This is a genomic window from Janthinobacterium glycogeni, from assembly GCF_051380725.1.
Lineage (GTDB): Bacteria > Pseudomonadota > Gammaproteobacteria > Burkholderiales > Burkholderiaceae_D > Janthinobacterium.
In genome coordinates, this window is sequence record NZ_JBNYXP010000001.1 from 398,012 (window position 1) to 624,780 (window position 226,769).

Below are 226,769 nucleotides of genomic sequence, written 5' to 3' on the forward strand. Positions count from 1 at the left end.
TGCGGCCGGGGTAGCCCGCCAGCAAGATGCCGTCGCCGGCCTTCAAGCCTTCGGCCGAGACGACCAGGAAGTCCTTCGACTTATAGGGTACGTTGTCGGGCGACGGATCGGCCGGACGGCCATCCTTGCCCACGTAGGCGCGCAGGAACGAGTAATCGCCCGTGTGGCGCGGCCATTCGTAGTTGTCGATGTCGCCGCCGAAGTTGCCGATCTTGTCCGATGGCGCGTACACGAGGCGCACGTCGCGTATCATCATCTGGCGGATGCGGTAGTACTCGAGGCCGCGGTGGAAGGCGGGCACGGAGCAGCGGTACATCTTGTCCGTCTCGCATTCGGCGATCAGGTCCTTGATGCGCTTTTCCACGGCTTCGTGGCGCGCGCGACCGCTCATGTTGGCCGTCAAGCCTTTCAGCACGCGCTCGCTGACGTTTTCCACCCTGTCCGTCACATACACGAGGCTGTTCGGACCGCCCGGCAGCTCGCTGGCGCGCGTCTTGGCCAGGAAGCCGTCGGTGATGTAATTGTGTTCCGGCGTGGAATTGCGCTGCACGGCGCCATACGCGCAATGGTGGTTCGTCACCACCAGGCCCGCGTCGGAAACGAAAGCGGCCGAGCAGCCGCCCAGCGACACGATGGCGCTCATCGGGTGCTTGCTCAGGTCGGCCAGTTTTTCTGCAGGAATGTCGATGCCGACCCGTTTGAGTTCGGCCTTCAGCTGTGGCAGCTGATGTGGTTGCCACTGCCCTTCGTCGGCGTGTGCGCCGGCGAACGCGCCCAACAAGGCGACTGGTAAAACGATTGTCTTGAACAAGATATGCCCCTCCATAAAAAGCAGGCGAAAGTATAGCCTGTCCCGACCGCCTGGGTCGGCAAAAAATTATCCTGGTGCAATCTGCGCGTCAGGCGGGCGGACGCGCCGCGCCCGGCAGGGGTATGTGCAGGGCCAGGCGGCAGCCGCTGCCCGACGCCGGCACGCCCACCTCGAAATGCCCGCCCAGCGCCGTCACCCGCTCGGCGATGCCGATCAGGCCAAAACATTGTTTCTTGCGCTGCTGCTGCGGCGTGATGCCGATGCCGTTGTCGCTGATGGCCACGTACACGGCGCAGGCATCCGAACTGAGTTCGATCTCGACCTGGCTGGCCTGGGCATGGCGCATGACGTTGCTGAGCGCTTCCTGCACGATGCGGAACAGCACGATCTCGGCCTGGCTGCCGATGGCGGCAAACAGTGCCTCGTCGCGTATCAGCAGGCGGCAGGCCACGCCGCTGCGCTTGCGGAAGTCGCCCACCTGCCACTCGACGGCGGCCTGCAAGCCCAGGTCCAGCGCCATCGGGCGCAGTTCGTTGATGATGCCGCGCACGCTCTTGATGGTGGTGTCGACATTGCTGAGCACGGCGCCGACGCGGCGGTGCAGGCGCGGATGGGAACCTTCGGTGCGGGCGCTGAGCATGGAGATATCGATGCGCAGCGCCAGCAGGTTTTGTCCCAGTTCATCGTGGATATCGCGCGAAATGCGCTTGCGCTCGTCTTCCTTGGCCGTTTCCAGGTGCAGGGCCAGCTGGCGCAGCTGCGCGTGCGACTGGCGCAGCGCGCCATCCATCAGCTTGCGTTCGGTAATGTCCGTGTGCGCCACCACCACGCGCAACGGCCCTTCGCCGAGGAAACGGCTGATCCTGGCCTGCGACCAGCGGGGGCCCGAGCGCGTGGCAAACTCGTATTCGAGCGCAAACGTGTCGGCAGTGCCAGCAATGACGGAGCGGATGCCGGCGGCCAGCTCGCGTCCGGCGCTGCGCTGCCAGCGCGGGTCCGTCTCGCAAAACTCCAGGTACTGCAGCGGCGGTTGCGTTTGCCCGACAAAGGCCAGGCAAGCCTGGTTGGCATGCACGACGCGGCCCGCCTGGTCCAGCACCAGCACCCGGTCCGTCAGCGAATCGATGGTGGCGTGAAAGAAGCGCTCGGCATCGCGCAAGGCTTCCTGCGCCCGCTCGCGCTGGTGCACTTCCAGCTGCAGATGCTGGTTGGCGCGCAGCAATTCGGCCGTGCGGTCGACCACCCGCTGGTCCAGTTCGCGGTGCAGTTCGCGCAGGTCCGCCTCGGCCAGCTTGCGCTCGGTGATATCGGAAAACACGCCGACAAAATGGCTGATGCTGCCATCGGGCGCGCGCATGGGCGTGATCGACAGCGATTCGACGAAGCGCTCGCCATTCTTGCGCCGGTTCACCAGTTCCCCATACCAGCTGCCATCCTGGTGCAGGCTGCGCCACATGGTTTCATAGAAATGCGGCAGATGCGTGCCGCCGCCGAGGAAGGACGGATCGCGCCCGATGGCTTCCTCCGCCTGGTAGCCGGTGATGGTGGTGAAGGCGGGATTGACGGAAATGATGCGGTTGGCGCTATCGGTCACCAGCACGCCTTCGCGTATGCTGTCGAGAATGACGAAGGCGCGCCGCAAGGCCGATTCGCGCGCATGCTCGTCGCCCAGGTCCGTCACCAGCATGCGCGCCGTGGTGCTGTCAATATCGAAATTGGCTTCGATGCGCACCATGCCGCCCCGGCCGGCCGCTTCGCCGTCGAACAGCTGCGCCTCGAGCACCTGGCGCGTGCCGCTGGCAAAGACGGCGTCGAGGAAGCGCCGGAAGCCGCCCTGCGCCTGGGGTGCGATGAATTGCTCGAAACGCCGTCCCAGCAACTGGTTCTTGTCGCGCTCCAACAAGCCGCAGGCTGCCACGTTGACGCGCGTGATGACGCCCTCGCGCGCCAGCGAAAAATAGCTGACGGGCGCCTGTTCATACAGCTGCGCATAACGGTCGCGGCTGCTTTCAAATTCATTCTTCAACTGCTCCAGCTCGGCCAGGGCCGCGCTCTGCATTTCCAGCTCGATCTGGCTGACCTGCAACTCATGCAGCTGGCGCATCACGTCTTCATTCGACTGCGGCACGGGCTGGCGCTGCTGCGCCGCCAATTGCTCGGCCTGCTCTCGCAACCTGGCCTGCATGCTCCCCTCGTCGAATGGTTCGCTCATGACGCGTGCTCGCCGCTGCCCCCGCCCGCCGCCGCGCCGGACTGGATCTGGCGCAGCTGGGCTTCCAGCAGTTTCGATTCTGTAATATTGATGAAGGTCACCACCACGCCATCGATCACGTTTTCGATCGTGCGGTACGGCATGATGCGCACGTTGTACCAGCGCCCCGTCTTCGTTTCCACCTGCCGCTCGCAAAACACGAGGCTGCGGATCACTTCCAGCGCATCGGCTTCCAGGCCCGGATAATCGAGGTCGTTGACGATGTCGCTGAGCGGACGGCGCAAGTCCGTCTGGATCAATTTATAGATTTGCGTGGCCGGCGCCGTGAAGCGGCGGATGCGCAGGTCGCTGTCGAGGAAAATGGTGGCGATATCGGTGCTGTTGAGCAGGTTTTTCATGTCGCTGTTGACCAGCGACAAGTCATCGACCTTCGATTGCAGTTCGGCATTGACCGTGTACAGTTCTTCATTGAGCGACTGCATCTCTTCCTTCGAGGTGGTCAGCTCCTCGTTCGTCGATTGCAGCTCTTCATTGGTCGACTGCAATTCCTCGTTGGCCGATTTCAGTTCCTCGCGCGAGGTCTGCATCTCGTCGCGCACGGCCTGGATTTCATTGCGCGCCTGCGCCAGCTGCTGTTCCAGTTCCAGCACCTTGGGATTGGGCGAGCGGCCGCGGCGCGTCTCGGCCAGCAGCGGCGCGCTGGAAAACGTGACGAAGACCATGCCGCGCAGGGATTCGGGCTGGCTCAGCGCCTCGGCGCTCAGGTCCACGCCCAGCGACTGACCCAGGTGATCCTTGACCACCAGGCCCTTCAGGCGCACCACGCTTTCGCTTTGCAGCGCCTGCTTGATCAGGCCGGCCAGCTCGTAACGCAAGCCATCGCGCGCCATGGCGTGGATATTCCAGTTGGCCTTGCCGGCCGCCGGTTCCAGGAAGGCGCCCGTGCGGCCGTTGATGTACAGAATGTCGCCATCCTGGTTCAGCAGCGCGGCGGCAGGCGAATATTTCTGGAGCAATAATTGCTCGACATGGGATTGAATCTTTCCAGTCATGCTGACTTCTCTCGTGTCGCTAGGTGTGGGAGGGGATGCCAACGATACCTTGGTGGGGAAATACGTGGGCAGGCGCTGGCGCGCCAGGTTGTCGAGGCGGCGGTACAGCCGGGTCGACGTGGTCAGCGGCGAAAACAGGTCGGAAAAATGACCTGGCGTGTCGGCGCTGCCCAGCAGCAAAATCCCGTCGCGGTTCAAGGCGTAATGAAACAGGGGAATCAAACGCTGCTGCAGCTTGGCGTTGAGGTAAATCAGCAGGTTGCGGCAGCACAGGATATCGAGCTTGGTGAACGGCGGGTCGGAGATGATGTTTTGCTGGGCAAAGATGATCGTGTTGCGGATCTCTTTTTTCACGTGGTAGCCGTTCTTGTCGTGCAAGAAGAAGCGCTCGAGCCGTTCGGCCGACACGTCGCTGCTGATGCTGTGCGGAAAGCGGCCCTGGCGCGCGCGGTCGATGGCGTCGGCCGACAGGTCGGTGGCGAAGATCTGCAGGCTGTATTTCGACGGCGGGTTGCTGCTGGCCACCACTTCATGGAAGACCATGGCCAGCGAATACGCCTCCTCGCCCGTGGAACAGGCGGGCACCCAGGCCTTGAAGGCCCGTCCGTCCGGGTGGGCCGCCAGCAATTGCGGCAAGGCCACCATCTTCAGGTATTCCCACACCTTGGGGTCGCGGAAAAAGCTCGTCACGCCGATCAGCAATTCCTTGAACAGCAAGTCGATCTCGGCGGGATTGGCGCGCAAATACGGCACGTATTGTTCCATCGACGTCATTTGATACAAGCTCATGCGCCGTTCGATGCGCCGCAGCACCGTGTTGATCTTGTAATCCGTAAAGCTGTTGCCCGTGTGCTCGGACAGCAAGGCGACGATTTCCTGCAGGGAATTGCGCCCGTTCGGCTCGTGCCCGGGCAAGCTGAGAAAACTGCTGCGGAACAGATAGGTGATGATCTTGTCGGGCATCTTGTCGGGAAAATCGACCAGGTCCACCACTTCGGCGGCGATCGCGCTTTGCGGCATCATGTCGAACTTGGCCGTGTCCGGATGCTGGGCCAGGGTCAGTCCTCCTGCCTGCTTAATCGCCTGCAAGCCGCGCGTGCCGTCGCTGCCCATGCCGGAAAAAATCACGCCCACGGCAAGTTCGCCCAGCTCGCTTGCGAGGCTCTCGAAAAAGGTATTGATGGGCAAGCGGTGGCCGCGCATCTGCACCGGTTCGCTGAGCACGAAACGCCCCTTCGACAGCCCCAGGTCGGCATTCGACGGGATCACATAGATATGATTGGGCCGCAACTCCGCTTGGTGCGTGATTTCGGTGACGGGAATGCTGGTGGCGCGCTGCAGCAGTTCCGGCAGCATGGCCTTTTGCGTGGGATCCAGATGCTGGATCACCACATAGGCGATGCCGCTTTCCTGCGGCACGTTCGCCAGGAAAGCGACGATGGGATCGAGCCCGCCGGCGGAAGCGCCGATGGCCACCACGGGGAACACGATGGTGGCCACTTCGGGAACGGAAGCATTGCTGTGTTTACTGCGTGTCATCGTCGGCAAGAGTGCAGCCACGGCCAAACCGTCAGGCTGGGAATTGATAATCTTGCATTTTAGCACTCAAGATGCGCGGGAAAACGCGAATTTGGCGCCGGGGTTTTCCCTGCGCCATACTGCCCCTTGCTGCCCCCTTTACTGCGCCGGCGGCACATGCCAGCCGCCGCCCAGCGACTGGATCAGGGCCACGGCCGTCGTCTGGCGGTCCGCCTGCGCCTGCACCAGCGAACGGCGCGCCGACAGGGCAGTCACCTGCGCCGTCACCACGTCCGTGTAGCCGACCTGGCCCGCGTTGTAGCGGTTCAGCATCTGCTGCTCGACCTGGTCGGCGGCAGACGACGCCTGCTGGCGCAAGGCCAGCTGTTCGGCCAGCGCGCGCGTGGCCGACAGCTGGTCTTCCACGGCGCCGAAGGCACTCAATACCGTCTGGCGGTAGCGCGCAACGGCCGCTTCATGGCCCGCCTTGGCGGCGTCCACGCTGGCCGTGGTGGCGCCCGCGTTGAACAGCGTCTGCGCGGCCGACACGCCCAAGGACCACAGGCTCGACGATGCATTGAACAAATCGCCCACCTTGCTGGCGCCGGAGCCGTAGGAACCCGTCAGGTTCAAGCTCGGATAGTAGGCCGAGCGGGCGATGCCGATCTGCTCATTGGCCACGGCCACCCGGCGCTCGGCGGCGGCGATATCGGGACGGCGCTGCAGCAGGGTTGACGGCACGCCCAGCGGCACCTCGGGCACGGTCAGGGTCCACGGCGCCACGGCCAGGCTGAAGTCGGACGGCGCTTTGCCCAACAGGATGGCGATCGCATGTTCGAGCTGCGCGCGTGAACGCGTCTGGCTGGACAGGTCGATCTGCGCATTGGCCAGCTGCGTCTGCGCCTGCAGCAGGTCGGACTTGGCGGCGATGCCGGAATTGAAGCGGTTGCTGGTGATGTCGAGCACGCGCTGGTAGCCGTCGATGGTCGATTTGAGCAAGGCGATTTGCGCATCGCTCTGGCGCAGCGAAAAGTAATTGGTGGCCAGCTCGCCCTGCGCCGACAGGCGCGCCGCAGCCAGGTCGGCCGCGCTGGCGGCGGCGCTGGCGTCCGCGCCCGTCACGCCGGCGCGCAGCTTGCCCCACACGTCCGGTTCCCACGACGCGCCGATGGCGGCCTTGAAGTTGTTGTTCGTCTGCTGCTCGCCCCCGCCGCCCGAACGGGCGCCGCTGCCCGTCAGGTTCACGCTGGGGAACAGCGAGGCGCGCTGTTCGCGCACCAGCGCGCGCGCCTGCTCGTAGGAAGCGATGGCGGCCGCCACGTTCTGGTTCGAGATGTCGATGCCTTCGGCCAGCTGGTTCAGCTGCGCGTCGCCGAACAGGGTCCACCACGGGCCCCGTTCCAGGGTGTCGGCCGGCGCGGCAGGCTGCCAGCCGGCCGCCTCCTTGAACGTCTGCGGCGCGGCGGCCGTCGGCGTTTCATACGCGGGGCTGACGGCGCAGCCGGCCAGCAGCAGGAAAGCGGTGGCCGCGCCCAGCGCCAGCAGGTGGCGTGCGGGGACGGTCGATACGATAGGTTTTACTTGCTTCATGATTGTGTGCTCGGGTTATCTGGCCCAGGAATGCGGCTCAATTGCTGCTCGTCGGCGCTGCGCGTGCGCAGCTTGTCGAGCAGGATGTAGACCACCGGGGTGGTCAGCAATGTGAGTAACTGGCTGGCAATCAGGCCGCCGATGATGGCGACCCCCAAGGGCTGGCGTAGCTCTGACCCCTCGCCGAAACCGATCGCCAGCGGCAAGGCGCCAAGCGCCGCCGCCAGGGTGGTCATCAGAATGGGGCGGAAACGCAGCAGACAAGCCTCGCGCACCGCCTCCACTGCACTCAAGCCGCGCGAACGCTCGGCCTCCAGCGCGAAGTCGATGATCAATATAGCATTTTTCTTGACGATACCGATCAACAGGAACACGCCGATCAGGGCGATGATGGAAAATTCCATGCGAAACAGCAGCAAGGCCAGCACGGCGCCCACCCCCGCCGACGGCAAGGTCGACAGCACGGTGACGGGGTGGATCAGGCTTTCGTACAGGATGCCCAGCACGATGTAGATCACCACGATGGCCGCCAGGATCAGCAGCGGCTGCTCCTTGTTGCTGTCTTGCGCGCTCTTGGCCGAACCCTGGAAGCTGCCGCGCACGTTGACGGGCATGCCGATTTCCGACTCCGCCTGGGCCACGGCCGCCTGGCCGTCGCTGAGCGGATAGCCGTCGGCCAGGTTGAACGACACGGTGGTGGCCAGTTCCCCGCCCTGGTGGTTGATCGAGGTCGCCGTCGCGCTTTCGGCAAAGCTGCTGAACGAGGACAGCGGCACCATGTGCGCCAGGGTCGTCGACAGAGCCGAGCCGCTGGACGGGTCGCGCGCCGCCGTCGTGTTGGACGGTGCCGCAGTGGCGGTGGCGGTGGCGGTCGTGCTGGTGGCGGCGACGGCCGCCGCATTCGACGCCGGCACGTACACGGAGCGCAGCGCTTCCGGGCTTTGCGCATAGCGTGGCGCCACTTCCATGATCACGTGGTACTGGTTCAGCTCATCGTAGATGGTCGCCACCTGGCGCTGGCCGAAGCTGTTGTACAGCGCATTGTCGATATCCTTCACCTGCACGCCCAGCTGCGTGGCGCGGTCCTTGTCGATGCTGACAAAGGTTTCCACGCCGTTTTCCGCCTGGTCCGTGTCCACGTCGATCAGGGCCGGCTGCAGCTTCATCTGGTCGGCCAGCTTGGCCGCCCATTTCTTCAGGTCCGCCTGATTGTCGCTGATCAGGGTGTACTGGTACGTCGAATTACTGGAACGCCCGCCCATGCGCAGATCCTGCACGGGGTTGAGGAACAGCGAAATGCCCGTCACCTTGGCCAGTTGCGGACGCAGGCGGGCGATCACGGCCTGGCCCTTGTCCGTGCGCTGCGACGCGGGTTTGAGGTCGATGAACATGAAGCCGCCCCCTGCCCTGCCGCCGCCCGTGAACCCCACGACGGTGGCGACGGCCGGATCGTCCTTGATGATGTCGACCAGCTGGCGCAATTTGCTCTGCATGGCCTGGAACGAGATGCTCTGGTCGGCCCGCATGCCGCCGTTGATCTGGCCCGTGTCCTGCTGCGGGAAGAAGCCTTTCGGCGCGGCCGCGAACAGATACACGTTCAGGCCGACGACGAACACGAGGATGGTCATCACCAGCGCGGCGCTGGACAAGGCCCAGTCCAGGCAATGCTCGTAGACTGTCAGCATGCGCCCGAAACCGCGCTCGAACCAGCGCGCGACCCGGCCTGGCGGCTGGTGCTGCTGGCCGCTTTTCAGCAGCCAGGCGCACATCATCGGCGTGGTCGTGAGCGAGATCACCAGCGAAATCATCACGGCGGCCGACAGGGTCACGGCGAACTCGCGGAACAGGCGCCCCACCTGCCCGCCCATGAACAGCAGCGGGATGAAGACGGCCACCAGCGACAGGCTGATCGACAGTACCGTAAAGCCCACTTCGCGCGCGCCCAAGAGGGCCGCCTTGAAGCGGTCCATGCCCGCCTCGATGTGGCGCTGCGTGTTTTCCAGCACGACGATGGCGTCGTCGACGACAAAGCCCGTGGCCACCGTGAGCGCCATCAGCGACAGGTTATTGAGCGAAAATCCCAGCATGTACATCACGCCGAAGGTGCCCAGCAGCGAGACGATGGTGGCCACGGCCGGAATGATGGTGGCGCGCACGCTGCGCAAAAAGGCGCTGACCACCAGCACGACGAGCACGATGGACAATATCAGCGTGAATTCGATCTCGTGCAGCGACGAGCGGATGGAATTGGTGCTGTCGGACGCCACCTGCAGCTTGATGTCGCCCGGCAGCTGCGCCTGCAGTTGCGGCAGCAGCGCGCGCACGCCGTCCACCGTGGCGATGACGTTGGCGCCGGGCTGGCGCGTGATCAGCACGATGACGGCCGGGTCGCCATTGAACAGGCCCAGGGTATTGTTGTTTTCCACGCCGTCGACCACTTCGGCCACGTCGTCGAGGCGGATGGCGGCGCCGTCGCGCCAGGCCACGACCAGGCTGCGGTAATCGTTTGCTGAGCGTCCGCCCGAGGCCGTCGCCGCGCCCGAATAGATCTGCAGGCTGCGCTCGTCGCCGGAGATCGCCCCTTTCGGGCGGTTGGCGTTGCTGGCCTGGATGGCCGCGCGCACGTCTTCCATCGACACGGCATAGTGATTGAGCTGGTACGGCAGCAGTTCCACGCGCACGGCAGGCAGCGAGCCGCCGCCCAGTTCCACGTCGCCCACGCCCTTGACCTGCGCCACCTTTTGCTGCACCAGGTTCGACACGGCGTCGTAGATCTGCCCCGGCGTGCGCGTCTTCGACGTCAGCGCCAGGATGATCACGGGCGCGTCGGACGGATTGGCCTTGCGGTAGGTGGGGTTGCTGCGCAGGGTGGCCGGCAAGTCCGCGCGCGCGGCGGCAATCGCGGCCTGCACTTCGCGCGCGGCCGAATCGATCTTGCGGTTCAGGTCAAACTGCAAATTGATGCGCGCCGAGCCCGTGCCCGACGACGACGTCATCTCGTTCACGCCCGAGATCACGCCCAGGCGCCGTTCCAGCGGCGTGGCTACCGAGGTGGCCATGGTCGCGGGGCTGGCGCCGGGCAGGCTGGCGCTGACGGAAATGGTCGGATAATCGACCTGCGGCAGCGGCGAGACGGGCAGCACGAAGAAGGCGCCGATACCCGCCAGCGCGATGCCGATGGTCAGCAGCACGGTGGCGATGGGACGCTTGACGAACGGTTCGGACAGATTCACGCGCCGCTCCCCGCACCCGGTTTATCGAGACTGACAGCGTTCTTCCCTGTGCCCGCAAAGCGCTGGCCCAGGCGGTCGAAGCCCAGGTAGATGACGGGCGTGGTAAACAGGGTCAGCACCTGGCTGACGATCAGGCCGCCGAAGATGGCCAGGCCCAGCGGACGGCGCAACTCGGCGCCCTCGCCCCAGCCCAGCATCAGCGGCACGGCCGCGAACAACGCCGCCAGGGTCGTCATCAGGATGGGGCGGAAGCGCAGCAGCGCCGCCTGATGGATGGCTTCCTGCGGGCTTTTCCCTTCATCGCGCTCGGCCTCGATGGCGAAGTCGATCATCATGATGGCGTTCTTTTTCACGATGCCGATCAGGAGGATGATGCCGATGATGCCGATCACGCCCAGGTCCTGCCCCGAGATCATCAACGCCAGCAAGGCACCCACGCCGGCCGACGGCAGGGTCGACAAAATCGTCAGCGGGTGGATGTAGCTTTCGTACAGCACGCCCAGCACGATGTACACGCAGACGACGGCGGCCAGAATGAGCCACAGCTGGTTCGACAGCGAGTTTTCATATGCGCCGGCCGCGCCGAGGAAGGTCAAGGTCACCGATGGCGGCAAGGCGATGTCCTTCGCCGCCTGGCGGATGGCGTCGACGGCGCTGCCCAGCGCCACGCCCTGCGTCGTATCGAAGCCGAGGGTCGTGGCCGGGTACTGCGCCACGTGCGTGATCTGCAGCGGCGCCTGTTTTTCGCTGACGCTGGCAAAGGCGGACAGCGGCGTCGACTTGCCGGAGCCCGTGCGCACCTGCAGGTCCGACAGGTCGGACGGCGTGGTGACGATGCCGGGCTGCGCCTCGAGGATGACGCGGTACTGGTTGGTTTCCGTGAAAATCGTCGAAATGATGCGCTGGCCGAAGGCGTTGTACAGCGCGTCGTCGACGGTGGCCGTGGTCACCGACATGCGCGCGGCGCTGTCGCGGTCGATGGCCACGGTGACGGCGGCGCCCGTGGCGCCCGCATCCGTGACGACGTTGCGCAGCTGCGTTTTTTCGCGCATGCGCGCGGCCAGCTTGCCGGCCCACTCGGTGACGGTGGCCGTGTCGGCCCCTTCGAGCGAGACGCGGTACTGGGTCGGGCCCGATTCCGCGTCGATGGTCAGATCCTGCGTCGGCTGCAGATACAGGGTCACGCCGGCCACCTGGGCCACGCGGTTGCGCAGGCGCTCCATGATCTCGTCCTGGCTGCCGCTGCGCGGACGCTTCAGGTTGATCAGCATGCTGCCCGTGTGCAGCATGGTGTTGTTGGCCGCATCGACGCCGACGAGGGAACTGAGGGTATCGACAGCGGGGTCTTCCAGCAGCGCGCTGGCGGCGGCCTGCTGCAAGGTCGCCATGCGTGCGTACGAGACGGCTTGCGAGGTTTCGATGCGCGCCTGCAGCTGGCCCGTGTCCTGCGTGGGGAACAGGCCTTTCGGGATGGTGATGTACAGGATGACGGTCAGCACCAGCGTGGCCAGGGCCACGAGCAGGGTCAAGCCCTGGCGTTTCAGCACCCACACGAGCGCATGGTCGTATTGATGGATGACCTTGTCGAGGAAAGCCTGGATGCGCTGGCCCGTGGCGCTGATTTTTTCATCGGCATGGCTTTTCAGCCAGCGCGCCGACATCATCGGCACCAGGGTGAGCGACACGACGGCGGAAATGAGGATCGTGATGGCCAGGGTCATGGCGAATTCGCGGAACAAGCGGCCCACCACGTCGCCCATGAACAGCAGGGGAATCAGCACGGCGATCAGGGACACCGTCAGCGAGATGATGGTAAAGCCGATCTGCGACGCGCCCTTCAATGCGGCGGCCATCGGCGTTTCGCCCTCCTCGATGTAGCGGGCGATGTTTTCGATCATGACGATGGCGTCGTCGACGACGAAGCCCGTGGCGATGGTCAAGGCCATCAGCGACAGGTTGTTCAGGCTGTAACCGAGCAAGTACATGATGCCGCAGGCGCCGATCAGCGAGATCGGCACGGACAGGCTGGCGATCACGGTGGCGCGCAGGCTGTGCAGGAAGGCGAAGATCACCAGCACCACCAGCAGCACGGACAGCAGCAGTTCCATTTCCACGTGTTCGACCGAGGCGCGGATGCCCGTCGTGCGGTCGCTCAGCACGTCGAGCTTCATGGCCGCCGGCAGGCTGGCCTGCAAGTCCGGCAGCAGGGCCTTGATGGCGTCGACCGTCTTGATGACGTTGGCGCCCGGCTGGCGCTGCACGTTCAGGATGATGGCCGGCTGCTTGCCGGACCAGGCGCCCAGGCGCGTGTTTTCCGCGCTGTCGACGACGTTGGCCACGTCGGCCAGGCGCACGGGCGCGCCGTTTTTATACGTGATGATCAGGCGCTTGTAGTCTTCCGCCGTGACCAGCTGGTCGTTGGCGTTGATGGTGAACGAGCGCGTGGGACCGTCGAAACTGCCCTTGGCGCTGTTGACGTTGGCCGCCGCGATGGCCGTGCGCAGGCTGTCGAGGCCCAGGCCGTACGAGGCCAGCAATTTGGTGTCGCCCTGGATGCGCACGGCGGGACGCTGGCCGCCCGACAGCGAGACGAGGCCCACGCCGCTGACCTGGCTGATCTTCAGCGCCAGACGCGTGTTGACGATGTTCTGCACCTGCGTCAGCGGCATCGTGTCCGAGGTGATCGCCAGGGTCAGCACGGGCGCGTCGGCCGGATTGATCTTCGCGTACACGGGCGGCGCCGGCAAGTCGGTCGGCAGCAGCGAGCCGCCCGCGTTGATGGCCGCCTGCACTTCCTGCTCAGCCACGTCCAGGGTCTGGCCCAGCGTGAATTGCAGGGTGATGAGGGAGACGCCGGCCGCGCTGGTGGAACTCATGCGCTGCAAGCCCGACATCTGGCCGAACTGGCGTTCCAGCGGCGCCGTGACGGTCTGCCCCATGACTTCGGGACTGGCGCCCGGGTACAGGGTCTGCACCTGGATGGTGGGGAAGTCCACCTGCGGCAAGGCGGCCAGCGGCAGGAACTTGAAGCCGACCAGCCCCGCCAGCACGATGGCCAGCATCAGCAGCGCCGTGGCGACGGGGCGCTGGATGAACGGCGTCGATGGACTCATTGCGCCGCGCCCTTCGCCGACGCCGTGGCCGGCGCGGATGCCGAAGCGGATGCCGAGGCCGAGGCGCTGGCCGCGCCGCCACTGCCATCAGCGTGCTGGCGGCGGTGGCGGCGTTCGCCGTTCGCCCCGGCCGCACCGCCGCCGCCCATGGCAGGCTTGTCGCCCGCCAGGGTGACTTTCGCGCCTTCCTTCAGGCGGTCGGCGCCTTCCGTGATGACTTGCTCTCCCGCCTCCAGGCCGGCGCGGATTTCCACCATGTCGGTGGTGGCCTGGCCGCGCGTGACCAGGCGCACGGTGACGGTCTTGTCGGCCTTGAGCACATACACGAAGTCGCCGTTGTTGCTGTGGCGCAGGGCCGTGACGGGCACCAGCACGGCGCCCGTGATATTGCCCAGTTCCAGCCGCACGTTGACGAACTGGCTGGGGAACAGCGCCATCTTGTCGTTCGTGTAGCGGGCCTTGGCGCGCACGGTGCCCGTCTGCACATCGACCTGGTTGTCGAGCGCCGTCAGGCTGCCCTTGTCCAGGGTATGCGTGCGCGTGCGGTCCAGCGCCAGCGCCGCCAGCGCCGTGCCGCCATTCAGGCGCTCTTGGATGGTCTGCACCTTATCCTGCGGCACGGAAAATTCCACGTCGATGGGCGAGAGCTGCGTCACCACCACCACGCCGCCCGTGTCGCCGGTGCTGACCAGGTTGCCGATGTCGACCACCTTCAGGCCCGCGCGGCCGCTGATCGGCGACACCACCCTGGTGTAGCCCAGATTCAGCCTGGCCGTGCCTTCGGCGGCGCGGTCCGTCATGACGGTGCCTTCCAGCTGTTTTACCAATGCGGCCTGCGTGTCGACATCCTGGCGCGCGATGGAATCCTGGCCCAGCAGGGTTTGATAGCGTTTCAGGGTCAGGCGCGCGTTTTCCAGCTGCGCTTCGTCGCGCTGGCGCTGGCCCGTGGCCTGCATCAGCGCCATCTCGAACTGGGCCGGGTCGATCTGCGCCACCACCTGGCCCGCCTTGACCATGCCGCCCTCCTTGAATTTCAGCTCCTTCAAGATGCCCGACACTTGCGGGCGCACCGTCACGGTCGATGCGGCCGTCACGGTGCCCAGCGCATCGAGCACCACGGGCAGGTCGGACTTCACGGCCGTGGCCACGCCGACGGTGGTCGACGGCGCGCCGCGGCGCCCGCCGGGGCCGCCGGGACCACCAGGGCCGGCCATGCCGGGACCGCCCTGGGCGCTGGCGCCGGAATGGGTCAGGTACCAGGCACCGCCCCCCAGCGCAGCCATCACGGCCAGCGCGATGACCGTGCCGACGATTTTCGAATGGCGGCTGCGCCGCGGGGTAGGGGGTGTTGTCTGCGAATCCATCGCTTATCCTTGTAGTGGCCGCTGGCACGGCGAGTCTGTGGCGCCGGCCGAGGTGGAACACACTCAGGCCGGACGACCGTTTTTCGGGGTTGTTTCGGTACACAGCAGGGGGAGTCAAGAGCTGAAAATCAGCTGAAAAAACATCGCTCCCTAGCGTGAAACGACTCTAGCATAGTCATGTAACTGTTTCATTTCTACTTGAAACAATTATCCATGGCTGGCCGCAGTGGGCCTGGGCAGGCACGCCTGCAGGCATGCCGCCGCTGTGGGGGGAATGGTGGAAAAATCAGGCTTGCGGGGCGCCGCGCCCCGGGATTGGCCTGGCGCGGGCGACTCGCATGCAGATACAAACTCGCTACAAATCTCCCGCCATCCGCCTTGACCTGGCGCCACGCGGGTGCCCGGGCGGCGACGGACGGCGGCGATTCTTTACCTGGATTTACAAGGTCATCCCGAGGATGACATCCTGATAGTCGGTGCGGCCCACGCGGAAGGTGCGCCGTCCTACCTGCGCAAAGCCGCAGCGCGCATAGAACGCCAGCGCATCGTGGTTTTCCGCATACACGCCCAGCAGCACCCTTCCCGCCCCGCTGGCGCGCGCCTGGCTCAGCGCCGCCTGCATCAGGCGCTGGCCCACGCGCTGGCCCTGGAAGCGGTGCAGCAGGTAGATGCGCTTGATTTCCAGATCGTCCGGGCGGGGGTCGGCCACCGGCAGGCTGGCGGGACTGAGCACCAGGTAGCCGACGGGAGCGCCGCCCGGCGTGGCCTCGGCCAGCCACAGCCGCATGGCCGGCAGCGCCAGCCAGTCGCGGTACAGCTGCGCGTCGTGCTGGCGCTGGCAATGGGCGATGACGTCGGCGCCATCGAGGATGCCGGCGAACGCCTCCAGGAAAGTGGCCTGGCCCACCAGCGCCAGCGCCTGCTCGTCGCCCTTGGCGCAGGGCCGGATGGTGATCGCCGTATGTCCGCTCATGTCGCTTGCCATGCTTTACCCCCATGTATGGGGTCGGACCCGGCGGGTCCGACCCCGGCCTTTTACCTTATTTGCCGCCCAGAGGCACCTCGCACAGGCAGTGCGTGAGGGCCATGAACGGTTTGTGCTCGCGCGTGATGCCGGAAAGCCAGCTCAGGTCTTGCGCCATGCCCAGCGCCGCGTCGGCCGGCAAGCCCGTGCCGGCCAGGCCCAGTTTCACGTGCTCGCCCAAGCCCAGCGAGGCCATGGCCTTGGAGCCGAACATGCCGATCAGGCGATCGACGTTCGACGTCTCCTGCTCCAGGTAGGTCACGCGGTAGTCGGCGCCCAGATTGGCGCGCTTGGCGGCCGAGGCCAGCGCATCGCCATAGCTGCCGATGCGGTCGACCAGGTTGCGCTCTTTCGCCTGCAAGCCCGTCCAGACGCGGCCCTGCGCCACTGCATCGATCTTTTCCGGCGTCGTCTTGCGCGCCTTGGCGGCCAGGCTCAGGAAGTCGCCATACACGTGGTTGATCGAACCCTGGATCACTTCGGCGAAGCGGGGATCGAGCGGGCGCAAGGGGTTGCCCGCGTCGGCCAGCCACGTGGTCGGCGAACCGGCCGTGTGGATGCCCAGCTTTTCCACCACCTTGTCGGCCGTCGGCAGGATCGCGAACACGCCGATGGAACCGGTGATGGTGGCCGCGTCGGCGATCACTTCATCGGACGAGGTGCTGATCCAGTAGCCGCCCGAAGCGGCCACGTTGCCCATCGAGACGACCACCGGCTTGCCGGCGGCGCGCGTCAGTTCCAGTTCGCGGCGGATCAGTTCCGAGCCGAAGGCGCTGCCGCCCGGCGAATCGACGCGCAGCACGACGGCCTTGATCGATTTGTCTTCGCGCGCCTGGCGGATCAGGCGCGAAGTGGACAGGCCGCCGATGGCGCCCGGTGGCGCGATGCCGTCGCCGATTTCACCCGAGGCGATGACCACGCCGACGGCGTCGCCGATGTGCACGGGGCGCAGGCGCGCCAGATAGTCGGTGTAGTTCACCTGGCGGAAGTTCGTGCCTTCCGTGTTCTTGGCGCCGCGCGCCATCATGAACTGGCGCAGTTCATCGCGCGTTTTCAGGCCGTCGACCAGCTTGCCATTGAGCGACAACTTGGCGATGTCGCCGCCGGCAGCCGTCATCAGCGCGGGCAGGTTGTCGATCGTTTGCATGATGGTGCCGGCCGGCAGTTTGCGCGCCTTTTCCACGTCCGTCGTGTAGGTGGTCCACAGGCCGTTGTTCAGGTAGCGGTCCGCTTCGGCCGCCGCATCGGACGGGCCGTTGGCGATGAAAGGCTCGGCCGCGCTTTTATACGTGCCCACTTTCAGCAGGTTGACCGTCACGCCCACCTTGTCGAGCGCGTCGCGGTAGTAATTGCGGTAGCGGCCAAAGCCTTCCAGCATGACGCCGCCCATCGGGTGCAGGAACACCTCGTCGGCCTTGGCCGCCACCAGGTACTGGCGCTGGTTGTAGCTCGAACCCCAGGCCGTGACTTTCTTGCCCGAGGCACGGAAACGCTCCACGCCGGCCGCCACTTCGCGCAGCGACGCCAGGCCGCCGCCCTGCAATTCGTCGAGCAGGATCACCATGGAGCCGATGTTCTTGTCCTTGGCCGCCGTATCGAGCACGGCCAGCACGTCGCGCAACTGCACACTTTTCTTGACTTCGCCGCTGACATTGGCCAGCACGGCCTCGCGCACGCCGCCCGGGGTTTCCTCGACCAGCGGGCCTTGCAAGTCCAGCACCAGGGTGGTCTTCTCGCCCAGGGGCTTGGCGCCGCCGCCAAAGATGGCGATCAGGATGGCGATGACGATCAGCAGGAAAATCAGATTGATGACCGCGCGGCGGGTGGCGTCCAGCGCGCGCCAGAATGCGCCAAAGCCGCGGCGCAGCGGCGGGAAGGGGTTCAGTGACATTGATGCTCCGTGAGGTTATATACCTAAAGGAAACCAATATAACTGAAAATGAGTGGAATCGTCTTATTTTGACAAGTGTTGCGCGCCCTGGCCGCCCTGCCCTGGCGGCGTGGAAATGAGGAACAGGCCGCCCAGCACGAGGGAACCGTTCAGTATCAGCAATTCCAGGCCGATGCGGTAATGCTCGAACAGCCGCGCCTGCTCCCCTTCGATCAGCGCGCACAGCAGCGGCCCCGCCACGGCCACCAGCGGCACCCAGCGGTCGCGCACGCCGCGCCGGCTCAGCAGGCCGAAGGCGAACAGGCCCAGCAGCGGACCATAGGTGTAGCTGGCCAGCTTCAGGATCACGCCTATCATGCTGGGGTCGTCCAGCCACTTGAAAGCCATGATCAGGATCAGGAACAGGGCGGCGAACCCCAGGTGCACACGGCGTCGCCAGCGCATCTGCGCGGCGGCGCTCAAATCCTGCCGGCGCTGCAGGCCCAGGATGTCGATGCAGAAGGTGGACGTGAGCGCCGTCAATGCCCCATCGACGCTGGGAAACAGGGCGGAAATGAGGGCGATGAAGAAAATCAGCTGCACCGCGGCGGGGAAATGCCCGAGCACGACGGCGGGGAACAGCTTGTCGCCCGTGGCCGTCACGCCGGCCAGCGGCGCGTACAAATGCAGCAAGCCGCCGAGGAAGAGGAACAGCAGCAGCACGCCAGTGAGCACGACGGTCAGACTCAGCATATTTTTTTGCGAATCGCGCAAGGTGCGCACGGAGATATTCTTTTGCATCATTTCCTGGTCCATGCCCGTCATGGCGATCGTGATGAACATGCCGGCGAGAATGTGCTTCCACACGTAGGCGGGGCTGTCCGGGTCGGTGGTAAAGATACGCGTGAGGCCCTGGGCGCGCATGCGCTCGAGGCTGTCGACGAGGGACAGATCCATCGCGCGCAGCAGAAACACGCTGCAGATGACGAGGCCGGCCAGCATGCACGCCGTTTGCAGGGTGTCGGTCCAGACGATGGTTTTCACGCCGCCTTCATACGTGTAGAGCAGGATCAGCAGCAGCACGACGCACGCCGTCAGCCAGAACGGCACGCCGAAACTGTCGAGGATGGTCGCTTGCAGGATATTGACCACCAGATACAGCCGCGCCGTGGCGCCCAGCAGGCGCGAGACGATGAAAAACGCCGCCCCGCTCTGGTAAGAGCGCCGGCCCAGGCGCCATTCCAGGTAGCGGTAAATGGACGTGAGCTGCAGCCGGTAGTACAGCGGCAGCAGGATGAAGGTGATGGCCAGGTAGCCGAGCACATAGCCGAGCATCAGCTGGATGTAGCCGAAACCGTTGCTGCCCACGGCGCCCGGCACGCTGATGAAGGTCACGCCCGTCAAGGTCGTGCCCACCATGCCGAAGGCCACCAGCATCCAGTTGCTGTCCTTGTTGCCGATGAAGAAACTGTCGTTGGTGGCATGGCGCGAGGTGCGCCATGCCACGCCCAGCAGGATCAGGAAGTACGCGAGGACGACGGCAAACAGGGTGACTGGAGACATGGGTGTTGCGCTGGCGGCGAGGTGAACAGGGGCAGAAATATACAGCAAAGCCTCTGTTTGCGCCGGCCTCAGCAGCCGCTCGGTTTGACTTTCTCCACTTCCAGGCCGAACCACGGACGCAAGCGCGTGCCGATGACGTTGCCCAGGAAAGCGCAGACCAGCCACAGCCAGCCGTGCAGGCTGCCCGAAATAATGCCGCTGAAATAGGCGCCGATATTGCAGCCGTAGGCCAGGCGCGCGCCGTAGCCGAGCAGCAAGCCGCCGACGATGGCGGCGATGATCGAGCGGCGCGGGATGCGCCACACGGGCGCGTAGCGGCCGGCCAGGGCCGCGGCCAGCATGGCGCCCAGCACGATGCCGATGTCCATCACGGACGTCTTGTCCTGCGTCAGCGGCGCGGCCAGGGCGGCGGCATTCGCCTTGGTCGACCAGTAGGCCCAGCTGGCCGTGTCGATGCCGACCACGGACGCAGCCTTGGCGCCCCACAGGGCGAACGCGGACGTCACGCCCCACGGCTTGCCTGACAGCGCCAAGGTGGCGAAGTTCAGCACGACGAGCGCGACGGCGCCCGCCACCAGCGGCCAGGGGCCGTGCAGCCAGGGCGACGCCTGGGACGGGCGCAGCGGCGTGGCGACGAGCTTGCCATGGCGGCGCTTTTCCACCAGCACCGTGATGCCGGCGATCAGCGCGAAGACGAGCCAGTTCAGCGCCAGCGCGGGCGCCAGGCCCAGGCTTGTGACGAGGGAAATGGGTTTCAATTGCGGCAATGCCGTCCAGAACGGCATATGCGCCGTGCCGATCACGGAGCCGACGATGAAGGCGGCCAGGGTGATGAGCATGCGCGTGCTGCCCCCGCCCACCGTGTACAGCGTGCCGGAGGCGCAGCCGCCGCCCAGCTGCATGCCGATGCCGAAGATGAAGGCGCCGAAGATGACGGAAGTGCCTGCGGGAGACACCAGGCCCGCGACGGGCGTGCCGAACAGGGTGCCGGCCGACAGCGCGGGGAAGAACAGCGCCACGCCCACGGCCAGCATCAGCATTTGCGCGCGCAAGCCATCGCCGCGGCCATCGGCGATGAAGACGCGCCAGGCCGATGTAAAGCCGAAGGCCGCGTGATACAGGGTGATGCCGAGCAAGGCGCCCACCACGTACAGCGCGGCCTGCTTGATGCCGACGCTCTGCGCCAGATACCAGGCGCCCAGCACGATGAGCAACAGGGCGACACCCAGCGGTTTCGGATTGATGGCGGCGCGCAGGCGCAGCGGTGACATTGCGGTATCGGACATGGGGAGTATGGGCGAGAGAAAGGTAAGCGCTATTGTAAACCCGGCTCTCGTCCATGCCAGCAACTTGCCTGTAGATTAATGCCCCACCGCATGCATCGTTTTCTCGCCGCCAGCACGCACGGGAATGGGATTCAAGCGATCCATCCGGCCGCTCAGGGCCGTCAAGCCGAAGGCGCCCAGCACGACGAGGGCGCCGATCCAGCCCGTGTGCACGAGGCCCAGGTGCTCGACGATCAGTCCGCCGCCCCAGGCGCCGCCGGCGATGCCCAGATTGAAAGCGGCGATGTTCAGGCCCGAGGCCACGTCGACGGCGCGGGGCGTGAAGTGCTCCGCTTGCTGCACGACATACACTTGCAAGCCAGCAACATTACCGAAGGCCACGGCGCCCCACAGCAGCACGGTGATGACGACGAGCACCGGGTGCGGCGCCGTGAAGGTCAGCAGCAGCAAAACGGCGGACAGCAGCAAGAAGATCCGTTTCAGGGCGCGCACTGGCCCCTTCTTGTCGGCCAGCTTGCCGCCCCAGATATTGCCGAAGGCCACGGACACGCCATACACGAGCATCACCGCGCCCACGGCGCCGGCGCTGAAACCCGACACTTGCTGCAAAATCGGTGCCAGATAAGTAAAAGCGATGAAGGAGCCGCCATAGCCGACGGCCGTCATGGCGTACACCAGCAGCAGCCGGGGCTGGCCCAGCACCTGCACCTGCTGCAGCAGCGAGGCCGGTTTGCTGTGCTGGATGGTCGAGGGCACGTACAGCAGGCTGCCGATGAACGCCACCAGGCCCAGGGCCGAAACGGCAAGGAAGGTTTCGCGCCAGCCAAAATGCTGGCCGATGAAGGTGCCCAGCGGCACGCCCGTCACCAGGGCCACGGTCAGGCCCGTAAACATGATGGCGATCGCGCTGGCCGCCTTGTCTTTCGGCACCAGGGACGTGGCGATGGTCGAGCCGATGGAAAAGAACACGCCATGCGCCAGCCCCGTCAGGATGCGGGCGACGACGAGGGTTTCATAGCCCGGCGATTTCCACGCCAGCAAATTACCCAAGGTGAACAAGACCATCAAGGACAACAGCAGGGTCTTGCGGGCAATCTTGCCCGTCAGGGCCGTCAGCACGGGCGCGCCGACAGCGACGCCCAGCGCATACAGGCTGACGAGCAGGCCGGCCGACGGCAGGTTGACGCCCAGGTCGGCGGCGATGGTGGGCAACAGCCCCACGATGACAAACTCGGTGGTTCCGATGGCAAATGCGCTGAGGGTCAGCGCGAGCAAGGCAATGGGCATGGCAAACTCCGATAAATGATGTTGGCATGCAGTATCGGAGATTTCTTTATTCCGAAAAATACTTGATCGGGCAGAAGATAGTTGCGCCAAACTCAACAATGTGATGGTCTGCTACACTGGCCGCATCCACACGGGGTCACCACCATGAATTCAGAAAAACTGGCGCTGCTGGTCACGCGCGAAATGCCATACGGGAAATATCAGGGACGCTTGCTGGCCGATTTGCCGGGACACTACCTGGGCTGGTTCGCGCGCGAGGGCTTCCCCTCGGGCGAACTGGGTAGTTTAATCGCGCTGATGTATGAGCTCGACCACAACGATTTGCGCAGCCTGCTCGACCCCTTGCGCACGCGCAAGTCGCCGTGGCGCCCGGGCGAGTAAGGAACAGGTCAGAACTGGCGCACCTTCTTTGCCAGCATGGCGCTGAACTCGCCATTTTCCACGAGCTTGTGCAATTCGCTGGCGCCGCCGATAAGCACGCCGTTGACGAAGACCATGGGGAACGTGGGCCAGCCCGTCCACATCTTGAGGGCATTGCGGCGGTGCCACTGGTTCAAATAGCTGCCGTATTGCAGGTATTGGTAGGGCGTGCCCAGCACGTCGAGGATCTTGCGCGCCTTGCGCGGAAACGGATTGAGCGCCATGCCGACGACGACCACCTGGTGCGCGGCGATGGCGGCCTGCACTTCGCGCACGATGTCCTGGTGCTTGCTGCCGATCAAAGGGCGGGCGACGGGATGGATCTGGGCTTCGTCAAGGATGGCGCGGGTCATGAAAGTCCTGGGGTCAGTGACACGTGGCGTGCCGATTACGCATTGTGCCACGCACACAGGCTGGCGTGGGCTACACTGCGCCTCTTCCCCTCTACGCTTGAAATATATGCAAGAAACTACTCCCTTGTCTGCGTGCCGCACCCGCCGCCTGTTCGGCGCTATCCTGCTCGCCGCCAGTGGCGCCAGCGCCCTCGCCGCTACCGATCCCTTGCTCGAAAGCGGCCTGCTCCATGCGCTGCACCTGAAAAAGGGCACGACGGACAGAGTGGGCACTTCCGGCAAGGCGATCGCCGCTTACATGCGCGAAGGCTACGTCGGCAAGCGCCCGGACCAGCGCTTCGACTATACCGATTACTACCTGCTGAAAAAACCGGCCAGCTTCATGGGGCATGCACTGGTGCTGATCGAGGAAGAATACATCACGCAATACATCGGCTGCTGCGTCAGCCCCGGCGCTGGCGTCACGGTGAGGGTGCATGGCAGCACGCAGAAGCTTCAGGCGTTCGCCCACGCCCAGCGCTGCACACTGACCGACCCCGTCGACATCCGGCAGGCATTGGGCGAAGTTGCCATCAAGACCAGGCTGCCCAGGGGCCATTACGCGTCATTGAGCTGCCGCGAACGCGATGCCGAACGCGAGGAGCCTTGATGGCTGGCGACCTTCAAAACAGCTCGTCGAGCAACACATGGAATTGCAGCTTGCCTTGATCGATATCAACGATCCCATATTGGTCAACAAACCTTTGCTGTAGCGCGGCGTCCAACTCACCGAGAGCACGCCAGACGATGGTCAGGTCCTGGTAGCGGTCGGCAACACCGGCCCGGCCCACGTCGATGCAGCCGGAAACGGCGCCGTCCTGCATCAGGACATTCTCCAGCGAAAAGTCGCCATGCGTGACGACCAGGTCGGGCGTGAGCGGCTGGCAGCGCTGCAGCGCCAGCCACACCTGCTCTGCCGTCCAGCCTTGCCGCCGGGCATCGAAATCGTCGGCGTCGACCAGGCCCGCATCGATACGTCGGCGCGCCTGGGCCAGCCGGACGGCATGGCCGGCGTCGAACGGACAGCCGGCCACCGGCAGCGCATGCAGCTGGCGCAGGAAGGCCGCCAGCGCGTCGGCCACGGCGGGGCCAATCTCAGGATTGGCTTCCAGCAATTCGTGCGCCATCTTGCCCGGCAGCGCTGCCGTCAGCAGCCACGCCTGCTGCGGGTCTGCCGCCTGGGCAAACTGGAGCACCGCCGGCACGGGCAGGTACGGCGCCAGCCAGCGCAGCCGCGCCAGCTCATCGGCCAGCTCGGCGGCGGCAACACCCTTGCCATGCTTCAAAAACAGGTCCGGCGCGCCATCCCTGCCCTGCAGGCGGTAGACGGCAGCGTCCGATTCACCGGCGGTATCGCGCACCCATCGATAGCCGGCCACGGCGGCACGCAGGCTGGCGGGCATGGCCGCCGTCACGGCCGCTTGCTTCTTGTTGGAGATCGTCATCTGTCCGATCCTATGCCAGCGGCACGTGCAAGCCCATCTTGAGGCAGGTCAATGCCACCGAGGTGCGGTAGCGCCGGATATTGTCGTCGCCGCCGAACAGGCGTTCCGTCAGCGCCTCGTACTCGGCCATGCTGCTGGCACTAATGATCAACAGGTAATCGGCCTCGCCCGTGATGCCGTAGCACTGCTGGATGGCAGGCTCGGCCATGATGCGCGCGCGCATGCCGGCCGTGCGCTGCGGGTGCTCGTCGTGCAAATGCACTTCCACCGTCAGGATCAGCGGACGGCCCAGGCGGCTCGCGTCGAGCACGGCCACTTCATGGCGGATCACCCCGCTCTCGCGCAGGCGGCGGATACGCCGCTGTACGGCCGGCGCCGACAAATGCACGGCCTGGGCGATTTCGCGTTGCGAGGTCGTGTTATCGCGCTGCAGGATATCGAGTATCGCCAGATCGAAGGCGTCGAGGTCGATGGAAGGCGTGAGCGAAAGTTGCGTCATGGAGGTCAAAATGCAGTGCAAATATCGGAGCAGACACAATAAACTTTCACCACTTCGATATCAAGCCATTTATCTCCATGCCATTACGCCGCTATTCCTCGTTCATTCCCCTGCTGGCCATCCTCGGCTCCGTCACCGCGCTGGGGCTGGGCACCTCATGGGCCAAGCACAGCCTGTTCCCGCTGGTCGGCGCGCAAGGCACGACGGCCGTGCGCGTGGGCTTTTCCGCGCTGCTGCTGTTGCTGTTCTGGCGCCCGTGGCGCTGGCAGCTGAGCCGCGCCGACCTGCACACGGTGGCTCTGTACGGCGGCGCGCTGGGCTTGACCAACCTGTGCTTCTACATGGCCTTGCGCACGATTCCGTTCGGCATCGCCGTGGCCATCGAATTTTCCGGCCCGCTGGCCGTGGCGCTGCTGGCCTCGCGCCGCCCGCTCGACTTCGTCTGGGTGGCCCTGGCCGTGGCGGGACTGGCGCTGTTGCTGCCGCTGGGCCACGACGTCAGCAACCTCGACCCCACGGGCGTGCTGTTCGCCCTGGGCGCCGCCGTCTGCTGGGCTTCGTACATCGTCTTCGGCAAGCGCGCCAGCCATTTGCATGCGGGCCATTCCGTCTCGCTGGGCCTGGCCATGGCCGCGCTGGTGGTCGTGCCCGTGGGCGTGATGCACAGCGGCGCCGCCCTGCTCTCGCCCGTCGTCCTGGCCGTCGGTCTGGGCGTGGCCCTCATTTCCAGCGCGATACCGATCTCGCTGGAAATGAGGGCCCTGAAGCGGCTGACGCCGCAAGCGTTCGGCATCATGAGCAGCATGGAACCGGCCGTGGCAGCCATGCTGGCCTTCATCCTGCTCGATGAGCGGCTGGGTGCCGGGCAGTGGCTGGCCATCGCCATGATCATGGCCGCGTCGATGGGCAGCTCGTACATGGCGCAACGCCAGAGACGCGGCGCGGCGCGGCTCAGGCCCGAATACAAATCGTGAAGCGCGCCCCGCCCAGCGGCGAATCGTCGATGGCGATGGCACCGCCGTGCAGCGCGACGGCCCTGGCGGCGATGGCCAGTCCCAGGCCGTGGCCGGCGGCCGCATGGTCCTGCTCGCGAGCCAGGCGGTAGAACGGGGCAAATACCCGGTCGCGCTGCCCGGCGGGAATGCCGGGACCGTCGTCCTCGATCACGATGCGCAGCGCCTCGCCATCGCGGAAAGCCGACAGCGCCACGCGCGCGACGGCATATTTGGCCGCATTGCCCAGCAGGTTGCCGACGGCGCGCGCCAGCAGGCGGGGATCGCCGCGCAGTTCGCCCAGGTCGTCGGCAATGCCGGCGTGCACCTGCTGCGGCAAGGCCGCCGCCACGCAGGCGTATAGCAGGGGCGCCAGGGAGAAGGGCTGGCGCGGCAGCGCCTGCGCATGATCGAGCTGCATCAGGCCCAGCAGCTCATTGACCAGGGTTTTCAATTCCTCGACATCGGCGCCCATGGCGTCGATGCGCCGCTGCAGGTCGGGCTGGCCGTCCGCATGCCGCCCGGCCAGCAGTTCCAGGCCGAATTCCAGCCGCGCGATCGGCGTGCGCAGCTCGTGCGAGACCGACAGCAGCAAATGCTTGCGCGCCTCCAGCAGGGAAGCGATACGCTCGGCCATGTCGTTGATGCGGCCCGCCAGCGGCGCGATGCTCGATGCGGGGCTGACCTGCGCCCGCGCGGCCAGGTCGCCCCGTCCGAAATCGTCGGCCATGCGCGACAGCGCCGCCAGGCTGCGGCCGTGCGCGCGCGTCCACCACCCGAGCGGCAGCAGCAGGCATAGCGCGATGACGGCGAAACGGATCGCCTCCATGCGCAGCGCCTGGCCGACGTCGATGGGCAGGTTCTGCGCGTGGAGCACGTCGTCGTCGCTGCCCGCATAGCGCGCGCCCGTGGCGTCGACGCGGCGGTAAAAGCCCTTGCCGCCCACGTCCATCACGACAGCGCCTTGCAGCAGCGGCGCGCGCCGGGCGGCCGGCAGCGCCGACAGCGCAGCGGACAGGGGCTGCAGCTCCAGCGTGACGTCCGACACTTCGCGCACCTTGTTCAGGCGCGGCAGCCATTCGTCGGCGGGCGCCTGGTCGATGTACTGCTCCAGCAGGAAGATCTGGCCGGCGGCCTGGTCGCGCGCGATATGCTCGAGCGGGTCGCCGAACAGGCCGCTGAAGGTGAAGTAAATGACGCCGCTGCCCAGCGCGATGGCCAGCAGCACCAGCAGCGCGAAACGCCAGAAAAGACGGTTCATTCCCAGGCGGAGGGCGTGAGCAGATAGCCTTCGCCCCACACCGTCTTGATGCGCTCGGCGCCGGCGTCGTCGAACTTGCGGCGCAGGCGCGAGATGCAGTTGTCGATGCTGCGGTCGAGTCCATCGAATTCGATGCCGCGCATCTTGACGAGGATGTCATTGCGCGACATGACCTTGCCCGCGGCGTCGGCCAGGATGACGAACAGCTTGAATTCGGCGCTGTTCATGGCGATTTCCTGCCCGCGCCAGTGCACGGCGCGGTTCTCGCGCGACACGCGCAGCTGGCCGATGACGATATCGCTGCCGGCCGCCGTGCTGCCGCGCCGCTGCAGCGCGCGCAGGCGGGCCAGCAGCACGCGTGGCTGGATCGGCTTGTTCACGTAGTCGTCGGCGCCCTGCTCCAGGCCCGAAACTTCGTCGAAGGTGTCTTCGCGCGCGGTGAGTATCAGGATGGGCACGGCGCTGAGCTGGCGCAGCTGGCGGCACACCACCAGGCCGTCGACGCCGGGCAGGGTCAGGTCGAGTATCACCAGCTCGGGCCGGGTATCGCGAAAGCGCGCCAGGGCCTGGTCGCCGCGCGTGACGACGTCGACCGCATAGTCGTACTGCTCCAGGTATTCCTTGACCAGCGCGGCCAGCCGCGCATCGTCTTCCACCAGCATGACACCTTGCATCGCCCCTCCGCGCCGCCATTTTTGTGGCGTATTGTAGTGGAGCGCGGCGCGCCTGTGGCAAATTCGACAATCCGGTACACATTGCTACACTTTTCATACAAATGCGGCCTACAAATTGAGGACAATTCAAGGACAAACCCAGGCGGATTCCGGGACGATGTTTGCCTAACATTGATGGCTCCTACTTCAACCGGAATCCGAACATGAAAAAAATTGCATGCAGCACCCTGCTCGCCGTCGCCGCCACTTCGATCGTCCATGCCGAAGGCCTGTATGTGGGTGCCAACGTCAGCCCGGCTACCGACGGCAAGATCCAGTACGCGGCCGGCGGCGCGACGACCCAGCGCGATGCCAGCGGCAAGCCGGTACCCTTCGGCGCCTTCGCCGGCTACGAGCTGACGCCGGCCTGGGCCCTGGAAGGCGGCTACCGCGCCAGCGGCGGCGCAACCAGTTTCGACCTCGATCCTGGCTACCAGCTCAAGGTACGCGCCAGCGCCGCCTACCTGGCGGCGCGCGGCACGTGGCGCCTGGACGAGAACTGGTCGCTGTTCGGCAAGGCCGGCGTGGCGCGCAGCCGCGTCGAATTCACCATCGACGGCAGGAATGCGCCGCCCGCTGAATCGGCGAACACTACCGGCCTGTACGCGAGCGTGGGAGTGGCTTACCAGATCAGCAAGGACGTGGCGCTGCAGCTCGAATGGGAGCACGCCCCGACAGTCAAATACGAAGGATTCGATAGCAGGATGAACCGCCTGGCGCTCGGTGTCCGCTTCGGCTTTTAAAAGGATGACATGAACAAGTTCGCTCCCCGTTTTTTTTCCCGTTTTTCTCCCCTGCTGTTGCTGCTGGCCGCCTGTGCTCCGGCACTGGCCGACGGCTCCAGCGCGCTGATGATGCCCGATGGGAGCAGGGATATGTACGTGGGCGCGGCTGTCACGGGCAGCTCCGCGACGGACGATGGCGCACCGCGCGCCGCCGTCCTGCGGCCGCTGCTGCAGGTCCAGTGGAGCAACGGCGTGTTCGTCTCTGCCAGCGGCGTGGCAGGCATGCATCTGTCGGCCACGCCGGGCGTGGAGTACGGCCCGCTGCTCGCCTCCAGCAACGCGCGCGGTCCGGAAGATGGCTGGCGCCTGCGCGGCACGCGGCGCATCAAGGGCTCGCTCGACGTGGGCGGTTTCTATGGCCATTACCTGGGCGAGCAGACGCGCGTCACGTCGAACTTGCTGTACGACACGAGCGCGCGCGGCTGGCGCGGCCAGATCGGCCTGCAAAAGACCTTGCCCTCGCTGGCGGCCCATCATACGGTGACCGTGTCGGCCGGCGTGTCGCTGGCCAGCGGCGCCGTGATGGACGAGCGCTACGCCGTCAGCTTTGCTGCCGGGGGCGCGCGCGACTACCGTCCGGGTGGCGGCGTCACCGCCGTCGAGGCGGGCGTCAACTGGAACTGGGCCCTGAGCAGCCAGTGGCTGCTCAACAGCGCCGTGACGGGCACGCGGCTGGGCAGCGGTCCGGCCCGCAGTCCCTTCATCGAACGGCGCAACGTCATCAGCTGGTCCAGCGGCCTCGGTTACCGGTTTTAAGCGGCATGCGCAAATCCCTGCTTCTCGGCCTGGCACTGCTGCCCGCGTTCGCCGGCGCACAGGAAGGCAGCGACTGGAGCGCGTATCGCGACGCCTACCGCCACATGCTCTGGTTCGAGAAATATGGCAAGCCCAAGCAATTCCTGCAGCAACATCTGCGCCTGCGCCCGCGCGACGCCAGCGTGTCCACGGAAGGCTTGCGCCTGACCTTGCAGGGCAAGGGCGCGCAGCTGGCGCTGCCGCTCGATGCGCTGAGCCGCGCCGTTTTCCCGTTTTCCAAGGCCGCTTATGACGACAATGCGGAGCTGAGCTGGAACCGCAAGCCGGGGCAGATCACGTCAAGCGCGTGGGTCTCCATCGTCACGCGACCCGATGGCGTATATGCGGCAGGCGATCTGCGCGCCGCCTGCGAACAATTCCTCGCCTACGCGCGCCACACCGGCGGCGCTGGCGGCAAGCGCTGCGCCGGCGTGCAGTTTGCGTATGCGAGGACGGAGGCGGCGCAAGTGCGCTACCAGGGCGGCGATGGCGCGGCGCTCCCGCTGGCGGCGCAGGAAGGCCCAGCCTTTCCCGGCGACGCCGTAGGCACTTTCCGTGTCTTCGCCTACCGTTTCAGCGCGCATCCGGACGGGGGGCAGGTCCTCACCAACGGCACGCCGCTGGCGATCGCCGCGCTGCTCGAATAAGCCTGGCGGCGCCGTGTTCAGTGCACGGCCGCCCCCGTCACGTGAGCGGCCAGGTTCTTGCGCGCCAGCCACGCCAGCGGCAGCAGGGCCAGCAAGGCGGCGGCCACGCCGGCCCAGGGCGACGACGCCATCAGCTGGCGCGACACCATCAGCGCACCGAGCATGGAACCGAAGGAAATGCCGAGGTTAAACGCGGAAATATTCAGGCCGGAAGCGAAATCGACGGCCTGGGGCGTATAGCGTTCGGCCGTCGCCAGCATGCCGGCCTGCAGGGCGGGCGACAGGCCGAAGGCGAACACGCCCCAAACGAACAGCATCACCGTCATCATCCATGGCGAAGTGATGCTCAAGGCCACGCCCGCTTGCGTGGCGGCCAGCAACAGCAGCATCAGGCGCAAGGCTTTTTGCCAGCCCAGGTGACTCGTCAGGTAGCCGCCGGCCAGGTTGCCGGCAAAGGTGGCGACGCCGAACACGATCAGCAGGGCGCTGGCCATGGTGGCGGAAAAACCCGTCACATCCGTCAGGATGGGCGTAATAAACGTGAAGGCGGCAAAGCTGCTGCCGAAGCCGAAAGTCGTAATCGCCATCATGGTGAGGATGGGACCGCTGCCGATGGCCGCCAGCTGCGTCATGGCCTTGCCGCCTTTGCCCTGCTGCAAACCGGCCGGCAGCCAGCGCGCCATGGCGCCCAGCCCCACGGCCGCCAAGACCACCACGGCAAAGAAGGGCAGGCGCCAGCCCATCAGGTTGCCGAGGAAGCTGCCGAGCGGCACGCCGATCACCATGGCCAGGGTCAATCCCGCGAACATCACGGAAATCGCCCTGCCCGCCTGCGCCTTCGTGACCAGGCTGGCGGCCACCGTGGCGCCGATGGCAAAGAAGGTGCCGTGCGCCACGGCCGTGATGACACGCCCCAGCAGCAGGAACTCGAACGTATGCGACAAGGCGGCCAGCAAATTACCGGCCAGGAACACGCTCATCAAGCCCAGCAAGGCGGTCTTGCGCGGCAGGCGCGACATCAATAACACCAGCAGCGGGGTGCCGATGGCCAGCGCCAGCGCATACAGGCTGACCAGCGAGCCGGCCGATTCGATGGAAATCTGCAGATCCTTGGCGATGGTCGGCAGGATGCCGACGACGATGAATTCGGTGACGCCGATGGCGAAGGCGCCGACGGCCAGCGCCAGCACGCCGGGCGGCATGGTGCTGGCTGGGGTGGAAACAGGGTGTGCGGTGGTCATGGTATTTCTCCGGCAGAGTTCAAGCCAGCCAGTGTAGCGATGCAATCGCTTTTGATATAGACTCTAATAATGGAAACACCTGTGAAATGGATTCAATAATGTCCAGGCAAGACATCAATCGCGCGTTCGAGATGGCCGTGTTTGCCGCCGTGGTGGAAACGGGCGCCTTTTCCGCCGCCGCGCGCCGCCTGGCCCTGACGCCGTCGGCCGTCAGCAAGCTCGTCAATCGCCTGGAAGCACGGCTGGGCGCCCGGCTGCTCCAGCGCAGCACGCGCCAGCTGCACACGACGCCCGAGGGCGACGCCTTCTTTATCCAGTGCAAGCGCATCCTCGACGATATCGACGGCGCCGAGCGCGAGGCGTCGCAGGGCGCGGCGCCGCGCGGGCGCTTGCGCATCAACTGTTTCGTGCCGTTCGGCGTGCGCCACCTGCTGCCCATCCTGCCCGAGTTCGCGCAGCGCTATCCCGACATCGTGCTCGACGTCGTCGTCAGCGACGCCATCGTCGACTTGCTGGAAGACCGCACCGACATCGCCATCCGCACGGGCAAGCTGAAGGAATCGAACCTGGTGGCGCGCAAGCTGGGTGAAGATACGATGGTCGTGGTGGCCTCGCCCGCCTACGCGGCGCGCCACGGCCTGCCGCGCACGCCGCAGGAATTGTCGCAGCACAATTTATTGGCCTTCAACTTCCGCTGCCAGAACGAAACGTGGCCCTTCCTCGATGAAGCCGGCAACACCGTGCAGGTGGCGCCGCAGGGCAATACCTGCGTCAGCGATGGCGAAAGCATGCGCCAGCTGGCGCTGGCGGGCATGGGGCTGGGACGTTTTTCGCGCCAGCACGTGCAGCGCGACATCGAGCACGGCGATTTGCTCCCCGTGCTGCAGGACTACAATCCGGGCGACAAGGAACTCGTGCACGCCGTCTTCGTGGGACCGGGCCTGCAAGTACCGGCCCGGGTGCGCGTGATGCTCGATTACCTGCTGGAAAAGGTCAAGCTGGGCCTGCCTTAAACGACGGCCTCGCCCAGGCGCAGCTGCCGGCCCTCGCCCAGCATCAGCTCGAATTCGGCCGCCGGCACGGCCGGGCTGAACAGATAGCCTTGCAGCTGGTCGCAACCGAGTTCGCGCAGGAAGCGCATCTGTTCGGCCGTTTCCACCCCTTCGGCGACGATTTCCTGGCGCAGCTGCTGCGCCATGGTGACGATGGCGCGGGCGATGGCGCAATCGTTTTCCTCGAACGGCAAGCCGATGACGAACGAGCGGTCGATTTTCAATGTGCTGATGGGGAATTTCTTCAGGTAGGCCAGACTGGAATAGCCGGTGCCGAAGTCGTCCAGCGCCAGCGCCAGGCCCATGGCCACCAGCTGGTTCATGATGCCGATCACCTTGTCGGCCCCGCGCATCAGCAGGCTTTCCGTGATTTCCAGCATGATCTGGTCGGGCCGCACCTGGTAGCGCTCGAGCACGGCCGCTATGCGTGCCGGCAACTGTTCATCGAACTGGCGCGCCGACAGGTTGACGGCGATGGCCGGCATGTGCAGGCCCCGGTCTTCCCAGTTGCGGATCTGGCGGCACGCCTCGTCCAGCACCCAGGTGCCCAGCTCCAGAATCAGACTGGTTTCCTCGGCGACGGGGATGAAGACGCCGGGCGAAACCATGCCGCGCATCGGATGCTTCCAGCGCAGCAAGGCTTCCGCGCCCACGATGCGTCCGCTGGCCAGGCTCACTTTCGGCTGGTAATGCAACTCCAGCTCCTTGTCGCCGAGCGCCAGCCGCATTTCGCTTTCCAGGCGCAGATGCTCCTTGGCCCTGCGGTTCATGTCTTCGCGGTAGAACAGGAAGGTCGATTCGATGGTCTGCCCCGCCTTGGCCACGGCCACGTCGGCAAAGCGGAACAGGGCCGGCGCTTCCAGGCCGTCTTCCGGATACACGGTGATGCCGATGCTGGCGCCCACGTGCAGCGCGTGGGCATCGATATTGATCGGCGCCTCCAGCAGGTTGAGCAGCTTTTGCGCCACGTTCGCTGCGTGTTCGCGCTTCTCGATGTGCAGCAGGGCCACGACGAACTTGCTGTTGTCGACCCGCGCCAGGATGTCCGCATCGCGCAGGGCGCCGCGGAACAGCTGGCCGATGGCGATCACCAACTGGTCGCCCACTTCATGGCCGAGCGTGTCGCTGATGGAACCGATGCGGCTGATGTCGATGACCATCAGCGCGCCATGCGTGCCCTGGCGCTTCGCTTCGGCCAGGCCCTGGTCGACCAACTGGTTCAGCAGGCAGCGGTTGGGCAAGCCCGTCAGGCTGTCGTAGTTGGCCATGCGCTGCATGCGCGCCTCGGCATCCTTGTGCACCGAGATATCGGAAAACAGGGAAAATACATGGCTGATTTCACCGAATTCGTCGCGCACGACGCTGATGGTGACATCTTGCGGGAACAGCTCGCCATTCTTGCGCTTGCCGATGATCTCGCCGCGCCAGGAGCCGTGACCGCGCATGGCGGCGCGCACCTTGGCGCGGAAATCCGGGTCGTGCACGCCCGAGCGCAGCAAGTCCGGCGTGCGGCCGATGGCTTCGGCCGGCGAATAGCCGGTGATGCGGCTAAAGGAACTGTTGATCGAGACGATGCGCTCTTCCGCATCCGTGATCAGCACGGCTTGCTCGCTGTCTTCGATGATGCGGGCGTGCAACCTGACCTTGTCCACGTCGGACAGCGGCTCGCTCATGGCCGACAGGCGCACGGCCATGCCGCAGCCCTTGCCCGCCTGGTCGTGGATCACGTGGCGGTGCATGCGCAGCCATGTCACCATGCCCGACTTCTTGCGCCGGCGCACATCGGTGGCCACATCGCCCTGCGTGAAATGCAGTTCCAGCACGCTCGCTTCCGCGTCGTCTTCCGGATACAAGAACAGGATGTGCTGGCCCAGCGCTTCCAGTTCGGAATAGCCGAACATCTGTTCGGCACCATGGTTCCAGCCGATCAAAAAGCCGTCGGGATCGATTTCCAGCAAGGCGTCAGGGGGCGCCACGCGCACCACGGGCCGGCTGGCGCCGCGCAGCCGCTCCAGCTCTTCCTCCAGCCGCGCCAGGGTGGCGGCCTGCTGCGGCCCCGCCTGTTCACGGGCGTCCTGGGCCAGGCGCAGGCACAGCGCGACCTTCGCCTCAAGCATGGCAACCCCACTCTTGGACCAGGTCAGGGGAAGGTATCAGGGGCGCTGCGGTGTGTGTAATCATCAAAATCCCACTGTGGGCGTGGAGGTCGGGCGGGAAATACTGTGAATATGGTAACTTAAAAGTGTTGGCGTATGTCAACATTTTAAGGCCTACGCCGAATGGCCTGGCAGATGCTGCGCCAGGCGGGCAAACACATCGGGTTCGCGCATGCGCGCCATCCACCAGCGCAGCGCGGCGCCATCCTCGCCCACGCGCCAGGCCAGGTAAAACGTTTCCGACGGTTTCGGCTCTTCCACGGCCTTTTCCACCAGCAAGCCACGCGCGATGGCGGCGCGCGCACACGGCCCCGGCAGGAAGCCAAAGCCCAGCCCCAGGACCTGGTAATCGAACTTGACCTGCATGTTCGGCACGCTCAAGGCATCCTGCCCCAGCAGCAGCCCCACCGTGCGCGGCGCCATCTGGCGCGCCGAATCGGCCACCACCACGGCCCGGTGCTGCTGCAAATGGCCGCGCGACAAGGGTTCGGCCACCTGCGCCAGCGGATGCGTGGGCGCCACGGTAAAGACGAAGTCGAGCATGCCGATCGGCTGCGCGATATAGCCGCCACCGGCCGGCCCGTCGCCGGGCGCGCCCACCAGCAAGTCGGCGCGTCGGTCCAGCAACGCTTCCCACGTGCCCGACAGGGTGTCTTGCGACAGGCGCAAGCGCGTCTGCTGCGCCACGTCGTAGAAGGCGCGCACGTCGTCGGCCAGGGCTACGGCGGAAAACATGGAATCGATGCCGATGGACAACTCCGTTTCCCAGCCGGACGCCACCCTGCGCACGCGGTGTTCGAGGTCCTGCGCGGCCTTCAGCAAATACCTGCCCTCTTTCAGCAATTCCTGGCCGGCCGCCGTCAGCATGACTTTCGGGCCGTTGCGCTGGAACACCTGCACGCCCAGGTCGTCCTCGAGCTTGGCCACCGTATAGGAAATGGTGGACGGGACTTTATGCAACTCCTTGCCAGCCGACGAGAACGATCCGCGGCGGTCGATGGCGTCAACAATTTGCAGCGCTTCCAGGCTCAGTCTTAGCATTCGATTTTTTCGATCATAGGTCGCAAGATTTTCCGTTTTTCTTTCTCCGCACTGGGGCCTATACTTTGTTCATCGTACAGCGAAGGGAAGAAAGGAAGCCAAGGCATAGCGCCAGGCAACGGTCCTTCGAAATTATCGCACATTAACCTTTAGAAACGGAGTCCACCATGTTACAGATTCGTCATAGCGAAGAACGCGGCGCCGCCAACCACGGCTGGCTCAATTCCCATCACAGCTTTTCCTTCGGCAGCTACCACGATCCGCTGCACATGGGCTTTGGTCCCCTGCTGGTGATCAACGAAGACCGGGTCACGCCAGGCCAGGGTTTCGGCACGCACGGCCACCGCGACATGGAAATCATTTCGTATGTGCTCGACGGCGCGCTCGAGCACAAGGACAGCATGGGCACCGGTTCCGTCTTGCACTACGGCGATGTGCAGCGCATGAGCGCCGGCAGCGGCGTGCGCCACAGCGAGTTCAACCACTCGGCAACGGATGGCTTGCACTTCCTGCAGATCTGGATCCAGCCGAACGTGACGGGCATCCCCCCCAGCTATGAAGAGAAACACTTCACGCCGGAAAGCAAACGGGGCAAGCTGCGTTTGATCGCCTCCTCCGACGGCCGCCAGGGTTCGGTGCTGATCCACCAGAATGCGGCCATCTACGCCAGCATCCTGCAGGAAGGCGAACAGGCCGAACACGCGCTCGACGAAGGCCGCCTCGCCTATGTGCACCTGATCCGCGGCAGCCTGGTCGTCAACGGCACGCCATTGAAAGCGGGCGATGCGCTGAAACTGACGCAGGAAGCCAGCGTCATCATCACGCAGCCGGAAGACGCGGAATTCCTCGTCTTCGACTTACCCAAATAATTGATCAATATAAAAAAAGAGAAAAATCATGGAAAACAAAACCAACATCTTGCTGCCCCTCGGCCGTGCCGCCCTTGGCGTGCTGTTCTTTGTCTCGGGCTTGCTGAAAATCGGCGGCTTTGCGGGCGTGGCCGGCTACATGGCCAGCCAGGGCTTGCCGATCGCCAATATTTTGCTGGTGGGCGTGATCGTCCTGGAAGTGGGCGGCGGCTTGCTGCTGATCACGGGCTGGCAGGCGCGCTGGGCGGCGCTGGCCCTGGCGCTGTTCCTGATCCCGACCACATTGATCTTCCACGCCTTCTGGAGCGCCGATGCGGCCCACTTCCAGGACCAGCTGACGAACTTCCTGAAGAACCTGTCCATCTTCGGCGGCATGCTCCTGCTGGTGGAGCGCGGCTTTCGCCAGGCCAAGTAAGGCCAAGGCTGTCTGACTGGACGGACCCGTCATCGACGCGGCCCGTCCGGCCGGCAGCCTGCCACCATGGTGTCACCGTTTTGTCATCAAGCTGACATGGCGCGGTCACATACGCTGACTATCATGCGGTTGCCTTTAAATCACGCAACCACAGGACATCGCAGCCCATGAACAAGCCCAACGATCTGGCCATCCGCGCCACCGATCTGAACGACATTGACAGCCAAGCGTCCCACGACAACCATTTCAACAGCATCCTGAACGCCCGCCTGAGCCGCCGCAACTGGCTGCGCGGCAGCGCCGTGACGGCCGCTACCGCCGTCATGGGATCGATGGGCCTGTCCGCTTGCGGCGGCGGCAGCGACGCGGCCGCCGTCACCCCGACGCCGACGCCCGAAAAACTGCTGGCCTTCACGGCCGTGCCGAAAAGCCTGGCCGACGTTGTGTCGGTGCCGGCCGGCTACACGGCCACCGCCCTGTATGCGCTGGGCGACTCGCTGCGCGCGGCCACGCCAGCCTACAAGAATGACGGCAGCGATACCGATTTCGACAACCGCGCCGGCGACCACCACGACGGCATGGAATACTACGGCCTGTCCGCCGCCGGCGCGCCGCTGGCGTCCGGCGCCGAACGGGGCTTGCTGGCGATGAACCACGAAGCGACCACCGACGAAAAACTGTCCTCGCACTTCCTGCACGTGAATGGCGGCACCACGACGCTGCCGCGCCCCGCCGCCGAAGTCGACAAGGAAGTGGCCGTCCACGGCCTGAGCGTGGTGGAAGTCAGGAAAACGGGCAGCGCCTGGGCCACCGTCAACGACTCCGCCTTCAACCGCCGCGTCACGCCGCTGACGGACATCGAGCTTGCCGGCCCCGTGCGCGGCAACGCCCTCGTGGTGACCAAGTATTCGCCGACCGGCACCAAGACGCGCGGCACCATCAACAACTGCGGCACGGGCAAGTCGCCCTGGGGCAGCTACCTGTCCGGCGAAGAAAACTGGGCCGGCTACTTCACCCGCTCGGCCACCGACAATGCCGCGCGCGGCGACAAGTCCGTCGCTTCGCTGAACCGCTATGGCCGCAGCCAGGGCGGCGCCTCGCGCCACGGCTGGGAAACGGGCGGCAGCGACGACAAGTACGCGCGCTGGAACCTGAGCAAGATCGGCGCCTCCGCCGACGGCAGCGACGACTACCGCAACGAGCTGAACGGCATGGGCTACATCGTCGAGATGGACCCGTACGACAAAACCCGCCCTATCCGCAAGCGCACGGCGCTGGGCCGCTACGCGCACGAAAGCGCCGCCTTCAGCGTGCCGACCGTGGGCCAGCAGCTGGCCGTCTACATGGGCGACGATTCGCGCAACGAATACATCTACAAATTCGTCACGACGGCCGTCTGGGCCGCCGCGGATGCCAACCCGGCCGACCGCATCGCCACCGGCGACAAATACCTCGATTCGGGCAAGCTGTACGTGGCCAAGCTGGCCGCCGACGGCACGGGCCAGTGGATCGAGCTGGCCCTGTCGAACCCGCTGATCCAGGCCTACGGCGCCTACAAGTTCGCCGACCTGGCCGACGTGCTGGTCAATGCCCGCCTGGCGGCCGACGCCGTGGGCGCGACGAAGATGGACCGTCCGGAATGGTGCTCGGTCAACCCGGCCAATGGCGAAATCTACTACACGCTGACCAACAACTCGAACCGCACCGTCAATCCGAGCGGCTCGTCGCAGCTGGCGCCCGACAGCGCCAACCCGCGCGCCTACACGGACATGAAGGGCGGCAGCGCGCAGAACGGCAATCCGAACGGCCACATCATCCGCTTCAAGGAAGGCACGGGCGCGGCCGCGGCCACCAGCTTTACCTGGGATGTCTACCTGTTTGGCGCCGAGAGCGGCGCCGACGCCAGCAAGATCAACCTGTCGAACCTGACGGCGGACCAGGACTTCTCGAGTCCGGACGGCCTGGCCTTCAGCCCCTACACGGGCATCTGCTGGATCCAGACGGACGATGGCGCGTACACCGATGTGACCAACTGCATGATGCTGGCGGCCATCCCCGGCAAGGTGGGTGACGGCGCCAAGTCCACCCTGAACTACGCGACGGCGGCCGGCGGCAACCTGGCGGTCGACACCTTCATCGGCAAGAAACCCACGGCCGACACGCTCAAGCGCTTCCTGGTGGGACCGGTCGGCTCGGAAATCACGGGCATCAGCGAAACGCCCGATGGCAAGACCATGTTCATCAACATCCAGCACCCGGGCGAAAACACCGCGCTGGCCAATATCGGCGATCCGTCCAAGTACACGAGCCAGTGGCCGGCCAACGCCGGTTACGGCGCCGGCAAGCGTCCCCGCTCGGCCACCATCGTGATCACCAAGAACGACGGCGGCCGTATCGGCAGTTGATGTCCTTTGCCTGGCGGCGGCATCCGCCAGGCAAAGCCAGCCATCGACCTTGTAAAAGGAGGAAGTGCCCCTAAGTAAGGTTCATCACCAGACGTTGCAACGACCGAATGGCAGCCAGGGAAAACGTTTCCCTGCTTTTTGGTATGATGGCAAGGCGCGCCGGCACCGGAGTGGTGTCGCGCGCCTTTTATTTTTGATAATTACTTATATGAGCACAACCATGCAAAGCGGCGCAGACATCCTGGCGACAGGCGAATTGGATTACACGACTTCCTGCGCACTGCCGACGCCGTGGGCCCAGTTCACCCTGCACGCCTTTGTCGAGCACGCCACGGGCAAGGAACATCTGGCCATGGTGCTGGGCGATATCGGCAACGGCGAACCGGTGCTGGCGCGCGTGCATTCCGAGTGCCTGACGGGCGACGTGCTGTTTTCGCAGCGCTGCGACTGCGGCGCCCAGCTCGAGGGCGCCTTGAAACGCATCGCCGAGGAAGGCCGCGGCATCTTGCTGTACCTGCGCCAGGAAGGGCGCGGCATCGGCCTGATCAACAAGATCCGCGCCTACCGCCTGCAAGAGGCAGGCGCCGACACGGTGCAGGCGAATGAACAGCTGGGCTTCAAGGCCGACGCGCGCAACTACACTTTGTGCAAGCCCATGTTTGCGCAATTCGGCATCCACAGCCTGCGCTTGATGACGAACAACCCGCGCAAGATCGCCGCCATGGAAGCGCTGGGCATCACGGTGGCCGAACGGGTGCCGCTGCTGGTCAACCGCAACGCCTTCAACCAGCATTACCTGAATACCAAGCAAAGCAAGCTGGGCCACATGATGACGCCGGAAACGGCGCCGGCGCTGGAAGACGGCGCCCTGTAATGCCCGGGCCGGCGCGGCGTCTGCGCCGTTGCCGCGCCGGCCTCGCTCCTGCTCACGCACAAAGGATGCATGAAATTCTCTGACTACGCCTGCTTGCTGGCCAGCCTGTGCGCTGCCGCAGGCGCCCACGCCGCCCCGGCGCCGGGGCCTGCGCCAGCCGCGGCCACCACCGCTTCGACGCCCCCCGCCAAGCCGCCGCCGGCCACCGCCGCGCCCGCCGCCACCGAACATGCGGCCCTGCCGCCGCCCTCGTCGGCCGCGCAAAAACTGTACACGGCCGCGCGCGCCGACATCCTGCAAGTGCGCGTGCTGCTGAAAAACGGCCGCACGCAATCGTCGGTCGGCTCGGGCTTTTTGATCGGCATGGGCGACCTGGTGGTGAGCAACTATCACGTCGTGTCGCAATTCGCGCTCGACCCCGACACCTACGTGGGCGAATGGGTCGACACCAGCGGCCGGCGCGGCAATGTGGAATTGCTGGCCGTCGACGTGCTGCATGACCTGGCCGTGCTGCGCGTGAACCGCCACGGCACGGGTTTCTTCAAGATGCCGGAGCCGCTGGCGCCGCTGACGCAGGGCCAGTACCTGTATTCGATGGGCAATCCGCTGGACCTGGGCTTCGCCATCTCGGAAGGCTCGTACAACGGCGTCGTCACGCGCAGCTTCTACGACCAGCTGATGTTTACGGGACCGATCAATTCCGGCATGAGCGGCGGCCCCAGCGTCACCGCGAATGGCGACGTCGCCGGCATCAATGTCTCGAAACGCCTCGACGGCGAACTCGTCAGTTTTCTCGTGCCCGCCCGCTATGCCCAGCAATTGCTGGCCAAGGTGGCGCAGCAAGGCAAGCCGCCGAAGGACTTCAAGCCGCTGGTGACGGCGCAACTGCTGGCACACCAGGAGGTCATGCTGGGGCGCCTGCTCGACACGCCCTTGAGCCTGAAAGCCATGGGCCCGTACCGCGTGCCCGTGCGCGAGTCCGACCAGATGCGCTGCTGGGGCCGTTCCAACGTCAAGTCCGACAAGCCCTACTTGCTCGACAACACCAGTTGCGCCATGGAGTCGGCCATCTTCATTTCCGGCGCCCTGCAGACGGGGCAAGTGTCGATGCGCCATGAATTTTTGCGCAGCAACGAGCTGGGCCCGCTGCGCTTTTCCGAACTGGCCAGCGCCTCGTTCAAGAATGAAAGTTTCGGCAGCTACAAGAGCGTGAATCTGACAGGCCCGCAATGCACGGAACAGTTCGTCAAGAACGCCACCCTGCCCCTGCGCGCCGTGCTGTGCGTGCGCGCCTACCGCAAGTTTACGGGCCTGTACGACTTTGCCTTGCTGGCCGCCAGCACCGATGAGCCACTGATGAGCCTGCAAAGCCGCATCGACGCGCGCGGCGTGTCCTACGCCAACGGCATGCGCGTCACGCGCACCTTCCTCGAAGCGCTGTCGCGCGCGCCCTCCACCACCGGCGGCCGCAAGCCATGAAGCCGCCCTATTACCTTGAAATCCTCGCCGAGAATGGCGAAGTGCAGCGGCGCCAGCGGATGGAGTCCCTGCCGATCCGCATCGGCCGCGGCTATGACAACGACTTCATCCTCGACGATCCGCATACGGCGGCCAAGCACGCCATTGTCGAGGACGACGGCGCAGGCGGCCTGCTGCTGCGCGACCTGGGCAGCCAGAATGGCGTGATCCACCGGGGACAGCGGCAAGCGCAAGTGGCCTTGAACGGCAACAGCATCGTTCGCCTGGGCCATACGCGCCTGCGCGTGCGCGCCAGCGACCATCCTGTGGCGCCCGAACTGGGCGACACGACCAGGCACGACTGGGAAGGCTTGCGCCCGGCCGTCGCCGGCCTGGCCATGATCGGCGCTTCGGCCGCCTTCAGCAACTGGTTGAGTGATGCCGATGCCTTCGATCCGATTGCCTACCTGATGATCATCGCCACCGCGCTGGCCGGCGGCCTCGTGTGGTCGTCGATCTGGGCCGTGGCGAACCGTCTGTTCGGCCATGTGGCGCGCTTCGGCCGCCACCTGTTCATCATCGGCTGCGGCTTGCTGGCGATGGAAGTGTGGGAGCTGGGCAGCAAGGTGGCGGCGTATGCGTTCTCGCTGGAAGCGCTGACGCGCTACGGACGGCATATGTTCATCGTCATCGTCTGCGCCATGATCTACCACCATTTGTGCACGATCAAGCCGCAGCATCCGCGCCGCTTCGGCCTCGTCGCCGTCGTGCTGGCCATCCTTGGCTCGACCCTGATTTTGCTGAGCAACCTGCAGATCAGCGGCCGCCTGGCCGACGAGGCGTACATGTCGGCGATCTACCCGCCGGCATTACGCCTGAGCCCGGATCACACGACGGACGCCTTCTTCCGCGACGCGGCCAGCCTGCAACGCGCCGTCGACGCCGAACGGGGCAAGGCAGCCAAGGGCGCCGACGAGGACGACGACAGCGGCGACTGACAGCGCACATGCAAAAAAAGCCCGCCGTGTCCTGACAGACCGGCGGGCTTTTTAACGGGCGCCGCGTGGCGCCCACAGTATCGCTGCTTGAAACCTGCTTAGAACTTGGCTTCCTGCTTGCGGCGTGCCGTAAAGCCCAGCAAGCCCAGGCCGACCAGCAGCATGGCGTAGGTGGTTGGCTCAGGGACGGCCGAGATCAAGCCATCCTTGGCGCCAAAGCTGACGAAATTGTTGTTGCCAGCCTTGAACTGCGCTTGCTGGCCGCCATCGCAGCAACCTTCCAGGCCGTAGATGCTCAGCGTATGGTTGCCGGCCGACAAGGCGCTCGAACCGCTGAGGAACTGGCTGCCATTGTTGTAGTTGCCTGCCCACCACATGTCATTGTTCTTGAAGTCCAGCGCCACGCCGTCGAGGAACAGGGCGCCGCCCTTGCCGAAGTCGACGCCGCTGCGGAAGCTCCAGGCGCCCGCATCGGCCGCGCTGACGCCAAAGTTGATCACCGATTTGAAGGCGATGTTCGAGCCGCTGCCGAACAGGCCGCTGTTGTTGACGTTGTCGTAGCTGGCAATCGTGGTCGAGCCATAGCCGGCGCCGGGCGTGGCCACGGCGGCGTTCACCACGGACTGGTAAGCGGCGGCGGAAGCTTGCGCGCCGGCGTTCGAATAACCGGTGGACACGGTGATGGTGCTGGCGTTCGCGTGGGCAAACACACCGACAGCGATCAGGGACAGGGCGAATTTAGGCAAGTTTTTCATGATGGTATCCAATAAGTAAGTATTCAGTGGGCGCAGCAAGGGACGCTGGAGCTGAATACACGCTGCATTGAGGCGTGTCGGCATAGCGCCAGGAATTGCAAGGATGAGCGGTCGGGGGCGTGAACTTCCGCGTGACAGTGCGGACTTGCGGCGTGCCATGGCGGCACCGCAAGCGTCCTGGAAAGGGTTCGGGTTCCCGGGACAAGGCCAGACAATTGACGGGTCAGGTAAGACGATGAAGCTATTCTAGCGTAAATTCCCCAGAAGAAAAGTATTTTTCTTTTGACCATGAAAGATATTTTTCTGGCAATCACCTGCCCAGCGGCGGAAAAGCGCCAGCTTCCACTCTGACGCGACGGCCATGCGCGGCGCGCGGCGTGTCGCGGCGGCACCACAGATCAGGCCGTCAGTGTCGCATCGCGCGCATTTCTTTTCGCATGCCGCTGCACCACGGGGCGAAACAGCATGGCAAAATGTAGTCACGCTGCTATCTGTCCGATGAGGGGGAAAGAGGAATGGTCGACCTGGAAGAACTACGCTATCTGGCACTGTCGTTTCCCGATACGAGCGAGGAAGAACACCACGACCGTCCAGCCTTCCGCGTGGGCGGGAAGATCTTTGCCACACTGCCCGATGATGAGCACATCAACGTTCTGCTCGATGCGGAAGCGGCGCATATCGCCACCGTCATCACGCCATCGGGCTGCGAGAAACTCTGGTGGGGCGAACGCCTGGCCGGCATCACGGTATGCCTGGCGGACGCGGAGCTGGACATGCTGGCCGCCGCCCTGACGGCCGCCTGGCGGCGCAAAGCGCCCAGCGACCTGGCCAAGACCATCGCCCCGACCGGCTAGTTACATCGGCCAATTGCGCAGCAGCAAACCCACCATCTGCTGCAATTGCTCGCGCGAGACACCGGCGGCCGCCTGGATGGCCATGCCCTGCGACAGGGTCACGACAAAGCGCGCCTGCTGCTCCGGGCAGGAATCGGGCGGCAAATCCCCCTCTTCCTTGGCGCGCCGCAAGCGGTCGCGCAACTTGATTTCACCGCGCAGCCGGCGCGCGAACAATTCATCGCGGATCGGCAAGGCGTCGTCGCTGCAGGCGAGCGCCGCATTGACGCCCATGCAGCCGTGCGGGCCGTCCGGCATGGTTTGCGCGTCGACATACTGCGTCAGCAAGGCTTCCACCACCTGGCGCGCCGTCGGCTGTTCCAGCGCCGCATCGAAAAACCGCATGCGCGTATCGCTGTAGCGCTCGAGCGCCTTGTGGAACAATTGCTCCTTGTTGCCGAAGACGGCATACAGGCTGGGCCGGTTCATGCCCATGGCCTTCGTCAATTCCGGCAGGGAACTGCCTTCATAGCCCTTTTCCCAGAACACTTTCATGGCGCAATCGAGCGCCTCGTCCGCGTCAAACGTGCGTGGCCGTCCCGTTTTCGCCTTGGGCGCTTCCTCTTTTTTATCTTGTTTCATACCGTTCGGTAAAAAATTATTGACAACACTGTCTGCCTGCCCTGATTATATACCGACCGGTTAAAAACCTCCCGGCTTTTCAGGAACCCTTATGCACACACCTTCCAACGCCTCCGGCGACGATACCACCGTGGCGCCGTGGCTGGCCGTCTTATCGGTCGGCATCGGCGCCTTCGCCCTCGTCACCTCCGAATTCCTGCCCGTCGGCCTGCTGCCCGCGATGGCTGCCGAACTGGCCATCAGCAAGGGCCAGGCAGGGCTGATGATCACCACGCCGGGCATCGTTGCCGCGTTTGCCGCCATCTTCGTCACCGTCGGCTCGGGCCGGCTGGACCGCCGCATCGTGCTGCTGGCGCTCACCGCCCTGCTCGTCGCTTCGAACCTGCTGGTGGCGCTGGCGCCCTCGTATGCGTGGATACTGCTGGGCCGTGCCATGCTGGGCGTGGGCGTGGGCGGCTTCTGGGCCATCGGCAGCGCCATCGGCCCGCGCCTGGTGGCGCCGCAGCATGCGTCGCGCGCCATGTCTATCATCTTCGCCGGCGTCTCGCTGGGCACGGTGGCGGGCGTGCCGGCCGGCGCGCTGGTGGGCGAGCTGGTGGGCTGGCGGGTCGCTTTCGGCGCGGCCAGCGCCATCGCCGTGCTGGTTTTCATCGGCCAGCTGTTGCTGTTGCCCAGGTTGCCGCCGACACAGGCCATCCGCCTGCGCCAGTTGCCGATGATTTTCGGCATCCGCAAGGCCAGGCTGGGCCTGATCGCCACGGCCATGCTGTTTACGGGCCAGTTCGCCGCCTACACGTATATCGCGCCCTTCCTCACGCAGATCTCGCACCTGGCGGCCGGCACGGTGAGCGCCATGCTGCTCGTGTACGGCGCTTCCGGCTTCATCGGCAACCTCGCGGGCGGCTGGGCGGCCGGCCGCTACGAACGGGCCGCGCTGATGGTGACGGGCGCCGTGCTGGGCCTGTCCACCTTGGCCCTGGCCGCGTTCGGCAGCCATTCGATGACGGCCATGCTGCTGGTGGCCGTGTGGGGCTTCGGTTTCGGCGCCATGCCGATCGCCGTGCAGACGTGGATGTTCAAGGCGGCGCCGCACTTGATGGAAGGCAGCAGCGCACTGTTTGTCGCCATCGTGCAAGTGTCGCTGGCGTCGGGTGCGTTGTTGGGAGGCATGGCCGTCGACCGGCTGGGCGTGTCGAGCGCGATGGTGGTGGGCGGCCTGTTCGCCCTCGGCTGCGCGCTGACGATCGCGCTGTTCGGCAAGCCGCAGGCCAGCGCCAAGGCTGGCGCGGCCTGCGCAACGTCGTAGGTATCAGATGCGGCCGCGGCGGAATTCCCCAAGGAATTTCGCCACTTCGGCTGGCGTCATGAGCACATCGGCGTCGCCGTGATAGGCATACAGGAAAGGCGTGCCGCCCAGGCGGTCCGTCAGCTTGGCAAAGAGTAAAAAGCGGCTGCCCAGCGGATAGTGCTGCAGGTCGACCAGGCGGCGCGAGCACTGCACGGCCAGTTCGGGAGAGAAGGCCTGGCCCGGCACGGGGCGGATTTCCACGCGGCCATGAATCGCACGCGATTCGACGGCAACGTGCCGGTATGCATAAGTATCACGGGCCATGCCGCCACCTTGAATAAAGTAAAGGCGCCATCTTAAGCGAAGTGGGCGCCTGCCGTGTTACTGCGCCACGATGCGCAGCAGGCGGCCATTGTCTTCATCCGTCAGCGCATACAGGTAACCGTCCGGCCCCTGGCGCACGTCGCGCACGCGCGCGCCGATGTCCAGGCGGTCCTGCCCCGTCACCTTGCCGTTCGCATCGACGGCGATGCGGCGGATATCCTTGGCCGCCAGGCCGCCGCTGAAGATGCTGCCGCGCCAGGCGGCGATCTTGTCGCCCGTGTAGACGGCCAGGCCCGACGGCGCCGGCGACGGCACCCAGGCCACGCTCGGATTGAACATGCCGGGCACTTCATGCTTGCCGACGGGTTCATGCGTCTTGTAGTCGGCGCCATAGCTTTGCAGGGGCCAGCCATAGTTGCCGCCCGCCACCACCAGGTTCAGCTCGTCGCCGCCGTACGGCCCGTGTTCCGTGGCCCACACGCGGCCGGAAACAGGGTCGAGCGCCAGGCCCTGCACGTTGCGGTGCCCAACCGACCAGATTTCCGGCAAGGCCCCCTTGGCGGCCAAGGGATTACCGGGTGCCGCTTTGCCCTCGTCCGTCAGGCGCAGGATGGAACCCTGGTGCGTGGCCAGGTTTTGCGCCTGTTCGCGCGCCAGCCGGTCGCCTATGCGCAGCGGCGGATTGCCGCCATCGGCCACGCTCATCAGCAAAGTGCCGTCCGGCAGCCACAGCAGGCGCGAGCCGAAATGCTGGCCGCCGCTCTTGTCGGTCGCGACCTGGAACAGGGTCACGATGCCCGTCACCTTCTTGCCGTCGAACACGCCGCGCACGAGGGTCGTGCGGTTCGCGTCATTCGTGCCCGTCGACACTGTCATGTAGACGCGCGGGTTCGGCTTGTTGGCATCCTGCGGATGCAGCACGATATCGAGCAGGCCGCCCTGCCCGCCCGTAAACACCTTGGGCATGCCTTCCAGCGCCACGTCGGTAAAAGTCTTTCCATTCAGCAGATGCAAGGTCCCCTGCTTGCTGGTGACGAGCGCGCGGCCCTCGCCCAGCCAGGCGATGCCCCACGGCTGGCGCACGCCTTCGGCCACGGTAACGGCCTTCCACGGCTGTTTCGCGGCGGGCGGTTCGCCCGTCGCTTGCAGTTCGGCCCAGGCCGCTGGCGCGGCAGTCAAGGCCAGTGCAAGCGCGATGCTGGTACGGCGTAACTGGAACATGGCTACTCCTGTCGTTAATCGATCAATGGTGGGCGTCTCAGGCGCGCAGCAGCAGGGCCACGGCTTCGGCCGCGATACCCTCTTCGCGGCCCAGGTAGCCGAGTTTTTCATTCGTCTTGGCCTTGATATTGACCTGGCCCACACTCACGCCCAGGTCTTCGGCCACGTTGGCGCACATGGCGGCGATGTGCGGCGCCATTTTCGGGCGTTGGGCGATGATGGTGGCGTCGATATTGCCGATGATATAACCGGTCGCCTGCACGCGGCGCACGGCTTCGCGCAGCAGGGTGCGCGAATCGGCACCCTTGAATTGCGCGTCCGTGTCAGGGAAATGACGGCCGATGTCGCCCAGGGCGGCGGCGCCGAAGAGCGCGTCCGTAATCGCGTGCAGCAATACGTCGGCGTCGGAATGGCCGAGCAAGCCCAGGTGATGAGGGATCTTCACGCCGCCGATGATCAGGTCGCGGTTTTCCACCAGCGCGTGGCAGTCATAGCCCTGGCCGATGCGGAAAGGCAGTATGGGAGTCGTTGTGTTCATGCGGGTCTCTCTGGAATTCAAGGGTTGGCCAAATACAGCTCGGCCGTGTGTATGTCGCGCGGCAAGGTCACCTTCAGGTTGCGCGGGTGACCCTCGACCAGTTTCGGCGCCAGGCCCAGCGCCTCGACGGCGCTGGCGTCGTCGGTAATCGCTTGCGGGTCGGGCGCTTCGGACAAGGCCCGGTGCAGCAAGGCATAGCTGAACATCTGCGGCGTCTGCGCCAGCCACAGATGGTCGCGCGGCACCGTCTGCGCTGACACATTGGCCGGCCCGGCCCGCTTGACGGTATCGACCACCGGCAAGGCCAGCAAGCCGCCGGCCGGGTGGTCGCCCACGTCCATGATCAGTTTTGCGATCAGCGCCGGCGTCAGGCCCGGACGCGCCGCGTCGTGCACCAGCACCTGGTCGTGGGCGGCGATGCTGCCGTGCAGCGCCTGCAAGCCGTTCAGGATGCTGTCCATGCGCGTGGCGCCGCCGCAGCGCAGCACCGTGACGCCATACCCCGTACCCTGCTCCGGCACGACGGCGTCGATCTGGCCATCCTCGGCGCTGACGACGACATAGGTGTGCGCGATCAGGGGGCTGGCGAGAAAGGCGTCGAGCGCGTGGCGCAGCATGGGTTTGCCGGCGATGGCCAGATATTGCTTGGGACTGCCCGCCTCCATGCGCGCGCCCACGCCGGCGGCGGGGATCAACGCAAAGTAACGGACGGTGTTCGGTGCTGCTGTCATGCCATTCCTTGTCTAGTTGGCGGGCGCTGTCTTGCCCGCCAGGATGTTCTGGATCTCGCCCTTGCACGCCTTGCCCAGGCGCGCATATTCTTGCGGAGAATCGATGGCGGCCTGCAAGGTTTCCACCTTGCGCATTTCCGCCTTGATGTACGGCAACCAGCCCGTGTCGATCTCGCGCGCCAGCGCCGCCTTGGCCGTGCCGCTGGGCGCGTACAGGGGCCGCGCCTCGAAGCGCCTGGCCAGTGCGGCGCGCACGGTCTTTTCCACGCGCGGCAAGTGGTCCATATAGGTTTTCATGTGCCGCAGCTCGTGCGCGAGTATCTCATCATACGCGCAAGTGCCAGGGGCAAACTCGCGGCCGATATAGATCACCACGGGCGCATATGTGAGGCTCACGGTAATCTGCGGCGCCACGCATTCGTAGCCGCTGGCCGGGTCTTGCAGCATGGGGCCGGCCAGGGCGATGGCCACGCGCGATTCCGTCTTCGTCAGGCCCAGCACCCAGGTGTTGGCGCGCGCCGTGCCCTTCATCACCGTCAGGGCCTTGTACGGCAGATGCGTGTCGATGCTGTAGCCGTTCTGCTGCGCCGTCAGCACGGACACCGTCTTGCTGATCGTGTCTTCGCAGCGCACCTGGAACGGCGTGCGCGCTGCCGCCTGCGCGTCCAGGGCGCCGCCGGCCAGCAGCAGGAGGAGAGCCGCGCGCATGTGCGGAATCAGGCCGGCAGCCAGGCGCCGCTGGTGATCTTGTCGAGCCAGAAGATGCCGATGACGGTTTTCACGTCCGTAATGGTGCCATCCTTGACCCAGTCGAGCAGCTGCGGCACGGTGGCCGTAAACGTTTCGAGGAATTCGCCCTCGTCGAGCTGGCGTTCGCCGGCCACGAGTCCCCGCGCCAGAAACAGCTCCAGGTGCTCGTCGGAATAGGCGATGGCGTTGTGGATGGTGGACACGAATTGCCAGTCGCTGGCCGTGTAGCCCGTCTCTTCCAGCAGTTCGCGCTGGGCACACGCCAGGTGGGACTCGCCCGCATCGATTTTACCAGCAGGAAATTCGATGAAGACCCGGTCCAGCGGATAGCGGTACTGGCGTTCCATCAGCACCGTGCCGTCGTCGAGCAGCGGCAGGATCACGACGGCGCCCGGATGCAGAATGAATTCGCGCGCCGTGATCTTGCCGTCAGGCAGAGCAACGCGGTCGCGCTGCACGCGCAGGAAGCCGCCCTGGTAGACGAGCTCGCCGTCGACCTTGGTTTCAATCAGATTCGTATCCATGGAATTCCTTTATTCAATAAAAAACGGCGCCAGAGGCGCCGCTTTCGGAGGGGAGGAACACTGACAAAACCGTAGCGAGCGGCAGTGATTTGTGGCTGAGAAGCGGAACTGTGCCTGAGCACAGTGAGCATCGCAGGCCGCAAAGCGCGACGCGCAGTAGGTTTGGTCAGCGTTCTAGCGCCGCTTGCGCAGGTAGCGTGTGACAAAGCCGGGGAAAGCCAGCACGAGGAACAGGCAGCCGGTGATGGCGTAGAACTCCCACGTCTGCGGGAAAGCGTTGCCGATGCGCGCTTCGAGCGCGAACGCCACGGCGCCGACGATGAAGTACAGAATCACCATCTCCAGCAGGCGCAGCGCGAGCGGCTTGCGCCAGCCCTGCTCCGCCTGCGCCGCTTTTTTCAGCGGCACGGCGGCGAACAGTTTCTCGTTCAGGAAAGGCAGGTTGGCGCCCAGGATGCCCAGGGCGATCACCAGCCAGCTCGAGGCCGCGACGTCCATCTTACGACGCCAGCGTCTTGGTGATGGCGGTCGCGCAGGCAGCCAGGATGCTGTTCGGCATCACGCCCAGCGCCAGGACGAACACACCGTTCAGGGCCAGCACGACGCGCATGTCGCCATGCACGACCAGCGCGTTGCTGTCGGTCGGCTCGTCGAACCACATCATCTTCACGACGCGCAGGTAGTAGAAGGCGCCGATCAGCGAGAACAGCACGGCGGCGATGGTCAGCCACAGCTGGCCCGTCGCCAATACCGAAGCGAGCACCGAGTACTTGGCCATGAAGCCCATCAGCGGCGGCACGCCGGCCAGCGAGAACATGAACAGCGTCATCACCAGCGCGAAGATCGGGCTGCGTTTGCCCAGGCCCTTGAAGTCGGCCAATTCTTCTGCTTCGAAACCATTACGTGCCAACAACATGATCACGCCGAAGGTACCCAGGGTGGTGAACACGTAGGTGATGACGTAGTACATCGAGGCGCCGTAGGCGGTGGCTGCGCCAGCCGCGTTCAGGGTGTTGTTCGGTGCATCCACGGTGCCCGACAGCAGGCCCAGCAGCACGAAGCCCATTTGCGCGATGGTCGAGTACGCCAACATGCGCTTCAAATTGGTTTGCGCGATGGCGGTGAAGTTACCGATGGCCAGCGACATCACGGCCAGCACCAGCAGCATTTGCTGCCAGTCATGCGCCATCGGCAGCAAGCCTTCGGCCAGCAAGCGCAGGGTGATGGCGAAGGCGGCCAGTTTCGGCGCCGCGCCCAGCAGCAGGGTCACGGCCGTCGGCGAACCTTGATACACGTCAGGCACCCACATGTGGAATGGCACGACGCCCAGTTTGAAGGCCAGGCCGGCAACGAGGAACACCAGGCCGAAGACCATGATGGTGCCGTTGGTCTTGCCGTTTTCCAGCGCCACGCGCAGTTCGCCCAGGTCCAGGGTGCCGGACGCGCCGTACAGCATCGAGATACCGTACAACATGAAACCGGAAGCCAGCGCGCCCAGGATGAAGTATTTCATGGCCGCTTCCGTGGCCTTGGCATTGTCACGGCGCAAGGCGATCAGCGCGTACAGCGACAGCGACATCAGTTCCAGACCCAGGTAGATGATCAGGAAGTTGTTGGCCGAGATCATGATCATCTGGCCCAGCAGTGCAAACAGGGCCAGCACGTAGAACTCGCCGCCCAGGTTGCCCGACAGCATGCTGCGGTCGGTGGCATAGGCACGCGAGTAGATCAGGGTCAGCGCCACGGCGCCGTACGAGAACAGTTTCAGCAGCTGCGACATCGGGTCCGACACGAACATATTGTGGAACGTGTAGACCGTGGTGCCCGCGTTGAAGTCGCCCACGGTCAGCAAGGCGCAGCCTGCCAGAGTCAGCAAGGACAGCGCATAGGTGATCGAACGCTTCGCCGCAGGCAAGAACATATCGATCAGCAAGAGCGCCGACGTGGCGATCAGCAGAAAGATTTCCGCGTACAGCGGTACCAGATTAGGTGCATTAGTCATGTTATCGGTCTTCTATTTAAGGCAACTTGCTGATGGCGACATGCTGCAGCAGGTCGGCAACCGAAGTTTGCATCGTGTCGGTGAATGGGGCTGGGTACAGACCCATCACGAGCACGGCGATGGCCAGCACAGCAAGCATGAAAAATTCACGTTTGTTGATGTCGGTCAATTCGGCCACGTGCTTGTTCTTGATCTTGCCGAACACCACGCGCTTGGCCATCCACAGCGAGTACGCCGCGCCCCAGATCAGTGCCGTTGCAGCCAGCAGACCGATCCAGAAGTTGTATTTCACCGCACCGAGGATCACCATGAACTCGCCGACGAAGCCGGACGTCGCTGGCAGACCGCAGTTGGCCATCGAGAACAGCACGAAGAAGGCGGCAAATTTCGGCATGCGGTTCACGACGCCGCCGTAGTCGGCGATGTTGCGGGTATGCATGCGGTCATACAGCACGCCGATGCACAGGAACATGGCGCCGGAGATGAAGCCGTGCGAGACCATCTGCACGATACCGCCCTGCACCGAGATGTCGTTGAACATGAAGAAGCCCAGGGTGACGAAGCCCATGTGCGCGATCGACGAATAGGCGACCAGTTTTTTCATGTCGGTTTGCACCAGGGCAACCAGACCGATGTAGATGACGGCGATCAGCGACAAGGCGATCATGAAGCCCGACAGGTAGTGGCTGGCGTCCGGCGTGATCGGCAGCGAAAAACGCAGGAAGCCGTAGGCGCCCAGTTTCAGCATGATGGCGGCCAGCACGGCGGAACCGCCAGTTGGCGCTTCCACGTGGACGTCCGGCAGCCAGGTGTGGACGGGGAACATCGGCACTTTGACGGCAAACGCCATCAGGAAGGCCAGGAAGATGAAGATCTGCTCGTTCATCGTCAGCTTGAACGCGTGCCAGGCCAGGATGTCGAAGGTGCCCGACACATTGCGCAGGTAGATGATGGCAACGAGGGTCAGCAGCGAACCGAAGAAGGTGTACAGGAAGAACTTGAACGACGCGTACACGCGGTTCGAACCGCCCCAGATACCGATGATGATGAACATCGGGATCAGGGTGGCTTCAAAGAAGAAGTAGAACAGCAAGCCGTCCAGCGCGCAGAACACGCCGATCATCAGGCCCGACAGGATCAGGAACGAGCCCATGTACTGGGCGATGCGCTTCTCGATCACTTGCCAAGCCGAAATGACGACGATGACGGTGATGAAGGCTGTCAGCGGCACGAACCACAGCGACAGGCCGTCGATACCCAGCGAGTACCAGATATTGAAGGTGGCTATCCACGGTGCTTTTTCGACGAATTGCATGCCGTGCGCGGCGTTGTCGAAATGCTGGATCAGGGGCCAGGTGCACAGCATGCTGAGCACCGCGCCGGCCAGCGACAGCCAGCGGGTAAAGCCCGCTTTGCTGTCACGGCCGAGAGCCAGGACCAGGACGCCGCAAATGATCGGCACCCAGATCGACAGACTCAGGTAAGGAGGTAGTGTAGAAATCGTAGACTGCATCATGGTTCTCAGTATTCTTTTATCAGGTCAGCTTACTTAGCGGGCCAGAATGGCAGGAAATAGATCAGGAAGCCCAGCACGCCCAGGATCATCACGAATGCATAGTGATAGATGTAGCCGGTCTGCAGCACTCGCGACAGCGAGGACAGCCAGGCGACGACCTTGGCGCTACCGTTGACCAGCAGGCCATCGATCAGCTTCTTGTCACCGAAGTTCCACAGGCCATTACCCAGCAAGCGGGCACCGCCGGCGAACACGACTTCATTGAACTTGTCCATGTAGTACTTGTTGTCCAGCAGGGTGTGGATCGCGTGGAACTTGGCAAAGAACCAGGCCGGTACGCGCGGGTTGACCATGTAGCAGTAGTAGGCTGCCACCACGCCGGACAATGCCAGCCAGAACGGTGCAGTCGACAGGCCGTGGATCGCCATCGCCATTGCGCCGTGGAATTCATGCGACAACTCTTCCATTGCCGGATGGTTTTCGCCGACGAAGATCACGCCCTTGAAGAAATCGCCATGCAGCATCGGGCCGATCGTCAGGTAACCGATGATCAGGGAAGGGATCGCCAGCATCACCAGCGGGAACCACACGACGAACGGCGATTCATGCGGCTTCTGGCCAGGTTCCAGACCGTGGTGGCCGTGGTCGTCTTCCTCTTCTTCGTGACCATGGTCGTCATGTGCATCGCCGTGCGCGCCATGGGCCGCTTTCGGTGCGTGATGGTCATCGTGACCGTGCGCATGCGTCTGGCCGAAACGTTCCTTGCCGTGGAAGACGAGGAAATACATGCGGAACGAGTAGAAGGCGGTGACGAACACGCCGGCCAGCACGGCGAACTGGGCAAAGCCAGCGCCCCAGATGTGCGTCGCTTCGACGGCTTCGATGATGCTGTCTTTCGAGTAGAAACCGGAGAACAGCGGCGTACCGATCAGGGCCAGCGAACCGACCAGCGACGTGATCCAGGTGATCGGCATGTACTTGCGCAGGCCGCCCATGTTGCGGATGTCCTGGTCGTGGTGCATGCCGATGATGACGGAACCGGCGCCCAGGAACAGCAGTGCCTTGAAGAATGCGTGCGTCATCAGGTGGAACACGGCCACGGAGTACGCGGACGAACCGAGCGCCACGGTCATGTAGCCGAGCTGCGACAGGGTCGAGTAAGCGACGACGCGCTTGATGTCGTTCTGGATGATGCCCAGGAAGCCCATGAACAGCGCCGTGATTGAACCGATCACCAGGATGAAGGACAGTGCCGTGTCGGACAGTTCGAACAGCGGCGACATGCGCGAGACCATGAAGATACCGGCCGTCACCATCGTCGCGGCGTGGATCAGTGCCGAGATCGGGGTAGGACCTTCCATCGAATCAGGCAGCCACACGTGCAGCGGGAACTGCGCCGACTTGCCCATCGCGCCGATGAACAGGCAGATGCAGGCAACGGTCAGCAGGGCCCAGTCGGTACCCGGCATCGTCAGCAGCGCCAGTTCGTCTTTCTTGGCAAATACTTCCTGGTAATTCATGGTGCCGGCGAACCCCAGCAGCAGGCCGATGCCCAGGATGAAGCCGAAGTCGCCCACGCGGTTGACGAGGAAAGCCTTCATGTTGGCCACGATGGCCGTCGGACGCTGGTACCAGAAACCGATCAAGAGGTAGGAGACCAGGCCCACTGCTTCCCAGCCGAAGAACAGCTGCAGGAAGTTGTTGGCCATGACCAGCATCAGCATCGAGAACGTGAACAGCGAGATGTAGGCGAAGAAGCGGTTATAGCCTTCGTCATCCTTCATGTAGCCGATCGTGTAGATGTGCACCATCAGGGAGACGAAGGTGACCACGCACATCATCATCGCCGACAGCGAATCGATCTGGAAGCCCACTTCCATCTTCAGGGTGCCGATCGTCATCCAGTTATAGATCGTGCCATTGAATGTCGCGCCATCCATCACTGCCAGCAGTGTCTGCACGGACAGGATGAACGCAATCAGTACGCCCAGGATCGTCGCGGTATGCGACGTCTTGCGTCCGACCAAATTACCCAGGAACTGGGTGCCAAGCAAGCCTGCAATCGCGGCACCGGCCAGCGGCGCCAGCGGTACGGCAAGAAGGAGGTTAGGGTTGAGGAGTTGCCCCGCCATGATGAACCTTAATCGTTATTATTCGAGAGATCGAGTCTGAAAAACATCAGCCTTTGAGGCTGTCCAGGTCTTCGACGTTGATGGTATCCAGATTACGGAACATCACCACCAGAATAGCCAGACCGATAGCCGACTCAGCGGCGGCAACCGTCAGGATGAAGAAAACGAAGATCTGACCGGCCGCGTCGCCCATGAAATGGGAGAACGCGATGAAATTCATATTCACCGCCAGCAGCATCAATTCGATTGCCATCAGCAATACGATGATGTTCTTGCGGTTCAGGAAAATACCGACGATCGAGATTGCGAACAGGATCGCGCCCAGGACCAGAAAATGTGTGAGCGATAATGTCATGGTGCCTCCTTAACTTCCGGCTCAGCCGCAGGACGCTCGACGACCGCGTCCATCTTGATGATCTTCAGGCGGTCGTTGCGCTTGACGCGCACGGCATCGCCTGGAGCAAAGTGCTTGGTGTCCTTGCGTTTGCGCAGGGTCAGTGCAACCGCGGCAACGATGGCCACCAGCAGCACGACGGCGGCGATCTCGAAGGCGAACACGTATTTCGTGTAGATCAGCAGGCCAAGTTCCTTGGTGCCGCCCAGGTTGACGTTCACCGGAGCGACGCTAGGCGCAAAGTTGCGGAAACCGTGCCACAGGACGGCGGCCATTTCCAGCACGATGATCACGCCCACCGTCACGGACAATGGCAGGTAGCCCCAGAAACCTTCGCGCATGCGGTCGATATTGATATCGAGCATCATGACCACGAAGAGGAACAGCACCATCACGGCGCCGACATACACCAACACCAGCACGATGGCCAGGAATTCAGCTTGCAGCAGCATCCAGATGCCCGCTGCGGAAAAGAAGGACAGTACCAGGAACAGTACTGCGTGGACCGGATTACGGGCCGTGATGACGCGCGTCGCTGCCAGAATCAAGATCAGCGCGAAGGCGTAAAACAAAATTGTTTTAAAGTCCATAAAAAACCCAATAGACGTACAGATGAACGAGGGGCGCGCCGCAGCTTTGGGGCTGCGGCGCATCCATCAGCGATAAGGTGCGTCGGCGGCGCGCGCAGCGGCGATGTCATTTTCATAACGATCACCCACGGCCAGCAACATCTCTTTCGTGTAATACAAATCCCCGCGTTTCTCGCCGTGGTATTCCAGGATTTGCGTCTCGACGATCGAATCGACCGGGCAGGACTCTTCGCAGAAACCGCAGAAGATGCACTTGGTCAAGTCGATATCGTAACGCGTGGTGCGGCGCGAGCCGTCGTCACGCTGTTCCGATTCGATCGTGATGGCCATCGCCGGGCAAACCGCTTCGCACAGTTTGCAGGCGATGCAACGTTCCTCGCCGTTCGGGTAGCGGCGCAGCGCGTGCAAGCCACGGAAACGCGGCGAGATCGGTGTCTTCTCTTCCGGGAATTGCACCGTGATCTTGCGCGAAAACATGTACTTGCCTGTCAACGCCATGCCCTTGATCAGCTCGCCTAACAAGAGGCTGCTGAAGAAATCTTTTACCTTATCCATTCGTATGCACTCTCTTACTTCCAAATATTCCAGGATGTCTGCATCCAGGCAGCGACGAAGACCAGGTAGACCAGCGTCAACGGGATAAACACTTTCCAGCCGAGGCGCATGATCTGGTCATAACGGTAGCGTGGGAAAGTACCGCGTACCCAGATAAACACCGACACGATGAAGAAGGTCTTGGCGAACAGCCAGAAGAAGCCGCCGAAACCACCCCAGAACTCAAGGAAAGCAAATGGTGCGGACCAGCCACCGAGGAACATGATCGAAGCGAGGGCGCCGATCAGGATCATGTTGGCGTATTCGGCCAGCATGAACATGGCGTAGGCCATGCCCGAGTACTCGACCATGTGGCCGGCCACGATTTCCGACTCGCCTTCGACGACGTCGAACGGGTGGCGGTTGGCTTCAGCCAGGCCCGACACCAGGTAGATGACGAACATCGGCAGCAATGGCAGCCAGTTCCACGACAGGAAGTTCACGCCCTTGTCGGCGAAGAAGCCGATTTGCTGGCCGCCGACGATGTCGATGAAGTTCAGGCTGCCCGAGACCATCAGCACGATGACCATCACGAAGCCCATCGGGATTTCATACGAAATCATCTGTGCCGAAGCGCGCATGGCGCCCATGAACGAGTACTTCGAGTTCGAGGCCCAGCCGGCGATGATGATGCCGTAGACTTCCATCGAGGTAATCGCCAGCAGCATCAGCAAGCCTGCGTTGACGTTGGCCAGCACGGCTTGCGGGCCGAAGGGCACGACCGACCAGGCGGCCAGGGCCGGCATGATGGTCATGATCGGGCCGATCACGAACAGGCCCTTGGCGGCCTTGGACGGGATGATGATCTCTTTGAACAAGAGTTTCAGCGCATCGGCGATCGGTTGCAGCAAGCCCAAAGGACCCACGCGGTTCGGGCCGACGCGGATCTGGATCCAGCCGATCAGCTTGCGTTCCCACAGGGTCAGGTAGGCAACCAGGCCCATCAGCGGCAACAGCACGCAGAGGATCTTGATCAGGGTCCAGAAGAACGGCCACGAGCCGCCCAGCAGATCCTGACCGCTGCTGTTGATGACGTTTACAAATTCAGGCAGAGCCATCAGATTTTCCCCTCTGCTGTTTCAACTGTGATGTCACCGAACATGCCGCCCAGGCTGGCCGTCGAGGCATGCGCCGCCGACACCTTGACCACATTGGCTGGCAGGCCGGCATGGAGTGCCGCCACCAGGATGGCGCTGCCGGAGCCTTGCGCCACTTTGACCTTGTCGCCTGCCTTGATGCCCAGCTTCTCGGCCAATGCCGGCGACAGATGGGCTTGCGGCGCGGCGCCGTCGACCGTGCGCAGCAGCGGTTCGGAGCGGCGCACCAGCGCGTCGGCGAAATAGATCGGCACGTCGGCGATGCGTTGCAGCGCAGGCGATGCCGGTGCGTACGTCGCCGCTTCCGGTGCGTTCTTGGCGATGTTGTTCAGCTGTGCCGACAGGTCGGTCACGCCGGCGCCGAACGCTTCGTCGCGGATCGCTTCGGAGGTGTCGTAGTCGAAACCGGCCAGGCCCAGGATGTTGCCCAGCACGCGCAGCACTTTCCAGGCAGGACGGGTTTCCGCCAGCGGTTTGACGGTGCCGTTGAAGCTTTGCGCGCGGCCTTCGCAGTTGACGAAGGTGCCCGAGGTTTCAGCGAACGGCGCGATCGGCAGCAAGACGTCGGCGTAATCCATGCCATGCTTGAAGGCCGACATCGCCACGACCATGTCGGCGCCATCGAGGGCGGCGCGGGCCGCCTGTGGATTGGCGGCGTCGAGCTCCGGCTCGGCGTGCAGCAGCACGTAGGCTTTTTTCGGTACGGCAAACGGGGCTTGCACGTTGGCGCGCGGCTTGGCGACCAGGTGCGCGCCAACCGTGTTGGCCGCTTCCGTCAGGTAACCGAGCTTGGCGCCCGTCTGTTCGGCGATCCATTGCGCAGCGGCATGCAGTTGCGACGCTTGCGGATGTTGCGTTGCCGCGTTACCCAGCAGCACGGCGCCATGGTCGCCGGCCATCAGGCTGGCGGCGATGGCCACGGCCACGTCCGAAGCGCTCACCGCTTCAAAACCGGCTGGCGCGGCGATTTCTTTTGCTTTAGCAACAGCGACGACCACTTCCGACAAGGCCGCCAGCCAATCGCTCGGCGCAACGATCATCTTGTTGGCGATGGTGATCAGCTGATCATCGTCGGAGGCGTGCAGGATCGACAGCTTGGCGCCGCCCTTGACGGACGCGCGCAAGCGCGTGGCCAGCAATGGATGATCCTTGCGCAGGAACGAGCCGATGACGAAGGCGCGCTTGATCTGGCCAAATTCGTTGATCGGCATGCCCAGCCATGGTTTCACGCTGGCGTCGAGCGCGAAGTCGGTCTGGCGCAGGCGGAAGTCGACGTGCTCGGAACCGAGGCCGTGGGCGACTTTTTGCAGCAGGACCAGCTCTTCGACCGTCGAATGCGGGGTCGCCAGCGCGGCGATGGCGTCGGCGCCATGCTCGTGCTTGATATTTTTCAAACCGTGCGCCACGTATTCCAGCGCGGTCTGCCAATCGACTTCTTTCCACTCGTTGCCTTGTTTCAGCATCGGCGACGTCAGGCGTTCGGCACTGTCCAGCGCTTCGTACGAGAAACGGTCCTTGTCCGAGATCCAGCACTCGTTGACGGCTTCGTTTTCCAGCGGCAGTACACGCTTGACCTTGCCAGCTTTCACTTGCACGATCAGGTTAGCACCGAGGCCGTCATGCGGGCTGACCGATTTGCGGCGCGACAGTTCCCACGTACGGGCGCTGTAGCGGAACGGTTTCGAGGTCAGTGCGCCGACCGGGCACAGGTCGATCATGTTGCCCGACAGTTCGGAGTCGACCGTCTGGCCGACAAACGACACGATTTCCGAGTGTTCGCCGCGGCCGATCATGCCCAGCTCCATCACGCCGGCCACTTCCTGGCCAAAGCGTACGCAGCGGGTGCACTGGATGCAGCGCGACATCTCTTGCATGGAGACCAGCGGACCGGCTTCCTTCGGCGTGACGACGCGCTTGTCTTCCTTGTAGCGCGATTCGCTCTTGCCGTAACCGACGGCCAAGTCTTGCAACTGGCATTCGCCGCCCTGATCGCAGATAGGGCAATCGAGCGGGTGGTTAATCAGCAAGAATTCCATGACCGACTTTTGCGCCTGCACAGCTTTATCGCTGGCGGAGCGCACGATCATGCCGGCACTGACCGGGGTCGCGCAAGCGGGCAAAGGCTTGGGCGCCTTTTCCACTTCGACCAGGCACATGCGGCAGTTCGCTGCGATCGACAATTTCTTGTGATAGCAGAAGTGCGGAATGTAGGTTCCCAATTTGTTGGCGGCGTCCATCACCATGCTACCAGCAGGGACTTCGACTTTTTTGCCGTCTATTTCGATTTCAACCATGGTGATCGTTACCTGACGCAGCTTAGATATATGCGGGCACTAAGCAATGCTTGTGCTCGATATGATATTCAAATTCTTCACGGAAATTCTTAATGAAGGCCCGTACCGGCATGGCAGCCGCATCGCCCAGCGCGCAAATGGTGCGGCCCTGGATGTTGTCGGCGATCGAGTTGAGCATGTCCAGGTCGTCTGGACGACCCTGCCCCTGCTCGATGCGGTGCACCATGCGGTACATCCAGCCTGTGCCTTCACGGCAAGGCGTACACTGGCCGCACGATTCTTCAAAGTAGAAGTAGGACAGGCGTTCCAACGCCTTCACCATGCAGCGTGTTTCGTCCATCACGATGACGGCGCCCGAACCCAACATCGAACCGGCTTTCGCGATCGAGTCATAGTCCAGGTCGGTCTGCATCATGATGTCGCCGCGGATCACCGGCGCGGACGAGCCGCCAGGAATCACGGCCTTGATCTTTTTACCGCCGCGCATGCCGCCTGCCAGTTCCAGCAGGGTCGCAAACGGGGTGCCGAGCGGCACTTCGTAGTTGCCCGGTTTTTCCACGTCGCCCGAGATCGAGAAGATCTTCGAACCGCCGTTGTTCGGCTTGCCCATCGCCAGGTATTTCTCTGGGCCGATGTTCAGCACGAAAGGCACGGCCGCGAAGGTTTCCGTGTTGTTGATCGTCGTCGGCTTGCCGTACAGGCCGAACGAGGCAGGGAAAGGCGGCTTGAAGCGCGGCTGGCCCTTCTTGCCTTCCAGCGATTCGAGCAGAGCCGTTTCTTCGCCGCAGATGTAGGCGCCATAACCATGGTGGGCGTGCAACTGGAACGAGAACTCGCTGCCCATGATCTTGTCGCCCAGGAAACCGGCGGCGCGCGCCTCTTCCAGCGCTTCTTCGAAACGCAGGTATTCCTGGAAGATTTCGCCGTGGATATAGTTATAGCCGACGGTGATGCCCATCGCATAAGCGCCAATGGCCATGCCTTCGATCAGCGCATGGGGATTGTAACGAATGATGTCGCGGTCCTTGAAAGTGCCCGGTTCGCCTTCATCTGTATTGCAGACGAGGTATTTTTGGCCCGGGAACTGGCGCGGCATGAAGCTCCACTTCAAGCCGGTAGGAAAACCCGCGCCGCCACGGCCGCGCAAGGACGAAGCCTTGAGGTCGGCGATGATCTGTTCCGGCGTGATTTTCTCTTCCAGGATACGCCGCAGGGCGCTGTAGCCGCCGCGGTTCACATAATCTTGCAAATGCCAGTTCTTGCCATCCAGATCCTTCAGGATCAATGGATCGATATGGCGGTTGTGGAGTGACGTCATTTCTTGAGTTCCTCCAGCATGGCGTCGATTTTCTCGTTCGACATCCAGCTGCACATGGTTTTATTACTGACCAGCAAGACCGGCGCATCGCCGCAAGCACCCATGCACTCGCCTTCAACCAGGGTGAACTGGCCGTCTGCGGTGGTTTCGCGGAAATCGATACCCAGTTTCTGCTTCAGGTACTCTGCAGCGCGCACGCCGCCCGACAGGGCGCATGGCAGGTTGGTGCACACGGTGATCTTGTGCTTGCCCACGGGTTTCACGTTGTACATATTGTAGAACGTGGCCACTTCCTGCACGGCAATCGCCGGCATGCCGATGTAATCGGCCAGTTCCTTCATGGTTTCCGGCGCCAGCCAACCCAGTTCATCCTGGGCATGAGCCAGCGCGGCCATGACGGCCGACTGACGCTGGTCGGCCGGATACTTGGCCAGCTCGCGGTCAATTTTCTTATAGCATTGCTCTGATAACAACATACTTTTTGCCTCTTAGCGGTCAATACTGCCGAACACGATATCTTGCGTCCCGATGATGGTCACGGCGTCGGCAAGCATGTGCCCACGCGCCATCTCGTCGAGCGACTGCAAGTGGGCGTAGTCTGGCGCGCGCAGTTTCATGCGGTACGGCTTGTTGGCGCCATCGGACACCAGATACACGCCGAACTCGCCCTTCGGATGTTCCACGGCACTGTAGGCCTCGCCTGGCGGCACGTGGAAACCTTCCGTGAACAGCTTGAAGTGGTGAATCAAGGATTCCATGTTGGTCTTCATGTCGACGCGGCCCGGAGGCGCCACCTTGCGGTTGCTGGTCATGACAGGACCTTCATTGTTACGCAGCCACTCCACGCATTGCTTGATGATGCGGTTCGACTGGCGCAGCTCTTCCACACGCACCAGGTAGCGGTCGTAGCAATCGCCGTTGGTGCCGACAGGAATGTCGAAATCCATCAGGTCGTACACTTCGTACGGCTGTTTCTTGCGCAAGTCCCACTGCACGCCCGAGCCGCGCAGCATGGCGCCCGTGAAGCCCATGGCCAGCGCATCTTCCGGCGAGACCACGCCGATGCCGACGGTACGCTGTTTCCAGATACGGTTATCGGTCAGCAGGGTTTCGTACTCGTCCACGGAATTCGGGAAACGGCGCGCGAAGTCTTCGATGAAGTCCAGCAGCGAACCCTGGCGGTTTTCGTTCAGCTTGCCGATGGCCTTGGCGTTGCGGATGATCGACGCCTTGTGCTGCGGCATCGCGTCCGGCAAGTCGCGGTACACGCCGCCCGGACGATAGTAGGCCGCGTGCATGCGCGCGCCCGATACCGCCTCGTAGGCGTCGAACAAGTCTTCGCGGTCGCGGAAGCAATACAGGAACGGGCCCATGGCGCCGACGTCCAGCGCGTGGGTGCCGAGCCACATCAGGTGATTCAGGATGCGCGTCATCTCGTCGAACATGACGCGGATGTATTGCGCGCGCAGCGGCACTTCCAGGCCCAGCATCTTTTCGATGGCCATCACGTACGCGTGCTCATTGCACATCATCGACACATAGTCGAGACGGTCCATGTACGGCACGGACTGCAGGTAGGTCTTCTGTTCGGCCAGCTTTTCGGTGGCGCGGTGCAGCAGGCCGATATGCGGGTCGGCGCGCTGGATGACTTCGCCATCCATCTCCAGCACCAGGCGCAGCACACCGTGCGCGGCCGGATGCTGCGGCCCAAAGTTCAGGGTGTAGTTCTTAATCTCAGCCATTATTTCATCCCGTAATGTTCTTCGCGGATCACGCGCGGCACGTTTTCCCGCGGCTCGATCGTCACGGGCTGGTAAATCACGCGCTTTTGTTCCGGATCGTAGCGCATCTCGACATAGCCGGAGACGGGGAAATCCTTGCGGAACGGATGGCCGATGAAACCGTAGTCGGTCAGCAGGCGGCGCAAGTCGTTGTGGCCTTCGAAGAGGATGCCCAGCAGGTCGAATGCTTCGCGCTCGTACCAGTTGACGGCGCGCCAGATACCGACCACGGAAGGCAGCAGTGGCATGTCATCGTCGGGCGCGAACACGCGCACGCGCACGCGCCAGTTGTGCTTAACCGACAGCAAGTGCGACACGGCCGCGAAACGCAGACCATCCCAGCTGCCGTCGCCATAGGTCGAGTAGTCGACGCCGCACAGGTCGAGCAGCTGCTCGAAATGCAGGCTCGGATCGTCGCGCAAGGTCTGCATCACGGCCAGGTAGTCCTCGGCCTTGACCTGCAAGGTGACTTCGCCCAGCGCAACCGTCGTGCTAACGCGATCGCCCAGGGCAGTGCCGAGGGCGTTTTGCAATACTTCTAAATGTGTTGTCATAATCTGAAGCGGCCCGGTTAGCGTGCGATCGTGCTGGTACGCTTGATCTTGTTCTGCAACTGCATGATGCCGTACAACAAGGCTTCAGCGGTCGGCGGACAGCCAGGCACATACACGTCGACGGGCACGATGCGGTCGCAACCGCGCACCACGGAATAGGAGTAATGGTAGTACCCGCCGCCATTGGCGCAGGAACCCATCGAGATGACCCAGCGTGGCTCCGCCATCTGGTCGTAGACCTTGCGCAGGGCCGGCGCCATCTTGTTGCACAGGGTGCCGGCAACGATCATGACGTCGGACTGACGCGGCGACGGACGGAACACGACGCCGAAACGGTCCATATCGTAGCGGGCTGCGCCCACATGCATCATTTCGACCGCACAGCAGGCCAGACCGAACGTCATCGGGAACATAGACCCGGTGCGCGCCCAGTTGATCAGCTTGTCGGCCGAGGTGGTGATGAAACCTTCGCTTAATACGCCTTCAATAGCCATGGCTTATTCCCAGTCAAGGGCACCTTTCTTCCAAATGTACCAAAATCCGACCACGAATTCAGCGATGAACACCATCATCGTGACGAAACCGGCCCAGCCCAGGTCGCGCATTGCAACGCCCCATGGGAAAAAGAATGCCGTTTCCAGATCGAACAAAATAAACAGGATTGCGACCAGATAGTAGCGCACATCGAATTTCATGCGCGCGTCTTCGAATGCTTCAAAACCACATTCGTACGGGGAGAGTTTTGCTGCGTCAGGCTTGTTAGGACCTAACAGGCGCCCCAGGAGCTGGGGAGCGATACCGACACCGAGGCCGATAATAATGAACAGCAGGACGGGGAAGTAATTTTCGAGGTTCACGATTGATAAGCTTATATTGAACGATCGGTTAAATGAGGACGCTGCGATCATTTGCAGCGTATCTAACGCACGACCCCAATCAAAGCTAAGACCAGGATCGAACGACACATCCTCGTAAAAAAAGCCAGCAACTTTGTACGAGCCATGGCTCGTGCGCCGTTGCTGGCTTCTGATTTCTGGTGCCGACGACGAGACTCGAACTCGTACAGCTTTCGCCACTACCCCCTCAAGATAGCGTGTCTACCAATTTCACCACGTCGGCGGTAAGGCCCGTATTCTACTCTGCTTTGGCGCTAAAGTTAATGCACAAATGCATCAAAACACAGATAAAAACGATAAATTTTTACATCTTCCAGCGCGTCACGATTTTTTCCTGCCGCACTGCTGAAACATTGAGCAATAATCCGCCCTTAATGAGAATTACTCTCGATGAGGTATCGAGTTAATGCAGAATTACTTTGGAATCGCGCCTGCCGGGGTGCTGGCAACCGGCGCCGCCGCTGCCGGAGCGCTGGCCGCCGGGGCTGCCGCAGGCACCGTCGTCGGGATCGCGCCCGCGCCGGTGACCGGCACTGGCTTGACGACTTTGTCCATCACGCCGCCGCCCACCGTGGTGGCGCGCTGATTGGCCATCAGCGACAGGGCCAGGGTGGCGCCGAAGAAGATCGCGGCGGCAACGCCCGTCGATTTCGACATGAAGTTCGACGAACCCGTCGCACCGAACAGGCTGCCCGAGGCGCCCGAACCGAAGGCGGCGCCCATGTCGGCGCCCTTGCCGTGCTGCAGCAACACCAGCGCGATAATCGACAATGCCGAAATAACCTGTACTACCACTACCAGATTGAACATCATGTTCATTGCAATTCCATTCTTAGTTTAAATTAATTCAATCGGCGGCGTGAATAATCGCCAGGAAATCCGCCGCCTTCAATGCTGCTCCACCGATCAGACCGCCATCGATATCCGGCATCGCCATCAATTCTTTTGCGTTCTCCGGCTTCATGCTGCCGCCGTACAGGATCTGCACGCCGGCGGCCGCTACCGCATTCTTTTGCGCCAATTGGGCGTGCAATACCTGATGCACGTCCTGCGCCATCTGCGGCGTGGCCGTCTTGCCCGTGCCGATGGCCCAGACCGGCTCGTAGGCCAGCACCAGCTTCGCCACGTCGTCGGCGGAAATGGCCGCCAGCACGGCGCCCAGCTGCTGCGCCACGACCGCGTCGGTCTGGCCCGCTTCGCGCTGCGCCAGGGTCTCGCCGATGCAGACGATAGGCGTGATGCCTGCCGCCAGTGCGGCAACCGTCTTGGCCGCCACCTGCGCATCACTCTCGCCATGGTAGGCGCGGCGCTCGGAATGCCCGATCACCACATAGCCGCAGCCGAAATCCTGCAGCATGGCGGCCGAGATTTCGCCCGTGTAGGCGCCGCTGGCGTGCGCGGAGACATCCTGGGCACCCCAGCCCAGCGCCGTGCCTGCCAATTGCGCCTGGCACTGCGCCAGATACGGCGCAGGCACACAGACGGCGCTGGCGGCGCCAGAAGCAGCCAGGCCAGCAACTATTTCAGACAATAACACCGCGTTCGAGGTGCGACTGCCGTTCATTTTCCAATTTCCGACGACGAGTTTGCGACGCATAGTAGCCTAAATTCTTAATAACCCGTCATTCTAACTCCGGCACCGATGCCGGTCAAACAGGCAGTGCCCCGTTTCAGGCAACTTGCAACATGATCTTGCCCACGTGCGTGCTCGCCTCCATCAAGGCATGCGCCTCGTTGGCCTTTTCCAACGGGAAAGTTTGATAGATCACGGGCTTGATCTTGCCCGCCTCGATCAGCGGCCAGACGGTCGTGCGCAGGTGGTTCGCGATGGCCGCTTTGAAGACGACGGGACGGGGGCGCAAGGTCGAGCCGCTGACGCTCAGGCGGCGGCGCAGCATTTGCCCCAGGTCCAGGGTGGCCTTGGTGCCACCCTGCACGGCGATCAGGCCGATGCGGCCATCGTCGGCCAGGCAATCGATTTCGCGCGGCAGGTAGTCGCCGCCCACCATGTCGAGGATGACGTCGACGCCTTTGCCACCGGTCAATTCCTTGACGACGGCCACGAAATCTTCCGTGCGGTAGTTGATGCCCCGTTCGGCGCCCAGCGCCTCGCAGGCGCGCGCCTTCTCGTCGCTGCCCGCCGTGGCGAACACGCGGTGGCCGAGCGCGGCCGCCAGCTGGATGGCCGCCACGCCGATGCCGGACGTGCCGCCCTGTACCAATAACGTTTCGCCATCGGCCAGCGCGCAGCGGTCGAACACATTGCTCCAGACAGTGAAGAAGTTTTCCGGCAGGGACGCGCCTTCCAGCGCCGTCAAGCCCTTGGGCAGGGGCAGGCACTGGCCGGCGGGTGCGGCGCAGTATTCGGCATAACCGCCGCCCTGCACCAGTGCGCAGACGAGGTCGCCCTTCCTGAAAGCCGTGCTGGTGAAATCACCATCGACGACTTCGCCCGCCACTTCCAGGCCCGGCAAGTCGGAGGCGCCCGCAGGCGGCGCATACTTGCCCAGGCGCTGCAATACATCGGGGCGGTTGATGCCGGCCGCATGTACCTTGATCAGCAGTTCGCCCGCCTTATATTGCGGCATGGGACATTCGGCGATCTGCAAAACGTCGGCGGGACCTGGCTGGCTGATGGCAACTGCACGCATGGCGGGACTCTTTCAAGGGAAAACGGCGATTGTACGCCAAGCCGTCCACCCTTGCAGGCCGCTACTTTATCTCTCAGCCACCGCCCGTTTTCGACTCGCGCGGCAAGGGCGTGCCCGGCTTCCATTTGGCCGACAGCGCCTGCCCTTCCTCGACTTGCTCATGCGTCATCTTGCGCACGACGGCGGCGCGCTGGTCGGCCGCATTCGCATTGCCATTCGCCGCCGCCAGATTCCACAGCATGTAGGCAATGACGTTGTCCTGCTGCACGCCACCCATGTGGTAGCGGTACATCAGGCCCAGCACCTGCTGTGCCTCGGCATGGTTCTGCTCGGCCGCCTTGCGGAACCAGCTGACGGCCTGCTTGTGGTCCTGCAGCACGGCGTTGCCCGTGTAATACATGGCGCCCACCACGTACTGGGCGTCGGCCTTGCCCTGCTCGGCCGCCTTGCGGTGCCAGAACATGGCTTGCTTGTAATCCTGCGGCAAGCCCCGCCCCATGTAATACATCAAACCCAGCAAATGCTGGGCATCGGCATTGCCGGTCTTAGCAAGGGGCAATACTTCCTTGTAAGCCAGCGCGTAATTCTTGTTGTTGTAGGCGCTGGCGCCTTCGGCGAAGCCGGCCCGCGCGGGTAGCTGTATCGTCAACAGCATGAGTAATGTAATGATCAGTTTTTTCATCGGAATGGGATGTGGTCTGACAACTTATTCTTGTCCTGCAGAAGGCCTGCGGCAGGATGCTTTTACTTCCAGCTAACTTTGCCCAGGCCCTCGACGCTGACATCGCGATTGGCCGGTTTGCCGTACACCACCACCGAACCGAGTCCGCTCAGGTTCAGCTTGGCATTCGTATGGGCATTCACCGTGGCATTTCCCAGGCCGCTCAATTCCAGGTTGACGGCATCGGCTTCGAACTGCTGCGCGTTCAGGCTGCCCAGGCCGCCCAGGTTCGCTTTCAGCAGGCGTCCGCGTCCACCCAACATCACGGAACCGGCGCCCTGCAAGTCCAGCTCCGCGCGCTCATTGTTGCCGATCCAGAGCTGCATGCTGCCCACGCCGCCCAGGCTGGCATTGAGCTTGCGGTAGTCGCCCACCAGCTTGATGCTGCCCGCCCCTTCCAGCGACAGGGTCAGTTCCTCGCCCTTGAAACCCGTGATGTCCGTGCTGCCAAAGCCTTCCGAGCTCAGTTCGCGCAGGTTCGGCAACACCAGGTCGGCGCGGATCGATGAAGGGCCGAGCTTGAAGCCGCGCACTTCCGTTTCGATGTGCAGGGTGTCGCCGCTTTGCGCCGTGCTGACATCGGCGATGTAGCGCTTGTCGGCCGTGATGCTCAGCGAAGGCACGTTGCCCTGGCGGATGCGCACCTCCATCACGCCGTCGAGCTTGACCCTCACCACGCGGGCGTCGACGTTGCGCATTTCCAGCAAGCGGGTCTCGGCGGCCACGCCGCGCACCAGGCCCAGTGTCGCCAGGAACAACAGCGCCAGTTGCAGTGTCTTTTTCATGTAGTGCATCCTCGGTATCTTGTTTTTATCTGTCTGGTCGCCCGCCTGGGGCGCCTGCATTGCTCGTGCAGCTGCACTGTAGCAGTGTCGAAAATTGCTGACAATGACTTTGACGCCTGACAAAACCGTAGCGAGCGGCGGTGAGGCTCGGCGCCCCCGTTGGCCCGAGAAGCGGAACTGTGCGAATGCACAGTAAGCATCGGAAGCCGCAAATCGCGACGCGCAGCAGGTTTTGATAGGTGTCTTATGCGAAACTGGCCTTTTCGGCGGCGTTCAGGCGCTTGGCCTTGACGACCACCACTTGCATGGCAGCCTTGTTTGCTGGCGCAGCCACGGTGGCCGTGGAGCTGGCCACTTGCAGGGCCGGGGCGGCCGGGGCAATGGCGTAGCAGCCGGCGCCGAGCAGGATGGCGGCGGCAACGGCGATGATTTCCATGTTTTTAGCGACGTTCATGTTGTTCTCCTCGGGTGTCTGGCAGTGGGCTTGCGGTATGGTGTCACTATAGCCATACCGCCCCCGCCAGACACGCCGATTGCGACGAACTGCGCTTTTGGCAGGCTGGCCTGACAAAAACGCGGATGAACGCGCAGATCGCTATGCTTGCAACTTAAAACTCTTCCCACTCGTCGGCGCCGGACTTGGCCGCCTTGACGGGCTTGACGGGCTTGACCGGCGACAGCGCACGGACCGGCGCGCGCGGCGCAGGAGCGGCCGGCTTCGCCTCGAGGCGCGCCACGGGCGCGGGCGCCGCATCCGCATCGCCCAGGCGGAACATGCCGACGGCTTGCGCCAGGTCCACGGCCTGTTCCTGCAGGCTTTCCGCGGCAGCGGCCGCTTGCTCGACGAGGGCCGCGTTCTGCTGCGTCATGGTATCCATGTGCGTGACGGCCGTATTGATCTCGCCGATGCCGGCGCTCTGTTCGCGGCTGGCCACCGTGATCTCGCTCATGATGGTCGTCAATTGCTGCACCGAGGCCACCACCTGGTCCATGGTCTGGCCCGCTTCATTGACGAGGCGGCCGCCCGCATCGACCTTCTCCACCGAATCGCCGATCAATTCCTTGATTTCCTTCGCCGCGCCGGCGGAGCGTTGCGCCAGGTTGCGCACTTCGGACGCCACCACGGCAAAGCCCCTGCCCTGCTCGCCCGCGCGCGCCGCCTCGACGGCCGCATTGAGCGCCAGGATATTCGTCTGGAAGGCGATGCCGTCGATCACGCCGATGATGTCGACGATCTTGCGCGAGCTTTCCTGGATGCCGGCCATGGTGCCCACCACTTGCTGCACCACGCGGCCGCCCTTGGCCGCCACTTCCGAGGCGGACACGGCCAGCTCGTTGGCGGCATGCGCGTTTTCCGCATTCTGCTTGACGGTCGAGGTCAACTCATCCATCGAGCTGGCCGTTTCCTCCAGCGCGCCCGCCTGCGCTTCCGTGCGCGAGGACAGGTCGGCATTGCCGGCGGCGATATCGGCCGATTCGCTGCGCACCAGGGTACTGATGCTGCGGATCTGCACCAGCACGGTGGCGATCTTTTCGACGAACAAATTAAAGGCCTTGGCGATCTGGGCCAGCTCGTCCGCGCCTTCCGCATCGAGGCGGCTGGTCAGGTCGCCGTCGCCCGTGGCGATCGCTTCCATCGCATCGCGCACCAGACCGAGGCGGCGCAAGGCGCGCGCCACCAGCACGCTCAAGACCGTGGCGGCCAGGGCCAGCACCAGCAAGGCCGTCAGGGCCGAAGCGCGCAGCATGGAGGTCAATGCCTGCGTCGCTTCCGCCCGGTCGAGCACGGTCGCCAGCAGCCAGTCGCTGCCTGGCACCTTACTCACATGCAAGATGCCGTTACGGTCGCCCAGGCGGATGGCGGCGCCGTCGCCGCTCTTTTCGATATCGGCCAGCGCCTGCGCGCTCAGGCCCGGATCGAGCTCGGCCAGCGGCTTCAGGGTCAGCTTGCCGTCCGGGTGGGCGATGATCTTGCCGCCGCCGTCGACGAGGAAGGCGTAACTGGATGCCGTCGGCTTGATCGAGGCGACGTTTTGCACCACCGCATCCATCATCACGTCGGCCGCCATCACGCCCGTCACGCTGCCCTTGCCGCCCAGCGGCTCGGCAAACGTCACCACCAGCTTGCCCGTGCTGGCGCCGATATACGGCGCCGTGATGATGGGGCCACCCACTTCGGACGCCAGCTTGTACCAGGGCCGCGCCGTTGGATCGTAGTCGGCGGCGCGCTTGCGCTCCTGCGAAAAGACGGCGTGCTTGTCGGCAAAGCCGATATACGCCATGTCGAACGTGCCTGCCTGCTCGGCCGCCTTCAGGGCCGGCAAGGGATCGGCCGCCGTGGCACCCTGCTTGAGCGAACCCACGACGGCTTGCTTGGAACGCAGCCATTCGGCGATGGCTTGCGCATGGCTGTGCGACAACTGCAGCATCTGCGTGTCGAGCGCGGCCAGGGTGCTTGCGCGCGTAGTGAAGAAATTGGCGATGGCGACGGCCAGCATGGCCAGCACGACGATGGAAACGGCGATGGCGATCAGCCGCGCCTTAAGGGAGGACAACATGGTGCATCCAATAAAAAAGAGAAAATCGGGAGGGATGCGCCATGGTCAGGGAATAAGATTTTGTCGTCAAGCAATACCGACTCTCGATTACCCATAAACAACAATTGATACCTTATATTAACAACTCGATGATAAAATATTAACTATATCTCGCCGCGCAGCTTGCGCAGGGCCGGCGATTCGCCGCCCGTCGCTTCGATGCGGAAGCGGGCAAATGCCTGTTCCAGCTCGGGGTACCGGCGCAATCCGCCCTCCGTAAAATAACGCCCGCCGGGGATATCGCCCCATGGCAGGGGCGCGCTCAAGGCGCCGCTGCCAGCCAGGGCCAGCAGCGGCTCGACAGCGCTGCGCAGGTCGGCCACCTCGCCGTCGGCGGGCGCCAGACGGGCCAGCAACTGCTCCAGTTCGGCGGCACGCGCTTGCAAACGCTGCGGATCCATCATCTCTCCTCAATTCTTGATCGTGCCGATCAGCACGGGGGCCGACCACAAGCTGCGGTTGGGGAGCAAATACTGCTGCGCCCCGCCCTTGCGCCGCACCAGCCCGCCCAACTCTTCCGTCGGCGCGACCTGGCTGACGAATACGTTGACGGTGCCCTTGGGCATGATCTGATACACATCATACAGCGGCGCCTCGCTCTTCAAGGGCAAGCCGAAACAGTCGGCCAGCGTGGCGCAGCGGCCCGATGCCAGCTGCAATTGCGCGCTGGTGGTGAAGTATGGCGAATATGGCGATACATTCTGGCCGTGCGGCACGATTTTTACCAGCGCGGCAGCCATGGGCTGCAGGTCCGGCAAGGTGCTGCCGGACGCGAGCTGCTCGACCGCTCGCGCATAGATGGTGTCAGCCGAGGCGGCCGGATCGGCCGCGCGCAGTTCGCGCAGGAATTGCTGCCCTGCCCCACTATCGAGATAGGCGTCGATAGCGTCACGCGGCAAGCCCGCCGTCCTGAACGTGCTGAGGTCATTGATTTCGCGCGCATGCACGGCGCGCAAGGCGTCGAGGTCTTGCGCCGGCATGGCCCCGGACGCGGCGGCGATAGGGATGGGCAGCGGCACCGGCGTGGGTGCGCTGTCCAGCTGCGCCCAGGCGCCGGGCGAAACGGCAAGCAGAAAGGCGGCGGCCAGCCCGCGGAATGTGCGCATGCTGCATCTCCTTGGAAGACTCGTTCGAGGGGAAATCCCACTCCGAATCTACAAGGTGCGGCAGCGGCCGATACGCGCTGGATCAAGGCCGGTGCACGCGTCGGCACACACCTTCGATACAGCGCAAACGACGCGCATAAAAAAACCGCCAGGGCTTGCGCGCCGGCGGTTTTTGAGCATGCGGCCGAGGCCGCAGTCAGTCTGACTTAAGCGGCTGGCGCTTCGTTGCCTTCGGCAGCTTTCATCGACAGTTTCAAACGACCGCGGTCGTCCGTTTCCAGAACCTTGACGCGGACCAGCTGGCCTTCTTTCAGGTAGTCGGCCACGGCGTTGACGCGCTCGTTGGCGATCTGCGAAATGTGCAGCAAGCCGTCCTTGCCTGGCATGACTTGCACGATGGCGCCGAAGTCCAGCAGTTTCAGCACGGTGCCTTCGTAGGTCTTGCCCACTTCGACGGAGGCGGTCAGTTCTTCGATGCGACGCTTGGCTTCCTGGCCGGCGGCAGCGTCGACGGAAGCGATGGTGACCACGCCTTCGTCGCTGATGTCGATCTGGGTGCCCGTCTCTTCGGTCAGCGCGCGGATCACGGCGCCGCCCTTGCCGATCACGTCACGGATTTTTTCCGGGTTGATCTTGATGGTGATCAGACGCGGTGCGAAATCGGACAGTTCGGTTTTGACGTGCGGCATGGCTTTTTGCATTTCGCCCAGGATGTGCTCGCGGCCTTCCTTGGCTTGCGCCAGTGCCACTTGCATGATTTCCTTGGTGATGCCCATGATCTTGATGTCCATCTGCAGCGCCGTGATACCGTTGCGGGTACCGGCCACCTTGAAGTCCATGTCGCCCAGGTGATCTTCGTCGCCCAGGATGTCGGACAGCACGGCAAACTTGCCGCCTTCCTTGATCAGGCCCATGGCGATACCGGCCACGTGTTCTTTCATCGGCACGCCGGCGTCCATCAGTGCCAGGCAGCCGCCGCATACCGATGCCATCGACGAGGAACCGTTCGATTCCGTGATTTCCGATACCAGGCGCACCGAGTAGCTGAACTCTTCAGCTGCTGGCAGGGCGGCGATCAGCGCGCGCTTGGCCAGGCGACCGTGGCCGATTTCGCGGCGTTTTGGCGTACCGACACGACCGGTTTCGCCGGTGGCGAACGGAGGCATGTTGTAATGCAGCATGAACGAATCGGTGAATTCGCCCATCAGCGCATCGATCTTCTGGCTGTCGCGGGCGGTGCCCAAAGTTGCCACGACCAGCGCCTGCGTTTCGCCGCGCGTAAACAGGGCCGAACCGTGGGTGCGTGGCAGCACGCTGGTGCGGATCGAGATCGGACGCACGGTGCGCGTGTCGCGGCCGTCGATGCGTGGCTCGCCGTCCAGGATTTGCGTACGCACGATCTTGGCTTCGATGTCGAACAGGATGTTGTTCACTTCGGCGCTGTCGATCGACGCGCCGCCGGCGGCAGCCGCTTCAGCCGACAGGTCGGCCAGCACTTCCGACGTTGCCGCCTTCAGCTTGGCCGTACGCTCTTGCTTGTCCTTGGTTTGATACGCGTCATTGATCTTGGCGTTGGCGAAATGCGCGACGCGGGCGATCAGTGCTTCGTTTTTCGGCGCAGGCGCCCATTCCACTTCCGGCTTGCCGCCGTCACGCACCAGGTCGTGAATCGCGTCGATGACGACTTTCATCTGGTCGTGGCCGAAGACCACGGCGCCCAGCATGATTTCTTCGGACAGCTGTTTCGCTTCCGATTCGACCATCAGCACGGCCGTTTCGGTACCGGCGACCACCAGGTCCATTTCCGACGTTTTCAGTTGCTGAACGGTCGGGTTCAGGATGTACTGGCCGTTGGCGTAACCGACGCGCGCGGCGCCGATAGGACCGTTGAAAGGCACGCCAGACACGCACAGGGCAGCGGAGGCGCCGATCATGGCGGCGATGTCCGGATCGATTTCAGGGTTGACCGACAACACGTGAATGATGACTTGCACTTCATTCAGGTAGCCTTCCGGGAACAGCGGACGGATAGGACGGTCGATCAAACGGGATGTCAGTGTTTCTTTTTCGGAAGGACGGCCTTCGCGCTTGAAAAAACCGCCCGGGATTTTACCGGCAGCATAGGTTTTCTCGACATAATCAACCGTCAAAGGGAAGAAATCCTGGCCTGGCTTGGCATCTTTGCGTGCCACCACCGTTGCCAGAACGACGGTATCTTCGATCGACACCAGCACTGCGCCGGATGCCTGACGTGCGATTTCGCCGGTTTCCAGGGTCACTTGATGTTGACCGTACTGGAAGGTTTTCGTAACTTTGTTAAACATGGGGTATCCCTTTTCTAATTGCCGACAGATTTTCAGGGGCTGTCGTTCACCTCACCACAGGCGGCGGAAGAACCGTTGCCGCCTTTACTACTTTACTTTTAAAACATGATATCGGTAGAGCATACTGCACTTACCGACATAAATCCGGAATTCAAATGACAAAATGCCCGCGTCAGCGAACTGGCGCAGGCATTTCTGTATAAACCTTGTACGGCAAAAATTACTTGCGCAGACCAAGTTTAGCGATCAGGTCGCGATAACGGGTAGCGTCTTTAGCCTTCAGGTAGGACAACAGGCTCTTACGACGGTTGACCATCATGATCAGGCCGCGGCGGGAGTGGTGATCTTTCGAGTGGGCTTTGAAGTGGCCGTTCAGTTCGTTGATGCGAGCTGTCAGCAGTGCAACTTGCACTTCAGGGGAGCCGGTGTCGTTTTGACCACGTGCGTTGTCCGCGATGATAGCGGCTTTGTTGATGTTTTCTACTGTCATGATAAACCTTTCACATGCGGTGCACAGAGTCTGAACCCTATCCACCGTGAACTACGATTATTAAAATACTGGCCTAGGCTTCCAACCAGACGCGCAAGTATATCGGAAAAATGCCCGCCTGTATCCTGCCGTGCGGGCTTTTCTCGGCGCATGATAGGATTTTCCTGCATTTCAGGAGGTCAAACATGAAAAAACTGCTCAAATTAGCAACGCCGCTGTTGTTTGCCGTGCTGGCCGGCTGCGCCAGCTGGAACGTCCCGCCGCCGCAGCCAGGTGAGCCGCGCGCCGCCGTGGAAGCGCGCCTGGGCCGTCCGACGAATATCTACCAGCTGCCCACGGGGCCGGAACTCGAATACGCGACGGGGCCGTACGGCCAATCCACCTACATGGCCCGCTTCGGCCCCGACGACAAGTTGATTTCCTACGAACAGGTGCTCGACACGCCGGGCTTTGCCCGCATCAAGGTAGGCGTGTCGACGCAGCAAGACGTGCTGCACACCCTGGGCCGCCCGACGGAAAAATCCTACCTGCCGCTGCCCAAGCTCTACGTCTGGTCCTACCGCTACAAGGAATCGGGCGTGTGGGATTCCATGATGCACGTGCACTTCGACCACGACGGCATCGTGCGCATGATGATGAACGGGCCCGATCCGGACAAGGAAGAGCGGCGCTTTTTCTGGTGATGAGCGTCTTGCACCAAGGCTAGCGCCTATCCCAAATGCAAATTCTGGGGTCAGACCCGGCGGGTCTGACCCCGACTTACGGCTGTGGATCGATGCGCTCATCCTTCGCGTGCAGCTTGTTCAGCGCAGACAAATACGCCTTGGCCGACGCGACGATGATGTCCGGGTCGGCGCCCACGCCGTTGACGATGCGCCCGTCGCGCGACAGGCGCATCGTCACCTCGCCTTGCGACTGCGTGCCCGTGCTGATGGCGTTGACGGAGAACAAAACCAGTTCCGCGCCGCTGGCAGCCGCGCTTTCGATGGCGTTGACGGTGGCGTCCACAGGCCCGTCGCCCCGCCCTTCGCAACTCAGCTGCTTGCCGCCGACGAGGAATTCCACGCGCGCATGCGGCACGGCGCCCGTCGTCGACTGCTGCGTCAGTGAAATGAAACGGTAGTGCTCACTCTCCTGCGCCTGCTGTTCCTCGCTGACGAGGGCCATGATGTCTTCGTCGAAAATCTCGGATTTGCGGTCCGCCAGCTCCTTGAAGCGGATGAAGGCGGCATTGATGTCCGCTTCCGATTCCAGCGCGATGCCCAGCTCCTGCAGGCGTTGCTTGAAGGCGTTGCGGCCCGACAGTTTCCCCAGCACGATCTTGTTGGCTGTCCAGCCCACGTCTTCGGCGCGCATGATTTCATACGTCTCGCGCGCCTTTAAAATGCCATCCTGGTGGATGCCGGACGCGTGCGCAAAGGCGTTCGCGCCGACGACGGCCTTGTTCGGCTGCACGGCAAAGCCCGTGATCTGCGACACCATTTTCGAGGCGGCCACGATTTGCGTCGTATCGATGCCCACCGTCAGGTTGTAATAGGCGGCGCGCGTGCGCAGCGCCATCACCACTTCTTCCAGCGCCGTGTTGCCGGCCCGCTCGCCCAGGCCATTGACCGTGCATTCGATCTGCCGCGCGCCGCCGATCATGACGCCGGCCAGCGAATTGGCCACAGCCAGGCCCAGGTCGTTATGGCAATGGACGGACCAGATGGCTTTATCGGAGTTCGGTATGCGTTCGCGCAAGCGGCGGATGGTATTGCCGAAGATTTCAGGCACGGCGTAGCCCACCGTATCGGGGAAATTGATGGTGGTGGCGCCCTCGGCGATCACGCCCTCCAGCACGCGGCACAGGAAATCCTCGTCCGAGCGGCTGCCGTCTTCGGGGCTGAATTCGATGTCGTCCGTGAACTGGCGCGCGTAGCGCACGGCGTTCTGCGCCTGCAGCAAGACTTCCTCGGGCGTCATGCGCAGCTTCATCTGCATGTGCAGGGGCGACGTGGCGATAAAGGTGTGGATGCGTTTGCGCTCGGCGGGCGCCAGCGCTTCGGCGGCGCGGGCGATGTCGCGGTCGTTGGCGCGCGACAGCGAGCAGATGGTCGACTCGCGCACGGCGCCGGCAATCGCCCGTATCGACTCGAAGTCGCCCTGCGAAGCGGCGGCGAAGCCCGCTTCGATCACGTCGACCTTCATGCGTTCGAGCTGCTTGGCGATGCGCAGCTTTTCCTCGCGCGTCATGGAGGCGCCCGGCGATTGCTCGCCGTCGCGCAAGGTGGTGTCAAAAATGATGAGTCGGTTGCTGGTGGTCATGGCTGCTCCTGGCTGACTGAAGACTGGCGACGCTACCGACTCGCCGCATTAATGCTCGGGGTCGGTCTGGATGATGCTGACGGGCTTGCCCTTCGCCATGCGCCAGAAAAACACGGCGTAGCCGGACAGGCCATAGACGACGAAAATCGGGAACAGCACTTTCGGCGGATCGATGGAAATGAGCGCGAAGAACAATGCCAGCAGGAATACCACGATGAAGGGCACGGACTTGCGGAAATTCACATCCTTGAAGCTGTAGAACGGCACGTTGGTGACCATGGTCAGGCCCGAGAACAGGGCGATCGCCCACGACACCCAGGCCAGCTGGTTGCCGGCAAATTCCAGGTCGTTCATGAGCAGGATGAAGCCGGCCACCATGGCCGCCGCCGCCGGGCTGGGCAAGCCCTGGAAGAAGCGCTTGTCGACCACCGCGATATTCGTGTTGAAGCGGGCCAGGCGCAAGGCGGCGCCGGCGCAATACACGAAGGCGGCCAGCCAGCCCATTTTCCCCATGCCGCGCAGCGACCATTCGTAGATCACCAGCGCCGGTGCGGCGCCGAACGACACCATGTCGGACAGGCTGTCGTACTGGGCGCCGAATTCGCTCTGCGTATTCGTCAGGCGCGCGATGCGTCCGTCGAGGCCGTCGAGGATCATGGCGATGAAGATGGCCCAGGCCGCGTGTTCGAATTTCTGGTTCATGGCCATGACAATGGCGTAGAAGCCGCAAAACAGGGCTGCCGTCGTGAAGGCATTCGGCAACAGATAGATGCCGCGGCGGCGCAGGGTTTTCTTGCCAGTGCCATCGTTCACCGGCTGGCGCACGAATTTGCTGAAGCGGGACGCTTTGGATGCTGCGGGGGTGCCGTTCTTGCCTCTACGACGGGGGAAGTTTGCCATGTTGTTCCATATCTTGTGTACTGCGGGGGAATCGGTGCCAGATGGCAGGCGCATGACTGTCAGGGCATGCGCCCGCCGATGTTGTCATTATAGAGGAGCCGCCGCCAAAGAAAAGCGCGGCGGCGTCAAGCCGGCAATATTGACACCAATACTAAGCTTATTTGAACTTGATCTTGGCAACCAGGCCCATGTTGAGCGTCGTTTCGCCTGGTTCAAAGCTCGGTTCGGCCACCTGGCTGCCGCCATAGCTTGCCACATCGGCGCTCATGGCGCGCGCGCCGGCCACGTTGGCGCGCTGCGCGTAATTGCCGGAACCCTCGAAATCGATGGTGTCGATCACGGCGTCATTGACATTGCGGCCCATGGCGCCGGCGATGGCGGCCACGCGCTCGTTGAGGTTCTTGTAGGCGGCGGCGATGCGCTGGTCGTCGAGCTTGCGGATGGTGGCGGGCGCCAGGCCGAAGTTCAGGCGGTTCAGGGTCAGCACGCCCTGCGCTGCGGAAACGGTCTTCGGCAAGGCGGCCAGGTTGGTCGTCGTCACCTGCAGATATTGACCCACGCGCCAGCCGGTGGGCACGCGCGGCTTGGCGGCGACGCCCGGCGGCAAGGGCGCCGTTTCCGGGTACACGGCATACGTGTAGTAACCCTGGGTCTTGAGCACGGCTTGCGGATCGGCCTTCTTGACGATGGCCACGCCCTGGTTCATCTTCTGGTTCACGCGCGAGGCGGCGGCGGCCTTGTCCTTGTCCTGCTCTTCGATGGCCAGGATGACGGTCACCTGGTCATTCGCATGCACGACTTCGCCGTTGGCGGGCACCACCACGAGGGCGCCGGAGGTGGGCAAGGCCTGGGCTTGTGCGCCCAGGGCAACGGTAGCGGCGGCTGCGGCCAGCAGCGATTTCATGACGGTCATGGTGTTCTCCTGGAAAATAATGGGGCAAAAACGACCATGGGGCCAACAGCCCCATGATTTTTAAAACATGCTAACGCGGAAATCTTCCCGCCTTGATCAGCCTATTTCAGCTTACTTGAACTTGACCTTGCCGACGACACGCATGTCGAGCGTCGTTTCGCCCGGCTCGAAGCTCGGTTCGGCGACGGTGCTGTCTTCGGCCATCTTGGCGCTGCGCATCATCATCGGCGCGGCCGCAGGACGGCTTTCGGTGGCGTAGTTGCCCGAACCTTCGAAGTCCACCGTATCGAGCACGGCGTCCGAAACGTTGCGGCCCATGGCCTTGGCGATGGCGGCCACGCGCTCGTTCAGGTTTTTATACGTGGCGGCGATGCGCTGGTCGTCCAGCACGCGGATGGTTTCCGGCTTCAAGCCGAAATTCAAGCCGTTCAGGGTCAGCACGCCTTGCGCCGCCGACACGGTTTTTGGCAACGCAGCCAAGTTGGCCGTCGTCACTTCCAGGTACTGGCCGACACGCCAGGCCGTCGGCAGACGTGGCTTGGCCACGGCGCCGGCTGGCAACGGGCGCTCTTCCGGATACACGGGATAGGTGTAATAGCCGTACGATTTCAGTGCCGCCGACGGATCGGCCTGCTTGACGATGGCGATGCCCTTGTTCATCTTCTGGTTGACTCGCGACGCGGCCGCGGCCTTGTCCTTGTCCTGTTCTTCGACGGCCAGGGTAGCGACCACCTGGTCATTGACATGCTTGACTTCGCCAAATGCGGGTACGACCACCAGGGTGCCGTTGGTCGGCAAAGATTGGGCTTGCGCGCTCAGGGCAACGGTGGCTGCGGCGGCAACAAGGACGGATTTCATCACGGTCATGGGGGTACTCCTAGGTAGTTAATGTGGCTGACAGCCCGCGAAAGGGAGGCTGTTGCCATCCCTTTCGCCTGAGAAACTTGTCAAACTGTGTAGATTCTAACGCCTCATTCATTCCTGTGGCGCAAATTAACAAATCGTCACAAAATGTGCTAGCCAGTCACATCTGCTCACATTTCAATACAATGCCATTAAAAATAACGATGTTATTAATGTCCCATTACCGCGCCGCCGCTGCGCCGGCCCGGCTTGAAACTGTGGCGGTGCGCGCACCAGGCGATAGTCAACGCCACCAGCAGCAAGGCCAGCATGGCCCCCGGGAACGACGCCGCGCCATAGCCGTCGAGCAGCATGCCGCCCACCAGGCCACCGCCCGCGATGGCCACGTTCCAGATGGTTGCCACCATCGCTTGCGCCACGTCCATGCCATCGCCGGCCGCGTCCGCCGACGCCGTCTGCAGCAAGGTGCCGGCGCCGCCAAAGGTGATGCCCCAGATCGCCATGCTCGCATAGATCACAGCTTGGGAGTCCATCGCCAGGCCCAGCGCCACCATCACGAGGGCCAAGGCGGCGATGCAGCCCAGCACGAGCGGGCGCAGCCAGCGGTCGATCAGCTGGCTGACCAGCCAGATGCCGGCCAGCGAACCGACGCCATACACGAGCAGCACCAGGTCGACGCGGGGGCGCAAGCCGGACGGCGCCAGAAATGGTGCGATATACGTATAGAGAATGTTATGCGCCAGCATCCAGGCGACGATCACCGCCAGAATCGGCCGCACGCCCGGCGTCATGAACACTTGGCGGATCGACAGGCGCTCGCCATTCTTTTGCCCCGGATAATCGGGCACGACCAGCAACACCCACGCGACCAGCACCACGGCCAGACCGGACATGATGCCGAAGATGCTGCGCCAGCCCAGCACCCCGCCCATCAGGGTGCCCAGCGGCACGCCCAGCGACAGGGCCAGCGGCGTGCCGATCATGGCGATGGCCATCGCCCTGCCCTGCTGCTCCACGCTGACCATGCGGCGCGCGTAGCCGGCCATCAAGCCCCAGGCCAGGCCGGCGGCCATGCCCGTCACGAAGCGCGCGATCAGGGCGACGATATAGTTGGGCGCCAGGGCCGTCGCCGTATTGAAGATCAAGAAACCGATGATGGCCAGCAGCAAGACATTGCGCCGGCGCCAGGTGCTGGTGAGCGCCGTCAGGGGAATGGCCGTCAGGATGGAACCGATGGCGTAGACGGTGACCAGCTGGCCCGTCATGACTTCGGAAATGCCGAGGTCCCGGGCAATCTGCGGCAGCAAGCCGGCCGGCAAGGTTTCCGACAGGAGGGCGAGAAACGCCGTCATGGCCAGAGCCAGCAAGGCGAGGATGGGAAGCCGTTCGGAAATGGAAGATTCGGCAGTGCCCGGCATGGGTACTGTGGTGCTAATGCGGTCGGTCATAGGGGTCCTTCAGATTGCGCAAGCGGCTAAATAACGAGCGCCTGGCGTGCTACAAAAGCGGTGATGCGCGTTGCGGTCGGCAGATACCGAAACAGATGCAGTCCACAGGAAACTGCAAAGGAAGGGCGGAATTATATAGGAGGCGGGCGAAAAACGTGCGCGCAAGAAAAAAGCCAGGCTCCTCATGGAGACCTGACTTCACCCGGCAGGCTCTGCGTCTGGCTCAGGCCGGATTGGTGGACCGCGACCGGGCTTGCCGCAGCAACCAGCCGCCCAGGACCGTGAAGCCCAGCAAGACGGCGGCGCCGGTCAGATAACTGTCAAACATGTCCACACTTCCCGGCGGCATGAATTTCATCACATCATCGCTGCCGAACATGCATGCCATGCACAGCACCAGGAACGCGGTAAAGCCCGTGGCGGCCAGCAGCACAATGCCGGTATCGCGCCGCCATTGAGCAAACCCGCTCAACGCCAGCCCAGCCAGCATCGCCACGACGCCGCAAGCGGCGATGACTGCCAGCATCACCAGCTTGCCGTCGGACTGCCGCTCGGCCAGGAAAGCGAGCAAGGTGATCAGATAGACAAACATCCCCGCAAGCGACTTGCAGACGATGCTGAAGAACTTACGCATCATTCGCCGCCAGGCGCTGAGAAAAATAGGCATTGGCTTGCGGGCGGAACAAGAAATAGGCAATCACGGCCAGCATCAGCACGCCAGGCACGAGCATGATCTTCACGGGCGACGTGAAAAGAGCCACGACCAAGCCAAATACGCTCCAGCCCAGATACAGCGTGCGCGCCCATTTTTGGCCACGGCGCAGGGCAATGCCCGAGATGAGCGCAATGACCAGGCCCAGAAACATGACTGCATATTGCAGCGGCACCGACATGGCGCTCTTGGCCATCAACTCCTTCGTTATCGGGTTATCCATGTTGAGGTAACTGGAGACCAGCGAGATGAGTGCCGTGACAATTAAAAACCAGCCGATGATATTGACAGAGGTGGGACGATTGCTCACTTTTTGATTCCTATGGGAAATTAATGGAGTGGCAATAATACAGATGGGAAACACTTAAATATACACACATACTCACGCCGCCCCCGTCGCAGCGCAATAGGCCGCATCACATGAACGAAAAAAAGCCGGCTTGCGCCGGCTTTTCATGGTGAATCAGCAAAAAATGCTTAGTTTTTCGACTGGTCAACCATCTTATTCTTCGCGATCCAAGGCATCATGGCGCGCAGTTTCGCGCCCACTTCTTCGATCTGGTGCTCGGACGTCAGGCGGCGGCGCGAGATCAGGGTCGGTGCGCCTGCCTTGTTTTCCAGGATGAAGCTCTTCGCGTATTCGCCCGTTTGAATGTCTTTCAGGCATTGACGCATCGCATCCTTGGTGGCCGACGTCACGACTTTAGGGCCGGTCACGTATTCGCCGTATTCGGCGTTGTTCGAGATCGAGTAGTTCATGTTGGCGATGCCGCCTTCATAGATCAGGTCGACGATCAGCTTCAGTTCGTGCAAGCACTCGAAGTAGGCCATTTCAGGCGCGTAGCCCGCTTCCGTCAGGGTTTCGAAACCGGCCTTGATCAGTTCCACGGCGCCGCCGCACAGCACGGCTTGTTCACCGAACAAGTCGGTTTCGGTTTCTTCACGGAAATTCGTTTCGATGATGCCGGCACGGCCGCCGCCGTTGGCCGAGGCGTACGACAGGGCGATATCGCGGGCGATGCCCGATTTGTCCTGGTACACGGCGATCAGGTGGGGCACGCCGCCACCTTGGGTGTAGGTGGCGCGCACGGTGTGGCCCGGGGCTTTCGGCGCGACCATGATCACGTCCAGGTCGGCGCGTGGCACGACTTGGCCGTAATGCACGTTGAAACCGTGGGCGAAGGCCAGCACGGCGCCTTGCTTGGCGAACGGCGCGATGTTTTCGTTGTAGACCTGGGCGATGTTTTCATCTGGCAGCAAGATCATGATGACGTCGGCCGCTTTCACGGCGTCGTTGACTTCCGCTACTTTCAGGCCCGCTTGCTCGACCTTGGTCCACGAAGCGCCGCCCTTGCGCAGGCCGACGGTGACGTTGACGCCCGAATCGTTCAGGTTTTGCGCGTGCGCGTGGCCTTGCGAACCGTAGCCGATGATGGCGACGTTTTTGCCTTTGATCAAGGAGAGGTCAGCGTCTTTGTCGTAAAAAACTTTCATGGTATTTCCTATAATTTGATGATGCGTTGTTGTTTTAAATGCGGCGCCAGGGCCGCGTAGTGCTGCTTATATTTTTATACTTTGAGGATGCGTTCGCCGCGGCCGATGCCGGAACCGCCCGTACGGACGGTTTCCAGAATGGCGGCGCGGTCGATCGAATCGATGAACGCGTCGAGCTTGACCTTGTTGCCGGTCAGTTCGATCGTGTACGTCTTTTCGGTGACATCGATGATGCGGCCACGGAAGATATCGGCGGTGCGCTTCATTTCCTCGCGCTCCTTGCCCACGGCACGAACCTTGATCAGCATCAACTCGCGTTCGATATGCTGGCCTTCGGTCAGGTCCACCACCTTGACTACCTCGATGAGGCGATTCAGGTGCTTGGTGATCTGCTCGATGATGTCGTCCGAGCCGCTGGTGACGATGGTCATGCGCGACAGGGTCGAGTCTTCCGTCGGCGCCACGGTCAAGGTTTCGATGTTGTAGCCGCGTGCCGAGAACAGACCCACCACGCGCGACAGGGCGCCCGCTTCGTTTTCCAGCAAGACAGAAATAATATGGCGCATGATTAGAGATCCTCCGAACCGAGCATCATTTCGGACAGGCCCTTGCCGGCTTTCACCATTGGCCACACGTTTTCGGACTGGTCGGTAATGAAGTTCATGAATACCAGCCTGTCTTTCATGCCGAACGCCTCTTTCAGGGCGCCGTCGACGTCGCCCGGTTTTTCAATTTTCATGCCCACGTGGCCATACGCTTCAGCCAGTCTCTCGAAGTCGGGCAGCGAATCCATGTACGACTCGGAATAGCGCGAACCGTAATCGATTTCCTGCCACTGGCGCACCATGCCGAGGAAACGGTTGTTGAGCATGATGATCTTCGGCGTCAGGTGATACTGCTTGCACGTGGCGAGCTCCTGGATGCACATCTGGATCGAGCCTTCGCCCGTGATGCAGGCAACGGTGGCGTCCGGATTGGCCATCTGCACGCCCATGGCGTACGGCAAGCCGACGCCCATGGTGCCCAGGCCGCCGGAATTGATCCAGCGGCGCGGCTTGTCGAAGCCATAATATTGCGCGGCCCACATCTGGTGCTGGCCCACGTCGGACGTAATGAACGCGTCGCCCTTGGTGATCTGGAACACTTTTTCCACCACCGCTTGCGGCTTGATGACCAGGTCGGACGTCGGGTATTTCAGGCATTCGCGGCCACGCCATTCGGCGATCTGCTTCCACCAGTTGCTCAAGGCATTGACGTTCGGCTTGGCTTCGGCCGCGTCAAGTTGCGCGAGGAACTCGATCAGCACGTCCTTGACGTTGCCGACGATGGGGATATCGACCTTGACGCGCTTGGAAATCGACGATGGATCGATGTCCACGTGGATGATCTTGCGCGGATGCGATGCGAAATGTTTCGGGTTGCCGATCACGCGGTCGTCGAAACGGGCGCCGATGGCGATCAGGACGTCGCAATTCTGCATCGCCATGTTCGCTTCATAGGTGCCGTGCATGCCGGGCATGCCGACATACTGCTCGCTCGAGGCGCGGTAGCCGCCCAGGCCCATCAAGGTGTTGGTGCACGGGAAACCCAGGCGGTCGACCAGCTTGTTCAGCTCGGCCGAGGCGTTCGCCAGGATCACGCCGCCGCCCGTGTAGATCATCGGACGTTCGGCTTGCAGCAACAACTGCACAGCCTTGCGGATCTGGCCCGAGTGGCCCTTGTCGACGGGACGGTAGGAACGCATCTCGACTTCCTTCGGATAGTCGAAATGACATTTGTGCATGCTGATATCTTTGGGGATATCGACCAGCACGGGTCCCGGACGGCCGGTACGGGCGATGAAGAAGGCTTTCTTGATCGTCGCTGCCAGGTCCTTGACGTCCTTGACGAGGAAGTTGTGCTTGACCACGGGGCGCGTGATGCCGACCGTGTCGCATTCCTGGAACGCATCCTGTCCGATGGCGTGGCTCGGCACCTGGCCGGAGATCACCACCATGGGAATCGAGTCCATGTACGCGGTCGACAGGCCCGTGACGGCATTCGTGACGCCCGGACCGGACGTGACGATGGCGACACCGACCTTGTTCGAGCTGCGCGAATAGGCATCGGCGGCGTGGATCGCGGCCTGCTCGTGGCGTACCAGGATATGCTGGAATTTGTTTTGCTGGAAGATGGCGTCGTAGATGTAGAGTACGGCTCCGCCCGGGTATCCAAAGACGTGCTCGACGCCCTCTTCAGCCAGACAGCGCACGACAATTTCTGCGCCCGTAATTGGTCCTGCTGCTGCTTCGGTATTCATGAAACATTCCTTTCAAGGTCCATTGGAGATTGATCGGATGTTCTTTCCTGACGAAGTTCGCTGTGCGCGACAGTGCTCCTGCTTCCCTTTTCATGCGGTCACGCCATTTCTTTGGGCACCCATAGATACCTTACAAAACAACGCTTAACGCAACTCGTTTGGCCGGAGTTTCTGTGGCGCCTGTACGAACCGCTCGCGCTTGTGGCGCGGGTTAGAACAAACTGCCTACAAATGAAAGCGCGTCTTGCCGCGGATGGCCTTGTGTGCCGGTCGCGACCTGACCATAGGGCTTTGGGGTGTTCAAAGCGTCCCATACGTTATCGCGTTGCACCATGATGGTCAAGGAAAATGTCGGCCTCGCTGCATTTTTGCCCGCACAACGTGCAAAAACCCTGCGGAAACGCACATTTTTTGCTAGCATGCACGGGGTTGCAAAAAGCATACCCGCCCCCATTTCGCCCACCGCACCCCGCAGCCGCTAAGATCCCCATACCGCATGGCAACAGACAAAGAATTATCCGACTTTCTAGAAAATGTCGAGCGGCGCGCTTTCAAGCAGGCCGCCTACGCGGTCCGCAAGGAAGAATCGGCCCTCGACATCGTGCAGGACGCCATGATCAAGCTGGCCGAGAAATACGGCGACAAGCCGGCCGCCGAGCTGCCGATGCTGTTCCAGCGCATCTTGCAGAACACCATCCTCGATTATTTCCGCCGCGAAAAAGTCCGCAACACCTGGGTCAGCCTGTTTTCCGGCATGAAGCCCTCGGGCGATGAACATGAAGATTTTGATATACTTGACACCTATGAATCGGAACAGGGCTCCAGCGCCGCCGAATCGTCGGCCGACCAGGTCGAACGCGCGCAAATCCTTGATTTGATTGATGCAGAGGTACAAAAACTGCCGTCACGTCAACGCGAAGCCTTCCTCATGCGTTATTGGCAGGACATGGATGTGGCTGAAACAGCGGAAGCGATGGGTTGCTCCGAAGGTAGCGTGAAAACACATTGCTCTAGAGCTACCCACACGCTCGCCGAATCGCTGAAAGCCAAGGGAATTAAATTATGAACACCGACGATCTCAATTTCGCTTACAAAGTGCGCCATGCACTGAACGAAAAACTCGACGACCTGCCCGCATCGGCCACCGATCGCCTGGCAGCGGCACGCAAGCTGGCCCTGTCGCGCAAGAAGGCGGACGCGCCCGCCGCCGTCGCCGTGCGCAAGGACGTCTTCGCCGGCATCGCCAGCCATTTGCTGGTCGAGCCGCTGTCGTGGCTGGGCCGCATGAGCGTGATCATCCCCCTGCTGCTGCTCGTCGGCGGCCTGGTGGGCATCTATCAGTTTGAGCAGGAACAACATATTGCCGAACTGGCAGAGATCGACGCCGCCGTGCTGTCGGACGAATTGCCGCTCTCCGCCTATATGGACCATGGCTTCAACGCCTATCTGACGAAACGCGAGCAATAAATGGCACGCTCGAGCGTACGCAAAGGCTGGCTGGCCGGCGGCATCGGCCTGGGCGCCTGCGCCCTGGCGGGCGCCGCCTGGGTAGGCGCGCAGCAACATGCCGCGCCCGCCGCCCCTCCCGCGACGGCAGCGCCCGTGGTGGCGCCGGCCCCGGCCTCGGCCGCCAAGCCCGGTTCACCCCGCACGGCCGGCAAGGGCGGCACGCCGCCCAAAGCCAGCGAGAATCCCTCGTGGAACAAGCTGTCGCGCGCGCAGCAGGAAGCCCTGCAGCCGCTGGCGGGCGAATGGAACAAGCTGGAACCGCTGCGCAAGCAGAAATGGCTCGATATCGCCAGCCGTTTTGCTTCGATGACGGCGGACGAGCAAATCCGCGTGCATGAACGCATGCGCGAATGGATCAAGCTGACGCCGGAACAGCGCCGCCTTGTGCGCGAAAACTACACGCGCACGAAGAAGATTGATCCTGGTCAGAAAACCGCGCAATGGGAGCAATACCAGCAGTTGCCGGAAGATCAAAAGAAAAAACTGGCGACCGAACTCGTGCCGAAAAAACCGCTGGGCAAGGTGCCCGCGATCAATTCGACCACGAGCAAGCCGCCCGTGATCGTGCCGCCCGCCACGCCGGCAGCGCCTGCCTCCGCGCCCGTCCTGCCGCCAGCCGCGGCGCCAGCGGCGGCCGTGCCGCTCACGGATCCTGCCGCGCCTCCCGCCGCCGTGCCTGTCACGCCACCTGTTACGCCTGCCCCACTGCCGAACAATGTCAAATAGCACACCTGCCGCCAGCCTCACTTCCCATCCCACGATCAAGCGCCGCCTGATTTCCATGGTGTACGAGTCGCTGCTGGCCCTGGCCGTGCTGTTCCTGCCCTTCCTCGCCTTCGAACTGATCGTGCAGGGCGCGCATACGCCGTTGACGGAACATATGCGCCAATGCCTGGCCTTCCTCGTCATGGGTGCGTATTTCATCCATCAGTGGAGCCGAGAAGGGCAAACACTGGCCATGAAGACGTGGCGCCTGAAAGTCGTGCTGCCGGGCCATGCCCACGTGCCGCTGCGCGTGGCAGCCTACCGCTACGTCCTGTCATGGATGTGGCTGCTGCCAGCGCTCGTGGCGGCGTATGCCTTCGACCTGCAGCACTGGACAGCCCTGGGCGCCATCGGCGTGGGCATCCTGGCCTGGTCGAGCACGGCCCTGTTCACGGGCAATGGCCAATTCCTGCACGACAAGCTCGTGGGCACGCAGATCGTGCAATTGCCGGCCCCGGCGAAGAAGCCGAAGAAAGTCGCCGCCTGAATTTTATGCGGCTTGACCTGGGTCATTGAAGCGCCACGGGGGCTCTGCGATCATGGCATGCCATGAACAATACCGCCCCCCTCCCCCACACCCGCTTCGCCCCCTACCGCGAGGAAGTCTGCAGCGAAGACGAAGTCAAGCATCTCGTCCACACCTTTTATGCGGCCGCGCGCGACGACGCCATGCTGGGCCCCATCTTTGCCGCCGAGGTCAAGGATTGGGATGCCCATCTGGCAACATTGATCGATTTCTGGTCAGGCTTGCTGCGCGGCACCATGCGCTACCACGGCAAGCCGCTGGCCCAGCACGCGCAAATGGAAAATCTCACGCCCTGCATGTTCCGCCGCTGGCTGACTCTGTTCTTCGCCACCACCGAAAGCATGGGCAATGCTGCCCTGCAAGAGAAGGCCGATACCATCGCCTTGAATATTGCCGAACGGCTATGGAAAAGCTTTGCGGAAAACCACGCGAGCAAATGCAGCCCGCAGCAAACAGCCATCCTCACGACGCCTGAGAAAACCGTAGCGAGCGGAAGCTAGTTGCGGCTAAGAAGCGCAACTGTACTCCAGTACAGTGAGCATCGCAGGCCGCAAATAGCGACGCGCAGCAGGTTTGCTCAGACGTTCCTAGAATCGTTCGTAGCCCTGCAGATAGCGCCATTGCCCCACGGGCATGGCGCCCATCGGGATGCGGCCGATGCGCAGGCGCTTCATGGCGACGACCTCCAGGCCCACCATCTTGCACATATGGGCGATCTGGCCCGGCTGCACGTTTTTCAGGGCGAAGCGCAATCGCGTCTCGTTCTGCCAGCTGACCTTGATCGGCGGCAAAGGCTTGCCATTGAAGGGCAAGCCGTGATTGAGCAGCGCCAGGCCGTTTTCCATGATGTCGCCCGATACTTCCACGATGAATTCCTGCTCCACCGTTTTCGCTTCGTCGACCAGCTTGCGGGCCACGCGGAAATCCTGCGTAAACACCAGCAGGCCGGACGCCATGGTGTCGAGCGGATTGGTGATGGTCAGACCGATCAAATGGCGCTTGAGAAAGCGCGTGACGGAGCTGGGCGCCACGTTCTCGGGCGTGAAGATCTCTTCGGGACGCAAACAGCTCAGGGCCGGCTTGCCTTCGCTGCCGATACCGCCATTGATGCCGGCCGGCTTGTGCAGCAGTATCGTCACGGGCGGCATTTCGTCCAAGGTCGCGTTCGGCAACAGCACCACCGTTTGATTGTCAGCCACGCGCGCGCCTGCTTCCTCCACCAGCACGCCATCGACCGTGACCCAGCCGCCCTCGATATACAGCTCGGCCTCGCGGCGCGAGCAGGGCACGTCTTCAGACAGGCGCTTGGCCAGGCGGACGGTGGGCATTTCGTGTGGTGTGGTCATGGGGAGGCGCAAAAAAGCAAGAGGAGGAGAAAGCCGGTATTGTAACCGACCCGCCCTTCCCCCTTTTTGTTGATTGCGCTGGAGATTGTCGGATTACGCGCGGAGCGCTAATCCGACCTACGCTGCGGATTGTCGGATTACGCTGCGGATTGTCGGATTACGCTGCTGATTGTCGGATTACGCTGCGCTAATCCGACCTACCCGACCTACCCGACCTATCCGACCTACTCGACCATGTGCGGCGCTGTAGGTTGGCTTAGCGGCTTGCCGCGTAAGCCAACAATCAGGCCTGCGCCTTCGCCAATTCCTCGGCAAAGAAGCGGTGGCCCATCTCTTCCAGGCCCAGGGTCTGCAGCACTTCCTGCAGGCGCTCCGTCGGGCGCTGGCGCGGCAGGTTTTTATAACTGGCGATGATCAGCTCATTCTTCATCGAATGCTCCCAGCCCACCAGCTCCGTCACGCTGACCTGGTAGCCGTGCGCTTCTAGCTGCAGACAGCGCAGCACGTTGGTGATCTGGCTGCCGAACTCGCGCGTGTGCAGCGGGTGGCGCCACAGTTCCGTCAAGACGTTCTTGCCCAGGCTCTTGCCCTTGTTCTTCTTCAGGACGGAAGCGACTTCCGCCTGGCAGCATGGCACCAGCACCATGAACTTTGCCTTTTTCTTCAGGGCGAAGTGGATCGCGTCATCGGTGGCCGTGTTGCACGCGTGCAAGGCCGTGACGATGTCGATCTGCTGGGGCAGCAAGGTCGATTCCGTCGATTCGGCCACGGACAGCGGCAGGAACGACATGCCGGGAAATTTGAATTTCTTGGCCAGCTCCTGCGAGCGCTGCACCAGCTCTTCGCGCGTCTCGATGCCATAGATGTGCGAACCGTCGTTGCCGTTCTTGAAAAACAAGTCGTACAGGATGAAGCCAAGATACGACTTGCCGGCGCCGTGGTCGACCAAGGACACGCCGGGGTGATCGAGCTGCACTTCGCGCAGCAGCGGCTCGATGAACTGCGTCAGGTGATATACCTGTTTCAGCTTGCGGCGGCTGTCCTGGTTCATCTTGCCGTCGCGCGTCAGGATGTGCAATTCCTGCAGCAAGGCGACCGACTGGCCATCCTTGATCTCGGGCATGTTGCTGGCGGCCGTGATGACGTCTTTCGGCGCAGCGGGTGCGGTGGCGGCCGGTGCCGCGCCCTTAGCGCGCTTCATCGATCCACGCCATCTGTATCGCTTCGAGCACTTTTTCGCCGCCGCGCGTGTGGTCATCATCGAAGCCGTCCAGTTCCACCACCCAGTTGTGCAGGTCGGTGAAACGCACGGTCAGCGGGTCGATGTCCGGATGCGCGTCGTACAGCGCCTCGGCGATCGCATGAATGTCGGACCATTTCATCTTAATGACTGCCTTCGCTGACCTGGTTGATCGTGTATTTCGGGATTTCGACGACGAGGTCGGCCTCGGCCACGATGGACTGGCACGACAGGCGCGACACGGCTTCCAGGCCCCAGGCCTTGTCCAGCATGTCTTCTTCCAGTTCCGTCGCTTCGTTCAGGGATTCGATGCCTTCGCGCACCAGCACGTGGCAGGTGGTGCAGGCGCACGATTTTTCGCAGGCGTGCTCGATGTCGATGTCGTTTTCCAGCAGGATGTCGCAGATGGACTTGCCGGCCGGGGCTTCGATGACGGCGCCGTCCGGGCAAAGCTTGGCGTGCGGCAGGATAACGATTTGTGGCATGGTGTCTTCTTTCAGTCTGTCATTCGGTGCGCGGCCGCGGCATGTGCGCGGCGCGCTGTTCAATTGGTTTTATACGACCTGGTCCAGGGACTTGCCGGTGAGAGCCGTGCGCACGCTGCGGTCCATGCGGCGCGAGGCGAAATCCTCGGTGCCGTCGGCCAGCGCCTCGATCGCCAGCTTCAGGGCCTGGTGGTCGATGGCGCCGCTTTGCGATTGCGCAATGGCGTCGCGCACCTTGCTCATCAGGCCGTCGACGGCTGCGCGCTCGTCCGCGTCCAGCAAAGCGCCGTCCTCGTCCAGCGCCGACTGCGTGGCCAGCAGGATGCGTTCCGCTTCCACCTGCTCTTCGCGCAGCGCGCGCGCCACCATGTCGACGTCGGCCGAGGTGTAGGAATCCTGCAGCATGCGGGCGATGTCGTCATCGCCCAAGCCGTAGGCCGGCTTGACGCTGATCGACGCTTCCACGCCCGAGCGCAGCTCGCGCGCCGAAACGGACAGCAGGCCGTCCGCATCGACCTGGTAGGTGATGCGGATGCGCGCGGCGCCCGCCACCATCGGCGGAATGCCGCGCAACTCGAAGCGCGCCAGGGAACGGCAATCGCTGACCAGTTCGCGCTCGCCCTGCAGCACGTGCACGGCCAGGGCCGTCTGGCCATCTTTAAATGTCGTGAATTCCTGGGCTCTGGCGCAGGGAATGGTCGAATTGCGCGGGATGATCTTCTCTACCAGGCCGCCCATGGTCTCGATGCCGAGCGACAGCGGGATCACGTCCAGCAGCAGCCAGTCGTCGCCGGCGGCGCGGTTGCCGGCCAGCAAATTCGCCTGAATGGCCGCGCCCAGCGCCACCACTTTGTCGGGGTCGATATTCGCGTGCGGCGTCGTGTGGAAGAACTCGCTCACGGCGCGCTGCACGTGCGGCATGCGCGTGGCGCCGCCCACCATCACCACGCCGTCGACGTCGTCCGCATCCACGTTCGCGTCGCGCAAGGCTTTCTTGATGGCGTTCATGGTTTTCACGACCAGGTGCGAAGTCATCGCGGCGAATTCTTCGGCCGTGATGCGCAGATGGATTTCTTCGCCCGAGTTCAGCTTGGCGTCGATCGTCGTTTCCGACTTGGTCGACAGCAATTCCTTGATCTCGCGCGCCTTCACCATCAGGATCGCCGTGTCTTCGTCCGACAGCGGCGCCAGCTTGGCGTGTTCGCTGATCCAGCAGAACAGGCGGCGGTCGAAATCGTCGCCGCCCAGGGCCGAGTCGCCGCCCGTGGACAGCACCTCAAACACACCCTTGCTCAGTTTCAGGATCGAGATGTCGAAGGTGCCGCCGCCCAGGTCGTACACGGCGTACACGCCTTCGGAGGCGTTATCGAGGCCGTAGGCGATGGCGGCGGCCGTCGGCTCGCTCAACAGGCGCAAGACATTGATACCGGCCAGCTGCGCCGCATCTTTCGTCGCCTGGCGCTGCGCGTCGTCAAAATACGCTGGCACGGTGATGACGGCACCCACCAGGTCGTCGCCCAGGGAATCCTCCGCGCGCTGGCGCAGGGTGGCGAGGATTTGCGCCGACACTTCGACGGGACTCTTCACGCCGGCGACGGTTTTCAGCTGCACCATGCCAGGCGTGTCCTGGAAATCGTAGGGCAGGTTTTCCGCATAGGCGATGTCGGCCAGGCCGCGGCCCATGAAGCGTTTGACGGAAACGATGGTGTTCTTCGGGTCCGTGGTTTGCGCAGCCAGGGCCTTGTAGCCGATGTTCGCGTGGCCGTTCGTCAGGTAGCGCACGACGGAAGGCAGCAAGGAGCGCCCGTCTTCGTCGTTGAGCACCTCGGGAATGCTGTTGCGCACGGTGGCGACCAGGGAATTGGTGGTGCCCAGATCGATGCCGACGGCCAGGCGGTGCTGGTGCGGCGCGGTCGACATGCCTGGTTCGGAAATTTGCAGAAGTGCCATTGTATTCGTGCCTCGATTAATTTTGTGCGTGATGCAGCTGATGCCTGTCGCGCATTATAAGACGCGCGCCGGACTGGCGCTTGGCCTGTCAAGCCTCGATGGCCTCATAGGCAAAACGGACTTCCTCGCCGAATTTGTCGAGGAACATCAGGGCGCGCACGCTTTGCGCCGCATTCACATAGTCGGCCGCGTCCAGCTGGGCGGCCACCTGGGCCAGCAGCGCCTTGCGTTCGCCGCGCAGTTGGCGGTCCAGGGCGTCGAGCGCGTCGGCATCCTTGCCGGCGCGGGCGTCGCCCAGTTCTTCGCGCCATTCCATCTGCTGCATCAGGAAGCTGACGGGCATGGCCGTGTTCGACTCCGTCTGCAAATCGACGCCATGGAGTTCGCACAGGTATTGCGCGCGTTTTTGCGGGCTTTTCAGGGTTTGGTAGGCTTCATTGGCGCGCGTGGCCCATTGCATCGCCACGCGCTTTTCAGCGCTGCTGGCGTTGATGAAACGGTCCGGATGGACCTTGCCCTGCACGTCGCGGTAGGCCGCGTCGAGCGCGCTCATGTCGAGCCCGAACTGCGCCGGCAACTGGAATAATTCGAAGTGGTTTTGCATAATGGTCAGTGGTCGCTGTACCGCAATCGATGGGTACAGCGCACCGACCGGGGTCTTGCCAGCTGTTTAAATCCTGAAGGACTCGCCGCAGCCGCAGGCGTCTTTTTCGTTCGGATTATGGAACTTGAAGCCTTCGTTCAAGCCTTCGCGCGCGAAATCGAGTTCCGTGCCGTCGATGTAAGGCAGGCTTTTCGGGTCGACGAAGACCTTCACGCCGTGCGATTCGAAGACGCTGTCTTCGGCCGCCGCTTCATCGACATATTCCAGCTTGTAGGCCAGGCCCGAGCAGCCCGTGGTACGCACGCCAAAGCGCAGGCCCATGCCCTTGCCGCGCCGTTCGATATAACGGTTGATGTGTTTCGCCGCTTTTTCGGTCAGTGTGATCATGTATTTCTCCGTAACTGCCCCGGCCTTGCGGCCGGGGCGGGCTACCAACGTTTAAGCTGCTGCCGGGTGACGGGTCTGGTAATCCAGAACAGCTGCCTTGATGGCGTCTTCCGCCAAGATGGAGCAGTGGATCTTCACTGGCGGCAGGGCCAGCTCTTCGGCGATCTGCGTGTTCTTGATGGCCAGCGCCTGGTCCAGGGTCTTGCCCTTGACCCACTCCGTTACCAGCGAGCTCGAGGCGATGGCCGAACCGCAGCCGTAGGTCTTGAATTTCGCGTCTTCGATCAGGCCGTCGGCGCCGACCTTGATCTGCAGTTTCATCACGTCGCCGCAGGCAGGCGCGCCTACCATGCCGGTGCCGATGGTTTCATCACCCTTGTCGAAAGCGCCCACGTTGCGCGGGTTTTCGTAGTGATCGAGTACTTTGTCCGAGTAAGCCATTTTGATGCTCCTTTAATATTCTTGCCGACCCCATTCGCAGGGGCCACGGTGTTGGTTAGTGGGCTGCCCATTGGATCGAATTAATGTCGATGCCCTCTTTGAACATGTCCCACAGCGGCGACAGCTCACGCAATTTGTGGACTTTCGATTTCAGCAGGTTGACGGCGAAATCGATGTCTTCCTCGGTCGAGAAGCGGCCGATGGTGAAGCGGATCGAGCTGTGCGCCAGTTCGTCGCTGCGGCCCAGGGCGCGCAGCACGTACGATGGTTCCAGGCTGGCCGAGGTGCAGGCCGAACCGGACGACACGGCGATATCCTTGATCGCCATGATCAGCGACTCGCCTTCGACGTAGTTGAAGCTGACGTTCAGGTTGTGCGGCACGCGGTGCTCCATGTCGCCGTTGATGTAGACTTCTTCGATCTCCTGCAAGCCCTTGGCCAGGCGGTCGCGCAAGGCCTGGATGCGGCCGATTTCGCTGTCCATCTCTTCCTTGGCGATGCGGAAGCTCTCGCCCATGCCGACGATCTGGTGCGTCGGCAGGGTGCCCGAGCGCAGGCCGCGCTCATGGCCGCCGCCGTGCATCTGCGCTTCCAGGCGCACGCGCGGCTTGCGGCAGACATACAGGGCGCCCACGCCTTTCGGGCCGTAGGTTTTATGCGCCGTGAAGGTCATCAGGTCGACCTTGGTCTTTTGCAGGTCGATGACGACCTTGCCCGTCGCTTGCGCGGCGTCGCAATGGAAGATGATGCCTTTCGAGCGGCAGAATGCGCCGATCTCGTCGATTGGCTGGATCACGCCGATTTCGTTGTTCACCAGCATCACCGACACGAGGATGGTGTCCGGGCGCACGGCCGCGGCCAGCTGCTCGACGGTGATCAGGCCGTTGTCCTGCGGCTCCAGGTAGGTCGCTTCGAAGCCGATGCGTTCCAGTTCGCGCACCGTGTCGAGCACCGATTTGTGCTCGGTCTTGACGGTGATGATGTGCTTGCCCTTGGTCTTGTAGAACTGCGCCGCGCCCTTGATGGCCAGGTTGTTGCTTTCCGTCGCGCCGGAGGTCCAGATGATTTCGCGCGGATCGGCGTTCACCAGGGCCGCCACGTGGCCGCGCGCCTCTTCCACGGCTTTTTCCGCCGTCCAGCCGTACATGTGGCTGCGCGAGGCCGGATTGCCGAACTGCTCGCGCAGGTAGGGAATCATCTTGTCGGCGACGCGGGGATCGATCGGCGTGGTGGCCGAGTAATCCATGTAGATCGGGAAATGCGGTGCGGTTTCAAAGTGCACTTGGCCTACGTTTTTTTCTGGGGCGTTCATCAATAACTCCTGCAATCAGCAACTTGGTATTTTGTTATGTTCAACCGAGGGCGGCGTGGTTACGGTGCATCACCATCACGCTTTGTTCGGCAATCTTTTGTCTCTGCTGGTCGACCAGGTCCTGCAAGGACACAGAATCCAGATAGTCGACCATTTTTTCGTTGAGCGTGGACCACAATTCATGCGTCATGCAGCGCGCGCCCGTGGCCGCGTCGGCGCCGTGGCAATGTTCCTTGCCGCCGCACTGCGTGGCATCGAGCGGCTCGTCGACGGCGATGATGATGTCGGCCACCGTCACCTTGTCGGCACGGCGCGCCAGACTGTAGCCGCCGCCGGGGCCGCGGATCGATTCGACGATCTCATGGCGGCGCAGCTTGCCGAACAGCTGTTCCAGGTAGGACAGGGAAATCGACTGGCGCTGGCTGATGCCGGACAAGGTGACCGGTCCCTTGCCCTGACGCAGGGCAAGATCGATCATCGCAGTCACGGCAAAACGGCCTTTTGTAGTCAGACGCATACATCCTCGGTTCAACTAGTTTAAAATATTGCGGTTTTTCAACTTCTCAAACCCTGAGTAGTTGAATGATTTAGTCAAGTATAACAAATTCGGCGGGGTTTGTCAGAGCGCCCCCCGATGACCACAGGGCTGGCAGGGGCATGGCCGGCCGCGCCAGGCGCGGTGGCATCAGGAAAACAACAATCGGGAAGTCGCGGGCGGGCGCAGCGTCAATTCTCAGCCCCGTAAAGCCGTCCGTACTTTCATCAGTTCAAACCCCAGCAGATTCAAGCCGTCCCAGGTGGCTGGGTCGCCGATGCGCGGATTGTCCGACGCCAGGCCCACGCCCCATATGCGGTCGACGGGACTGGCTTCGACGATGACGCGCTCGCCCGTGCCCAGCAAGAACTTGCGCAGCGCGGCTTTTTGCGAGAACTTGGCAAAGTTGCCATCGAAGACGATGCCGGCGCGCGCCGCTTCCCACACCTTGGCGTCAAAATTGGCCACTTCGCGCCCCAGCTTCTTGACTTCCGACGGCCGCCCGGCCGCCACGATGCGCGCCTGCACGGCCGTGTCGCCGAACAGGGCCGCCTTTTGCGCCATCATGTAGTGTTCGGCCGTCGCATACGTCACGCCGGCCAGGCTGAACGGCGACGGAAACCACTGGCTGAAGCAGCTTTTGTCGGGCACCTGCGGCTGCGCCGGCGTATGGCCCCAGAAATACAGATAGTCGGGCTCGCCGCCCGCGGCGATCCACGCCTTCAATTCTTCCACGTTACTGATTTGCATATTCCCCGCACTTCCGCCAGACAGGCGATGATTCAAGCTCAAGCACGCAACAGTTGCATCGGGCCAAACAGGGCCTGCATGTCGCTGTTGCCGATAAAGGACAGATTATACGGATGTTCCGCCGTCACCTGCGGCAACGATGCCGCCACCGGCAGCCGTTTGATCAGCTCGGCAATCTTGCCCCACAGCACCAATTGCGGCGGCACCGCCCCGCCCTGTTGCACCAGAGCTTCCAGCACCACCTGCAGGAAGGGCAGCCAGCCGCGCGCATCCTGCACGGGCGGCACGTGGGAACGGAACACCAGCGCGGCATTCAGCAGCAAAAAGCCCTGCTCCGTCATCTTGCGCTGCAAGTCGGGCAGGGTCTGGATCACGCCGCTGCCCGCTTGCAGCGCGGCGGCCGCCACGGGCGCCATGGCCGCGCCGGACGTGTCGCCACCCTGCAGCTGGCCGTCGGCCACCAGCAGCATCTTCATGAAGTTGCGCAGGGACGTGGCGCGGTTGACCGGCTTCGACAGGCCCGTGGCCGACCACAGGCTGCCGACGGCGCCATCCATGAAGCACACGCCCGTGGCGCTGTCGGCGCGCGGATACGGCCCCTCGCCCACCAGCACGTAGCGCACCTGCGCCAGCGGCAGGGCAAAGGCGGCGAACAGCCGGCCCTGCGTGGGCAGGTAATCATCGGCGGCCAGCGCCGGCAGGTAGGCGGGATCGGCCGCCATCACGGCGTGCAAGCCGCGCAGCAGGATGGGACGCCAGGAAGCATGCGCCAGGGACAGGGCATCGGTGATGCTGGCAGGTACGGTTGTTGCGGTCATGGCGCGTCGGTAAAATATTTGGGCAAACGCAAATTGTAGCCTACCGGCAAGCAGGCATTGACTGCCGCAAATCAATCACGCAGAAAAAAACCCCGCCTGTTGCCCGGCGGGGTTTTCTGCATTGCGCCTTACAACACTATTCGGCGTCGGGCTGCCGCGACGGGTGCGCGGCGATAAACGCCGGCAGGCCGGCGCAATGCGCGTGGATGCGCGCCACGCGCGGGTACGGCGCCAGGTCGATGGCGAAGCGCTGCGCATTGAACACTTGCGGCACCAGGCAGCAATCGGCCATCGTCGGGCTGTCGCCATGGCAGAACAGGCCCGTGCCGGCCGGGTCGCCCTGCGCCAGCAGCGCTTCCACGGCCGCCAGCCCCTCGGCCATCCAGTGGCGGTACCACTCCTGCTTGGCCTCGTCCGACAGTCCCAGGGTGTTTTTCAGGTATTTCAGCACGCGCAGATTCGTCAGCGGATGGGCGTCGCAGGCGATCGCCAGCGCCAGCGCGCGCACGCGGGCGCGTCCCAGCGCGTCCGCCGGCAGCAGCGGCACGCCAGGGCGCGTCTCGTCCAGGTACTCGAGCATGGCCAGCGACTGCGTCAGGATGGCGCCCTCGTCGTCGAGCGCCGGCACCAGGGCCGACGGGTTGACGGCGCGGTAGGCAGGCAGCAGTTGCTGTCCGCCGTCCTGCAGCAGGTGCACGGGGATGCTGTCGTAAGCGATGCCCTTCAAATTCAAGGCAATGCGCACGCGGTAGGCGGCCGAACTGCGGAAATAGGTGTACAGCTTCATGGGGCGGCCTCCCCTCAGGCGCGGCCGGCGTACAGCGCGACAGTCTGCTCGATGCTGCCGAAGATGCTGGCGCCCGCCGCGTCGCGCATCTCGATGCGCACCGTGTCGCCGAACTTCAGGTACGCCGTCTTCGGCGCGCCGTGTTCGATGGTTTCATACATGCGCACTTCGGCCAGGCAGCAGTAACCCACGCCGCCATTTTCGATGCTGGAACCGAACAGATTGCCCTGCTTGTTCGACACGGTGCCCGAGCCAACGATGCTGCCGGCGCCCAGTTCGCGCGTCTTCGCCGCATGGGCGACGAGCTGCGCAAAATTGAAGGTCATGTCTTCGCCCGCATTCGGTTTGCCGAACGGTTTGTCGTTCAAGTCCACCAGTAGCGGCAGGTGCAGCTTGCTGTCCGTCCAGTCAGCACCCAGCTCGTCGGGCGTGACGGCGACAGGCGAAAACGCGCTGGCCGCCTTCGACTGGAAGAAACCAAAACCCTTGGCCAGTTCGCCAGGAATCAGGTTGCGCAGCGAGACATCGTTGACCAGCATGACCAGGCGAATCGCTTGCGCCGCGTCGTCCGCGCTGGCGCCCATGGGCACGTCGCCCGTGATCACCGCCACCTCCGCCTCCAGGTCGATGCCCCACTCTTCCGACAGCGCGAAGATGGGGTCGCGCGGGCCGATGAAACTGTCCGAGCCGCCCTGGTACATCAGCGGATCCGTGTAGAACGAGGCCGGCACTTCCGCGTTGCGCGCCTTGCGCACCAGCTCCACGTGGTTGATGTAGGCGGAACCGTCGGCCCACTGGTAGGCGCGCGGCAGCGGCGAGTGGCACAGCTTTTCATCAAACGGCTGCGCGTCCGGCGCCTGGCCCGCATTCAGGGCCGCGTAGGCGGTTTCGAGCTTGGGCGCCACGGCGTCCCAGTTGTCGAGCGCCGCCTGCAGGGTGGGAGCGATGGCGGCCACGCGCTGGTACTGGCGCAGGTCGCGGCTGACGAGGATCAGGGCGCCGTCGCGGCTGCCGTTTTTCAGGGTTGCGAGTTTCATGGAGTGTGTTCCTTGTTTGGCGTAGTGTTCAGGGAGTGTCGAACCGCGGGGTTCAGGCCTCGGCCGGCGCGTGCATCCAGGCGGCGTGCTTGGGCGCGCGGCGCGTCTGCGACCATTCTTCCAGCATTTCCCATTTGACGGCGTCCAGCTTGGCCATCATCTCGGGCGTGCCCACGTTGGCCGCCAGCTCCAGGCGGTGGCCGTTCGGATCGAAGAAATAGATCGACTGGAAGATGGCGTGGTTGACGGGACCGAGCACCTCGATGCCGCCGGCCACCAGGCGCTCCTTGGCGGCCAGCAATTCCTCCATGCTGCCCACCTCCAGCGCCAGGTGCTGCACCCAGGCCGGGGTATTGCGGTCGCGATCCATCGGCGGCTGCGTCGGCAGCTCGAAGAAGGCCAGCACATTGCCCTGGCCCGCGTCGAGGAAAACGTGCATGTACGGGTCCGGCGCCTTGGTCGACGGCACCAGGTCTTCGGCGATGGCGAGGACGAAATTCATGTTCAAATGCTTGACGTACCACTCGACGGTTTTCTTCGCGTCGATGCAGCGGTAGGCGACGTGGTGGATTTGCTTGATTTTCATGCGGTCTGTCTCCGATGGATGGCGCCCTGGGCGCGATGTTTTTCAGCTTTTCACCATTAGAATCGAGTTCCAGCTATCATACAAACAATTTTTAACCATCGATTTATCGGATTATCTTATGAGTCCCAGCCTGCGACAGATGCGCGCCTTCGTGGCGCTGGCCAAGACCGGCAGTTTTACCCTGGCCGCCGAATACCTGCACGTGACGCAGTCGGCCTTGAGCGGCTTGATCAAGGAACTGGAAAGCGTGCTGGGCGTGCGCGTGGTCGAGCGCAGCACGCGCAAGACGCAGCTGTCGGAAATCGGCCGCGAGCTGTATCCGCTGTTCGAGAAGATGATCGAGGACCTCGACGGCGCCATGGCCGGCATCGCCCAGCGCAAGGCCCTGAAAACGGGCATGGTGCGCATCGCCGCGCCGCAGATGATGGCATGCACCCTGCTGCCGGAAGTGATCGCCGCCTACCGCCAGGCGCACCCGGACGTGCAGCTGCGCCTGGTCGACTGCCCAGTGGAGAATGTCTCGGCGCGCGTCTTCAGCGGCGAAGTCGACTTCGGCATCGGCCCCGAACGCGATCCGACGGCGGAAATCGCCGCGCAGGTACTGTTCGAAATGCCCTTCGTGCTGGTCTTCCCCGAGCAGCATCCGCTGCGGCAAAAGGAAAGAGTCACCTGGGCCGACGTGGGCGACTACCCGTTCATTTCGCTGCAGGGCCAGTTCACGGAGCGCCTGCTGCGCGACATGCACGGCGCGTTTCGCGAGCTGTCGCTCAATCCCTACAATGAAGTGACCTTCATGACGACGGCGCTGGCCATGGTCAGCGCCAACCTGGGCATCACGGTCTGCCTGCCGTACGCGGAACCGATGGTCAAACTATACAACTTGCACATGCGCGCCCTGCACGAGCCGGAACTGACGCGGCGCTTTTTCGTCTACACGAAAACGGGCCGTTCGCTGTCGCCGGCGGCCGCAAGCTTCATGGCCTTCCTGTTCCAGTTCGTCGAGACGCACGAGTGGAACGTGGGCGCGGGCGGCGGCGCGGCACGCGAGGCCCTGCCGGCCGACAGCGCAGCGGGCAGCGCCTTATAATGGCGCATCGCCCCTTCTCCGCTTGAACCATGACGCAGCCTGACCAGCATGACCTGTCGCCCATCGACGCCGCCACCATCGCCATCAACCAGCGCATGAACAAATTCGACGGCCACGAACAGGTCTGGCTGTTCGGCTACGGCTCGCTGATCTACAAGGCCGACTTCCCCTATATCGAGCGCCGTCCCGCCAGCATCGAAGGCTGGACGCGGCGCTTCTGGCAAGGCTCGCACGACCACCGTGGCACGCCGATGGCGCCGGGCCGGGTCGCCACCATCGTGCCGCAGGCCGGCGCCGTGTGCGACGGCATGGCGTATCTGATCACGCCCGAAGTCTTCGCCCACCTCGACCACCGCGAAAAGAACGGCTACCTGCGCCTGGCCACCGACATCACCTTCGACGATGGCGGCAAGGTCGAAGGCCTGGTGTACATCGCCAACGAGGAAAACGCCGCCTTCCTCGGCGCCGCGCCGGAACTGGACATCGCGCGCCAGATCGCCCGTTCACACGGCCCAAGCGGCCCGAACAGCGAATACCTGCTGCACCTGGCCAGCGCCCTGCGCGAGCTGGGCAAGAGCGATCCCCACGTCTTTGCTATCGAGCAACATCTGGCGCAATTGAAGGATGCCCAGCCTGCAGCGCAGTGAGTGACGGCGGGCCGCCAGCTTGCAAGATGCAAGCGATGAATATCTTTTTATTGTGACAATTGACGACTATCCCCTGTTTTATTAGCGCCCATAATCGGAACGCGCGATTCCTTATGCATGAATGGAGCAACGGTACGCGTCAACAGGCAACGGGGCCGTACATCCATAACAATCACTGCCCTGCACGATAGAAGCGACTTCATCGGAGCGAGACGACCATGTCCGACAGGACTATGCTGCAACAGCATGGCAGGCAGCCGCATTGCGTTCTGCCCGGGACGGGTGCCATTGCTCCTGTGCAAGCCCCCCTACATCGCGCCAGCCTCGGGGGCGGGCTGAACGTCATTGGCAACTCCCCCATCTTCCAGCGCCTGCTGCGCATGGTCGAAGCCGTGGCGCCGACCCGCTGTACGGTGCTCATCAGCGGCCCCACCGGTTCCGGCAAGGAAATCATCGCCCAGCTCGTGCACCGGCAAAGCGGCGATCCCGGCGCGCCCTTTGTCGATCTCAACTGTGGCGCCCTGCCGGAACACTTGATCGATGCGGAACTGTTTGGCCATACCAAGGGGGCATTTACGGGAGCGCTCAGCAGCCGCGCCGGTTTTTTCGCCCAGGCGGGACAAGGCACGCTGTTTCTCGATGAAATCGGCGAATTGCCGCTGGCGGTACAAAGCAAGCTGCTGCGCGTGCTCGAATCGCGCTGTTTCCGGCCGCTGGGCGGCGGCGATACCCAGCCGTTCAACGGCCGCATCGTGGCCGCCACCCATTGCGACCTGGCCGCGATGGTGCAGGCTGGCCGTTTCCGCGAAGACTTGTATTACCGGCTGGCGGTATTGAAACTCGACGTGCCGGGCCTGGACCAGCGCCGTGGCGACGTCGCCGCCCTCGCCGCGCACTTTGCCGGCCAACAAAAGCGGCCCATCCGCTTTACCGCCACCGCCATGGAAAGCCTGTGCCGGCAAGCCTGGCCCGGCCATATCCGCGAACTGCGCAACCTGGTCGAACGGCTGTCGATACTGGCCGAATCACCGTTGATCGATGCGCACAGCCTGGAAACCTTCCTGTCGGCCGGCAAGCCGGAGGATGCCGATCGCACGCTGCTGGCGGAAGCGCTCATGCGGCTGGACGGCGATGACAAGCTGGCTGCCGCGCAACAATTGCTGATCGACTATGCGATGCGCCTTGCCGATGGCAACAAGACGATCGCGGCCCGCCACCTGGGCATCAACCGCAAGGTCATCGAACGCCGCCTGCACGGCGACGAGGAGCGCAGTAATTTCGCCCGCGTCTGCCTGCTGGAGGGGCGCGCACTGATCGAGGCGGCCCGCTTCAAGGAAGCCATCGAAGTGTTGCGCCGCGGCCTCACCTTGCTGGCCGCCGATGCGCACCCCTGCACGGCACGCCGCCTGAGCTGCGACCTGCACCGCTGGCTGGCCATCTCGCACCGCGGCATCAGCGGATGGCAAAGCGCCGAAGCGCTGGCCTGCTATCGGCAGGCATTGCAGGAGGCGGCGGCGCTGGGCGACGAGGTGGAAATCACCGCCCTGCGCTTCGGCATCTGGAGCACGCAGTTGATGGCGCTGGACCTGACGGCGGCCCGGGCCACGGCACAGGACATGCTGCAGCGGGCGCAGGCGATAGGCGACACGGATTTGCTGTCGCAAGCTCACCTGGCCCTGGCCAACACGCTGTTCTGGCTCGGCGACTACCGCGAGACGCTGGCCTGCCTGGAGCGCGGACACCTGCTCTGCGGCGCGGTACTGGCCGAAACCGGAGGACAGGGCCTGGACATCGCCGCGCTGTCCTCCACCTTCGAAGGCCTGTCCTGCTTCCAGAGTGGCGCCTTCCGGCGCGCGCGCCTGGTCATGGAACAACTGACATTGCGCGGCACCGCCGACAACCCGCACCCCTTCCATCGCGCCATCGCGCTGCAGGGCGCCGCATGGCTCGCCTGCATGTTCGAAGACTGGACCCTGCTGGCAAACCTGGCGGCGGACCTGAAAACCGTCGCCAGCGAATATGGCTACCAGTTTTATCTGGGGGTGGGCCAGATATTCCATGCCTGCGCATTGGCGCCGGGCAACACCCATGTGCAAATCGAGCAGCGCATCGCCCATGGCTACCAGCACTACATGCTGTGCGAAGGCGGCATGCTCTTCCATTCATTCCAGGCCTGGAAGCGGGGCGAACTGCTGCTGTCGGCAGGCTTGCCATCGCAAGCCCGGCAGTTGCTGCACGGTGCCATCGAACTGGCGCTGGAACATGGCGAACGGGCCTATCTGGTCGAATTGCTCGACATGCACGCCCAGACGTGGATCGCGGTGGGCGACCTGGACAAGGCGGAACACGAGCTGGGCAGTGCGCTGTCGACCGCCAAGGCGCTGGGCGCGGCGGCCGGCAGCCTGCTGGTGGCGACCCGCCTGGCGCAACTGCTGCTGCAGCGCGGACGCCGGCCCGAAGCGCTGGAGCACCTCACGCGCGCCTTGCGCGGCGTGGAGCGCGACACGGCTTTCCCCCGGTTTGCCCAGGCTCTGCAGTTGCAGGCCACCCTGGCGCAAGCCTTTTCCATGTCATGCCAACCTGAGGACCCGCATCATGAGCTATCTGCTGAACCACGATGACCTTGAATCGCTATTGCTGGGAGCTTGCTTCTTCGGCAGTGGCGGCGGCGGCACGCTTACTTCCGCGCGCAGCCTGCTGGCCCAGTTCCACGCCGGCGATTATTATCCGGACGCCCGGGTCCGCGTGGTCAGCGTCGACGAAGCCACCGACGGCGATACCGTCATGGTGGCTTACCTGGGTTCGCCCGTGGCCATCAATGGCGCCCATTTTCCACGCGGCCCCGTCGATGCCGTGATCGCCGTCAGGGAGCGCCTGGCGCTGGAAAATCGCACACTGTCTTACCTGGCGCCACCGGAGAGCGGCGCGCTGGGGTTCATCGTCGCCTGCCTGGTCGCCGCCCACTTGGGGCTGGCGGTGATCGACGCCGACGGCGCCGGCCGCGCCGTTCCCTCGCTGCCCCAGCTGACCTATGCGGCCGCGCAAATCAATCCACGACCGGCCTTCCTCGTCAGCCAGGCCGGACTGCGCGTGGAACTCGACGTCCAGCCCAGCCAGGGCGTGAACGGCGCCCATTCCCATCAGCAAGACGTGGCAACGATCATTGACCAGATGATGCGCCCCATCGTCTCGCAAGCCGACTTCAAGCAGTTCGGCGGACTGGCAATGTGGATCATGGCGCCGGCTGAACTGGCCCGGGCGATGCCGGTGCGCGGCACCCTGGGACGTGCCCTGCGCCTGGGCCGCGAACTACAGGCAGGACGCGTGCGCAGCGCGGACGAACTGGTCACCTATCTGGCGCTGCAATTCGACATGCGAGCCCGGCCCCTGTTTCCGCAGGGCACATTCGTCGCCGCCGAAGTCGAATCGCGCGATGGCTTCGACCTGGGCAAGATTACCATCCGCGCCGGTGAGCGGCTATGCACGATCCTGTACCAGAACGAATCGCTGCTGGCCTGGGACAGCAGCCGCAGCAGCCCCATCTGCATGGCACCCGACACCATCAGCTACCTTGTCGAGGGCGATGGCCAGGCCGTGTATTCGAATGGCGACTTGCTGCTGCCGGACGGCTCCCTCGACCCGGCCCTCCTGCAGCGCAAGGTGACGCTGCTGGGCCTGGAAGCCAATCCCGTACTGCGCGAACGGGGCGGCCTGATACTGGACAGCTTCATGCAACTGCTCGACACCATCGGCTACCTGGGCCCGTATGTGCCGCTCAGTGGCAATGCCAGCGCAGCGGCAGGGAGCGCCGCATGAAGGCGCTGCGCATCTGCATCGTGGCGCCGGTGGCCACCGACGCCTACAACCAGCGCCTGCTAGCCGCCGTCCAGCCCGTGATGCCGCCCGATGTCGAAGTGACTGTGCGCAATATTTCCACCGGGCACGACTGCATCGAATACCGCGTCGACTGGCTGCAAAACGGCTATCCGGTGGTGCAGCTGGCCAGGGAAATCGAACGCGACGGCTATGACGGCATCTGGCTCAGCGACTTCGACATGTGCGGCGTGGAGGCGGCGCGCGAAGTGATCGACATCCCCATTCTCGGCGGCTTTCCGCCCGCCGCCTTTACCGCGCTGGCACTGAGCCAGCGCCTGTCGATCATGACGATACTGCCCAGCACGCTCGCCATGCAGCAGGGCCACATGCAAGCCTACGGCTTGCAGGACAGCTTCGCCTCCATCCGCTCCATCGACTGTCCCGTCGGCGACCTCGACAAGCTGGACAAGGTGGTGGAAAAAACCTTCCAGGCCGCCATGCTGGCCGTCCAGGAAGACGGCGCCCAGTCCATCCTGCTCGGCTGCACCGGCTTTGTCGGCGTCGCCGCGCGCGTCACCGCCCTGCTGGAAGATGCGCTGCACACCTATGTGCCGGTGATCGATCCGAACCAGGCAGGCTTCAGCTTCCTGGTTTCCCTCGTGCGCATGGGCCTGCGTCCCAGCCGCGCCTGCTACAGCAAGCATCGCTGAGGCAGCACGCGCGCCCGGGTCACGCCATGCCGTGTCCCGGGCGCTCCCTCCCCATCCTTCCCGCCTGCCGTTTTCGTCCATCCCGGCCAAAAAGAGCGGACGATATGCGCCAGTATTGTTACGTCATGACAATGCAAATCAGCCCCGTTCGTTAGAAATCAAGCACTTGGCATTCTGGCACACCCCTTGCTAAAGATTATGCTATCGGCGCCTGGCAAGCAGACGCCGCAGCAGGCGTGCGGCGCACCTCGAACGGTGTGCCGCACGCCCTCCAGGACCCAGCAAGGAGCCCGGCCGTGCCGACGATTATGGAAGAATCCACCACCCACGACAGCCTGGCCAACCATGGCTTGCTGCCAGGCCTGGCTGCCTTGCAAGAAGACAACATCGGCTGTCCCGACATCTGCATCGCCGTGCTCGACGGTCCCGTCGATACCAGCCATCCCTGTTTTGCCGGCGCCAGGCTGCAACAGATCGATACCCTCGCCACGGGCTCCAGCGGCAGCGGCCGGGCATCGCAGCACGGCACGCACGTCGCCAGCATCATCTTTGGCCAGCCCGGCAGCCCCGTCACAGGCCTGGCCCCCCGCTGTCGGGGCTTGATCCTGCCCATCTTTGCCGACCGCGCCGACGGCGCCGTGACGCAATGCACGCAGCTCGACCTGGCCCGCGCCATCACCCAGGCCGTCGAGCACGGCGCGCACATCATCAACGTCAGCGGCGGCGAACTGTCCGACAGCGGCGCCGCCGATGGCCTGCTGCAAAAAGCCATACAACTGTGCCATGAACGCAACGTCCTGCTGGTGGCAGCAGCGGGCAATGACGGTTGCGATTGCCTGCACATCCCCGCCTCCATCGAGTACACGCTGGTGGTCGGCGCCCTGGACCGGCAAGGCGCCCCCATGCCCAACAGCAACTGGGGCGCAGCCTATCGCACGCGCGGCCTCATGGCACCGGGCACCGACATCCTCGGCGCCGCTCCCGCAGGGCGCGTGCGCGTCAACAGCGGCACCAGCTTTGCCACCCCGATCGTCTCGGCCATCGCAGCCTTGCTGCTATGCCGGCAACACCAACATGGGGATCGTCCTGACCCTCGTGGAGTTTGCAGCGCACTGCTGCAGAGCGCAACGCGTTGCAACACCAATGGCGAGCTGGACTGTCGCCGCCTCCTGACTGGGACATTGAATGTGCCGGGCGCCACTCAACTATTATTAAAAGGGAAAATTGAAATGTCAGACGATACTGTGATTGAAGCGAGCCCAGCCAATGCCGACACTTCCGCGCAGGCGCATCCGCTCAGCATCCCCATGCTGGAAACCTCCTCGCCGGCCACGCTTGCCGCCCCTGCCGGCGCAGCGCGGCAAGGCATCGCCGCTTCCGGCATCGATGCCTCCGATTGCGGCTGCGGCGGCGGTGCTGCCAAGGGTCCGACGCTGGTATATGCGCTGGGCAACCTGGGCATCGACTTCGGCAGCGAAGCACGCCACGATTCCTTTGTCCAGGCCATGCCATCGGGCAGGAACAACCCCGACGATCCCCAGCAATTGATCGAGTTTCTGCGCGCAAAGCCCTATTTCCGCCAATCGCTGACCTGGACCGTCAACCTGGACGCCACGCCGATTTACGCGATCGTGCCCGTCGGCCCATATGCCGACCTGACCTATGAGCTGCTGTTCGAGGCCTTCGTCGGCACGATCGATGGCAAGGTTGTCATGAACTCCTTTCCCGGCGTAATCTCGGGTGCCGCCAGGCTGATGTCCGGCCAGGTCGTGCCCGTGATTCAGCCGGCCATACGGGGCATGTTCAGCTGGAATGTTCCGGAGCTGATCAGCAGCCTGATGGCAGCACAGGACAACCAGGAAATCAGCAGCGGCAACACGGGTGCGCGCCTGGAAAACTTCCTGAATCGTATCTATTACGACTTCCGCAACCTGGGCGTCACAGGCATGGACCGCGCGCTCAACTTCTCGGCCACGAATGCCATGCAGGCCACGGAAATGCTGAGCAAGACCACCGGCATGCAGCTCGATACCATCGTGGTGCAACAGAGCCCCGTGTGCCGTCCGGGTTCCGAGTGCTACGACATCATCATGACCTTCTTCAACCCGGAGAATCTGCAAATAGCCAATACGGTCGCCCGCTTCGCCGTCGACGTCAGCGATGTGATACCGGTCAGCGTCGGCCCCGTGCGCTACTGGTCGCAGCGCTAACCGCAACGCCATTTGAATTGTCGGGGCACGTGGACGCAGTGATGCGTGCACGCGCTTCAGCAGACGGTCGTTGGCGGGAAACGATCAGCACCGTACTTCGGTACGCACACCCATTGCCGTTGCCCGCGGCGGCGCCACCACAAGGAGTTTTGAAATGAACAATCTGCCATTGCAAGCCAAAGCCGTTCAACGCAGCCCCAGCATCTCCGGCGTCAGCCAGGGTGTCGCCCCTTCCGGCATTGCCTGCACCCTGTGCCAAATGGGTTGCAGCGCCTTGAGCGGCACCGCACAACAAGTCTGCCTGGCAGCTTGCGCCGCCACCGTTTGCTGATCAAGCCGGCAAGATCAAGCCATTCCGGCTAAACCCGGCATGCCTGCGGGCGATGCGTTTCTGGTCGCCCGTTCAGCCTGCCGCATCACCCACGATTGAGGAAGGACAGCGATGCGACTCCCACTACAAAGCCCGCCTGTTTCGCGCAGCGCGCGTGGCCCTATCAATGCGCAAGCCAGCGGCCCGCACGCGAGCGGCATGCAGCCGTCCGCCTGCGGACCGACCAACACGGGCCAGGGCCAATGCTTCGATACAAACGGGCCGATAGGCGGTCCGACGGCCCACAATTGCAGCGCCTGCTGCGCCCGGCGCGGTGCGATTCACTGGCAAGGCGTGAATGGCACCTTTGCCATCTGCCACTAAGCACCGATTCGGCCAGCAGGATCCCCGCCTTCTGGCCTCTGCCGGAAGCGGGGACTGTGCGTCGGGCGCCGGCCCTTCCCGCCCCGTCCACGCTGCATGCGCTAGAACAAATCCAGCTGCCCCGCATTGCCCTTCTTTACCTTTGCACCCAGCGGCGGCACCACCAGCGGCCGGCGGAATTGCGTGCAATCGAGCTGCTTGAAGCGCCCGCCCTTGCCGTGCAGCCCCAGTCTGTGCACGGCCTTTTCAAAGCGCTGGCGGATCAGGTCAGCCCACACTCCCTCGCCGCGCATGCGCGCGCCGAACGCGCTGTCGTAATCCTTGCCGCCACGCATTTCGCGCACCCGGTTCATCACGCGCTGGGCACGCTCCGGAAAGTGCGCTTCCAGCCATTGCTGGAACAAGGGGCTCACTTCCCACGGCAGGCGCAGCACCACGTAATGGGCGTGGATGGCGCCCGCGTCGCGCACGGCTTCGAGCAACTGCTCGATTTCCGGCTCCGTCACGAACGGGATGATGGGCGCGATGCTCACGCCTACGGGGATGCCCGCCTCCGTCAGGGTGCGGATGGTGCGCAGGCGCCGCGCCGGGGCGGCCGCGCGCGGTTCCAGGGTGCGCGCGATGGCCGGGTCCAGCGTCGTGACAGTAACGGCCACGGCCGCCAGGCGCCTGGCCGCCATCGGCGCCAGGATGTCGATATCGCGCTCGATCAGCGATGATTTCGTGATCAGCGCGACGGGGTGGTCGCACTCGTGCAGCACTTCCAGCACGCGCCGCGTCAGCTGCCGTTCGCGTTCGCAGGGCTGATACGCATCGGTATTGACGCCCAGGGCGATCGGTTCGGGCACATACGACGGCTTGGCCAGTTCGCGCCGCAACAGTTCGGGGGCATTCACCTTGGCGTAGATGCGGCTTTCGAAATCCAGGCCTGGCGACAGGCCCAGATAGCTGTGCGTGGGGCGGGCAAAGCAATAAATACAGCCATGTTCACAACCCCGGTAGGGGTTCAGCGACACGTTGAAGGGCAAATCGGGCGAAGCGTTGCGCGTGAGAATGGTACGCGCCTGTTCGTCGCTGACCTGCGTCTTCCATCCCGGCGCCGCCTCTTCCCCAGCCGCCTCGTCCAGGCCGCCCACGCTCCAGCCGTCATCGAAACCGGCGCGCGCATGCGTCTCGTGGCGCCCCTGCAGATTCGAGACGGCCCCGCGACCCTTTTGCGCTTTCAGCGATTGCGGCGGCAACATGGCTTGCCCGGCGAAGCTGTCATCGTGCTCTGGAATGATTGCTTTCATGAACGGCCCCATCAACTGTATATACGTACAGTATACTATGCCGCTGTGCGGCCAAGATCAAGGGCTACCGTGCTGTCGTTTCAAGCTTTTTCGCCATGCGGCATGACATAACTCAACTGCTGCGCGACAAAGCCGTCAAATGCCGTGATCAAGGGAACGAAGCGGGAAGCTTCCTGCTCCAACTGCATCAGGGCATAGCACGTCGCTTCCAGGGTCGATAACTGGTCTGGCGCGTGGGCCTTGCGGATCAAATAATGGGAAGCGGGCGTATCGCGCAGCGGCAGGCGCGGCAGCTGTTGCAACAGGGGATTCAGATACAACATCTTGCGGCTCTTGCGCCAGGTGGCGTCCAGCACCACCAGCCGCAATGGGGTCGGAAATCGGGGCGGATCGAGCAAGAGTGCCGGGTCGAGCGCTGGCGGCGGCGCGATGCCCAGCGAGCTGTCGCCGGGCGTATCCGGGTACAGCAGCACGTTGTGCTTGCCGGCCAGCAGTTCTGCGAGCGTGTCCGGGGCAAATTGCTCGCCCGTCAGCAGGCGGCTGTTGGGCAGGCTCAGATGCAGCAAGCGGGCGCTGCCCTTGGCATTGTGGACTTCCAGCGGATGCTGGAGGATCAGCACTTCCACGGCGTGGGAAACGGGGGCGATCCAGCGGCAGATGCAGCTGGCTGCGGCGCGCAGGCAGACAGGGCAGCGTGCGCGTTTGGCGGGTTCAACCTCGGAAGAGGATGCGGCGCCAAGGCTGAAGGTAGCGCTGGGAATAGTGCTGGGAATAGGGCTGGAGGTACGGCGGGTGGTCATGGCGGAGCGCGTTCGCGGCTGTCTTCAAGCCGCGATTGTAGCGCCCACGCCATGCCAAGGGGGAATCTGCGCTTAAGAACCTGCGCTTAAAACTCTTCCCATTCATCGGCACCGGATGCCACCGTCGTCTTCGGCGCGCGGGCGCGCACGGCGTCCGCTTGCGCCGCCTTGCCCGGCGCGGGTGCGGCCACGGCTGGTGCCGGCGCGTTGTGCTTGGCTGGCTGCACGGCCGGTCGCGCGGCAGGCTTCCCTGGCGCCGACGCCGTCACGGACGGGTTTGCACTGGCCGAAACATAGCGCTGCGTTGCGTCGAGCTTGAACACACCCACCACGTCGGCCAGCCTGGCCGCCTGCTCCTGCATGGATTCGGCAGCCGCCGCCGCTTCTTCCACAAGAGCCGCATTTTGCTGCGTCACCTGATCCATCTGGCCGATGGCCTGATTGACTTGTTCGATGCCGGTGCGCTGCTCATCGCTGGCGTCAGTGATCTGGTTCATGATCTGCGTCACATGGCTGATGCTTTGCACAATCTCGTCCATGGTGCGGCCCGCCTTGTCCACCAGTTGCGAACCGGCCTCGACCTTTTGCACGGAATCGTCGATCAAGCCCTTGATTTCCTTGGCCGCCGCGCTGGAACGCTGCGCCAGGTTGCGCACCTCGGAGGCCACGACGGCAAAACCACGGCCCTGCTCGCCGGCCCGGGCCGCTTCGACGGCCGCGTTCAGGGCCAGGATATTCGTCTGGAAGGCGATGGCGTCGATGACGCTGATGATGTCGACGATCTTGCGCGAGGAATCGTTGATCGAGCCCATGGTGCTGACCACTTCCGAGACCACCACGCCGCCCTTGCTGGCGATCTGCGAGGCGTCGATGGCCAGCTGGTTGGCGCTGCGCGCATTGTCGGCGTTGAGTTTCACGGTGGAGGTCAGCTCTTCCATGGACGACGCCGTCTCTTCCAGCGAACTGGCCTGCTCTTCCGTGCGCGACGACAGGTCCAGGTTGCCGGCCGCGATTTCGCTCGACGCCGTACTGATCGATTCGGTACCGGCGCGCACCTGGCCCACGATACTGACCAGTTTATCGTTCATGTTTTTCAGCGCATGCATCAGCTGTCCCGTCTCATCGCGGCTTTCCACGACGATATGGCTGGTCAGGTCGCCAGCGGAAACAGCTTGCGCCACCTCGACTGCACGCGTGATGGGGCGCGTGATCGAGCGCGTGATCCAGTAGGCGCAGGCAATGCCCAGCAAGATGGCCACTACGCCCAGCGAGATCAGCAGCAGACGCCCGTTTTCGTAGCGCGCACGGATTTGCGCAGCTGCTTCATCGAGCAATTTGGCTTCCAGCAGTTCCAGCTTCTTCAACGACGCCAGGTAGATGTCGCGCTTGGCGGCCATGTCGCCTTCGTACAGGCGCTTGCCCAGTTCCAGGTCGCCCGCATTCTTGGCCTTGAACACATTCTTGCGTACTTCCGTGTAGGCCTTGCGCGTGCTCAGCACCTCCTGATACAGCGATTGCTCTTCGGCATTCAGCTCACTTTTGCCGATAGCGTTCTGAATTTCCGTGGCGCGTGCCGACGAGACGGCCATTTCCTGTTCAAACTGCTTCTGGTGTTCGGGATCGCCGACTTTCCAGGCGGCCGCCGTGCGCGCCGCGTTCACCTCGATGACCTTGGTCCATTCACCAATCAGGCGCTCATTGCGCACCTTGACGCTGACCAGCGCATCGGTTTCCTTGCTGGCGCTTTGCATCTGCACGATGCCCACCACGGTGAGACTGGTCAACAGCAGCAGGACGGCGGCAAAACCGCCACCGAGACGTACGCCGATTTTGAGGTTTTTCATTGCGTGATTCCTATCTGAAAAAAACAATGCACAGACGCCACGAAACCGACCTGCTGCTACGTATCAATATAGCAGGCATCTGCCGTGCGGCAATCACGAGCGGCGACGCAAGGCCATCCACGTCGCCAGAATGGCAGCGCGCCGAGGCGCACCACTTTGGAGCAGATTGTGAGTGAATCAGAGTGGTATTGCAAGAAATAACATGCAGAAAAGCAACAACCAGAAGGCGGTCGGCCGCCACGAACGGGCGGCAGGCAAGCAAGGTCAGTTTTGCTTCACATAGATCAATTTTGATGTATCGAAACCCAAGCCACCAGCTTTCTCGATCAGGCGCCGCTGCAATGCAGGGTCCATGGTGGGCGTGCGCGACAGCAACCAGAAGTAGGATTTGTCGGGGCCGCTAATCATGGAATAGCTGTAATTTTGCTGGTCCAAATCAAACACGATGTAGGAACCATAGAAGGGGCCGAAAAACGACACTTTCAGGTAACCCACGTCTTTCTTGTCGACGAAATACGCCTTGCCTTCCGCTTCCTTCCACTTCGCGTCCGCCCCCTTGTAGCCGCGGTTGAGCACTTTCAGGCCGCCATCCTGGCGCAGGCTGTAGTCGGCCGTCACGTGGCTCAGGCCCCGCTCGAACGAGTGGTCGAGGCGCGCGATCTCATACCATTTGCCCAGATAACGGGTCGTATCGAAGTTGCTAACTGGCACAATATTCTCGGGCCGGCCTACGCAGCCGGCCAGCACGAGCACACATAGTAATAATATTCTTTTCATGTTTTTCTCCATCGGGTTGAATCAGTCAGGGGAGCAGCGCGCGGTCGAGGATGCGGCGGATTGCGCCGTTGGCTTGCATGCGCACGATAGCGGCATTGAATTGCTCGATAAAGTCATCGCGATAAGGGTAGGCGGCGGGCCGGCGCTCGGTAAAACCCAGGTGGCCCTGCTGGCTGGCCAGCTGCGCCGTTTCCTGGATCGCCTGCATCGGCGTGCCCCGCGCTCCCTCGCGCCGGATGCGCTGCAATTCCCATTGCGCCGACAGGCGGTCGCTGACATAGCAATCGATACGCCCGCGCATCAGCTTGAGCAGATTCGTGCGCGTACCCTTGGCCGTATCGAACACGATGTTGGCCGCTTGCAGGGCTGCCGCCTGTTGCGCATCGCCCAGCAAAAAACCCGCGTTCACGCCGATGTGCAGGCCGCCGTAATCGGCGGGCCACTGCCGCAGCGCGCGTTTCGCCAGCACGTCCTGGTTACACAGCACCACCAACTGCTCCATCAGCAGCGGCACAGAATAGCGCACGTACGGCCGCTCGCTGCGCCACGAATACGGCGGATACAGCGCAAACGCCTCGCCTGTCTGCAGCATCAGCACACCCCGTTTCCACGGCACGGGACGCAGCTGCACCGCATATTGCGGCATCGATTGCACGGCTTCGCGCACGATCTCCGTGTAGATGCCTTTCAGCTGGCCGTTGTCGACGTAGGAGTACGGCGGATAATCGTCGTCGCCATAGATCACCAGTGGCGTCGCACCCTCCGCCCGCGCACTGGCAGCGATGAACAGGCATAGCGCGGCAGGCAGGATGAACATTCTGGACATGCCGGAAGATTAGCATGGAAGCGCGAAAAACAATCATCCGTTCGCGCTGTTCGTGCCCAGCATTTCGTCGAGTTGCGCCAGGGTGCCCGAGTCCTTCACGACGGCGCGCAGCCACAGGTGCAGCGGCAGCTCGCCCCAGCTGGCAGCCTTGTCGGCCAGGTAGGCGACGGGGCTGTGCGGCTCCGTGCGGCGGAAAAAATCGGCCACCTGACGCAGCTGGGCTAGCGCCTGCTGGCGCTGCACGATGGCGCCCACGCCTGCGCCTGCGTCGGCGCCCTGGCCAGCGGCCCGTGGCGCGCCGGCAAAGTCCGCATCCGGTGACAGCGGCGCGATGAAATGAATGGCGTTTTCCAGCGCTTCGCGCGCAGCGCGAAAACTCGGACCGTCGACGCCGAAACGCGCGTCGACGCTGCGCTCGAACGCCAGCAGCGACTGCATGCAGTATTGGGCATCGGCCAGCAAGCCGTCAGAAAAGGCGCGCGAGTTCCTTTGCCGCGCCGCCTCCATCTGCGCCAGCGTCACGCCGTCATCGTGGCGCGCATCGCCCCAGCCCTGCTCCGCTGCGCCCGGCGCCAGGCTGGCGGCCGCACGCTGGCGCGCCGCATCGAAGTCCTGCAGTGAAAACAGGCCGTCGCTTCCTTCGGTCAGCGGGATCTCGCGCAGCAGCTGCGGCGTGCGCGAGAGCAGCCAGAAGACATTGCCGATGCGCTGCTCCTGGTCGCCCTCTTCCGCCGGCGGGTACAGGCCATCCCAGTAACGCTCGCACAGACCGGCCAGCAGCGCGTAGCCATCGCCCAGGCCACGGAAGTGGCGCGTTTTCGCGTGCGCCTCGGCCAGCCACACGGCCACGCGCAAATCCTTGCTGCGCGCCGCGATCAGCTGTTCGCAGCGCGTCGCCACGAAGGGCCAGTCGGCTTCCTTCAGCGCCGTCACCCACTCGCCCTGGTCAAGGCTGGGATCATCATGCTGGCGCGCGCGCGCGATGGCGTCGAGCTCCTGGCTGAAGGTAAGGTCTTCGCCGCAGGGACTGACGGCGCTGACGGGGTGCAGCAACTGCTCCAGATTGAACATGGCGCTCTCCGCGGGGTGACGTTACTTGCTGACGTTACTTGATGGTGTATTTGAACTGCCCCTGCTTATTTGCAGTGACGCGTATCGATGTGACCGGCTCGCCTGCGGCCATGCGCGCCAGCACCGCTTCGGCGATCGCCGGCAGCAGGCTGCCGTTGAGGATCTGATCGACATTGCGCGCGCCAGAATCGACCTCGGTGCAGCGCGCCAGCACGGCGTCGACCAGGCCCGCGTCATGACTGAACTGCGCCTGGTGGTTGCGCGCGATGCGCGCGCCTATCCTCGCCAGCTTCAGGGCGATGATCTCGGCCAGCACGGCGTCGTTCAGGGGATAAAACGGCAGCACTTTCAGGCGCCCAAGCAGGGCCGGCTTGAAATGCGCCACCAGTTGCGGGCGCACCAGTTCTTCCAGCGCGGCCGGCGTGGGCAAGTCTTGCGCGACCCGGTTCAGACAGGCGGCCATCATGGCGCCCGACCCCAGGTTCGAGGTGGCGATGATGATGGTGTTGCGAAAATCGACTTCGCGCCCTTCCGCATCATCGAGCACGCCCTTGTCGAATACCTGGAAGAACAGTTCCAGCACGTCGGGGTGGGCCTTTTCCGCTTCATCGAGCAGCACCACGCTGTAGGGCTGGCGCCGCACGGCTTCCGTCAGCACGCCGCCTTCGCCATAGCCGACATAGCCGGGCGGCGAGCCTTTCAGACCGGCCACGCTGTGCGCTTCCTGGTACTCGCTCATGTTGATGGTAATGAGCTTGCGCTCGCCGCCGTACAGCAGGTCGGCCAGCGCCAGCGCCGTTTCCGTCTTGCCCGTGCCGGACGGCCCAGTGAACAGGAACACGGCTTGCGGCTTGTCCGGGTCGTCCAGGCTGGCGCGCGCCGTGCGCACGCGCTGCGCCACCGCGTCGATGACGTGGTCCTGTCCCAGCACCCGTTCGCGCAGCGCGCCCTCGAGGGTCAGCACGGTGCGGATCTCGTCCTTGAGCATTTTCCCCAGCGGGATGCCGGTCCAGCCGGCGACGATGCCGGCCACCACCTGCGCATCGACTTCCAGCGGCGACAGCGGCGCTTCTCCCTGCAGGGCAGCCAGCTCATCTTTCAGCGCCAGCAGGCGCGCCGCGCCGATCTCGCCCGGCCGCTCGCCGCGCAGCTGCGCGCGCAACTCGCCGATCTGCGCCACCAGCGTTTTTTCGCGCTCCCAGCGCTGCGCCAGCGCCGCGATCGCCGCCTGTCCTTCGTCATGCTCGCGCCGCAGCTGCACCAGGCGCGCGGCGCCGGCCTTGCCGGGCGCTTCGCCGTCACTTGCCTCGCGCGTCAGGGCGGCGATTTCCGCTCCGATGCGTTCCTGCCGCCGGTTTTCGTTTTCCAGCTGCGCCGGCGTGGCGCGCTGGCCCAGCGCCACCTTGGCGCACGCCGTATCGAGCACGCTGATGGCCTTGTCGGGCAACTGGCGCCCGCTGATGTAGCGGTGCGACAGGCGCACCGCCTCGACGATGGCGGCGTCGCGCACGCGGATGCCGAAGTGGCGCTCCATCAGCGGCGCCATGGCGCGCAGCATGGCGCAGGCGATCTCTTCGCTGGGCTCTTCCACCTTCACCACCTGGAAGCGCCGCGCCAGCGCCGCATCCTTTTCAAAATATTTCTTGTACTCGCTCCAGGTGGTGGCGGCGATGGTGCGCAGGGCGCCGCGCGCCAGCGCCGGTTTCAGCAGATTGGCCGCGTCGTTCTGCCCCGCCTGGCCGCCCGCGCCGATCATCGTGTGCGCCTCGTCGATGAAGAGAATGATCGGGTGCGGGCTTTTCGTCACCTCGTCGATGACATTTTTCAAACGACTTTCGAACTCGCCCTTCACGCTGGCGCCGGCCTGCAGCAAGCCCATGTCGAGCGCGTGGATGCGCGCGCCCTGCAGTACCTCGGGCACGTCGCCGGCGGCGATGCGCAGAGCCAGGCCTTCCACCACGGCCGTCTTGCCCACGCCCGCCTCGCCGGTGAGAATCGGATTGTTCTGGCGCCGGCGCAGCAGGATGTCGACAGCCTGGCGTATCTCCGCCTCGCGGCCGATCACGGGATCGAGCTTGCCGTCGCGCGCCAGCTGCGTCAGGTCGGTGGTGAACTGGTCCAGCGCCGGGGTCTTGCTGGCCAGGACGGCAACAGGATCTTCGGACAGGTCGGCAAGCTGCGGCACTGCAGCGCTTTGCTCTTCATCAGAACCTGCCGTCAGCTTGTCCGGATGGTGTTTCAACTGCTCCACGCTGAAGCGGGCGAACAGCTTCGAGCCGCGGTACGCGAGCTGCGACAGCTCCGGCTCCGTCAGCAGCGCCAACAACAGATGGCGGCTGCGGATGGGCCCTGGCCGCGTCGTGTCCAGCGAGGCGATCAGCCAGGCATGCTCGAACAGCAGCGGCAAGTGGCGCGACAACACGGGCGTGCGCGCGCTGCCCGTCCGGAAGCCGCCGATCTCGCGGCGCAGGTCCGCCTCCAGCGCCGTCAGGCTGATTTCGCTGCGCCGCGCGATGGTGACGAAATCGCTGCGCTCCTGCTCCAGCAGCGCCAGGAACAGGTGTTCGATATCGACTTCGTACTGGCCCAGGCCCACGCAGATGGCGGCGGCGCGGGTGGCGGCCGTGCGCGCCGTGTCATTAAGTTTGGCGATCAGGGTTTTCAAATGATTGCTCATGCGGCGGCTCCCTTGCGGTTGATCGAATAGCGCAGCGACGACGGCTGCAATACGGCGTCGAAATTGACCGCCTCGCCGCCGGCCATCACGGCCAGGGTGCCGCTGATGACGAAGCCGACCCGGTTGATGCTGCCCGCTTCGCGCTCCAGGCGGGCGCGCACATTGCGCAGGCGCGGTTCATGGCGTTCGATGGCCGCCTTCAGCGCGGCGCAGATGCGGGCGCGGTCATCGCTGCTGGACAGGCACATGCCGGCGAAATCGATCAGGCCATAGTTGACGATGGAGGCCGCGCATTCCGGATAGGCGTCGAGCGCGCCGGGCGGCAAGGCCACGCGCGTGTTGAGCAGTTCCTCCAGGTCGCGCGCCACCGCATCCTTCAATTGTTCCAGCGAAAGGCGCACCGCCACGCCGCCCGCCGCACCGCCGCCGTCGCCCATCAGGCGATCGAACAAGCCAGGTACATAACTGTCCATGCGCTCTCCTGAAAAATCGGCGCGGCGCTCGGGCGAAGGTGGCCGCCGCGCGCCGCGCACCATGGGTCAAGCCACGCGGTTCGCGGCCAGGTCCCAGCCGCCCGAGGTATTGCCGCCGGCGCCGCCCGTCACTTTTTGCTGCGTGTATTTCCACTTCACTTTCGAGAATTTGAAGCCGACGTGTTCACCGAGGATGTCGCCTTCTTCCACGTTCGGCGTCACGGCGCCGATCAACACGTTCTCGATTTCGATCTCAAAATACTTGACGCGCTCCCCTTGGCCGTCGGCGCGCATGAATTCGAAGCGCGCCTTCGGGATGGTCTTGCCGGCCGAGCAGGTCTGCAGCAGCACCGGCGAGGCCAGGTCGGCCAGCTTGGAGATGACGATGTCCTTGTGCTCGCAGCGTTCGGCCGTGTGGCCGCCGCCCGTCGAAGCGGTGGCCGACTTCGGCTGCTCGACGCTCCAGCTGACCGATTTGCACTCGATCCAGTCCTTGTGCTTGTCATCGGTGGACTCGCCCTTGATGCCGTCTATCTGCAGATATACATCGATTGCCATGGTGTGCTCCTGTGGTTGAAAGAGGGGTGAATCAGGAATTGGTCGACTTCGGCAACTCCGCGACCAGTCGGAGCGAAACGGATAATTCATCGAGCTGGAAGTGCGGCCGCAGGAACGACACGGCGCGGTACACGCCGGGACGGCCCGGCACTTCATGCACCTGGACGGACGCTTCGCGCAGGGGGAACTGCGCCTTCTGCTCCTGGCTGGCGTTATCGTCGAGCAGCACGTACTGCATCAGCCAGCGGTTCAGAAAGTCTTCCACGTTGGAGGCGGCGGCAAAACTGCCGATCTTGTCGCGCATCATGGCCTTCATATAGTGCGCGATGCGCGAGACGGCGAAGATGTACTGCAGCTGCGACGACAGCACCGCGTTCGCGTTGGCCGCGTCGCTGTTGTACTTGCGGCTTTTCTGCGCCGACTGCGCGCCGAAAAACGCCGCATACGCCGTGTTCTTGCAATGCACCAGCGAGATGAAGCCCAGGTCCGACAACTCCTTTTCGCGCCGGTCGGTGATCGCCACTTCAGCCGGGCATTTCAGGGCCACGTCACCCTCGTCCGTCTTGAAGGTGTGGGTCGGCAGGTCGTCCACCAGGCCGCCGCCCTCGACGCCGCGGATGGCGGCGCACCAGCCGTAGTCGGCAAAGGCGCGCGTCAGCTTGCTGCCGAACGCATACGCGGCGTTACACCACAGGTATTTGTGATGGTCGCTGCCATCGACTTCCTCGACAAAGTTAAAACCGTCGACCGTGGTGCCGTCAACGGGATTGAACGGCAGCCGGCCCAGGAAGCGGGGCAAAGTCAGGCCGACGTAGCGCGCGTCCTCGGATTCGCGGAAGGCTTTCCATTTCGCGTACTCGACGGTGTCGAACACCTTGGCCAGGTCGCGCGGCTTGCCCAGGTCGCCGTAGCTTTCCAGGCCGAACAGTTCCGGCGCAGCCGAGGCGATGAAGGGCGCGTGTGCAGCGGCGGCGACGTGCGACATCTGCTCGACGAAATACATGTCTTCCGGCTGGCGCGAGATGGCAAAGTCGCCCAGCAACGCGGCAAATGGCGCACCGCCGAAGGTGCCGAATTCCTCTTCATACACCTTCTTGAACATGCTGCTCTGGTCGAACTCCAGCGCGGCCTGGAAATCCTTCACCAGTTCGCGCTTGGTGGCGTTGAACATGCGGATCTGCAGGCGCGTGCCGGTGTCGGAATTGCCGACCAGGTAGCGCAGCCCCGTCCAGCTTTGTTCGAGTTGCTGGAACGGCGCCGCGTGCATGATTTCGCTCAGCTGGGCCGAAATCAGACGGTCGATTTCCGCCACGCGCACGTCCAGGGTGGCCGACAGGCTGCTGGACATCAGCACCGTGCCGTCGAGCACCTGGGCCACCAGTTCCGAGATCAGGTCGCGCGCGCGCGCATGTTCGGCGCCGGACTTGGCGACGCGGCTTTGCTCGACGATCTGGTCGAGCAAGTCGGTGGCGGCCGGCGCGCCGGGCGTGGATGCTGCTAGGGCTTCTGCCTGGGCGCTCATCTCAATCCTCCTGCGCTGGGAACTGCGGTTTCAGGGTGGCCAGGCTGTCCGTGTTGTTCAGCACTTCCGTCAGCAAGTCTTCAAGCTTGTCGTTGCCGGCCAGCTTGTTGCGCAGGTCGGCCAGCTTGGTGCGCGCCTCGAGCAGCTTGCGCAAGGGGTCGACCTGGCGCACTACCGATTCCGGGCGGAAGTCGTCCATCGAGCGGAAGTGCAGATCGACGGCGAACGTGCCGCCCGCCTCGCTGATACGGTTCGGCACCGCGAAACGGGCCACCGGCTCCACGCCGGACAGCACCTCATCGAAGTTGTCGCGGTCAATGGAAACGAACTTGCGGTCCTTCAGGCGTTTTTTTTCGCTGTCCGGATTGCCGCCAAAGTCGCCCAGCACGCCGACCACGAAGGGCAGCTCCTTGTTTTCAATCGCGTCGCCGATCTCGACGTCATAGGTCATTTGCACGCGCGGCGCGCGGATCTTTTGCAGGCGTTTTTGCACGCTGTCGGACTTGGGCATGTCGCTTCCTTTGCAAGGGGATGGTGGGGATGCTCGCTTATTTCAGGCCGCTGAACGGGTCGGCCGCGCTGCCTTGCTGCGCCGCGCCCTTCGCCGCCGGCGTACCGGAACCGGCCGCGCGCTTGCCGGCCGCCGGCGGGCGCCTGGCCGGCGGCACCAGTACGTCTTCGCCTATGCTTGCACGCAGCAGCTTGGCCAGGTCCTGCGCTTCCGAGCGCAGCGAGCCATTCAGATTGTTTTGCCGCGACAGGTCGGCCAGCGCCTTGCCGGACAGGCGCAAGCCGCTGACGGCGACAATGCTGTTGGCGACCTTGTCGTCCGGGTCGCGCTCCAGCGCTTCGAGCGCATGGCCGATGGCATCGCCGTACTGGCCGCGGTCGAACTTCATCTGCGCCATTTGCAGCCACGGCGCCTTGTCGGCGGGATAACTCGCGCCGCCGCGCTGAAGCAGGGTCATGGCGCGCTCATACTGGCCGGCGCGCGCCGCCGCATCGGCATCGCTCATCACTTGCGCCAGGGTCGGCGCGGCAGGTTTTGGGGACGCCGACTGGTCCGGCGTGGCGCAGGCGGCCAGCAGCAAGGCGCTGGCAAGGCAGGCAATACGGAGCAATATCGTGGCTGGCTTCATCGGGGGTACTCCTTCACGTGGAGGACGCTACCGCTGGGAAAGATGGGCGGCGTGAAGACTATTATTGATCGGCATTTTTTTACCAAATTGAGATTAATCAGCAAAGAAGAAGTTCCGCGCTACAGCCGCGTAGGACGACAGGAATCCTGATCTGGCGCAGTAATTGTCTTGATCGCAGACCGATCTTGCGCCAACGCAAGCAGGTCGCCCGTGCATGCGTTTAAATGGCTGCAATACTTTTGTTTCCACACTTCATCTTGCAAAGGTCGCCCATGCCACCTGACGCCCTGGTCCGCCCGGCCCGCGCCACCGCGCTGCTGGTGTTGCTGCAAGCGTTGCTGCTGACCGGCTGTGCGGGCGGCGCCATCGGCACCCTGGCCAACGCGGCGCTGCAAATGGCCGGCGTGGCCAAGCCGCCGCCGGAACTGCCCGACGCGCAGCAGCCGCCGCGCAACGTCAGCATCCGCCTGCACGCGGCGCAGCGCCTCAACACCGATGCCGACGGCCGGCCGCTGGCACTGGTGGCGCGCATCTACAAGCTGCGCCAGAGCGCCGCCTTCGAGCAGGCGCCCTACGACAGCTTCCTCGACGCGCAGCGTGAAAAAGCGGCGCTGGGCGCCGACCTGATGGAAGTCAAAGAAGTGCTGCTGGTGCCCGGCCAGCGCTACGAAGTGCAGGAAAAAGTCAGCAAGGAAGCGTATTTCATCGGCGTCGTGGCCCTGTTCCGCGCGCCTGCGGCGCAGCGCTGGCGCGCCACCTTTGCCGCCGCGGACGCGGAACGCGGCGGCATCACCGTCGGCCTGCATGCCTGCGCGCTCAGCATCAGCGGCACGTCCACGCTGTCGGCCGCGCGCTGCCAGTAGCACCAACAGACACGCCACACATTCAAGGAGAAACGAGATGGGCATGGCAGCGAAAGTCTTGTGGGGAGAAGGCCTGTTCCTGCGGCCGCAGCATTTCCAGCGCCAGGATCAGTATCACGAAGCGCGCCTGCATCACACGGCCAGCGCGCTGCATCCCTACCTGTGGGGCGTGGCGCACATCGAGTGGGACCTGACTGCGCTGAAGACGGGCACCCTGCGCCTGCAGGCCCTGTCGGCGATCTTCCGCGACGGCGAAGTGTTCGAGGCGCTGGGCGACGGTGCGCCCGGCAGCGATATCCTGCCCCCGCCGGTGGACCTGGAAGCGCTGCCGCCGGCGGTGCAGGAAGTGACGTACTACGCGGCGCTGCCCATCCTCAACCGCGAAGGCATGAATTACACGGCGCAGGCGTCAAACGCCGGCACGCCGGCGGCCACGCGCTTTGCGCACGCCATGCGCGCCACGCCCGACCTGTTTACGGAGTCCGCCGTGGCCGACGTGGCCTACCTGAAGAAAACCATGCGTTTGGTTCCCGACAGCGAGGCGCGCGGCTCCTACGACTGCCTGCCGCTGATCGCCCTGCGGCGCACGGTATCGGGCGGCTTCGAGCCAGTGCCCTCGTTCATGGCGCCCAGCCTGGCGATCGCCGGCGCGCCGCGCCTGCAGGGCGTGCTGGAACACTTGCTCGACGCCTTGCAGGCGAAGGTGAGCGCGCTGCACGGCCACCACCGCGAACCGAGCCGCAACGTGATCGAATTTCGCTCGGGCGACGTGTCCTCGTTCTGGCTGCTGCACACGGTCAGCACGGCCGCCGCCGCGCTGATGCACTACGTGCGCCACCCGGCCCTGCATCCGGAGCGCCTGTACGAGGCGCTGCTGGGCCTGGCGGGCGGCCTGCTCAGCTACTCCAAGCATTACACCCTGGCCAGCCTGCCCACCTACGACCACGCGCAGCCGGGCATCTGCTTCGACGCCATCGACGCCATCATCCGCGAACTGCTCGACACCGTCATCTCGTCGAAGTATTTTTCCATCGCCCTGCTGGAAGACAAGCCGTCGTACTACCTGGGCAAGCTCGATTCGGGCAAGATCGACCAGCACACCACCTTGTACCTGGCGATCCGCGCCGCCATGCCCGCCATCGAACTGGTCGACGTGGTGCCGCTGCGGGTGAAAGTGGGGGCGCCCGACGACGTGGAAAAATGCGTGCTCACGGCCATGCCCGGCCTGAAACTGTCGCATGCGCCGCAAGTGCCGGCGGCCATCCCCGTGCGCCCCGACACCTATTATTTTGCGATTGAAAACCGCGGCGCGCTGTACGAACAGATGCTCAAGGCGCAGTCGATTTCCGTCTACGTGCCGGCCGGCATACGCGACCTGCAGCTGGAACTGATCGCGGTGACGGCATGAGCCAGCTCATCGAACGGCGCGCGGCGCCCTCCCTGCTGGGACCTCGCGGCCCTGCCCCTGCCGGCGCCCGCCATGCGGGCAGCGCCCTGCTGGACCTGATGCACGAAGGCTTTTACATGCTGTTCATGCTGAAGCACGGTTCGGCGCCCGGCGACGAGCAAAGCTTCATGGACCGCATCACGGCCTTCCTCGACGACTTCGAACGCGAAGCGAAAAAGATCCGCGCCGATGGCGACGATATCGAGGCGGCCAAATATGCGTTCTGCGCGGCCGTCGATGAAATCATCCTCGCCTCGCCGTTCGCCCTGCGCAAGCAATGGGAGCGGCGCCCGCTGCAGCTGCTGATCTTTGGCGACCAGCTGGCCGGCGAACACTTTTTCGACCGCCTCGACGCCTTGCGCGGCAAGGGCGCCATGCGCGTGCAGGCGCTGCAGGTCTTCCACATGTGTTTATTACTGGGATTCCAGGGCAAGTATGCGATCGACGGCGGCGAAAAACTCAGCTACCTGACGGCGCGCCTGGGCGACGAAATCGCCCACATCAAGGGCAAGAGCCGCGGCTTCGCGCCGCGCGCGGAACGCCCCGACCAGGTGGTCAACAAACGCGGCAGCGACGTACCGCTGTGGGCCCTGTCGAGCTTTTTCGCCCTGTTGGCCATCTGCGCCTACCTGGGCCTGAAAACGCATCTGACGCGCGGCACGCAAACCACCCTGGCCGCATATGCGGACCTGGTCAAGCTGGCGCCACGCCCGGCGCACCTGACCATCACCCTGCCCTGAACACCTCACAAAACCTACTGCGCGTCGGTTTTGTGAGGTGTCAACCCAATCTATTGCGCAATACGGAACTCGATGCGCCGGTTTCTCGCCCGGCCATCGGCCGTGGCGTTGCTGGCCACGGGACGGTCCGGTCCCTGCCCCGACACCAGCACCGAATCGGCGACGACGCCCTTGCCGGCCAGGTAGGCGCGCACGGCTTCGGCGCGCGCCTGGCTCAGGGCCACGTTGCTGGCGCGCAGGCCCGTGTCGTCCGTGTGGCCGATCACCTCCACCTTGCGTCCGCGCAGCTTGAGCATGGCGGCCGCCATCTCGTCAAGGATGGCCTGGCCGGCCGGCGTGATGGTAGCCTTGCCGCTGTCGAATTCGATGATGCGTTTATCGAGCGCTGCGTCGAGCAAGCCCTGCTCGGCCTCGGCCGCCCTGACCCGCAAGCCATTGTTGACGACATACGTGGGATTGAGGCTGGTGGCGATATCGCTGGCGATCTGCTGGCGCTGCGCCTCGTTCGCCACTTCGCCGCGCACGCTGACATTGTTGCCGTCAATGCTGATCTGCCCCCGTGAAATGAGCTTCAGATTCGGCGCGATCAGCTTTTGCACATAGCCGTTCCAGTTGGCCGGCACGGCCACGTTGCCGATGGCGATCTGGTCGACCACGCGCTCGGCGCCATACAGTTCGCGCAGACGGGCCAGCACGGCCGCCTTGCCCGCCTCGTCGGCCAGGGTGCCCGTGACGAGGATCTGCCCCGGCATCGGCGTCTGCGGCGCTTGCGCCTGGGCGTGGCAGGGAGCGGCCGCAGGAAGCAACAGCGGCAGCAGGAAAATGTGAGATTTCATCGCGGTCCTTCAGGCAAAAGTATCGGCAAACATGGCGCAGGCCGAGCGCAGCGACAGCTGCTCCTGCTGCAAACAGGCGGACAACTGGCGCAGCGCCGATGCGTGCCCCAGCTGCTCCTCGACCCAGTCGAGCTGGTCGAACACGATCAGCCGTTCGCTGCCGGCCTGCGGATCGATCAGCGCGCGCAAGCCATGCGGGTCGGCGCCGCAAAAACCGATCACCAGCACGGGCGCCTCGTCGAGGTGGGAAAAGAACAGCGCCAGTTCGAAATCGGCCTGGCGAAGGAAAGGCGCGATCAGGTGCAGCCAGAAGCTGGCCACCAGTTCGCGCAGCTGCGCGTCGTGCGGCAGCGGCAGCACCAGGCTTTTTTCCAGGCGCGGCAAGCCGCTCCGGCGCACCGGCTGCAGCAGCAGGCCCAGGCCCAGCAGCAATTCGCGCACCGTCACCGGGAACGCGGGCGAAGCGAGCATCGTTTGCAGGCCATGCACCGTCTGCGCCTGCAAAAAGGCGGCCAGCCGCGCCGCGTGTTCAGGCGCGGCCGGTTCGACCTCCACCACGTTGCCGGCCAGCGCCAGCAAGGCCGCAGCCGGCTCCGGGCTGGCCACGATGCCCTGTGACAGCTGCTCCACGCGCTGCCACAGCGGCGCGAGCACCAGCGGGCTGCAAGCGACAAAAAGATCGGCGTCATCGATTTCCAGCGCGCCCATGGCCATGAAGGGAAAGCGCCTGTGCGACTGGTCGTTGCTCGCTTCGAGGCGTCCGGCGATGGCGCGCCGGCTGCGCGTGCCGACAAAGGCGAAGCGCAGCGGCGCCAAGGCGTCGTAATTGAGCTTCCAGCGCGGTTCCACCGTCAGGGCCGTCATGACCTGCGCCAGCCAGTCGTCGAGCAGCTGCACCAGCGCGTGATTGTCGCAAGCCTTGATGAAATCGCCGCGCGCGGGGATCTTGCCAAAATAACCGAGGCGCACCTGCTGTTGCGCGCGCATCATGGCGACACTCCCGCCGCCGCAACTGCGGCAATGGCCGGCACGGGTGCCGGAGCACCGACGATGGTCTCGGGCAGCTGCATGCCGCGAAAGCCCTGCTCCTGCAACGCCGCAGTTCCGCCCGCACCCGTCGCCGTCGTCTCCGCGCTGCTGGTGATTTTCAGGTCGACCGCCACGGCCACTTCGCCGCGCGCCCAACGCAGCTCGAACACGCCGCCATCCTTGCGCTTCTTGGCCGCCGCGTCGATCATGCGCTTCAAGCCGAATTGCCCCGGCTCGTTGAACAGCTCCACCGTGCGCCCGTCGAAGGTGACGGCCGTGATGCGCGCCCCCTGCATGCCCGCCGCGCCCTGCGGCCCCGGATGCACCATGTTGGTCCACTGCGCCGGGGTATTGCGGTAGCGCAGCTGCTGGCCGTCGATCTCCACCGTGTATTCGAGGGTGCCCGGCGCGGGCGACGGCTGGATCTGGAAGACGGTTTGCGCCGCCGTCGAGGTGGCCGCCACGCCGCCCGCCCCCAGCGGCGCGATCCAGCCGGGGAAGCGCGCCACCACCTGGGGCGACAGGCTGATGCCCATGTCGGCCCAGGTGCGCGGCGCCAGCACGTCGCCGCGCCGCACCACCAGCGGTCCCATGGACGTCGTGACGAATTTCGCCACCAGGCCTTCGGGGCCGAAGAACTGGCTGATCTCCAGATTGCTCGCCTCGATGCGCGCCGTGGGCGCGAACGGATATTTGTTGGCAAGCGATTTCTGGAACGGCTCATACACTTGCGCCGCCCAGGTCTTGTTGATATCGAGTTCGGCCGGCGCGACGATGACGGCAAAGGTCTGCATCAGCGGGCGCACGAGGATGGGGCGTATCGCCTGCTTTTGCGCGTCGCTCATCCCCGTGAGCAGTTGCTCGTCGACCAGCTTCAGGGCGTCGGCCAGTTCGGAGCCGCTGCCTTCCAGGGTCTGCTGCATGAACTGGCGCGCGCCCGGTCCCGCGTCGCCCTGGTTCTTCAGCAAGTTCAAACGGCTGCGCAGTTTCGACAGCGCTTCGAGGTAGGCGCGCATCAGGGACGCATTGCTGTCCCTGGCCGCCACCAGCTTGCCCACGCCGGCAAACTCGCGCCCGACGGGGCCCATCGGCTTGTCCAGGCGGGCCGGGTCGAGCTGCGCATTGACGCCGGAATTGGCCGTCAGCTGCGACGGCGCGCGGCGCAGCACGGTCTCCTTGAACCAGGCGATGATGCCCCGCTCGGCCTTGCGCAATTGGGCATTTTGCAGCGCCGGGTTGTCCCACGAGGTTTCCTCGTAAATCGTCGTCAGCAGTTTGGCGATCGGCGACGCTTGCGGATCGCCCAGGCGGTTCATCGCCTGCACGGCGCCGTCGAAGCCTTTCAGGTCGGCGACGGCCACGCCCTGCACGAATTTCTGCCACTCGCGCGCGTAGTCGGCCTTGTACATGGCCACCAGGTTTTTCTCGATCTGCTCCGGACTGCCTTCCAGGGTCAAGTCGTCGGTCGAGGCGCTTTTCAGCACCCAGTCGGCGCTTTGCAGCTCGCGGTTGGCGGCGTCGCGAAACGCGCCTTCAACGAACTTTTCCCAGGCCTGGCGCGTAAAGGCGCCGGAGACGGCGTGACTGCCCGCCAGCAGGGCCTGATCCTGTTCACCGACGATGCGCGCCACCGTCATGCCGGGAAAGCGCGTCGAGGCGCGCGCCTTGACGTCGGCATACACGCGCTCGCGCGCCGGCATGCCGCGCACCACGCGGCGCAGGTTTTCGCGTGCCTGGTCGACCAGCGCCAGCTTCTGTTCGATGCGCGGCCAGGACGGGTCGCCGATCTGCGCGAGGTAAAACGTCAGCAGCCGTTCGGCGCTGCGTATCATCTGTTCGCGCGGCATGGCGCCCCGGTTGCCCTCCAGCCAGCCGCGCCAGAAACGCGTCATCTGGTCGTTCAGGTGGCTGCTTTCCGCATGCGTCTTGTCAGCCAGCATCAGATAGGTTTTCAGCGCGTTGTAGGCGTCTTCCACATTCGTCGCGCTGGCCGCCTGGTACTGGACGCTGTGCGGCGCCGCGGTGGGTGACGCGGCGGCAGGCGTCTGCGGCGTGCGCGCCGTGGGCTGCAGCTGGTCGGCGCTGGCGTTCATCTCGAACAGCAAGGCTTCCAGCGCGCCCGCCACGGGAGCGAGCATGATCTGGCGCGCGCCGGCGAAATATTCCTCGCGCAGCTTGCGCCCAAGCAAGTCGCCCTGGTACAGGCCCAGGCGCAAGGACCACGGCCTTTGCTCCCGGTACGCTTCCAGCTGCTCGATGCGGTCCTGCAATATTTCGAGCGCTTCCAGGCGCGACTGCAAGTCCAGGCGCTTCTCCTGCAGCTTCACCACTTTATTCAAATCGGCTTCGACGTTGGCCACCAGTTGCCGGTTGCCCAGGTAGGACCAGCTCCAGCCGCCCAGGCAGGCACCCAGCGATACCGTGGCGACAAAGAATACGGCATATTTGAAGCGCAGCTTGGCACGGTTGGCATAGGTGGCCACCAGGTGCTTGTCAGCAAAAATCACTTTGCGAAACAACTCCAGCAGGAAATAGCCGTGCTGGCGCGCGCCCGATGGCGCCGTGGCCGGGGCCGGCGCGAAGGCCAGGTCGAAGCGGCGCGCCACCTGCTGCGAGGAGCCACTGACGGGCTCGCCCTCCTGCAGCGCGCTGGTAAAGTAAAAACCGCGGAAGACGGGCTGAAACTGGAACGGGTTTTCCTCGAACAGGGTGGCGATGAAGGCGCGCAGAGCCGGCTTGATGGCGGCAAATTCCAGCGGGAAGGTGAACACGCCGGGAGCCATCGTCTTGCGTTGCCGGTGCGCCATGTTGGCCAGGCTCAGCTCCGTCAAGCCATCGTGCAATTCATCGAAGCTCTGGTCGAAAAAACTCAGCAAGTCGGCCGTGGGCAGCTTGCGCTGGTAGGGCATGGTGGCGCCCCAGACGCGCTCGCGCTCGCTGCTTTCGGCATCGGCGAAAAACTCCGTGAAGCCGGCGATCAGGTCCGCCTTGGTAAACACGATGTACAGGGGCGCGAACACTTCCAGGCGCTCGATGACGTCCTGCACGCGCTTGCGCAGGCTGCGCGCCAGCTGCATGCCCACGTCGGGGTCGCCCTTCAATTCGGCGATGCTGACGGCGATGAGGATGCCGTTGACGGGCGCCTTGCGCCGGTATTTTTTCAGCAGGTCGAGAAAGCCGAACCACTCGCCCCGGTGCTCGTCGACGACGGAGTAGCGCCCTGCCGTGTCGAGCACGATGCCGTCCGTGGTGAAAAACCAGTCGCAGTTGCGCGTGCCGCCCACGCCTTGCACGATCTTGCCGTCGGCGAAGGGAAACTGCAGGCCCGAATGCAGGATGGCGCTGCTCTTGCCGGCGGCCGGATTGCCGATGATCATGTACCACGGCAATTCGTACAGGGCGGCGGCGCCCGACTTAAGGCCCAGCTTGGATGTCTTGATGGTCTCGATGGCGGCCAGCATGCCCGTCCGCACGGCGTCGAGTTCGCCCTGCTGCGTGTTGCCGGCCGTCGAAGCCGAGGCCGCCTGCGCGGCGGCGATCTCGGCCTCGTTGAGGATGGCCTGGCCCAGCGCCTGCGCATTGCGGCGCGCGCGGCGACGGCGCCACAGCCACAGGCCCAGCCACGTGACAAAAGCCAGCAGCAGCAAGACCAGCGCCCAGATCAGCGCCACTTCCAGCACCTCGGCGCCCAGGTACAGGAACGCAGCCAGCGCCACGAAGCCGAAGATGGTCAGATTGCGGCTGTCGGTGAGGAAATGCCAGAGTCGTCGCAGCATGATGAGCCCAGAGTGAGGTCGCAAAGCAGGAAGAACGCCGCCGCGCAGCGAGGCGGATGCGGCCCATGCTGACAGCAATGCGGCGCGCCTTTGTTGACATACGACAAGTACCAGGCGCCAGCGCGCGGCCGGCGCCGGTGTGCCATTGACGCTGCGCAAGCAAGCTTGCAGCGGTGAAATTCGGGCCGGTACGCGGCGCTAGAATGGCTGGCGCGGCTTACTTGCCCAGCACGCGCGGTTGCGGCAATTCCGTGTGGCCAAAATCCATCATGGTCCAGCGCCCGCCCCAGCGCAGGCCCACCGATTCGGCCGTCACGCCATACAAACGGTAGCCGCGCATCGCCCAGGTATTTTTTTCAGAAATAATGAGCTTTCCCTCATGCATGAATGCACAATCGGCGGCCAGGCCGTACTGGTGATAGCTTTGAAACGCCCTGGCGTTCGTCACGTTCGGGCCGGCCGCCGCCAGCTGGTCCTGGCGCGCGGGACTGCGGTAGCCTTCCAGCAAGACCATGTCATAGCCATGCACCTCCTTCATGATCTTGAAGACCAGCAGCAGACGCTGCGCGTAATCGTGGTCGAGCAATTGCCAGTTGCGGCTGGCGCCGCCCAGCAGCGGGCGCAGCTGCGTTACTTCGGCAGTGGAAAACAGCAGCGGCGGCAAGGCCGGCGGCGGCACCAGCTGTTCGCCTTTCAGCAAGTCGCTGACCTGGTCATTGATGACGTGTTGCTGGTCGGCATAGCCGCGCAGGGCGATGCGGTCGCTGGACAGCCAGGCCAGCAGCGGCGGCACGATGACTACCACGCTGCCGGCAAAACTCAGCCAGCGATGCCGCCACAGCAGTTGCCAGGCGCGCGCCATACCCGAGCCCGTGTACTGCTGCACGCGCTGCCACTGCGCGCCGCCGCCCCGCTGCAGCCCCTGCGCGCGCCGCTGCATGCGCCAGCCCAGGTTGACGAGCGTGTGCAGCACGATGGCGCGGCCGCCGGGAAACAGCAGCAGCCAGCAAGCGAAACAGGCGAGCAGGAAATACATCAGGACCAGGGCGACGAACATGGGGCGCTCCGTGACGGGAATCGGCGGGGCCGGGCAATCCATTGCTCGGCGGTATCGTTAGATCGTAGGCGTCCGCGGCCCGCATGAGCGCGGTTTACATCAAGATCAGTCGAATTTGATCCATTGCGGAGGTGATATTTTGTCTTTACTGAAAACCGGAGATGGCCAGGCGCGCGGTCCTGACCTGCTGAGCAAGGCCGGCGCGGCTGGCGCGCGCATCGAAGGCAAGGGCATCCTGTCGCAGCTCGAGCACGGCGCCGCCGCGCCCGCAGCCATGCCGGCCCCGCGCTGGCGCCCTGGCTGGCGGCACGGCGCCGCCGGCGCACTGTGCCTGGCGGTGCTGATCATCGCCGTGCTCGCCTACGACACGGAGATCTTGCCGCTGCCCCTGCCGCCAGTCCCCGCCATGGCCACGGCGGCGCCCGCACTGCCCGCGCCGCCAGTGCCAACGGTGCTGCCGCACGCTGCGCAGGCTGCCACCATCGTCAATACTGCGGGACCGCCCTTGCCCGAAGCAGCAGCCGCAAGCGCATCGCGCAAGACGCCACCGCCCGCGCGCCAGACGGCCGCCCGTCCACAGGGAGCGAAACCGGCCGCCGCATCCAGCGACAGCGACGTCGCCTTGCTCACGGCGATGGTCGCGCATGCGCACCGGCAGGAAGGCACGGCGCCGCCGGTGCGCGACGTGGTGCTGCGCAGGCAGGAGCCGGGACAGGAACAGGAAACGGCGGAACTGTTGCAGCGCTGTCAGCAGCTGGGCCTGATCGAAGGCATGCTGTGCCGTTCACGCATCTGCTCGGGCCGCTGGGACAGCGATCCCGCCTGCCATTGAGTGCCGCTGCGCCCGACGGGACGTCTGGTCCGCTTGTCGCGGGTGGTCAAGACCGGGTGATCGAGGTGCTCTCTCAGGTGGTTCTCGGGTGAGCGGCCGCGTCCATGCGGCCTTGCAAAAAACCTTCCATCAGCGCCAGCAGTGCCTGCGGCTGCTCCTGGTGCGGCGTATGCCCGCACTGCTCGACCATGGCGGGCATGGCGTTGAGGGCCTGCGCCACGATCGTGTCGACCTGGGCTGGGCTGCCGTACTGATCCTCGCTGCCCTGCACCACCAGCGCCGGGCATTCGACGGAAGGCAGCAGGTATTCGATGTTCCAGAACTGGAAGCCGTAGCTGAGCCAGGTGTCCGACCAGGCCTTGAAGATCGATTCCGTCTTGTCGCCATGGTATTTCGCCAGCGCCCGCAGCTTGCCCGCCCCAAACGCCGCGTCCGCCACGCGGATGCCATCGAGCGTGATGCCTTCGACAAACACGTGCGCCGCCTCGGTAATGATGCCGCGCAAGCGCGGCGGCTGCTGCGCCGCATAGATCAGGGCGATGCTGCCGCCATCGGAGTGGCCGACGAGAAAATGGTCCTGCCCCGGCAGCAGTGCCGCGAGCACTTGCGGCAGCTCGCACAGCGCGTAGTCGTGCAAATAGTGGAGTTGGCGCCGCGCCGCCAGCGGCGACGACTGCCCATAGCCGTGGCGGTCATACAGCAAGCCGCGGCACCCCGTCGCCTGGCATAGCTGCGCGGGAAAATCTTTCCACATCGCACAGCAACCGAGTCCTTCGTGCAGGAATACCAGGCAGGGCTTGGCGGGGTCGCCTTCGATCAGTTCGTAATAGATATCGGTTTCGGCACTCAGGTTCAGTATCGGCATGGGCTAGGCTCGCAACGGGTTCCGTATCGGCAGGTCGGCTGGTCCTATTGTGCCATTGTCCTGCGCCGCATGCGCGGCGGCCCCGTAAAAATAGCCTGGGGGAAAAGATCTTGCCGTCTGCCTGCAAGGTGTTTGCGCCAGCACAATCGCACGCCGCTTTTCCGGCGGCCCAGCGCGCTTTCCGTCCCTGCGTATGCCTAGAATGAATTACTCCAACAGCGTGGAGCAGGCGGCTACCTTATCAGCCAGGACGTGACACTGGCCGTCACGGCAGCACAGATAGGGCGTCTTGCCGCACGACGACAGGCGCGGCGTCCAAACTATCGATCAGGAGTACATCATGGAAATGAAAGTAGAACATCGCACCGGCAGCAACCTGGCACTGGATGAAACCGATACACCGATGGAGCAGGAAGGCAAAAGCGCCCAAGGCGCGGCCGCACAGGACTTGAACCTGAGTCCCGCCGCCTTCACCACCTACTATACGTGGACGGCCAATGGCGTGCATCCTTCGGTCAACTTCGTCAATGCCAATGTGCACGCCAATTCGCGCGTATTTCTCAATATCAGCGAATATGGCGCGAATCCCCAGGACCGTTTCATCGGCGCCGCCCGCATGGCCGTGTATAACATCGCACCATACAACGGCGGCTTCCGCGCCTGGGTAGAAATCTCCTGGGGCAGCCCGCTCAAGGTGCGCTTCGACGTGTTTGTCGATCCCTGATCCGGGCATCATTGCGCGTGCCCCTGCCACCAGCGGGATGGCATCGCGCAGGCCGTTGATACCCTGACGGGATGGCAAGCATGGATGAAAACCATGCGCACATGACAAAAGGGCCACGTGTTGCCACGTGGCCCTTTGCTGCTGCTTGTTCTGGCTCCCCGACCTGGACTCGAACCAGGGACCTGCGGATTAACAGTCCGTCGCTCTACCAACTGAGCTATCAGGGAAAGGAGGCCGAATTATATACGTCAAAATTTCTCATGTCCAGTCGTTACGACATGGTTGCTGCATGAGCAGCAAAACAGGCCGCCGGCAGACCAGCCTCTCCGGATGGCTGCGCCCGTCTGCGCGCCGCCAGGCAAGATAGTAGAATAGCCATGCCTTGCCGACACGCAAGGCGCACAACGGCATGCCGGCAGCGGGGCGTCAACCACGCCGCCGCACGGACATGCGCTTGCAAGGTTCGCCTTGCCCCTGGCTGACTGCTCTTACCCGACATGACAGAATCAAGCGCAACCCTGGTAGACAAGGCCGGCAGCGGCGACAGCTCGGCGGAAATTGCCGAACATATGGCGGCCGCCATCGTGGCGCGCCAATTGCCGCCCGGTACGCGGCTGCGCGAAGAGGCGCTGTGCCGGCTGTATGGCGTCAGCCGCACCAAGATCCGCGCCGCCCTGCTGATCCTCTCGAAAGACAAACTGATCCGCATGGTGCCCGACAAGGGCGCCTTCGTCAGCCAGCCCAGTGAAGCGGAAGCGCGCGACATCTTTGCCGCGCGGCGCATCATCGAAGCGGCCCTGGCGCGCGAATTCGTCGCGCAGGCCAAACCTGCCGACTACAGGATGCTCGATCGGCACCTGAAAGCGGAACGCCTGGCGCTGGCGCAAGCGACGCCGCTGCGCTCGCAACTGCTGGGCGACTTCCACGTCTTGCTGGCCGATATCGCCGGCAACGCCGTTCTGCGCGACATCGTGCACGAACTGGTAGGCCGCAGCTCGCTCATCACCATGCTGTACCAGTCGGGCCACGCGGCCGCCTGCTCGTGCGACGAACACGGCCGCTTTCTCGATGCGGCACGCAGCGGCGACGCCGATCTGGCGGCGCGCCTGATGGTGGAACACCTGACGCATGTGGAAGCGGCCTTGCGCTTCGACGGCAGCGCTGGCGACACCAGGAAAGACCTGGTGGCCGCGCTGCTGATGTAGGTCCCGCCATCAAAAAAGGCCGCCCCTGCGGATGCACGGGCGGCCTTTTTGCGATTGTCGCTTCTTGATTGCCGCTTTTTTCGATGACAGCACCGGACACGCGGCTCCGGCCCAGCCCTCCCCGCTATTCGCCCAGGTAGATGAACTTGAACAGGAAGATGGCGGCGATGATGTAGGCCACCACCGATACCTGCCTGCCCTTGCCCGTCAACAGTTTCAATACCGCATAGGTAATGAAGCCGAAAGCCACGCCGCTGGCCACGGAATACGTGAATGGCATCATCAGCGCCGTGATGGCGGCCGGGATGCTTTCCGTGCTGTCATCCCAGTCGATGAAGGTCAGTTCGCGCAGCATCAAACAGGCCACGTACAGCAGCGCGGGCGCCGTCGCGTACGGCGGCACCGTATGCGCCAGCGGAGCGAAGAACAGGCTGCCCAGGAACAGCAGCGCGACGGCCACGGCCGTCAAGCCCGTGCGTCCGCCCGCCTGCACGCCGGCGGCGCTCTCGACGAAGGCGGTGGTGCTCGACGTGCCCAGGCAGGCGCCGGCGGCGATCGCCGTGCTGTCGGCCAGCAAGGCCTTGTTCATGCGCTCCATCTTGCCGTCTTTCAACAAGCCGGCACGGTTGGCCACGCCCATCAGGGTGCCCGTCGCATCGAACAATTCGACCAGGAAAAACACCAGCACCACGTTGACGATGCCGATCGACAGCGCGCCCATGATGTCGAGCTTGAACAAGGTCGGCTTGATGGCGGGCGGCGCCGAGACGATGCCGTTGAACTGGTTGCCGCCAAAGAAAAAGCTGGCAATGGTGATGGTGAGGATGCCGATCAGGATGGCGCCCGGCACTTTCAGGCGGTCCAGCGCGACGATGATGAAGAAACCGAAGATGGCCAAAATGGGCGCCGCCTGGTGCAAGTCGCCCAGCGCGATGATGGTGGCGGGGTTCGACACCACCACGCCGGCGCTTTTCAGGGAAATGATGGCCAGGAACAGGCCGATACCGACCGTAATCGCCGTGCGCAGCGCGGGCGGGATGCTGTTGATGATCATCTCGCGCACCTTGAACAGGCTGACCAGGATGAACAGGCAGCCGGAAATGAAGACGGCGCCCAGCGCCACTTCCCAGCTCATGCCCATGCCCTTGACCACCGTGTACGAGAAATACGCATTCAAGCCCATGCCCGGCGCCAGCGCGATCGGGTAGTTCGCGTACAGGCCCATGATCAGGGTGCCGATGGCGGCCGCCAGGCAGGTGGCGACAAAAACGGAATCTTTCGGCATGCCCGCGTCGCCGAGAATGGACGGGTTGACGAAGATGATGTAGGCCATCGTCAGGAACGTGGTCAGGCCGGCCAGCAGCTCCGTGCGCACATTGGTTCCGTTGTCCTTCAGTTTGAAATAGCGTTCCAGGAACTGCATGATTAACCCCTTGTTTTGGTAGAACCGGGCGCCTGCGTGTGGCCAGTGCGCCTCTTTTTATGACGAAATGACTACTTTCCCGTGGCGCCGGCCGGCTTGAAGGCCCACCAGCGGCTGCCCGCGAAATTCCAGACCAGCCCGATACCCGTCGCCAGCACCTGCGCCAGCCAGTAATACCAGCCCAGCTGGTGTACGAGCAGCCACATCAGGCCCGTATTGATGCACCAGCCGATGCCCAGCAAGGTGAAATACTTGCTGGCCGCTTCGCCATGGCCTTTGTCGCTTTTAAACGTGAAGAAGTAATTGAGCAGGTAGTTGACGACGGAACCGAGAATGTAGCCGATGCCGGACGCGGCGGCGGCGCTGATGCCGGCCCATTCCACGCCGCCCCACAGCACGCTGTATTGCACGGCCGTGCCGGATGCGCCGACGGCGGCGAAACGTAAAAATTGGTGATGCAAGGAGTGAGACATGGTCAATTTTCAAATGGGCGAGAACAGGATAGTGCCAGAATAAAAAATGGCTACGATTGCTCGTAACCATTTTTCAGCCTGCATTTTACTGCAAGTTGCGCCCAACGTTCATATTCGCCGCCGTTTCGCCGCTTATCCCTTGCGCTGGCGGCGCCTGCGCAGCCATACAAACAATGCGATCAGCAGCAAGATGCCGACGATGCCGCCCGGCAGCATGAACGGTTGCGCGCGCGCCAGCACGGGCTTCTCTCCGCCGCTGCGCGCCTGCGCCACGTAGGCAGGCGTGACGGACACGTCCGGGTTGCCGTACTGTTTCAGCACGTAGTTGGCGATAGCGGCGACCTGTTCGTCCGTCAATGGCTGCACGTAGGAACGCTGGTCGAAACGGGGCATGAACGCTTCGTGCTCTTCCCCTTCGATCTTGCGCTCGACGCCGAACAGGATGGCCGAGACCAGGTTGGCCGGCGTGTTGCCGCCTGTCGCCGTGTTGTTGAACAGCGCAGGATAACTTTGCCCCGTGCTGCCGGCGCCGCTGGCCGAATGGCAGCTGGCGCAATAGCCGGAAAACAGCACGGCGCCGCTGTTGAGCGAATGGTGCTCGGTGGCGCCGGCCATGCCGCGCAGCGCAGCTTCCTCGCTGGCGGCGCTGCCGTGGCTGAAGGCGGCCTTGGTCTGGCCCGGCGCGCGCACGGGCGGCACCGTGCGCAGCCAGGCCACGATGGCGGCCACGTCGTCGTCGCGCAGAAACTGCAGGCTGTTCTGGATGGCTTCGGCCATGCCGCCCGCCGCCTGCCCCTTGCCTTCCACGTGGCCCGTCTTCAGGTAGGCCGTCAGTTCCGCATCCGTCCAGGCGCCGATGCCGCTGACCTTGTCGGACGTGATGTTCGGTGCGTGCCAGGAACCGAGCGACGCGCCCGCCAGGGTTTGGCTGCCGATTTCCGCCATCAGCGCGTTGCGCGGCGTGTGGCAGGCGCTGCAGTGCGCCAGGCCTTCGGCCAGGTAGGCGCCGCGGTTGATCTGCGCGCTCTTCGCCGGATCGGGCACAAAGCGTTTATTGTCGAGGAACAAGGTGTTCCAGCCCAGCATGGACAGGCGCACATTGAACGGGAATGGCAGGGCCGTCTGGCGCGCCGGCGCATCGACGGGCTTGACCGCCTGCATGAAGTAGTAATACAGGTCGCCCACGTCCGCATCCGTCAGCTGCGCATAGCTGGTGTAGGGCATGGCCGGATACAGGTGGCTGCCATCGGCGCGCATGCCGTCGCGCAGGGCGCGCGCAAAGTCGGCTTCCGTGTAGTGGCCGATGCCGCCTTGTTTCGACGGCGTGATATTCGTCGCATAGATCGTGCCCAGCGGCGAATCGATGGCGTAGCCGCCCGCATACGGCTTGCCGCCCGCCGCCGTATGGCACGCCATGCAGTCGGCGGCGATGGCCAGGTAGCGGCCCCGCTCGAGGCGTGCATCGGGCTTGGCGGCCACGGGCGCGGCCGGACGGTCCGGCGTCAGGGTGACGGGCGGCACGGAAGCGGGCACGGCTGCCGTAGCCATACCCGACAGCAACGCCATGCCGAGGGCGAGGGACAGGCGGCGCATCATGCTGCCTCCCGTGCCAGGGTACGGGCGATGTCGTCGGCCGCGCGCAAACCGAGCGCGGCCATGCTGAGGGTGGTGTTGACGACGCTGGCCGACGGCATGGCGCCGCCGCCCGGCAGCCACAGGTTGGCGTGGTCGTGGGCGCGGCAATTGCCGTCAACCACGGAGTCAAGATGGTTACTGCCCATGATGACGCCGCCCATGATGTGGTTATTCGCGTTCAGGCTGTCGGTGATATGGAATTCCACGGCGCCGAAGAGCTTGCCGATATGCTCGAGCTGCGCGTGCGCCGCCTTCGCGCCAGCGCGCACGTAATCGCCCACGTCGTAGTAGATGTCGGGACAGGCCAGGCCCAGCGGGTCCTTGCGCGTCTTGCTCAGGGTCAAGCGGTTATGCGCTTCGGGCAGCGGTTCCAGGCTGATCGACAAGTCCACGCCAAACGCAGCGCGGCGGCGGATTTCGTCGTCGAGATCCTTGCCCACCAGGCCCAGCTTCAACGACTGCTGGGTAGCAGGCCCGACCCGGGTGATATTGTTGAGGATCATCTTGTTGGCCGAATACTGCGACCGGAAGGCGCCGTCGCGCGGCCCCACCAGGCAGCTGCTCTGCGCGGGACCACGGCCCGTCCAGATCGGTTCATTGGCAAGGAAGGTACAGTGGAAACCCGAGTGGTCCATCATGTTGCGGCCGACTTGATCCGAACTGTTGGCGATGCCGTTCGGATTGTTCTGGTTGGCCGCCAGGAGTAGCAAACGGGGCGTCTCGATGCCGTTGCAGGCAATCACGAAGGCCTTGCCCGTCGCCATGTGCGACTGTTTTTTGGCGTCATACCAGTGCACGGCGGTGACGCGGTTGTTCTGGTCCGTGTCGATGCGGTAGACGACGGCCTCGGCCAGTACACCAGCGCCTTTCAGCTCGGCCCGCTCCACGTGGTGAATGCCGTTGTACATGGCGCCGATGGGGCAGATCGGCTGGCAATTATTGTTGCCGCAGCAAGTGGGACGCCCCTGCCATGGGCGCGTCGAGCGCCCTTGCGGAATCGGCACGGAACGGTAGCCATGCGGGTTGACCACTTCGGCGAAACGCTTGTCGCCATAGCCCCAGGGCACCATGTCCATCGGGTACGGCGCGCTGCGTTCGCTGGGCGACTGCAGGGCGGGATCGTTGGGGCCGGCCACGCCCATTTCCTGCTCGGCGCGGCAATAGTAGGGTTCCAGCTCATCATAGGAAATGGCCCAGTCGCGCCCTACCCCGTAATCGCTTTTCATGCGCATGTCGGATGGCAAGTGGCGCCAGCACGACGCGGCCCAGTGCCAGGTCGTGCCGCCCACCGTGCGCAGATAGCCCTGCTGGAAACTGCTGCCGCTGGGGCCCGACAATTCCACATAGTTATTCTTCGGGAAATACAGGGGCGCGGGCGCGTTCTCCGCCTGCGGATACAGGCCCTGGAAGTCGGAACCGACGCGGTTCTCGAACGGCATGTTGCGCCAGTTTTCCACGGCTTGCCCCCGCTCGATGCGCAGGCCCGCCTCCAGCATGATCACGGAATGGCCTTGCGCGGCCAGCTGGTCGGCCATCATGGCGCCGACGACACCTGTGCCGACGATGACGACATCGGCGACGACGTCGCCATTACTCTTGAATTGGGGAGATTTCATTTTGCTTGCTTGCCTTTCGGTTCGGGAGTGCCGGTGGTGGCCGGGGCCGGTACGGGTTTGGGCGCCACGGGCGCGGAGACGCGCACGGCCGGCGGCGCCTTCAGCCACCACAGGGGGCCGTAATTGCAATAGGTCGGCACGACCTGGCCATCGGCCACCGTGCGGTACATCAAGGCTTCCGCATACGCGACGACGATGGATTTCGTGCCCTGCGCCGCGTTGCCGGCGACCGTGCCCGTGTACCAGGCGGCAACGATGGCCAGCGCCAGTTCGCGCAGGCCCGCATCGGCGGCGCTGGCGGCCGCCAGCAGGGCCTTGGCTTCCTGGCCCGTGACGAGCAGCGCGCCCAGTTGCGGCAAGCGCTCGGCGAAGCCGGGCACGTTCGTGCGCATGGCTTGCTCGATGCGCGCCGCCGTCGCGGCGGACAGGTCGCGATGGCCCGTGATGGTTTGCGACAAGGTGTAGAACAGCATAGTGGCAGGCGCCGGGCCGGGCGCCGGAGCGCTGGCCGGCGCCTGCATGGCGGCGGACAGGGGATTGCTCCAGAAACCGGCCTGCGCCAGCAAGGCGGCCAGGCCGATCAGGGCGTGGCGGCGGCTGATGCGGGGAAGGGATGAAACGGATGTTGCAGATGGTTCGCTGCCTGGATAGTTCATGAGACTCCCGCAAGACTTGTTGTTTTATTGACTTCGATGATTGCGCCACATTGCATTTGCGCATAGATGGAACCGGTTCCATATTATCCTACAGAAGTAAATTGTTTGCCAATGGAGCATTACTGCCGCAACAGCGGCAGGCAATTGAACTGGCGCGGCCGCAGGGCGCCACACCCAGGCTTGCCAGCATAGACGGCGAAGAATGCACGACGATTCCCCTTGAAATGATTGCAAGCTTGCTTAAAAATTGGCAGCATAGCCAGCATAGGTGCGCCGGCTGATCTGTCGCCGCAAGCGCCCCCCGGCCAGTTGCAAGCGATGCGCGCGCGGCTGCATGCCGGGCAAGGCCAGTTCTATGAAACCAACTTTTTGACAAGGAGGCAGATTGACGTACCCGCCGCAGACCATGCGCCAGATAACTGCTCAACTGCGGCGTGCAATGCGGCCCCCTTGCAAGCAACCTGAAACTGACCTCCCATACCATGATAAAAAAAATGACATTGGCAGTATTCTTTACCGCCCTGCTTCCCTTCTACGGATGCATGGCGCAAACCACGGCGGAAGCGAAACCCGTTTCCGCCGAAGTCGGCACCACCCTGACGCCCGACATCGGCGGCATCAAGCAGGTACTGGAAATCAAGACGGACGACGCGCACAAGCCCGTCCTGCTGTTCCTGTCAGGCGGCCCGGGCAGCTCCATGATCAAGGGCGCGGATGCCTTCAGCAATCTCCTGAAAAGCCGATACACGATTGTGCAATGGGACCAGCGGGACGCCGGGAAAACCTTGAAACTGAATCCTTCGCCCACGCAGCCATCGGTCGGGCAGATGGAGCAGGACACGTATGAAGTCATACAATTTCTGCGCAAGCAGTTAAAGCAGGAAAAAATCTACTTGCTGGGCAGTTCCTGGGGCAACGTCCTGGGCTTTTATATCGTCAAGCATCACCCGCAGTTGCTGCATGCCTATTTCGCTTCCAATCCTGTCGTGAGCCAGCTTGAAAGCGAGAAAGAATTGCTGCAAGCCTTGAAACTGCATTTCAAGGACAATGCCGTCGCCAGCCAGGAACTGAACAGTGTCAGCTTCCCATTTGCGAGTGACGAAAGCATGTTTTATTTACGGAAATGGCTTTTTTACAAGGATGGCAAGGCATTTGCGACGAGCGAGGGATTCAAGACGGGTTTTCTGCAATGGTCAAAGACCTGGTCGCCCGTCTGGAACGAGGTCATGAACATTGATCTGCCCAAGACCTTGAAAAGCGTTGACTGCCCCGTGTATTTCTTCGTCGGCAAGAACGACATCCAGACCTCGACCAGGATCACGCAAGCGTATTTCGACACCTTGAAGGCGCCAAGAAAAGGACTGGTGCTCTTTGAACATTCCGGGCATCAGATACACCAGGATGAACCGGTGAAATTTCAAGAAGCCATCATCAAGACGCTGGACACAATTCAAGCGCCCAAGTAACAGCGCCTGAAACGCAAAAAGCCCAACCGTTAAAGGCTGGGCTTTCTGCTACTACATGTTCTGGCTCCCCGACCTGGACTCGAACCAGGGACCTGCGGATTAACAGTCCGTCGCTCTACCAACTGAGCTATCAGGGAAAAGAGGCCGCATTCTATAGGGGAAATTTTACGATGTCCAGATTTCCACCGTAAAAATGTGTATTTCCCCGACGCCCCCCCCTGCCCGGCAGCGGTCAGCCGGGATGCTCTTGCGGGTAGTAATCAAAGACCAGCACCCGTCCCAGCCATGGCTTGAGCCGCTCGACAAAGGCCAGGTGGGCCGCATGGGTCAGATACACGTCGCGCGCGGCAGCATCATCGAAGGTCAGCGTGAAGCAATCGGTAAAGCCGTCATCGAGACCTTCCGGGCTGACGTTCGGCCCCCATTCGAATTGCCGCACGCCGGGAATGCGGTGTTTCAGCTGGGAGAACTCGTAGACGAGCTCGGCGTGCTTGGCGGACGTGATGCCATCGAGGAAGTCGCACAGGACGATATGGCGCAAGGCGGAGGTACAAGTCATGGGAAGGCGCTCCTGAAGTGATGCATTCAGGATAGCGCAAAACGCGATCACGCACAGGCCGGCCCTGCCGGCTGCGGCGAAAAACAAAAAAGGCCATGTTTTTCAACATGGCCTTCCGAATTCTGGCTCCCCGACCTGGACTCGAACCAGGGACCTGCGGATTAACAGTCCGTCGCTCTACCAACTGAGCTATCAGGGAAAAGAGGCCGTATTATATAGGGCAAGCAAGCACATGTCCAGATTCCCATAGGGAAATTCTTATGCCGGCCATGACGTCTGCGCCGGCGGCGCAAAAACAAAAAAGGCCACGTTTTTCAACGCGGCCTTTCGAATAAAACAAAAAAGGCCACGTTTTTCAACGCGGCCTTTCGAATTCTGGCTCCCCGACCTGGACTCGAACCAGGGACCTGCGGATTAACAGTCCGTCGCTCTACCAACTGAGCTATCAGGGAAAAGAGGCAATATTATATGTCGTTTGTTCCATACTTGCAAGACAGATACTGCATCTTCACAAACATGGCCATCGCCGACTTTCTACCGCCATCAGCGCCGCACTTGCATGCAGCGCCGAAGAAGCAAGATCTTAAAGCACTTTGGCGATCGCGTCAATAACGATGTCGATGTTGCGCGAATTCAATGCTGCCACGCAGATACGACCCGTGTCGACGGCGTAGATCGACTGCTCGCGCAAGGACGCCACCTGCTCCTTGGTCAGACCCGAGTACGAGAACATGCCGATTTGCTGGCGCACGAATTCGAAATCGTGGCCTGGCGCCTTGGCTTTCAGCTTTTCCACGAAGGCGTTGCGCATTTCGCGGATGCGCACGCGCATGCCGGCCAGTTCCTCTTCCCACAGCTGGCGCAGTTCCGGCGTGGCCAGGACGGTGGCGACCACCTTGCCGCCGTGTACTGGCGGGTTCGAGTAGTTGGTGCGCACGACGCGTTTCAGCTGCGACAGCAGGCGTGCCGCTTCATCGGCGCTCGAGGCGACGACGCTCAGGGCGCCCACGCGCTCGCCGTACAGCGAGAACGATTTCGAGAACGAGTTCGACACCAGCAGCGGGCCGCCCGCGTCGGCGAAGCGGCGCACCACGGCGCCGTCTTCGGCGATGCCGTTGGCGAAGCCCTGATAGGCCATGTCCAGGAACGGCACCAGGCCGCGCGAGGTGACGACGGCAATGATCTGATCCCACTGGGCCACGCTCAGGTCGGCGCCGGTCGGGTTGTGGCAGCAGGCGTGCAGCACGACGATGGAACCGGCTGGCATGGCGTTCAGGCTGGCCAGCATGCCGTCGAAGTTCACGCCATGGGTGGCGGCATCGTAGTAGGTGTAGTTATTCACGACGAAACCGGCGTTTTCGAACAGCGCGCGGTGGTTTTCCCAGCTCGGGTCGCTGATGTAGACCTGGGCGCCCGGCGCGAAGCGCTGCAGGAAGTCGGCACCGATCTTCAACGCGCCCGTGCCGCCGATGGCTTGCACGGTCACGGCGCGGCGCTCTTGAATTACGGCGCTATCGGCGCCAAATACGAGTTCTTGCACCGCCTTGTCGTAGGCAGCGAGGCCTTCGATCGGCAGATAGGTGCGTGGGGCGGCCTGTTCGATCAGGATGGCTTCCGCCTTGCGTACGCAAGCTAACAGAGGCACTTTACCGTTGTCGTCATAATAGACGCCAACGCCCAGATTGATTTTGGCGGGATTCTGGTCCGCGTTAAATGCTTCGGTGATGCCCAGGATCGGGTCGCGTGGGGCCATCTCGATGGCGCTAAACAGACTGGCAGAAACAGTTGGGTTCGTCATGATAAGATTGGATTCGATTGGAAGCAGGTTCACAGCGGAGTTGTAGACAGCGCCCCAAAATACAACGCCAGGGCCGCCAGCAGAGCACTATTCTAACAAAGGTCTGATTCACATGCCCGAATTATCTACCGCCAGCGAGGCGGAAAGCGCAATTATCTCTTTCCCGGACTCCCCCTTCAAGCTGCACCAGCCCTTCCCTCCGGCCGGCGATCAGCCCGCGGCGATCGCCCAATTATCCGAGGGGATCGCCGACGGACTGGCCTTCCAGACCCTGCTGGGCGTGACCGGTTCCGGCAAGACCTACACCATGGCCAACGTCATCGCGCGCATGGGCCGGCCGGCCATCGTCTTCGCGCCCAACAAGACGCTGGCGGCGCAGCTGTACAGCGAGTTCCGCGACTTTTTCCCGCAGAACGCGGTCGAATACTTCGTCAGCTACTACGATTACTACCAGCCGGAAGCCTACGTGCCGCAGCGCGACCTGTTCATCGAAAAGGACTCGTCGATCAACGAGCATATCGAGCAGATGCGCCTGTCGTGCACCAAGTCGCTGATGGAACGGCGCGACGTCATCATCGTCGCCACCGTCTCGGCCATCTACGGTATCGGCAACCCGAACGAATACCACCAGATGATTTTGACCCTGCGCGTCAAGGACAGGGTCGCGCAGCGCGACGTCATCGCGCGCCTGATCCAGATGCAGTACACGCGCAACGAGGTCGATTTCGGCCGCGGCACCTTCCGTGTGCGCGGCGACACCATCGACATCTTCCCCGCCGAGCACGCGGAGCTGGCCGTGCGCCTGGAAATGTTCGACGACGAGATCGAGTCGATCCAGCTGTTCGACCCGCTGACGGGCCGCGTGCGCCAGAAGATCCCGCGCTTCACCGTGTATCCGGGTTCGCACTATGTGACGCCCCGCTCCACCGTGCTGCGCGCCGTCGAGACCATCAAGGACGAGCTGCGCGAGCGCCTCGAGTTCTTCCGCAAGGAGAATAAACTGATCGAAGAGCAGCGGCTCGAGCAGCGCACGCGCTTCGACCTGGAAATGATGGCGGAGATCGGTTTCACCAAGGGCATCGAGAACTACTCGCGCCACCTGTCCGGCGCGCTGCCGGGCGAACCGCCGCCCACCCTGGTCGATTATCTGCCGCCCGACGCATTGATGTTCCTCGACGAGTCGCACGTGCTGACGGGCCAGCTGAGCGCCATGTACAACGGCGACCGCTCGCGCAAGACCAACCTGGTCGACTACGGCTTCCGCCTGCCGTCGGCGCTCGACAACCGGCCCTTGAAATTCGAGGAATTCGAGCAGAAGATGCGCCAGACCGTGTTCGTCTCGGCCACGCCGGCCGAATACGAAAAGACGCATTCCGACCAGGTGGTCGAACAGGTCGTGCGCCCGACAGGCCTGGTCGACCCGCAGATCATCGTGCGCCCGGCCAGCAGCCAGGTGGACGACCTGATGTCGGAAATCGTCGAGCGCATCAAGAAGGACGAGCGCGTGCTGGTGACGACCCTCACCAAGCGCATGTCCGAGCAATTGACGGAATACCTGGGCGACCATGGCATCAAGGTGCGCTACCTGCACAGCGATATCGAGACGGTGGAGCGCGTGGAAATCCTGCGCGACCTGCGCCTGGGCACTTTCGACGTGCTGGTCGGGATCAACCTGCTGCGCGAAGGCCTGGACTTGCCGGAAGTGTCGCTGGTCGCCATCCTCGACGCGGACAAGGAAGGCTTCTTGCGCTCCGAGCGCAGCCTGATCCAGACCATCGGCCGCGCCGCGCGTAACCTGAACGGCACGGCGATTTTGTACGGCGACCGCATCACGGACTCCATGCGCCGCGCCATCGACGAGACGGAACGCCGCCGCGCCAAGCAGATCGCCTTCAATACGGCCAACAATATCATCCCGATCGGCGTGAAAAAATCGATTCGCGAAATGATCGATGGCGTCTACAGCCCGCAGGAAGCGCGCGAAACCCTGCAGGTGGCGCAGGAAGCGGCCAAGTTCGAAGCGATGAGCGAGAAACAGGTAAGCAAGGAAATCAAGCGCCTGGAAAAACTGATGGTCGACCACGCCAAGAACCTCGAGTTCGAAAAGGCGGCGCAGGTGCGCGACCAGCTGCACATCCTCAAGCAGCAGCTGTTCGGCGCGCCCGGCACCGACAATGTGGCGTCGATACTGGGCAAATGAATACCACGCCATGCGTAGGTCGGATTAGGCCCTGCGGGCCGTAATCCGACAACATTGTTGGCGCTGGTGGTGGTGGTGTCGGATTACGCGGCCTTGCCGCTAATCCGACCTACTTGAAAAGCCGCTCGGCACGAAGTCCTGGGCTGTGGCTTGACCGTACCAGCGAGTACAGGATTTCCGCCCATGGGTTTGCCCTACTCCGGCAGCGAATAGTCGATGTCGTAGAAATGCTGACCGTTTTCAATGCGGATGGCCAGGGTGCCGCTGATGCCCGTCAGCTGCCCCGTGCCGGAATGGGGCACGATCACGATGGACAGCTGCTGCTGGCCATCGGCCATGGTGCCCGCATGCTGGGCCACGAAACTGCCCTCTTTTCCCTGCAGGACACCCGTGATGGCTTCCATGGCCACATAGCCGGCCGCGCCTTGGGTGTCGGTGACGGCGCTGAGCATCTCGCCTTTGGCCGTGGCGACCAGGTCGCCGGCATAGACTTTATCGAGCAGCACCTTGCCCAAGGTCGTGCGCCCCGCGCGCTGCGGCGCCGCGGACGGCGTCATGGTGATGCTGAAACTTCCCGTGGCGTGCATAGGCATGCGATGATCCCCTTCTGTAGACGAAGCGGCGCCGGCTGGCGCCACCGATAGACAACATGCGGCCAGCATCAGGCCCGACAAGCTGCGTGATCTCATGATTCCCTTTCCATCGATGCGAGAGTACCAGCTTAAGGCAGCGCAGGAGACAAATATTGGATAAAGCCGACAGCACGACAAATCTGCTCAAGGCACCCGGGCTGGCGCCGAAAGGCATCGTCGATCCGCAGGCGGCGGCGCGGCGCATACGGCTGGCGACCTACCCGCCGGCTGGCGCGCTGGCGCCGTTCGTCGAGTACTTCTGGGTGGTGGAATGGGACAGGCGGGGCTGCGCGCCGGAGACGCAGCGCGTGCTGCCGTATCCAAACGCCCACCTGGTGTTCGACCTTGACCGCACCGCCATTCATGGCGTGGTGCGCGGCGCCTTCGACCGACCCTTGCGCGGCGCCGGCAAGGTGCTGGGCGTGCGTTTCGCGCCGGGCGGCCTGCGCCCGTTCATCACCCAGCCCCTGTCCACCTTCACCGGCACGACCATCGCCGCCGACGGACTGCTGGGCATGCCGGCCGCGCAAGCCGAGGCGCTGGTGCTGCAGCAAGCCGGCGATGTGGCCATGGTGGCGCAGGCGCAGGCGCTGCTGCTGGCCAGGCTGCCGCAGGTCGATGACGCCGCCCTGCTGGCCGCCAGGCTGACTGCCGCGGCGGCAGCCCACAACGGCCCGGCAAGCGTGGCGCAGCTGTGCGCAAACATGGCCATCGGCGAACGCCGGCTGCAGCGCCTGTTCGCCAACTACGTGGGCGTGCCGCCGAAGTGGGTGATCCAGCGCTACCGCCTGCAGGAAGCGATCTGGCGCCTGGCGCGGCCCGATGCGCCCGACCTGGCCAGCCTGGCGCATGCACTGGGCTTCTTCGACCAGGCCCATTTCAACCGCAGTTTTACGGAACTGGTGGGCAGCACGCCGCTCGACTATCGCCGCTCGCAGCTGACGACAAGCGCCTAGCCCGCCGCTTTCATGTCGTCGATATAGGCGCGAATGATGGCGGCGAAATCCGCATCGGCCGTCAAGCCCAGCGCTTCGGCGCGGGACGTGTCCCAGGCGCCGGGCCAGCTCTTGACGATGCGCTCGACGGCAGGATCGGGCGCATAGCTGATGCGCTTTGCTACCTCGCTGCCGGCCACTTCTTCGAACGCGGCGATCATCTCGCCCACGCTCACGCTCAAGCCCGGCAAGTTCACCGTGCGGCTGGCGCCAAAGGCCTCGCCCGCCAGTTCGTGGCCGGCGATCAGCGAGGCGATGGCGCCGCGCGGCGATAGCAGCCACAATCGCAAATCGGTGGACACGGGGCAGACGGCCGCCTCGCCATTCAACGGTTCGCGGATGATGCCGCTGGCGAAGGACGACGCCGCCTTGTTCGGTTTGCCCGGGCGCACGCTGATGGTTGGCAGGCGCAAGACGCGGCCATCGACAAAACCACGGCGGCTGTAGTCATTGAGCAGCAATTCGCCGATGGCCTTTTGTGCGCCGTATGAAGACTGGGGATTCAGGGCCGTCGTATCCTGCACCACGTCCGGCAGCTTGCCGCCGTAGACGGCCACGGAACTGGTGAAGACGACCTTCGGCTTGTGTCCCAGTTCGCGGCAGATATCGAGCAGCAGACGCGACGCATCGAGGTTGATGCGCATGCCCAGCTCGAAATCGGCTTCCGCCTGGCCGCTGACGATGGCCGCCAGGTGGAAGATCGACGCTGTCTGCGCATCGATGGTGGCGCGCATCAAGGCGCCGTCGGCGATGTCGCCCGTGACCACTGTCACGCGCGCATCGTTGAAGTCATGCGCGGCCACGACATCGACCAGTACCAGCTCGCTGATCGTCTGCAACTGGCCGTGGCTGTCCGTCAGCCGGCCTTGCGCCAGCAACTGGCGCGCCAGGCGCTGCCCCAGGAAACCGGCGCCGCCGGTAATCAGTACTTTCATTTCAATTCTCCTTGCGTGTTGTGGTAAGCGGCAAGCCAGCCCAGGCCATCCTCGGTGCGCCCGCGCGGACGGTATTCGCAGCCGATCCAGCCCTCGTAGCCCAGTTCATCGAGCAGGCCGAATAAATACGGGTAATTGACTTCGCCATCGTCCGGCTCATTGCGGGCCGGGACGCTGGCGATCTGCACGTGGGCGATGCCGTCGAAGTTGTTCCTGAACGTCATGGCGATATCGCCTTCGACGATCTGCGTGTGGTAAAAATCCATCTGCACCTTGACGTTGGACGCGCCCGACTCCAGGCGCAGCGCATGGCCCTGGGCCTGCGTGACGAGGAAGTAGCCGGGCATGTCGCGCCCGTTGATCGGTTCGATCAAGAGCTCGATGCCATGTTCGCCCACGGCCTTCGCCGCGTACTGCAGGTTGGCCAGGTAGGTGGCGCGGTGCAGGGCGAGGTCGGCGCCCACGGGCAGCAGGCCCGCCATCATGTGCACGCGCGGGGTGCCCAGCGCCAGCGCATACGCGATGCCCCGCGCCACCCCAAGCCGGAATTCCTCTTCGCGGCCCGGCAGCGAAGCGATGCCCCGCTCGCCTGCCGCCCAGTCGCCCGGCGGCAGGTTGAACAGCACGTTCTGCAGCTTGTTTTCGCGCAGCCAGCCGGCTACTTCCTGCGGCGCGTGATCGTAGGGGAACAAAAATTCGACGCCCTGGAAACCCGCTTGCGCGGCGGCGGCAAAGCGCTGCGGGAAAGGCACTTCGTTAAACATCATGGTCAGGTTGGCGGCAAAGCGGGGCATGCGGTATCTCCTAGGGAATCTTATATGTCGAGTTTGAACGTGTGCTTCAGGTCGGCGATCTGCGCCGCGTCGAGCGGGCGCGTGGGCACGTCGCGCAGCAGCAGGAACAGCTTGGCCGTCTCTTCCAGCTCCTCGGCCGCATACACGGCCGCTTCCAGGCTGGTGCCCGAGACGACGGGACCGTGATTGGCCAGCAGCACGGCCGAATGTTTGCGCGCCATGGCGCCAATCGCGCCCGCCAGCGCCGGGTCGCCCGGCCGGTGATACGGCACCAGGGGCAAGCGCCCCACCTTCATCACAAAGTACGGCGTCAATGGCGGGATGCAATCGTCATGGTTCAAGCCGCACATGCACGACACGGCGGCCGAATGCGTCGAGTGCAGATGCACGATGGCGCCCGCGCTGCCCCGCTCCTCGTACATGGCGCGGTGCAGGAACGCCTCTTTCGACGGCGGCGCGCCGCTGATCAGCTTGCCGTCCCAATCGAGTTTGGATAGCTGCGCGGGATCGAGCCGCCCCAGGCTGGCGTTCGTCGGCGTGAGCAGCCAGCCGTCGGACAGGCGCACGCTCAGGTTGCCGCTGCTGCCCGCAGTCAATCCCCGTTCGAACAGCGACTTGCCGAAGTCGACGATCAGCTCGCGCTGGCGCGATTCGTCGGCGCTCATGCCAGCACCTGCCAGGCCTTGCTGAAGAAATCCACGGTGCCGAAATTGCCGGACTTGAGGGCCAGCGCCAACGGCGCCCTGCCCTCGTCGCCCGGCGCGGGCAACGCTAGCGTCCAGGGCACGCCCGGGTCGATCTCGGGGCCGATGCGCAAGCCCGCCACGCCCAGCGCCTTCACCACGGCGCCCGAGGTTTCGCCGCCGGCGACGATCAACTGCCCCACACCGTGGCGCACGAGCCCCTGCGCGATGGCGGCCAGCGTTTCCTCGACGAGGGCCCCGGCACGCTCCACGCCCAGCCGCGCCTGCACGGCGCGCACGGCGTCCGGCGTGGCCGTGGCATAGATCAGCACCGGGCCTTGTGCCAGGTGCGCGCCGGCCCAGGCCAAGGCCTGCGCCACGACGGCGTCGACCACCTCGCCGCCCGCGGCCAGCTGCAGCGGATCGACGTGGAATGCTGGCGCCTGTTCACGCATATGCGCCACCTGCTGCTGCGTGGCCACCGAGCAGCTGCCCGAAATCACGGCGCGGAAACCCGTCGCAGGCGGCAAACGTCCCGCCTGGCCCGCGGGCGATGGTGACAACTGGCCCCGCTGGCGGAAGTTCTGCGGCAGTCCCAGCGCGATGCCGGAACCGCCCGTGATCAGTTTCAAGTCGGCGCAAGCGGCGCCGATCGCTTCCAGGTCGCGGTTCGACACGGCATCGACGACGGCGAAGCGGCAGCCTTGCGCACGCAAGTCCGTGAAGCGCTGGGCGATGGCGGCCGCGCCCTTTTCCACCACGCTGTAATCGGCCAGGCCCACCTTGGCTTGCACCTGCTGCTGCAGCACGCGCACCAGGTTCGAATCGGTCATCGGCGTCAGCGGATGGTCGCGCATGCCCGACTCGGCCAGCGGCACGTCGCCGACGAAGAGGTTGCCCTTGTAGATGGTGCGCCCGTTGGCGGGAAACGCGGGGCAGGCGATCGTGAAGTCCGTGTCCAGCGCCCGCATCAGCGCTTCGGCCACGGGACCGATATTGCCGCGCGGCGTGGAGTCGAACGTGGAGCAGTACTTGAAGTAAAACTGCCTGCATCCGGCTTGCTGCAGCCAGGCCAGCGCGGCCAGCGATTCGGCCACCGCCTCTTCCGGGGCATTCGTGCGCGACTTGAGCGCGATGACGACGGCATCGACATCGCCAGGTGGCGGACCTTGCGGCACGCCGATCAGCTGCACTGTGCGCATGCCGGCCTTGACCAGCATGCCGGCCAGGTCGGTGCCGCCCGTGAAATCGTCGGCGATACATCCCAGTAAGACAGTCATCATGGCTCCTTTTGATTCAATGACGCTTTCGCCGGCAAATCGATACCGGGGAAAGTTTTAATCACGGCCGCATCGTCCTCGCCGCCAAAGCCGGCGGCCGACGCCTGCATGAACATCTGGTGCGCCGTGGCCGACAGGGGCAGTGGAAACACGCTTTTTTTCGCGTAATCGAGCACGATGCCCAAATCCTTCACAAAAATATTCACGGCCGACAGCGGCGTATAGTCGCCCTTCAAAATGTGCGGCACCCGGTTCTGAAACATCCAGGAACTGCCGGCGCTGTTCGAAATGACTTCGTACAGGGCATCCGGATCGCAGCCGGCGCGCAAGCCCAGCGCCATCGCTTCGGCGGCGGCGGCGATGTGCACGCCGGCCAGCAACTGGTTGATCATCTTGACTTTGGAACCCTGCCCCGGCTGTTCGCCCAGGCGGTACAGCTTTGCACAGATGGCGTCGAAAATAGCGGCGCACGCGTCGAATGCATCGGGTGCGCCGGCCGCCATCACCGACATTTCGCCCGCTTGCGCCTTGGCCGCGCCGCCGGAAATGGGTGCGTCGATGAAGCGCAGTCCCATGGCCGCCAGGCGAGCACCGAGCGCTTCGGCAAATTCGGGCGCCACGGTGGCGCAGGCGATGACGACGCTGCCGGGCGCCAGGGCGCTGGCCGCACCGTGTTCTCCAAACAGCACGGTTTCCGTCTGCTGTGCATTGACGACGACGATCAGCAAGGCTTGCACCTGCGCCGCCAGCGCGGCCGGAGACGGCGCCGCATGGGCGCCCTTCTCGACCAGCGTTTGCACGGTTTCCGGGCGCACGTCGCAGGCATGCACGTCGAAGCCCGCGCGCAGCAGCGATTGCGCGATGCCCATGCCCATGGCGCCCAGGCCGATCACGCCCACTTTTTTCATTTCTACGTTCATCTGCTGCTCCAGTCTTATTTGTTCACCAGCTTGGCCGGCACGCGCATGATGATGGCCGCGCCGATCACCAGGATGCCGGCCAGCAGGTAGATGGCGATGTCGGTCGATTGCGTCAGGTCCTTGATCGAACCGATCATGTAGGGCGCCGCGAAGCCGGCCAGGTTGCCCACGGAATTGATGGCGGCGATGCCTGCGGCGGCCGAGACGCCACCGAGGAAAGCCGTCGGCAGGCTCCAGAACATGGGCGAGGCGGCCAGGATGCCGCCGGCGGCGATCGTCAGGAAGAAGATGGCCCAGCCCGTGTTGTGGGCGCCGGCCAGCGCGCTGCAGACGATGGCGGCGGCGCCGACCACCAGCGGGATGGCCATGTGCCAGCGGCGTTCGCGGTATTTGTCCGAGCTGCGGCCCAGCAGGATCATCGAGGCCACGGCCACCGAATACGGGATCGCCGTGAACAGGCCAATATTGAGCACGCCCGTCACGCCGGCCGCCTTGATCAGGCTGGGCAGCCAGAAGGTCAGCGAATACTGGCCCATCACGCAGCAGAAATAGATCAGGGCCATGACCCAGATGCGCGGGTCGGCGAACATGGCGCGGATCGACGGGTGCGAGACCTTGCCTTGCGCTTCCGTGGCGATGCGCTGCTCGAGGATGACTTTCTCTTCTTCCGTCAGCCACTTCGCAGCGCGGATGCTGTTGTCGAGGTAGAGCAGCACGGCCACGCCCATCAGCGCGGCGGGTATCGCTTCGAGCACGAACATCCACTGCCAGCCCGCATAGCCGTGCCAGCCGGCGAAGGTTTCCATGATCCAGCCCGACAGGGGGCCGCCGATCAGGCCCGCCACGGGAATGGCGGCCATGAAGGTGCACACCATGCGCGCGCGGCGCTCGGATGGATACCAGTAGGTCAAATACAGGATGATGCCCGGGAAGAAGCCCGCCTCGGCGATGCCGAGCAGGAAGCGCATCACGTAGAACTGGGTCGGCGTGGTGACGAACATGAAGGCGCCCGAGATGATGGCCCACGTGATCATGATGCGAGCGATCCACACGCGCGCGCCGATCTTGTGCAGCATCACGTTGCTGGGCACCTCGAACAGGAAGTAGCCGAGGAAGAACACGCCGGCGCCCAGGCCGTACACGGTTTCGGAAAACTGCAGGTCGGCCAGCATTTGCAGCTTGGCGAAGCCCACGTTCACACGGTCGAGGTAAGCGACGATGTAGCACAGCATGAGGAAAGGGATGATGCGCCAGGTCACCTTGCGATAGACGGCGTCGTCGATGGTTTTCTGGCTGGCGGCGGCGCCGGCCGCCTGCCCGGGCAATGCTTGTGATACGTCCATGCTTGTCTCCTGATCGCTGGGGGATCGACCGTGCCGGGTTTTTATGGTCCACCGGTGGTGGTTGGCAACTTGTCTAAAATTTGTATGGATGTATATTATGTGTGTGTTTTGTGTGTGTCAAGCTGTATATTCCATATAATGGCAAGCAGGCAAGCCCGCATAAAAACCGCTAGCACAAGGATGCATCCGATGGACCGCACGTTCCGCTTTACCCTTCCCCCGCCGGAGCCCGCCGCAGGCAGTTTCACCACCGGCACCCTGGGTGCGCGGGTGGCGGCACGGCTGCGCCAGCAAATCCACAACGACGGCCTGGCCGGCGGCACGCGTCTGCCGTCCGAGCAAGCCATGGCGACGCACTTCGGCGTCAGCCGCACGGTGCTGCGCGAAGCCATCGCTCTGCTGCAGGCGGACGGCATCGTCGCCACGCGCAAGGGCAGCGGCACCTTCGTGTGCGCGCAGGACGGCGCGAAAACGGGCGAACGGGGTGACGAACTGACGGAGCAGTCGGTGCAATCGCTGCTGAACCTGATCGAGGTGCGCCAGGGACTGGAAGCGGAAATCGCCGCGCTGGCGGCCGTGCGGCGCACGCCGGGCCAGCTGGCCGACATCGAACACGCGCTGCGCCGCATCGAGGAAGCCGTGGCGGCCGGCGTCGACGGCGTGGAAGAAGACGTGCGCCTGCATCTGTGCATCGCCGAGGCGACGGGCAACCCCTACTGGCCGAAATTCGTCGCCATGTTCGCCGACCCGATCCGCTCGGCCGTGAAGGTGACGCGCGCGAATGAAGCGCGGCGCACGGACTTTTCCATCGAGGTGCGGCGCGAACATGAAAAGATCGTGCAGGCGATCGCCGACGGCGACCCGCAGCGGGCGCGCCAGGCGGCCATGGAACACATGCAGCACGCGGCCGAGCGCGTGCGCCTGGCCGACCGCGAATTCTGGCGTGGCGACGGCGGCGCGCTGGCGCGCACCCTGGGACGCGATCCCATCATGCAAAAATAAAGTCTGCCCTTTTCGTGCGCCGCAGCGCACCGCTCATGTCCGCCGCCCCTGCTTTGCGATGCTCGCGCTCATCATGTCGAACAGGGTGCGTGACGCGGGCGGCATCGCGTGCTGATGCCGGCTGATCAAGCCCAGCGTGCGCTTGACGGCAGGATTGACGAGCGGCACGCCGACCACCGTGCCTTGCCGCTCCGGCAGAATCGACAGGCCCGGCACCGCCGCCACGCCCAAGCCCGACTCCACCAGCGCCAAGATGCCTGACACGTGGTTGATCTCGCACGAGATCCACGGATGCTTTTCCACGCCAGCCAGCGCCGCATCGAGCACGCTGCGGTTGCCGCTCGACTTGGCCACCGAGATATAGCGTTCGTCGACGGTATCCTTCCAGCTCAGCTTCTTGCGCCTGGCCAGCCGGTGATCGTGCCGCATGGCCAGCACATAGGTCTCGACGTAGATGGGCTGGAAATGGATCTCCGGATTTTCCGCGCCCGTAAAGCTGATGCCGAAGTCCGCCTCGCCGGCCAGCACGAGGTTGAGCACGTCCTGCGCGCTCTCGTCATGCACGCGCACGCGGATTTTCGGAAACTGCGCGCTGAAGCGCTTGAGCACGTCCGGCAGGAAGTGCCACACGGCCGAGGGCACGCAGGCGAACGTCACCGTCCCGGTGCGGTGCGCGGCCAGGTCGGCGACGCCCAGCACGGCATCCTCGAGGCCGTTGAGCGCATCGCGCACATTCACCAGGAACACCTGCCCCACATTGGTCAGCTGCACGCGCCGGGTGGTGCGTTCGAACAGCTTGACCCCCAGCGCATCCTCGAGTTTTTCAATGCGGCGGCTGAGCGCCGGCTGCGACAGGAACAGGTCGGCCGCGGCCTGGCGAAAACTGTTGCGCTCCGCCACGGCCACGAAGGCCTGCAAATCATGAAGTTCGTAATTGATGCGCTGCATGCATTAATCCTCGGAAAAATTGCAATTATCAAATTATGCCATTTCAACGATGATGGGGTCTTAATGCTGAGCCTCGCCAAGAAGGCATCACTCAAAAAAACGGAGACACCATGCCCGCCTTCCGCCGCGGCATCAACAACACAAGCCACTGGCGGTCCGCTACGCCTCATCCCATCCGCACGTCAACAGCGCGCAGCGCCACGCGCCTTCATGCTCAACTTTTAACGACAGGAGAAACAACGATGCTACAACATAGCCTGGTGCGGCGATCCGCCCCCATACTGGCCGGCTTCCTGCTGCTGGCCGCCGGCGCGGCCCATGCCGCCGACATCCGCGTAGTCAGCTCGGGCGGTTTCGCCCAGGCCTACAAAAACCTGGCGCCCGCCTACGAGCGCGCCAGCGGCGACCATCTGGTATCCGAATGGGGTCCGTCGATGGGCACCACCAGGAATGCGATCCCGGCGCGGCTGGCGCGCGGCGAACCGATCGACGTCGTCATCATGGTGGGCGACGCGCTCGACAAGCTGATGCAGGAAGGCCGCCTGGTCGGCGGCAGCAAGGTGGTCCTGGCCAATTCGCCGATTGCCTGCGCCGTGCGCCACGGCGCGGCACATCCCGACATCAGCACCACCGAGGGCTTGCGCAGCGCTTTCCTGCAGGCGCACAAGGTGGCCTATTCGGACAGCGCCAGCGGCGAATACATCGAGAAGCAACTGATGCAGACACTGCACATCGCGGAGCAGATGCAGGGCAGGGCCGCGAAAATTCCCGCCACCCCCGTCGGTGAAATCATCGCGCATGGCGAGGCCGATTTCGGCTGCCAGCAGCGCAGCGAGCTGCTGCCGGTCCAAGGCATCGACATCGTCGGCCTGCTGCCGCCGCAAGTGCAACGGATGACGCAATTTTCGGCGGCGCTGGTCCCGGGCGGCAAGGAACCGGAAGCCGGGCGCGCCCTGCTGCGCTTCCTCGCCGCCCCTGCCAACGCCGGCGCGATCGAGGCGACCGGGCTGGAAGCGGCAGCGGCGCCGCTGCCAATCACGCACTAGGCGTCGTCACTCATCTTTCATCACGAGGTAAACCATGGCCATTCCCTCCACCGCCGCGCCCATCGCCGAACCTGCTCCGCCGCGCGCACAGGCACGCGCTCCCTCGCGCATCGCCACCGTCATCCGGGTGACGAGCGGGAACTTCATCGAAATGTACGATTTTTTCCTGTTCGGCTTTTACGCGACGTATATTGCCAAGGCCTTCTTCCCCGCCACCAGCGAATACGCGGCCCTGATGATGACCTTCGCCACCTTCGGCGCGGGATTTTTCATGCGGCCGCTGGGCGCCATCATCCTCGGCAGCTATATCGACCGCATCGGCCGGCGCAAGGGACTGGTGCTGACCCTGGCCATCATGGCTTCCGGCACGGCGCTGATCGCCTTCGTGCCCGGCTATGCCACCATCGGCTTGCTGGCGCCGCTCCTCGTGCTGATCGGGCGCTTGCTGCAAGGTTTCTCCGCCGGCGTGGAGCTGGGCGGCGTGTCGGTCTACCTGTCCGAGATGGCGACACCCGGCAACAAGGGCTATTACGTCAGCTGGCAATCGGCCAGCCAGCAAGTCGCCATCATCTTTTCCGCGGCGCTGGGTTACTATCTCAACGAAACCTTGAGCAAGGAATTCATCGCGGACTGGGGCTGGCGCATTCCGTTCTTCATCGGCTGCTCCATCATCCCCGTGGTGTTCTACATCCGCCGTTCGCTGCAGGAGACCGAGGCCTATCTGACGCGCAAGTCGCATCCGACGTTCCGGCAAATGCTGGGGACCATCAGCCTCAACTGGCCGCTGGTCGTCAGCGGCGCGATGCTGATCGTGCTGACGACGGTGGCGTTCTATCTGATCACCGTCTACACGCCGACCTTCGGCAAGAGCGTGCTCAAACTGAGCACCGAAGACAGCCTGCTCGTCACCTTGTGCATCGGCCTGTCGAACTTCCTCTGGCTGCCGGTGATGGGGGCGCTGTCGGACCGCATCGGGCGCTGGCCCATCATGGCCGCGTGCGCGGCGCTGACGATGCTGACCGCCTACCCGGCCCTGTCCTGGCTGGTCGCCCATCCCAGCTTTGAGCATATGCTGATGGTCGAGCTGTGGCTGTCCTTCCTGTACGGCAGCTACAACGGCGCCACCATCGTCGCGCTGACGGAAATCATCCCGGCCAGCGTGCGGACCACGGGCTTTTCGCTGGCCTACAGCCTGGCCACCGCGCTGTTCGGCGGCCTGACGCCGCTGGTGTCGACCCTGCTGATCGAGAGCACCGGCGACAAGGCGGCGCCAGGCTACTGGATGGCGGGCGCCGGCGCCATCAGCCTGCTGGCGACGTGGCTGATCTATCGCGGCATCGTCAGGGAGCGCCATCCCGTGCCGGCGTGAACCAGTCCGGCCTGGACGGACATCGCGTCATGGCCAGGCGGGCCGCCGCATGTGGAACAGGCTGTCCGGCCCGATCTCGAAATAATCGGCCGGCCCGCCGCCGCGCAATATCGGCGCGGCGGCGGCCGTGTCGTATACGCCGTCGACCAGCAGATGGCGCGCGATGTGCACACCCACCACCTCACCGAGCACCAGCCAGCTGCCGACACCATCGCCATTGACGCCTTGCAGCTCGATGATCTGCGTGCGCCGGCATTCGAAGGACACGGGGCTTTCCGCCACGCGCGGCACGTTGACGATGCGCGAGGCGGCCGGCGTCAGGCCGGCCAGCGCGAATTCATCGACTTCGGGCGGCGCCGGTGCGCAGCTGATATTCATCGCCTCGGCCAGCGGACGGGTCGCCAGGTTCCACACGAATTCGCCCGTCTGTTCGATATTGCGCAAGGTATCCTTGCGGCCGATGCTGGAAAAACCGATCAGCGGCGGATGGTAATTGAAGGCGTTGAAAAAGCTGTACGGCGCCAGATTGAGCACGCCCTCGCCGCTGCGCGAGGCGATCCAGCCGATGGGACGCGGTCCGACAATCGCGTTGAACGGGTCATGCGGCAGGCCATGGCCCTGTGCAGGTTCATAAAAGTGAATGGGGTCAAGCACGCGCGTTCCTGAAGTCAAAAGAGGTCAACGGCGCCCGGGATGGAACGCCTGGAACGACAGCTTACTGGAATTGCCGCCACCGCGCTGCCTGCCCGCCGGCGCCGGGTGCGCTCGCGCACAGACTGCGACAATTGTATGGCGCGCCACACCACGCCTCGCTTATGATGGGGCAACTCAACCCTGATCACTGCGCTATCGCCCATGCCTACCCTCACACTGCACCAGAAAGTGTTCCTGCTCCTCCTGAGCATCGTCACCATCGGCTTCGGCTGGATACTGGCGCCGTATGCGGGCGCCATCTTCTGGGGCGTCATCCTGGCGATCCTGTTCGCGCCCGTCTACCGCTGGCTGCTGGCCAAAACCAGGGGACGCGCCGGCCTGGCGTCGCTGCTGACCTTGCTGCTGATCATCGTCATCGTGATCCTGCCGCTGTCGCTCATTTCCGTGTCGCTCGTGAACCAGGCGGCCAGCGTCGTGGAAATGGTGCGTTCGGGCGAAATCACGGTTGCCATGTTCTTCGATAAAATCATGGCGGTGCTGCCGCACTGGCTGATCAACCTGCTCGAGCGCTTCCACCTGACCAGCCTGGCCAGCCTGCAGGACAAGCTGGCCGAGGGCGCCACGCAGGTGAGCCAGGTGGTGGCGGTGAAAGCCATCAATGTGGGCCTGTACACCTTCGAATTCCTCACCAGCCTGTGCATCATGCTGTACCTGCTGTTTTTCCTCATGCGCGATGGCTCGGCCCTGTCGGCCCGCATCAAGAACGCCGTGCCGCTGAGCCGCAAGTACAAGCAGCGCCTGTTCACCAATTTCACCACGGTGATCCGCGCTACCGTGAAGGGCAACATCCTCGTGGCGATTGCCCAGGGCGCCCTCGGCGGCCTGGCGTTCTGGTTCCTCGACGTACCCGCCCCCCTGCTGTGGGCCGTGCTGATGGCCTTCCTGTCGCTGCTGCCGGCCGTCGGCGCCGCCCTCGTCTGGGCGCCCGTGGCCGCCTACTTCCTGGCCACGGGCGCCATCTGGCAAGGCGCAGGCCTGGCCGCCTTCGGCGTCTTCGTCATCGGGCTGGTCGACAACGTGCTGCGCCCCATCCTGGTCGGCAAGGACACCAAGATGCCCGACTACGTGGTGCTGCTGTCGACCGTGGGCGGCATGGCCCTGTTCGGCCTGAACGGCTTCGTCATCGGCCCCGTGGTGGCGGCCCTGTTCATCGCCTCGTGGGACCTGTTCGTCTCGGCCAGCGAATTCCAGGCCGAGGATTGAGGACTGGCGGCCGAACAAAATCATCGCACAGGCGCATTTTCCAGTACCCTGGGGAGCACCATCCGCGTTCTGCCCGAAACCTGTTTACAGCGCTGTTGCAGATTTGCATACTGGTGCTACCTTCATCACGGCAGGCGTGACACCGATGCGCATCAACCTTGCACGACAGGAGCAGGATTTTTCTCTCGGCCGGCGCCCTCAGGGCCCGTATGTCGCCGCGATTATCCTGCTGCACCTGGCGCTGTTCTGGGCGGCCACGCGGCCAGTCCACACAAGAAGCGAGCATGATGACCGGGTCTGGCTGCAACTGATGCCGCCGCTGCCACCACTGCAAAGGTTCATTCCACCCGCCCAGCCCGCGCCGGCGCCCGCACGTCCGCCAGCAATCCGAACCGTCCCCGCCGACACGAGGGCAGCGGCGCCGCAGGCATCGACGCAAAACCGGCCGCCAGACGATGCCCCGCCGGCAGATCCGCTGCCTGTCGCCCCCAGGGCCAGTCCTCTCACCCTGGCGCAACAGGCGCTGCAGGCCGCCGGCGCCATCGACCGCCAACTGCGCGCCGAGCACCCGCAGGAGTTTGTGGCGCCGCCCGATACGCCGCAGACGCGCCTGGCAAAGGGCTTTGCGGAAGCGCATGCGGCGGTCAAGCCAAAGTGGTTCGAAGCGGCCCGCATCGAGCTGTTCAGCGCGCCAAACGACCCGAAGCGCATCTACCGCGTCATCACGGCGACGGGCGAATATTGCATCTATATGCCAGACAAAGGCAACATGACCTTGAACCTCAGCGCCAGGTCCGGCTATGCCGGTTTCGGCGAAGGGACCGCGGCGCCTTGTCCCATCCGGTTTTAACAGCGGGCGATGCAGCGCGTCTCCTCGGTGCAGCGGTGCATGGCAACCTGGCAGCCGTCCCATCTTGCAGAAATAATCCCGTCAGAATCCGGCGCCGCCAACGGCGCCACTTGCGCTTCCCGAAACAGGCCGGGACAGCCTGGCGGCAGAGTGTCCGCCGACCCTCGCCAGACCCGGCAACTATCCACATGAGACCGCATTTCGCCTCAACTATCATCTTGCAATAGTGCGCATTTAACAACAAATTCGAAAATATAGTTTTTGACGCAATAGGCGCCGCGGCGTAGTGTCGGTCGTCCCGACAACCACGTAATGAGGAGCCTCCCATGGCAAATCCACTGTGCTTAATGATGCCGGTACTGCCCGGCACCAATCCGACCGCCATCGCCGCAACGTTGCTGGAATACCAGGCGAAGATCAATGCCGCCCTCACCGATATCGGTACCGTGCACTTTGCCCGCTTCACCCTGCTTGACCGCTCCCAGCCCAATCTGCTGCCCAACCTTGGCTCGATGGGCGCTTCCGATACCCTGATCATCGGCGTGATCACCGAGTATGACGGCAGCTTCAACAGCTACATCGAGGATTTCGTGGCACAGTTGGGCGAAGTATTCGACGCGCTGCTCCAGTTTGTCGTGGGCGGCAAGGCACTGATGCCCGTTGCCAACCATGTGGCCGCGTTTGAAGCCTTCATCACCGCCAACGACGCCGCGCAGCACTTGCCCAATACCGGCCTGTATAGCGCCTATCCGCAGACCGTCCAGCAAATCCTCGCCTCAGTCTGAGCCGCACGCCACGCCGGGGCCGCGCATGCGGCTCCGCCACCCTGTCAGCCCCCCCCCAGCCCCCGGAGAGACAGCATGGCCGATTCCCCCATCGATTACGACGACGTGCAAGGCACGATCCTGCGCGGCTACCGCGTCAACCTGGCGCGTCATTTCATCTTCAGCATCGCGGACGCGGCGCAGGCAAAACGCACCATCGCGGCCCTGCTCGACGGCAGCGACGGACTGCCATCGATTACCACGGCGCGCCATATCCATCCCAAGCCGCCCTGCTTCCTGAACCTCAGTTTTACCGCGCCCGGCCTGTCCGCGCTGGGGGTGGACGCAGCCGACCTGGCCACCTTCGACCAGGCTTTCCAGCGGGGTGCGGCCGACCCGCTCAGCGTCGCGGCTGTAGGCGACGTGGGCGACAGCGCCCCCGCACACTGGCTCGGCAACCTGGGACAGGCCACCGAGGATCGCCAGGTGCATGCGCTGCTGAGCCTATGGGTCAGCGAATCGGAGGAAGTGCTGGAGGCGACGTCGGCCAAGCTACGCCGCGCCTTTGCCGCCGGCTGGCGTGAACTGTATGCGCACGACGGCGTGGCCTTGCCAGGCAACCGCGTGCATTTCGGCTACCGCGACAACATCGCCCAGCCGGACGTCGATGGCGCCCCGCCGCGCAAGCACGAGTACGAACCTGACCCGCTCAACAGCGTCAAGACGGGGGAATTCCTGCTCGGCTACGAGAATGAAAACGGCGGCATTTACCAGGTGCAGCCGCCGCAACTGTCCACCAATGGCAGCTACGCCGCCTTCCGCATCCTGGAGCAGGACGTGGCACTGTTCGACACCATCCTGAGCCAGGGCGCGGCCAGTTCCGGCCTGTCCATCGAGATGGTGGCCGCCAAGATGTGCGGGCGCTGGCGCAACGGCAACCCGCTCGTGCTCAGCCCGGGCGAAGCCGGCCCCGTGCTGCCGGACGCCAGTCTGAACCGCTTTCACTATGTCGATACCCAGCCGGAACAGGACGACACCTTGGGCCTGAAATGCCCGATCGGCGCGCATATCCGCCGCAACAATCCGCGCGACGAAGGCGTCGTGGGCACTTCCGCCCGCCACCACCGCATCGTGCGGCGCGCCATGCCCTACGGCAGCGAATACGATTGCGCCGCGCCGGCGACGGAACGGCGCGGCCTGGTCGGCTATTTCATCAATGCCAACCTGCGCAATCAGTTCGAATTCCTGATGCAGCAATGGAACGATGACGATACCTTCGTCAAATCGGCCGTCGGCCCGGCCGGTCCCGAAGCGGGCAATGCCACGCTCAACATCAGCGGCCAGGACGTGTTCTTGGGCATCAACGACCCGGCCGTCAGTTCCTTCACCTTGCCCGGCGTGGGCGCCAAGGGCAGCGGCAATACGAAACTGCAGCATTTCTCGCGCAGCGTCATCACGCGTGGCGGCGTGTATTGCTTCTTCCCCAGCATCACGGGATTGCGTTATCTGGCGAACCTCGGCTAGGCAGGCGAGCCGCGGATGCAGGCGGGAACGGCGGCGCACGAACGGCCCGGACCGCTTGCATTGAGCCTGTCATGGCACTATCCTTGCAACACGCGCGTGTTGCCAACCTTGCACTGGAGACCCCACCGTGTCGCTGATCCTCTACGGCCATCCCTTTTCCTCGTACACGCAAAAGGTGCTCATCGCCCTGTACGAAAACGCCCTGCCGTTCGACTTCCGCACCCTGGCGCCGGACAGGCCGCAGCACCTGCAGCAGTGGCTGGAGCGCTGGCCGCTGCGCAAGTTTCCGCTGCTGGTAGATGGTGAGCGCAACGTCGCCGAGACCAGCATCATCATCGAATACCTGCAACTGGCCCATCCCGGTCCGCTGCGCCTGCTGCCGGACGACGCCATGCAGGCGCTGGAAGTGCGTTTTCTCGACCGCTATTTCGACCTGCACGTCATGACACCCGTGCAGCATGCCGTCGGCGCCGCCCTGACGGGCGCACCGGCGAAGACCGAGGAAGGCCGCGCGTTTGCCGCCAACAAGCTGGACCTCGCCTACGCCTGGCTGGAAACCCGCCTGGCCGGCAAGACGTGGGCCGCCGGCGACCACTTCAGCCTGGCCGACTGCGCCGCCGCGCCGTCGCTGTTTTACGCGGACTGGACGCAGCCGATTCCCGCGACGCTGCCCCTGCTGCGCGCCTACCGCGCGCGCCTGCTGGCCCGTCCATCGTTCGCCCGCGCGGTGGACGAGGCACGTCCATACCGCCACCTCTTCCCCCTGGGTGCGCCGCAGCGCGATTGACCCGGTTCAGGCAAACACGGGGCGAAAAAAACTGCGCTCATAGCTGACGATGCAACGCGTCTCTTCGGCATAGCGGAAGGCGGCCTGGCATTCGGCGTCCTGCATCGAATCGCTGCGGTACTGCTCGTACAAGGCCAGGCTGGGGAACGAGAACATGGCCAGGGCCACGTTGCTGGCGCCTTCCGACGGCAAAAAGTAGCCGTGGTGCTGGCCGCCGAAGCGCTCGACGAGCGGTATCCACAGCTTGCCGTAGGCTTCGAATTCCCGCAATTTGTACGGGTCGATGATGTAACGCAAATAACAGGTGATCATGCGGTTTCCTTGTGAAGGTTCAACTCCATCAGCATGCCCGATTCCCACGAGCCGATGGCGGCCAATGGCGAAGCAGGCAAAAAGTCCAGCGCGCACGGATACGTAACATCTTCCTGCGCCAGCACGCCGAGACCGGGCCAGGCGTAGAACAGCAGCTTGCCCTTGCCGATGCGCCCCAGCGCGCTGCCGTCGGGCAGCCAGCGCAAGGCATTGCCCGTGCCGCCGCCCGCTTCCACGGGCAACGTAGCCAGCCAGCAGCCATCGTCCAGCGCATATATCGACAGGAACTCCTCGCCGCCCGCGTGATGCAGCGCGGCCAGGGATGCTCCGTCCGGCGATGGCGCGCACGACCTCAGGCCTGGCAGCGACAGCACCACGCGGCCGGCACCGGCCTGCAGGGGCCAGTCCCACACGCTGCAGTAGTCGGGCGGCTGCACCTGCCCCTCGTCCACCGATTTGACGCCGTGCAGGACCAGCAAGCGCCGCCCGCCATCGATGGCGTAGACACCGCGCAGCATCTCGCCCGGGTGCTCCTGCATGAAACGCACCTCGCCCGTCTGCGCGTCGCGCACCCGCAGGCGGCCATCCCAGCCGCCGTCGGCCAGATAGCGGCCGCACGGCGACCACGCGGGGCCGCAGCCTTCGCCATCCTTCTTGTTCTGGAAATTGAACAGTAATTGTCCCGCCTGGGCATCCACCACGGCCAGCTGGCCCGTCGTGCTCTTGATGGCCAGCCGGCCGCCGTCGGGCGAGAAGGCCATGCTGGAAGCATGGGCGATGAATTTGCCGCGCCACAGTTTCTGGCGTGCCGCCACGTCCCACAGGACCAGGTCGCGCCCCAGCACGGCCAGGCGCGTGCCATCGGGCGAAAACCGCACATCGTAGCTGCAGCCCAGCTTCAGGGGTTTGCGTGTTACCGTCATGGGCGCGCCAGGCGGTAGACGACGCTGTCGATATCGTAATGGCGTTCCATGCCCACGTAGTGCATGCCCAGGCGCGTCATGACCTTGATCGATGCAGCATTGTCGGGATGGGCCACGGCCACCACTTCCGGTGCGCCGACGACGTCGAACGCATGCGCGACGATGGCGGCCGCCGCTTCGCTGGCATAGCCCTGTCCCCAGCCCGTACGCGCCAGGCGCCAGCCGATTTCAAGGGGATTGGCCCTGTCGCCGGAGAGGTGCTGCAGGCACGCCATGCCCACCAATTCACCGTCATCGAGGCGGATCAGCGCCCACCAGGAATAGCCCCACTCGGCCCAGCGACCCATGGTGCGTGTGATGGCCGCGCGCGTCACCTCTTCGGTCTCTGGCTGGCCCGCGTTCAGGTAGGTCATCACCTCGGGATCGGTGTTGAGCATGCGCATACGCTCATAGTGGCTCTCATTGATCGGTTCCAGACGCAGCCGCGCCGTCGTCAGTATGGTCATCGCATTTCCTTGGACGAAAAAAAAGACGATACACGATCGTCTTTTTTTTGCAAGCGCGCACGCAATTACTTGCCTGCTTCGCCCTTCTTGATCCACGCCGCCAACTGGTGCGGACGCAGGCCATCGTAGTCTTCGAACGGCTGATGGATCCACGGATTGTGCGGCAGTTCGTCGAGGAAGTAGTCGGGGCGCACGACGGAGCAGCCCTTGAGCCAGATCACGGCCGATTTGACTTCGGTCACGTCAGGGAAGTTTTCCTTCAGGTGACGCGTGACCTTGTCCAGGGTGACGCCCGAATCGGCCAGGTCGTCGACCAGCAGGATGCGGCCGGCCAGCGGCCCCTTGGTCATGGTCATGTACTTGGCGATATCGAGGTCGCCGCGCACCGTGCCCGCGTCTTCGCGGTAGGAGCTGGTCGACAGGATGGCCAGCGGCAAATCAAAAATGCGCGAGAACACGTCGCCAGGACGCACGCCGCCGCGCGCCAGGCACAATACCTGGTCGAATTTCCAGCCCGATTCGTAGACCTTGAGCGCCAGGCGCTCGATCAGGCGGTGGTATTCTTCCCAGTTGACCCAGAGGTGTTGATCGTTCGATTGTGGGGTAGTCATGATAGTGGAATCTTATTATTAGCGTGATTAAAAAAATCCGCCTTGCGGCGGATTGTGTCCAGCAGCTTACTCGAATGGGTGGCGCAGCACGATCGTTTCTTCACGATCCGGACCGGTCGAAACCATGTCCACCGGTACGCCGACCAGTTCTTCGATGCGCTTGATGTAGGCGCGCGCCGTTGCCGGCAGGGCCGCCAGCGATTTCGCGCCGACCGTGCTTTCCGTCCAGCCCGGCATCTCTTCATACACGGGCACGCAACGGGCGGCTTCTTCAGCGCCCGATGGGAAAATGTCCGTGGCCACGCCGTCGATGGTGTAGCCGGTGCACAGTTTCAAGGTTTCGATACCGTCCAGCACGTCCAGCTTGGTCAGGCACATGCCCGTCACGCCGTTGATCTGCACGGAGCGGCGCAGCAAGGCGGCGTCGAACCAGCCGCAGCGGCGGGCACGGCCCGTCACGGTGCCGAATTCATGGCCGACCTGCGCCAGGTGGTGGCCGACGCCCGCATCCGTTGGCAGTTCCGAAGGGAACGGGCCGGAACCGACGCGCGTCGTGTAAGCCTTGGTGATGCCCATGATGTAGTGCAGCATGCCTGGGCCCACGCCCGAACCGGCGGCGGCATTGCCGGCCACGCAGTTCGACGAGGTGACGAACGGATAGGTGCCGTGGTCGACGTCGAGCAGGGAACCCTGCGCGCCTTCGAACAGCAGATTCGCGCCGGCCTTGTGCGCCTTGTACAGCGCACTCGATACGTCGGTGACCATCGGACGCAGACGCGGCACATAGGCCAGCGCGTCGTCGAGGGTCTTCTGATAGTCGACTTTCGGCGCCTTCAGGTAGTTTTCCAGCACGAAGTTGTGGTAATCGAGGTTTTCGGCCAGCTTTTCGGCAAAGCGCTTCTCGTTGAGCAGGTCGGCGATACGGATCGCGCGGCGCGCCACTTTGTCTTCGTAGGCCGGGCCGATGCCCTTGCCGGTGGTGCCGATCTTCGCATCGCCACGCTTGGCTTCACGCGCCAGGTCGATCGCGGTGTGGTAAGGCAGGATCACAGGCGCCGCGTCCGACACTTTCAGGCGCGAGGCGACTTCGACGCCGACGGCTTCGAGCTTGTCGATTTCGCGCAGCACGTCCGGCACGGAAACGACCACGCCGTTACCGATGTAGCAGGCGACGCCTGGACGCATGATGCCCGACGGGATCAGCTGCAGCGCGGTTTTGACGCCGCCGATGACCAGCGTGTGGCCTGCATTGTGGCCGCCCTGGAAGCGCACCACGCCCTGGGCGTGATCGGTCAACCAATCGACGATCTTGCCTTTACCTTCATCGCCCCATTGGGTGCCGATGACAACAACGTTCTTTGCCATAATTTTCTTTGACATCACTCAACCTAAGTTTTTAAGAATCCAGCTACTACCATTATCGGCAAGTACCAGCACGCGATCGCACTCGAACTCGTCTTGTTCATTACTGTGACCCGGCAAACTCTGGATCACGACCTCGCCCGCCTTGCGCAACTCGGCGATTTTTTCCTTCAATTCTGGCGCGCTGCCCCACGGCGCGCGGATCGAATGCTTCCGTTCCGCGGTCGGCAACAGGCGCGCCAGTTCGCGCAAATCGAGCGAGAAGCCGGTCGCGGGACGTGCCCGGCCGAACGCTTCGCCGACGTGGTCATAACGGCCGCCGCGCGCAACCGCGTTCGGCAAGCCAGGTACATACAGCGCAAACATCGCGCCGCTTTCATATTGGTAGCCGCGCAGGTCGGCCAGGTCGATCGCCACTTCGGCGCGCCCCAAAGCGGATCCTGCCAGCGCAGCCAGTTCAGCCAGCGCCTTGAGCACGCCCGGCAGCGGCGGCAGCACTTCGCGCGCACGCGCCAGCACGTCGATGTCGCCGTACAGGTTCGGCAAGGCCAAGAGCGCATCACGCGTGACGGCATCGTAGGATGCGGTCAGGGCGCGCAGGCCCGGCGCATCTTTCGCGCGCAGCAAGGCGTACAGCGCCGCTTCGTCGCGCCCGGCGGCGACGTCTTGCGCAATGATAGCGCGCAACAGACCGACGTGCGACAAATCCAGGCGCACGCTATCGAAACCGGCCAGTGCCAGCGAGGCGAGCGCCAGTTCCTGGATCTCGGCATCGGCTTCCAGGCCGGCGTGGCCATAGATTTCGGCGCCGATCTGCAGCGGTTCGCGGGTGGCGTGCAGACCCGACGGACGGGTATGCAGCACGCTGCCGGCGTAGCACAGGCGGGTGACGGTGGCGCGGTTGAGCAGGTGCGCGTCGATGCGCGCCACTTGCGTCGTCATGTCGGCGCGCAGGCCGAGCATGCGGCCCGACAGCTGGTCGACCAGTTTGAACGTGCGTAGGTCGGTATCCTTGCCAGCGCCGGTCATCAGCGATTCCAGATACTCGAGCAGGGGCGGCATCACCAGTTCATATCCGTACAGACGGAAATTATCCAGCATGAGGCGGCGCAGCTCTTCGATCTTGCGCGCTTCCGACGGCAGAACATCGGCAATATTTTCGGGCAAAAGCCAATTCGGCATGAGGGAGCGAGATACGGAAGAAAGTTGAAAAAATGCATCATGCGAGGCAGCGGCAGGCGCGCCAGGCAAGAGGCCGAACCTGATATTTTACGCGAAAACACGGCCCTTTAGGGATAAGTTGTCCGAAACGCTGCCGCACGGCCCTAAAAACACCGCATTTTACGCCTTCCCGCAACAGCATGACGGACACAAAAAAACGGGGCCGGCGTCACACGCCTGCCCCGCTGCTGCTGCCACCCGTCCTTGCGGCCGGGTGCAGTGTCGATGCTGCCTTACTTCTTGGCCGAACCGGCTGCGCCGCCGCCCTTGAAGTACTTGAAGAATTCCGAGCTCGGATCGACCACCATCACATCGCCCTTGTCCTTGAACGTGGCGCGGTAGGCTTCCAGGCTGCGGTAGAACTTGTAGAACTCCGGATTCTTGCCAAACGCTTCCGCATACACCTGCGACGCCTTGGCATCGCCCTCGCCGCGGATCTTCTCGGCTTCGCGATACGCTTCGGCCAGGATCACCGTGCGCTGCTTGTCGGCGTCGGCGCGGATCTTCTCGGAGTCGGCCGAACCGGTCGAACGCAGCTCATTGGCCACGCGCACGCGCTCGGACTTCATGCGCTCGTACACGGAGTTATTGATCTGCTCGACGTAATCGACGCGTTTCAGGCGCACGTCGACGATGCCCACGCCGATGGCCTCGGCCTCGGCCGCCACCTTGGCCTTGATCGCCTGCATCACCTTGCCGCGCTCGCCCGAGATCACTTCGCGCACCGTGCGCTTGGTGATTTCATCGTTCAGGGCGGCCTTGACGATTTGCGACATGCGGTTGCGGGCACGGCTCTCATCGCCGCCGAAGCTGCGGAAATAGGTCTTCGGATTGACGATGCGCCACTTCACATACGCGTCGACGAGGATGTTCTTCTTCTCGGCCGTGATGAAGCGTTCCGGCTCCGGCGTATCGAGCGTCAGGATGCGCTTGTCCAGGTAGATGACGTTCTGGAACGGCGGCGGCAGCTTGAAGTACAAGCCAGGTTCGCTGATCTCGTCCTTGACTTCACCGAGGGCGAAGACGATGGCGTATTTACGCTGATCGACGACAAACACGGTCGAGGACAAGAGCATGATCGCGATAAAGCCCGCGATCAGGGCGGCAACGATACGGTTCATTAGCGGCTCTCCCGTTCACGCGAAGAGCGGCTGTCACGGCGCTGATTGACTTCTACTGTCGGCATGGCTTCCTGTGGCAAAACGGTGTTGGCTGCGGGTGTCGCGGCAGCACGGGCGGCGGCAGCGGCGGCATCGGTGGCGGCCGTCTGGGCGATCAGCTTGTCGAGCGGCAGATACAGCAGATTGCTGCCCGTCTTGGCATCAACCATGACCTTGCTGGCACTGCTGAACACTTGCTGCATCGTTTCCAGATACATGCGGTCGCGCGTGACGGCCGGCGCCTTCTGGTACTCGACCAGCACCTGCTTGAAGCGCGACGCGTTACCTTCGGAGTTCTCGGTCACCATGGCCCGGTAAGCCTCGGCTTCCTGCACCAGGCGGAATGCTGCGCCGCGTGCTTTCGGAATGACGTCATTGGCGTAAGCCTGGCCTTCATTCTTCTGGCGCTCACGGTCCTGGCCTGCCTTGACGGCATCGTCGAAGGCTGCTTGCACCTGCTCCGGCGGCTGCACGGCCTGCATCGTCACGTTGTTGATCAACACGCCAGCCTTGTAATCTTCAAGAATCTTCTGCATCAATTTTTGCGTGTCGAAGGCCACCTTTTCGCGGCCTTCATACAGCACGAAGTCCATCTTGCTGCGGCCGACCACTTCGCGGATCGCCGTCTCGGCGACCTGGCGCAAGGTGTCTTCCTGGTCGCGCAGGCTGAACAGCCATTCCACGGGATCCTTCAGCGTGTACTGCACCGCGAACTGGATGTCGATGATGTTTTCATCGTCCGTCAGCATCAGCGATTCGCTGGCCTGCTTGTTGCGCAGCGACGTGCGATACCCGACTTCCACCGTGCGCACTTGCGACACGTTGACGGTTTCATCGGTCTGGAACGGATACGGCCAGCGCCAGTTGAGACCGGCCGGCGCCGTGCGCGTGTATTGGCCAAACGTCAGCACCACGCCGCTCTGGCCCTCTTGCACGATGAAGGCGCCGCTGGCGAGCCAGATGAAGACGGCGATCACGCCGACCACGCCGGCGGTGATGCCGGCGCCCTTCATGTCGGGACGCGGGCCGCTGCCACCGCCGTTGTTATTGCCGCCGTTGTCGGGACGGTTCTTCTGTCCGAAAAAGGCGTTCAGGCGCTGATTGAAATCGCGCCACAACTGATCGAGGTCCGGCGGACCTTCGCCGGGCTTTTTGCCTTCTTGGGCTTTCTTGCCGTCGTCCTTGCGATTGCCCCAGCGGGGATCGTTCAGGGACAACTTCAAGCCTGTTTTTTTGAGTAGGGAGACAAGCATAACTATCGTGTTCCGACTTGGGAGTGGGTGGAAATCCTATCGTCCTCGCCAGGCTCTTCGTCCTGGTCCGGGGCGGCGCCATCGTGCTGGTCGTACTGACCGTCAAACTGATCTTCCTGCGGTGCTTCGTCGTTCTGATACAGGTGGGCAGAACGGGGCGCCTTCCTGGCCATTTCGACGATCGCATCGCGCAGCAGGTCGAGCCCGCTGCCCTTCTGCGCACTGACGAACACGCGACTGATCGTAGCATATTCGTCGCGCTCCACCGAAGGCTCCAGCCCGGCCGCATCGATCTTGTTCCACACGAGGATTTGCGGAATATGATCGGCGCCGATCTCTTTCAAGACCAGGTTGACCTGCTCGATCTGCTCCATGCGCACCGGCGACGCGGCGTCGACGACGTGCAGCAGCAAATCGGCATGGATGGTTTCTTCGAGCGTGGCGCGGAAGGCGGCCACCAGCTGATGCGGCAATTCGCGCACGAAGCCGACCGTGTCGGAGATCACCACGTTGCCCACGTCCTGGCCCAGGTAAACCCGGCGCGAGGTGGTGTCAAGGGTGGCGAACAACTGGTCGGCAACATACACGCCGGCCTTGGTCACGGCATTGAACAGGGTCGACTTGCCGGCATTGGTATAGCCGACGAGGGACACCGAGAATGTGTGATTGCGGCCGCGCGCGCGGCGCTGCGTTTCGCGCTGCTTGTGCAGTTTTTCCAGGCGCGCGCGCAGCGCTTTGACACGGTCGCCGATCAGCCGGCGGTCGGTCTCGAGCTGCGTTTCGCCGGGGCCGCGCAAGCCGATACCGCCCTTTTGCCGTTCCAGGTGGGTCCAGCCGCGGATCAGGCGCGTGGCCAGATGCTGCAGCTGGGCCAGCTCGACTTGCAGCTTGCCCTCGTGGCTCTTGGCGCGCTGCGCAAAGATGTCGAGGATCAGGCTGGTACGGTCGAGCACGCGCACATTCAGGCGCTTTTCCAGATTGCGCTGCTGGGCAGGTGAAAGGGCATGGTTGAAAATGACGATTTCCAGGCCATCGTTGACGACGACGTCGCCAATTTCATCGGCCTTGCCGCTGCCGACGAAATACGCGGAATCGGGACTGGAACGCTTGGCCGTGATGGTGGAAATCGGGTCCGCGCCAGCCGAACGCGACAACAGCATGAGTTCCTCCATGCTGGCGGCGAAGTCGCTGTGACCGAAGTCAACCCCGACTAGTGCCGCGCGCATGATGGCATCTGATGAGTTGCGGCGAACGCCGACGCCGATGCAAACGCATCAGCGCCGCTGGCGCGGACGGGGGCGATGGACGGTGAAAGGCGCTGGGCCGTCAAGCTCAACGCTTTACTCCGCTTCAGATTCAATATTGAGATTGACGGCACGGGCCGGCACCACTGTCGAGATGGCATGCTTGTACACCATCTGTGTCACCGTATTGCGCAGCAATACGACATATTGATCGAACGATTCGATATGGCCCTGCAATTTAATGCCATTGACCAGGTAGATCGAGACAGGAACATGCTCTTTGCGTAATGCATTGAGGAATGGGTCTTGTAACAGTTGCCCTTTGTTGCTCATAACAGCTCCGTTGTTTATGTTGTTGTGTAAGAATTGGAGGCGACTCGCTTGATTTCAAGTGCTCTCACACCTTTCAAAGAAAGAAAGATGCGTCATAGCTACTGTAACCTGTTTTCGCGATCGCTGTCGCGCATGGCGCATTAACACTTTATTATTTCCGTGCAAATAACCATTGAATTGGCTGTCGGCGCCGCATTATCTCCGCGGCGCCTTAATATGCACTTAATCCAGCGCTTAAATCATTACTTGCTCGGCGTGCGTGCAAACGGGTTTTTACCCGTGCGCAATTCGATGCGCAGCGGCGTGCCGACCAGGGCAAACGTATCGCGGAAATGTTTTTCCAGATAACGCTTGTAGGGATCGCCAACGGCGTCGAGCGCATTGCCGTGAATAACGATCACAGGCGGGTTCATGCCGCCCTGGTGGGCATAACGCAGCTTCGGACGAATCGAGCCCTTGCGGCGCGGTTCCTGCTTCTCCACGGCCTCGATCAGGGCGCGCGTCAGCTTCGGCGTCGACAGGTCGCACATGGCGGCCGCATACGCGGCGTTGAGCGACTTCATCAGTGGACCGATGTTGGTGCCCTTCAGCGCCGAAATGAAATGCATCTGCGCGAACGACAGGAAATCGAGCTTGCGGTCGATATCGATCTTGATTTCGTCGCGCTGGTGCGATTGCAAGCCATCCCATTTATTCACGGCCACCACCAGCGCGCGGCCCGATTCCAGGATGAAGCCGGCGATATGCGCGTCCTGCTCGGAAATATCCTGCTGCGCGTCGAGCATCAGCACGACCACGTTGGCTTCGGAAATCGACTGCAGCGTTTTCACCACCGAAAATTTCTCGATCGCTTCAAACACCTTGCCGCGGCGGCGGATACCGGCCGTGTCGATCAGCGTGTATTGCTGTCCATCGCGTTCGAACGGGATTTCGATCGAATCGCGCGTCGTGCCCGGCATGTCGAAGGCGATCACGCGCTCTTCGCCCAGCAGGGTATTGATCAAGGTCGACTTGCCCACGTTCGGACGGCCGACGAGGGCGATCTTGATGCCGCGGTCGGTCTTTTCCAGCTCTTCAGGCTCGTCCGGACGCTGCGCGAACGCCAGGTCCAGCATCACTTCGACCAGGTCGTTGACGCCGTCGCCGTGCGCCGACGAGATCGCATACGGATCGCCCATGCCCAATTCATAGAATTCGGACACGACGGCCGTGTAGCGCATGCCTTCGCTTTTGTTAACCACCAGCAAGACCGGGCGGCCGCTCTTGCGCAGGAAGTCGACGATGGTCTTGTCATGCGGGGTCAGGCCTTGACGGCCGTCCACGATGAACACCACCACGTCGGCCTCGGCCACGGCCTGCTTGGTCTGCAGTGCCATCTGGTGCATGATGCCTTCCTTGGCGACGGGTTCGAAACCACCCGTATCGATGACGAGGAAGGGACGTTCGCCGACACGGCCTTCGCCATAGTGACGATCGCGCGTCAACCCAGGCAAATCCGCCACCAGCGCATCGCGCGAGCGGGTCAGACGATTGAATAAAGTCGATTTCCCAACATTGGGTCGACCTACTAGTGCAATTACCGGCTTCATTGTATTACTCGACCGCGAGAGCGGTCACTGTCCCTGATTGGGTTTGAAAAATCAAATTCGAACCGGCAACGACGGGAGCCGAAACAATCGGGCTGCCGTCGGTGCTGACACGACCTATTAATGCGCCATCTTCCCGTGACAGGAAGTGGATATAACCTTGATAGTCGCCGACGGCGACGCTGCGGCCGTAGGAGGCCGGCGTCGACAGGCGGCGGCGCGCCAGCGCCTCATTCTTCCAGGCGCTCTGGCCGCCTTCGCGGCTGAACGCCACCACGGCGCCCTGGTCATCGGCAACAAACACGAAACGCTGGTCGACGGCCACGCCCACATCGGACGAGATCGGCTTGGTCCAGCGCGGCACGCCCGTGGCGGCGTCGAAGCAGCCTGCCTTGCCCTGGTACGTGACGGCGCACACTTCGCCTTCGAACACCACCGGCGCGCCGGCGATGTCGGAGACGCGCTCCAGTTCGGTGGCGCCGCGTGGTTCGCTGACGACGATCTCCCAGCGTACCACACCGGTCGCTGCCGTCAGTGCCAGCAGCTTGCCGCCCGGCTGGGCCACGTAGATGTTCGCGCCGCCCAGCACCATGCCCGGCGCATTGCGCAAGGTCAATGCCGGCGTGGCGCGCTGCACCGTCCATTTGCGCTCGCCCGTCTTGGCGTCGAAACCGACGATGCGGTTATCCACGCTGCGCACCACGACCACGCCCTGCCCCACGACGGGCGCCGTCAATACTTCGCTCGACGCCTGCGCCTTCCACAGCTGCTTGCCATCGGCGTCAAACGCCAGCACGGTGCCCTTGGCGGCGCCCACGGCGACAACCGCGCCATCGCTGCCGGCGCCCGAGGTGACGTCGCTGCCGGCCTTGATGCGCCACGTTTCACGGCCGCTGGCCGCATCCAGGCGCGCCAGCGCGCCATCGGCGCTGACCACGTACAGGCTGCTGCCGGCCAGCGCAGGCGTAAACGCGTACACGCCGGCCTTGCCGATCGAATACTTCCAGGCGTCGCGCACGGCAATGCTCGATTTTAACTCGACCAGCTTGGCCGGCTCGACTTTCGGATCTTTCGAGGCGAACGGGTTCCACGACGAGCAACCGGCCATCAGGGCCAACAGACTTGCAGCTACCAGCTTTTCAGTGACACGCATAAGTGTTATCCAACCTTTTTCTTGTACTTGTAAGGGCAAGGCAGGCGGCGCACAACGCCGCGCGGCCGCACCACCATCAGTGTTCCTGTCAGCCGGCGGCCTTGTCAGCCTTGGCCTTGTCTTCCGGTACCGTACCGCCGATCGCTTCCAGTTTGACCTGGATCAGTTGACGGCCTGGATTGTTCTTGTCCGTCGCGGCTATCGCGGCCAGGTAGGCCGTGCGGGCATCGGCCAGCTTGTTTTGCGCCACCAGGATGTCGCCCTTGCGGTCGGCCACGGCGCCGGCAAATTGCGCCACGGTGGCCGTCGCCAGCACCTTCAGCGCTTCATCGTAGGCTTTTTCGTCCAGCAGGACGCCGGCCAGACGCAGCTTGGCGATGGCCTTGTACTCTTCCGTGCCGTGCTCGGCCACCCATTGCAGCTGGGTCTTGGCCGTTTTCAGGTCGTTCGCGTCGAACGCCACCTTGGCCGCGGCCAGGGCGCTCATCTGTGCATATGCCGTGCCGCTGAAACGCGATTGCATGTCGCCGGCCGCGCGCATCACCTTGGCCGTGTCCTTGGCGGCGATGGCGTTTTGCAGTTCGTCGTACAGCTGGCCCGCTTGCGCGGCCTGCGTGCGCTGGTAGTACTGCCAGCCAGCCCAGCCGCTGTAGCCGGCCAGCGCCACGATCAGGACCCAGGAGGTCAGATTGCCATTGCGCTGCCACCAGGCCTTGAGGGTTGCCAGTTGTTCTTGTTCTTCGTGATCGTATGCCATGGGTCGTCAGTTTTAATGAGTAGTTGATCGAGGGTACAACGGTCTTGCTTCAAATCAATGGTGGTGATGCACGTGGCCGCCAGGACCGTGGTCGTGGCCGCAATCGTGGTCGCCGATGATCTGGTCCACCACGTAATCGACGACATCGTCGAACGGCACCGTGCTCTGCTGCGCGCCCGCATCGGCTTCGCGCATGGCTTTCACCGTCGCCACATTATTCGCGATTTCGTCGTCGCCCATGATCACGGCAAATGCCGCGCCGCTGGCGTCGGCCTTTTTCATTTGCGTCTTGAAGCTGCCGCCGCCGTTGCTCGCTGCGCAATGTAGCACAACGTCGAGGCCCGCATCGCGAATCCGCTCGGCCAGCACGAACGCTTGCAAGCCTGCCTGCTCGCCCTGATGCACCAGGTAGACGTCGCACTGGGCCGGCGCTTCCGGTTCGGCCGCGTCCTTCATCAGCAGCACCAGGCGCTCGACGCCCATGCCGAAGCCGACGGCGGGTGTCGATTTGCCGCCGAACATTTCCACCATGCCGTCATAGCGGCCGCCGGCGCAGACCGTGCCTTGCGCGCCCAGCTTGTCGCTGACCCACTCGAACACCGTGCGGTTGTAGTAATCGAGGCCGCGCACCAGGCGCGGATTGATGGTGAACGGAATATTGTTGTGGTTCAAGATCTTCTGCACGCCGTGGAAGTGGGCCAGCGATTCCTCGCCCAGGTAGTCCAGCAGCTTCGGCGCGCCATTGACCAAATCCTGCATGGCAGGGTTCTTGGTGTCGAGGATGCGCAGCGGATTGCTGTGCAGGCGGCGCTTGGCTTCTTCGTCGAGCAGCTCGCTGTGGCTTTCCAGGTAGGCGATCAGGTCGGCGCGGTGGCGCAGGCGCTCGGCCGCGTCGCCGATCGAGTTCAGTTCCAGGCGGATGCCTTCCAGGCCCAGGTCATCCCACAGGCGGCGCGACAGCATGATGATCTCGGCGTCGATATCCGGGCCCGTGAAACCGATGGCTTCCACGCCGAACTGGTGGAACTGGCGGTAGCGGCCCTTTTGCGGGCGCTCGTGGCGGAACATCTGGCCCTTGTACCACAGGCGTTTCGGGCCTTCGTAGACGAGGTTGTGCTCGACGACGGCGCGCACCACGCCGGCCGTGCCTTCCGGACGCAGGGTCAGGTTGTCGCCGTTCATCGAATCGGTGAACGAATACATTTCCTTTTCCACGATATCGGTCACGGCGCCGATGGCGCGCGCGAACAATTTCGTCTCTTCCACGATCGGCGTGCGGATCTGCTGGAAGCCGTAGCTTTGCAGAACGGACTGGGCCGTGTTTTCAAACAATTCCCACAGCGGGGCGTCGGCGGGCAGGATATCGTTCATGCCTTTGACGGCGGTGATTTTATCGAGCTTTTTATTTTCGGACATAGTGTTCTTCTTTGCTTTAACTTGATTGTCGGATTACGCGCGTAGCGCCTCGGCGGCCCCGCTAATCCGACCTACGCTGCTGCGCCGTAATGGCTTTTAACATAATTGAGGACGATGTCCTGGAATTCCTCGACGATGCGTTCGCCGCGCAGGGTGACGACTTTTTCGCCGTCGACAAACACGGGCGCGGCCGGCGACTCGCCCGTGCCGGGCAAGCTGATGCCGATGTTCGCATGCTTCGATTCGCCGGGACCGTTGACGATGCAGCCCATGACGGCCACGTTCATCGCTTCCACGCCCGGATACGATTTCTTCCACTCCGGCATCTGCTCGCGCAAATACGTCTGGATGTTGTCGGCCAGTTCCTGGAACGTGGTCGACGTCGTGCGCCCGCAGCCCGGGCAGGCGATCACCATGGGCGCGAACTTGCGCAAGCCCATGGTTTGCAAAATTTCCTGGCCGACGATCACTTCGCGCGTGCGGTCGCCGCCCGGTTCGGGCGTGAGCGAAATGCGGATGGTGTCGCCGATGCCCTCTTGCAGCAGCACGGCCAGGGCCGCGGTGGACGCCACGATGCCCTTGCTGCCCATGCCCGCTTCCGTCAGGCCCAGGTGCAGCGGATAGTCGCAGCGCAGCGCCAGTTCGCGGTACACGGCGATCAGGTCCTGCACGCCCGAGACCTTGCACGACAGGATGATCTTGTCACGGCCCAGGCCCAGTTCTTCGGCGCGCACGGCGTTTTCAATGGCCGACGTCACCAGCGCTTCATACATGACGGCTTGCGCCGGCCACGGTTCGGCGCGGCCCGCGTTTTCGTCCATGATGCGTGCCAGCAAGGCCTGGTCCAGGCTGCCCCAGTTCACGCCGATGCGCACCGGCTTGTCGTAGCGGCACGCCGCTTCGATCATTTGCGCGAACTGCGTGTCGCGCTTGGCGCCCTTGCCCACGTTGCCCGGATTGATGCGGTACTTCGACAGCGCGCGCGCGCAATCGGGGTAGTCGTTGAGCAGGGTATGGCCGTTATAGTGAAAATCGCCCACCAGCGGCACGTCGATGTCCATCTTGTCGAGCTGCTCGCGGATGTAGGGCACGGCCGCAGCCGCTTCCGGACGGTCCACCGTCAGGCGCACCAGTTCCGAACCGGCACGCGCCAGTTCCTTGATCTGGATCGCCGTGCCGATGGCATCGGCCGTATCCGTGTTCGTCATCGACTGCACCACCACGGGGGCGTCGCCGCCCACCCAGATCTGGCGCTGGCCGTGCGCGATCAGCACCTTGCGGCTGTCGCGGCGGCCGGAAGGGCCGGAGCCGATCGCTGTTTTCGAGGTAGCCATAATATTATTTTCTGAGTTTGCTTGAACGATGAGTGCAATTATTTGATGCTGACACGCGAGATCGTGCCACCGGCCACGGTCGGCAGCTCCAGCTTGGCGCCGCGCAAGGTTGCCTGCACGACGCCCGGCTTGCCCACCACCAGGGTGGCCGGACCCGTGATATCGAACGTTTCCGTGCTGCCCGCCTTGACCATGCGCGAAATCAGCGGAGAAGCGCCGGGGCGGCGGATCTCGACCCAGGAATCCTGCTCCACCGTCAGCACCAGCGCATTCGCGCCCACGGCGGGGACGGCAGCGGGCGGCGTCGCGGCAGCCGTCGCCGCTGGCGTCGTCGCCGGCGCAGCTGCTGGCGGCACGGCGGCGGCCGGCGCCGAAGCGGCGGCAGCCGGCGCGCCCGTCTGCGTATCGTTGCCTGGCGGCGGCGGCACGGAAATCAGGGGCACGGACGGCGTCTGCACGGGCGTCAAATCCTGGCCCGGCTTGATCAGGGTCGTTTCCACCGGGCCCACTTCCGCATGCGCGGTTTCCTTCCCGGCCTGCGAAGACAGCAGGCTGGCCGGCACGTAGCCGAGTTTATAGGCGCCAAAGGCGGCCGCCACGACGACGGCCACGGCACCGGCGATCCACAGGGGCGTCTGACTCGACGAGCGCTGCGTCATCGACGGGAAGCGCGATTCGGAAAACGTGGCGGAAATCTCGCGCCGCACGGGCGCGGCCGGGTCTTGCGCCGGCGCCGGATGGACTTCGATCATGGCCACCAGCGGCGCCGCGTCAAGACGCACCACCTTGGCGTAGGCGCGCACGAAACCGCGCACCACGGCCACGTTCGGCAAGGCCGCCATGTCGCCCTCTTCCAGCGCGATCACCTGGCGCGGCGCCAGCTTGAGCTGGTCGGCCACCTGCTCCACCGGCCAGCCCAGCGCTTCGCGCTGCGCCTTCAACTGCGCGCCTGCCAACGCAAGATTGCCCTGGGGCTGCTGCTGAGGCGTTTCTGCCCACTCTGAATTCATTGGTATCCCTGTCTCACTCATCAAACGCCCCATTTTGATAAGCAGCATATTCGGGGGAGCCGGAATGGTGGTTGCGCAAATGCGCCCCCAGGCCAGCTTCCGCACCCGCATCCCCGAGCTTATGCTGCACCTTGATCCCGAGCCACAGCACATCGGCCGTCTGGCTCTCCATTGTCGCTACTTTACCGAGCCGCTCAAGATAATGAGCCGCTTGCCGGTAGTCTTGCTGTTGGTAATACACGCGCACCAGGCCGGCATACGTGATTGCCGCGCCAGGTGCGATGCGCTCCGCCTTGAGCCAGTAGTTGGCGGCGCGCGGGTAATCTTTCATGAGCAGGCTGCACGACGCCGCATTATGCAGCGCAAGTTCAGGCGTGCCATAGGCGGCATCTTGCAATGCGGCATCAAAATACGCCAGCGACTGCGCCGCGCGCCCGGTCTGGCACAGAAACAGGCCATAATTATTGCTCAACTCGGGATTGTGGGGCGCGAGGCGCAATGCGTAAAGAAAATCTTTTTCAGCAGCCCCAGGTTGATGCATGGCAGCGAAAATCAGGGCGCGCATGCCGCGCACCTGGACGTTGTCCGGTACCAGCTGCACAGCCTGTTCCGCTTCGGCCAACGCCACCACAAACTGGTCTTGCATATAATAGGCGCTGGCCAGCTGCAAGCGCAAGGCGGCGCGCTGCTCGACAGATGCAGCTTGCTCCTTGTCTGCGGTGGAAGCACAGCCGACCAGCAGCACAGCCAGGCAAACAGCGGCCACAGCGAGCGAGCGTTGGTAAGCCATGCTTTCCCTCATCAGGAGCGGATCTCCACGATCTTGCCGAAATTGGCGCCGAATTTCTGTTGATACTCGGTCATCTTTTCCATGCGTTCCTGCACCCGCGTGCGGTCCTTGACTTCGCCGGCCAGCTGGCCGCAGGCCGCATCGATATCGTCGCCGCGCGTCTTGCGCACGGTGGTGATGATGCCGCCATCCATCAGCACCTGGGCAAACGCCTTGATGCGCGGGTTTTTCGAGCGGAACAGGCCCGACTCGGGAAACGGGTTGAATGGAATCAGATTGAACTTGCAGTTCACGCCAAACTCGCGGTCTTGCACCAGCGCCAGCAGTTCGCGCGCATGCTCGTCGCTGTCGTTGACGCCGTCAAGCATGCAGTACTCGAAGGTGATGAAATCGCGCGGGGCGAATTCCAGGTAGCGCTTGCAGGCCGCCATCAATTCCTTCAGCGGGTATTTCTTGTTCAGTGGAATCAGTCCGTCGCGCAAGGCGTCGTTCGAGGCGTGCAGCGAGACGGCCAGGGCCACCGGCACTTCCTGCGACAGCTTGTCCATCATCGGCACCACGCCCGACGTCGACAGGGTCACGCGGCGGCGCGACAGGCCGTAGGCGTTATCGTCAAGCATCAATTTCAGGGCCGTGACGGTCGGCTCAAAGTTCAGCAGGGGCTCGCCCATGCCCATCATCACCACATTGGTGATCTGGCGCTCGCCTTTCGGGCCCGGCTCGATGCCCTTGGTGCGGCGCAATTCGAATTCGGCCATCCACAGCTGGCCGATGATTTCGCCCACGGACAGGTTACGGTTGAAGCCTTGCTTGCCCGTCGAGCAGAAACGGCAGTTCACTGCGCAGCCGGCCTGGGTCGAGATGCACAGGGTGCCGCGGTTTTCTTCCGGAATGAACACGGTTTCCACGGCATTGCCATTGCCCACGTCGACCAGCCACTTGCGCGTGCCATCCGTCGACGTGTGGTCGCTGATGATGGCCGGGGCGCGCACTTCGGCGCGCGTGGCCAGCTTGTCGCGCAGCGACTTGGCCAAGTCCGTCATGGCGTCGAAATCGGCAGCGCCGAACTGGTGTATCCAACGTTGCAATTGTTTCGCACGAAACGGTTTCTCTCCCAACTCGGCGCAGTAGGCGATGAGTTGCGCGGGATCGAGGTCCAGCAAGTTGGTGAGGGTCGTCGTATTCATGATCATGTCTATTCTAAAAATCCGTCCCCGCGCGCATCCGGAGCAACAACTCCACAGCGCAGCGGGAACAGGGGGTGATAAGTTATTTCACAGATAACGCCAGGAAATAACGTTATCTAAGGCAATTAAGCCTTCAGTTCTGGGAAGAAGTAAGCGATTTCCACTTTAGCAGCTTCGACAGCGTCGGAACCGTGTACGGCGTTGGCGTCGATCGAATCGGCGAAATCGGCGCGGATCGTGCCTTTTTCTGCTTTCTTCGGATCGGTCGCGCCCATCAGGTCACGGTGGGCCAGAACGGCGTTTTCGCCTTCCAGGGCCTGGATCATGACTGGACCGGAAACCATGAAGTCGACCAGATCCTTGAAGAAGCCGCGTTCTTTGTGCGCTGCGTAGAAGCCTTCAGCTTGTTCGCGCGACAGTTGGGTCATGCGTGCTGCAACGATTTTCAGGCCAGCGTTTTCAAAACGGGTGTAGATTTGACCGATTACGTTTTTTGCAACTGCGTCTGGTTTGATGATCGACAGGGTGCGTTCGATTGCCATGTGTGAAAACTCCAATAAAAGTAAGGTTTAAAACGGTAAATTGATAACTCAATCAACCTTTGATTTTACCATACTCCACCCCATATCACCGAGGCAGGCAGGGGCATCTTGCCGCCCAGTGCCTGTTTAATGAAATCTTAAGCTGCTTTTTTGGCAAATTCCGCCCCCCATGCTATCCTTGGGTAAAGCAGTAATTTGAATTGACAACACGGAGGCACTATGAATCAGAACATGCAACGCACCTTTGACCTGTCGGGGGGCATGCAGCAAGTCCGCCACCAGGTCTTGCGCAACACTTACTGGCTGCTGGCGCTGTCCATGATCCCGACCGTGCTGGGCGCCTTCATCGGCGTGCAGATGCATTTGCCGATGCTGACCGGCGGCATGGGCTTCATCATCTTCATGGCCGTCGCATTCGGCTTCATGTACGCGATCGAGAAAACCAAGAACTCGGGCCTCGGCGTCGCCGTCCTGCTGGGCTTTACCTTCTTCATGGGCCTGATGCTCACGCCTATCCTGACGCGCACGCTCGGCTACTCGAACGGCGGCATGCTGATCATGACGGCATTCGGCGGCACGGCCACCATCCTGGCCGTGATGGCGACCATCGCCACGGTGTCGAAGCGCGACTTCTCGGCCATGGGTAAATGGCTGTTCGCCGGCGTGATCGTGCTGATCCTGGCGTCGGTGGCGAACATCTTCCTGGGCCTGTCGGCACTGTCGATCGTGATCTCCATGGTCGCCATCGCCATCTTCTCGGCCTACATCCTGTATGACGTGCAGCAAATCATCAACGGCGGCGAGACCAACTACATCTCGGCCACCCTGCGCATCTACCTGGACGTGTACAACATCTTCACCAGCCTGTTGTCTCTGCTGGGTTTCGCTGGCGGCAGCCGCGATTAAGACCAGGCATTGCGCTTGAACAAAAAGCCGACCCGCGGGTCGGCTTTTTTTACGCCTATCGGATCTACCTGGATTTCTCGGCGACCTCCAGCAGGCAGGCGCGGGCGCGGTCCAGGGTGGGGTTGTCGCGCTGGGCCGCGTAGACGGCGTAGGCGGAATGCGAGAATTCGGGCGCGTCGCGCACGCGGTGCAGCAAGCCCCCGTCGAGATACGGCTGCGCGCTGCCGATGCGAAAGTAACTGGCGCCGCCCACTTCCAGCAGGTAGACGAGGGCCAGCGGTCCCAGCGAGATCGACACGGGCGGGCTGCTCAGCTCAGGGTAGGCCGCCTGGTGGTTGGCCGCGAAGCTGGGCCCCCAATCCACGTACACATAGGTATCGGCATGCATCTGTCCGTCGGCGCGCGTGGTCACCATCACCAGCTTTTCCTCGGCCAGCAATTCGCTGGCCAGGCCCGGGCGCTGCGGCGGGTTGTACAGCACGGCCAGGTCGAGCGAACCGTCGTGCACGGCGTCGAGCAGACGCGCGGGACTGTCGACTTCGGCGCGCAAGGCGATTTCGGGACAATCGCGGCTCATGCGTATCAGCCAGTCGCCGAGCAGCGGCTGCCACAGACTCAGCTCGCAGCCGATGCTGACGGCGTCGTCGCGCCCCGGCGGCAGGGCCACCTGGTGGCGCGCCCTTTCCCACACCTGCACCATGGTGGCCGCATGGCGCATGAAGCGCTCGCCCGCCGACGTCAGCCGCGCGCCCGCCTTGTTGCGCACGAACAGCTGGCGCCCCAGCTGCTGCTCCAGGGTGCGGATGCGGGCGCTGACGGCCGTCTGCGTCACGTGCATGCGTTCGGCGGCCATGATGAAACTGCCGCAGGAAGCCACTTCGAGGAAGGTACGCGCTTGATTGATGTCCATCAAGCCATGATATCAGCTGCCGCCCACCTCAACTGACACGCTCGTAGCCACCGAGCACGCCCTGCTTCGACAAGACCCATTGCCACAGCTGCAAGTCGCGCGCGCGGAAGGCGCCGGCGCAGGACAGCAAGTAATACGACCACATGCGGTGGAAGCGCTCGCCCAGCTGGGCCGCAAACTGCGGCCACGCCTGCTCAAAGTTTTCATGCCAGGCCATCAGGGTCTTGTCGTAGTCGGCGCCGAAATTGTGCAAGTCCTCGGCGACAAACAGATCGTCCATGGCGTCGCCGATCTGCCCGATAGACGGCAAGTCACCATTCGGGAAAATGTATTTGTCGATCCACGGGTCGCACGTGGAATGGCGTTTATTTTTGCCGATCGTGTGCAGCAGGAACAGGCCGTCGTCTTCCAGGCAGCGGTGCGCCACTTCCATGAAGGTACGGTGGTTCTTGTGGCCCACGTGTTCGAACATGCCGATGCTGACGATGCGGTCGAACTTTTCATCGGTGTCGCGGTAATCCTGCAGGCGGAAGTCCAGCTGCTCGCCGCCCGGCATGGCGCGCGCATACGCGGCCTGCTCTTGCGAGATCGTCACGCCCACGCATTGCACCTGGTATTTTTCCGCCGCATAGCGCATGAAACTGCCCCAGCCGCAGCCAATGTCGAGCACGCGCATGCCCGGCTCCAGGCGCAGCTTGCGGCAGACCAGATCGAGCTTGGCTTCCTGCGCCTCGGCCAGGTTGGCCGCCTCCTTCCAGTAGCCGCAGGTATAGGTCATGCGGGGGTCGAGCATGGCCGCGTAGAAGGCATTGCCCAGGTCGTAATGCTCCTTGCCCACCATCCAGGCGCGGCGCTCCGTCTGCAGGATGAACAGGCGCGCGTACAGCGCGTGGAAGGCCAGACGCATGGGGCGCACGTCGTCGGCCACCCTGGCGCGCAGCAGGTGACAGAAAAATTCATCGAGCTGCTGCGCATCCCAGTCGCCATCCATATAGGCTTCGCCCAGGCCCAGGTTGCCGCTGGCGAAAGCGCGTTCCGGCACGCCCGGTTTGCGCAGCTGCATGTCCCAGGCGGCGCGGCCATTCAGGTGAATGTCGGCCCTGGCCAGCAATTCGGCCGCTTCGCGGGTCAGCCGCGTGTCAAGCTTGAGTACTGGAACTTGCTGTAATTGCGTTTGTGTCATTTGCTGCGTGTTCATGCCCTGCCGCCTCCAGATGGTTGTCGGTGCCGGCGCTTGCCGGCAAGCCCCATCAGCGGCCCGGCGCCGCGCCAGCCATAAAATTATCCGCCCGCCATGACCATCTGGATAATGAAACATCATGGCGATTCATATCAAAATAATTGCTGCAAAATGATTTGAGTAAATTTTTTTATAGAAATATCTTATACAAGAAGCACACCGTACAATGAAAAAAGCCGCCTGTACGGCGGCTGTTCGCGGCAAGCGGCCCCAATCAAAAGTCGTGATTCGTCGGATACTTGCTGTAAAAATCGTTATCCCATTTGAAGTTGGTAAACGCCACCGTCATCGATACGTCCAGCGCTTCGACGAAATGCCAGCAGCCGACGGGCAAAAACAGGATCTCGCCCGGCGCCAACACGCATTCGCGCACCTGCACGTCGGCCATCAGCGGGTAGCGCTGCAGGTCGATGGCGCGCCCGTCGACGGGCGTAAAGCAGTGGCGCTGGTTGTACACGCGCGCCACCTCGCAGGCGGCCATGATGCGCAGCCGCTTGCGCCCTTTGACCTGCGCCATGAAGTTGTTCGTCAGATCGTGGTGGAACGGCGTCACCGTGCCGGCCGGGCCGAACCATAAAAATCCCGTCGGGCCGCCCTCCTGCTTCAGGTATTCGGGCAGCTGGCCGATATCGTCCCACAGCTCGCGCAGGGCTTGCCGGTTCTGCGAATTGTTATTCGCCGTCATGTAGAAATCGTTGGTCGCGCCGCTGCCCTCGACCAGGCTGGCGTATTCGCCGAAGGCCATCTTGCGCTTGTGCGCCACGCTGTTCATTTCGTACTGGGCATCCGCTTCGCGGCCGAACTGCACCTCCACCTCGCGCTGCGCGTAATGGTCGCGGAAGTAGGCCGGACTCCATTTGCTCAGGGCGGGCCAGTCGTCCATCATGCCCGTGATGATGACGGGCTGGTTGGTGGAATAGTATTCGTCCAGGAATTGCTGCGCGGAGAGCCGCTCGCGGCGGGGAATCTCAGGCGGGCGCAGGTGGTTCAGCTTGCGCTGGATATCGATCACCCAGTCGCGCTTGGCCAGGCGGTTCGACAGGCGCACGGCGCCCGCCAGGTAGGGGCTGTGCAGCGCCAGCTCGATTTCGCGGCGCGCCAAAGCCTCCGCGATGCCGGCCTGTTGCAGCACCGGCATCAGCGCCGACGGATGGCTGCCCAACATGAGGTTTTCCGCGATCCAGCTGCGCCACTCGCGGCTCAGCTCCTGCTCCTGCGTCTGCTGCTTGACTCCGAATGTCGATACCGCCGCCATCGCCCGTCTCCTCTTTTTTTATGTGAACAAGCGGCCGGGCAGCAATGCCGCCCGGCCGCATCCTGCTACGCTAGCACACGGTTAGCGCACCTTCCACACCTCGGTCGCCAGCACGCCATTCGCGTCGCCATCGAGTTCCCACGAGAACGCGCCGCGCAAGCCCTGGTCCTTGACGTATTTCACCTTGGTGCCGATGACGGTCGGATCGTCATAGCTCCACCACTGGCCGCCCGCGCCCGTGTACAGGTACAGCTGCTTGGTCACGGGATGGTAGTAGCGCGTGCCGGACTTGGCGACGAGGATTTTATAGTCCTCGATGCCCGACTCGTAGGTGCCCGGCGCCGTGCCCGTGGCCGCCTGGTACAGGCCATCGCCGTTCGGTCCCGGCGCCACGCCCGTCCAGCCGCGGCCATAGAACGGTATGCCCAGCAGCAGCTTGTCGCGCGGCACGCCGGCGGCAATCATGTACTGCACCGCCTTGTCGCCCACGTATTCGCGCGCCATGCCCGTCGACGGATCGGCGGGGTCGGCAAACAGCTGGGCGTTGAAGTTGGTGCTGTTTTCCCATCCGCCGTGGAAGTCATAGGTCATCAGATTGATCCAGTCCATGTACTGCGAGTACAGGGCCGGTTCCGTGTTGTCGATCTTGTCCTTGCCGGCACCGACAGCGGCCGTCAACAGGTAGCGCTTGCCGTTGGCGGCGCCCAGCGCATCGAGCTGGCTGCGGAATTCCGCCATCAGCAAGGTGAAGTTGCGCTTGTCGTTGGGGCTGACCGTGTTGTACGGCTGGCCGCCGCCGACCGGGTACTCCCAGTCGATGTCGATACCGTCAAAGATATTGGCCGCCGCGCCCACGCCGCCGCGACCGCCCTGCACCGGCAGGTTGCCCTTGATGTAGATATCGATACAGGAACGCACCATCTGCTTGCGCAGCGCGTCCGTGGCCGAGCCGACGGAGAAATTCTTCGACCAGCTCCAGCCGCCCAGCGAGATGAACAACTTGAGGTTCGGGTGCGCCGCCTTCAGCTTTTTCAGCTGCAGGAAGTTGCCCGACAAGGGGGCGTCCCAAGGAATGGCCTGGCCATCGACGGTGCGCTTCGGCGTGCGGATGTAGTCGGCCTCGGCATCGCCGCCCGTGCCCGCGTCCGGCGAATTCGGATTCGTCGCGCCCGGCTCGGCCTTGGTGATCATGCCGCACTCGTAGCCGCCGTTTTTCGGATAGATATTGCCGAAAGCGTAGTTGATGAAGGTCAGCTTGTCGGCCACGCCGCTCGAATGCACGTTCGCCACCTCATAGTCGCGGCCATACACGCCCCACTGCGCGAAATAGGAACCCACTTCGCGGCCCGTCGGGGTCGGGGTTGGCGTCGGGGTTGGCGTCGGGGTCGGGGTTGGCGTCGGCGTTGGCGTAGGTGTCGGTGTCGGAGTGGGAGTGGGCGTTGGTGTTGGCGTGGTGCTGCAGATCTCCAGGCTGGTCCATGGCTTGCCCGTGCCGGCGGCGCCGCTGCTGGTCGACGGGTTGTCGCCCTGCGTCCAGTAGTTGGCGCGGTAATTCGTGCCCGCATAGCTGACGGTGGCGCCCGCGCTGTAAGCCGTGCCGGCCGCCCACGCCAGTGCGCAGGTACCGCCGGTCGGCGTCGGCGTTGGCGTTGGCGTTGGCGTTGGCGTGGGTGTCGGGGTTGGATTCGGCGTCGGTGTCGGCGTCGGTGTCGGCGTCGGGGTTGGCGTGGGAGTCGGTGTCGGTGTCGGTGTCGGTGTCGGTGTCGGCGTGGTGCCGCCGTCGCACGTGCCGCCCGCGCTCCACAGGCTAGGCGTGGAAACGGGGTTCCAGCCCGAGCCCACGTGGTCGGTCTGCGTCACCAGGGCCGTGTAATTGGCGCCCAGGTATGTGACCACCGTGCCCGCGTTATACGTACCGCCCTCCTGCCATGGCACGCAAGCCACGACCGTGCTGGCCGCCAGCAATTGCGAGCCGCCGGGCGCGCTGGCGTCGCCGCCACCACCGCATGCCGCCAGCACGCCACCGCTGGCCAGACATACCATCATGTTCCTGATCGTTTTTTTGAGTATCAAATTTTCCACGCTGTCTCCTGTTCAGGTTTGCGGACATACCACTCTGCTTCGATGAAAAGCTACCCTGTGATCTTGTTTTTCTGCAGTTGCAAGAACAGCATGCTGCTGAAAAAATAGGCGGTCAAGTGGTTTTAAAGTGGCATCAAAGTGAGCAATACCACTTCGTGCAGAAAGCGCAGCGGATTATGCGAACGGCGTGTTGTCCTACTGGACAAGCAAAAAACGGCAGAGGGAGGAGGAGAAAAGACGCTGGATCGGGAAAAGACAGACCAGTTTTTTAATACACTGTAAGTGGTATTAGCGCGAAATCCGGGCCAGCGCATGGATAGCCTCGGCGCGCCTGAAAAACGTTCAGAGCAAGGCGCCTTGCCGAAGACAGTACGAATAGTACGGCTAGGCAAGGCAACGCAGCTATGGACGTTTTATCAGGTGTGCCCTCAGATCAGATCAAAGACCGCCATCGATTCCACGTGCGAAGTATGCGGGAACATGTTCACCACGCCCGCCTTGCTCAGCACATAACCCGCTTCCAGCGCCAGGATGCCGGCGTCGCGCGCCAGGGTCGAGGGGCTGCACGACACGTAGACGATGCGCTTGGGCAGCAGGTCCGGACGCACTTGCGACAGGCCGACCAGCGCCTGGCACAGGGCCATGGCGCCATCGCGGGGCGGGTCGACGAGGATGCGGTCGAACTTGCCCAGCGCGATCAGGTCGTCCGTCGTCACTTCAAACAGATTGCGCGTCGAGAACGAGGTTTTTTCCGCCAGGCCATTGGCCAGCGCGTTTTCCAGCGCCCGCTCCGTCAGGGTGGTGCTGCCTTCGATACCGACCACTTCGCTGCCCTGCGTGGCCAGCGGCAAGGTGAAATTGCCCAGGCCGCAGAACAGGTCGGCAACGCGGTCCGTCGGCTGCACTTCCAGCAAACGCAGGGCTTTCGACACCAGCACGCGGTTGATGTGGTGGTTCACCTGCGTGAAATCGACGGGCTTGAACGGCATCTTGACGCCGAATTCCGGCAGCAGGTAATGCAATTGCTTGTCCAGTGGATAAAACGGCACGGCCGTTTCCGGCCCCTTCACCTGCAGCCACCATTGCACGCCGTATTCGTCGGCAAAGGCCTTCAATTTTGTTTCGTCATCCGCCGTCAACGGCGCCATGATGCGCAAGACCATGGCGGTGACGTCTTCGCCGACGGCCAGCTCGATCTGCGGCATCTGGTCGATGATGGACAGCGATGCGATCAATCCGCGCAGCGGCAGCAGCATGTTTGACACGTGCGGCGGCAGGATTTCGCAGCTATCCATGTCGGCCACGAACGCGGATTTCTTTTCATGGAAGCCCACCAGCACGGCATCCTTCTTCTTGACGTGGCGCACGGACAGGCGCGCGCGGTAGCGGTAGCCCCAGGTCGGGCCATACATGGGGCGCATGATGCTTTGCGGACGCACCTTGCCGATGTGCCACAGGTTGTCTTCCAGCACGCGCTGCTTGATCGCCACCTGCGCCGACGGCTCCAGGTGCTGCATCGAGCAGCCGCCGCAATTGTCGAAATGCTTGCACTTGGGCGTCACGCGCATGGACGATTCGCGGTGCAGCGCCGTCATGCGGGCCATTTCCCAGTTTTTCTTCTTCTTGAACGTCACAAAGCTGACGCGCTCGCCCGGCAACGCGCCTTCGACAAACACGACCTTGCCCGGCGAGCCGTCTTCGTTCTCAATATGGCCAACGCCACGGGCGTCCATGTCGAGCGATTTGATTTCGATGATATTTTCTTGCATAGCGATCAATAGGTAAGAGTGGGCCAGGACGCAGGGCCGCGCTGGAACTTGAAAGAATGGGGAAAAGGTCAGGCGCCGCGAGCGGGGCGTATGATAGCAGATGCGGCCCCGCAAATACCGGGAGCGGGCGCCTTAGAGCAGGGAGTCGCGCACGACGCCGCGTGCCGCCATGGCGCGCTTCAATTTAATCAGCGCTTCCTGCTGGATCTGGCGCACGCGTTCGCGCGTCACGCCCATTTCCTCGGCCAGGGTTTCCAGGGTGGCCGGATCGTCGTTGTCGAGACCGAAACGGCGCATGATGACGACCCGTTGCTTGTCGGGCAGCTTGGTCAGCCAGTCGCGCACCAGCACCGTCATTTCATGGTGTTCCGCGCGCGCATCGGGGCTGTCTTCGCTGGCACCCGGCAACATGTCCATCAACGACGATTGCGGATCGTTGTCGAGCGGCGCGTCGAGCGACGTGGCATGCTCGGACAAGGCCAGGATATCCTGCACCTCTTCCACGGGACGGCCCACGAGGTGGGCGATGTCTTCCGCGGTGGCATCCTTGCCGTCGTGGTGCTGGGCTTCCAGGTGGTATTTGCCGCGCAGAATCTGGTTCAGTTCGCGCACCATGTGCACGGGCAGGCGCACCGTGCGCGCCTGGTTCATGATGGCGCGCTCGATGCTCTGGCGTATCCACCAGGTGGCGTAGGTGGAGAAACGGAAACCGCGCTCGGGCTCGAACTTGTCGATGGCGCGCATCAGGCCGATGTTGCCTTCCTCGATCATGTCGAGCAAGACCACGCCGCGGTTGATGTAATGCTTGGCGATCGACACGACGAGGCGCAGATTGTGCTCGATCATGGTTTGCCGGGCTTCGAAATTGCCCTGCTTGGCCAGGGTGGCGTAATGCACTTCCTGCGCCGCCGTCAGCAGGGGCCGCGTGCCGATCTGGTTCAGATAGTGCTGCGTGGTATCGGTCGACAGCTCGGCCGCCAGCACCTTTTTCAGTTCATCGACACTTTCGACCACCACGCTGACGCTGGCGACCTCGCCGCCCTCACCCGCGTCGACGGCGTCAATGCCGTCGAGCTCGCCGGCATCGTCCGTCACGACTTCGTCTGCCCCGTCTTCCGGCAGTTCCGGGTCATCGTCCAGCTGATCGTGCGGCGCGTGTGTCATTGCTTTACCTAACGGTTAGGCAGGAATTTCGAAGGGTCGACAGGCTTGCCCTGCTGGCGGATTTCAAAGTGCAGCTTCACGCGGTCGGCATCGGAATCGCCCATTTCGGCGATGGCCTGGCCTTTGTTGACGTTCTGCCCTTCCTTCACCAGGATGCTGCGGTTATGCGCATACGCCGACAATAAACTATTACTGTGCTTCACGATGACAAGATTACCATAACCACGGATTCCGCTCCCGGCATACATGACTTTTCCGGCGCCGGCGGCCACCACTTGCTGGCCCGCCTTGCCGGCGATATCGACGCCCTTGTTCTTGCCTTCGTCGAAAGTGCCGATGACCTTGCCTTCGGAAGGCCACATCCAGCTGATCTTGTCGTCGCCAGGCGCCGATGCGGCAGGGGCTGCAGCCGCGGCGGCCGGCGCGGCGGCGACCGTTGCTGCCGGCGCTGGCGCCGGCTTGGCGTCGCCGGTGCCGCCATCGGCGCGCAGCTCGGCGAGGGTGGCGTCGGAATACGCGCGCTTCTCGCCGCGCGGACCCGATTTCTTCGGCACGGCAGGCGCGGCCGGCTTGATTTCCGTCGACGGCGGCATCACGATGGCCGACGTTTGCGCGCCGCCCGTGTCGCCAGTCGGCGGCAGCACGCGCAGCACCTGGTCGACCTTGATGTCGTTCGGGTTGCTCAAGTCGTTCCAGGCCACCAGGTCGCGGTAATTCTGGCCGTGCTCGAGGGCGATGCGCAACAGGGTGTCGCCGCGCTTGACCGTGTAATAGGCCGGGTCGCGGTCGCGCGGATCGCTGGCGGCGGCGCTGCTGCTCGATGGATGGCGCTCGACGACGGGCGCCTGGACGCCAGTGGTGCCGCAACCGCTCAACAGGGCGGCCAGCGCAAGGCTGCAGAGGAGTACGTTACTTTTCTTAATCATTCGCATGTATATTTAGGTCCTGCTTGCTAGCTGATCCGGGGATCATATGGTGCCCGGGCGCAAAGGCACGAAATGGCAATCTTCCAGGGTCTGGCTGGTCCATTCCATTTTCCCCACCCGGGTAATGAGTTGTAAGTGTTGCAATTTAGCCCCCACCGGCGCAACCAGACGCCCGCCGGGCGCCAGCTGTTCCAGCAAGGCTTGCGGGACTTCCAGGCCGGCTGCGGCAAGGATGATCCCGTCGAAGGGCGCCGCCTGCGGCAGGCCAAGCATACCATCTCCGTACTGCAAGCGCAGATTCGACACGCGCAGCGGACGCAAATTGGCCTTCGCCAGCTCGTGCAGGGGCCGGATGCGCTCGATCGAATACACCTCCTTCGCCACCAGCGACAGCACCGCCGCCTGGTAGCCGCAGCCCGTGCCGATTTCCAGCACGCGCTGCAAGCTGCCGCCCTGGCGCATCACCTCGATCATGCGCGCCACGATATACGGCTGCGAGATGGTCTGGTGGTGGCCGATGGGCAAGGAAGCGTCGATGTACGCCTGCGACGCCAGCGCCTCGTCCATGAACAGGTGGCGCGGCACGGCTTGCAGGGCGTCGAGCACCACCTGGTCCTTAACGCCCTGCTTCGCCACGCGGGCCACCATGGCCCGGCGCACGGCTTCCGAGACGAGCGGGTTTTGCCGCGGCGGCGACACCACGGCCGGCTGCGCCCGCTCATTGGCGATGGCTTGCGCGCGCGACGGCGCGATGGCCGCGTGCGCGCCATACGGCTGCGCCACGCCGCGCGCCGCATTTTGCGCCGCATTCTGCGTGGCCGTCTGCGGCGTGGCGATCCTGGACTGGGCCAGCGACTGCCCCCCGCCCTGCCTGGCGGGCTTGCCGGCCAGCGAATCGAGGGAAAGGGGGAAGGTGCGCGGCTTGTCAGTCATAGTGAGCGGTCATGCCAGGCCTTTTGCCAGTGCATCGAGTTGGGTGGTATGCGTCAGGTCGATCTGCAGCGGCGTGATCGATACTTGTCCATGTTCAACGGCATGGAAGTCCGTGCCCGGACCGCCTTCCTTGGCCGCGCCGGCAGGGCCGATCCAGAAGATTTCACGGCCACGGGGGTCGAGCGCGCGGATGACGGGTTCGGCCGAATGGCGCTTGCCCAGGCGCGTGGCCGCCATGCCTTGCAATTGCTCGTAAGGAATGGCGGGGATATTCACGTTCAGCAGATACGGTTTCTGCAGGGCGTCGAACTGGCGCTCGACGATTTCCCGCGCCACGCGGGCAGCCGCGTCCAGGTTGGCCCAGCCGAACTGCGACTGGGAAAAGGCGATGGCGGGAATGCCGAACAGATAGCCTTCCGTGGCCGCCGCCACAGTGCCCGAGTACAGGGTGTCGTCGCCCATGTTGGGGCCGTTGTTGATGCCGGACACCACCAGGTCGGGGCGTTCGATGAGCATGCCCGTCAGCGCCACGTGCACGCAGTCGGTGGGCGTGCCGTTGACAAAATAAAAGCCGTTGGCAGCCTTGTGCACGGACAGGGGCCGGTCCAGGGACAGCGAATTGGACGCGCCCGAACGGTTGCTGTCGGGCGCCACCACCACGATGTCGGCAATGGGCGCGAGCGCGTCGGCCAGGGCCGCCAGGCCCGGCGCCAGGTAACCGTCGTCGTTACTGATAAGAATTCTCATAACGAGATTTTACCTGAAGCAATGCCCACACTGCGCATGCCGCACGCCGATCGGCTGCATTTTTTGTGCCGCGCGCGAACATGACGCGCAAGCTCAGCGCTGCTCGATGCGCGCTTCCGACAGCGCCCCTTCCAGCGCCTGCACCTCATCCTCCTGCAAGGCCAGCAAGGCGTTCAGGTCGCCTTGCAACTTGTACATTCTTTTCAGCTGCGCCATGCCGCGCCTGCGCAGCTTGCCGGGCACGCCCGGGCGCAGCAGACAGGACTTCAAATATTCGGCCAGTTCGCCCGCCTGCGCATACTGTTCCCGTTCGATCATGCCTTGCAACATCGAGATCATGCTGGCCAGGGTATCCGGCTCGGCCGCATCCTGTTCGTTGGCGCGGCCGGCCAGGATGGTTTCCTGCAAATGCCGCGCACCGTCGAGCACGCTGTCCGCATGCCCGGTGACGGACGCATTCAAGAGCCGGTCGCTGCCGCTGAGCACAGCGTCTTCCAGCAGGCGCGCCGCCTCGCTGTCGCCCTGCTGCAGGAGGGTGCCAGCCAGTTGCTTCTTGCTGTGCAAGGTATCGAGGTGGTCTTCGCCCAGCAGGCGCGCATGCACTTCCAGCACCTGCTCCTGCACGCTGCGGGCCGCATCGAGTTCGCCGCGCCGCAGCAGCGCCTCGGCCAGCTTGCGCTGGCTCATCAGGGTTTCCGGATGGTCGAGCCCCCGCGTGCGCTCGCGCGCCGCCACCTGGTCTTCGTGCAGCTGGCGCGCGCCGGCCCAGTCGCCCTGCCCTGCCACGATATCGGCCAGCATGTCGCGCGTGGACAGCGTGGCCGCATGGTCGCCGCCCAGGCGCCGCTCCTGCACCTGCAGCACGGCGGCGAGCAGGCGCCGCGCTCCCTCCAGATCGCCTTCGCGCCCCAGCGCCTGCGCCAGCGCCAGCTTGCTGCGCAAGGTGTCGCCATGCTCGGCGCCAAACAGGCGCTCGCGCGCCGCCACCACCGTGCCCAGCAATTGCTGCGCCTGCGCCAGCCTGCCCATGCGCAGCAAGGTGGCGGCGCGGCCATCCATCGCATCCAGGGTCAGCGGATGCTCGCCGCCCAGCTGGCGCACGTAGGTGGCCAGCACCGTATCCTGCAGCAGCAGCGCCGCCGCCAGTTCACCCTGCAGCAACAGGGTTTGCGCCAGGCAGGCCCGGGCGGCCAGGGTGTCGGGATGCTCGCTGCCCAGCACGCGCTCGCGCACGTCGAGCACGTCTTCTTCCAGGAAGCGTGCTTCATCGAGCTTGCCCAGATGGCGCAGCAGACGCGCCATGCCGCTCTTGCACGCCAGGCTGTCGGGATGTTCCTCGCCCAGCAGGCGCACGCGGATTTCGACGCTCTGGCGGAAGGCGTCGAGCGCCTGCGCGCTGCGTCCATCCTTGCGGTACAGCTCGCCCAAATGGGCCAGATCGCGCGCCAGCGGCAGGGCCACGGCGCGGCCAGGTTCCTGCTGCAAGGCCTGGCGCGCTTCGCTGATGGCGCCCAGCAAGGCGATTTCGCGGCTCGATTGCCAGGGGAAATAGCCGCCCGTCAGCCAGTGCAAAAAGGCTTCGAAGGTGCGCGTGAGGGAAAAGCGGTCACCGCCGTGGTCGATGCGCACGGCCAGCTGCTCGCCATAGGCAAAGGTTTTCGTCTGCTGCAGCTGGACTTCGTCGAAATAGCTGTCGAGGGCGATCTGCGGCAAGCCGTAGGACGTGCGCAGCAGGCGCTCGAACATGGGCTGGAAGCCGGCGATGCCCTTGTGCGCGTCGCCGCGGCGCCACTCGGCGCGCTGGGCGCCATCGCCCATCTCTATGCGCGAGGGCAAGGGATACACGAGCAGCGGGCGCTGTTCATCTTCATGACTGCGCCGGTACTCGATGGCCCGCGTGACGAGCGCGTCGACGCCTTCCAGGCTTTGCCGGTTCGGCGTGAAGACCACCACCAGCTTTTTCGGCAGCAAGGTGGTGCAGATGCCGGCACTGTCCGTGCGACCCGTGCGCGAATCGACCAGCACGTAGCGGAAATGCTGGGCCAGGGTATCGGCAAAGCAGCGGAACAGGGCCGGGCAGCTGTCGAACAGCTGATCCCAGCGCATCTGCGCCAGGCGCTCGCTGTAGCTGGCGTCGAAGCGCCCCGCGCGCATCAGGTACAGCGGACTGCCCTGGTCGACGCGCACCACGTACTGCTGCCAGTCGATGGCGTCGAGCACGCGCTGGGCCAACGCCGCATCCTCGCGGCCGGCACCCTGTCCGCCGGCGCGCCCGCCCACCGTTTCCAGGCTGATGCGCTCGATCTGCTGGCGGCACGCCTCGAAGAACTCGAGCACGCCGGGCCGCTCCTCGTGCTGCTCGAAATAATGGTGCAGGCCCGGCGCTTCCATGTCCCAGTCCAGCATCAGCACGGGCACGCTGGCGTTTTCACGGCGCGCCAGCAGGACGGCGATGTTCGACAGGGCCATGGTGCGGCCGGTGCCGCCCTTGTAGGAATAGAAGGTGACGACTTCGCCAGGGGCGCTCAAAGGCGGCAGGGAGAGGCGTTGGCATTCCATGACGGGACCTTTTACGTGATTAACGTGGAAAGTGGGGAGGCGGAATGGCGCGCCATTCCGGTGGAATAGCGGGCAACACGAAACGGCTGCAATCGTGGCCGGGCGGTGTTGACCGCTTGAGCAAGTGGTAATGCGTGGCGATGCGCTGCACGATGCGTTCGATGTCGGGCAGGTATTGCGGATTCGATTTCAGGTCGCCGCTGGCCAGCGTGTAGCCGGAAAAATCGACGTACAGACCCGACTCCGTGATTTGCGGCGGCAAGCCATCCGGATGGCGCGTCATGATGATGGGGATGATCAGGTGGCTGGGCAGCTCATACCAGGCGCGGCGCTCCTGTTCGATCAGTTGCATGGCGGCAAATTCGCGCCGCGTGTAACCGTGCGCTTCATATTTTGGCGTGTACAGCACGATCATGCAGACGCTCTGGCACATGGCGCGCGCCACGCGCTGGTCGATATCGTCGCCGCCGCCCAGTTGCTCGCTGTCGATGAACAGGACTTCCTCCCGGTCCAGGTGCGGCTCCAGATAGCACGCCAGCGCCTCGATGAGGTCATTCTTGAACTTGTTCATGAACGCATATTGGCCGTGTGCATAACTCAAGAAACAGCCGTAGCGGATCTCCATGGCATCCCCCTGTTCCCCGTGCGGCCCTGCCATCGCCGCGCCTTCATCCTGCAAGGCATGAGCTCACTGTAGACTGCTCGGCAACAAGACTGTTTGCGCTGGCACAAAGATGTGTCTGGCGTCCTGGACATGTTTCACAATGCCAGAAAATGGCGAGATCGCGCCGCTTTCTGGCATGTCGGGCGCGCAGGCGCGCAGCGCGCGAAAAAGCCTACTCGCTTGATAACAAAGGGAAATAAGCCGACGCGCGGATGGCGCCGGCAAGCAAGGCTAGGCGCCCTTGGCGGGCAGGTTGCGGAAGAACTCCACCACTTCGTTTGTGTCGCGCGTGCGCTTGAACGGCGGCAGGCTTTGCCAGATGCGCTTGCCGTACGGCTTGGAGATGAGGCGCGGATCGCAAATCATCAGCACGCCCCGGTCGCCCTCGTCGCGGATCAGCCGGCCCGCGCCCTGCTTCAGGTTGATGATGGCTTCCGGCAACGAGTGGTGCATGAAACCGTTCTTGCCCTGCTTTTCCATCACTTCGATGCGCGCGGCCAGCACCGGGTCGTCCGGCGGCGCGAACGGCAGCTTGTCGATGATCACCAGGGACAAGGCATCGCCGCGCACGTCGACGCCCTCCCAGAAGCTCTGGCTGCCGATCAGCACGCCATTGCCGGCGGCGCGGAACTGGTCGAGCAATTCCGTGCGGCCCTTTTCTCCCTGCACGAACAGGGGGAAGTTCAGGCCGCGCTGCCTGAATTCGTCGGCCAGACGCTCAGCGGCCCGCTTGACGGCGCGCAAGGTAGTGCACAGGAAGAAGGTGCGCCCGCCCGCCGCCTCGATGATGGGCAAGGCGCAGTCGATGACGGCGTCCGTGTAGCCCAGCGAGTTCGGTTGCGGCAGGTTTTGCGGCACGAACAGCAAGCCTTGCTGCCCATAGTCGAACGGACTCGGCCACGTATGCGACGGTTCGCCCGTCAAGCCCATCTGTTCGGAAAAATGCTTGAAATCGTTCTTCACTGCCAGGGTGGCCGACGTGAATATCCAGCTGCGCGGCGTGCCTTCGCGCTGGTTGTTGAAGATCGGCGCGATCGATAATGGCGTTTTGTGCAACTGCAAAGAGCTGGAAAACGCTTCCACCCAGAACACGGCTTCTTCGCCGGCCGCCACTTTTGCCTTCGGATCGAACTTCCAGCCGCTCAGCTGCTGCGCCAGCTCGACGCCGCGCACGCGGCACTGCTCCAGCGTCTCCGCCCGTTCCGCCTGGGTTTCCAGCACGGCCACCATGCCGTCAAGCTCATCCTTGAGAGTGTCGAGCGCGGGGAAAAAGTCGCTCGACGGGGCGATCTGCGGCAGGGACAGGCGCACGATATCCTGCGGGAAGGTCAAGCGCAGGTCGCGCGCCGCCTTTTCCACTACCGTCACGGTCTTGGCCCAGTCGATGCCGCGCGCGTGCGCGAGCCCCTCGGCCAGCACGTCGCGGCACAGTTCCAGGATTTGCGAGGTCGACACCGTGTTACCGAAGAACAAGGTTGCCGTATCGGGCAGCTGGTGCGCCTCATCGAAGATGATGGTATTGGCCGAAGGCAGCAATTCGGCCACCCCCGTGTCTTTCAGTGCCACGTCGGCAAAAAACAAATGGTGGTTGACCACCACCACATCAGCCTGCTGGGCTTCCTTGCGGGCCTTCATGACGAAGCAATCCTGGTAATACTGGCACTCGGCGCCCATGCAGGTGTCGCGCGTGGACGTCACCAGGTTCCAGATCATGGCGTTTTCCGGCACCTTGGTCAGTTCGGCCTTGTCGCCGGAGCTCGTCATCTTGATGAAGCGCGAAATTTCGCGCAGATGGCCCACGTCGTCGCGCGAGGTCATGCGCCCGTTCTGCAGGGTGCGTTCCAGGTGATAGTGGCAGACGTAATTTGAGCGGCCTTTCAGCAGGGCCACGGAGACGGGCGCCTGCAGCGCGGCGCGCACGGTGGGGATATCGCGCAAGAACAATTGATCCTGCAAGTTCTTCGTGCCGGTGGAAACAATAGTCTTGCCGCCCCACATCAGGGCCGGCACCAGGTAGGCAAAGGTCTTGCCGGTGCCCGTGCCCGCCTCGGCGATCAGGGTCGTCTGGCTGTCGATGGCGCTGGCGATGGCTTTCGCCATGTCCGTTTGCGAACGGCGCGGCTTGTAGCTGCCCACGGCCGGACCGAGCGGGCCGCCGGCGCCAAACAGGCGCTCGATGTCGGCATCGTGCTTGCCAGGCGCCGCCTGTGGCTCGGCCGGCGGACTGGTCTGCAGATCGGTCGGCTGGCCATCCGGGTTTACTGGCAATAAATTGTGATCGGTCAAAATATACTTAAGTGAAGGCTGGACTGGACGCTACTGGCGCCCCTCAGGCGGGAACGTCGGGCACCAACTGCATTTTCAGCAAGGTGATGTGATCCTTCAATTGCAATTTGCGCTTTTTCAGGCGGCGCAGCTGCAGCTCATCATGGTGGCCATCGAGTATCAGCAACTCGATGACGGCATCGAGGTCTCGGTGCTCCACGTTGAGTTCAATCAGGCGCCGCTCTATTTGCTGTGCATCGCTCATGTGTTGCGTTCCAGGCAGTGTTGGTAACAGTGTTGGGAAACCGGCGCGGCGCGCGCAGGCAGCCATAGCGCATAGTTTAACCTGCCGCGCGCGTTAGGGCACGCCATTTCCGGCGTGCCCCTGCGCGGCGCAGTTATTTGACCGGCGGCACAGGCACGGCAGCAGCCGGCGTGCCTGCAGCGGCCGCCGCCTTGGCGGCCTTGGCATCGGCTTCGGCCTGGCGCTCGGCCAGGCGCTGGGCCACGCGTTTCTGGCGCGCCGCGGCGTCAGCCTGTTTTTTCGCATAGGCTGCTTCGCGGGCGGCGCGGCGCGGCGCCTCGGCGGCATCGTCGGCGGCTTGTTTCGCCACTTTCGCCGCTTGCTCGGCCTCGCGCTCGGCAACGCTCTTGCCTTGCGGCTTGGGCGGCGCCGGATCGGGCGTGACCACTTTCACGGGCTTGGGCACGGCCGCGGCCCGCTGCTCGGCATCGAGGCGCGCACTTTCCTGCGTCCGGGCCAGGTCGATATCGCGCAGGCGCACGGACTCGGCGCGCTTGAAATAATTCGCTTCCGCGTCGATGGCGCGAAGGCGCACGAGGATCAGGCGGCGCTTTTCCTTGGCCTTGTCGAGGCAATTATTGACGAAAAACTTGCTATAGCACTCGAGTTCGCGCGCGGCAAACTCGTTTTCCGCCGCCTCGCGCTCGCTGGCCGACTGCTTCAGCTTGGCGTCCGCCTCCTCCACGGACAGGGTCGCGGGCACCTGCGGGGCGCCGACCTCATCCAATGCCGCAGCCCCCTGGTGCGCGCAGGCAGACAAGCCCAGAACCAGGCCCAGCACCGCACCCAGCTTGTATAGTGTATTTGCCATCATGTTCCTTATCCCTGCCTCAAACGATCGCGTCGGCCGCGCCGCGCTGTTCTTTTTCCATGTATTCGCGCGATTGCATCTCGATGATACGCGAAACGGTGCGGTGAAACTCGTTGGCCAGCATGCCGTTCGTGTACAGCTCCTCAGGCGGCACTTCGGCCGACATGATCAGCTTGACCTTCTGGTCGTAAAACACGTCGATCAGCCAGGTGAAGCGGCGCGCCTCGGACGACTGCGCCGCCGACATGGCCGGTATGCCGGACAATATCACCGTATGGAAGCGGCTGGCGATTTCCAGGTAATCATTTTGCGAGCGGGGTCCGCCGCACAAGGTGGCGAAATCGAACCAGATGATGCCGCCGGCACGGCGCAGGCAGTGGATTTCGCGGCTCTCGATGCGGATGCGCGCATCTTCGTCGGCCGTCTCGGCGATGCGCGTGTAGGCGTCGCGCAGGGCCTTGTCCGTGTCCGCGCCCAGCGGCGTGTAGTAACTCTCCACCTGTTCCAGCGCGCGGCCGCGGTAATCGACGCCGGCGTCGACGTTGATCACGTCGAGCTTGTCCTTGAGCAGCGCGATGGTGGGCAGCATGCGGTCGCGGTGCAGGCCGTCCGGATACAGCAGGTCCGGATCGTAATTCGAGGTCATGATGAAGGACACGCCATTGGCGAACAGGGCCGACAGCAGGTTGTACAGGATCATCGCGTCGGCGATGTCCGAGACGTGGAATTCATCGAAACAGATGAGGCGGTACTTCTTGGCGATGCGCTTGGCCACCTCGTCGAGCGGGTCGGCCACGCCTTTCAATTCATCGAGCTGCTGGTGCACGCCGCGCATGAATTCGTGGAAGTGCAGGCGCGTCTTGCGCACCAGGGGCACGACCGAGTAAAAACTGTCCATCAGGAACGATTTGCCGCGCCCCACCCCACCCCACATGTACACGCCTTTCGGCACGGCGGGACGGTTCAGCAGGCGCTTGAAGGTGCTCGAGCGCTGGCCCTTGTAGGCCACCCACTCGTCATAGCACAGCTGCAGGCGGTCGACCGCGCGCCGCTGGGCGGCATCGGCCTTGAAATCACGCTTCTGCAACGCGTGCTGGTAAAACTCTTCTACGTTCATGGAATTCGCTTTAACGCACAAGGGCGCCGGCGGAAAAAATCCGCGAGCGCCCCTGCTGGACTAACTACAATTAAAAGTTCAACGTACGCTTGTCAACAGCCAGTGCCGCTTCCTTGGTCGCTTCGGACAGCGATGGGTGAGCGTGGCAGATGCGCGCGATGTCTTCGGCCGAGGCCTTGAATTCCATCGCCACGACGGCTTCGGAAATCAGTTCGGACGCCATCGGACCGACGATGTGCACGCCGAGGATTTCATCGGTCGTCGCATCGGCCAGGAATTTCACCATGCCCGAGGTGTCGCCCAGCGCGCGCGCACGGCCGTTGGCCATGAACGGGAAGGTGCCGGCCTTGTAGGCGATGCCTTCCGCCTTCAGGGTTTGCTCGGTCTTGCCGACCCACGCGATTTCCGGCGAGGTGTAGATCACCCAAGGAATCGTGTTGAAGTTGGTGTGGCCATGCTGGCCGGCGATACGCTCGGCCACGGCAACGCCTTCTTCTTCGGCCTTGTGCGCCAGCATCGGACCGCGCACGACATCGCCCACCGCCCATACGTTCGGCAGGTTGGTCTTGCAGTCGCCGTCGACGGCGATGAAGCCGCGCTCGTCCAGCTGCAGGCCGACCTTGTCAGCGCCCAGGCCGTTCGTGTTCGGCGTGCGGCCGATCGAGATGATCAGCTTGTCGAACACGGCTTTTTGCGCTTCGCCCTTGGCGTCCACGAATTCCACGGTGACGTCTTTCTTGCCTGGCGTGATCGCGCCGATCTTGCAACCGAGGTTGATCTTCAAGCCTTGCTTGGTGAACAACTTCGACGCTTCCTTGGCGATCTGCTCGTCGACGGCGCCCAGGAAGACCGGCAGGCCTTCCAGCACGGTGACGTCGGAACCCAGGCGGCGCCAGACGCTGCCCATTTCCAGGCCGATCACGCCGGCGCCGATGACGCCCAGCTTGGCGGGTACGGCGTCGATGGCCAGTGCGCCCGTGTTCGACAGGATCAGTTTCTCGTCGAATGGTGCGCCCGGCAGTTCGCGCGCGTTCGAACCCGTGGCGATGACCACGTGCTTGGCGCTCAGGGTTTCGTTGGCTTCGCCCGTCACGCTGATCTCATACGCGCCAGCGGCGGCGGCAGCGAAAGCGGCGCGGCCGTGGAAGAAGGCGATCTTGTTCTTCTTGAACAGGTACAGGATGCCATCGTTGTTTTGCTTGACGACGGTGTCCTTGCGCTTGAGCATCTGGCCCAGGTTCAGCTTCAGGCCGGCGACGTCGATGCCGTGCTCGGCGAAGCTGTGGCCCGCGTGTTCAAAATGCTCGGACGATTGCAGCAGCGCTTTCGACGGGATGCAGCCGACGTTGGTGCAGGTACCGCCAGGAGCGGCGCCGCCCTTGGCGTTCGACCACTCGTCGACGCAAGCGACGGAAAAGCCCAGCTGCGCTGCGCGGATGGCGGCGATGTAGCCGCCAGGGCCCGCACCGATGACAACTACGTCAAATTGTTTAGTACTCATGTTTTGTTATTCCAATCTCTTCGTCTGGTACGAAAATCCACAATAGAAGGTAAATCACCACGCCGAAGCCGAAGGTCAATGTAAACAGGACGAAGACGAGGCGCCAGATCCACGCTTCCATGCCGGAAGCGCGTCCCAGGCCGCCACAGACGCCGCCGAGCCAGCGGTCGTTGCGCGAACGGCGCAGGCGGTTGAATTCCTGCACCAGGTCGTTCGCCGGGCCGGCAGCGGCACCGGCGCCGGACGTGCTGTCCGGCTTGTCCAGGTTGATATTGCTCAGGAGCTTGGCTTTCGCTTGCGCGAATTCCGCGTCGCTCAGGGCGCCCGCCAGGTGCAACTCGTGCAGACGCTTGATTTCTTCAGAGATGTTCATAGGAATCCTCTTTCATTGAGATCAGCCAGCTGCGTCTTCTGGCAAGGGGTATCAGCTACATTGCCCCGGCGGCGACGCCGGGGGACTACAGTGCTTACAGGTCCAGCAGCAGGCGTGCAGGATCTTCCAGCGCTTCTTTCATCGCCACCAGGCCCAGGACGGCTTCGCGGCCATCGATGATGCGGTGGTCGTAGGACATGGCCAGGTAGTTCATCGGACGCACCACGATCTGGCCGTTTTCGACAACGGCGCGGTCCTTGGTCGCGTGCACGCCCAGGATGGCCGATTGCGGCGGGTTGATGATCGGGGTCGACAGCATGGAGCCGAAGGTGCCGCCGTTCGAGATCGAGAACGTGCCGCCCGTCAGGTCGTCCAGGGTCAGCTTGCCTTCCTTGGCTTTCGCGCCGAATTCACCGATTTTTTTCTCGATGTCGGCGATCGACAGCTGGTCCGCGTTGCGGATGATAGGCACGACCAGGCCGCGCGGCGAACCGACAGCGATACCGATGTCGAAGTAGCCGTGGTAGACGATGTCGTTGCCGTCAACGGAGGCATTGATGATCGGGTACTTTTTCAGGGCGGCGACGGCGGCCTTGACGAAGAAGGACATGAAGCCGAGCTTGACGCCGTGCTCTTTCTCGAACTTGTCCTTGTACTTGTTGCGCAGGTCGATGACCGGCTGCATGTTCACTTCATTGAACGTGGTCAGGATGGCGTTCGTCGATTGCGATTGCAGCAGGCGCTCGGCGATACGTGCGCGCAGGCGGCTCATCGGCACGCGCTCTTCAGGGCGGTCGCCCAGGTTGGCGGCCGACGGCGTGGCAACTTGTTGCAGCGCCGGCTTGGCAGCGGCTGGCGCCAGCGGCGCGACAGCTGGCTTGGCGGAAGCGGCCAGGGCGTCGCCCTTGGTCACGCGGCCGTCCTTACCCGAACCGGCGACGTCGCCGGCGGACAGGCCTTTTTCGGACAGGATCTTGGCGGCGGCAGGCATGGCGACATCGCCTTTGGACGCAGCGGCTGGCGCCGAAGCGGTAGCGGCGTCTTGCGCGGCGGCGGCCAGGGCTGGCGCGGCAACGGCCGATACTTCCATTGGGCTGACCTTGGCCGAGCCGTCGGTGTCGATGATGGCGATGACTTCGCCGGCAACGACGGTGGCGCCGTTATCCTTGATGATCTGCACGATCACGCCAGCGGCAGGCGCAGGCAGTTCCAGCACGACTTTATCGGTTTCGATATCGATCATGTTTTCGTCGCGCGCAACTGCTTCGCCGACTTTCTTGTGCCATGCCAGCAGGGTCGCTTCCGCGACCGATTCCGACAACTGGGGAACTTTGACTTCGATTTGTGCCATGTAAAACTCCGTTTATTTTGTTATTGCGGCGCCGCCCCTGCGTAGCAAGGGCGGCGCTCCGTCATGATGTATGCGAGCAGGCGCCATGCATACGCATGGCGCCTCTCATCCAGCCACTTACTTGGTCAGGATAAAACCCTTCAGCTTCGAGAATGCCGTTTCCAGCAGGTCTTTTTGCTGGGCGTAGTGCTTGTCATAGTAACCGACAGCAGGCGACGCCGAAGCAGGACGGCCGGCGTAGGCCAGACGCTGACCCGATTCCAGGCCTTCGAAGATGTTGTGCTGGATCTGGAACCAGGCGCCCTGGTTTTGCGGCTCGTCCTGCGCCCAGACGACTTCGACCAGGTTCGGGAACTTCTTCAGTTCGGCAGCGAACGACTTGTGCGGGAACGGATACAGCTGTTCCAGGCGCACGATGGCCGTGTCGGTCTGGCCGCGGGTCTTGCGTGCGTTGACCAGGTCGTAGTAGACCTTGCCCGAGCAGGCGATGACGCGCTTGACCTTCTTGACGTCGATTTTGTCGTCGACTTCGCCGATGACGGTCTGGAAACCGCCCTTGGCCAGGTCGGTCAGCGGCGAACCGGCATCCTTGTTGCGCAACAGCGACTTCGGCGTCAGGATGACCAGCGGCTTGCGGAACTGGCGCACCATCTGACGGCGCAGCAAATGGAAGATCTGCGAAGCCGTCGTCGGCTGCACCACTTGCATGTTGTTGTCTGCGCACAGCTGCAGGAAACGCTCGGGACGCGCGGACGAGTGCTCAGGACCCTGGCCTTCGTAACCGTGCGGCAGCATCATGACCAGGCCCGAAGCGCGGCCCCACTTCACTTCGCCGGAGCTGATGAACTGGTCGATCACCACTTGCGCGCCGTTGGCGAAGTCGCCGAACTGGGCTTCCCAGATCGTCAGCGTGTTCGGTTCAGCGGTCGAGTAGCCGTATTCGAAGGCCAGTACGGCTTCTTCGGACAGCACCGAGTCGATGACGGTGAACGGTGCCTGGTTGTCCGACACGTTTTGCAGCGGAATGTAGGTACCTGCATCCCAACGCTCGCGGTTCTGGTCATGCAAGACGGCGTGGCGGTGCACGAAGGTGCCGCGGCCGGCGTCCTGGCCCGTCAGGCGGATGGCGTAGCCGGACGATACCAGCGAGGCGTAGGCCAGGTGTTCGCCCATGCCCCAGTCCAGGTTCATTTCGCCGCGGCCCATGGTGGCGCGGTCGCCCAAGACTTTTTCCACCAGCGAGTGGACCTTGAAGTCTTCCGGCACGGTGGTGATACGGGTGGCCAGGCGCTTCAGTTCCGTCATCGGCACGGCGGTGTCGGCCGAATCGGTCCATTTCTTGTTCAGGAACGGCAGCCAGTCAACGGCGTACTTGTTCTTGAAGTTCGAGATGACAGGATCGACGGTGTGCTTGCCGGCGTCCATGGCGTCGCGGAAGGCGGCCACCATCTTGTCGCCGCCATCGGCAGGGATCACGCCTTGCGCTACCAGCTTGTCCGCGTACAGCTTGCGGGTGCCCGGATGCTGGCCGATCTTCTTGTACATCAGCGGCTGCGTCAGCGCCGGCGTATCTTGCTCGTTGTGGCCAAGCTTGCGGTAGCAGATGATGTCGAGGACGATGTCCTTCTTGAATTCCATGCGGTAGTCGAGCGCGATCTGCGTCGCCAGCACCACGGCTTCCGGATCATCGGCGTTGATGTGCAGGACAGGTGCTTCGATCATCTTGACGACGTCCGAGCAGTACAGGGTCGAGCGTGCGTCGCGCGGATCCGAGGTGGTGAAACCGATCTGGTTGTTGATCACGATATGCACCGTGCCGCCGGTATGGTAGCCGCGGGTTTGCGCCAGATTCAGCGTTTCCATGACCACGCCCTGGCCGGCGAAAGCGGCGTCGCCGTGCACCAGGATAGGCAGCACTTGCGCGCCCTGCGCGTCGCCGCGGCGGTCCATGCGGGCCTTGACGGAACCTTCGACCACAGGGTTGACGATTTCCAGGTGCGACGGGTTGAACGCCAGCGACAGGTGGACCGGGCCGCCTGCGGTGGAGATGTCCGACGAGAAGCCTTGGTGGTATTTCACGTCGCCGGCAGGCAGGTCGTCGCCATGCTTGCCTTCGAATTCTTCGAACAGCTCCTGCGGCGCCTTGCCCAGGGTGTTCACCAGCACGTTCAGGCGGCCGCGGTGGGCCATGCCGATGACGATTTCCTGCACGCCTTTTTCGCCGGCGCGCTGGATGGTCTCATCCATCGAGGCGATGAAGGTTTCGCCGCCTTCCAGGGAGAAGCGCTTCTGGCCCACGTAGCGGGTGTGCAGATAGCGTTCCAGGCCTTCAGCCGCGGTGAGGCGGTCGAGGATGTGGATTTTTTTCTCTGGGGTGAAATTCGGGGTGGAGCGGATCGATTCCAGTTTCTCTTGCAGCCAGCGCTTTTCGGCCGGATCGGAGATGTACATGAATTCGGCGCCGATCGAACGCGTGTAGGTATCGCGCAGATAGTTGAGCAGGTCGCGCAGGGTGGCGGTCTCGGGGCCAAAATAGGTATTGCTGATGTTGAACACGGTGTCCATGTCCGCATCGGTGAAACCGTAGAAGCTCGGCTCGAGCTCAGGGATCATCGGACGTTCCTGGCGTTGCAGCGGATCCAGGTTGGCCCAGTGCGAACCGAGGTAGCGGTAGGCGGCGATCAGCTGCGTGGCGGCGACGCGCTTGCGGCCCATTTCAGCATCGAAGGAAGCGGTCACTGTGCGGATCGGACCTGCTTTTGCGCGCTCGGCGAACGAGGCGACGACGGAGGCATGCGCCACGTCAGGCTTGTTGGTGCCATCGACGGCAGGCACGTGCTGCATTGCGTCGAAGTAGGAACGCCAGTTATCGGGTACCGAGCCTGGATTGTTCAGATACGCCTCGTACAGGTCTTCCACGTACGGAGCATTCCCACCGAACAGGTAGGAGTTGGTCGTTAATTGCTGCATATATTGCTCACCTTTCTTCGCGCTTCGCGAGGAATTAGCGGGTTAATCTAACCTTCCGCGACACGGCCTGACCGGTTAGCGGATTGCACATCAAGTTGTGGGGAAGGGCTTTTTTATTGCACCAGCATTCTGCATACCGTCATTTAGAATAGCACGCGGTATTGTAACGCAACAACTGCAAGTTGAATTTTATTTGGCAAGCAAATGTAAGCTGTGTTGTTGATTTTCCCGGGCTTGCAAGCCTGTCACTGTTGTGCTTACGGCACATCGGCGGCCCTGCCGGCGTGCCGCTTGCGCCCGACTGGTCTGCCCGGCAACGGCCCCGCCGCGATGGCCGCCAGCCAATCGGGATCGCTGGCAAACCACTGCACCAGGAAGTCGAGCATGGTGCGCAGCAGCGGCGACATGTGCTGGCGCGAGGTGTAGACGCCGTAGATGCCCATATCCTGCGGCACGTAAGCGGGCAGCAGTTCCACCAGCTGCCCGCTGGCGATCAGCGGCGCGGCCGAGTAGCGCGGCTGCATGGCGATGCCCGCCCCCGCCACCGTGGCCACCAGCAGGACCAGCGACTCATTCGCCGACAAACGGCCGCTGACGGGTACAGTGAGCGCTTCCCCGTCATGCGTGAACTGCCACAGGCTCTTGCCGAAATACGTATAGGTCAGACAGTTGTGCAGGGCCAGGTCCTGCGCCCGGCGCGGCGTGCCGTGCGCCGCCAGGTACGATGGTGCGGCGCACACCACCGACGCGCAGCTGGCCAGCTGGCGCGCGATCAGGTTAGGCTCGAGCGCATTCGTGATGCGGATCGCCAGGTCGATGCGCTGTTCCACCAGGTTGACGGCGCGGTTCTCCATCTGCAGGTCGACGGCGGCGCGCGGGTAGCGCCGCAGGTAAGCGGTTACTGCGCCGGCGAGCGCCGTCTGCGCCAGCGATTGCGAGCAGGTGATGCGCAGCAGGCCGTGCGGCGTGTCGAGGCCCTCGGGCGAGGTGACGGCCATGGCGCCGGCCACTTCCAGCATCTGCCGGCAGCGCGCCAGGGTGGCCTCGCCCGCGTCCGTCAGGCTCAGCCGGCGCGTGGTGCGATGCAACAGGCGCGCGTCCGCCCACTCTTCCATCTCGGCCAGGTAGCGCGTCACCATGGCGCGCGACATGTCGAGCGCCTCGCTGGCGGCCACCATGCTGCCCCGCTCGGCGATGGCGACGAATACTTGTGCGGCGGTGATACGGTCCATGCGCTACTCCCTTGATTCATCCGATCCATGCAACTAAGTATTGCAATCTACCCTATTTGTCGCGCCTGGTCGAAAGGATAATATGCGACATGAGCACCTAATGCAGAAAGAATAATATGTTTGCACGCGCCGCCCTTCCCTCCCGTATGCTGGAAACCTTCCAGCTGGATGTACTGGGCCGCGCACCGTCCACTTCGCTGCTGCTGAGCGGCGTGGCCGACGCCATCCTCGTCAATGCCCAGTTCCTGCGCAACGATGCGGCGCAGTTAGCGCACACCATCGCGGCCAGCGGCAAGCGCCTGACCACCATCTATATCAGCGCGGCCGAACCGCAAGCGTATTTCGGCCTGGGCGTGCTGCGGCAAGCCTTTCCGCAAGCCCGCATCCTGGCCAGCGGCGCCACGGTCGAGGCGATCCGCCGCCAGGCCGGCGCCAGGGTCGCCCACTGGGGCGGCATCCTCAAGCACAATGCGCCGCGCTGCATCGTCATGCCCCAGCCCTATGAGAGCAACAGCCTGCCGCTGGAGGGACGGCAGGTCGCGCTGCGCCAGCTGGAAGCGGCCCTGAACTGAGGCCGCTCCGGCCGGCTCTACAACGCAGCCAGGAAGCGCTCATACTCTTGCGCGCTGCGCGCCAGCCGCTCGGCATACCCCGTTTCCTTCGGCCCGTCTTCCGCACCATAGAAGGCAAAGAAGCGGCGGTTGTCGGCGCCGATATACGCCAGGGTGACATCGAACGGTGCCAGCAGCTGCGCCAGGGTGACATTCCACTTGCCTTGCGGCGTGAAGTCTTCCTGGCGGATGCCTGCCGTGACGCCCAGCGCCACCTTGCGGCCCCTGAAGGCGTCGCCGCCTGTGCCATAGGCCCAGCCATACGCCAGCACCTCGTCGAGCCATTGCTTGAGCAAGGGCGGGCAGTTGAACCAGTACACGGGGAACTGCAAGACCACATTGGCGTGCGCCTCCACCAGCGCCTGTTCGCGCGCCACGTCGATCTTTCCATCCGGATAAGCCTGGTGCACGTCGTGGATGGTATAGCGGTCCGGATACCGCGCCAGCTCCTGCAGCCAGCGCTGGTTGGCCACCGACGTGGCGATGGAGGGATGGAAGACGATAACGAGGGTTTTCATCATGCTGCTTTCCTGAAAATGAGAGGGACGCACCGGCCCCGCCTTCTCAGGAAAGCAGGCAAGCCGATGCCCTGCCCCGTGGCGCGCCGCCCGTGGCCGCGCGCCTCCAAGGGCAGAAACAGCATAGCCATGCTGAGTACTTTTCACAAGTACGCACATTAACTACTCATACCATAAAAAAAGTAAGTTACTTGACGGTGGAACGGCGCCTTGCCATGCGCATCCGTATCAGACGGGCTGGTGCCGCTCGCCCCATTCGCACAGGGTATGCAGCACGGGGATCAGCGAAGCGCCCTTGGCCGAGAGGGAGTATTCCACCTTGGGCGGGACTTGCGGATATTCCTTGCGCACGATCAGCGCATCGGCTTCCAGTTCCTTCAGGACCACGCTGAGGGTCTTGAAGGCGATGCCGCCCAGATGCCGTTTGAGTTCGTTATGCCGCAGCACGGTGTTTTCCGCCAGCGCGTACAGGATCAGCATCTTGTACTTGCCGCCGATCAGCGACAAGGTGTAGCCAAATGCCGTATCGCCCAGAGCCACGCCGCCGGGGGCGCAGGTTTCGTCATTCATCGCATTGTGCTTCCTGTTGGTCAGAGTGCGAGCATAACAGCCCGGCGGCCCCGGCTTGCGTCGAGCACGCGCATAAAAAAACGGGCCGAAGCCCGTTTTTTGTTTGCTCGATACCGCCGTGGATTAACGCTTGTCCAGTGGCAGTACTTCGCGCGTGGTCGAACCGACGAACAGCTGGCGCGGACGGCCGATCTTTTGCTCTGGGTCGGCGATCATTTCGTTCCACTGGGCGATCCAGCCGATCGTACGGGCCATAGCGAAGATACCGGTGAACAGCGACACAGGGATGCCCAGCGCCGATTGCACGATGCCCGAGTAGAAGTCGACGTTCGGGTACAGTTTGCGCGACACGAAGTACTCGTCGTTCAGTGCAATCTTTTCCAGTTCCATCGCCAGCTTGAACAGCGGGTCGTCTTGCAGACCCAGTTCTTGCAGCACTTCGTAGCAGGTTTCACGCATCAGCTTGGCGCGTGGATCGAAGTTCTTGTACACGCGGTGGCCAAAGCCCATCAGCTTGACGCCCGAGTTCTTGTCCTTGACTTGCGCGATGAAGGCAGGGATGTTCTCGACGGTGCCGATTTCTTTCAGCATGTTCAGTGCCGCTTCGTTGGCGCCGCCGTGGGCAGGGCCCCACAGGCAGGCGATACCGGCAGCGATACAGGCGAACGGGTTGGCGCCCGACGAACCGGCCAGACGGACGGTCGAAGTCGATGCGTTTTGCTCGTGGTCCGCATGCAGGATCAGGATGCGGTCCAGGGCGCGCACCAGCACGTCGTTGACCTTGTACTCTTCGCACGGGTTGGCGAACATCATGTGCATGAAGTTGGCGCTGTACGACAGGTCGTTGCGCGGGTACACGAACGGCTGGCCGACCGAGTACTTGTAGGTCATGGCGACCAGGGTTGGCATCTTGGCGATCAGGCGGATGGCCGACACTTCGCGGTGACGCGGGTCGTTGATGTCCAGCGAGTCATGGTAGAACGACGCCAGCGCGCCGACGGTGCCCACCAGGACCGACATCGGATGCGCGTCGCGGCGGAAGCCGCGGAAGAAGAATTGCATCTGTTCGTGCACCATCGTGTGCTTGGTGACGGTGTCGACGAACTTGGCCTTCTGCGCCGCGTTCGGCAGTTCGCCGTTCAGCAGCAGGTAGCACGATTCCATGAAGTCGGCGTTGACGGCCAACTGTTCGATCGGGTAACCACGGTACAGCAGCTCGCCCTTGTCGCCGTCGATGTAGGTGATCGACGAATTGCAGGCGGCCGTCGACATAAAGCCTGGGTCGTAGGTGAACTTGCCGCTACCGGCGTACAGTTTGCGGATGTCGATGACGTCCGGGCCAACCGTGCCTTTGTAGATTGGAAATTCAAGCGATGGGCTGCCATCGGAGAACGACAGGGTAGCTTTTGTGTCAGAGATATTCATGGGCTCTTCCTTCTCGGGAGTGAGTCGAAATTAAAATCAAAAATTCTGGCTGCAATTCGCACCGCAATTCGGCAGTGCTACAGCGCGCCACTCGCACCGTTTGCAATATATCGCCCAGGCGTCTAGGCAATGCGCAGTCGTTGCAGCAGTGCGCGCACATGCGGCAGATCGACTTCGCCTTCCGGCTCTTTACGGGCCAGTACCAGATCCATTAACGCATTGTCCGATAAATCCAGCAAACGCGTCAGCGCGTCAACTTCTTCATCAGTCAATTCGGTTTCATACGCATCGAGAAAACGGGTCAGGATAATGTCGTTTTCCAGCAGGCCACGGCGTGAACGCCAGCGCAGGCGGGCGCGGTTGGCCGGGTCGGCCTGATGCGAGGACAAAATTGATTCTGTCATTTGGTTTACCACTTTACGTGTGCCTTGCGGCACGGTGCTGCTTTGCAGGCGCCGCCTGCAGGCAAGAGAGGATACCCTCTTCCGGCAAACGGCGCCCGGCGGACGCGATCAGGGTGATCAGATCGCGCGGCGGACCATCAATTCCTTGATCTTGCCGATCGCCTTGTTCGGGTTCAACCCTTTCGGGCAGACGTCGACGCAGTTCATGATCGAATGGCAGCGGAACAGGCGGTACGGATCTTCCAGGTTGTCCAGACGCGCGCCGGTGGCTTCGTCGCGCGAATCGGCGATGAAGCGGTAGGCTTGCAGCAGGCCGGCCGGGCCGACGAACTTGTCCGGATTCCACCAGAACGACGGGCACGACGTGGAGCAGCATGCGCACAGGATGCACTCGTACAGGCCATCGAGTTCTTCGCGCTGTTCCGGCGATTGCAGGCGCTCTTTTTCAGGCGGGATCGAATCGTTGATCAGGAACGGCTTGATCGAATCGTACTGCTTGAAAAATTGCGTCATGTCGACGATCAGGTCGCGGATGACCGGCAAGCCTGGCAACGGACGCAGCACGATAGGCTCGGAGAGTTCGTTCAGGTTGGTGGTGCATGCCAGGCCGTTCTTGCCGTTGATGTTCATCGCGTCCGAACCGCACACGCCTTCGCGGCACGAGCGGCGCAGGGCCAGCGAGTCATCGACGTCCGCCTTGATGCGCTGCAGTGCGTCGAGCAGCATCTTGTCGGTGTCTTTCAGTTCGACCGTCAGGTCTTGCATGTACGGCTTGGCATCCTGGTCAGGATCGTAGCGGTAGATTTTAAATTTGAGAGTGCGTGCCATGTTCTGACCTTTAGAAAGTACGTGGTTTTGGCTTGAAGGTATCGACCGTCAGCGGTTTGGTCACGACTGGCTTGTATTCCAGGCGATTGCCTTCCGAGTACCACAGCGTGTGCTTCATCCAGTTTTCGTCGTCGCGTTGCGGGTGATCATCCTGGGCGTGCGCGCCGCGCGATTCCTTGCGCGCTGCCGCCGAGACGATCGTCGCTTTCGCCGTTTCGATCAGGTTGTCCAGCTCCAGCGCTTCCACGCGGGCCGTGTTGAAGACCATCGATTTATCCTTGAAGGAGACGTGCTTGCGGCGCTCGTCGAGCTTCATGATTTCTTCGACGCCCTTGTTCAGCATCTCGTCGGTACGGAACACGCCGCAGTACTTCTGCATCGTGGCGCGGATGTCGTTCGCCACGCCCTGCACGGTTTCCGTGCCGGTCGAGTTTTCCAGGCGCGCCAGGCGGCCCATGGCAAAATCGGCGGCGTCGGCTGGCAAAGGCTTGTTTTCCTTGGCTTTCAGGCCGCTGCCCACGATGTGGTTGCCGGCCGCGCGGCCGAAGACCACCAGGTCGAGCAGCGAGTTCGTGCCCAGGCGGTTGGCGCCGTGCACCGACACGCAGGCACATTCGCCGATCGCGTACAGGCCGTTGACGACTTTCGCCGAATTGTCCGGACCGGTCGGGGTGACGACCTGGCCGTGGATGTTCGTCGGGATGCCGCCCATCTGGTAGTGAATCGTCGGCACGACAGGAATCGGTTCCTTGGTGGCATCGACGTTGGCGAACTTGTGGCCGATTTCCAGGATCGACGGCAGGCGCTTGGCGATGGTGTCGGCGCCGATGTGGCGCAGGTCCAGCATCACGTGGTCCTTGTTCGGACCGCAGCCGCGGCCTTCCTTGATTTCCTGGTCCATCGAACGCGACACGAAGTCGCGCGGCGCCAGATCCTTCAGGGTCGGCGCATAGCGCTCCATGAAGCGTTCGCCTTCGCTATTGATCAGGATGCCGCCTTCGCCGCGCACGCCTTCGGTGATCAATACGCCCGCGCCGGCCACGCCGGTCGGGTGGAACTGCCAGAATTCCATGTCCTGCAGCGGCAGGCCGGCGCGTGCCGCCATGCCCATGCCGTCACCGGTATTGATGAAGGCGTTGGTCGACGCGGCGAAGATGCGGCCTGCGCCGCCCGTTGCCATGACCGTCGTCTTTGCTTCCAGGATCATGCATTCGCCGGTTTCCATTTCCAGCGCAACCACGCCGATCACGTCGCCGTCGGCGTCACGGATCAGGTCGAGTGCCATCCATTCGACGAAGAAGTGCGTACGGGCGCGCACGTTGCGCTGGTACAGCGTGTGCAACAGGGCGTGACCGGTACGGTCAGCTGCCGCGCAAGCGCGCTGCACCGGCTTTTCGCCGAAGTGGGCCGTGTGGCCGCCGAACGGACGCTGATAGATGGTGCCGTCAGGGTTGCGGTCGAACGGCATGCCGAAGTGTTCCAGCTCGTACACGACCTTCGGTGCTTCGCGGCACATGAATTCGATGGCATCCTGGTCGCCCAGATAGTCGCCGCCCTTGACGGTGTCGAACATGTGCCAGAACCAGTTGTCTTCGGCCATGTTGCCGAGCGAGGCGCCGATACCGCCCTGCGCCGCCACGGTGTGCGAGCGGGTCGGGAAGACTTTCGACAGAACTGCGACGTTCAGACCGGCTTCAGCCAGCTGCAACGACGCGCGCATGCCGGAACCGCCGGCGCCAACGATGACCGCATCAAAGCGGCGGGTAGGGATTGCAGATTTATATGCTGCCACGATTACACACTCCAGAGTATCTGTACCGTCCAGCCGGCACAAGCGATCAACCACAGCATGGTGGCAATTTGCAGGGTCAGACGGAGGCCAGCGCTTTTCACGTAGTCCATCCAGATGTCGCGTACGCCGACCCATGCGTGGTAGAACAGGGCGACGAAGGTCACCAGGCTGAACAATTTAAACCACTGCTGTGCGAACAGACCGGCCCAGCCTTCATAGCTGAAGTTGCTGCCAGTCAAGAAAGAAATAAGCAGGATGGCCACATAAGCCACCATGACGATGGCGGTGACGCGTTGCGCCAGCCAGTCGCGCAAGCCGTAATGGGCACCGACGACGAGGCGTTTCGGTCCGATATTATTGTCTGCCATGTTTAAAATACTCCAAACAGTTTCAAAGCGACCAAAGCCGTCAACACCAGGCTCACGACCAGCACGGACGACGCGGTCTTGCGGGCCGAATCTTTTTCGATGGCAACGTGCACATCCATGAACAGGTGACGGATACCGGCGCAGAAGTGGTGCAGGAAGGCCCAGACCAGACCCAGGGTGATCAGCTTGACGAACCAGTGCGAGGCGATGCCCTGGAAGTAGGCATAGGACATTTCGGAACGCAGGCTCAGTTCCAGCATGTACAAGATGCATGGCAGCAAGGCGAAAATGATGAAACCGCTGATGCGATGCAGGATCGAGACGATGGCGCCGACAGCCATGCGGTAGTTCGACAATTCGGTAACATGAATGTTACGGAATTGCGGCCGTTCTTTTTTTGGTACTTCTCTTACGGCTTCAGACATAACAAAAACCTCCCCTTTGAATTTCAACTAAATATTGAAGCCGCGATTTTCGCCGATTTTCGCAACCCATACCAATATCTATTGTTACATATAACCAAAATGGTTTTTTACTACAAAATACCGCGCTACTTTCCGTAGTTCACGTAATTTAATTACAGAATCGCCGGCAAAACACGGCCCGCCGGAGCGGGCCATGCTGTCGCTGCGCTTTCCGTTGTCTCCGTTGCCCGCCTTGCGGCAGGCATCTTGCAAGCGATGCACTTCAGCCTTGCCGCTTGTTCGGGCGCCCGCAAGCGCCCCGCAGCTTCAGCTGAGTTCATTCTGATAATGATGGCGACTGGTCAGGTACAAGCCCCGGCGCAGTTCGACCGGCTTGTCGCCGTAGGTAAACGACACGCGCTCGGAACTGAGCAAGGGCGTGCCGAGGTCGATATTCAACAGCTGCGCGGCGCCCGCGTCGGCGCACACGGCGCGGATCTGCTCGGACGCGCGTATCATGCGCGTGCCAAATTCCGTTTCGAACAGGCCGTACATGGGTCCCTTGTATTCCACCAGGCGCTCGGCCGTCAGGCCCTTGAAGATCAGGCCGGGCAGCCAGAGCTCCTCGACGATGGTCGGCACGCCGTCGAAATACTGGACGCGCTTGATGAAAATGACGGCGTCGCCGGACTTCAGGTCCATCAGGCGCGCCACGTCGGCCGGCGCGCGCACGCGCTTGACTTCGATGAATTTGCTTTCGGGATAATGTGGCACGCCTTCATCCGGCACCAGGCGCAGGAAGCGGAAATGCGCGCGCGCCTCGTGGTGGGTGGACACGAAAGTGCCCTTGCCCTGACGGCGCATGACGAGATTCTCGGCAGCCAGTTCATCGATGGCCTTGCGCACCGTGCCCTGGCTGACCTTGAAGCGGCCGGCCAGCTCGACCTCGCTGGGAATCAGCTCGCCCGGCTTCCATTCGCCCGATTGCAGGCTTTGCGTGATGAGCGCCTTGATCTGCTGGTACAGGGGACTGAAGGTGGGCGATGCCGTCGCGGCAGGCACGGGCACGGCGGCGGCATTGACGCTGGCGACAGGGGCGGCGGCGGTGCTGGCCGCCGCGGGGACGGGCGTGGCCGGGGTGCCCGCGGTCGGACTGACCGCCCCGCTTGCAGCAGTGGCATTGTTGGTCAGATTGGACGAGGCGGAATTCATAGTCCGACATTTCAACACAAATCACTGCCCGCGTCCAGTAAAACACTCGCAGTTATCTGTCTTATATAAGACATAAGATATGATTGACAGATAGGGATCGGAGGCCTAAACTGCCCTCGATAAAACATGTGAGCCCGCGTTTTATGTTGTCGGCCAGCCACTCTGGCTTCGTGCAGCACGAGCGTGACGGCAGCGTACACCAGCAATTCGGTGGCGCGGGCCGGTTTTGGTATCATTATAGTTTTTCCGGATAAGCGTAAGCCCAGCTTCAAGCCCGTTTTCTTTCCCATTTTTGGAGATTCATCATGGCTAAAACCCCAATGCGTGTTGCAGTGACCGGCGCCGCCGGCCAGATCGGCTACGCCCTGTTGTTCCGCATCGCCAATGGCGACATGCTCGGCAAAGACCAGCCTGTCATCTTGCAACTGCTTGAAATCCCGGACGAAAAAGCCCAGAAGGCGCTCAAGGGCGTGATGATGGAAATCGACGACTGCGCCTTCCCGCTGCTGGCCGAGATGACCGCCCACTCCGATCCGCTGACCGCCTTCAAGGATGTCGACGTGGCCGTACTGGTTGGCGCGCGTCCGCGCGGCCCAGGCATGGAACGCAAGGACCTGCTGGAAGCGAACGCCCAGATCTTCACGGTGCAAGGCAAGGCGCTCGACGCCGTCGCTTCGCGCAACGTCAAAGTGCTGGTGGTCGGCAACCCTGCCAACACCAACGCCTACATCGCCATGAAATCGGCGCCGTCGCTGCCGGCGAAGAACTTCACCGCCATGCTGCGCCTGGACCACAACCGCGCGCTGTCGCAAGTCGCTGCCAAGACCGGCACCGCCGTGAAAGACATCGAGAAGCTGACCGTGTGGGGCAACCACTCGCCAACGATGTACGCCGACTACCGCTTCGCCACCGTCAACGGCAAGGCTGTGAAAGACCTGATCAACGATCAGGAATGGAACGCCAACGTGTTCCTGCCAACCGTCGGCAAGCGCGGCGCGGCCATCATCGAAGCGCGCGGCCTGTCGTCGGCAGCGTCGGCAGCGAACGCCGCCATCGACCACATCCATGACTGGATGCTGGGCACGAACGGCAAGTGGACCACCATGGGCGTGCCTTCCGATGGCTCGTATGGCATCCCTGAAGGCACCGTGTTCGGCTTCCCGGTCACCACCGACAACGGCGAGTACACCATCGTTCAAGGCCTGGAAATCGATGCATTCTCGCAAGAGCGCATCAACCTGACCCTGAAAGAACTGACCGAAGAGCGCGAAGGCGTGAAACACCTGCTGGCATAAATCCAGTATTGGCGGCGCGGCCTGCGCGCCGCCCGCCAAGAAGGCCGCCCCGCGAGTTACGCGGCGCGGCTGTTTTATCAAGTAGTCTTTACCTGCAGAAATGCCTTAAGCATGCACCCTTCCGAGGTTTTATTCCAAGGCAAACGCCAGCCGCTGTTGCTCGCCGCTTGCGACCACTACGCCGGCTCTGAAAAGCTGATGCGTAAATCGATTGCTTTGCAACAAGAGCTTGGTCCCCTGTTCGACATCACGTTCGACTGCGAAGACGGCGCCAGCGCCGGCAATGAAGAATCCCACGCCCTGATGATCGCCGGCCTGCTGGCCAGCGACGAAAACCAGTTCAACCGCATCGGCGTGCGCGTGCACGACGTCGACAGCGCGTTTTTCGCGCGCGACGTGGAAATCATCTGCACGGCCGCGTCCCGCCTGGCCTACATCGCCGTGCCCAAGGTGGCCGGCGTGCAGGACGCCATGCTGGCCATCGACCTGATCAACCTGCACGCGCGCCGCGCCGGCCGCGACAACCTGCCCGTGCACATCCTGATCGAGACGCATGGCGCGCTGCGCGACGCTTACGCGATCGCCGCCCTGCCCCAGGTCGAATGCCTGTCCTTCGGCATCATGGATTTCGTCTCGGCCCATTACGGCGCCATTCCCGCCGCCGCCATGCGCACGCCGGGCCAGTTCACGCACCCGCTGGTGGTGCGCGCCAAGCTCGAAGTGGCGGCCGCCTGCCACGCGCACGGCAAGGTGGCGTCGCATAACGTGACGACCGACGTGCGCGATTCGGCCGTGGTGGCGAATGACGCCCAGCGCGCGACAGCCGAGTTCGGCTACACGCGCATGTGGAGCATCCACCCTGACCAGATCAAACCCATCATCAAGGCCTTTACGCCCCGCCTGTCCGAAGTCAACGAGGCCAGCAACATCCTCAACGAAGCGCTGCGCGCCAACTGGGGGCCGATTGCGCAAAATGGCCGCTTGCACGACCGCGCCAGCTACCGATATTATTGGACCGTTTTGCAACGCGCCAAACTGGCGGGCCTCGGCCTGCCCGAGGCGGCTGCTGCATTACTCAACGCCCCCTCTTCCAGCACCACTGAAAACTGACAGGAATTACACGATGTCCCTCTCCAAATTAGCCATTGCCTGCAGCGTCGCGCTGGGCGCCATGACCCTCACGCTGGCGCCAGCCAGCTTCGCCGCCACGGCAGAGGCAAATCCCAAGGCCGTCAAGGCCAAGCCAAAGGCCAAGGCCGCCAAGGCAAAAGCTGCCGCCAAGGAAGCCCATCCGCTCGCCATGTCGGTCGCCGACAAGGAAGAAGCCGATGAACCGAACACGGCAGGCTCGGCCTCCACCGATTTCAATTGTGAACTTGGTAATAAAATTACCATCTACACCAATGCGACTGACGACAAACACATCGCCCTGCGCTGGAAGAAGCGCCTGCACCGCCTGAGCCGAGTGGGCACCACCACCGGCGCCAACCGCTTCGAGAACCGTTTGTATGGTCTCGTGTGGATCGGTATCCCGGCCAAAGGCATGCTGCTCGATTCCAAGCAGGGCCGCCAGCTGGCCAATGAATGCAAGGATGCGGAGCAAGCCAAGCCGGCGGCAGTGGTGGAAGCAGCGCCATCGCTGGGCGTGCTGCCGGCGACCGGCGGCTGATGTGCGCAGCAAGGGCCTCTTCGGGGGCTCAGTCATGTTTTGTAATTTGAATAATCAATAATAGACGATACCCAACAAGGAGAGGTCATGTCCCGCAACACTCTGAACACGCTCAAGGACTTTAATATTTCGGACAGCAAGAAGGGCAAGCTGTATTCCCTGCCTGCGCTGGAAAAAAGCCTGGGCATCAATGTCTCCCGCCTGCCAGTGTCGATTCGCATCGTGCTCGAATCGGTATTGCGCAACTGCGACGGCAAAAAAGTCACCGAAGAACACGTCAAGCAATTGGCGAGCTGGGGCCCGACCGCCGAGCGCACCGACGAGATCCCGTTCGTAGTGGCGCGCGTCGTGCTGCAAGACTTCACCGGCGTGCCGCTGCTGGCCGACCTGGCCGCCATGCGCAACGTGGCCGCCAAGATGGGCATCAACGCCAAGAAGATCGAACCGCTGGTACCGGTCGACCTGGTGGTCGACCACTCGGTCACCATCGATCACTACCGCGAAAAGAAAGCGCTGGACCTGAACATGAAGCTGGAATTCTCGCGTAACAACGAGCGTTACCAGTTCATGAAATGGGGCATGCAGGCATTCGACACCTTCGGCGTCGTGCCGCCGGGCTTCGGCATCGTCCACCAGGTCAACCTGGAATACCTGGCGCGCGGCGTGCACCACGCAGGCAAGAAAGCCGGCGACGTGTACTACCCTGACACCCTGGTCGGCACCGACTCGCACACCACCATGATCAACGGCATCGGCGTGGTCGGCTGGGGCGTGGGCGGCATCGAGGCGGAAGCCGGCATGCTGGGCCAGCCGGTCTACTTCCTGACGCCGGACGTCATCGGCGTGAACCTGTCGGGCGCGCTGCGCGAAGGCTGCACCGCCACCGACCTGGTACTGACGATTACCGAACTGCTGCGCAAAGAGAAAGTCGTCGGCAAGTTCGTCGAATTCTTCGGCGAAGGCACCGAATCGCTGACCCTGACGGACCGCGCGACGATCGCCAACATGGCACCGGAATACGGCGCGACCATGGGCTTCTTCCCGGTCGACGAAGCGACCATCGATTACTTCAAGGGCACCGGCCGCAGCAAGGCTGAAATCGCCGCGTTCGAAGGCTACTTCAAGGCGCAAAACCTGTTCGGCGTGCCAAAAGCGGGCGACATCGACTACACCCGCGTGGTGGAACTGGACCTGGCATCGGTCGCTCCGTCGCTGGCCGGCCCGAAACGCCCGCAAGACCGTATCGAAATCGGCAACGTCAAGGCCAACTTCGCCGAGCTGTTCGCCAAGCCGACGACCGAAAACGGCTTCAACAAGAATCCTGCCGACCTGGCTGCCGTGTACGAAACGACGAACGGCGTGAAAGTGTCGAACGGCGACGTGCTGATCGCCGCGATCACCTCGTGCACCAACACCTCGAACCCGAGCGTGATGCTGGCTGCCGGCCTGCTGGCCAAGAAAGCCGTGGAAGCCGGCCTGAAGGTCGCTCCGCACATCAAGACCTCGCTGGCTCCCGGCTCGCGCGTCGTCACCGAATACCTGACCGCTGCCGGCCTGCTGCCGTACCTGGAAAAACTGGGCTTCGGCGTGACCGCCTACGGCTGCACCACCTGTATCGGCAATGCGGGCGACCTGACGCCTGAGCTGAATGCAGCGATTGCCACGCACGATATCGTCGCGTCGGCCGTGCTGTCGGGCAACCGCAACTTCGAAGCGCGCATTCACCCGAACATCCGCTCGAACTTCCTCGCTTCGCCACCGCTGGTCGTCGCCTACGCCATCGCCGGCAACATGACGCGCGACCTGATGACGGAACCTGTCGGCAAGGGCAAGGGCGGCAAGGACGTCTACCTGGGCGACATCTGGCCGACCTCGGCTGAAGTGTCGGCCATGATGAAGTTCGCCATGAATGCCAAGGTATTCAAGGACAACTACGCCGACGTCAAGGGCGCGCCAGGCAAGCTGTGGGAGAAAGTCACCACCGTGTCGGGTCAAGTCTACAACTGGCCGAAATCGACCTACATCGCGGAACCGCCGTTCTTCGACAACTTCTCGATGACGCCAGCGGCAGTGGCCACCGGCATCGAAGGCGCGCGTGCACTGGGCGTGTTCGGCGATTCCATCACCACCGACCACATCTCGCCAGCCGGCTCGATCCAGGAAAACGGTCCTGCAGGCAAGTGGCTGAAGGAAAACGGCGTCCTGAAAGCGGACTTCAATTCCTACGGCTCGCGTCGCGGCAACCATGAAATCATGATGCGCGGCACGTTCGCCAACGTGCGTATCAAGAACCGCATGATCCCTGCCAAGGCGGACGGTTCGGCGGTCGAAGGCGGCATCACGATCCACCAGCCTTCCGGCGAACAGATGTCGATCTACGACGCAGCGATGAAATATGTTGCTGAAGGCACGCCAACCATGGTCTTCGGCGGCGAAGAGTACGGTACGGGCTCGTCGCGCGACTGGGCAGCCAAGGGCACCCAGCTGCTGGGCGTGAAAGCCGTGATCACCCGTTCGTTCGAGCGCATCCACCGCTCGAACCTGGTGGGCATGGGCGTGCTGCCGCTGCAATTCATCGGCGACGACAGCGTGCAGACGCTGGGCATCACCGGCAATGAAACCTTCGACCTGAAAGGCCTCGAAGGCGAAATCAAGCCACAGCAACTGGCGACCCTGGTGATCCACGGCGCCGACGGCAGCAGCCAGGAAGTCAAAGTCCTGCTGCGCATCGATACGCCGATCGAAGTCGATTACTACAAGCATGGCGGTATCCTGCCATTCGTGCTGCGTCAACTGCTGGCCGAGTAATCAGCCCAGCTGTGAGGCAAGATAAAAGCGCCGGTTCCGACCGGCGCTTTTTTTTTCGTCCGCAGCGCCCGTTTTTCCTTGAAATTTCGACTATTGGCATGATCTAAGGACAG

At 63.4% G+C, this 226,769-nt stretch carries 212 protein-coding genes and 5 tRNA genes (1 of these 217 cut by a window edge); 52 read left to right on the forward strand and 165 right to left on the reverse strand.

Translation table 11 applies throughout. From position 1 onward, the window contains the following. From ACQ4W4_RS01855 to ACQ4W4_RS01910, 12 genes are all read right to left on the reverse strand, one after another. A protein-coding gene (locus tag ACQ4W4_RS01855; protein WP_436540555.1) for a S46 family peptidase crosses the window boundary here: on the reverse strand, positions 1–811 show its 5' end (the start). The gene continues 1,337 nt to the left of window position 1, outside the view; the window shows 811 of its 2,148 coding nt (coding positions 1–811); it begins with the start codon at positions 809–811; the stop codon falls past the left edge of the window. 88 nt (positions 812–899) lie between these two features. After that, positions 900–3,023 carry a PAS domain-containing sensor histidine kinase gene (locus ACQ4W4_RS01860; protein ID WP_436540556.1) on the reverse strand — a complete coding sequence of 708 codons (2,124 nt, stop codon included), beginning with the start codon at positions 3,021–3,023 and terminating at the stop codon, positions 900–902. After that, complete coding sequence (locus tag ACQ4W4_RS01865) at positions 3,020–5,614, reverse strand: chemotaxis protein CheB (protein ID WP_436540557.1); 2,595 nt, start codon at positions 5,612–5,614, stop codon at positions 3,020–3,022. The genes ACQ4W4_RS01860 and ACQ4W4_RS01865 overlap by 4 nt, the downstream gene beginning before the upstream one ends. Before the next feature lie 138 nt (positions 5,615–5,752). Beyond that, positions 5,753–7,183, reverse strand: a complete 1,431-nt coding sequence (locus ACQ4W4_RS01870) for an efflux transporter outer membrane subunit (protein ID WP_436540558.1) — start codon at positions 7,181–7,183, stop codon at positions 5,753–5,755. Next, entirely contained in the window at positions 7,180–10,416 is a 3,237-nt protein-coding gene (locus ACQ4W4_RS01875; RefSeq protein ID WP_436540559.1) for an efflux RND transporter permease subunit, read from the reverse strand. The genes ACQ4W4_RS01870 and ACQ4W4_RS01875 overlap by 4 nt, the downstream gene beginning before the upstream one ends. Then, on the reverse strand, positions 10,413–13,529 hold the full coding sequence (locus tag ACQ4W4_RS01880; protein ID WP_436540560.1) for an efflux RND transporter permease subunit: 3,117 nt from the start codon (positions 13,527–13,529) through the stop codon (positions 10,413–10,415). Before ACQ4W4_RS01880 ends, ACQ4W4_RS01875 begins: the two co-directional genes overlap by 4 nt. After that, positions 13,526–14,893, reverse strand: coding sequence for an efflux RND transporter periplasmic adaptor subunit (locus ACQ4W4_RS01885; protein WP_436540561.1), 1,368 nt, complete (start codon positions 14,891–14,893; stop codon positions 13,526–13,528). Before ACQ4W4_RS01885 ends, ACQ4W4_RS01880 begins: the two co-directional genes overlap by 4 nt. Positions 14,894–15,332: 439 nt before the next feature. Beyond that, a complete protein-coding gene (locus ACQ4W4_RS01890) occupies positions 15,333–15,866 on the reverse strand; it encodes a GNAT family N-acetyltransferase (RefSeq protein WP_436540562.1) in 534 nt (177 codons plus the stop codon). 67 nt (positions 15,867–15,933) lie between these two features. Continuing rightward, positions 15,934–17,808, reverse strand: a complete 1,875-nt coding sequence (gene sppA, locus ACQ4W4_RS01895) for a signal peptide peptidase SppA (protein ID WP_436540563.1) — start codon at positions 17,806–17,808, stop codon at positions 15,934–15,936. A 63-nt stretch (positions 17,809–17,871) separates the two neighbouring features. Next, entirely contained in the window at positions 17,872–19,350 is a 1,479-nt protein-coding gene (locus ACQ4W4_RS01900; RefSeq protein WP_436540564.1) for a sodium:solute symporter, read from the reverse strand. 68 nt (positions 19,351–19,418) lie between these two features. Next, positions 19,419–20,636: a YeeE/YedE family protein gene (locus ACQ4W4_RS01905; RefSeq protein WP_436540565.1), complete on the reverse strand. Its 1,218-nt coding sequence runs from the start codon at positions 20,634–20,636 to the stop codon at positions 19,419–19,421. A 75-nt stretch (positions 20,637–20,711) separates the two neighbouring features. Next, the gene (locus ACQ4W4_RS01910; protein WP_436540566.1) at positions 20,712–21,923 is read right to left on the reverse strand and encodes an MFS transporter; all 1,212 of its coding nucleotides are present in this window, start codon (positions 21,921–21,923) and stop codon (positions 20,712–20,714) included. Positions 21,924–22,067: 144 nt separating this feature from the next. Between ACQ4W4_RS01910 and ACQ4W4_RS01915 the strand changes: the two genes are divergently transcribed. Beyond that, positions 22,068–22,304, forward strand: a complete 237-nt coding sequence (locus ACQ4W4_RS01915; protein WP_034749909.1) for a DUF3820 family protein — start codon at positions 22,068–22,070, stop codon at positions 22,302–22,304. An 8-nt stretch (positions 22,305–22,312) separates the two neighbouring features. Here the strand turns inward: ACQ4W4_RS01915 and ACQ4W4_RS01920 are convergent, their stop codons facing one another. Continuing rightward, positions 22,313–22,696 carry a glutaredoxin gene (locus ACQ4W4_RS01920; protein WP_436540567.1) on the reverse strand — a complete coding sequence of 128 codons (384 nt, stop codon included), beginning with the start codon at positions 22,694–22,696 and terminating at the stop codon, positions 22,313–22,315. A 106-nt stretch (positions 22,697–22,802) separates the two neighbouring features. On the opposite strand from ACQ4W4_RS01920, the gene ACQ4W4_RS01925 reads away from it, so the two are divergent. Continuing rightward, positions 22,803–23,345, forward strand: coding sequence for a hypothetical protein (locus tag ACQ4W4_RS01925; RefSeq protein WP_436540568.1), 543 nt, complete (start codon positions 22,803–22,805; stop codon positions 23,343–23,345). Between the two features lie 13 nt (positions 23,346–23,358). Here ACQ4W4_RS01925 and ACQ4W4_RS01930 read toward each other — a convergent pair whose 3' ends face one another. Next, positions 23,359–24,180: an APH(3') family aminoglycoside O-phosphotransferase gene (locus tag ACQ4W4_RS01930; protein ID WP_436540569.1), complete on the reverse strand. Its 822-nt coding sequence runs from the start codon at positions 24,178–24,180 to the stop codon at positions 23,359–23,361. A gap of 10 nt (positions 24,181–24,190) precedes the next feature. Then, the gene (locus ACQ4W4_RS01935; RefSeq protein ID WP_436540570.1) at positions 24,191–24,679 is read right to left on the reverse strand and encodes an Lrp/AsnC family transcriptional regulator; all 489 of its coding nucleotides are present in this window, start codon (positions 24,677–24,679) and stop codon (positions 24,191–24,193) included. A 77-nt stretch (positions 24,680–24,756) separates the two neighbouring features. Between ACQ4W4_RS01935 and ACQ4W4_RS01940 the strand changes: the two genes are divergently transcribed. Then, entirely contained in the window at positions 24,757–25,653 is an 897-nt protein-coding gene (locus ACQ4W4_RS01940; protein WP_436540571.1) for an EamA family transporter, read from the forward strand. Here the strand turns inward: ACQ4W4_RS01940 and ACQ4W4_RS01945 are convergent. Together ACQ4W4_RS01945 and ACQ4W4_RS01950 are read right to left on the reverse strand one after the other, a co-directional pair. Beyond that, the gene (locus ACQ4W4_RS01945) at positions 25,631–26,932 is read right to left on the reverse strand and encodes an ATP-binding protein (RefSeq protein ID WP_436540572.1); all 1,302 of its coding nucleotides are present in this window, start codon (positions 26,930–26,932) and stop codon (positions 25,631–25,633) included. The two genes, ACQ4W4_RS01940 and ACQ4W4_RS01945, sit on opposite strands and share 23 nt — an antisense overlap. Further along, positions 26,929–27,606 (reverse strand): response regulator, encoded by a 678-nt coding sequence (locus ACQ4W4_RS01950; RefSeq protein WP_436540573.1) that lies wholly within the window; start codon positions 27,604–27,606, stop codon positions 26,929–26,931. Before ACQ4W4_RS01950 ends, ACQ4W4_RS01945 begins: the two co-directional genes overlap by 4 nt. A gap of 203 nt (positions 27,607–27,809) precedes the next feature. On the opposite strand from ACQ4W4_RS01950, the gene ACQ4W4_RS01955 reads away from it, so the two are divergent. Genes ACQ4W4_RS01955 through ACQ4W4_RS01965 form a run of 3 tightly spaced genes read left to right on the forward strand, consistent with a single transcriptional unit; the run spans position 27,810 to position 29,872 of the window. Beyond that, positions 27,810–28,388 carry a porin family protein gene (locus tag ACQ4W4_RS01955; RefSeq protein ID WP_436540574.1) on the forward strand — a complete coding sequence of 193 codons (579 nt, stop codon included), beginning with the start codon at positions 27,810–27,812 and terminating at the stop codon, positions 28,386–28,388. Between the two features lie 9 nt (positions 28,389–28,397). After that, positions 28,398–29,186 (forward strand): MipA/OmpV family protein, encoded by a 789-nt coding sequence (locus ACQ4W4_RS01960; RefSeq protein WP_436540575.1) that lies wholly within the window; start codon positions 28,398–28,400, stop codon positions 29,184–29,186. Between the two features lie 5 nt (positions 29,187–29,191). Next, entirely contained in the window at positions 29,192–29,872 is a 681-nt protein-coding gene (locus ACQ4W4_RS01965; protein ID WP_436540576.1) for a hypothetical protein, read from the forward strand. Between the two features lie 17 nt (positions 29,873–29,889). Here ACQ4W4_RS01965 and ACQ4W4_RS01970 read toward each other — a convergent pair whose 3' ends face one another. Continuing rightward, positions 29,890–31,113 carry an MFS transporter gene (locus tag ACQ4W4_RS01970; RefSeq protein ID WP_436540577.1) on the reverse strand — a complete coding sequence of 408 codons (1,224 nt, stop codon included), beginning with the start codon at positions 31,111–31,113 and terminating at the stop codon, positions 29,890–29,892. 98 nt (positions 31,114–31,211) lie between these two features. On the opposite strand from ACQ4W4_RS01970, the gene ACQ4W4_RS01975 reads away from it, so the two are divergent. Continuing rightward, positions 31,212–32,126 (forward strand): LysR family transcriptional regulator, encoded by a 915-nt coding sequence (locus ACQ4W4_RS01975; RefSeq protein WP_436540578.1) that lies wholly within the window; start codon positions 31,212–31,214, stop codon positions 32,124–32,126. Here the strand turns inward: ACQ4W4_RS01975 and ACQ4W4_RS01980 are convergent. Together ACQ4W4_RS01980 and ACQ4W4_RS01985 are read right to left on the reverse strand one after the other, a co-directional pair. Beyond that, positions 32,123–34,282, reverse strand: coding sequence for a putative bifunctional diguanylate cyclase/phosphodiesterase (locus tag ACQ4W4_RS01980; protein ID WP_436540579.1), 2,160 nt, complete (start codon positions 34,280–34,282; stop codon positions 32,123–32,125). The genes ACQ4W4_RS01975 and ACQ4W4_RS01980 overlap by 4 nt on opposite strands. Before the next feature lie 153 nt (positions 34,283–34,435). Then, a complete protein-coding gene (locus ACQ4W4_RS01985; protein WP_070224088.1) occupies positions 34,436–35,362 on the reverse strand; it encodes a LysR family transcriptional regulator in 927 nt (308 codons plus the stop codon). A 167-nt stretch (positions 35,363–35,529) separates the two neighbouring features. On the opposite strand from ACQ4W4_RS01985, the gene ACQ4W4_RS01990 reads away from it, so the two are divergent. The 6 genes from ACQ4W4_RS01990 to ACQ4W4_RS02015 all read left to right on the forward strand — a co-directional run bounded on the left by ACQ4W4_RS01990 (position 35,530) and on the right by ACQ4W4_RS02015 (position 42,381). Further along, on the forward strand, positions 35,530–36,231 hold the full coding sequence (locus tag ACQ4W4_RS01990; RefSeq protein ID WP_034779472.1) for a pirin family protein: 702 nt from the start codon (positions 35,530–35,532) through the stop codon (positions 36,229–36,231). Positions 36,232–36,259: 28 nt separating this feature from the next. Beyond that, positions 36,260–36,646: a DoxX family protein gene (locus ACQ4W4_RS01995; protein WP_092606100.1), complete on the forward strand. Its 387-nt coding sequence runs from the start codon at positions 36,260–36,262 to the stop codon at positions 36,644–36,646. A 167-nt stretch (positions 36,647–36,813) separates the two neighbouring features. Then, the gene (locus tag ACQ4W4_RS02000; RefSeq protein ID WP_436540580.1) at positions 36,814–39,051 is read left to right on the forward strand and encodes a PhoX family protein; all 2,238 of its coding nucleotides are present in this window, start codon (positions 36,814–36,816) and stop codon (positions 39,049–39,051) included. Positions 39,052–39,271: 220 nt separating this feature from the next. Further along, complete coding sequence (gene ribA, locus ACQ4W4_RS02005) at positions 39,272–39,925, forward strand: GTP cyclohydrolase II (protein ID WP_034749940.1); 654 nt, start codon at positions 39,272–39,274, stop codon at positions 39,923–39,925. 69 nt (positions 39,926–39,994) lie between these two features. Continuing rightward, a complete protein-coding gene (locus ACQ4W4_RS02010) occupies positions 39,995–41,404 on the forward strand; it encodes a S1 family peptidase (protein ID WP_436540581.1) in 1,410 nt (469 codons plus the stop codon). Next, positions 41,401–42,381: an FHA domain-containing protein gene (locus ACQ4W4_RS02015; protein WP_436540582.1), complete on the forward strand. Its 981-nt coding sequence runs from the start codon at positions 41,401–41,403 to the stop codon at positions 42,379–42,381. Before ACQ4W4_RS02010 ends, ACQ4W4_RS02015 begins: the two co-directional genes overlap by 4 nt. A 98-nt stretch (positions 42,382–42,479) precedes the next feature. On the opposite strand, the gene ACQ4W4_RS02020 is transcribed toward ACQ4W4_RS02015, so the two are convergent. Further along, complete coding sequence (locus tag ACQ4W4_RS02020) at positions 42,480–43,136, reverse strand: CCXG family PEP-CTERM protein (RefSeq protein WP_436540583.1); 657 nt, start codon at positions 43,134–43,136, stop codon at positions 42,480–42,482. Positions 43,137–43,651: 515 nt separating this feature from the next. On the opposite strand from ACQ4W4_RS02020, the gene ACQ4W4_RS02025 reads away from it, so the two are divergent. Then, on the forward strand, positions 43,652–43,990 hold the full coding sequence (locus ACQ4W4_RS02025; protein WP_046683867.1) for an MmcQ/YjbR family DNA-binding protein: 339 nt from the start codon (positions 43,652–43,654) through the stop codon (positions 43,988–43,990). Here ACQ4W4_RS02025 and ACQ4W4_RS02030 read toward each other — a convergent pair whose 3' ends face one another. Beyond that, a complete protein-coding gene (locus tag ACQ4W4_RS02030) occupies positions 43,991–44,611 on the reverse strand; it encodes a TetR/AcrR family transcriptional regulator (RefSeq protein WP_099410955.1) in 621 nt (206 codons plus the stop codon). Between the two features lie 91 nt (positions 44,612–44,702). On the opposite strand from ACQ4W4_RS02030, the gene ACQ4W4_RS02035 reads away from it, so the two are divergent. Further along, positions 44,703–45,917: an MFS transporter gene (locus ACQ4W4_RS02035; protein ID WP_436540584.1), complete on the forward strand. Its 1,215-nt coding sequence runs from the start codon at positions 44,703–44,705 to the stop codon at positions 45,915–45,917. A gap of 3 nt (positions 45,918–45,920) precedes the next feature. Here ACQ4W4_RS02035 and ACQ4W4_RS02040 read toward each other — a convergent pair whose 3' ends face one another. The 33 genes from ACQ4W4_RS02040 to rpsO form a co-directional block, all read right to left on the reverse strand. Continuing rightward, a complete protein-coding gene (locus ACQ4W4_RS02040) occupies positions 45,921–46,223 on the reverse strand; it encodes a hypothetical protein (RefSeq protein ID WP_436540585.1) in 303 nt (100 codons plus the stop codon). A gap of 57 nt (positions 46,224–46,280) precedes the next feature. Continuing rightward, positions 46,281–47,444, reverse strand: coding sequence for a PQQ-dependent sugar dehydrogenase (locus tag ACQ4W4_RS02045; RefSeq protein ID WP_436540586.1), 1,164 nt, complete (start codon positions 47,442–47,444; stop codon positions 46,281–46,283). 37 nt (positions 47,445–47,481) lie between these two features. After that, the gene (gene ispF, locus ACQ4W4_RS02050) at positions 47,482–47,982 is read right to left on the reverse strand and encodes a 2-C-methyl-D-erythritol 2,4-cyclodiphosphate synthase (protein ID WP_436540587.1); all 501 of its coding nucleotides are present in this window, start codon (positions 47,980–47,982) and stop codon (positions 47,482–47,484) included. Positions 47,983–47,999: 17 nt separating this feature from the next. Continuing rightward, positions 48,000–48,713, reverse strand: a complete 714-nt coding sequence (gene ispD, locus ACQ4W4_RS02055; RefSeq protein ID WP_436540588.1) for a 2-C-methyl-D-erythritol 4-phosphate cytidylyltransferase — start codon at positions 48,711–48,713, stop codon at positions 48,000–48,002. A gap of 12 nt (positions 48,714–48,725) precedes the next feature. After that, positions 48,726–49,421, reverse strand: a complete 696-nt coding sequence (locus ACQ4W4_RS02060; protein WP_436540589.1) for a hypothetical protein — start codon at positions 49,419–49,421, stop codon at positions 48,726–48,728. Positions 49,422–49,429: 8 nt separating this feature from the next. Next, positions 49,430–49,987 (reverse strand): NUDIX domain-containing protein, encoded by a 558-nt coding sequence (locus ACQ4W4_RS02065; RefSeq protein WP_436540590.1) that lies wholly within the window; start codon positions 49,985–49,987, stop codon positions 49,430–49,432. A 174-nt stretch (positions 49,988–50,161) separates the two neighbouring features. Next, a complete protein-coding gene (locus tag ACQ4W4_RS02070; RefSeq protein ID WP_436540591.1) occupies positions 50,162–50,485 on the reverse strand; it encodes a DUF2818 family protein in 324 nt (107 codons plus the stop codon). Position 50,486: 1 nt separating this feature from the next. After that, positions 50,487–51,989: an NADH-quinone oxidoreductase subunit NuoN gene (nuoN, locus tag ACQ4W4_RS02075; RefSeq protein WP_070224105.1), complete on the reverse strand. Its 1,503-nt coding sequence runs from the start codon at positions 51,987–51,989 to the stop codon at positions 50,487–50,489. Positions 51,990–52,005: 16 nt separating this feature from the next. Then, positions 52,006–53,505, reverse strand: a complete 1,500-nt coding sequence (locus ACQ4W4_RS02080; protein ID WP_436540592.1) for an NADH-quinone oxidoreductase subunit M — start codon at positions 53,503–53,505, stop codon at positions 52,006–52,008. 29 nt (positions 53,506–53,534) lie between these two features. Next, entirely contained in the window at positions 53,535–55,637 is a 2,103-nt protein-coding gene (gene nuoL, locus ACQ4W4_RS02085) for an NADH-quinone oxidoreductase subunit L (protein WP_436540593.1), read from the reverse strand. Positions 55,638–55,683: 46 nt separating this feature from the next. Beyond that, positions 55,684–55,992, reverse strand: a complete 309-nt coding sequence (nuoK, locus tag ACQ4W4_RS02090; RefSeq protein WP_010399724.1) for an NADH-quinone oxidoreductase subunit NuoK — start codon at positions 55,990–55,992, stop codon at positions 55,684–55,686. Then, on the reverse strand, positions 55,989–56,621 hold the full coding sequence (locus ACQ4W4_RS02095) for an NADH-quinone oxidoreductase subunit J (protein WP_070224108.1): 633 nt from the start codon (positions 56,619–56,621) through the stop codon (positions 55,989–55,991). Before ACQ4W4_RS02095 ends, nuoK begins: the two co-directional genes overlap by 4 nt. A 66-nt stretch (positions 56,622–56,687) precedes the next feature. Then, positions 56,688–57,176 carry an NADH-quinone oxidoreductase subunit NuoI gene (gene nuoI, locus ACQ4W4_RS02100; protein ID WP_010399726.1) on the reverse strand — a complete coding sequence of 163 codons (489 nt, stop codon included), beginning with the start codon at positions 57,174–57,176 and terminating at the stop codon, positions 56,688–56,690. Positions 57,177–57,190: 14 nt separating this feature from the next. Continuing rightward, positions 57,191–58,273 (reverse strand): NADH-quinone oxidoreductase subunit NuoH, encoded by a 1,083-nt coding sequence (gene nuoH, locus ACQ4W4_RS02105; protein ID WP_071076363.1) that lies wholly within the window; start codon positions 58,271–58,273, stop codon positions 57,191–57,193. After that, positions 58,273–60,606, reverse strand: a complete 2,334-nt coding sequence (gene nuoG, locus ACQ4W4_RS02110) for an NADH-quinone oxidoreductase subunit NuoG (RefSeq protein ID WP_436540594.1) — start codon at positions 60,604–60,606, stop codon at positions 58,273–58,275. The genes nuoH and nuoG overlap by 1 nt, the downstream gene beginning before the upstream one ends. Before the next feature lie 22 nt (positions 60,607–60,628). Then, complete coding sequence (gene nuoF / locus ACQ4W4_RS02115; protein ID WP_010399729.1) at positions 60,629–61,924, reverse strand: NADH-quinone oxidoreductase subunit NuoF; 1,296 nt, start codon at positions 61,922–61,924, stop codon at positions 60,629–60,631. Continuing rightward, complete coding sequence (gene nuoE, locus ACQ4W4_RS02120) at positions 61,921–62,400, reverse strand: NADH-quinone oxidoreductase subunit NuoE (RefSeq protein WP_035820520.1); 480 nt, start codon at positions 62,398–62,400, stop codon at positions 61,921–61,923. The genes nuoF and nuoE overlap by 4 nt, the downstream gene beginning before the upstream one ends. A 12-nt stretch (positions 62,401–62,412) precedes the next feature. Further along, a complete protein-coding gene (locus ACQ4W4_RS02125) occupies positions 62,413–63,666 on the reverse strand; it encodes an NADH-quinone oxidoreductase subunit D (RefSeq protein WP_215408804.1) in 1,254 nt (417 codons plus the stop codon). After that, positions 63,666–64,259, reverse strand: a complete 594-nt coding sequence (locus tag ACQ4W4_RS02130) for an NADH-quinone oxidoreductase subunit C (protein ID WP_070224111.1) — start codon at positions 64,257–64,259, stop codon at positions 63,666–63,668. Before ACQ4W4_RS02130 ends, ACQ4W4_RS02125 begins: the two co-directional genes overlap by 1 nt. Positions 64,260–64,276: 17 nt before the next feature. Further along, positions 64,277–64,753 (reverse strand): NuoB/complex I 20 kDa subunit family protein, encoded by a 477-nt coding sequence (locus ACQ4W4_RS02135; protein WP_010399733.1) that lies wholly within the window; start codon positions 64,751–64,753, stop codon positions 64,277–64,279. Positions 64,754–64,756: 3 nt separating this feature from the next. Continuing rightward, positions 64,757–65,116 (reverse strand): NADH-quinone oxidoreductase subunit A, encoded by a 360-nt coding sequence (locus ACQ4W4_RS02140; protein WP_010399734.1) that lies wholly within the window; start codon positions 65,114–65,116, stop codon positions 64,757–64,759. Between the two features lie 177 nt (positions 65,117–65,293). After that, positions 65,294–65,378: transfer RNA gene (locus ACQ4W4_RS02145), tRNA-Leu, on the reverse strand. A gap of 191 nt (positions 65,379–65,569) precedes the next feature. Next, complete coding sequence (secG, locus tag ACQ4W4_RS02150) at positions 65,570–65,974, reverse strand: preprotein translocase subunit SecG (RefSeq protein WP_034749996.1); 405 nt, start codon at positions 65,972–65,974, stop codon at positions 65,570–65,572. Between the two features lie 28 nt (positions 65,975–66,002). After that, entirely contained in the window at positions 66,003–66,752 is a 750-nt protein-coding gene (gene tpiA / locus ACQ4W4_RS02155) for a triose-phosphate isomerase (protein WP_436540595.1), read from the reverse strand. 73 nt (positions 66,753–66,825) lie between these two features. Further along, the gene (locus ACQ4W4_RS02160; protein ID WP_436540596.1) at positions 66,826–67,806 is read right to left on the reverse strand and encodes an NAD(P)H-quinone oxidoreductase; all 981 of its coding nucleotides are present in this window, start codon (positions 67,804–67,806) and stop codon (positions 66,826–66,828) included. A gap of 73 nt (positions 67,807–67,879) precedes the next feature. Then, positions 67,880–68,488, reverse strand: a complete 609-nt coding sequence (locus tag ACQ4W4_RS02165; RefSeq protein ID WP_436540597.1) for a tetratricopeptide repeat protein — start codon at positions 68,486–68,488, stop codon at positions 67,880–67,882. A gap of 62 nt (positions 68,489–68,550) precedes the next feature. Then, positions 68,551–69,312: a GIN domain-containing protein gene (locus tag ACQ4W4_RS02170; protein WP_436540598.1), complete on the reverse strand. Its 762-nt coding sequence runs from the start codon at positions 69,310–69,312 to the stop codon at positions 68,551–68,553. Positions 69,313–69,556: 244 nt separating this feature from the next. Beyond that, positions 69,557–69,766 carry a hypothetical protein gene (locus ACQ4W4_RS02175; protein WP_436540599.1) on the reverse strand — a complete coding sequence of 70 codons (210 nt, stop codon included), beginning with the start codon at positions 69,764–69,766 and terminating at the stop codon, positions 69,557–69,559. A gap of 154 nt (positions 69,767–69,920) precedes the next feature. Beyond that, positions 69,921–71,870: a methyl-accepting chemotaxis protein gene (locus ACQ4W4_RS02180; protein ID WP_436540600.1), complete on the reverse strand. Its 1,950-nt coding sequence runs from the start codon at positions 71,868–71,870 to the stop codon at positions 69,921–69,923. A gap of 143 nt (positions 71,871–72,013) precedes the next feature. Next, positions 72,014–72,310, reverse strand: coding sequence for a hypothetical protein (locus ACQ4W4_RS02185; protein WP_436540601.1), 297 nt, complete (start codon positions 72,308–72,310; stop codon positions 72,014–72,016). A 9-nt stretch (positions 72,311–72,319) separates the two neighbouring features. Beyond that, positions 72,320–73,015, reverse strand: coding sequence for a hypothetical protein (locus tag ACQ4W4_RS02190; RefSeq protein ID WP_436540602.1), 696 nt, complete (start codon positions 73,013–73,015; stop codon positions 72,320–72,322). Between the two features lie 206 nt (positions 73,016–73,221). Further along, positions 73,222–75,339, reverse strand: coding sequence for a polyribonucleotide nucleotidyltransferase (gene pnp / locus ACQ4W4_RS02195; RefSeq protein ID WP_121670072.1), 2,118 nt, complete (start codon positions 75,337–75,339; stop codon positions 73,222–73,224). A gap of 220 nt (positions 75,340–75,559) precedes the next feature. Beyond that, positions 75,560–75,829 (reverse strand): 30S ribosomal protein S15, encoded by a 270-nt coding sequence (rpsO, locus tag ACQ4W4_RS02200; RefSeq protein WP_010399743.1) that lies wholly within the window; start codon positions 75,827–75,829, stop codon positions 75,560–75,562. 185 nt (positions 75,830–76,014) lie between these two features. Between rpsO and bamE the strand changes: the two genes are divergently transcribed. Next, on the forward strand, positions 76,015–76,512 hold the full coding sequence (gene bamE, locus ACQ4W4_RS02205; protein ID WP_436540603.1) for an outer membrane protein assembly factor BamE domain-containing protein: 498 nt from the start codon (positions 76,015–76,017) through the stop codon (positions 76,510–76,512). Positions 76,513–76,588: 76 nt separating this feature from the next. On the opposite strand, the gene ACQ4W4_RS02210 is transcribed toward bamE, so the two are convergent. The 10 genes from ACQ4W4_RS02210 to ACQ4W4_RS02255 all read right to left on the reverse strand — a co-directional run bounded on the left by ACQ4W4_RS02210 (position 76,589) and on the right by ACQ4W4_RS02255 (position 86,763). After that, on the reverse strand, positions 76,589–78,133 hold the full coding sequence (locus ACQ4W4_RS02210; protein WP_436540604.1) for a 2-isopropylmalate synthase: 1,545 nt from the start codon (positions 78,131–78,133) through the stop codon (positions 76,589–76,591). 48 nt (positions 78,134–78,181) lie between these two features. Then, on the reverse strand, positions 78,182–79,033 hold the full coding sequence (pssA, locus tag ACQ4W4_RS02215; RefSeq protein WP_436540605.1) for a CDP-diacylglycerol--serine O-phosphatidyltransferase: 852 nt from the start codon (positions 79,031–79,033) through the stop codon (positions 78,182–78,184). A gap of 157 nt (positions 79,034–79,190) precedes the next feature. Next, the gene (locus ACQ4W4_RS02220) at positions 79,191–79,946 is read right to left on the reverse strand and encodes an SIMPL domain-containing protein (RefSeq protein ID WP_436540606.1); all 756 of its coding nucleotides are present in this window, start codon (positions 79,944–79,946) and stop codon (positions 79,191–79,193) included. 111 nt (positions 79,947–80,057) lie between these two features. Then, complete coding sequence (locus tag ACQ4W4_RS02225; RefSeq protein ID WP_436540607.1) at positions 80,058–80,813, reverse strand: SIMPL domain-containing protein; 756 nt, start codon at positions 80,811–80,813, stop codon at positions 80,058–80,060. A 206-nt stretch (positions 80,814–81,019) separates the two neighbouring features. Continuing rightward, positions 81,020–82,258: an MFS transporter gene (locus ACQ4W4_RS02230; RefSeq protein WP_436540608.1), complete on the reverse strand. Its 1,239-nt coding sequence runs from the start codon at positions 82,256–82,258 to the stop codon at positions 81,020–81,022. A 223-nt stretch (positions 82,259–82,481) separates the two neighbouring features. Beyond that, positions 82,482–82,895: a hypothetical protein gene (locus ACQ4W4_RS02235; protein ID WP_436540609.1), complete on the reverse strand. Its 414-nt coding sequence runs from the start codon at positions 82,893–82,895 to the stop codon at positions 82,482–82,484. Next, a complete protein-coding gene (locus ACQ4W4_RS02240) occupies positions 82,885–83,280 on the reverse strand; it encodes a hypothetical protein (protein ID WP_436540610.1) in 396 nt (131 codons plus the stop codon). Before ACQ4W4_RS02240 ends, ACQ4W4_RS02235 begins: the two co-directional genes overlap by 11 nt. A 167-nt stretch (positions 83,281–83,447) precedes the next feature. Continuing rightward, entirely contained in the window at positions 83,448–84,464 is a 1,017-nt protein-coding gene (ilvC, locus tag ACQ4W4_RS02245; protein ID WP_034750044.1) for a ketol-acid reductoisomerase, read from the reverse strand. Between the two features lie 74 nt (positions 84,465–84,538). Continuing rightward, positions 84,539–85,030, reverse strand: coding sequence for an acetolactate synthase small subunit (gene ilvN, locus ACQ4W4_RS02250; protein WP_010399754.1), 492 nt, complete (start codon positions 85,028–85,030; stop codon positions 84,539–84,541). Positions 85,031–85,032: 2 nt separating this feature from the next. Then, positions 85,033–86,763 carry an acetolactate synthase 3 catalytic subunit gene (locus ACQ4W4_RS02255; protein ID WP_077407110.1) on the reverse strand — a complete coding sequence of 577 codons (1,731 nt, stop codon included), beginning with the start codon at positions 86,761–86,763 and terminating at the stop codon, positions 85,033–85,035. Between the two features lie 496 nt (positions 86,764–87,259). Between ACQ4W4_RS02255 and ACQ4W4_RS02260 the strand changes: the two genes are divergently transcribed. The 5 genes from ACQ4W4_RS02260 (at position 87,260) to ACQ4W4_RS02280 (ending at position 90,063) form a co-directional block, all read left to right on the forward strand. Beyond that, positions 87,260–87,829: an RNA polymerase sigma factor gene (locus tag ACQ4W4_RS02260; RefSeq protein ID WP_034779551.1), complete on the forward strand. Its 570-nt coding sequence runs from the start codon at positions 87,260–87,262 to the stop codon at positions 87,827–87,829. Next, on the forward strand, positions 87,826–88,230 hold the full coding sequence (locus ACQ4W4_RS02265) for a DUF3619 family protein (RefSeq protein ID WP_219114349.1): 405 nt from the start codon (positions 87,826–87,828) through the stop codon (positions 88,228–88,230). Before ACQ4W4_RS02260 ends, ACQ4W4_RS02265 begins: the two co-directional genes overlap by 4 nt. Beyond that, entirely contained in the window at positions 88,231–88,998 is a 768-nt protein-coding gene (locus ACQ4W4_RS02270) for a DUF3106 domain-containing protein (protein WP_436540611.1), read from the forward strand. It abuts the gene before it with no gap. Continuing rightward, on the forward strand, positions 88,988–89,524 hold the full coding sequence (locus ACQ4W4_RS02275) for an RDD family protein (protein WP_436540612.1): 537 nt from the start codon (positions 88,988–88,990) through the stop codon (positions 89,522–89,524). Before ACQ4W4_RS02270 ends, ACQ4W4_RS02275 begins: the two co-directional genes overlap by 11 nt. Before the next feature lie 62 nt (positions 89,525–89,586). Further along, positions 89,587–90,063, forward strand: coding sequence for a group III truncated hemoglobin (locus ACQ4W4_RS02280; protein WP_436540613.1), 477 nt, complete (start codon positions 89,587–89,589; stop codon positions 90,061–90,063). 87 nt (positions 90,064–90,150) lie between these two features. On the opposite strand, the gene ACQ4W4_RS02285 is transcribed toward ACQ4W4_RS02280, so the two are convergent. From ACQ4W4_RS02285 to ACQ4W4_RS02355, 15 genes are all read right to left on the reverse strand, one after another. Beyond that, the gene (locus ACQ4W4_RS02285) at positions 90,151–90,909 is read right to left on the reverse strand and encodes an rRNA pseudouridine synthase (protein ID WP_436540614.1); all 759 of its coding nucleotides are present in this window, start codon (positions 90,907–90,909) and stop codon (positions 90,151–90,153) included. Positions 90,910–91,192: 283 nt separating this feature from the next. Continuing rightward, entirely contained in the window at positions 91,193–92,110 is a 918-nt protein-coding gene (locus tag ACQ4W4_RS02290) for a class I SAM-dependent methyltransferase (RefSeq protein WP_436540615.1), read from the reverse strand. Then, a complete protein-coding gene (iscX, locus tag ACQ4W4_RS02295) occupies positions 92,097–92,291 on the reverse strand; it encodes a Fe-S cluster assembly protein IscX (protein WP_071076333.1) in 195 nt (64 codons plus the stop codon). The genes ACQ4W4_RS02290 and iscX overlap by 14 nt, the downstream gene beginning before the upstream one ends. A 1-nt stretch (position 92,292) precedes the next feature. Next, positions 92,293–92,634: an ISC system 2Fe-2S type ferredoxin gene (gene fdx / locus ACQ4W4_RS02300; protein WP_034750070.1), complete on the reverse strand. Its 342-nt coding sequence runs from the start codon at positions 92,632–92,634 to the stop codon at positions 92,293–92,295. Between the two features lie 69 nt (positions 92,635–92,703). Further along, the gene (gene hscA / locus ACQ4W4_RS02305) at positions 92,704–94,584 is read right to left on the reverse strand and encodes a Fe-S protein assembly chaperone HscA (protein ID WP_436540616.1); all 1,881 of its coding nucleotides are present in this window, start codon (positions 94,582–94,584) and stop codon (positions 92,704–92,706) included. A gap of 88 nt (positions 94,585–94,672) precedes the next feature. Next, complete coding sequence (gene hscB, locus ACQ4W4_RS02310; protein ID WP_100873814.1) at positions 94,673–95,188, reverse strand: Fe-S protein assembly co-chaperone HscB; 516 nt, start codon at positions 95,186–95,188, stop codon at positions 94,673–94,675. A 66-nt stretch (positions 95,189–95,254) separates the two neighbouring features. After that, positions 95,255–95,575 carry an iron-sulfur cluster assembly protein IscA gene (iscA, locus tag ACQ4W4_RS02315; protein WP_034750079.1) on the reverse strand — a complete coding sequence of 107 codons (321 nt, stop codon included), beginning with the start codon at positions 95,573–95,575 and terminating at the stop codon, positions 95,255–95,257. A 51-nt stretch (positions 95,576–95,626) separates the two neighbouring features. Then, positions 95,627–96,016 carry a Fe-S cluster assembly scaffold IscU gene (iscU, locus tag ACQ4W4_RS02320; protein ID WP_034779562.1) on the reverse strand — a complete coding sequence of 130 codons (390 nt, stop codon included), beginning with the start codon at positions 96,014–96,016 and terminating at the stop codon, positions 95,627–95,629. Positions 96,017–96,071: 55 nt separating this feature from the next. Beyond that, a complete protein-coding gene (locus ACQ4W4_RS02325) occupies positions 96,072–97,328 on the reverse strand; it encodes an IscS subfamily cysteine desulfurase (RefSeq protein ID WP_436540617.1) in 1,257 nt (418 codons plus the stop codon). Positions 97,329–97,368: 40 nt separating this feature from the next. Continuing rightward, positions 97,369–97,845, reverse strand: coding sequence for a Fe-S cluster assembly transcriptional regulator IscR (gene iscR / locus ACQ4W4_RS02330; RefSeq protein WP_034779566.1), 477 nt, complete (start codon positions 97,843–97,845; stop codon positions 97,369–97,371). Between the two features lie 216 nt (positions 97,846–98,061). After that, entirely contained in the window at positions 98,062–98,613 is a 552-nt protein-coding gene (gene ybiA, locus ACQ4W4_RS02335; RefSeq protein ID WP_436540618.1) for a riboflavin biosynthesis intermediates N-glycosidase, read from the reverse strand. A 38-nt stretch (positions 98,614–98,651) separates the two neighbouring features. Beyond that, positions 98,652–99,431 carry a uracil-DNA glycosylase family protein gene (locus ACQ4W4_RS02340; RefSeq protein ID WP_436540619.1) on the reverse strand — a complete coding sequence of 260 codons (780 nt, stop codon included), beginning with the start codon at positions 99,429–99,431 and terminating at the stop codon, positions 98,652–98,654. A gap of 136 nt (positions 99,432–99,567) precedes the next feature. After that, a complete protein-coding gene (gene maiA / locus ACQ4W4_RS02345) occupies positions 99,568–100,218 on the reverse strand; it encodes a maleylacetoacetate isomerase (protein WP_436540620.1) in 651 nt (216 codons plus the stop codon). A 14-nt stretch (positions 100,219–100,232) separates the two neighbouring features. Beyond that, positions 100,233–101,255: a fumarylacetoacetate hydrolase family protein gene (locus tag ACQ4W4_RS02350; protein WP_436540621.1), complete on the reverse strand. Its 1,023-nt coding sequence runs from the start codon at positions 101,253–101,255 to the stop codon at positions 100,233–100,235. 52 nt (positions 101,256–101,307) lie between these two features. Continuing rightward, positions 101,308–101,841, reverse strand: a complete 534-nt coding sequence (locus ACQ4W4_RS02355; RefSeq protein ID WP_152249937.1) for a VOC family protein — start codon at positions 101,839–101,841, stop codon at positions 101,308–101,310. 118 nt (positions 101,842–101,959) lie between these two features. Here ACQ4W4_RS02355 and ACQ4W4_RS02360 point away from each other — a divergent pair, with 118 nt between their 5' ends. The 7 genes from ACQ4W4_RS02360 to ACQ4W4_RS02390 all read left to right on the forward strand — a co-directional run bounded on the left by ACQ4W4_RS02360 (position 101,960) and on the right by ACQ4W4_RS02390 (position 110,642). Beyond that, the gene (locus ACQ4W4_RS02360) at positions 101,960–102,928 is read left to right on the forward strand and encodes a LysR family transcriptional regulator (protein ID WP_436540622.1); all 969 of its coding nucleotides are present in this window, start codon (positions 101,960–101,962) and stop codon (positions 102,926–102,928) included. Between the two features lie 62 nt (positions 102,929–102,990). Further along, a complete protein-coding gene (locus tag ACQ4W4_RS02365; protein ID WP_436541111.1) occupies positions 102,991–103,575 on the forward strand; it encodes a gamma-glutamylcyclotransferase in 585 nt (194 codons plus the stop codon). A gap of 296 nt (positions 103,576–103,871) precedes the next feature. Next, entirely contained in the window at positions 103,872–106,196 is a 2,325-nt protein-coding gene (locus ACQ4W4_RS02370; RefSeq protein ID WP_436540623.1) for a sigma 54-interacting transcriptional regulator, read from the forward strand. Next, a complete protein-coding gene (locus tag ACQ4W4_RS02375) occupies positions 106,171–107,391 on the forward strand; it encodes an S-methyl thiohydantoin desulfurase domain-containing protein (protein WP_436540624.1) in 1,221 nt (406 codons plus the stop codon). Before ACQ4W4_RS02370 ends, ACQ4W4_RS02375 begins: the two co-directional genes overlap by 26 nt. Beyond that, positions 107,388–108,101 (forward strand): aspartate/glutamate racemase family protein, encoded by a 714-nt coding sequence (locus ACQ4W4_RS02380; RefSeq protein WP_436540625.1) that lies wholly within the window; start codon positions 107,388–107,390, stop codon positions 108,099–108,101. The genes ACQ4W4_RS02375 and ACQ4W4_RS02380 overlap by 4 nt, the downstream gene beginning before the upstream one ends. Positions 108,102–108,397: 296 nt before the next feature. Next, positions 108,398–110,311, forward strand: a complete 1,914-nt coding sequence (locus tag ACQ4W4_RS02385) for a cyanobactin maturation protease PatG family protein (protein ID WP_436540626.1) — start codon at positions 108,398–108,400, stop codon at positions 110,309–110,311. A 154-nt stretch (positions 110,312–110,465) separates the two neighbouring features. Further along, on the forward strand, positions 110,466–110,642 hold the full coding sequence (locus ACQ4W4_RS02390; protein WP_436540627.1) for a hypothetical protein: 177 nt from the start codon (positions 110,466–110,468) through the stop codon (positions 110,640–110,642). 464 nt (positions 110,643–111,106) lie between these two features. On the opposite strand, the gene ACQ4W4_RS02395 is transcribed toward ACQ4W4_RS02390, so the two are convergent. From ACQ4W4_RS02395 to ACQ4W4_RS02450, 12 genes are all read right to left on the reverse strand, one after another. After that, complete coding sequence (locus tag ACQ4W4_RS02395) at positions 111,107–112,297, reverse strand: PA0069 family radical SAM protein (RefSeq protein WP_436540628.1); 1,191 nt, start codon at positions 112,295–112,297, stop codon at positions 111,107–111,109. Between the two features lie 80 nt (positions 112,298–112,377). Beyond that, positions 112,378–113,097 carry a tRNA-uridine aminocarboxypropyltransferase gene (locus ACQ4W4_RS02400; protein ID WP_436540629.1) on the reverse strand — a complete coding sequence of 240 codons (720 nt, stop codon included), beginning with the start codon at positions 113,095–113,097 and terminating at the stop codon, positions 112,378–112,380. An 86-nt stretch (positions 113,098–113,183) separates the two neighbouring features. Beyond that, positions 113,184–114,941, reverse strand: coding sequence for a methyl-accepting chemotaxis protein (locus tag ACQ4W4_RS02405; RefSeq protein WP_436540630.1), 1,758 nt, complete (start codon positions 114,939–114,941; stop codon positions 113,184–113,186). A gap of 264 nt (positions 114,942–115,205) precedes the next feature. Next, positions 115,206–115,718, reverse strand: a complete 513-nt coding sequence (locus ACQ4W4_RS02410; protein WP_436540631.1) for a lipocalin family protein — start codon at positions 115,716–115,718, stop codon at positions 115,206–115,208. Between the two features lie 25 nt (positions 115,719–115,743). Beyond that, on the reverse strand, positions 115,744–116,544 hold the full coding sequence (locus ACQ4W4_RS02415) for a substrate-binding periplasmic protein (protein WP_436540632.1): 801 nt from the start codon (positions 116,542–116,544) through the stop codon (positions 115,744–115,746). A gap of 33 nt (positions 116,545–116,577) precedes the next feature. After that, positions 116,578–117,615 carry a type VI secretion system protein TssA gene (gene tssA / locus ACQ4W4_RS02420; protein WP_436540633.1) on the reverse strand — a complete coding sequence of 346 codons (1,038 nt, stop codon included), beginning with the start codon at positions 117,613–117,615 and terminating at the stop codon, positions 116,578–116,580. Between the two features lie 34 nt (positions 117,616–117,649). Continuing rightward, entirely contained in the window at positions 117,650–120,292 is a 2,643-nt protein-coding gene (gene tssH / locus ACQ4W4_RS02425) for a type VI secretion system ATPase TssH (protein WP_436540634.1), read from the reverse strand. Beyond that, on the reverse strand, positions 120,289–120,765 hold the full coding sequence (gene tssE, locus ACQ4W4_RS02430) for a type VI secretion system baseplate subunit TssE (protein WP_436540635.1): 477 nt from the start codon (positions 120,763–120,765) through the stop codon (positions 120,289–120,291). Before tssE ends, tssH begins: the two co-directional genes overlap by 4 nt. Before the next feature lie 66 nt (positions 120,766–120,831). Continuing rightward, positions 120,832–121,323 carry an Hcp family type VI secretion system effector gene (locus ACQ4W4_RS02435; protein WP_034750126.1) on the reverse strand — a complete coding sequence of 164 codons (492 nt, stop codon included), beginning with the start codon at positions 121,321–121,323 and terminating at the stop codon, positions 120,832–120,834. A gap of 31 nt (positions 121,324–121,354) precedes the next feature. Further along, complete coding sequence (tssC, locus tag ACQ4W4_RS02440; RefSeq protein WP_436540636.1) at positions 121,355–122,845, reverse strand: type VI secretion system contractile sheath large subunit; 1,491 nt, start codon at positions 122,843–122,845, stop codon at positions 121,355–121,357. Position 122,846: 1 nt separating this feature from the next. After that, complete coding sequence (tssB, locus tag ACQ4W4_RS02445; protein ID WP_436540637.1) at positions 122,847–123,356, reverse strand: type VI secretion system contractile sheath small subunit; 510 nt, start codon at positions 123,354–123,356, stop codon at positions 122,847–122,849. Between the two features lie 37 nt (positions 123,357–123,393). Then, complete coding sequence (locus ACQ4W4_RS02450; protein WP_436540638.1) at positions 123,394–123,984, reverse strand: tetratricopeptide repeat protein; 591 nt, start codon at positions 123,982–123,984, stop codon at positions 123,394–123,396. 272 nt (positions 123,985–124,256) lie between these two features. Here ACQ4W4_RS02450 and tssJ point away from each other — a divergent pair, with 272 nt between their 5' ends. The 3 genes from tssJ to icmH are packed head-to-tail and all read left to right on the forward strand — an operon-like array spanning position 124,257 to position 127,034. Further along, positions 124,257–124,847, forward strand: coding sequence for a type VI secretion system lipoprotein TssJ (gene tssJ / locus ACQ4W4_RS02455; RefSeq protein WP_436540639.1), 591 nt, complete (start codon positions 124,257–124,259; stop codon positions 124,845–124,847). Positions 124,848–124,884: 37 nt separating this feature from the next. Then, a complete protein-coding gene (gene tssK / locus ACQ4W4_RS02460) occupies positions 124,885–126,255 on the forward strand; it encodes a type VI secretion system baseplate subunit TssK (RefSeq protein WP_436540640.1) in 1,371 nt (456 codons plus the stop codon). After that, entirely contained in the window at positions 126,252–127,034 is a 783-nt protein-coding gene (gene icmH / locus ACQ4W4_RS02465; protein ID WP_436540641.1) for a type IVB secretion system protein IcmH/DotU, read from the forward strand. The genes tssK and icmH overlap by 4 nt, the downstream gene beginning before the upstream one ends. Before the next feature lie 50 nt (positions 127,035–127,084). Here icmH and ACQ4W4_RS02470 read toward each other — a convergent pair whose 3' ends face one another. From ACQ4W4_RS02470 to ACQ4W4_RS02485, 4 genes are all read right to left on the reverse strand, one after another. Next, positions 127,085–127,870, reverse strand: coding sequence for an OmpA family protein (locus ACQ4W4_RS02470; RefSeq protein ID WP_436540642.1), 786 nt, complete (start codon positions 127,868–127,870; stop codon positions 127,085–127,087). A gap of 9 nt (positions 127,871–127,879) precedes the next feature. Continuing rightward, complete coding sequence (gene tagF, locus ACQ4W4_RS02475) at positions 127,880–128,860, reverse strand: type VI secretion system-associated protein TagF (RefSeq protein ID WP_436540643.1); 981 nt, start codon at positions 128,858–128,860, stop codon at positions 127,880–127,882. Beyond that, the gene (tssM, locus tag ACQ4W4_RS02480) at positions 128,857–132,675 is read right to left on the reverse strand and encodes a type VI secretion system membrane subunit TssM (protein WP_436540644.1); all 3,819 of its coding nucleotides are present in this window, start codon (positions 132,673–132,675) and stop codon (positions 128,857–128,859) included. Before tssM ends, tagF begins: the two co-directional genes overlap by 4 nt. A gap of 217 nt (positions 132,676–132,892) precedes the next feature. Then, positions 132,893–133,732 carry a M15 family metallopeptidase gene (locus ACQ4W4_RS02485; RefSeq protein ID WP_436540645.1) on the reverse strand — a complete coding sequence of 280 codons (840 nt, stop codon included), beginning with the start codon at positions 133,730–133,732 and terminating at the stop codon, positions 132,893–132,895. Between the two features lie 139 nt (positions 133,733–133,871). On the opposite strand from ACQ4W4_RS02485, the gene ACQ4W4_RS02490 reads away from it, so the two are divergent. Next, positions 133,872–134,564, forward strand: coding sequence for a hypothetical protein (locus ACQ4W4_RS02490; protein WP_436540646.1), 693 nt, complete (start codon positions 133,872–133,874; stop codon positions 134,562–134,564). Between the two features lie 73 nt (positions 134,565–134,637). On the opposite strand, the gene ACQ4W4_RS02495 is transcribed toward ACQ4W4_RS02490, so the two are convergent. Further along, on the reverse strand, positions 134,638–135,429 hold the full coding sequence (locus ACQ4W4_RS02495; protein ID WP_436540647.1) for an alpha/beta fold hydrolase: 792 nt from the start codon (positions 135,427–135,429) through the stop codon (positions 134,638–134,640). A 340-nt stretch (positions 135,430–135,769) separates the two neighbouring features. Here ACQ4W4_RS02495 and ACQ4W4_RS02500 point away from each other — a divergent pair, with 340 nt between their 5' ends. After that, positions 135,770–136,153 (forward strand): hypothetical protein, encoded by a 384-nt coding sequence (locus tag ACQ4W4_RS02500; RefSeq protein ID WP_436540648.1) that lies wholly within the window; start codon positions 135,770–135,772, stop codon positions 136,151–136,153. Positions 136,154–136,304: 151 nt separating this feature from the next. On the opposite strand, the gene ACQ4W4_RS02505 is transcribed toward ACQ4W4_RS02500, so the two are convergent. Continuing rightward, positions 136,305–136,380 (reverse strand) — tRNA-Asn (locus tag ACQ4W4_RS02505). 270 nt (positions 136,381–136,650) lie between these two features. Here ACQ4W4_RS02505 and ACQ4W4_RS02510 point away from each other — a divergent pair. Beyond that, complete coding sequence (locus ACQ4W4_RS02510; RefSeq protein WP_436540649.1) at positions 136,651–137,358, forward strand: GntR family transcriptional regulator; 708 nt, start codon at positions 136,651–136,653, stop codon at positions 137,356–137,358. A 124-nt stretch (positions 137,359–137,482) separates the two neighbouring features. On the opposite strand, the gene ACQ4W4_RS02515 is transcribed toward ACQ4W4_RS02510, so the two are convergent. The 5 genes from ACQ4W4_RS02515 to ACQ4W4_RS02535 form a co-directional block, all read right to left on the reverse strand. Continuing rightward, positions 137,483–138,781, reverse strand: coding sequence for an NCS2 family permease (locus ACQ4W4_RS02515; protein WP_436540650.1), 1,299 nt, complete (start codon positions 138,779–138,781; stop codon positions 137,483–137,485). A 71-nt stretch (positions 138,782–138,852) separates the two neighbouring features. Continuing rightward, positions 138,853–139,254, reverse strand: a complete 402-nt coding sequence (locus ACQ4W4_RS02520) for a GtrA family protein (RefSeq protein WP_215408753.1) — start codon at positions 139,252–139,254, stop codon at positions 138,853–138,855. 132 nt (positions 139,255–139,386) lie between these two features. Continuing rightward, entirely contained in the window at positions 139,387–140,850 is a 1,464-nt protein-coding gene (locus ACQ4W4_RS02525) for a c-type cytochrome (protein WP_436540651.1), read from the reverse strand. Beyond that, positions 140,847–142,505, reverse strand: coding sequence for a GMC family oxidoreductase (locus tag ACQ4W4_RS02530; RefSeq protein ID WP_436540652.1), 1,659 nt, complete (start codon positions 142,503–142,505; stop codon positions 140,847–140,849). The genes ACQ4W4_RS02525 and ACQ4W4_RS02530 overlap by 4 nt, the downstream gene beginning before the upstream one ends. Continuing rightward, a complete protein-coding gene (locus tag ACQ4W4_RS02535) occupies positions 142,502–143,161 on the reverse strand; it encodes a sugar dehydrogenase complex small subunit (protein WP_436540653.1) in 660 nt (219 codons plus the stop codon). The genes ACQ4W4_RS02530 and ACQ4W4_RS02535 overlap by 4 nt, the downstream gene beginning before the upstream one ends. Positions 143,162–143,595: 434 nt before the next feature. Between ACQ4W4_RS02535 and ACQ4W4_RS02540 the strand changes: the two genes are divergently transcribed. After that, positions 143,596–144,627 (forward strand): alpha/beta fold hydrolase, encoded by a 1,032-nt coding sequence (locus tag ACQ4W4_RS02540; protein ID WP_436540654.1) that lies wholly within the window; start codon positions 143,596–143,598, stop codon positions 144,625–144,627. A gap of 61 nt (positions 144,628–144,688) precedes the next feature. On the opposite strand, the gene ACQ4W4_RS02545 is transcribed toward ACQ4W4_RS02540, so the two are convergent. The 5 genes from ACQ4W4_RS02545 to ACQ4W4_RS02565 all read right to left on the reverse strand — a co-directional run bounded on the left by ACQ4W4_RS02545 (position 144,689) and on the right by ACQ4W4_RS02565 (position 146,984). Continuing rightward, positions 144,689–144,764: transfer RNA gene (locus tag ACQ4W4_RS02545), tRNA-Asn, on the reverse strand. 95 nt (positions 144,765–144,859) lie between these two features. Beyond that, a complete protein-coding gene (locus ACQ4W4_RS02550) occupies positions 144,860–145,186 on the reverse strand; it encodes a Dabb family protein (RefSeq protein ID WP_436540655.1) in 327 nt (108 codons plus the stop codon). Between the two features lie 123 nt (positions 145,187–145,309). Continuing rightward, positions 145,310–145,385 (reverse strand) — tRNA-Asn (locus ACQ4W4_RS02555). A gap of 177 nt (positions 145,386–145,562) precedes the next feature. Beyond that, a tRNA-Asn gene (locus ACQ4W4_RS02560) sits at positions 145,563–145,638 on the reverse strand. Between the two features lie 131 nt (positions 145,639–145,769). Then, positions 145,770–146,984 (reverse strand): amino acid aminotransferase, encoded by a 1,215-nt coding sequence (locus ACQ4W4_RS02565; RefSeq protein WP_436540656.1) that lies wholly within the window; start codon positions 146,982–146,984, stop codon positions 145,770–145,772. A 112-nt stretch (positions 146,985–147,096) separates the two neighbouring features. Here ACQ4W4_RS02565 and uvrB point away from each other — a divergent pair, with 112 nt between their 5' ends. Further along, positions 147,097–149,184, forward strand: a complete 2,088-nt coding sequence (uvrB, locus tag ACQ4W4_RS02570; RefSeq protein ID WP_436540657.1) for an excinuclease ABC subunit UvrB — start codon at positions 147,097–147,099, stop codon at positions 149,182–149,184. A 194-nt stretch (positions 149,185–149,378) separates the two neighbouring features. Here uvrB and ACQ4W4_RS02575 read toward each other — a convergent pair whose 3' ends face one another. Then, positions 149,379–149,777 (reverse strand): DUF3224 domain-containing protein, encoded by a 399-nt coding sequence (locus ACQ4W4_RS02575; protein WP_436540658.1) that lies wholly within the window; start codon positions 149,775–149,777, stop codon positions 149,379–149,381. A gap of 152 nt (positions 149,778–149,929) precedes the next feature. Here ACQ4W4_RS02575 and ACQ4W4_RS02580 point away from each other — a divergent pair, with 152 nt between their 5' ends. Beyond that, the gene (locus tag ACQ4W4_RS02580) at positions 149,930–150,772 is read left to right on the forward strand and encodes a DUF6597 domain-containing transcriptional factor (RefSeq protein ID WP_436540659.1); all 843 of its coding nucleotides are present in this window, start codon (positions 149,930–149,932) and stop codon (positions 150,770–150,772) included. On the opposite strand, the gene denD is transcribed toward ACQ4W4_RS02580, so the two are convergent. The 6 genes from denD to ACQ4W4_RS02610 are packed head-to-tail and all read right to left on the reverse strand — an operon-like array spanning position 150,769 to position 156,766. Next, positions 150,769–151,746, reverse strand: a complete 978-nt coding sequence (denD, locus tag ACQ4W4_RS02585; RefSeq protein ID WP_436540660.1) for a D-erythronate dehydrogenase — start codon at positions 151,744–151,746, stop codon at positions 150,769–150,771. The two genes, ACQ4W4_RS02580 and denD, sit on opposite strands and share 4 nt — an antisense overlap. Next, positions 151,743–152,540 (reverse strand): 2-oxo-tetronate isomerase, encoded by a 798-nt coding sequence (otnI, locus tag ACQ4W4_RS02590; protein ID WP_436540661.1) that lies wholly within the window; start codon positions 152,538–152,540, stop codon positions 151,743–151,745. Before otnI ends, denD begins: the two co-directional genes overlap by 4 nt. A 20-nt stretch (positions 152,541–152,560) precedes the next feature. Continuing rightward, positions 152,561–153,205, reverse strand: coding sequence for a 3-oxo-tetronate 4-phosphate decarboxylase (otnC, locus tag ACQ4W4_RS02595; RefSeq protein ID WP_436540662.1), 645 nt, complete (start codon positions 153,203–153,205; stop codon positions 152,561–152,563). Beyond that, positions 153,202–154,503, reverse strand: coding sequence for a 3-oxo-tetronate kinase (gene otnK / locus ACQ4W4_RS02600; RefSeq protein ID WP_436541112.1), 1,302 nt, complete (start codon positions 154,501–154,503; stop codon positions 153,202–153,204). The genes otnC and otnK overlap by 4 nt, the downstream gene beginning before the upstream one ends. Continuing rightward, positions 154,503–155,423, reverse strand: coding sequence for an L-threonate dehydrogenase (gene ltnD / locus ACQ4W4_RS02605; RefSeq protein ID WP_436540663.1), 921 nt, complete (start codon positions 155,421–155,423; stop codon positions 154,503–154,505). Before ltnD ends, otnK begins: the two co-directional genes overlap by 1 nt. Positions 155,424–155,437: 14 nt before the next feature. Further along, positions 155,438–156,766: an MFS transporter gene (locus ACQ4W4_RS02610; RefSeq protein ID WP_436540664.1), complete on the reverse strand. Its 1,329-nt coding sequence runs from the start codon at positions 156,764–156,766 to the stop codon at positions 155,438–155,440. Positions 156,767–156,955: 189 nt separating this feature from the next. Between ACQ4W4_RS02610 and ACQ4W4_RS02615 the strand changes: the two genes are divergently transcribed. Further along, positions 156,956–157,768: a FadR/GntR family transcriptional regulator gene (locus tag ACQ4W4_RS02615; RefSeq protein ID WP_070310460.1), complete on the forward strand. Its 813-nt coding sequence runs from the start codon at positions 156,956–156,958 to the stop codon at positions 157,766–157,768. A gap of 33 nt (positions 157,769–157,801) precedes the next feature. Here ACQ4W4_RS02615 and ACQ4W4_RS02620 read toward each other — a convergent pair whose 3' ends face one another. After that, on the reverse strand, positions 157,802–158,716 hold the full coding sequence (locus ACQ4W4_RS02620) for a LysR family transcriptional regulator (RefSeq protein WP_436540665.1): 915 nt from the start codon (positions 158,714–158,716) through the stop codon (positions 157,802–157,804). On the opposite strand from ACQ4W4_RS02620, the gene ACQ4W4_RS02625 reads away from it, so the two are divergent. Genes ACQ4W4_RS02625 through ACQ4W4_RS02635 form a run of 3 tightly spaced genes read left to right on the forward strand, consistent with a single transcriptional unit; the run spans position 158,690 to position 161,131 of the window. Continuing rightward, a complete protein-coding gene (locus ACQ4W4_RS02625) occupies positions 158,690–158,941 on the forward strand; it encodes a hypothetical protein (RefSeq protein WP_436540666.1) in 252 nt (83 codons plus the stop codon). The two genes, ACQ4W4_RS02620 and ACQ4W4_RS02625, sit on opposite strands and share 27 nt — an antisense overlap. Before the next feature lie 17 nt (positions 158,942–158,958). After that, a complete protein-coding gene (locus ACQ4W4_RS02630; RefSeq protein WP_436540667.1) occupies positions 158,959–159,762 on the forward strand; it encodes a substrate-binding domain-containing protein in 804 nt (267 codons plus the stop codon). 34 nt (positions 159,763–159,796) lie between these two features. Continuing rightward, positions 159,797–161,131 (forward strand): MFS transporter, encoded by a 1,335-nt coding sequence (locus ACQ4W4_RS02635; protein ID WP_436540668.1) that lies wholly within the window; start codon positions 159,797–159,799, stop codon positions 161,129–161,131. 27 nt (positions 161,132–161,158) lie between these two features. Here ACQ4W4_RS02635 and ACQ4W4_RS02640 read toward each other — a convergent pair whose 3' ends face one another. Further along, complete coding sequence (locus ACQ4W4_RS02640; protein ID WP_436540669.1) at positions 161,159–161,785, reverse strand: flavin reductase family protein; 627 nt, start codon at positions 161,783–161,785, stop codon at positions 161,159–161,161. Between the two features lie 201 nt (positions 161,786–161,986). Between ACQ4W4_RS02640 and ACQ4W4_RS02645 the strand changes: the two genes are divergently transcribed. From ACQ4W4_RS02645 to ACQ4W4_RS02665, 5 genes are all read left to right on the forward strand, one after another. Continuing rightward, the gene (locus tag ACQ4W4_RS02645; protein WP_436540670.1) at positions 161,987–163,048 is read left to right on the forward strand and encodes an AI-2E family transporter; all 1,062 of its coding nucleotides are present in this window, start codon (positions 161,987–161,989) and stop codon (positions 163,046–163,048) included. Between the two features lie 145 nt (positions 163,049–163,193). Next, complete coding sequence (locus ACQ4W4_RS02650; RefSeq protein WP_436540671.1) at positions 163,194–163,898, forward strand: hypothetical protein; 705 nt, start codon at positions 163,194–163,196, stop codon at positions 163,896–163,898. A gap of 326 nt (positions 163,899–164,224) precedes the next feature. Further along, positions 164,225–164,683, forward strand: coding sequence for a hypothetical protein (locus ACQ4W4_RS02655; RefSeq protein ID WP_152249994.1), 459 nt, complete (start codon positions 164,225–164,227; stop codon positions 164,681–164,683). Between the two features lie 75 nt (positions 164,684–164,758). Beyond that, positions 164,759–166,186 carry a Dyp-type peroxidase gene (locus ACQ4W4_RS02660; protein ID WP_436540672.1) on the forward strand — a complete coding sequence of 476 codons (1,428 nt, stop codon included), beginning with the start codon at positions 164,759–164,761 and terminating at the stop codon, positions 166,184–166,186. Positions 166,187–166,313: 127 nt separating this feature from the next. After that, positions 166,314–166,973: a glutathione S-transferase family protein gene (locus ACQ4W4_RS02665; protein WP_436540673.1), complete on the forward strand. Its 660-nt coding sequence runs from the start codon at positions 166,314–166,316 to the stop codon at positions 166,971–166,973. Positions 166,974–166,979: 6 nt separating this feature from the next. Here the strand turns inward: ACQ4W4_RS02665 and ACQ4W4_RS02670 are convergent, their stop codons facing one another. The 19 genes from ACQ4W4_RS02670 to ndk form a co-directional block, all read right to left on the reverse strand. Next, positions 166,980–167,285, reverse strand: a complete 306-nt coding sequence (locus ACQ4W4_RS02670; RefSeq protein WP_034752016.1) for an NIPSNAP family protein — start codon at positions 167,283–167,285, stop codon at positions 166,980–166,982. After that, positions 167,282–168,208: a WD40 repeat domain-containing protein gene (locus tag ACQ4W4_RS02675; RefSeq protein WP_436540674.1), complete on the reverse strand. Its 927-nt coding sequence runs from the start codon at positions 168,206–168,208 to the stop codon at positions 167,282–167,284. Before ACQ4W4_RS02675 ends, ACQ4W4_RS02670 begins: the two co-directional genes overlap by 4 nt. Beyond that, on the reverse strand, positions 168,205–168,714 hold the full coding sequence (locus ACQ4W4_RS02680; protein ID WP_436540675.1) for a GNAT family N-acetyltransferase: 510 nt from the start codon (positions 168,712–168,714) through the stop codon (positions 168,205–168,207). Before ACQ4W4_RS02680 ends, ACQ4W4_RS02675 begins: the two co-directional genes overlap by 4 nt. 65 nt (positions 168,715–168,779) lie before the next feature. Continuing rightward, on the reverse strand, positions 168,780–169,325 hold the full coding sequence (locus ACQ4W4_RS02685; RefSeq protein ID WP_034752020.1) for a phosphoribosyltransferase: 546 nt from the start codon (positions 169,323–169,325) through the stop codon (positions 168,780–168,782). Positions 169,326–169,391: 66 nt separating this feature from the next. Further along, the gene (locus tag ACQ4W4_RS02690; RefSeq protein ID WP_034752021.1) at positions 169,392–170,705 is read right to left on the reverse strand and encodes an adenylosuccinate synthase; all 1,314 of its coding nucleotides are present in this window, start codon (positions 170,703–170,705) and stop codon (positions 169,392–169,394) included. Positions 170,706–170,708: 3 nt separating this feature from the next. After that, positions 170,709–171,869 (reverse strand): ATP phosphoribosyltransferase regulatory subunit, encoded by a 1,161-nt coding sequence (locus ACQ4W4_RS02695; protein WP_436540676.1) that lies wholly within the window; start codon positions 171,867–171,869, stop codon positions 170,709–170,711. A gap of 272 nt (positions 171,870–172,141) precedes the next feature. After that, complete coding sequence (gene hflC / locus ACQ4W4_RS02700; RefSeq protein ID WP_436540677.1) at positions 172,142–173,029, reverse strand: protease modulator HflC; 888 nt, start codon at positions 173,027–173,029, stop codon at positions 172,142–172,144. Further along, on the reverse strand, positions 173,029–174,321 hold the full coding sequence (gene hflK / locus ACQ4W4_RS02705) for an FtsH protease activity modulator HflK (protein WP_282406443.1): 1,293 nt from the start codon (positions 174,319–174,321) through the stop codon (positions 173,029–173,031). The genes hflC and hflK overlap by 1 nt, the downstream gene beginning before the upstream one ends. A 2-nt stretch (positions 174,322–174,323) precedes the next feature. Further along, positions 174,324–175,547 carry a GTPase HflX gene (gene hflX / locus ACQ4W4_RS02710; protein WP_436540678.1) on the reverse strand — a complete coding sequence of 408 codons (1,224 nt, stop codon included), beginning with the start codon at positions 175,545–175,547 and terminating at the stop codon, positions 174,324–174,326. A gap of 114 nt (positions 175,548–175,661) precedes the next feature. After that, positions 175,662–175,898 carry an RNA chaperone Hfq gene (gene hfq, locus ACQ4W4_RS02715; RefSeq protein ID WP_008450615.1) on the reverse strand — a complete coding sequence of 79 codons (237 nt, stop codon included), beginning with the start codon at positions 175,896–175,898 and terminating at the stop codon, positions 175,662–175,664. A 242-nt stretch (positions 175,899–176,140) separates the two neighbouring features. Next, positions 176,141–177,487 carry a ribosome biogenesis GTPase Der gene (gene der / locus ACQ4W4_RS02720; protein ID WP_070221915.1) on the reverse strand — a complete coding sequence of 449 codons (1,347 nt, stop codon included), beginning with the start codon at positions 177,485–177,487 and terminating at the stop codon, positions 176,141–176,143. A 4-nt stretch (positions 177,488–177,491) separates the two neighbouring features. After that, positions 177,492–178,637: an outer membrane protein assembly factor BamB gene (gene bamB / locus ACQ4W4_RS02725; RefSeq protein WP_436540679.1), complete on the reverse strand. Its 1,146-nt coding sequence runs from the start codon at positions 178,635–178,637 to the stop codon at positions 177,492–177,494. Positions 178,638–178,725: 88 nt separating this feature from the next. Then, positions 178,726–179,394 (reverse strand): YfgM family protein, encoded by a 669-nt coding sequence (locus tag ACQ4W4_RS02730; RefSeq protein ID WP_436540680.1) that lies wholly within the window; start codon positions 179,392–179,394, stop codon positions 178,726–178,728. Between the two features lie 54 nt (positions 179,395–179,448). Then, positions 179,449–180,810, reverse strand: a complete 1,362-nt coding sequence (gene hisS, locus ACQ4W4_RS02735) for a histidine--tRNA ligase (RefSeq protein WP_436540681.1) — start codon at positions 180,808–180,810, stop codon at positions 179,449–179,451. 71 nt (positions 180,811–180,881) lie between these two features. Next, complete coding sequence (ispG, locus tag ACQ4W4_RS02740; RefSeq protein WP_436540682.1) at positions 180,882–182,144, reverse strand: flavodoxin-dependent (E)-4-hydroxy-3-methylbut-2-enyl-diphosphate synthase; 1,263 nt, start codon at positions 182,142–182,144, stop codon at positions 180,882–180,884. A 38-nt stretch (positions 182,145–182,182) separates the two neighbouring features. Beyond that, a complete protein-coding gene (locus ACQ4W4_RS02745) occupies positions 182,183–183,154 on the reverse strand; it encodes a helix-turn-helix domain-containing protein (protein ID WP_436540683.1) in 972 nt (323 codons plus the stop codon). Positions 183,155–183,167: 13 nt separating this feature from the next. Continuing rightward, positions 183,168–183,944 carry a type IV pilus biogenesis/stability protein PilW gene (pilW, locus tag ACQ4W4_RS02750; RefSeq protein WP_436540684.1) on the reverse strand — a complete coding sequence of 259 codons (777 nt, stop codon included), beginning with the start codon at positions 183,942–183,944 and terminating at the stop codon, positions 183,168–183,170. Between the two features lie 11 nt (positions 183,945–183,955). After that, positions 183,956–185,131: a dual-specificity RNA methyltransferase RlmN gene (gene rlmN, locus ACQ4W4_RS02755; protein WP_436540685.1), complete on the reverse strand. Its 1,176-nt coding sequence runs from the start codon at positions 185,129–185,131 to the stop codon at positions 183,956–183,958. Between the two features lie 125 nt (positions 185,132–185,256). Next, the gene (gene ndk / locus ACQ4W4_RS02760; protein WP_070223377.1) at positions 185,257–185,673 is read right to left on the reverse strand and encodes a nucleoside-diphosphate kinase; all 417 of its coding nucleotides are present in this window, start codon (positions 185,671–185,673) and stop codon (positions 185,257–185,259) included. A gap of 219 nt (positions 185,674–185,892) precedes the next feature. On the opposite strand from ndk, the gene ACQ4W4_RS02765 reads away from it, so the two are divergent. Continuing rightward, complete coding sequence (locus ACQ4W4_RS02765; protein WP_034752039.1) at positions 185,893–186,579, forward strand: Bax inhibitor-1/YccA family protein; 687 nt, start codon at positions 185,893–185,895, stop codon at positions 186,577–186,579. Positions 186,580–186,643: 64 nt separating this feature from the next. On the opposite strand, the gene ACQ4W4_RS02770 is transcribed toward ACQ4W4_RS02765, so the two are convergent. From ACQ4W4_RS02770 to ACQ4W4_RS02865, 20 genes are all read right to left on the reverse strand, one after another. Further along, positions 186,644–187,489 (reverse strand): LysR family transcriptional regulator, encoded by an 846-nt coding sequence (locus tag ACQ4W4_RS02770; protein WP_436540686.1) that lies wholly within the window; start codon positions 187,487–187,489, stop codon positions 186,644–186,646. A 28-nt stretch (positions 187,490–187,517) separates the two neighbouring features. Continuing rightward, on the reverse strand, positions 187,518–188,687 hold the full coding sequence (cfa, locus tag ACQ4W4_RS02775) for a cyclopropane fatty acyl phospholipid synthase (RefSeq protein WP_436540687.1): 1,170 nt from the start codon (positions 188,685–188,687) through the stop codon (positions 187,518–187,520). Positions 188,688–188,943: 256 nt separating this feature from the next. Next, positions 188,944–189,984: a cupin-like domain-containing protein gene (locus tag ACQ4W4_RS02780; protein ID WP_436540688.1), complete on the reverse strand. Its 1,041-nt coding sequence runs from the start codon at positions 189,982–189,984 to the stop codon at positions 188,944–188,946. 81 nt (positions 189,985–190,065) lie between these two features. Next, complete coding sequence (locus ACQ4W4_RS02785; protein WP_436540689.1) at positions 190,066–192,030, reverse strand: glycosyl hydrolase family 18 protein; 1,965 nt, start codon at positions 192,028–192,030, stop codon at positions 190,066–190,068. 464 nt (positions 192,031–192,494) lie between these two features. Further along, entirely contained in the window at positions 192,495–193,835 is a 1,341-nt protein-coding gene (gene rlmD / locus ACQ4W4_RS02790; protein WP_436540690.1) for a 23S rRNA (uracil(1939)-C(5))-methyltransferase RlmD, read from the reverse strand. 132 nt (positions 193,836–193,967) lie between these two features. Further along, positions 193,968–194,999: an RNA polymerase sigma factor RpoS gene (gene rpoS, locus ACQ4W4_RS02795; RefSeq protein WP_070223369.1), complete on the reverse strand. Its 1,032-nt coding sequence runs from the start codon at positions 194,997–194,999 to the stop codon at positions 193,968–193,970. Between the two features lie 8 nt (positions 195,000–195,007). Then, entirely contained in the window at positions 195,008–195,925 is a 918-nt protein-coding gene (locus ACQ4W4_RS02800; RefSeq protein ID WP_436540691.1) for a peptidoglycan DD-metalloendopeptidase family protein, read from the reverse strand. A 42-nt stretch (positions 195,926–195,967) separates the two neighbouring features. Further along, positions 195,968–196,858, reverse strand: a complete 891-nt coding sequence (locus ACQ4W4_RS02805; protein WP_436540692.1) for a protein-L-isoaspartate(D-aspartate) O-methyltransferase — start codon at positions 196,856–196,858, stop codon at positions 195,968–195,970. Positions 196,859–196,867: 9 nt separating this feature from the next. After that, a complete protein-coding gene (surE, locus tag ACQ4W4_RS02810; protein ID WP_070290596.1) occupies positions 196,868–197,605 on the reverse strand; it encodes a 5'/3'-nucleotidase SurE in 738 nt (245 codons plus the stop codon). A 93-nt stretch (positions 197,606–197,698) separates the two neighbouring features. After that, on the reverse strand, positions 197,699–200,164 hold the full coding sequence (locus ACQ4W4_RS02815) for a tetratricopeptide repeat protein (RefSeq protein WP_436540693.1): 2,466 nt from the start codon (positions 200,162–200,164) through the stop codon (positions 197,699–197,701). Between the two features lie 19 nt (positions 200,165–200,183). Next, the gene (locus ACQ4W4_RS02820) at positions 200,184–200,789 is read right to left on the reverse strand and encodes a toll/interleukin-1 receptor domain-containing protein (protein WP_436540694.1); all 606 of its coding nucleotides are present in this window, start codon (positions 200,787–200,789) and stop codon (positions 200,184–200,186) included. Between the two features lie 270 nt (positions 200,790–201,059). After that, positions 201,060–203,063 carry a DNA repair helicase YoaA gene (yoaA, locus tag ACQ4W4_RS02825; RefSeq protein ID WP_436541113.1) on the reverse strand — a complete coding sequence of 668 codons (2,004 nt, stop codon included), beginning with the start codon at positions 203,061–203,063 and terminating at the stop codon, positions 201,060–201,062. Between the two features lie 94 nt (positions 203,064–203,157). Next, positions 203,158–203,358, reverse strand: coding sequence for a YdcH family protein (locus tag ACQ4W4_RS02830; RefSeq protein ID WP_034752051.1), 201 nt, complete (start codon positions 203,356–203,358; stop codon positions 203,158–203,160). Between the two features lie 133 nt (positions 203,359–203,491). Further along, positions 203,492–204,208: a hypothetical protein gene (locus ACQ4W4_RS02835; RefSeq protein ID WP_436540695.1), complete on the reverse strand. Its 717-nt coding sequence runs from the start codon at positions 204,206–204,208 to the stop codon at positions 203,492–203,494. Positions 204,209–204,227: 19 nt separating this feature from the next. Next, positions 204,228–205,325, reverse strand: a complete 1,098-nt coding sequence (gene zapE, locus ACQ4W4_RS02840) for a cell division protein ZapE (protein ID WP_436540696.1) — start codon at positions 205,323–205,325, stop codon at positions 204,228–204,230. Positions 205,326–205,395: 70 nt separating this feature from the next. Then, positions 205,396–206,826: a dihydrolipoyl dehydrogenase gene (gene lpdA, locus ACQ4W4_RS02845; RefSeq protein WP_035820749.1), complete on the reverse strand. Its 1,431-nt coding sequence runs from the start codon at positions 206,824–206,826 to the stop codon at positions 205,396–205,398. Beyond that, the gene (locus ACQ4W4_RS02850) at positions 206,816–207,199 is read right to left on the reverse strand and encodes a PspC domain-containing protein (protein WP_436540697.1); all 384 of its coding nucleotides are present in this window, start codon (positions 207,197–207,199) and stop codon (positions 206,816–206,818) included. The genes lpdA and ACQ4W4_RS02850 overlap by 11 nt, the downstream gene beginning before the upstream one ends. A 94-nt stretch (positions 207,200–207,293) precedes the next feature. Then, complete coding sequence (odhB, locus tag ACQ4W4_RS02855) at positions 207,294–208,550, reverse strand: 2-oxoglutarate dehydrogenase complex dihydrolipoyllysine-residue succinyltransferase (protein WP_436540698.1); 1,257 nt, start codon at positions 208,548–208,550, stop codon at positions 207,294–207,296. A 117-nt stretch (positions 208,551–208,667) separates the two neighbouring features. Next, complete coding sequence (locus ACQ4W4_RS02860) at positions 208,668–211,520, reverse strand: 2-oxoglutarate dehydrogenase E1 component (RefSeq protein ID WP_326458842.1); 2,853 nt, start codon at positions 211,518–211,520, stop codon at positions 208,668–208,670. Positions 211,521–211,777: 257 nt separating this feature from the next. Further along, positions 211,778–212,752: a LysR family transcriptional regulator gene (locus tag ACQ4W4_RS02865; RefSeq protein WP_436540699.1), complete on the reverse strand. Its 975-nt coding sequence runs from the start codon at positions 212,750–212,752 to the stop codon at positions 211,778–211,780. A 116-nt stretch (positions 212,753–212,868) separates the two neighbouring features. Here ACQ4W4_RS02865 and ACQ4W4_RS02870 point away from each other — a divergent pair, with 116 nt between their 5' ends. Beyond that, a complete protein-coding gene (locus ACQ4W4_RS02870) occupies positions 212,869–213,324 on the forward strand; it encodes an MBL fold metallo-hydrolase (protein ID WP_436540700.1) in 456 nt (151 codons plus the stop codon). Between the two features lie 17 nt (positions 213,325–213,341). On the opposite strand, the gene ACQ4W4_RS02875 is transcribed toward ACQ4W4_RS02870, so the two are convergent. From ACQ4W4_RS02875 to ACQ4W4_RS02915, 9 genes are all read right to left on the reverse strand, one after another. Further along, positions 213,342–213,884, reverse strand: a complete 543-nt coding sequence (locus tag ACQ4W4_RS02875) for an NAD(P)H-dependent oxidoreductase (RefSeq protein WP_436540701.1) — start codon at positions 213,882–213,884, stop codon at positions 213,342–213,344. A 225-nt stretch (positions 213,885–214,109) separates the two neighbouring features. After that, positions 214,110–214,451 carry a winged helix-turn-helix transcriptional regulator gene (locus tag ACQ4W4_RS02880; protein WP_436540702.1) on the reverse strand — a complete coding sequence of 114 codons (342 nt, stop codon included), beginning with the start codon at positions 214,449–214,451 and terminating at the stop codon, positions 214,110–214,112. Positions 214,452–214,574: 123 nt separating this feature from the next. Next, the gene (gltA, locus tag ACQ4W4_RS02885; RefSeq protein WP_034752071.1) at positions 214,575–215,876 is read right to left on the reverse strand and encodes a citrate synthase; all 1,302 of its coding nucleotides are present in this window, start codon (positions 215,874–215,876) and stop codon (positions 214,575–214,577) included. Between the two features lie 122 nt (positions 215,877–215,998). Beyond that, complete coding sequence (locus ACQ4W4_RS02890) at positions 215,999–216,280, reverse strand: FAD assembly factor SdhE (protein WP_034752073.1); 282 nt, start codon at positions 216,278–216,280, stop codon at positions 215,999–216,001. Positions 216,281–216,397: 117 nt separating this feature from the next. Continuing rightward, entirely contained in the window at positions 216,398–217,108 is a 711-nt protein-coding gene (locus ACQ4W4_RS02895; RefSeq protein ID WP_034752075.1) for a succinate dehydrogenase iron-sulfur subunit, read from the reverse strand. Positions 217,109–217,118: 10 nt separating this feature from the next. Continuing rightward, positions 217,119–218,900: a succinate dehydrogenase flavoprotein subunit gene (gene sdhA / locus ACQ4W4_RS02900; protein ID WP_436540703.1), complete on the reverse strand. Its 1,782-nt coding sequence runs from the start codon at positions 218,898–218,900 to the stop codon at positions 217,119–217,121. 2 nt (positions 218,901–218,902) lie between these two features. Continuing rightward, complete coding sequence (sdhD, locus tag ACQ4W4_RS02905; RefSeq protein ID WP_034752078.1) at positions 218,903–219,268, reverse strand: succinate dehydrogenase, hydrophobic membrane anchor protein; 366 nt, start codon at positions 219,266–219,268, stop codon at positions 218,903–218,905. A 2-nt stretch (positions 219,269–219,270) separates the two neighbouring features. Next, positions 219,271–219,693 (reverse strand): succinate dehydrogenase, cytochrome b556 subunit, encoded by a 423-nt coding sequence (sdhC, locus tag ACQ4W4_RS02910; RefSeq protein ID WP_034752080.1) that lies wholly within the window; start codon positions 219,691–219,693, stop codon positions 219,271–219,273. Between the two features lie 306 nt (positions 219,694–219,999). Beyond that, entirely contained in the window at positions 220,000–220,884 is an 885-nt protein-coding gene (locus ACQ4W4_RS02915; RefSeq protein WP_436540704.1) for a GntR family transcriptional regulator, read from the reverse strand. Positions 220,885–221,189: 305 nt separating this feature from the next. On the opposite strand from ACQ4W4_RS02915, the gene ACQ4W4_RS02920 reads away from it, so the two are divergent. The 4 genes from ACQ4W4_RS02920 to acnA all read left to right on the forward strand — a co-directional run bounded on the left by ACQ4W4_RS02920 (position 221,190) and on the right by acnA (position 226,656). Further along, complete coding sequence (locus ACQ4W4_RS02920) at positions 221,190–222,179, forward strand: malate dehydrogenase (RefSeq protein ID WP_121670132.1); 990 nt, start codon at positions 221,190–221,192, stop codon at positions 222,177–222,179. Between the two features lie 111 nt (positions 222,180–222,290). After that, a complete protein-coding gene (locus ACQ4W4_RS02925) occupies positions 222,291–223,289 on the forward strand; it encodes an HpcH/HpaI aldolase/citrate lyase family protein (protein ID WP_436540705.1) in 999 nt (332 codons plus the stop codon). A gap of 13 nt (positions 223,290–223,302) precedes the next feature. Then, positions 223,303–223,848, forward strand: coding sequence for a hypothetical protein (locus ACQ4W4_RS02930; protein ID WP_070219188.1), 546 nt, complete (start codon positions 223,303–223,305; stop codon positions 223,846–223,848). A gap of 87 nt (positions 223,849–223,935) precedes the next feature. Beyond that, positions 223,936–226,656, forward strand: coding sequence for an aconitate hydratase AcnA (gene acnA, locus ACQ4W4_RS02935; protein WP_436540706.1), 2,721 nt, complete (start codon positions 223,936–223,938; stop codon positions 226,654–226,656). Positions 226,657–226,769 lie beyond the last annotated feature (113 nt).

Excerpts from the sequence above, each read along its gene's own strand:
- ACQ4W4_RS01860 (WP_436540556.1), bottom strand. The coding sequence starts at position 3,023 with ATGAGCGAACCATTCGACGAGGGGAGCATGCAGGCCAGGTTGCGAGAG.
- ACQ4W4_RS01865 (WP_436540557.1), bottom strand. The coding sequence starts at position 5,614 with ATGACACGCAGTAAACACAGCAATGCTTCCGTTCCCGAAGTGGCCACC.
- ACQ4W4_RS01870 (WP_436540558.1), bottom strand. The coding sequence starts at position 7,183 with ATGAAGCAAGTAAAACCTATCGTATCGACCGTCCCCGCACGCCACCTG.
- ACQ4W4_RS01880 (WP_436540560.1), bottom strand. The coding sequence starts at position 13,529 with ATGAGTCCATCGACGCCGTTCATCCAGCGCCCCGTCGCCACGGCGCTG.
- ACQ4W4_RS01885 (WP_436540561.1), bottom strand. The coding sequence starts at position 14,893 with ATGGATTCGCAGACAACACCCCCTACCCCGCGGCGCAGCCGCCATTCG.
- ACQ4W4_RS01890 (WP_436540562.1), bottom strand. The coding sequence starts at position 15,866 with ATGAGCGGACATACGGCGATCACCATCCGGCCCTGCGCCAAGGGCGAC.
- sppA (WP_436540563.1), bottom strand. The coding sequence starts at position 17,808 with ATGTCACTGAACCCCTTCCCGCCGCTGCGCCGCGGCTTTGGCGCATTC.
- ACQ4W4_RS01900 (WP_436540564.1), bottom strand. The coding sequence starts at position 19,350 with ATGTCTCCAGTCACCCTGTTTGCCGTCGTCCTCGCGTACTTCCTGATC.
- ACQ4W4_RS01905 (WP_436540565.1), bottom strand. The coding sequence starts at position 20,636 with ATGTCCGATACCGCAATGTCACCGCTGCGCCTGCGCGCCGCCATCAAT.
- ACQ4W4_RS01910 (WP_436540566.1), bottom strand. The coding sequence starts at position 21,923 with ATGCCCATTGCCTTGCTCGCGCTGACCCTCAGCGCATTTGCCATCGGA.
- ACQ4W4_RS01915 (WP_034749909.1), top strand. The coding sequence starts at position 22,068 with ATGAATTCAGAAAAACTGGCGCTGCTGGTCACGCGCGAAATGCCATAC.
- ACQ4W4_RS01920 (WP_436540567.1), bottom strand. The coding sequence starts at position 22,696 with ATGACCCGCGCCATCCTTGACGAAGCCCAGATCCATCCCGTCGCCCGC.
- ACQ4W4_RS01925 (WP_436540568.1), top strand. The coding sequence starts at position 22,803 with ATGCAAGAAACTACTCCCTTGTCTGCGTGCCGCACCCGCCGCCTGTTC.
- ACQ4W4_RS01930 (WP_436540569.1), bottom strand. The coding sequence starts at position 24,180 with ATGACGATCTCCAACAAGAAGCAAGCGGCCGTGACGGCGGCCATGCCC.
- ACQ4W4_RS01935 (WP_436540570.1), bottom strand. The coding sequence starts at position 24,679 with ATGACGCAACTTTCGCTCACGCCTTCCATCGACCTCGACGCCTTCGAT.
- ACQ4W4_RS01940 (WP_436540571.1), top strand. The coding sequence starts at position 24,757 with ATGCCATTACGCCGCTATTCCTCGTTCATTCCCCTGCTGGCCATCCTC.
- ACQ4W4_RS01945 (WP_436540572.1), bottom strand. The coding sequence starts at position 26,932 with ATGAACCGTCTTTTCTGGCGTTTCGCGCTGCTGGTGCTGCTGGCCATC.
- ACQ4W4_RS01950 (WP_436540573.1), bottom strand. The coding sequence starts at position 27,606 with ATGCAAGGTGTCATGCTGGTGGAAGACGATGCGCGGCTGGCCGCGCTG.
- ACQ4W4_RS01955 (WP_436540574.1), top strand. The coding sequence starts at position 27,810 with ATGAAAAAAATTGCATGCAGCACCCTGCTCGCCGTCGCCGCCACTTCG.
- ACQ4W4_RS01960 (WP_436540575.1), top strand. The coding sequence starts at position 28,398 with ATGAACAAGTTCGCTCCCCGTTTTTTTTCCCGTTTTTCTCCCCTGCTG.
- ACQ4W4_RS01965 (WP_436540576.1), top strand. The coding sequence starts at position 29,192 with ATGCGCAAATCCCTGCTTCTCGGCCTGGCACTGCTGCCCGCGTTCGCC.
- ACQ4W4_RS01970 (WP_436540577.1), bottom strand. The coding sequence starts at position 31,113 with ATGACCACCGCACACCCTGTTTCCACCCCAGCCAGCACCATGCCGCCC.
- ACQ4W4_RS01975 (WP_436540578.1), top strand. The coding sequence starts at position 31,212 with ATGTCCAGGCAAGACATCAATCGCGCGTTCGAGATGGCCGTGTTTGCC.
- ACQ4W4_RS01980 (WP_436540579.1), bottom strand. The coding sequence starts at position 34,282 with ATGCTTGAGGCGAAGGTCGCGCTGTGCCTGCGCCTGGCCCAGGACGCC.
- ACQ4W4_RS01985 (WP_070224088.1), bottom strand. The coding sequence starts at position 35,362 with ATGCTAAGACTGAGCCTGGAAGCGCTGCAAATTGTTGACGCCATCGAC.
- ACQ4W4_RS01990 (WP_034779472.1), top strand. The coding sequence starts at position 35,530 with ATGTTACAGATTCGTCATAGCGAAGAACGCGGCGCCGCCAACCACGGC.
- ACQ4W4_RS01995 (WP_092606100.1), top strand. The coding sequence starts at position 36,260 with ATGGAAAACAAAACCAACATCTTGCTGCCCCTCGGCCGTGCCGCCCTT.
- ACQ4W4_RS02000 (WP_436540580.1), top strand. The coding sequence starts at position 36,814 with ATGAACAAGCCCAACGATCTGGCCATCCGCGCCACCGATCTGAACGAC.
- ribA (WP_034749940.1), top strand. The coding sequence starts at position 39,272 with ATGCAAAGCGGCGCAGACATCCTGGCGACAGGCGAATTGGATTACACG.
- ACQ4W4_RS02010 (WP_436540581.1), top strand. The coding sequence starts at position 39,995 with ATGAAATTCTCTGACTACGCCTGCTTGCTGGCCAGCCTGTGCGCTGCC.
- ACQ4W4_RS02015 (WP_436540582.1), top strand. The coding sequence starts at position 41,401 with ATGAAGCCGCCCTATTACCTTGAAATCCTCGCCGAGAATGGCGAAGTG.
- ACQ4W4_RS02020 (WP_436540583.1), bottom strand. The coding sequence starts at position 43,136 with ATGAAAAACTTGCCTAAATTCGCCCTGTCCCTGATCGCTGTCGGTGTG.
- ACQ4W4_RS02025 (WP_046683867.1), top strand. The coding sequence starts at position 43,652 with ATGGTCGACCTGGAAGAACTACGCTATCTGGCACTGTCGTTTCCCGAT.
- ACQ4W4_RS02030 (WP_099410955.1), bottom strand. The coding sequence starts at position 44,611 with ATGAAACAAGATAAAAAAGAGGAAGCGCCCAAGGCGAAAACGGGACGG.
- ACQ4W4_RS02035 (WP_436540584.1), top strand. The coding sequence starts at position 44,703 with ATGCACACACCTTCCAACGCCTCCGGCGACGATACCACCGTGGCGCCG.
- ACQ4W4_RS02040 (WP_436540585.1), bottom strand. The coding sequence starts at position 46,223 with ATGGCCCGTGATACTTATGCATACCGGCACGTTGCCGTCGAATCGCGT.
- ACQ4W4_RS02045 (WP_436540586.1), bottom strand. The coding sequence starts at position 47,444 with ATGTTCCAGTTACGCCGTACCAGCATCGCGCTTGCACTGGCCTTGACT.
- ispF (WP_436540587.1), bottom strand. The coding sequence starts at position 47,982 with ATGAACACAACGACTCCCATACTGCCTTTCCGCATCGGCCAGGGCTAT.
- ispD (WP_436540588.1), bottom strand. The coding sequence starts at position 48,713 with ATGACAGCAGCACCGAACACCGTCCGTTACTTTGCGTTGATCCCCGCC.
- ACQ4W4_RS02060 (WP_436540589.1), bottom strand. The coding sequence starts at position 49,421 with ATGCGCGCGGCTCTCCTCCTGCTGCTGGCCGGCGGCGCCCTGGACGCG.
- ACQ4W4_RS02065 (WP_436540590.1), bottom strand. The coding sequence starts at position 49,987 with ATGGATACGAATCTGATTGAAACCAAGGTCGACGGCGAGCTCGTCTAC.
- ACQ4W4_RS02070 (WP_436540591.1), bottom strand. The coding sequence starts at position 50,485 with ATGGACGTCGCGGCCTCGAGCTGGCTGGTGATCGCCCTGGGCATCCTG.
- nuoN (WP_070224105.1), bottom strand. The coding sequence starts at position 51,989 with ATGACTAATGCACCTAATCTGGTACCGCTGTACGCGGAAATCTTTCTG.
- ACQ4W4_RS02080 (WP_436540592.1), bottom strand. The coding sequence starts at position 53,505 with ATGATGCAGTCTACGATTTCTACACTACCTCCTTACCTGAGTCTGTCG.
- nuoL (WP_436540593.1), bottom strand. The coding sequence starts at position 55,637 with ATGGCGGGGCAACTCCTCAACCCTAACCTCCTTCTTGCCGTACCGCTG.
- nuoK (WP_010399724.1), bottom strand. The coding sequence starts at position 55,992 with ATGACATTATCGCTCACACATTTTCTGGTCCTGGGCGCGATCCTGTTC.
- ACQ4W4_RS02095 (WP_070224108.1), bottom strand. The coding sequence starts at position 56,621 with ATGGACTTTAAAACAATTTTGTTTTACGCCTTCGCGCTGATCTTGATT.
- nuoI (WP_010399726.1), bottom strand. The coding sequence starts at position 57,176 with ATGGATAAGGTAAAAGATTTCTTCAGCAGCCTCTTGTTAGGCGAGCTG.
- nuoH (WP_071076363.1), bottom strand. The coding sequence starts at position 58,273 with ATGGCTCTGCCTGAATTTGTAAACGTCATCAACAGCAGCGGTCAGGAT.
- nuoG (WP_436540594.1), bottom strand. The coding sequence starts at position 60,606 with ATGGTTGAAATCGAAATAGACGGCAAAAAAGTCGAAGTCCCTGCTGGT.
- nuoF (WP_010399729.1), bottom strand. The coding sequence starts at position 61,924 with ATGACGTCACTCCACAACCGCCATATCGATCCATTGATCCTGAAGGAT.
- nuoE (WP_035820520.1), bottom strand. The coding sequence starts at position 62,400 with ATGTTGTTATCAGAGCAATGCTATAAGAAAATTGACCGCGAGCTGGCC.
- ACQ4W4_RS02125 (WP_215408804.1), bottom strand. The coding sequence starts at position 63,666 with ATGGCTGAGATTAAGAACTACACCCTGAACTTTGGGCCGCAGCATCCG.
- ACQ4W4_RS02130 (WP_070224111.1), bottom strand. The coding sequence starts at position 64,259 with ATGACAACACATTTAGAAGTATTGCAAAACGCCCTCGGCACTGCCCTG.
- ACQ4W4_RS02135 (WP_010399733.1), bottom strand. The coding sequence starts at position 64,753 with ATGGCTATTGAAGGCGTATTAAGCGAAGGTTTCATCACCACCTCGGCC.
- secG (WP_034749996.1), bottom strand. The coding sequence starts at position 65,974 with ATGAACATGATGTTCAATCTGGTAGTGGTAGTACAGGTTATTTCGGCA.
- tpiA (WP_436540595.1), bottom strand. The coding sequence starts at position 66,752 with ATGCGTCGCAAACTCGTCGTCGGAAATTGGAAAATGAACGGCAGTCGC.
- ACQ4W4_RS02160 (WP_436540596.1), bottom strand. The coding sequence starts at position 67,806 with ATGCGTGCAGTTGCCATCAGCCAGCCAGGTCCCGCCGACGTTTTGCAG.
- ACQ4W4_RS02165 (WP_436540597.1), bottom strand. The coding sequence starts at position 68,488 with ATGAAAAAACTGATCATTACATTACTCATGCTGTTGACGATACAGCTA.
- ACQ4W4_RS02170 (WP_436540598.1), bottom strand. The coding sequence starts at position 69,312 with ATGAAAAAGACACTGCAACTGGCGCTGTTGTTCCTGGCGACACTGGGC.
- ACQ4W4_RS02175 (WP_436540599.1), bottom strand. The coding sequence starts at position 69,766 with ATGAACGTCGCTAAAAACATGGAAATCATCGCCGTTGCCGCCGCCATC.
- ACQ4W4_RS02180 (WP_436540600.1), bottom strand. The coding sequence starts at position 71,870 with ATGTTGTCCTCCCTTAAGGCGCGGCTGATCGCCATCGCCGTTTCCATC.
- ACQ4W4_RS02185 (WP_436540601.1), bottom strand. The coding sequence starts at position 72,310 with ATGGATCCGCAGCGTTTGCAAGCGCGTGCCGCCGAACTGGAGCAGTTG.
- ACQ4W4_RS02190 (WP_436540602.1), bottom strand. The coding sequence starts at position 73,015 with ATGCGCACATTCCGCGGGCTGGCCGCCGCCTTTCTGCTTGCCGTTTCG.
- pnp (WP_121670072.1), bottom strand. The coding sequence starts at position 75,339 with ATGTTTAACAAAGTTACGAAAACCTTCCAGTACGGTCAACATCAAGTG.
- rpsO (WP_010399743.1), bottom strand. The coding sequence starts at position 75,829 with ATGACAGTAGAAAACATCAACAAAGCCGCTATCATCGCGGACAACGCA.
- bamE (WP_436540603.1), top strand. The coding sequence starts at position 76,015 with ATGAAAAAACTGCTCAAATTAGCAACGCCGCTGTTGTTTGCCGTGCTG.
- ACQ4W4_RS02210 (WP_436540604.1), bottom strand. The coding sequence starts at position 78,133 with ATGACCACCAGCAACCGACTCATCATTTTTGACACCACCTTGCGCGAC.
- pssA (WP_436540605.1), bottom strand. The coding sequence starts at position 79,033 with ATGGCAAACTTCCCCCGTCGTAGAGGCAAGAACGGCACCCCCGCAGCA.
- ACQ4W4_RS02220 (WP_436540606.1), bottom strand. The coding sequence starts at position 79,946 with ATGACCGTCATGAAATCGCTGCTGGCCGCAGCCGCCGCTACCGTTGCC.
- ACQ4W4_RS02225 (WP_436540607.1), bottom strand. The coding sequence starts at position 80,813 with ATGACCGTGATGAAATCCGTCCTTGTTGCCGCCGCAGCCACCGTTGCC.
- ACQ4W4_RS02230 (WP_436540608.1), bottom strand. The coding sequence starts at position 82,258 with ATGACCGACCGCATTAGCACCACAGTACCCATGCCGGGCACTGCCGAA.
- ACQ4W4_RS02235 (WP_436540609.1), bottom strand. The coding sequence starts at position 82,895 with ATGATGCGTAAGTTCTTCAGCATCGTCTGCAAGTCGCTTGCGGGGATG.
- ilvC (WP_034750044.1), bottom strand. The coding sequence starts at position 84,464 with ATGAAAGTTTTTTACGACAAAGACGCTGACCTCTCCTTGATCAAAGGC.
- ilvN (WP_010399754.1), bottom strand. The coding sequence starts at position 85,030 with ATGCGCCATATTATTTCTGTCTTGCTGGAAAACGAAGCGGGCGCCCTG.
- ACQ4W4_RS02255 (WP_077407110.1), bottom strand. The coding sequence starts at position 86,763 with ATGAATACCGAAGCAGCAGCAGGACCAATTACGGGCGCAGAAATTGTC.
- ACQ4W4_RS02260 (WP_034779551.1), top strand. The coding sequence starts at position 87,260 with ATGGCAACAGACAAAGAATTATCCGACTTTCTAGAAAATGTCGAGCGG.
- ACQ4W4_RS02265 (WP_219114349.1), top strand. The coding sequence starts at position 87,826 with ATGAACACCGACGATCTCAATTTCGCTTACAAAGTGCGCCATGCACTG.
- ACQ4W4_RS02270 (WP_436540611.1), top strand. The coding sequence starts at position 88,231 with ATGGCACGCTCGAGCGTACGCAAAGGCTGGCTGGCCGGCGGCATCGGC.
- ACQ4W4_RS02275 (WP_436540612.1), top strand. The coding sequence starts at position 88,988 with ATGTCAAATAGCACACCTGCCGCCAGCCTCACTTCCCATCCCACGATC.
- ACQ4W4_RS02280 (WP_436540613.1), top strand. The coding sequence starts at position 89,587 with ATGAACAATACCGCCCCCCTCCCCCACACCCGCTTCGCCCCCTACCGC.
- ACQ4W4_RS02285 (WP_436540614.1), bottom strand. The coding sequence starts at position 90,909 with ATGACCACACCACACGAAATGCCCACCGTCCGCCTGGCCAAGCGCCTG.
- ACQ4W4_RS02290 (WP_436540615.1), bottom strand. The coding sequence starts at position 92,110 with ATGAAGCGCGCTAAGGGCGCGGCACCGGCCGCCACCGCACCCGCTGCG.
- iscX (WP_071076333.1), bottom strand. The coding sequence starts at position 92,291 with ATGAAATGGTCCGACATTCATGCGATCGCCGAGGCGCTGTACGACGCG.
- fdx (WP_034750070.1), bottom strand. The coding sequence starts at position 92,634 with ATGCCACAAATCGTTATCCTGCCGCACGCCAAGCTTTGCCCGGACGGC.
- hscA (WP_436540616.1), bottom strand. The coding sequence starts at position 94,584 with ATGGCACTTCTGCAAATTTCCGAACCAGGCATGTCGACCGCGCCGCAC.
- hscB (WP_100873814.1), bottom strand. The coding sequence starts at position 95,188 with ATGCAAAACCACTTCGAATTATTCCAGTTGCCGGCGCAGTTCGGGCTC.
- iscA (WP_034750079.1), bottom strand. The coding sequence starts at position 95,575 with ATGATCACACTGACCGAAAAAGCGGCGAAACACATCAACCGTTATATC.
- iscU (WP_034779562.1), bottom strand. The coding sequence starts at position 96,016 with ATGGCTTACTCGGACAAAGTACTCGATCACTACGAAAACCCGCGCAAC.
- ACQ4W4_RS02325 (WP_436540617.1), bottom strand. The coding sequence starts at position 97,328 with ATGAACGCCCCAGAAAAAAACGTAGGCCAAGTGCACTTTGAAACCGCA.
- iscR (WP_034779566.1), bottom strand. The coding sequence starts at position 97,845 with ATGCGTCTGACTACAAAAGGCCGTTTTGCCGTGACTGCGATGATCGAT.
- ybiA (WP_436540618.1), bottom strand. The coding sequence starts at position 98,613 with ATGCAAATCAGTAACGTGGAAGAATTGAAGGCGTGGATCGCCGCGGGC.
- ACQ4W4_RS02340 (WP_436540619.1), bottom strand. The coding sequence starts at position 99,431 with ATGACCGCAACAACCGTACCTGCCAGCATCACCGATGCCCTGTCCCTG.
- maiA (WP_436540620.1), bottom strand. The coding sequence starts at position 100,218 with ATGAAGCTGTACACCTATTTCCGCAGTTCGGCCGCCTACCGCGTGCGC.
- ACQ4W4_RS02350 (WP_436540621.1), bottom strand. The coding sequence starts at position 101,255 with ATGAAACTCGCAACCCTGAAAAACGGCAGCCGCGACGGCGCCCTGATC.
- ACQ4W4_RS02355 (WP_152249937.1), bottom strand. The coding sequence starts at position 101,841 with ATGAAAATCAAGCAAATCCACCACGTCGCCTACCGCTGCATCGACGCG.
- ACQ4W4_RS02360 (WP_436540622.1), top strand. The coding sequence starts at position 101,960 with ATGAGTCCCAGCCTGCGACAGATGCGCGCCTTCGTGGCGCTGGCCAAG.
- ACQ4W4_RS02375 (WP_436540624.1), top strand. The coding sequence starts at position 106,171 with ATGAGCTATCTGCTGAACCACGATGACCTTGAATCGCTATTGCTGGGA.
- ACQ4W4_RS02380 (WP_436540625.1), top strand. The coding sequence starts at position 107,388 with ATGAAGGCGCTGCGCATCTGCATCGTGGCGCCGGTGGCCACCGACGCC.
- ACQ4W4_RS02390 (WP_436540627.1), top strand. The coding sequence starts at position 110,466 with ATGAACAATCTGCCATTGCAAGCCAAAGCCGTTCAACGCAGCCCCAGC.
- ACQ4W4_RS02395 (WP_436540628.1), bottom strand. The coding sequence starts at position 112,297 with ATGAAAGCAATCATTCCAGAGCACGATGACAGCTTCGCCGGGCAAGCC.
- ACQ4W4_RS02400 (WP_436540629.1), bottom strand. The coding sequence starts at position 113,097 with ATGACCACCCGCCGTACCTCCAGCCCTATTCCCAGCACTATTCCCAGC.
- ACQ4W4_RS02405 (WP_436540630.1), bottom strand. The coding sequence starts at position 114,941 with ATGAAAAACCTCAAAATCGGCGTACGTCTCGGTGGCGGTTTTGCCGCC.
- ACQ4W4_RS02410 (WP_436540631.1), bottom strand. The coding sequence starts at position 115,718 with ATGAAAAGAATATTATTACTATGTGTGCTCGTGCTGGCCGGCTGCGTA.
- ACQ4W4_RS02415 (WP_436540632.1), bottom strand. The coding sequence starts at position 116,544 with ATGTCCAGAATGTTCATCCTGCCTGCCGCGCTATGCCTGTTCATCGCT.
- tssA (WP_436540633.1), bottom strand. The coding sequence starts at position 117,615 with ATGTTCAATCTGGAGCAGTTGCTGCACCCCGTCAGCGCCGTCAGTCCC.
- tssH (WP_436540634.1), bottom strand. The coding sequence starts at position 120,292 with ATGAGCAATCATTTGAAAACCCTGATCGCCAAACTTAATGACACGGCG.
- tssE (WP_436540635.1), bottom strand. The coding sequence starts at position 120,765 with ATGGACAGTTATGTACCTGGCTTGTTCGATCGCCTGATGGGCGACGGC.
- ACQ4W4_RS02435 (WP_034750126.1), bottom strand. The coding sequence starts at position 121,323 with ATGGCAATCGATGTATATCTGCAGATAGACGGCATCAAGGGCGAGTCC.
- tssC (WP_436540636.1), bottom strand. The coding sequence starts at position 122,845 with ATGAGCGCCCAGGCAGAAGCCCTAGCAGCATCCACGCCCGGCGCGCCG.
- tssB (WP_436540637.1), bottom strand. The coding sequence starts at position 123,356 with ATGCCCAAGTCCGACAGCGTGCAAAAACGCCTGCAAAAGATCCGCGCG.
- ACQ4W4_RS02450 (WP_436540638.1), bottom strand. The coding sequence starts at position 123,984 with ATGAAGCCAGCCACGATATTGCTCCGTATTGCCTGCCTTGCCAGCGCC.
- tssJ (WP_436540639.1), top strand. The coding sequence starts at position 124,257 with ATGCCACCTGACGCCCTGGTCCGCCCGGCCCGCGCCACCGCGCTGCTG.
- tssK (WP_436540640.1), top strand. The coding sequence starts at position 124,885 with ATGGGCATGGCAGCGAAAGTCTTGTGGGGAGAAGGCCTGTTCCTGCGG.
- icmH (WP_436540641.1), top strand. The coding sequence starts at position 126,252 with ATGAGCCAGCTCATCGAACGGCGCGCGGCGCCCTCCCTGCTGGGACCT.
- ACQ4W4_RS02470 (WP_436540642.1), bottom strand. The coding sequence starts at position 127,870 with ATGAAATCTCACATTTTCCTGCTGCCGCTGTTGCTTCCTGCGGCCGCT.
- tagF (WP_436540643.1), bottom strand. The coding sequence starts at position 128,860 with ATGATGCGCGCGCAACAGCAGGTGCGCCTCGGTTATTTTGGCAAGATC.
- tssM (WP_436540644.1), bottom strand. The coding sequence starts at position 132,675 with ATGCTGCGACGACTCTGGCATTTCCTCACCGACAGCCGCAATCTGACC.
- ACQ4W4_RS02485 (WP_436540645.1), bottom strand. The coding sequence starts at position 133,732 with ATGTTCGTCGCCCTGGTCCTGATGTATTTCCTGCTCGCCTGTTTCGCT.
- ACQ4W4_RS02495 (WP_436540647.1), bottom strand. The coding sequence starts at position 135,429 with ATGCCGATACTGAACCTGAGTGCCGAAACCGATATCTATTACGAACTG.
- ACQ4W4_RS02500 (WP_436540648.1), top strand. The coding sequence starts at position 135,770 with ATGGAAATGAAAGTAGAACATCGCACCGGCAGCAACCTGGCACTGGAT.
- ACQ4W4_RS02510 (WP_436540649.1), top strand. The coding sequence starts at position 136,651 with ATGACAGAATCAAGCGCAACCCTGGTAGACAAGGCCGGCAGCGGCGAC.
- ACQ4W4_RS02515 (WP_436540650.1), bottom strand. The coding sequence starts at position 138,781 with ATGCAGTTCCTGGAACGCTATTTCAAACTGAAGGACAACGGAACCAAT.
- ACQ4W4_RS02520 (WP_215408753.1), bottom strand. The coding sequence starts at position 139,254 with ATGTCTCACTCCTTGCATCACCAATTTTTACGTTTCGCCGCCGTCGGC.
- ACQ4W4_RS02525 (WP_436540651.1), bottom strand. The coding sequence starts at position 140,850 with ATGATGCGCCGCCTGTCCCTCGCCCTCGGCATGGCGTTGCTGTCGGGT.
- ACQ4W4_RS02530 (WP_436540652.1), bottom strand. The coding sequence starts at position 142,505 with ATGAAATCTCCCCAATTCAAGAGTAATGGCGACGTCGTCGCCGATGTC.
- ACQ4W4_RS02535 (WP_436540653.1), bottom strand. The coding sequence starts at position 143,161 with ATGAACTATCCAGGCAGCGAACCATCTGCAACATCCGTTTCATCCCTT.
- ACQ4W4_RS02550 (WP_436540655.1), bottom strand. The coding sequence starts at position 145,186 with ATGACTTGTACCTCCGCCTTGCGCCATATCGTCCTGTGCGACTTCCTC.
- ACQ4W4_RS02565 (WP_436540656.1), bottom strand. The coding sequence starts at position 146,984 with ATGACGAACCCAACTGTTTCTGCCAGTCTGTTTAGCGCCATCGAGATG.
- uvrB (WP_436540657.1), top strand. The coding sequence starts at position 147,097 with ATGCCCGAATTATCTACCGCCAGCGAGGCGGAAAGCGCAATTATCTCT.
- ACQ4W4_RS02575 (WP_436540658.1), bottom strand. The coding sequence starts at position 149,777 with ATGCCTATGCACGCCACGGGAAGTTTCAGCATCACCATGACGCCGTCC.
- denD (WP_436540660.1), bottom strand. The coding sequence starts at position 151,746 with ATGAAAGTACTGATTACCGGCGGCGCCGGTTTCCTGGGGCAGCGCCTG.
- otnI (WP_436540661.1), bottom strand. The coding sequence starts at position 152,540 with ATGCCCCGCTTTGCCGCCAACCTGACCATGATGTTTAACGAAGTGCCT.
- otnC (WP_436540662.1), bottom strand. The coding sequence starts at position 153,205 with ATGAGCGCCGACGAATCGCGCCAGCGCGAGCTGATCGTCGACTTCGGC.
- otnK (WP_436541112.1), bottom strand. The coding sequence starts at position 154,503 with ATGACTGTCTTACTGGGATGTATCGCCGACGATTTCACGGGCGGCACC.
- ltnD (WP_436540663.1), bottom strand. The coding sequence starts at position 155,423 with ATGAACGTAGAAATGAAAAAAGTGGGCGTGATCGGCCTGGGCGCCATG.
- ACQ4W4_RS02610 (WP_436540664.1), bottom strand. The coding sequence starts at position 156,766 with ATGGACGTATCACAAGCATTGCCCGGGCAGGCGGCCGGCGCCGCCGCC.
- ACQ4W4_RS02615 (WP_070310460.1), top strand. The coding sequence starts at position 156,956 with ATGGACCGCACGTTCCGCTTTACCCTTCCCCCGCCGGAGCCCGCCGCA.
- ACQ4W4_RS02625 (WP_436540666.1), top strand. The coding sequence starts at position 158,690 with ATGAAGTTCGTAATTGATGCGCTGCATGCATTAATCCTCGGAAAAATT.
- ACQ4W4_RS02620 (WP_436540665.1), bottom strand. The coding sequence starts at position 158,716 with ATGCAGCGCATCAATTACGAACTTCATGATTTGCAGGCCTTCGTGGCC.
- ACQ4W4_RS02630 (WP_436540667.1), top strand. The coding sequence starts at position 158,959 with ATGCTACAACATAGCCTGGTGCGGCGATCCGCCCCCATACTGGCCGGC.
- ACQ4W4_RS02635 (WP_436540668.1), top strand. The coding sequence starts at position 159,797 with ATGGCCATTCCCTCCACCGCCGCGCCCATCGCCGAACCTGCTCCGCCG.
- ACQ4W4_RS02645 (WP_436540670.1), top strand. The coding sequence starts at position 161,987 with ATGCCTACCCTCACACTGCACCAGAAAGTGTTCCTGCTCCTCCTGAGC.
- ACQ4W4_RS02650 (WP_436540671.1), top strand. The coding sequence starts at position 163,194 with ATGCGCATCAACCTTGCACGACAGGAGCAGGATTTTTCTCTCGGCCGG.
- ACQ4W4_RS02655 (WP_152249994.1), top strand. The coding sequence starts at position 164,225 with ATGGCAAATCCACTGTGCTTAATGATGCCGGTACTGCCCGGCACCAAT.
- ACQ4W4_RS02660 (WP_436540672.1), top strand. The coding sequence starts at position 164,759 with ATGGCCGATTCCCCCATCGATTACGACGACGTGCAAGGCACGATCCTG.
- ACQ4W4_RS02670 (WP_034752016.1), bottom strand. The coding sequence starts at position 167,285 with ATGATCACCTGTTATTTGCGTTACATCATCGACCCGTACAAATTGCGG.
- ACQ4W4_RS02675 (WP_436540674.1), bottom strand. The coding sequence starts at position 168,208 with ATGACGGTAACACGCAAACCCCTGAAGCTGGGCTGCAGCTACGATGTG.
- ACQ4W4_RS02680 (WP_436540675.1), bottom strand. The coding sequence starts at position 168,714 with ATGACCATACTGACGACGGCGCGGCTGCGTCTGGAACCGATCAATGAG.
- ACQ4W4_RS02685 (WP_034752020.1), bottom strand. The coding sequence starts at position 169,325 with ATGACTACCCCACAATCGAACGATCAACACCTCTGGGTCAACTGGGAA.
- ACQ4W4_RS02690 (WP_034752021.1), bottom strand. The coding sequence starts at position 170,705 with ATGTCAAAGAAAATTATGGCAAAGAACGTTGTTGTCATCGGCACCCAA.
- ACQ4W4_RS02695 (WP_436540676.1), bottom strand. The coding sequence starts at position 171,869 with ATGCCGAATTGGCTTTTGCCCGAAAATATTGCCGATGTTCTGCCGTCG.
- hflC (WP_436540677.1), bottom strand. The coding sequence starts at position 173,029 with ATGAACCGTATCGTTGCCGCCCTGATCGCGGGCTTTATCGCGATCATG.
- hflK (WP_282406443.1), bottom strand. The coding sequence starts at position 174,321 with ATGCTTGTCTCCCTACTCAAAAAAACAGGCTTGAAGTTGTCCCTGAAC.
- hflX (WP_436540678.1), bottom strand. The coding sequence starts at position 175,547 with ATGCGCGCGGCACTAGTCGGGGTTGACTTCGGTCACAGCGACTTCGCC.
- hfq (WP_008450615.1), bottom strand. The coding sequence starts at position 175,898 with ATGAGCAACAAAGGGCAACTGTTACAAGACCCATTCCTCAATGCATTA.
- der (WP_070221915.1), bottom strand. The coding sequence starts at position 177,487 with ATGAAGCCGGTAATTGCACTAGTAGGTCGACCCAATGTTGGGAAATCG.
- bamB (WP_436540679.1), bottom strand. The coding sequence starts at position 178,637 with ATGCGTGTCACTGAAAAGCTGGTAGCTGCAAGTCTGTTGGCCCTGATG.
- ACQ4W4_RS02730 (WP_436540680.1), bottom strand. The coding sequence starts at position 179,394 with ATGGCATACGATCACGAAGAACAAGAACAACTGGCAACCCTCAAGGCC.
- hisS (WP_436540681.1), bottom strand. The coding sequence starts at position 180,810 with ATGTCCGAAAATAAAAAGCTCGATAAAATCACCGCCGTCAAAGGCATG.
- ispG (WP_436540682.1), bottom strand. The coding sequence starts at position 182,144 with ATGGCTACCTCGAAAACAGCGATCGGCTCCGGCCCTTCCGGCCGCCGC.
- ACQ4W4_RS02745 (WP_436540683.1), bottom strand. The coding sequence starts at position 183,154 with ATGAATTCAGAGTGGGCAGAAACGCCTCAGCAGCAGCCCCAGGGCAAT.
- pilW (WP_436540684.1), bottom strand. The coding sequence starts at position 183,944 with ATGGCTTACCAACGCTCGCTCGCTGTGGCCGCTGTTTGCCTGGCTGTG.
- rlmN (WP_436540685.1), bottom strand. The coding sequence starts at position 185,131 with ATGAATACGACGACCCTCACCAACTTGCTGGACCTCGATCCCGCGCAA.
- ndk (WP_070223377.1), bottom strand. The coding sequence starts at position 185,673 with ATGGCAATCGAACGCACCCTGTCGATCATCAAACCAGACGCAGTTGCA.
- ACQ4W4_RS02765 (WP_034752039.1), top strand. The coding sequence starts at position 185,893 with ATGAATCAGAACATGCAACGCACCTTTGACCTGTCGGGGGGCATGCAG.
- ACQ4W4_RS02770 (WP_436540686.1), bottom strand. The coding sequence starts at position 187,489 with ATGGACATCAATCAAGCGCGTACCTTCCTCGAAGTGGCTTCCTGCGGC.
- cfa (WP_436540687.1), bottom strand. The coding sequence starts at position 188,687 with ATGAACACGCAGCAAATGACACAAACGCAATTACAGCAAGTTCCAGTA.
- ACQ4W4_RS02780 (WP_436540688.1), bottom strand. The coding sequence starts at position 189,984 with ATGGCGGCGGTATCGACATTCGGAGTCAAGCAGCAGACGCAGGAGCAG.
- ACQ4W4_RS02785 (WP_436540689.1), bottom strand. The coding sequence starts at position 192,030 with ATGATGGTATGTCTGGCCAGCGGTGGCGTGCTGGCGGCATGCGGTGGT.
- rlmD (WP_436540690.1), bottom strand. The coding sequence starts at position 193,835 with ATGCAAGAAAATATCATCGAAATCAAATCGCTCGACATGGACGCCCGT.
- rpoS (WP_070223369.1), bottom strand. The coding sequence starts at position 194,999 with ATGACACACGCGCCGCACGATCAGCTGGACGATGACCCGGAACTGCCG.
- ACQ4W4_RS02800 (WP_436540691.1), bottom strand. The coding sequence starts at position 195,925 with ATGATTAAGAAAAGTAACGTACTCCTCTGCAGCCTTGCGCTGGCCGCC.
- ACQ4W4_RS02805 (WP_436540692.1), bottom strand. The coding sequence starts at position 196,858 with ATGACTGACAAGCCGCGCACCTTCCCCCTTTCCCTCGATTCGCTGGCC.
- surE (WP_070290596.1), bottom strand. The coding sequence starts at position 197,605 with ATGAGAATTCTTATCAGTAACGACGACGGTTACCTGGCGCCGGGCCTG.
- ACQ4W4_RS02815 (WP_436540693.1), bottom strand. The coding sequence starts at position 200,164 with ATGGAATGCCAACGCCTCTCCCTGCCGCCTTTGAGCGCCCCTGGCGAA.
- ACQ4W4_RS02820 (WP_436540694.1), bottom strand. The coding sequence starts at position 200,789 with ATGGAGATCCGCTACGGCTGTTTCTTGAGTTATGCACACGGCCAATAT.
- ACQ4W4_RS02830 (WP_034752051.1), bottom strand. The coding sequence starts at position 203,358 with ATGAGCGATGCACAGCAAATAGAGCGGCGCCTGATTGAACTCAACGTG.
- ACQ4W4_RS02835 (WP_436540695.1), bottom strand. The coding sequence starts at position 204,208 with ATGGCAAATACACTATACAAGCTGGGTGCGGTGCTGGGCCTGGTTCTG.
- zapE (WP_436540696.1), bottom strand. The coding sequence starts at position 205,325 with ATGAACGTAGAAGAGTTTTACCAGCACGCGTTGCAGAAGCGTGATTTC.
- lpdA (WP_035820749.1), bottom strand. The coding sequence starts at position 206,826 with ATGAGTACTAAACAATTTGACGTAGTTGTCATCGGTGCGGGCCCTGGC.
- ACQ4W4_RS02850 (WP_436540697.1), bottom strand. The coding sequence starts at position 207,199 with ATGAACATCTCTGAAGAAATCAAGCGTCTGCACGAGTTGCACCTGGCG.
- odhB (WP_436540698.1), bottom strand. The coding sequence starts at position 208,550 with ATGGCACAAATCGAAGTCAAAGTTCCCCAGTTGTCGGAATCGGTCGCG.
- ACQ4W4_RS02860 (WP_326458842.1), bottom strand. The coding sequence starts at position 211,520 with ATGCAGCAATTAACGACCAACTCCTACCTGTTCGGTGGGAATGCTCCG.
- ACQ4W4_RS02865 (WP_436540699.1), bottom strand. The coding sequence starts at position 212,752 with ATGGACCGTATCACCGCCGCACAAGTATTCGTCGCCATCGCCGAGCGG.
- ACQ4W4_RS02870 (WP_436540700.1), top strand. The coding sequence starts at position 212,869 with ATGTTTGCACGCGCCGCCCTTCCCTCCCGTATGCTGGAAACCTTCCAG.
- ACQ4W4_RS02875 (WP_436540701.1), bottom strand. The coding sequence starts at position 213,884 with ATGATGAAAACCCTCGTTATCGTCTTCCATCCCTCCATCGCCACGTCG.
- ACQ4W4_RS02880 (WP_436540702.1), bottom strand. The coding sequence starts at position 214,451 with ATGAATGACGAAACCTGCGCCCCCGGCGGCGTGGCTCTGGGCGATACG.
- gltA (WP_034752071.1), bottom strand. The coding sequence starts at position 215,876 with ATGAATATCTCTGACACAAAAGCTACCCTGTCGTTCTCCGATGGCAGC.
- ACQ4W4_RS02890 (WP_034752073.1), bottom strand. The coding sequence starts at position 216,280 with ATGACAGAATCAATTTTGTCCTCGCATCAGGCCGACCCGGCCAACCGC.
- ACQ4W4_RS02895 (WP_034752075.1), bottom strand. The coding sequence starts at position 217,108 with ATGGCACGCACTCTCAAATTTAAAATCTACCGCTACGATCCTGACCAG.
- sdhD (WP_034752078.1), bottom strand. The coding sequence starts at position 219,268 with ATGGCAGACAATAATATCGGACCGAAACGCCTCGTCGTCGGTGCCCAT.
- sdhC (WP_034752080.1), bottom strand. The coding sequence starts at position 219,693 with ATGTCTGAAGCCGTAAGAGAAGTACCAAAAAAAGAACGGCCGCAATTC.
- ACQ4W4_RS02915 (WP_436540704.1), bottom strand. The coding sequence starts at position 220,884 with ATGAATTCCGCCTCGTCCAATCTGACCAACAATGCCACTGCTGCAAGC.
- ACQ4W4_RS02920 (WP_121670132.1), top strand. The coding sequence starts at position 221,190 with ATGGCTAAAACCCCAATGCGTGTTGCAGTGACCGGCGCCGCCGGCCAG.
- ACQ4W4_RS02925 (WP_436540705.1), top strand. The coding sequence starts at position 222,291 with ATGCACCCTTCCGAGGTTTTATTCCAAGGCAAACGCCAGCCGCTGTTG.
- ACQ4W4_RS02930 (WP_070219188.1), top strand. The coding sequence starts at position 223,303 with ATGTCCCTCTCCAAATTAGCCATTGCCTGCAGCGTCGCGCTGGGCGCC.
- acnA (WP_436540706.1), top strand. The coding sequence starts at position 223,936 with ATGTCCCGCAACACTCTGAACACGCTCAAGGACTTTAATATTTCGGAC.